This window comes from Limnobacter sp. UBA7229 (assembly GCF_002473065.1).
GTDB classification, from domain to species: domain Bacteria; phylum Pseudomonadota; class Gammaproteobacteria; order Burkholderiales; family Burkholderiaceae_B; genus Limnobacter; species Limnobacter profundi.
In genome coordinates this window covers 113708-344393 of sequence record NZ_DKTN01000022.1, presented here as the reverse complement: position 1 = coordinate 344393, position 230686 = coordinate 113708, and the positions used below count along the sequence as shown (strand labels likewise).

At 52.4% G+C, this 230686-nt stretch carries 222 protein-coding genes, 4 tRNA genes and 1 pseudogene (2 of these 227 cut by a window edge); 153 read left to right on the top strand and 74 right to left on the bottom strand.

Annotation, left to right across the window (positions count from 1 at the left end; all coding sequences use genetic code 11):
* On the bottom strand, positions 1-99 hold the beginning of the coding sequence (locus B4C79_RS13440) for an inositol phosphate phosphatase SopB (RefSeq protein WP_291741084.1). Its footprint begins 1788 nt before the window's first position; 99 of the gene's 1887 nt are visible here — the first part of the coding sequence; it begins with the start codon at positions 97-99; its stop codon lies off the left edge, out of view.
* Between the two features lie 411 nt (positions 100-510).
* Here B4C79_RS13440 and B4C79_RS13435 point away from each other — a divergent pair, with 411 nt between their 5' ends.
* The 25 genes from B4C79_RS13435 to B4C79_RS13315 all read left to right on the top strand — a co-directional run bounded on the left by B4C79_RS13435 (position 511) and on the right by B4C79_RS13315 (position 23961).
* Positions 511-1155: a phosphatidylserine decarboxylase gene (locus B4C79_RS13435; RefSeq protein ID WP_291741082.1), complete on the top strand. Its 645-nt coding sequence runs from the start codon at positions 511-513 to the stop codon at positions 1153-1155.
* A gap of 2 nt (positions 1156-1157) precedes the next feature.
* Entirely contained in the window at positions 1158-1976 is an 819-nt protein-coding gene (pssA, locus tag B4C79_RS13430; protein ID WP_291741080.1) for a CDP-diacylglycerol--serine O-phosphatidyltransferase, read from the top strand.
* Positions 1977-2045: 69 nt separating this feature from the next.
* Positions 2046-3587, top strand: a complete 1542-nt coding sequence (locus tag B4C79_RS13425) for a 2-isopropylmalate synthase (RefSeq protein ID WP_105028770.1) — start codon at positions 2046-2048, stop codon at positions 3585-3587.
* Positions 3588-3721: 134 nt separating this feature from the next.
* A complete protein-coding gene (rpsO, locus tag B4C79_RS13420; RefSeq protein ID WP_008251166.1) occupies positions 3722-3985 on the top strand; it encodes a 30S ribosomal protein S15 in 264 nt (87 codons plus the stop codon).
* 132 nt (positions 3986-4117) lie between these two features.
* On the top strand, positions 4118-6262 hold the full coding sequence (gene pnp, locus B4C79_RS13415) for a polyribonucleotide nucleotidyltransferase (protein WP_291741079.1): 2145 nt from the start codon (positions 4118-4120) through the stop codon (positions 6260-6262).
* Positions 6262-7305: an NAD(P)H-quinone oxidoreductase gene (locus B4C79_RS13410; RefSeq protein WP_291741077.1), complete on the top strand. Its 1044-nt coding sequence runs from the start codon at positions 6262-6264 to the stop codon at positions 7303-7305. The genes pnp and B4C79_RS13410 overlap by 1 nt, the downstream gene beginning before the upstream one ends.
* Positions 7302-8087, top strand: a complete 786-nt coding sequence (gene tpiA, locus B4C79_RS13405; RefSeq protein ID WP_105028773.1) for a triose-phosphate isomerase — start codon at positions 7302-7304, stop codon at positions 8085-8087. Before B4C79_RS13410 ends, tpiA begins: the two co-directional genes overlap by 4 nt.
* 7 nt (positions 8088-8094) lie before the next feature.
* The gene (gene secG / locus B4C79_RS13400) at positions 8095-8457 is read left to right on the top strand and encodes a preprotein translocase subunit SecG (protein WP_105028774.1); all 363 of its coding nucleotides are present in this window, start codon (positions 8095-8097) and stop codon (positions 8455-8457) included.
* Positions 8458-8491: 34 nt separating this feature from the next.
* Positions 8492-8577 (top strand) — tRNA-Leu (locus B4C79_RS13395).
* Between the two features lie 87 nt (positions 8578-8664).
* Positions 8665-9024, top strand: a complete 360-nt coding sequence (locus B4C79_RS13390) for an NADH-quinone oxidoreductase subunit A (RefSeq protein WP_171098558.1) — start codon at positions 8665-8667, stop codon at positions 9022-9024.
* A gap of 65 nt (positions 9025-9089) precedes the next feature.
* Positions 9090-9566: a NuoB/complex I 20 kDa subunit family protein gene (locus tag B4C79_RS13385; RefSeq protein WP_008251188.1), complete on the top strand. Its 477-nt coding sequence runs from the start codon at positions 9090-9092 to the stop codon at positions 9564-9566.
* 12 nt (positions 9567-9578) lie between these two features.
* Entirely contained in the window at positions 9579-10190 is a 612-nt protein-coding gene (locus B4C79_RS13380) for an NADH-quinone oxidoreductase subunit C (RefSeq protein ID WP_171098560.1), read from the top strand.
* Between the two features lie 2 nt (positions 10191-10192).
* Entirely contained in the window at positions 10193-11446 is a 1254-nt protein-coding gene (locus B4C79_RS13375; protein ID WP_171098562.1) for an NADH-quinone oxidoreductase subunit D, read from the top strand.
* A 15-nt stretch (positions 11447-11461) separates the two neighbouring features.
* On the top strand, positions 11462-11941 hold the full coding sequence (gene nuoE, locus B4C79_RS13370; RefSeq protein ID WP_105028778.1) for an NADH-quinone oxidoreductase subunit NuoE: 480 nt from the start codon (positions 11462-11464) through the stop codon (positions 11939-11941).
* Positions 11938-13233 carry an NADH-quinone oxidoreductase subunit NuoF gene (nuoF, locus tag B4C79_RS13365; protein ID WP_040513254.1) on the top strand — a complete coding sequence of 432 codons (1296 nt, stop codon included), beginning with the start codon at positions 11938-11940 and terminating at the stop codon, positions 13231-13233. The genes nuoE and nuoF overlap by 4 nt, the downstream gene beginning before the upstream one ends.
* Positions 13234-13253: 20 nt before the next feature.
* Complete coding sequence (gene nuoG / locus B4C79_RS13360; protein WP_291752281.1) at positions 13254-15530, top strand: NADH-quinone oxidoreductase subunit NuoG; 2277 nt, start codon at positions 13254-13256, stop codon at positions 15528-15530.
* Positions 15527-16594 (top strand): NADH-quinone oxidoreductase subunit NuoH, encoded by a 1068-nt coding sequence (gene nuoH, locus B4C79_RS13355; RefSeq protein WP_105028781.1) that lies wholly within the window; start codon positions 15527-15529, stop codon positions 16592-16594. The genes nuoG and nuoH overlap by 4 nt, the downstream gene beginning before the upstream one ends.
* Positions 16595-16607: 13 nt before the next feature.
* Entirely contained in the window at positions 16608-17099 is a 492-nt protein-coding gene (gene nuoI, locus B4C79_RS13350; protein ID WP_008251211.1) for an NADH-quinone oxidoreductase subunit NuoI, read from the top strand.
* A gap of 30 nt (positions 17100-17129) precedes the next feature.
* Positions 17130-17762: an NADH-quinone oxidoreductase subunit J gene (locus B4C79_RS13345; protein WP_105028782.1), complete on the top strand. Its 633-nt coding sequence runs from the start codon at positions 17130-17132 to the stop codon at positions 17760-17762.
* Positions 17763-17778: 16 nt separating this feature from the next.
* Positions 17779-18084, top strand: a complete 306-nt coding sequence (gene nuoK / locus B4C79_RS13340) for an NADH-quinone oxidoreductase subunit NuoK (protein ID WP_008251215.1) — start codon at positions 17779-17781, stop codon at positions 18082-18084.
* A 6-nt stretch (positions 18085-18090) separates the two neighbouring features.
* A complete protein-coding gene (gene nuoL, locus B4C79_RS13335) occupies positions 18091-20076 on the top strand; it encodes an NADH-quinone oxidoreductase subunit L (protein ID WP_291739579.1) in 1986 nt (661 codons plus the stop codon).
* Positions 20077-20115: 39 nt separating this feature from the next.
* The gene (locus tag B4C79_RS13330) at positions 20116-21597 is read left to right on the top strand and encodes an NADH-quinone oxidoreductase subunit M (protein WP_171098568.1); all 1482 of its coding nucleotides are present in this window, start codon (positions 20116-20118) and stop codon (positions 21595-21597) included.
* A gap of 22 nt (positions 21598-21619) precedes the next feature.
* Entirely contained in the window at positions 21620-23101 is a 1482-nt protein-coding gene (gene nuoN / locus B4C79_RS13325) for an NADH-quinone oxidoreductase subunit NuoN (RefSeq protein ID WP_291739578.1), read from the top strand.
* 42 nt (positions 23102-23143) lie between these two features.
* On the top strand, positions 23144-23446 hold the full coding sequence (locus B4C79_RS13320) for a DUF2818 family protein (RefSeq protein WP_291739577.1): 303 nt from the start codon (positions 23144-23146) through the stop codon (positions 23444-23446).
* An 86-nt stretch (positions 23447-23532) separates the two neighbouring features.
* The gene (locus B4C79_RS13315) at positions 23533-23961 is read left to right on the top strand and encodes a hypothetical protein (RefSeq protein WP_291739576.1); all 429 of its coding nucleotides are present in this window, start codon (positions 23533-23535) and stop codon (positions 23959-23961) included.
* Between the two features lie 75 nt (positions 23962-24036).
* On the opposite strand, the gene B4C79_RS13310 is transcribed toward B4C79_RS13315, so the two are convergent.
* Positions 24037-25689 carry an electron transfer flavoprotein-ubiquinone oxidoreductase gene (locus tag B4C79_RS13310; RefSeq protein WP_291739575.1) on the bottom strand — a complete coding sequence of 551 codons (1653 nt, stop codon included), beginning with the start codon at positions 25687-25689 and terminating at the stop codon, positions 24037-24039.
* 209 nt (positions 25690-25898) lie between these two features.
* Here B4C79_RS13310 and B4C79_RS13305 point away from each other — a divergent pair, with 209 nt between their 5' ends.
* The 6 genes from B4C79_RS13305 to ftsB all read left to right on the top strand — a co-directional run bounded on the left by B4C79_RS13305 (position 25899) and on the right by ftsB (position 31608).
* Entirely contained in the window at positions 25899-26603 is a 705-nt protein-coding gene (locus B4C79_RS13305) for a CoA transferase subunit A (protein ID WP_171098576.1), read from the top strand.
* A 12-nt stretch (positions 26604-26615) separates the two neighbouring features.
* Positions 26616-27260, top strand: coding sequence for a 3-oxoacid CoA-transferase subunit B (locus tag B4C79_RS13300; protein ID WP_105028788.1), 645 nt, complete (start codon positions 26616-26618; stop codon positions 27258-27260).
* Between the two features lie 111 nt (positions 27261-27371).
* Positions 27372-29018, top strand: coding sequence for a CTP synthase (locus tag B4C79_RS13295; protein WP_105028789.1), 1647 nt, complete (start codon positions 27372-27374; stop codon positions 29016-29018).
* 25 nt (positions 29019-29043) lie between these two features.
* Entirely contained in the window at positions 29044-29901 is an 858-nt protein-coding gene (gene kdsA, locus B4C79_RS13290) for a 3-deoxy-8-phosphooctulonate synthase (protein WP_171098577.1), read from the top strand.
* Positions 29902-29948: 47 nt separating this feature from the next.
* Positions 29949-31232 carry a phosphopyruvate hydratase gene (gene eno, locus B4C79_RS13285; RefSeq protein ID WP_105028791.1) on the top strand — a complete coding sequence of 428 codons (1284 nt, stop codon included), beginning with the start codon at positions 29949-29951 and terminating at the stop codon, positions 31230-31232.
* Between the two features lie 46 nt (positions 31233-31278).
* A complete protein-coding gene (gene ftsB, locus B4C79_RS13280) occupies positions 31279-31608 on the top strand; it encodes a cell division protein FtsB (protein WP_171098580.1) in 330 nt (109 codons plus the stop codon).
* On the opposite strand, the gene B4C79_RS13275 is transcribed toward ftsB, so the two are convergent.
* Positions 31605-32534, bottom strand: coding sequence for an Hsp33 family molecular chaperone HslO (locus B4C79_RS13275; RefSeq protein ID WP_105028793.1), 930 nt, complete (start codon positions 32532-32534; stop codon positions 31605-31607). The genes ftsB and B4C79_RS13275 overlap by 4 nt on opposite strands.
* Positions 32535-32556: 22 nt before the next feature.
* Positions 32557-33081 carry a gamma carbonic anhydrase family protein gene (locus B4C79_RS13270; RefSeq protein WP_171098585.1) on the bottom strand — a complete coding sequence of 175 codons (525 nt, stop codon included), beginning with the start codon at positions 33079-33081 and terminating at the stop codon, positions 32557-32559.
* A gap of 79 nt (positions 33082-33160) precedes the next feature.
* On the opposite strand from B4C79_RS13270, the gene B4C79_RS13265 reads away from it, so the two are divergent.
* From B4C79_RS13265 to B4C79_RS13225, 9 genes are read left to right on the top strand one after another with little or no spacing between them, the layout of a single operon-like run.
* Positions 33161-33970 (top strand): ferritin-like domain-containing protein, encoded by an 810-nt coding sequence (locus tag B4C79_RS13265; protein WP_291739895.1) that lies wholly within the window; start codon positions 33161-33163, stop codon positions 33968-33970.
* Positions 33971-33985: 15 nt separating this feature from the next.
* A complete protein-coding gene (locus B4C79_RS13260) occupies positions 33986-34885 on the top strand; it encodes a 3',5'-nucleoside bisphosphate phosphatase (RefSeq protein WP_171098589.1) in 900 nt (299 codons plus the stop codon).
* 11 nt (positions 34886-34896) lie between these two features.
* Positions 34897-35553 (top strand): L-threonylcarbamoyladenylate synthase, encoded by a 657-nt coding sequence (locus B4C79_RS13255; RefSeq protein ID WP_171098592.1) that lies wholly within the window; start codon positions 34897-34899, stop codon positions 35551-35553.
* Entirely contained in the window at positions 35553-36209 is a 657-nt protein-coding gene (locus B4C79_RS13250) for a site-2 protease family protein (protein ID WP_105028797.1), read from the top strand. The genes B4C79_RS13255 and B4C79_RS13250 overlap by 1 nt, the downstream gene beginning before the upstream one ends.
* 6 nt (positions 36210-36215) lie before the next feature.
* The gene (trpS, locus tag B4C79_RS13245) at positions 36216-37253 is read left to right on the top strand and encodes a tryptophan--tRNA ligase (RefSeq protein WP_105028798.1); all 1038 of its coding nucleotides are present in this window, start codon (positions 36216-36218) and stop codon (positions 37251-37253) included.
* A 1-nt stretch (position 37254) separates the two neighbouring features.
* Positions 37255-37842 carry a class I SAM-dependent methyltransferase gene (locus tag B4C79_RS13240; RefSeq protein ID WP_291739899.1) on the top strand — a complete coding sequence of 196 codons (588 nt, stop codon included), beginning with the start codon at positions 37255-37257 and terminating at the stop codon, positions 37840-37842.
* Positions 37843-38721 carry a 4-hydroxy-tetrahydrodipicolinate synthase gene (gene dapA, locus B4C79_RS13235; protein ID WP_291739901.1) on the top strand — a complete coding sequence of 293 codons (879 nt, stop codon included), beginning with the start codon at positions 37843-37845 and terminating at the stop codon, positions 38719-38721.
* 24 nt (positions 38722-38745) lie between these two features.
* A complete protein-coding gene (gene bamC, locus B4C79_RS13230; protein WP_171098596.1) occupies positions 38746-39903 on the top strand; it encodes an outer membrane protein assembly factor BamC in 1158 nt (385 codons plus the stop codon).
* Positions 39904-39908: 5 nt separating this feature from the next.
* Positions 39909-40727 (top strand): MBL fold metallo-hydrolase, encoded by an 819-nt coding sequence (locus tag B4C79_RS13225; RefSeq protein ID WP_168426945.1) that lies wholly within the window; start codon positions 39909-39911, stop codon positions 40725-40727.
* An 81-nt stretch (positions 40728-40808) separates the two neighbouring features.
* Here B4C79_RS13225 and B4C79_RS13220 read toward each other — a convergent pair whose 3' ends face one another.
* Both B4C79_RS13220 and B4C79_RS13215 read right to left on the bottom strand, forming a co-directional pair.
* Positions 40809-41030, bottom strand: a complete 222-nt coding sequence (locus B4C79_RS13220) for a hypothetical protein (protein WP_105028803.1) — start codon at positions 41028-41030, stop codon at positions 40809-40811.
* A gap of 238 nt (positions 41031-41268) precedes the next feature.
* On the bottom strand, positions 41269-42372 hold the full coding sequence (locus B4C79_RS13215) for a cupin domain-containing protein (RefSeq protein WP_291739905.1): 1104 nt from the start codon (positions 42370-42372) through the stop codon (positions 41269-41271).
* 149 nt (positions 42373-42521) lie between these two features.
* On the opposite strand from B4C79_RS13215, the gene B4C79_RS13210 reads away from it, so the two are divergent.
* On the top strand, positions 42522-43070 hold the full coding sequence (locus B4C79_RS13210; RefSeq protein WP_171098599.1) for an FKBP-type peptidyl-prolyl cis-trans isomerase: 549 nt from the start codon (positions 42522-42524) through the stop codon (positions 43068-43070).
* A 32-nt stretch (positions 43071-43102) separates the two neighbouring features.
* Here the strand turns inward: B4C79_RS13210 and B4C79_RS13205 are convergent, their stop codons facing one another.
* From B4C79_RS13205 to B4C79_RS13195, 3 genes are all read right to left on the bottom strand, one after another.
* Positions 43103-44110, bottom strand: coding sequence for a metallophosphoesterase (locus tag B4C79_RS13205; RefSeq protein WP_291739908.1), 1008 nt, complete (start codon positions 44108-44110; stop codon positions 43103-43105).
* On the bottom strand, positions 44107-46671 hold the full coding sequence (gene mutS, locus B4C79_RS13200) for a DNA mismatch repair protein MutS (protein WP_240965953.1): 2565 nt from the start codon (positions 46669-46671) through the stop codon (positions 44107-44109). Before mutS ends, B4C79_RS13205 begins: the two co-directional genes overlap by 4 nt.
* 79 nt (positions 46672-46750) lie before the next feature.
* Positions 46751-47518 (bottom strand): inositol monophosphatase family protein, encoded by a 768-nt coding sequence (locus tag B4C79_RS13195; RefSeq protein WP_168426947.1) that lies wholly within the window; start codon positions 47516-47518, stop codon positions 46751-46753.
* 43 nt (positions 47519-47561) lie between these two features.
* Here B4C79_RS13195 and B4C79_RS13190 point away from each other — a divergent pair, with 43 nt between their 5' ends.
* Together B4C79_RS13190 and cysE are read left to right on the top strand one after the other, a co-directional pair.
* The gene (locus B4C79_RS13190) at positions 47562-48371 is read left to right on the top strand and encodes an RNA methyltransferase (protein WP_291739912.1); all 810 of its coding nucleotides are present in this window, start codon (positions 47562-47564) and stop codon (positions 48369-48371) included.
* A gap of 70 nt (positions 48372-48441) precedes the next feature.
* Positions 48442-49209, top strand: a complete 768-nt coding sequence (gene cysE / locus B4C79_RS13185; protein ID WP_240605695.1) for a serine O-acetyltransferase — start codon at positions 48442-48444, stop codon at positions 49207-49209.
* A gap of 4 nt (positions 49210-49213) precedes the next feature.
* On the opposite strand, the gene B4C79_RS13180 is transcribed toward cysE, so the two are convergent.
* From B4C79_RS13180 to B4C79_RS13165, 4 genes are all read right to left on the bottom strand, one after another.
* Entirely contained in the window at positions 49214-50041 is an 828-nt protein-coding gene (locus B4C79_RS13180; RefSeq protein WP_291740586.1) for a UDP-2,3-diacylglucosamine diphosphatase, read from the bottom strand.
* A 66-nt stretch (positions 50042-50107) separates the two neighbouring features.
* Positions 50108-50599 (bottom strand): peptidylprolyl isomerase, encoded by a 492-nt coding sequence (locus B4C79_RS13175; protein ID WP_105028812.1) that lies wholly within the window; start codon positions 50597-50599, stop codon positions 50108-50110.
* Positions 50600-50721: 122 nt separating this feature from the next.
* A complete protein-coding gene (locus tag B4C79_RS13170; protein WP_291740584.1) occupies positions 50722-51990 on the bottom strand; it encodes a L,D-transpeptidase family protein in 1269 nt (422 codons plus the stop codon).
* 27 nt (positions 51991-52017) lie between these two features.
* Positions 52018-53115 carry a L,D-transpeptidase Cds6 family protein gene (locus tag B4C79_RS13165; protein WP_105029848.1) on the bottom strand — a complete coding sequence of 366 codons (1098 nt, stop codon included), beginning with the start codon at positions 53113-53115 and terminating at the stop codon, positions 52018-52020.
* 191 nt (positions 53116-53306) lie between these two features.
* Between B4C79_RS13165 and cysS the strand changes: the two genes are divergently transcribed.
* Genes cysS through B4C79_RS13135 form a run of 6 tightly spaced genes read left to right on the top strand, consistent with a single transcriptional unit; the run spans position 53307 to position 59939 of the window.
* Entirely contained in the window at positions 53307-54713 is a 1407-nt protein-coding gene (gene cysS, locus B4C79_RS13160) for a cysteine--tRNA ligase (RefSeq protein ID WP_291739983.1), read from the top strand.
* The gene (locus B4C79_RS13155; protein ID WP_105028815.1) at positions 54698-55351 is read left to right on the top strand and encodes a DNA-3-methyladenine glycosylase family protein; all 654 of its coding nucleotides are present in this window, start codon (positions 54698-54700) and stop codon (positions 55349-55351) included. Before cysS ends, B4C79_RS13155 begins: the two co-directional genes overlap by 16 nt.
* 9 nt (positions 55352-55360) lie before the next feature.
* Positions 55361-56323, top strand: a complete 963-nt coding sequence (locus B4C79_RS13150; RefSeq protein WP_105028816.1) for an acetyl-CoA carboxylase carboxyltransferase subunit alpha — start codon at positions 55361-55363, stop codon at positions 56321-56323.
* Positions 56324-57316 (top strand): tRNA lysidine(34) synthetase TilS, encoded by a 993-nt coding sequence (gene tilS, locus B4C79_RS13145; protein WP_291739987.1) that lies wholly within the window; start codon positions 56324-56326, stop codon positions 57314-57316. It begins immediately after the preceding gene.
* Positions 57303-58256 (top strand): 3'-5' exonuclease, encoded by a 954-nt coding sequence (locus B4C79_RS13140; protein ID WP_291739989.1) that lies wholly within the window; start codon positions 57303-57305, stop codon positions 58254-58256. Before tilS ends, B4C79_RS13140 begins: the two co-directional genes overlap by 14 nt.
* Before the next feature lie 3 nt (positions 58257-58259).
* Positions 58260-59939, top strand: a complete 1680-nt coding sequence (locus B4C79_RS13135; RefSeq protein WP_291739991.1) for an ATP-binding domain-containing protein — start codon at positions 58260-58262, stop codon at positions 59937-59939.
* Positions 59940-59941: 2 nt separating this feature from the next.
* On the opposite strand, the gene B4C79_RS13130 is transcribed toward B4C79_RS13135, so the two are convergent.
* Positions 59942-60436, bottom strand: a complete 495-nt coding sequence (locus B4C79_RS13130) for a hypothetical protein (protein WP_105028820.1) — start codon at positions 60434-60436, stop codon at positions 59942-59944.
* Positions 60437-60564: 128 nt separating this feature from the next.
* Between B4C79_RS13130 and B4C79_RS13125 the strand changes: the two genes are divergently transcribed.
* On the top strand, positions 60565-62334 hold the full coding sequence (locus B4C79_RS13125; protein ID WP_291739994.1) for a long-chain-acyl-CoA synthetase: 1770 nt from the start codon (positions 60565-60567) through the stop codon (positions 62332-62334).
* Here the strand turns inward: B4C79_RS13125 and B4C79_RS13120 are convergent.
* Entirely contained in the window at positions 62326-63198 is an 873-nt protein-coding gene (locus tag B4C79_RS13120) for an esterase/lipase family protein (protein WP_105028822.1), read from the bottom strand. The two genes, B4C79_RS13125 and B4C79_RS13120, sit on opposite strands and share 9 nt — an antisense overlap.
* 34 nt (positions 63199-63232) lie before the next feature.
* Positions 63233-63697: a hypothetical protein gene (locus B4C79_RS13115; protein WP_105028823.1), complete on the bottom strand. Its 465-nt coding sequence runs from the start codon at positions 63695-63697 to the stop codon at positions 63233-63235.
* Between the two features lie 122 nt (positions 63698-63819).
* On the opposite strand from B4C79_RS13115, the gene B4C79_RS13110 reads away from it, so the two are divergent.
* Positions 63820-63945 (top strand): hypothetical protein, encoded by a 126-nt coding sequence (locus tag B4C79_RS13110; RefSeq protein WP_255411427.1) that lies wholly within the window; start codon positions 63820-63822, stop codon positions 63943-63945.
* 97 nt (positions 63946-64042) lie between these two features.
* Here B4C79_RS13110 and B4C79_RS13105 read toward each other — a convergent pair whose 3' ends face one another.
* The 3 genes from B4C79_RS13105 to B4C79_RS13095 form a co-directional block, all read right to left on the bottom strand.
* Positions 64043-64618, bottom strand: a complete 576-nt coding sequence (locus tag B4C79_RS13105) for a hypothetical protein (protein WP_146106670.1) — start codon at positions 64616-64618, stop codon at positions 64043-64045.
* 138 nt (positions 64619-64756) lie between these two features.
* Positions 64757-66946 (bottom strand): TRAP transporter permease, encoded by a 2190-nt coding sequence (locus B4C79_RS13100; RefSeq protein ID WP_291752141.1) that lies wholly within the window; start codon positions 66944-66946, stop codon positions 64757-64759.
* Between the two features lie 99 nt (positions 66947-67045).
* On the bottom strand, positions 67046-68026 hold the full coding sequence (locus tag B4C79_RS13095) for a TAXI family TRAP transporter solute-binding subunit (RefSeq protein WP_105028824.1): 981 nt from the start codon (positions 68024-68026) through the stop codon (positions 67046-67048).
* 255 nt (positions 68027-68281) lie between these two features.
* Between B4C79_RS13095 and B4C79_RS13090 the strand changes: the two genes are divergently transcribed.
* Positions 68282-69883 carry a peptide chain release factor 3 gene (locus tag B4C79_RS13090; RefSeq protein ID WP_105029849.1) on the top strand — a complete coding sequence of 534 codons (1602 nt, stop codon included), beginning with the start codon at positions 68282-68284 and terminating at the stop codon, positions 69881-69883.
* A gap of 66 nt (positions 69884-69949) precedes the next feature.
* Positions 69950-70294: an ArsR/SmtB family transcription factor gene (locus B4C79_RS13085; RefSeq protein ID WP_171098628.1), complete on the top strand. Its 345-nt coding sequence runs from the start codon at positions 69950-69952 to the stop codon at positions 70292-70294.
* A 49-nt stretch (positions 70295-70343) separates the two neighbouring features.
* Here the strand turns inward: B4C79_RS13085 and B4C79_RS13080 are convergent, their stop codons facing one another.
* The 4 genes from B4C79_RS13080 to B4C79_RS13065 all read right to left on the bottom strand — a co-directional run bounded on the left by B4C79_RS13080 (position 70344) and on the right by B4C79_RS13065 (position 73210).
* The gene (locus tag B4C79_RS13080; RefSeq protein ID WP_008249852.1) at positions 70344-70598 is read right to left on the bottom strand and encodes an acyl-CoA-binding protein; all 255 of its coding nucleotides are present in this window, start codon (positions 70596-70598) and stop codon (positions 70344-70346) included.
* An 18-nt stretch (positions 70599-70616) separates the two neighbouring features.
* Positions 70617-71285 (bottom strand): TetR/AcrR family transcriptional regulator, encoded by a 669-nt coding sequence (locus tag B4C79_RS13075; RefSeq protein WP_040512784.1) that lies wholly within the window; start codon positions 71283-71285, stop codon positions 70617-70619.
* Positions 71286-71438: 153 nt separating this feature from the next.
* On the bottom strand, positions 71439-72692 hold the full coding sequence (locus B4C79_RS13070) for a patatin family protein (protein WP_171098631.1): 1254 nt from the start codon (positions 72690-72692) through the stop codon (positions 71439-71441).
* Between the two features lie 71 nt (positions 72693-72763).
* Positions 72764-73210 carry a phasin family protein gene (locus B4C79_RS13065; RefSeq protein WP_171098632.1) on the bottom strand — a complete coding sequence of 149 codons (447 nt, stop codon included), beginning with the start codon at positions 73208-73210 and terminating at the stop codon, positions 72764-72766.
* 245 nt (positions 73211-73455) lie between these two features.
* Between B4C79_RS13065 and B4C79_RS13060 the strand changes: the two genes are divergently transcribed.
* Entirely contained in the window at positions 73456-75441 is a 1986-nt protein-coding gene (locus B4C79_RS13060) for an SDR family oxidoreductase (protein WP_291742829.1), read from the top strand.
* A 9-nt stretch (positions 75442-75450) separates the two neighbouring features.
* On the opposite strand, the gene B4C79_RS13055 is transcribed toward B4C79_RS13060, so the two are convergent.
* Genes B4C79_RS13055 through B4C79_RS13040 form a run of 4 tightly spaced genes read right to left on the bottom strand, consistent with a single transcriptional unit; the run spans position 75451 to position 80119 of the window.
* Positions 75451-76461, bottom strand: a complete 1011-nt coding sequence (locus B4C79_RS13055; RefSeq protein ID WP_291752139.1) for an alpha/beta fold hydrolase — start codon at positions 76459-76461, stop codon at positions 75451-75453.
* A gap of 5 nt (positions 76462-76466) precedes the next feature.
* On the bottom strand, positions 76467-78098 hold the full coding sequence (locus B4C79_RS13050) for a GMC family oxidoreductase (RefSeq protein ID WP_240605698.1): 1632 nt from the start codon (positions 78096-78098) through the stop codon (positions 76467-76469).
* Positions 78099-78137: 39 nt separating this feature from the next.
* On the bottom strand, positions 78138-78653 hold the full coding sequence (locus B4C79_RS13045; RefSeq protein ID WP_146106672.1) for a hypothetical protein: 516 nt from the start codon (positions 78651-78653) through the stop codon (positions 78138-78140).
* A gap of 11 nt (positions 78654-78664) precedes the next feature.
* Complete coding sequence (locus B4C79_RS13040; RefSeq protein WP_291739127.1) at positions 78665-80119, bottom strand: coniferyl aldehyde dehydrogenase; 1455 nt, start codon at positions 80117-80119, stop codon at positions 78665-78667.
* Between the two features lie 128 nt (positions 80120-80247).
* On the opposite strand from B4C79_RS13040, the gene B4C79_RS13035 reads away from it, so the two are divergent.
* The 9 genes from B4C79_RS13035 to B4C79_RS12995 all read left to right on the top strand — a co-directional run bounded on the left by B4C79_RS13035 (position 80248) and on the right by B4C79_RS12995 (position 88044).
* Positions 80248-80955, top strand: a complete 708-nt coding sequence (locus tag B4C79_RS13035; RefSeq protein WP_105028833.1) for an FFLEELY motif protein — start codon at positions 80248-80250, stop codon at positions 80953-80955.
* 132 nt (positions 80956-81087) lie between these two features.
* Positions 81088-82779, top strand: a complete 1692-nt coding sequence (locus tag B4C79_RS13030) for an AMP-binding protein (protein ID WP_171098643.1) — start codon at positions 81088-81090, stop codon at positions 82777-82779.
* 139 nt (positions 82780-82918) lie between these two features.
* Positions 82919-83323 carry a 30S ribosomal protein S6 gene (gene rpsF, locus B4C79_RS13025; protein ID WP_105028835.1) on the top strand — a complete coding sequence of 135 codons (405 nt, stop codon included), beginning with the start codon at positions 82919-82921 and terminating at the stop codon, positions 83321-83323.
* A 25-nt stretch (positions 83324-83348) separates the two neighbouring features.
* Entirely contained in the window at positions 83349-83699 is a 351-nt protein-coding gene (priB, locus tag B4C79_RS13020; protein WP_105028836.1) for a primosomal replication protein N, read from the top strand.
* Between the two features lie 25 nt (positions 83700-83724).
* Complete coding sequence (gene rpsR / locus B4C79_RS13015; RefSeq protein ID WP_008249877.1) at positions 83725-83994, top strand: 30S ribosomal protein S18; 270 nt, start codon at positions 83725-83727, stop codon at positions 83992-83994.
* Positions 83995-84012: 18 nt separating this feature from the next.
* The gene (gene rplI / locus B4C79_RS13010; RefSeq protein WP_105028837.1) at positions 84013-84465 is read left to right on the top strand and encodes a 50S ribosomal protein L9; all 453 of its coding nucleotides are present in this window, start codon (positions 84013-84015) and stop codon (positions 84463-84465) included.
* Positions 84466-84598: 133 nt separating this feature from the next.
* Complete coding sequence (gene dnaB / locus B4C79_RS13005) at positions 84599-87037, top strand: replicative DNA helicase (RefSeq protein ID WP_105028838.1); 2439 nt, start codon at positions 84599-84601, stop codon at positions 87035-87037.
* 133 nt (positions 87038-87170) lie between these two features.
* Entirely contained in the window at positions 87171-87674 is a 504-nt protein-coding gene (locus B4C79_RS13000) for a tlde1 domain-containing protein (protein WP_291739126.1), read from the top strand.
* Positions 87664-88044, top strand: coding sequence for a hypothetical protein (locus B4C79_RS12995; protein WP_291739125.1), 381 nt, complete (start codon positions 87664-87666; stop codon positions 88042-88044). Before B4C79_RS13000 ends, B4C79_RS12995 begins: the two co-directional genes overlap by 11 nt.
* Positions 88045-88215: 171 nt before the next feature.
* On the opposite strand, the gene B4C79_RS12990 is transcribed toward B4C79_RS12995, so the two are convergent.
* The 4 genes from B4C79_RS12990 to B4C79_RS12970 form a co-directional block, all read right to left on the bottom strand.
* Positions 88216-89871, bottom strand: coding sequence for a PhoH family protein (locus B4C79_RS12990; RefSeq protein WP_171098651.1), 1656 nt, complete (start codon positions 89869-89871; stop codon positions 88216-88218).
* 67 nt (positions 89872-89938) lie between these two features.
* Entirely contained in the window at positions 89939-90409 is a 471-nt protein-coding gene (locus B4C79_RS12980) for a peroxiredoxin (protein WP_105028844.1), read from the bottom strand.
* 92 nt (positions 90410-90501) lie between these two features.
* Complete coding sequence (locus B4C79_RS12975; RefSeq protein ID WP_105028845.1) at positions 90502-90873, bottom strand: SMR family transporter; 372 nt, start codon at positions 90871-90873, stop codon at positions 90502-90504.
* The gene (locus B4C79_RS12970; protein ID WP_105028846.1) at positions 90870-91247 is read right to left on the bottom strand and encodes an Mth938-like domain-containing protein; all 378 of its coding nucleotides are present in this window, start codon (positions 91245-91247) and stop codon (positions 90870-90872) included. Before B4C79_RS12970 ends, B4C79_RS12975 begins: the two co-directional genes overlap by 4 nt.
* 129 nt (positions 91248-91376) lie before the next feature.
* Here B4C79_RS12970 and B4C79_RS12965 point away from each other — a divergent pair, with 129 nt between their 5' ends.
* From B4C79_RS12965 to B4C79_RS12920, 10 genes are all read left to right on the top strand, one after another.
* A complete protein-coding gene (locus B4C79_RS12965; RefSeq protein ID WP_171098655.1) occupies positions 91377-92603 on the top strand; it encodes a pyridoxal phosphate-dependent aminotransferase in 1227 nt (408 codons plus the stop codon).
* A gap of 7 nt (positions 92604-92610) precedes the next feature.
* The gene (locus B4C79_RS12960; RefSeq protein WP_291739513.1) at positions 92611-93924 is read left to right on the top strand and encodes a homoserine dehydrogenase; all 1314 of its coding nucleotides are present in this window, start codon (positions 92611-92613) and stop codon (positions 93922-93924) included.
* 1 nt (position 93925) lies between these two features.
* Positions 93926-95341: a threonine synthase gene (gene thrC / locus B4C79_RS12955; RefSeq protein WP_291752135.1), complete on the top strand. Its 1416-nt coding sequence runs from the start codon at positions 93926-93928 to the stop codon at positions 95339-95341.
* Between the two features lie 123 nt (positions 95342-95464).
* Complete coding sequence (locus tag B4C79_RS12950) at positions 95465-96877, top strand: sigma-54-dependent transcriptional regulator (protein WP_291742595.1); 1413 nt, start codon at positions 95465-95467, stop codon at positions 96875-96877.
* Positions 96862-99024 carry a sensor histidine kinase gene (locus B4C79_RS12945; RefSeq protein WP_291752132.1) on the top strand — a complete coding sequence of 721 codons (2163 nt, stop codon included), beginning with the start codon at positions 96862-96864 and terminating at the stop codon, positions 99022-99024. The genes B4C79_RS12950 and B4C79_RS12945 overlap by 16 nt, the downstream gene beginning before the upstream one ends.
* Before the next feature lies 1 nt (position 99025).
* Positions 99026-99526 (top strand): molybdopterin-guanine dinucleotide biosynthesis protein B, encoded by a 501-nt coding sequence (gene mobB, locus B4C79_RS12940; protein ID WP_291741030.1) that lies wholly within the window; start codon positions 99026-99028, stop codon positions 99524-99526.
* Complete coding sequence (glp, locus tag B4C79_RS12935; RefSeq protein WP_291741028.1) at positions 99519-100739, top strand: gephyrin-like molybdotransferase Glp; 1221 nt, start codon at positions 99519-99521, stop codon at positions 100737-100739. The genes mobB and glp overlap by 8 nt, the downstream gene beginning before the upstream one ends.
* Entirely contained in the window at positions 100736-100993 is a 258-nt protein-coding gene (gene moaD / locus B4C79_RS12930) for a molybdopterin converting factor subunit 1 (protein WP_171098666.1), read from the top strand. The genes glp and moaD overlap by 4 nt, the downstream gene beginning before the upstream one ends.
* 1 nt (position 100994) lies before the next feature.
* The gene (gene moaE / locus B4C79_RS12925; protein ID WP_291741026.1) at positions 100995-101462 is read left to right on the top strand and encodes a molybdopterin synthase catalytic subunit MoaE; all 468 of its coding nucleotides are present in this window, start codon (positions 100995-100997) and stop codon (positions 101460-101462) included.
* On the top strand, positions 101459-101842 hold the full coding sequence (locus B4C79_RS12920) for a fluoride efflux transporter FluC (protein ID WP_171098670.1): 384 nt from the start codon (positions 101459-101461) through the stop codon (positions 101840-101842). Before moaE ends, B4C79_RS12920 begins: the two co-directional genes overlap by 4 nt.
* A gap of 18 nt (positions 101843-101860) precedes the next feature.
* Here B4C79_RS12920 and B4C79_RS12915 read toward each other — a convergent pair whose 3' ends face one another.
* Positions 101861-102328: a rhodanese-like domain-containing protein gene (locus B4C79_RS12915; protein ID WP_171098671.1), complete on the bottom strand. Its 468-nt coding sequence runs from the start codon at positions 102326-102328 to the stop codon at positions 101861-101863.
* A gap of 335 nt (positions 102329-102663) precedes the next feature.
* Between B4C79_RS12915 and glnA the strand changes: the two genes are divergently transcribed.
* From glnA to ntrC, 4 genes are all read left to right on the top strand, one after another.
* Positions 102664-104076 carry a type I glutamate--ammonia ligase gene (glnA, locus tag B4C79_RS12910; protein ID WP_105028857.1) on the top strand — a complete coding sequence of 471 codons (1413 nt, stop codon included), beginning with the start codon at positions 102664-102666 and terminating at the stop codon, positions 104074-104076.
* A 189-nt stretch (positions 104077-104265) separates the two neighbouring features.
* Positions 104266-104793: a DUF4124 domain-containing protein gene (locus tag B4C79_RS12905; protein WP_171098674.1), complete on the top strand. Its 528-nt coding sequence runs from the start codon at positions 104266-104268 to the stop codon at positions 104791-104793.
* A gap of 36 nt (positions 104794-104829) precedes the next feature.
* On the top strand, positions 104830-105906 hold the full coding sequence (glnL, locus tag B4C79_RS12900) for a nitrogen regulation protein NR(II) (RefSeq protein ID WP_105028859.1): 1077 nt from the start codon (positions 104830-104832) through the stop codon (positions 105904-105906).
* A 23-nt stretch (positions 105907-105929) separates the two neighbouring features.
* Positions 105930-107510: a nitrogen regulation protein NR(I) gene (gene ntrC / locus B4C79_RS12895; protein ID WP_291739522.1), complete on the top strand. Its 1581-nt coding sequence runs from the start codon at positions 105930-105932 to the stop codon at positions 107508-107510.
* Positions 107511-107579: 69 nt separating this feature from the next.
* On the opposite strand, the gene B4C79_RS12890 is transcribed toward ntrC, so the two are convergent.
* From B4C79_RS12890 to B4C79_RS12865, 6 genes are all read right to left on the bottom strand, one after another.
* The gene (locus tag B4C79_RS12890) at positions 107580-109649 is read right to left on the bottom strand and encodes a methyl-accepting chemotaxis protein (protein ID WP_171098678.1); all 2070 of its coding nucleotides are present in this window, start codon (positions 109647-109649) and stop codon (positions 107580-107582) included.
* Between the two features lie 134 nt (positions 109650-109783).
* On the bottom strand, positions 109784-110587 hold the full coding sequence (gene xth / locus B4C79_RS12885; RefSeq protein ID WP_291739523.1) for an exodeoxyribonuclease III: 804 nt from the start codon (positions 110585-110587) through the stop codon (positions 109784-109786).
* Positions 110587-112650: a M3 family metallopeptidase gene (locus B4C79_RS12880; protein ID WP_171098680.1), complete on the bottom strand. Its 2064-nt coding sequence runs from the start codon at positions 112648-112650 to the stop codon at positions 110587-110589. Before B4C79_RS12880 ends, xth begins: the two co-directional genes overlap by 1 nt.
* Positions 112651-112689: 39 nt before the next feature.
* On the bottom strand, positions 112690-113538 hold the full coding sequence (gene folD / locus B4C79_RS12875) for a bifunctional methylenetetrahydrofolate dehydrogenase/methenyltetrahydrofolate cyclohydrolase FolD (RefSeq protein ID WP_291739524.1): 849 nt from the start codon (positions 113536-113538) through the stop codon (positions 112690-112692).
* A gap of 82 nt (positions 113539-113620) precedes the next feature.
* The gene (locus B4C79_RS12870) at positions 113621-114268 is read right to left on the bottom strand and encodes a response regulator transcription factor (RefSeq protein ID WP_168426952.1); all 648 of its coding nucleotides are present in this window, start codon (positions 114266-114268) and stop codon (positions 113621-113623) included.
* A 5-nt stretch (positions 114269-114273) separates the two neighbouring features.
* Entirely contained in the window at positions 114274-116607 is a 2334-nt protein-coding gene (locus B4C79_RS12865; RefSeq protein ID WP_105028863.1) for a PAS domain-containing sensor histidine kinase, read from the bottom strand.
* Between the two features lie 230 nt (positions 116608-116837).
* Between B4C79_RS12865 and aceE the strand changes: the two genes are divergently transcribed.
* The 5 genes from aceE (at position 116838) to phoU (ending at position 124339) form a co-directional block, all read left to right on the top strand.
* Positions 116838-119543 carry a pyruvate dehydrogenase (acetyl-transferring), homodimeric type gene (gene aceE / locus B4C79_RS12860; RefSeq protein ID WP_171098684.1) on the top strand — a complete coding sequence of 902 codons (2706 nt, stop codon included), beginning with the start codon at positions 116838-116840 and terminating at the stop codon, positions 119541-119543.
* A 14-nt stretch (positions 119544-119557) separates the two neighbouring features.
* A complete protein-coding gene (gene aceF / locus B4C79_RS12855) occupies positions 119558-120901 on the top strand; it encodes a dihydrolipoyllysine-residue acetyltransferase (protein ID WP_291743003.1) in 1344 nt (447 codons plus the stop codon).
* A gap of 12 nt (positions 120902-120913) precedes the next feature.
* Entirely contained in the window at positions 120914-122701 is a 1788-nt protein-coding gene (gene lpdA / locus B4C79_RS12850; RefSeq protein WP_291752127.1) for a dihydrolipoyl dehydrogenase, read from the top strand.
* A 137-nt stretch (positions 122702-122838) separates the two neighbouring features.
* Positions 122839-123492 (top strand): ribose-5-phosphate isomerase RpiA, encoded by a 654-nt coding sequence (gene rpiA, locus B4C79_RS12845; protein WP_105028867.1) that lies wholly within the window; start codon positions 122839-122841, stop codon positions 123490-123492.
* 145 nt (positions 123493-123637) lie between these two features.
* Positions 123638-124339, top strand: a complete 702-nt coding sequence (gene phoU / locus B4C79_RS12840) for a phosphate signaling complex protein PhoU (protein ID WP_105028868.1) — start codon at positions 123638-123640, stop codon at positions 124337-124339.
* Between the two features lie 94 nt (positions 124340-124433).
* On the opposite strand, the gene B4C79_RS12835 is transcribed toward phoU, so the two are convergent.
* The 12 genes from B4C79_RS12835 to B4C79_RS12780 form a co-directional block, all read right to left on the bottom strand.
* The gene (locus B4C79_RS12835; RefSeq protein WP_291739366.1) at positions 124434-124742 is read right to left on the bottom strand and encodes a hypothetical protein; all 309 of its coding nucleotides are present in this window, start codon (positions 124740-124742) and stop codon (positions 124434-124436) included.
* A gap of 113 nt (positions 124743-124855) precedes the next feature.
* A complete protein-coding gene (locus B4C79_RS12830) occupies positions 124856-125128 on the bottom strand; it encodes an oxidative damage protection protein (protein ID WP_008249931.1) in 273 nt (90 codons plus the stop codon).
* Positions 125129-125185: 57 nt separating this feature from the next.
* The gene (locus tag B4C79_RS12825) at positions 125186-125752 is read right to left on the bottom strand and encodes a dihydrofolate reductase (protein WP_171098692.1); all 567 of its coding nucleotides are present in this window, start codon (positions 125750-125752) and stop codon (positions 125186-125188) included.
* A gap of 3 nt (positions 125753-125755) precedes the next feature.
* The gene (thyA, locus tag B4C79_RS12820) at positions 125756-126550 is read right to left on the bottom strand and encodes a thymidylate synthase (protein WP_171098694.1); all 795 of its coding nucleotides are present in this window, start codon (positions 126548-126550) and stop codon (positions 125756-125758) included.
* An 85-nt stretch (positions 126551-126635) separates the two neighbouring features.
* The gene (locus tag B4C79_RS12815) at positions 126636-128411 is read right to left on the bottom strand and encodes an ABC transporter transmembrane domain-containing protein (RefSeq protein WP_291739365.1); all 1776 of its coding nucleotides are present in this window, start codon (positions 128409-128411) and stop codon (positions 126636-126638) included.
* A 19-nt stretch (positions 128412-128430) separates the two neighbouring features.
* Positions 128431-129540, bottom strand: a complete 1110-nt coding sequence (locus B4C79_RS12810; RefSeq protein ID WP_291752114.1) for a lipocalin-like domain-containing protein — start codon at positions 129538-129540, stop codon at positions 128431-128433.
* Positions 129537-132095, bottom strand: a complete 2559-nt coding sequence (locus tag B4C79_RS12805; protein WP_291739363.1) for an FtsX-like permease family protein — start codon at positions 132093-132095, stop codon at positions 129537-129539. Before B4C79_RS12805 ends, B4C79_RS12810 begins: the two co-directional genes overlap by 4 nt.
* Positions 132096-132098: 3 nt before the next feature.
* Complete coding sequence (locus B4C79_RS12800; RefSeq protein ID WP_171098702.1) at positions 132099-132833, bottom strand: ABC transporter ATP-binding protein; 735 nt, start codon at positions 132831-132833, stop codon at positions 132099-132101.
* 43 nt (positions 132834-132876) lie between these two features.
* The gene (gene fabI, locus B4C79_RS12795) at positions 132877-133662 is read right to left on the bottom strand and encodes an enoyl-ACP reductase FabI (protein WP_105028873.1); all 786 of its coding nucleotides are present in this window, start codon (positions 133660-133662) and stop codon (positions 132877-132879) included.
* Positions 133663-133751: 89 nt separating this feature from the next.
* Entirely contained in the window at positions 133752-134891 is a 1140-nt protein-coding gene (locus B4C79_RS12790; RefSeq protein ID WP_291742153.1) for a glycosyltransferase family 4 protein, read from the bottom strand.
* 6 nt (positions 134892-134897) lie between these two features.
* A complete protein-coding gene (locus tag B4C79_RS12785) occupies positions 134898-135815 on the bottom strand; it encodes a UDP-2,3-diacylglucosamine diphosphatase (protein WP_291742156.1) in 918 nt (305 codons plus the stop codon).
* Positions 135816-135936: 121 nt separating this feature from the next.
* Positions 135937-136206 carry a hypothetical protein gene (locus B4C79_RS12780; RefSeq protein WP_291742159.1) on the bottom strand — a complete coding sequence of 90 codons (270 nt, stop codon included), beginning with the start codon at positions 136204-136206 and terminating at the stop codon, positions 135937-135939.
* 124 nt (positions 136207-136330) lie between these two features.
* Here B4C79_RS12780 and B4C79_RS12775 point away from each other — a divergent pair.
* The 12 genes from B4C79_RS12775 to B4C79_RS12720 all read left to right on the top strand — a co-directional run bounded on the left by B4C79_RS12775 (position 136331) and on the right by B4C79_RS12720 (position 146194).
* Positions 136331-136407, top strand: a tRNA-Val gene (locus B4C79_RS12775).
* A gap of 102 nt (positions 136408-136509) precedes the next feature.
* The gene (locus B4C79_RS12770; protein WP_256367115.1) at positions 136510-136638 is read left to right on the top strand and encodes a hypothetical protein; all 129 of its coding nucleotides are present in this window, start codon (positions 136510-136512) and stop codon (positions 136636-136638) included.
* 119 nt (positions 136639-136757) lie between these two features.
* Positions 136758-138665, top strand: coding sequence for a threonine--tRNA ligase (gene thrS / locus B4C79_RS12765; protein ID WP_291742162.1), 1908 nt, complete (start codon positions 136758-136760; stop codon positions 138663-138665).
* Positions 138666-138695: 30 nt separating this feature from the next.
* Complete coding sequence (gene infC / locus B4C79_RS12760) at positions 138696-139214, top strand: translation initiation factor IF-3 (protein WP_105028882.1); 519 nt, start codon at positions 138696-138698, stop codon at positions 139212-139214.
* A 166-nt stretch (positions 139215-139380) separates the two neighbouring features.
* Positions 139381-139578 carry a 50S ribosomal protein L35 gene (gene rpmI, locus B4C79_RS12755; protein WP_105029855.1) on the top strand — a complete coding sequence of 66 codons (198 nt, stop codon included), beginning with the start codon at positions 139381-139383 and terminating at the stop codon, positions 139576-139578.
* Between the two features lie 16 nt (positions 139579-139594).
* Complete coding sequence (gene rplT / locus B4C79_RS12750) at positions 139595-139951, top strand: 50S ribosomal protein L20 (protein ID WP_008249959.1); 357 nt, start codon at positions 139595-139597, stop codon at positions 139949-139951.
* 219 nt (positions 139952-140170) lie between these two features.
* Positions 140171-141133 (top strand): phenylalanine--tRNA ligase subunit alpha, encoded by a 963-nt coding sequence (gene pheS / locus B4C79_RS12745; protein ID WP_371832434.1) that lies wholly within the window; start codon positions 140171-140173, stop codon positions 141131-141133.
* A gap of 41 nt (positions 141134-141174) precedes the next feature.
* Positions 141175-143607 (top strand): phenylalanine--tRNA ligase subunit beta, encoded by a 2433-nt coding sequence (gene pheT, locus B4C79_RS12740; RefSeq protein ID WP_291742172.1) that lies wholly within the window; start codon positions 141175-141177, stop codon positions 143605-143607.
* Positions 143608-143693: 86 nt separating this feature from the next.
* Complete coding sequence (locus tag B4C79_RS12735; RefSeq protein WP_335618416.1) at positions 143694-144002, top strand: integration host factor subunit alpha; 309 nt, start codon at positions 143694-143696, stop codon at positions 144000-144002.
* Positions 144003-144039: 37 nt separating this feature from the next.
* On the top strand, positions 144040-144423 hold the full coding sequence (locus tag B4C79_RS12730; protein WP_008249966.1) for a MerR family transcriptional regulator: 384 nt from the start codon (positions 144040-144042) through the stop codon (positions 144421-144423).
* 26 nt (positions 144424-144449) lie between these two features.
* A tRNA-Pro gene (locus B4C79_RS12725) sits at positions 144450-144526 on the top strand.
* A gap of 135 nt (positions 144527-144661) precedes the next feature.
* Positions 144662-146194: a hypothetical protein gene (locus tag B4C79_RS12720; protein WP_291752107.1), complete on the top strand. Its 1533-nt coding sequence runs from the start codon at positions 144662-144664 to the stop codon at positions 146192-146194.
* A gap of 150 nt (positions 146195-146344) precedes the next feature.
* On the opposite strand, the gene B4C79_RS12715 is transcribed toward B4C79_RS12720, so the two are convergent.
* From B4C79_RS12715 to B4C79_RS12700, 4 genes are all read right to left on the bottom strand, one after another.
* The gene (locus B4C79_RS12715; protein ID WP_291752105.1) at positions 146345-146860 is read right to left on the bottom strand and encodes a hypothetical protein; all 516 of its coding nucleotides are present in this window, start codon (positions 146858-146860) and stop codon (positions 146345-146347) included.
* Entirely contained in the window at positions 146851-147333 is a 483-nt protein-coding gene (locus tag B4C79_RS12710) for a M23 family metallopeptidase (protein ID WP_291752103.1), read from the bottom strand. The genes B4C79_RS12715 and B4C79_RS12710 overlap by 10 nt, the downstream gene beginning before the upstream one ends.
* 131 nt (positions 147334-147464) lie before the next feature.
* Positions 147465-148037: an exopolysaccharide biosynthesis protein gene (locus tag B4C79_RS12705; RefSeq protein ID WP_171098729.1), complete on the bottom strand. Its 573-nt coding sequence runs from the start codon at positions 148035-148037 to the stop codon at positions 147465-147467.
* 33 nt (positions 148038-148070) lie between these two features.
* The gene (locus B4C79_RS12700) at positions 148071-148844 is read right to left on the bottom strand and encodes an SDR family NAD(P)-dependent oxidoreductase (protein ID WP_291739471.1); all 774 of its coding nucleotides are present in this window, start codon (positions 148842-148844) and stop codon (positions 148071-148073) included.
* A gap of 290 nt (positions 148845-149134) precedes the next feature.
* Here B4C79_RS12700 and B4C79_RS12695 point away from each other — a divergent pair, with 290 nt between their 5' ends.
* The 3 genes from B4C79_RS12695 (at position 149135) to B4C79_RS12685 (ending at position 153259) form a co-directional block, all read left to right on the top strand.
* A complete protein-coding gene (locus B4C79_RS12695) occupies positions 149135-150586 on the top strand; it encodes an ATP-binding protein (protein ID WP_291739472.1) in 1452 nt (483 codons plus the stop codon).
* Positions 150583-151284 carry a response regulator gene (locus B4C79_RS12690; protein ID WP_291739473.1) on the top strand — a complete coding sequence of 234 codons (702 nt, stop codon included), beginning with the start codon at positions 150583-150585 and terminating at the stop codon, positions 151282-151284. Before B4C79_RS12695 ends, B4C79_RS12690 begins: the two co-directional genes overlap by 4 nt.
* Before the next feature lie 85 nt (positions 151285-151369).
* Positions 151370-153259 carry a potassium transporter Kup gene (locus B4C79_RS12685; RefSeq protein ID WP_105028892.1) on the top strand — a complete coding sequence of 630 codons (1890 nt, stop codon included), beginning with the start codon at positions 151370-151372 and terminating at the stop codon, positions 153257-153259.
* Between the two features lie 69 nt (positions 153260-153328).
* On the opposite strand, the gene B4C79_RS12680 is transcribed toward B4C79_RS12685, so the two are convergent.
* Complete coding sequence (locus tag B4C79_RS12680; protein WP_291762647.1) at positions 153329-154855, bottom strand: alkaline phosphatase PhoX; 1527 nt, start codon at positions 154853-154855, stop codon at positions 153329-153331.
* 192 nt (positions 154856-155047) lie between these two features.
* Between B4C79_RS12680 and B4C79_RS12675 the strand changes: the two genes are divergently transcribed.
* A complete protein-coding gene (locus B4C79_RS12675; protein WP_291752099.1) occupies positions 155048-156298 on the top strand; it encodes a TIGR03862 family flavoprotein in 1251 nt (416 codons plus the stop codon).
* Here the strand turns inward: B4C79_RS12675 and B4C79_RS12670 are convergent.
* Entirely contained in the window at positions 156288-157004 is a 717-nt protein-coding gene (locus B4C79_RS12670) for a class I SAM-dependent methyltransferase (RefSeq protein WP_291739778.1), read from the bottom strand. The two genes, B4C79_RS12675 and B4C79_RS12670, sit on opposite strands and share 11 nt — an antisense overlap.
* A gap of 116 nt (positions 157005-157120) precedes the next feature.
* Here B4C79_RS12670 and B4C79_RS12665 point away from each other — a divergent pair, with 116 nt between their 5' ends.
* The 3 genes from B4C79_RS12665 (at position 157121) to B4C79_RS12655 (ending at position 159931) form a co-directional block, all read left to right on the top strand.
* Positions 157121-158032, top strand: coding sequence for a bestrophin family protein (locus tag B4C79_RS12665; protein ID WP_291739780.1), 912 nt, complete (start codon positions 157121-157123; stop codon positions 158030-158032).
* A 61-nt stretch (positions 158033-158093) separates the two neighbouring features.
* Entirely contained in the window at positions 158094-158933 is an 840-nt protein-coding gene (locus tag B4C79_RS12660) for an SDR family NAD(P)-dependent oxidoreductase (RefSeq protein WP_291739782.1), read from the top strand.
* A gap of 23 nt (positions 158934-158956) precedes the next feature.
* Positions 158957-159931 (top strand): NADPH:quinone oxidoreductase family protein, encoded by a 975-nt coding sequence (locus tag B4C79_RS12655; protein ID WP_291739784.1) that lies wholly within the window; start codon positions 158957-158959, stop codon positions 159929-159931.
* On the opposite strand, the gene B4C79_RS12650 is transcribed toward B4C79_RS12655, so the two are convergent.
* On the bottom strand, positions 159921-160544 hold the full coding sequence (locus B4C79_RS12650) for an LON peptidase substrate-binding domain-containing protein (protein WP_291739786.1): 624 nt from the start codon (positions 160542-160544) through the stop codon (positions 159921-159923). The genes B4C79_RS12655 and B4C79_RS12650 overlap by 11 nt on opposite strands.
* 43 nt (positions 160545-160587) lie before the next feature.
* Positions 160588-161223 carry a LysE family translocator gene (locus B4C79_RS12645; protein WP_291739787.1) on the bottom strand — a complete coding sequence of 212 codons (636 nt, stop codon included), beginning with the start codon at positions 161221-161223 and terminating at the stop codon, positions 160588-160590.
* A 103-nt stretch (positions 161224-161326) separates the two neighbouring features.
* Here B4C79_RS12645 and B4C79_RS12640 point away from each other — a divergent pair, with 103 nt between their 5' ends.
* Together B4C79_RS12640 and B4C79_RS12635 are read left to right on the top strand one after the other, a co-directional pair.
* Positions 161327-162178, top strand: a complete 852-nt coding sequence (locus B4C79_RS12640; protein ID WP_291739789.1) for a LysR substrate-binding domain-containing protein — start codon at positions 161327-161329, stop codon at positions 162176-162178.
* Positions 162179-162259: 81 nt separating this feature from the next.
* Entirely contained in the window at positions 162260-163087 is an 828-nt protein-coding gene (locus B4C79_RS12635) for an MBL fold metallo-hydrolase (protein WP_291739791.1), read from the top strand.
* Between the two features lie 6 nt (positions 163088-163093).
* Here B4C79_RS12635 and B4C79_RS12630 read toward each other — a convergent pair whose 3' ends face one another.
* From B4C79_RS12630 to B4C79_RS12610, 5 genes are all read right to left on the bottom strand, one after another.
* The gene (locus tag B4C79_RS12630; protein WP_291762644.1) at positions 163094-163867 is read right to left on the bottom strand and encodes an enoyl-CoA hydratase/isomerase family protein; all 774 of its coding nucleotides are present in this window, start codon (positions 163865-163867) and stop codon (positions 163094-163096) included.
* 20 nt (positions 163868-163887) lie between these two features.
* Positions 163888-165357 (bottom strand): LVIVD repeat-containing protein, encoded by a 1470-nt coding sequence (locus B4C79_RS12625; protein ID WP_291752093.1) that lies wholly within the window; start codon positions 165355-165357, stop codon positions 163888-163890.
* A 19-nt stretch (positions 165358-165376) separates the two neighbouring features.
* Positions 165377-166030, bottom strand: coding sequence for a DUF305 domain-containing protein (locus B4C79_RS12620; RefSeq protein WP_291741932.1), 654 nt, complete (start codon positions 166028-166030; stop codon positions 165377-165379).
* Between the two features lie 86 nt (positions 166031-166116).
* Positions 166117-167142, bottom strand: a complete 1026-nt coding sequence (locus tag B4C79_RS12615) for an NAD(P)H-dependent flavin oxidoreductase (protein WP_291741930.1) — start codon at positions 167140-167142, stop codon at positions 166117-166119.
* Positions 167143-167155: 13 nt separating this feature from the next.
* Positions 167156-168475 (bottom strand): MFS transporter, encoded by a 1320-nt coding sequence (locus B4C79_RS12610; protein ID WP_171098770.1) that lies wholly within the window; start codon positions 168473-168475, stop codon positions 167156-167158.
* A 156-nt stretch (positions 168476-168631) separates the two neighbouring features.
* Here B4C79_RS12610 and cyoA point away from each other — a divergent pair, with 156 nt between their 5' ends.
* The 7 genes from cyoA to B4C79_RS12575 are packed head-to-tail and all read left to right on the top strand — an operon-like array spanning position 168632 to position 175403.
* Complete coding sequence (gene cyoA / locus B4C79_RS12605; RefSeq protein ID WP_291752090.1) at positions 168632-169672, top strand: ubiquinol oxidase subunit II; 1041 nt, start codon at positions 168632-168634, stop codon at positions 169670-169672.
* Complete coding sequence (gene cyoB, locus B4C79_RS12600; RefSeq protein ID WP_291752088.1) at positions 169653-171656, top strand: cytochrome o ubiquinol oxidase subunit I; 2004 nt, start codon at positions 169653-169655, stop codon at positions 171654-171656. Before cyoA ends, cyoB begins: the two co-directional genes overlap by 20 nt.
* Positions 171649-172296, top strand: coding sequence for a cytochrome o ubiquinol oxidase subunit III (gene cyoC / locus B4C79_RS12595; protein ID WP_105028906.1), 648 nt, complete (start codon positions 171649-171651; stop codon positions 172294-172296). The genes cyoB and cyoC overlap by 8 nt, the downstream gene beginning before the upstream one ends.
* Positions 172293-172694, top strand: coding sequence for a cytochrome o ubiquinol oxidase subunit IV (gene cyoD, locus B4C79_RS12590; protein ID WP_291739258.1), 402 nt, complete (start codon positions 172293-172295; stop codon positions 172692-172694). Before cyoC ends, cyoD begins: the two co-directional genes overlap by 4 nt.
* 16 nt (positions 172695-172710) lie before the next feature.
* Positions 172711-173481, top strand: a complete 771-nt coding sequence (locus B4C79_RS12585; RefSeq protein ID WP_291739257.1) for an SURF1 family protein — start codon at positions 172711-172713, stop codon at positions 173479-173481.
* A gap of 39 nt (positions 173482-173520) precedes the next feature.
* Positions 173521-174858 (top strand): ATP-binding protein, encoded by a 1338-nt coding sequence (locus B4C79_RS12580; protein ID WP_171098780.1) that lies wholly within the window; start codon positions 173521-173523, stop codon positions 174856-174858.
* Entirely contained in the window at positions 174855-175403 is a 549-nt protein-coding gene (locus B4C79_RS12575) for a response regulator transcription factor (protein WP_291739256.1), read from the top strand. The genes B4C79_RS12580 and B4C79_RS12575 overlap by 4 nt, the downstream gene beginning before the upstream one ends.
* Positions 175404-175425: 22 nt before the next feature.
* Here the strand turns inward: B4C79_RS12575 and B4C79_RS12570 are convergent, their stop codons facing one another.
* Positions 175426-175908 carry a DUF1178 family protein gene (locus B4C79_RS12570; RefSeq protein ID WP_240605701.1) on the bottom strand — a complete coding sequence of 161 codons (483 nt, stop codon included), beginning with the start codon at positions 175906-175908 and terminating at the stop codon, positions 175426-175428.
* 116 nt (positions 175909-176024) lie between these two features.
* Between B4C79_RS12570 and B4C79_RS12565 the strand changes: the two genes are divergently transcribed.
* From B4C79_RS12565 to B4C79_RS12525, 9 genes and pseudogenes are all read left to right on the top strand, one after another.
* Positions 176025-176402, top strand: coding sequence for a hypothetical protein (locus tag B4C79_RS12565; protein ID WP_105028912.1), 378 nt, complete (start codon positions 176025-176027; stop codon positions 176400-176402).
* A 119-nt stretch (positions 176403-176521) separates the two neighbouring features.
* Positions 176522-177898: a sulfite dehydrogenase gene (gene soxC, locus B4C79_RS12560; protein WP_291742131.1), complete on the top strand. Its 1377-nt coding sequence runs from the start codon at positions 176522-176524 to the stop codon at positions 177896-177898.
* Between the two features lie 11 nt (positions 177899-177909).
* Positions 177910-178671: pseudogene (locus B4C79_RS12555) on the top strand (c-type cytochrome); the annotation flags it as partial.
* 83 nt (positions 178672-178754) lie between these two features.
* Positions 178755-179228, top strand: a complete 474-nt coding sequence (soxY, locus tag B4C79_RS12550; protein WP_105028914.1) for a thiosulfate oxidation carrier protein SoxY — start codon at positions 178755-178757, stop codon at positions 179226-179228.
* Between the two features lie 22 nt (positions 179229-179250).
* Complete coding sequence (gene soxZ / locus B4C79_RS12545; protein WP_171098787.1) at positions 179251-179562, top strand: thiosulfate oxidation carrier complex protein SoxZ; 312 nt, start codon at positions 179251-179253, stop codon at positions 179560-179562.
* Positions 179563-179599: 37 nt separating this feature from the next.
* Complete coding sequence (soxA, locus tag B4C79_RS12540; RefSeq protein ID WP_171098789.1) at positions 179600-180436, top strand: sulfur oxidation c-type cytochrome SoxA; 837 nt, start codon at positions 179600-179602, stop codon at positions 180434-180436.
* 17 nt (positions 180437-180453) lie between these two features.
* Entirely contained in the window at positions 180454-181095 is a 642-nt protein-coding gene (gene soxX / locus B4C79_RS12535; protein WP_171098792.1) for a sulfur oxidation c-type cytochrome SoxX, read from the top strand.
* A 6-nt stretch (positions 181096-181101) separates the two neighbouring features.
* A complete protein-coding gene (gene soxB, locus B4C79_RS12530; protein WP_291752085.1) occupies positions 181102-182829 on the top strand; it encodes a thiosulfohydrolase SoxB in 1728 nt (575 codons plus the stop codon).
* A 5-nt stretch (positions 182830-182834) separates the two neighbouring features.
* A complete protein-coding gene (locus B4C79_RS12525) occupies positions 182835-183278 on the top strand; it encodes a hypothetical protein (protein ID WP_291739373.1) in 444 nt (147 codons plus the stop codon).
* A gap of 12 nt (positions 183279-183290) precedes the next feature.
* Here B4C79_RS12525 and B4C79_RS12520 read toward each other — a convergent pair whose 3' ends face one another.
* Positions 183291-184688 carry a response regulator gene (locus B4C79_RS12520; protein WP_171098798.1) on the bottom strand — a complete coding sequence of 466 codons (1398 nt, stop codon included), beginning with the start codon at positions 184686-184688 and terminating at the stop codon, positions 183291-183293.
* 259 nt (positions 184689-184947) lie between these two features.
* Here B4C79_RS12520 and B4C79_RS12515 point away from each other — a divergent pair, with 259 nt between their 5' ends.
* The 3 genes from B4C79_RS12515 to B4C79_RS12505 all read left to right on the top strand — a co-directional run bounded on the left by B4C79_RS12515 (position 184948) and on the right by B4C79_RS12505 (position 189927).
* Complete coding sequence (locus B4C79_RS12515; RefSeq protein WP_171098799.1) at positions 184948-185976, top strand: hypothetical protein; 1029 nt, start codon at positions 184948-184950, stop codon at positions 185974-185976.
* Between the two features lie 79 nt (positions 185977-186055).
* Positions 186056-187096, top strand: coding sequence for a putative solute-binding protein (locus B4C79_RS12510; RefSeq protein ID WP_291752082.1), 1041 nt, complete (start codon positions 186056-186058; stop codon positions 187094-187096).
* Between the two features lie 131 nt (positions 187097-187227).
* Complete coding sequence (locus tag B4C79_RS12505) at positions 187228-189927, top strand: TRAP transporter large permease subunit (protein ID WP_291739374.1); 2700 nt, start codon at positions 187228-187230, stop codon at positions 189925-189927.
* A gap of 56 nt (positions 189928-189983) precedes the next feature.
* On the opposite strand, the gene B4C79_RS12500 is transcribed toward B4C79_RS12505, so the two are convergent.
* Positions 189984-190058 (bottom strand) — tRNA-Arg (locus B4C79_RS12500).
* A 220-nt stretch (positions 190059-190278) separates the two neighbouring features.
* On the opposite strand from B4C79_RS12500, the gene B4C79_RS12495 reads away from it, so the two are divergent.
* The 3 genes from B4C79_RS12495 to B4C79_RS12485 all read left to right on the top strand — a co-directional run bounded on the left by B4C79_RS12495 (position 190279) and on the right by B4C79_RS12485 (position 192906).
* Positions 190279-190884, top strand: coding sequence for an RNA polymerase sigma factor (locus B4C79_RS12495; RefSeq protein WP_171098805.1), 606 nt, complete (start codon positions 190279-190281; stop codon positions 190882-190884).
* A 43-nt stretch (positions 190885-190927) separates the two neighbouring features.
* Positions 190928-192295 carry a sigma 54-interacting transcriptional regulator gene (locus tag B4C79_RS12490; RefSeq protein WP_291739375.1) on the top strand — a complete coding sequence of 456 codons (1368 nt, stop codon included), beginning with the start codon at positions 190928-190930 and terminating at the stop codon, positions 192293-192295.
* Between the two features lie 272 nt (positions 192296-192567).
* Positions 192568-192906, top strand: coding sequence for a hypothetical protein (locus tag B4C79_RS12485; RefSeq protein ID WP_291739376.1), 339 nt, complete (start codon positions 192568-192570; stop codon positions 192904-192906).
* Positions 192907-192911: 5 nt separating this feature from the next.
* Here the strand turns inward: B4C79_RS12485 and B4C79_RS12480 are convergent, their stop codons facing one another.
* On the bottom strand, positions 192912-193343 hold the full coding sequence (locus B4C79_RS12480) for a hypothetical protein (RefSeq protein WP_105028927.1): 432 nt from the start codon (positions 193341-193343) through the stop codon (positions 192912-192914).
* Positions 193343-193918 (bottom strand): RNA polymerase sigma factor, encoded by a 576-nt coding sequence (locus B4C79_RS12475; RefSeq protein WP_168426957.1) that lies wholly within the window; start codon positions 193916-193918, stop codon positions 193343-193345. Before B4C79_RS12475 ends, B4C79_RS12480 begins: the two co-directional genes overlap by 1 nt.
* Before the next feature lie 288 nt (positions 193919-194206).
* On the opposite strand from B4C79_RS12475, the gene B4C79_RS12470 reads away from it, so the two are divergent.
* A complete protein-coding gene (locus B4C79_RS12470) occupies positions 194207-196168 on the top strand; it encodes a DNA topoisomerase IV subunit B (protein WP_291752077.1) in 1962 nt (653 codons plus the stop codon).
* A 27-nt stretch (positions 196169-196195) separates the two neighbouring features.
* On the opposite strand, the gene B4C79_RS12465 is transcribed toward B4C79_RS12470, so the two are convergent.
* The 4 genes from B4C79_RS12465 to lexA are packed head-to-tail and all read right to left on the bottom strand — an operon-like array spanning position 196196 to position 202086.
* On the bottom strand, positions 196196-199336 hold the full coding sequence (locus B4C79_RS12465; protein ID WP_291739379.1) for an error-prone DNA polymerase: 3141 nt from the start codon (positions 199334-199336) through the stop codon (positions 196196-196198).
* Positions 199337-199348: 12 nt separating this feature from the next.
* Positions 199349-200710 carry a hypothetical protein gene (locus B4C79_RS12460; RefSeq protein ID WP_291752075.1) on the bottom strand — a complete coding sequence of 454 codons (1362 nt, stop codon included), beginning with the start codon at positions 200708-200710 and terminating at the stop codon, positions 199349-199351.
* A complete protein-coding gene (gene imuA, locus B4C79_RS12455; RefSeq protein ID WP_291739261.1) occupies positions 200646-201383 on the bottom strand; it encodes a translesion DNA synthesis-associated protein ImuA in 738 nt (245 codons plus the stop codon). The genes B4C79_RS12460 and imuA overlap by 65 nt, the downstream gene beginning before the upstream one ends.
* Before the next feature lie 40 nt (positions 201384-201423).
* A complete protein-coding gene (gene lexA / locus B4C79_RS12450; RefSeq protein WP_105029858.1) occupies positions 201424-202086 on the bottom strand; it encodes a transcriptional repressor LexA in 663 nt (220 codons plus the stop codon).
* Positions 202087-202387: 301 nt separating this feature from the next.
* Between lexA and yaaA the strand changes: the two genes are divergently transcribed.
* Genes yaaA through rlmD form a run of 5 tightly spaced genes read left to right on the top strand, consistent with a single transcriptional unit; the run spans position 202388 to position 206885 of the window.
* Positions 202388-203158, top strand: a complete 771-nt coding sequence (gene yaaA, locus B4C79_RS12445) for a peroxide stress protein YaaA (protein WP_105028934.1) — start codon at positions 202388-202390, stop codon at positions 203156-203158.
* Between the two features lie 2 nt (positions 203159-203160).
* Entirely contained in the window at positions 203161-203922 is a 762-nt protein-coding gene (gene surE, locus B4C79_RS12440; protein WP_105029859.1) for a 5'/3'-nucleotidase SurE, read from the top strand.
* 9 nt (positions 203923-203931) lie between these two features.
* Positions 203932-204672, top strand: coding sequence for a protein-L-isoaspartate(D-aspartate) O-methyltransferase (locus tag B4C79_RS12435; RefSeq protein ID WP_105028935.1), 741 nt, complete (start codon positions 203932-203934; stop codon positions 204670-204672).
* Positions 204669-205493 (top strand): peptidoglycan DD-metalloendopeptidase family protein, encoded by an 825-nt coding sequence (locus B4C79_RS12430; RefSeq protein ID WP_171098822.1) that lies wholly within the window; start codon positions 204669-204671, stop codon positions 205491-205493. The genes B4C79_RS12435 and B4C79_RS12430 overlap by 4 nt, the downstream gene beginning before the upstream one ends.
* Before the next feature lie 18 nt (positions 205494-205511).
* Positions 205512-206885: a 23S rRNA (uracil(1939)-C(5))-methyltransferase RlmD gene (rlmD, locus tag B4C79_RS12425; RefSeq protein WP_171098828.1), complete on the top strand. Its 1374-nt coding sequence runs from the start codon at positions 205512-205514 to the stop codon at positions 206883-206885.
* A 230-nt stretch (positions 206886-207115) separates the two neighbouring features.
* Here the strand turns inward: rlmD and B4C79_RS12420 are convergent, their stop codons facing one another.
* Positions 207116-207820, bottom strand: coding sequence for a Bax inhibitor-1/YccA family protein (locus B4C79_RS12420; RefSeq protein ID WP_130556555.1), 705 nt, complete (start codon positions 207818-207820; stop codon positions 207116-207118).
* Positions 207821-207992: 172 nt separating this feature from the next.
* On the opposite strand from B4C79_RS12420, the gene ndk reads away from it, so the two are divergent.
* From ndk to der, 8 genes are all read left to right on the top strand, one after another.
* Positions 207993-208418, top strand: a complete 426-nt coding sequence (gene ndk / locus B4C79_RS12415; RefSeq protein WP_105028939.1) for a nucleoside-diphosphate kinase — start codon at positions 207993-207995, stop codon at positions 208416-208418.
* Between the two features lie 66 nt (positions 208419-208484).
* Positions 208485-209624 carry a 23S rRNA (adenine(2503)-C(2))-methyltransferase RlmN gene (rlmN, locus tag B4C79_RS12410; protein WP_008248937.1) on the top strand — a complete coding sequence of 380 codons (1140 nt, stop codon included), beginning with the start codon at positions 208485-208487 and terminating at the stop codon, positions 209622-209624.
* A 265-nt stretch (positions 209625-209889) separates the two neighbouring features.
* A complete protein-coding gene (locus tag B4C79_RS12405) occupies positions 209890-210987 on the top strand; it encodes a helix-turn-helix domain-containing protein (protein WP_291740237.1) in 1098 nt (365 codons plus the stop codon).
* A gap of 67 nt (positions 210988-211054) precedes the next feature.
* A complete protein-coding gene (ispG, locus tag B4C79_RS12400; protein WP_105028941.1) occupies positions 211055-212302 on the top strand; it encodes a flavodoxin-dependent (E)-4-hydroxy-3-methylbut-2-enyl-diphosphate synthase in 1248 nt (415 codons plus the stop codon).
* Positions 212303-212352: 50 nt separating this feature from the next.
* The gene (gene hisS, locus B4C79_RS12395; protein ID WP_105028942.1) at positions 212353-213678 is read left to right on the top strand and encodes a histidine--tRNA ligase; all 1326 of its coding nucleotides are present in this window, start codon (positions 212353-212355) and stop codon (positions 213676-213678) included.
* The gene (locus tag B4C79_RS12390; protein WP_168426959.1) at positions 213675-214319 is read left to right on the top strand and encodes a YfgM family protein; all 645 of its coding nucleotides are present in this window, start codon (positions 213675-213677) and stop codon (positions 214317-214319) included. Before hisS ends, B4C79_RS12390 begins: the two co-directional genes overlap by 4 nt.
* Positions 214316-215494, top strand: a complete 1179-nt coding sequence (gene bamB / locus B4C79_RS12385; protein ID WP_291740240.1) for an outer membrane protein assembly factor BamB — start codon at positions 214316-214318, stop codon at positions 215492-215494. Before B4C79_RS12390 ends, bamB begins: the two co-directional genes overlap by 4 nt.
* A gap of 8 nt (positions 215495-215502) precedes the next feature.
* A complete protein-coding gene (der, locus tag B4C79_RS12380; protein WP_171098837.1) occupies positions 215503-216828 on the top strand; it encodes a ribosome biogenesis GTPase Der in 1326 nt (441 codons plus the stop codon).
* Between the two features lie 21 nt (positions 216829-216849).
* Here the strand turns inward: der and B4C79_RS12375 are convergent, their stop codons facing one another.
* A complete protein-coding gene (locus B4C79_RS12375) occupies positions 216850-217170 on the bottom strand; it encodes an Mpo1-like protein (protein WP_105028946.1) in 321 nt (106 codons plus the stop codon).
* A gap of 145 nt (positions 217171-217315) precedes the next feature.
* Between B4C79_RS12375 and B4C79_RS12370 the strand changes: the two genes are divergently transcribed.
* The 14 genes from B4C79_RS12370 to trpB all read left to right on the top strand — a co-directional run.
* Positions 217316-217789 (top strand): CBS domain-containing protein, encoded by a 474-nt coding sequence (locus B4C79_RS12370; protein WP_105028947.1) that lies wholly within the window; start codon positions 217316-217318, stop codon positions 217787-217789.
* A gap of 33 nt (positions 217790-217822) precedes the next feature.
* Positions 217823-218851: an NAD(P)/FAD-dependent oxidoreductase gene (locus tag B4C79_RS12365; protein WP_291740936.1), complete on the top strand. Its 1029-nt coding sequence runs from the start codon at positions 217823-217825 to the stop codon at positions 218849-218851.
* Positions 218852-218992: 141 nt separating this feature from the next.
* Entirely contained in the window at positions 218993-220099 is a 1107-nt protein-coding gene (gene aroC / locus B4C79_RS12360) for a chorismate synthase (RefSeq protein WP_291752067.1), read from the top strand.
* A gap of 27 nt (positions 220100-220126) precedes the next feature.
* Entirely contained in the window at positions 220127-221308 is a 1182-nt protein-coding gene (locus B4C79_RS12355) for an MFS transporter (RefSeq protein ID WP_105028950.1), read from the top strand.
* A 90-nt stretch (positions 221309-221398) separates the two neighbouring features.
* Positions 221399-222232 (top strand): M48 family metallopeptidase, encoded by an 834-nt coding sequence (locus B4C79_RS12350; protein ID WP_105028951.1) that lies wholly within the window; start codon positions 221399-221401, stop codon positions 222230-222232.
* A 160-nt stretch (positions 222233-222392) separates the two neighbouring features.
* Positions 222393-223793, top strand: a complete 1401-nt coding sequence (gene leuC, locus B4C79_RS12345) for a 3-isopropylmalate dehydratase large subunit (RefSeq protein ID WP_291752063.1) — start codon at positions 222393-222395, stop codon at positions 223791-223793.
* 18 nt (positions 223794-223811) lie between these two features.
* Entirely contained in the window at positions 223812-223949 is a 138-nt protein-coding gene (locus B4C79_RS12340) for an entericidin A/B family lipoprotein (RefSeq protein ID WP_105028953.1), read from the top strand.
* A gap of 91 nt (positions 223950-224040) precedes the next feature.
* Positions 224041-224682, top strand: a complete 642-nt coding sequence (leuD, locus tag B4C79_RS12335) for a 3-isopropylmalate dehydratase small subunit (RefSeq protein ID WP_171098848.1) — start codon at positions 224041-224043, stop codon at positions 224680-224682.
* 23 nt (positions 224683-224705) lie between these two features.
* The gene (gene leuB, locus B4C79_RS12330) at positions 224706-225800 is read left to right on the top strand and encodes a 3-isopropylmalate dehydrogenase (protein ID WP_105028955.1); all 1095 of its coding nucleotides are present in this window, start codon (positions 224706-224708) and stop codon (positions 225798-225800) included.
* Positions 225801-225847: 47 nt separating this feature from the next.
* A complete protein-coding gene (asd, locus tag B4C79_RS12325) occupies positions 225848-226969 on the top strand; it encodes an aspartate-semialdehyde dehydrogenase (RefSeq protein ID WP_291739866.1) in 1122 nt (373 codons plus the stop codon).
* Positions 226970-227033: 64 nt separating this feature from the next.
* Positions 227034-229259, top strand: coding sequence for a FimV/HubP family polar landmark protein (locus B4C79_RS12320; RefSeq protein WP_291739858.1), 2226 nt, complete (start codon positions 227034-227036; stop codon positions 229257-229259).
* Positions 229260-230024 (top strand): tRNA pseudouridine(38-40) synthase TruA, encoded by a 765-nt coding sequence (truA, locus tag B4C79_RS12315; RefSeq protein ID WP_291739859.1) that lies wholly within the window; start codon positions 229260-229262, stop codon positions 230022-230024.
* Positions 230021-230656, top strand: a complete 636-nt coding sequence (locus B4C79_RS12310; RefSeq protein ID WP_291739861.1) for a phosphoribosylanthranilate isomerase — start codon at positions 230021-230023, stop codon at positions 230654-230656. Before truA ends, B4C79_RS12310 begins: the two co-directional genes overlap by 4 nt.
* A 23-nt stretch (positions 230657-230679) precedes the next feature.
* On the top strand, positions 230680-230686 hold the start of the coding sequence (gene trpB / locus B4C79_RS12305) for a tryptophan synthase subunit beta (RefSeq protein WP_171098860.1). 1247 nt of this gene lie beyond the right edge of the window; 7 of the gene's 1254 nt are visible here — the first part of the coding sequence; its start codon is at positions 230680-230682; its stop codon lies beyond the right edge, outside the window.

Sequence of the window (230686 nt, the reverse complement as noted above, 5' to 3'; positions counted from 1 at the left end):
ATCAGCTTCGTTCTCGTTGTTCTCAGTGATTTCATCCTTCTTGTGTGTGTTGCGCGCTGCCGCAGACGCATTTCTCGATTGGGCTGTTAACAATTTCAAACTTTGTGCCATCGATCCGGGAAAGCCCGAAAGCAATAACTTCACCAATTGAACAAGCGGGCTGAAAATGCGAAGCAAAGCGCTTCCAAACACGCCATGCTTTACTTGGTTGACCGTGTGTTCGCTCGGCGAAATCGTGTGGCTTCGGGGCGGTGTGTGAATTGAATTGTGGGGGGGCATACTTGATGAGCAATTTGCGGTTTTGTGGGGGGCTGATGATAGGTGGTTGGGCGCGAACCAAAGTTCAATAGTCAAGATACCTGCCCTGTACCCGAATTTCGAAGGTGGTCTTGTTTGAAGGGGTTGTAGGGGGCTCATTCTGATTCTTATTGGTCAATTCGCACAAAACTTACCGCACTTGGTCGTTTTGGCTTATAAAATCGGGTTCATAACCATTCTCAACAAAGAGCCATGAACTATCCACATCCCATCATTGCCCGCGAGGGTTGGCCTTTCCTGGCAATCGTCGCGATCCTGGCGCTTGCACTCCAGTCGTTTGGCCTCACATTCCTGTCGGTCCTTGCCTGGATTCTGTTCATTTTTGTATTGCAGTTTTTCCGTGATCCCCCGCGTTACATTCCTGCCCAGAAAAACGCGGTAGTGTCACCTGCCGACGGGCGCATCGTGGCCGTAGAGCGTGTGGAAGACCCTTATGCCCAGCGTGAAGCCCTTAAAATTTCCGTATTCATGAATGTGTTCAATGTGCACTCCAATCGAATTCCGATCGGCGGTGAGATCAAATCTGTGGATTATTTCCCGGGTTTGTTTGTGAATGCAGATCTGGACAAGGCCAGTACCCAAAATGAGCGCAATGCCATTGTTATTCACACTGAAAGCGGGGCAACGGTCACTGCTGTGCAGGTGGCTGGTTTGATCGCCCGCCGAATTCTCTGTTACGTCAAGCCGAATGAGACTGTTGAAAAAGGCCAGCGTTATGGTTTCATCCGGTTCGGTTCACGCGTAGACGTGTATTTGCCCACCGATTCTGTACCCAAAGTTGCAATCGGTGACAAAGTGTCTGCGTCCTCAACCGTGTTGGCCGAGTTGGTGTCCTGATCATGCGATTCAAGCGCAATAAAAACCGGTTTGGTGCTCCAAGGGCCTTTTCGAGTGGTGCGGCCCGTCCGGCTGGAAAACCCCACAAAGGCGTCTACTTGTTGCCCAACCTGTTTACTACAGCGGCCTTGTTCAGTGGTTTTTACGGCATTGTGATGGCCATGGGGCAGCAGTTCACCACAGCTGCAGTGGCCATTTTTGCCGCTTTGGTGCTCGATAGCCTCGATGGTCGAGTTGCCCGAATGACCAATACCCAGAGCGCATTTGGTGCCGAGTACGACAGTTTGGCGGATATGGTGTCCTTTGGCGCGGCACCCGCGCTCATTATTTACGAATGGTCACTCAGCGGAATGGGCAAACTGGGCTGGGTTGCGGCTTTCGTTTACCTGGCCGGTGCAGCTTTGCGCCTGGCACGATTCAATACCAATGCAGCCGTGGTGGACAAAGCCTGGTTTCAGGGCCTGCCAAGTCCGGCGGCTGCGGCTTTGGTTACTGGTTTTGTGTGGGTGATGGACGACGCCAAAATGGCTGGAGCCGAGCTGGATTGGCTGGCTTGGGGGATTACCTTCTACGCCGGGATCACCATGGTGTCCAATGTTCCATTCTTCAGCGGCAAAGATTTCCATTTCCGCCGCAGTGTTCCCTTCCTTGTGCTCGCCTTGATCCCCTTGGTATTTGCTTTGGTTTCTCAAGATCCGCCTAAGGTGTTGTTTGGCGTTTTTGTACTGTATGGGCTTTCCGGTTATGTGGTGTACCTGGTGCGGAAAGTAAAAGGGCAGGGACTCAAAGGGCTGGACATCGAAAGGGACGAACATTTTTAAGTCGGGCTCCCTGCAATACCGCTGCCAGCGTGCATTGTTGTATCCTTAAGGCATAATCAGGAGAACAGCATGTCAGACCGCCTCATCATATTCGATACCACCCTGCGCGACGGCGAACAAAGCCCTGGCGCATCCATGACCCGCGAAGAAAAAATCCGCATCGCCAAGCAGCTGGAAAAACTGAAGGTTGATGTGATAGAGGCCGGTTTCGCCGCCTCCAGCAATGGCGATTTCGAAGCCATCAAATCCATTGCCTCGGTCATCAAAGACTCCACCGTGTGTTCTTTGGCCCGTGCAAACGACAAAGACATTACGCGGGCAGGTGACGCGCTGGCACCCGCCGAGCGCCGCCGCATTCACACCTTCATTGCCACGTCGCCCCTGCACATGGAGGTGAAGCTGCGAATGACGCCCGACCAGGTTCTGGAGCAGGCCGTGAAAGCAGTGAAGCTGGCCTTGCAATACACCGACGATGTCGAGTTTTCCGCTGAAGATGGCTACCGCTCGGAATTGCCTTTCCTTGCCAAGGTTTGTGAGGCGGTCATCAAGGCCGGCGCCAAAACAATCAATATTCCCGACACTGTGGGGTATGCCGTGCCCTCCTTGTATGGAGAGTTCATGCGCGACTTGCGCACCTTGACGCCCAACAGCGACAAGGCGGTGTGGTCCGTTCACTGTCACAACGATTTGGGTATGGCGGTGGCCAACTCCCTGGCGGGCGTGGCCATTGGTGGTGCGCGGCAGGTGGAGTGCACCATCAACGGACTGGGCGAACGCGCAGGCAACTGTTCGCTCGAGGAAATTGTGATGGCGGTTAAAACCCGTCGTGATTTCTTCGATCTGGATGTCGGTATTGATACCACTCAAATTGTGTCTGCCAGCCGCCTGGTCAGCAATATTACGGGCTTTGTGGTTCAGCCCAACAAAGCCATTGTAGGGGCCAACGCCTTTGCCCATGCATCTGGTATTCACCAAGATGGTGTGCTGAAAGCGCGCCAAACCTATGAAATCATGACAGCCGAGGATGTGGGGTGGTCTGCCAATAAAATCGTGTTGGGCAAGCTGTCGGGTCGCAATGCCTTCAAGCAGCGCCTGGAAGCCTTGGGTATTGAAATGGAAAGCGAGCAGGCGTTGAACGACACTTTCCAGCGCTTCAAGGACCTTGCCGACCGCAAAGCCGAAATTTTTGATGAAGATATTCATGCCCTGGTTTCCGGTGACGGCGCAGGTGGAGAGTCCGAGCACTACCGTTATGTGTCTCTGGTTCAGCATTCTGAGACGGGTGAGCGCCCCAAAGCGCGTGTTGTGTTCTCAATCGATGGCCGTGAAGTGGTCTCTGAAAGTCAGGGCAATGGGCCTGTGGACGCCACGGTAAAAGCCATTGAGGCCGAAGTGCAAAGCGGTGCTGAATTGTTGCTGTTCTCGGTCAACGGCATTACCTCGGGTACCACTGAATCGCAGGGCGAGGTTACGATGCGGCTGCAAAAGGGTGGGCGAATCGTCAATGGCGTGGGTGCAGACCCCGACATTGTGGTTGCCTCAGCCAAGGCTTATCTGTCTGCTTTGAATAAATTGCAGTCAAAACACGAAAAGTTGAATCCACAGGTTTGATTTTCAGCAGTTTTCCCCTACAATAATGGGTTCAGGTGACCGCCTTTTTAATTAATTTGAATTAGGGGTGGTCTTTTTACACGGAACTGCGGTTGCCATTGTGGCTGCAAGTTCACGCAAGTGGAGTAATAAAGATGTCAGAAATCAATAAAGCGGCAATTCTTGCCGAATATCAACGCGCCAAGGGCGACACAGGTTCTCCCGAGGTTCAAGTGGCATTGTTGACAGCCCGAATCAACTCGTTGACCGATCACTTCAAGGCCAACGCCAAAGACCATCACTCACGCCGCGGTTTGCTGCGCATGGTGTCTCGTCGTCGTAAGCTGCTTGATTACCTCAAGCGCAAAAACGCAGATGCCTACCGCAACCTGATCAGCAGCTTGGGTCTACGCAAGTAATTGGTCGCTGCTACAAGCCGTTGATTTGACTCAAATGCCTGCAACCCCGGTTGTGGGCATTTGTGTTTTAAAACTGACGGGCTCTCGCATCCGGGTATTGGCCCGGCGAGATTACTAAAAGGAAAAGACAAAGTGTTTGAAATTCATAAAGAAACGTTCCAGTACGGTCAACACACAGTGACCCTGGAAACCGGTGAAATTGCCCGTCAAGCGGGTGGCTCTGTAATCGTTACTGTAGACGACACCGTTGTATTGGCCACTGTAGTGGCCGCCAAGTCGGCGAAGCCTGGTCAAGATTTTTTCCCATTGACTGTTGATTACGTTGAAAAATTCTATGCTGCCGGCCGTATCCCCGGTGGTTTCTTCAAGCGTGAAGGCAAGGGTACTGAGCAAGAAACCCTGAATGCACGCTTGATCGATCGTCCATTGCGCCCTCTGTTCCCTGAAGGCTTCTTCAATGAAGTGCAGGTAACTCTGACTGTCATGTCGATTAACCCCGAAGTGAATCCAGACATTCCCGCCATGTTGGGTGCGTCTGCTGCGCTGTCCATCGCCGGCATTCCTTTCAATGGCCCTGTTGGCGGTGCTCGTGTGGGTTATATCAATGACCAGTACGTGCTGAACCCCACAGCCACACAGTTGAAAGACAGCAAAATGGACCTGATCGTTGCGGGTACCGAAGCTGCGGTGCTGATGGTTGAGTCTGAAGCTCACGAGTTGTCCGAAGAAATTATGCTGGGCGGCATCATGTTCGGTCACGAACAAATGCAAACCGCAATCAATGCCATTCACGCGCTGACTGCCAAAGCTGGCAAGCCTGAATGGGATTGGAAAGCTGCACCTGCCAACGAGCCTTTGGTTGCGGCCATTACCGAGTTGGCCGGCGAAAAGCTTGCTGCTGCCTACAAAATGACTGAAAAGCAGGCACGTAGCCAGCGCTTGAAGGAAATTTCAGCGGAAGTAGCCGCTGAATTGCCTTCCAAGTTGACTGAGGAGCAGCGTGCAGCAATCACCAATGCGGACATTGGCGATGTCATGTTTGGTCTCGAAGCCAAAATTGTTCGTGGCCAAATTTTGAATGGTGAACCACGTATCGATGGCCGCGACACACGCACCGTGCGCCCCATTACTGTTCGCACCGGGGTATTGCCACGTGCACACGGTTCCGCTTTGTTCACACGTGGCGAAACACAGGCTTTGGTAGTTACCACCTTGGGTACCGGCCGTGACGAACAAATGATTGATGCGGTTGCCGGTGAATATCGCGACCGCTTCATGTTCCATTACAACATGCCCCCGTACGCCACTGGCGAATGTGGTCGCATGGGTGCACCAAAGCGTCGTGAAATCGGTCATGGTCGCTTGGCACGCCGCGCGGTTGAAATGATGTTGCCCGCGCCTGAAGATTTCCAATACACCATGCGCGTGGTGTCAGAAATCACTGAATCCAATGGTTCAAGCTCTATGGCGTCTGTGTGCGGTGGTGCATTGTCTTTGATGGACGCAGGTGTTCCCTTGAAACAGCTGGTGGCCGGTATTGCCATGGGCCTGATCAAGGAAGACAACAAGTTTGCGGTACTCACAGACATTCTGGGTGATGAAGATCACCTGGGCGACATGGACTTCAAGGTTGCCGGTACTGAGAATGGTGTGACTGCACTGCAGATGGACATCAAGATTCAGGGCATCACCAAAGAGATCATGCAGGTTGCGCTGGCGCAGGCCCGTGAAGGCCGCATGCACATTCTGGGTATCATGAAAGAGGCCACAGGTGGCAGCGTAGGCGAATTGTCTGCCTACGCCCCTCGCATGATCACCATGAAGATCAACCCTGAAAAGATCCGTGACGTGATTGGCAAGGGTGGTGCAACCATTCGTGGCATTACCGAGCAAACCGGTGCAAGCATCGACATCAAGGAAGACGGTTCTATTACCATCGCCTCGGTTGATGGTGATGCTGGTGAGCGTGCCAAAAAGCTGATTGAAGACATCACGGCTGAGGTTGAAGTTGGCGCTGTGTATGAAGGCACCGTGTTGAAGTTGCTCGATTTCGGTGCAATTGTCAGCGTGTTGCCAGGCAAGGATGGTTTGTTGCACATCTCCCAAATTGCCAACGAGCGCGTGAACACGGTTGGTGATTTCTTGAAAGAAGGCCAGGTTGTGAAGGTTAAGGTGTTGGAGGCCGATGAAAAAGGTCGCTTGCGCTTGTCCATGAAAGCCTTGCTGACTCCTGAAGCGCCTGCTGAGCAAGCATCTGAAGGCTCAAGCGAAGGTTGATGAGTACAGCGCTTTTACAACAACTGCCCGTTAGCATGAGGGCAGTGGGTGTGAAAGCCCCCGGTGGCGTAGATCAGCTTGATTTGATCGAGCTACCGGTGCCGTCACCCAAGCCAGGTGAGGTGCTTATTCAGGTTAAGGCCGCCGGGGTAAATCGCCCCGATGTTCTTCAACGCCTGGGTTTGTACCCGCCGCCCCCTGATGCCAATCCTAACCTTGGGTTGGAAGTGTCTGGCGTGGTTGTGGCCGTGGGTGCAGGTGTCTCTGAAAGCATGTTGGGTAGCCCCGTCATGGCTTTGTGCAATGGTGGGGGTTACGCGGAATATGCATGCGCGCCTGCAGGGCAATGCATGCACATACCGGAAGGTTTAAGTTTCACCGAGGCGGCCAGCCTGCCCGAGGTGTACATGACCGTTTGGCAAAACCTGTTCATGAAGGGTGGTGCCAAGGCGGGTCAAACTGTATTGATTCATGGGGGCAGCAGTGGCATTGGCACGGCTGCCGTCCAGCTTTGCAAGAAACACGGGTTGCGAACCCTTGTTACTGTTGGTAGCCAGGAGAAAGCCGATTTTTGCCTGGGTTTGGGGGCTGAGAAAGCCTACCTGTACAAAACCCAAGACTGGGAACAGTTGGTATTGCAGGATACGCAACAGCAGGGTGTCGATTTGATTCTCGACATGGTTGCGGGCGAATACCTGAATAAAGATTTAGGCTGCGCAAAACCCCAAGGAATGGTGATAGTAATTGCCCTTTTGGGTGGGCGTTTTGCAAATATTGATGCGGCAAAGTTGATGACCAAGCAAGTGGTGTTGACTGGAACTACCTTGCGCCCGCGTTCTGCTGAGTTCAAGGCAGATTTGGCGCGACAGGTTGAAAGTGAATTGAGAGAAGGTTTTTCCTCTGGAGTGCTGAAATCGCTGGTTCAAGCCACTTTCGCACTTGATGACGTTGCCCAGGCGCACCTGTTGATGGAGTCGGGCAACTCCTTGGGAAAAATTGTGCTCTGCATTGAGAATCAAGGAAGGGAATCAGGACAAACATGAGCGAGACAAACAAACAAAATTCAAGAAAGAAGTTGGTGGCTGGTAACTGGAAGATGAATGGCAGCTTCGATTCGAACGAGGCGCTTGTTCTGGGCTTTCTGCCCGAAGTTGATGATCAGGTTGATGTATCCGTATTTTGTCCTTTTCCTTATCTGTCGCAGGTCGGCAAGCTGTTGGAGGATCAACGTGTGACTTTCGGTGCGCAAGACGTGTCGGCAAAGCCAGGTGGTGCTTACACTGGTGAGGTCTCAGTGGACATGCTCAAAGAGTTTGGCGTGAAGCAGGTGCTGGTGGGACACTCCGAGCGCCGCCAATACCACGCTGAAAGCAGTGTGGCAGTGGCCGAGAAGGCGGTTGCAGCCATTCAGGGCGGTATTACGCCAATTGTTTGTGTGGGTGAAACGCTTGCAGAACGAGAAGCGGGGAAGGTTGAGGCAGTGATTGCCTCTCAGCTGGACCCGGTTGTTGAGCGTTGTTCAAAGTTTGTTGAAAGCGGCACCTGGAACCTGGTGATTGCCTACGAACCCGTTTGGGCAATTGGCACTGGCGTCACCGCCAGTCCCGAACAGGCGCAAGAGGTGCATGCCATGATTCGAGCCCGATTAAATGCCATGTTGGGGCCGGAAGTGGCTCAGAACACCCGAATTTTGTACGGCGGAAGTGTGAAGCCGGGCAATGCAAGCGAGATTTTTGCAAAAGTTGACATTGATGGTGGCCTAATTGGTGGTGCCGCTTTGTCTTCTGATGATTTCTCTGGAATAATACGCGCCGCGAGAGGTTAAATAATTTATGAGCATTTTCAATACATTCTTGGTGGTCATGCAGATCATCTCTGCAATCGCCGTAATCGTTCTTGTTTTGCTGCAGCACGGCAAGGGCGCAGACATGGGCGCAGCCTTCGGCAGCGGCTCATCCGGCAGCCTGTTTGGTGCAACCGGATCGGCGAATTTCTTGAGCCGGGCCACAGGCTTTTGTGCTACAATCTTTCTGCTTTGCACACTGGGTTTGGCCTTTTATTCTAGGGCCGGCGTCGAAGCAGAATCCGGTGGTGTGATGGAGGCCATTCAGGCTTCTCCAGCAGAGGGAACGGCAACCCCTGCGGAGACCAAGCCGGCTGAGCCAAAAACGCCCGTGCAGGACATTCCAAAGTAATTCGTTGCGAAGCAATGTGTTGCAGCAACAATATGCCGACGTGGTGGAATTGGTAGACACGCTATCTTGAGGGGGTAGTGGCCACAGGCTGTACGAGTTCGAGTCTCGTCGTCGGCACCAAGGTTTAAATCAAAGCCGGTCTTGTACATAACGACCGGCTTTTTTTCGGGCTAATCGAAGGCCATTAGGGTTTACACGGGAGTCACAGTGAATTTAGAGTCTTATTTTCCAGTGTTGTTGTTCATCCTTGTGGGGATCGGTGTAGGCGGTGGTGCCATGCTGGTCGGTCGAGTTCTCGCCCCCCACCGCCCTGACGGGCAAAAACTTTCCCCATACGAGTGTGGTTTTGAAGCCTTCGAAGATGCACGCATGCAATTCGATGTGCGCTATTACCTCGTTGCCATTCTTTTTATTCTGTTCGATCTCGAAATCGCCTTTCTCTTCCCCTGGGCTGTGGCCTATCGGGAAATTGGTCCAGTCGGTTTCTGGGCCATGATGATTTTTCTGGGTGTTCTGGTGGTGGGCTTCATTTATGAATGGACCCGCGGTGCGCTGGACTGGGAATAAGTTGTCGAATAAGCGGGCTATTTACGGGCAATTGATCGCCCCACTTTCGTGAAGGTAGTAAGCAAATGGGTATTGACGGCGTTTTAAACGAAGGTTTTATCACCACCACGGCTGACAAGTTGATCAACTGGGGTCGCACAGGTTCGCTTTGGCCGATGACATTTGGTTTGGCGTGTTGTGCTGTTGAAATGATGCATGCGGGTGCCAGTCGCTACGACCTGGACCGTTTCGGCATTATTTTCCGCCCCAGTCCGCGCCAATCCGACCTCATGATTGTTGCAGGCACGCTGTGCAACAAAATGGCACCGGCTTTGCGCAAGGTATACGACCAAATGGCCGAGCCGCGCTGGGTCCTATCCATGGGCTCTTGTGCCAATGGTGGTGGTTACTATCACTATTCGTATTCGGTGGTTCGGGGTTGTGATCGCATCGTACCCGTTGATGTGTACGTGCCTGGCTGCCCACCCACAGCGGAAGCGCTCATGTACGGTCTGCTCCAGTTGCAGAACAAGATCAAAACAACTTCCACCATTGCGCGATAAGGGGTTCTATTCATGACACAGAACCAAACTTTGAGCCTGGAAAAGTTAAGCGCCGACCTTGCCGCCGCGCTCGGTGATCGTATTGTTGAATGCAAAGTGGCCTTCGGTGAAGTGAACCTGACGGTGAAGGCAGATTCCTATTTTGAATCGTGCACGATACTTCGCGACCATGAGAACCTGCAGTTTGAACAGCTGATCGACCTGTGTGGCCTTGACCGCAGTGAGTATGGCAATGAATTGAATGAATCCCAGCGTTTCTGGGTGGTGTGTCAGTTGTTGTCAGTGTCCAAAAACATGCGTGTGCGTCTGAAGGTGTGCTGTCCTGACGACGATCTGCCCACTGTTGCCTCGGTAATCGACGTTTGGTCTTCTGCCAACTGGTATGAGCGCGAGGCGTTCGATTTGTACGGCATTGTGTTCGAGGGGCACCCCGACTTGCGTCGCATTTTGACCGACTATGGTTTTGTGGGCCATCCGTTCCGCAAAGACTTCCCCTTGTCTGGTCATGTTGAAATGCGATACGACCCAGAGTTGGGTCGTGTGGTGTACCAACCCGTCACCATTGAGCCGCGTGAAATTACACCCCGCATCATTCGCGAACCTCAATATGGTGGAGCGAAATAATCATGGCTGAAATTAAAAATTACACCCTGAACTTTGGTCCCCAGCACCCCGCCGCACACGGTGTGTTGCGTTTGGTGCTTGAACTGGATGGTGAAGTGGTGCAACGTGCCGACCCACATATCGGTTTGTTGCACCGTGGCACTGAGAAACTGGCTGAGCACAAAACATTCATTCAATCGCTGCCGTACATGGACCGCCTTGATTACGTGTCCATGATGTGCAACGAGCATGCTTACTGCATGGCCATTGAAAAGCTCTTGAACATCGAAGTACCTGTTCGCGCGCAATACATTCGCGTGATGTTCGACGAAATCACCCGCATTCTGAACCACCTGCTGTGGCTGGGTGCTCACGGTCTTGATGTGGGTGCGATGGCGGTGTTTCTGTACGCCTTCCGTGAACGTGAGGATTTGATGGACTGCTACGAGGCAGTGTCAGGTGCACGTTTGCACGCCGCATATTTCCGCCCCGGTGGCGTGTATCGGGACCTTCCGGACCGCATGCCCCAGTACAAACCTTCCAAGGTTCGTTCAGCTAAAAAAGTGGATGCACTAAACAAGAATCGTCAAGGTTCGTTGCTTGATTTTCTGGATGACTTCACCCAGCGTTTCCCGAAGTACGTGGATGAGTACGAAACCCTGCTGACGGATAACCGAATCTGGAAGCAGCGTTTGGTCGGCGTGGGTGTAGTTACACCTGAACGCGCTTTGTCCATGGGCTTTACCGGTCCCATGTTGCGAGGCTCGGGCATTGCCTGGGACTTGCGCAAGAAGCAACCTTACGAAGTGTATGACCGTCTGGATTTCGACATACCTGTGGGCAAGAACGGCGATTGCTATGACCGCTATTTGGTGCGTGTTGAAGAAATGCGCCAGTCGAACAAAATTATCAAGCAGTGTATCGATTGGTTGCGTGTCAACCCTGGCCCCGTAATGAGCGACAACCACAAGGTGTCGCCACCCAAGCGCGTGGACATGAAGACCAACATGGAAGAACTGATCCACCACTTCAAGCTGTTCACCGAAGGTATGCACGTGCCCGAGGGTGAATCCTATGCAGCGGTTGAGCACCCCAAGGGTGAGTTTGGTATTTACTTGGTCGCAGATGGCGCAAACAAGCCCTATCGCTTGAAAATTCGCGCGCCGGGCTTTGCACACCTGCAAGGATTGGACGAAATGTCTCGTGGTCACATGCTGGCTGACGTGGTTACCATCATCGGTACCCAAGACATCGTGTTCGGTGAAATTGATCGCTAAGGATTGAATTGAATCATGAAGTTGAGCGAAAACGCCTATCGTTTGATAGACAAAGAACTGACCAAATACCCGGCTGACCAAAAAATTTCGGCGGTCATGGCGGGCTTGCGCATTGCCCAGGTGGAACTTGGCTGGTTGCCCACTGATGCAATCGAGGCAGTTGCCGAATACCTGGAAATTCCACCGATTGCGGCGTATGAAGTGGCCACGTTCTACAACATGTACGACACCAAAAAAGTGGGCAAGTCGAAGATTGTTGTGTGTACGAACTTGCCATGTGCATTGTCCGGCGGTACCGATGCAGCCGAATACTTGAAGAAAAAACTGGGTATTGATTACAACGAAACCACCAAAGACGGCCTGTTCACCCTGAAAGAAGGTGAGTGCATGGGCGCTTGCGGCGATTCCCCAGTGATGTTGGTGAACAACCACCGCATGTGCAGTTTTATGAGCAACGAGAAAATCGATGCGCTGGTAGAGGAGTTGAAGTCATGACTTGTTTGCACGGACGACACATTAACCCGGTAATTTTGGCTGGTCTCGATGGCAGCAACTGGGACCTGAAAGGTTACGAAGCACGTGGTGGTTACAAGGCGCTGCGCAAAATCCTGACAGAGGGAATTTCTCAAGAAGACGTCATTGCAGAAGTGAAGAAGTCTGCGTTGCGCGGTCGTGGAGGCGCGGGTTTTCCAACCGGCCTGAAATGGAGCTTCATGCCCCGCCAGTTTCCGGGTCAAAAGTATTTGGCCTGTAACTCGGATGAAGGCGAGCCAGGCACATTTAAAGACCGCGACATTTTGCGTTACAACCCGCACTCAGTCATCGAAGGCATGGCGATCGCCGCATACGCCATGGGCATTTCCGTGGGTTACAACTACATTCACGGCGAGATCTGGGAAACCTACGAACGCTTTGAAGAAGCACTGGAACAGGCTCGCGCTGCTGGGTACCTGGGCGATAACATCATGGGTTCGAAGTTCAGCTTCCAGCTGCATGCACACCAGGGTTATGGCGCTTACATTTGCGGTGAAGAAACCGCGCTGATTGAGTCTATCGAAGGCAAAAAGGGCCAACCTCGTTTCAAGCCACCGTTTCCGGCTTCCTACGGCATTTACGGCAAGCCCACCACCATTAACAACACAGAAACATTCGCTGCGGTGCCGTTCATTATTCAGAATGGCGGCGACTGGTTTCTCGAGCTGGGTAAGCCTAACAACGGCGGCACGAAGATTTTCTCGATTTCCGGCGATGTTGAAAAGCCCGGCAACTATGAAATTCCCCTGGGAACACCCTTTGCAACCTTGCTTGAAATGGCTGGTGGCATGAAGGGTGGCCGCAAGATCAAGGCTGTGATTCCGGGTGGTTCGTCCATGCCCGTGTTGCCCGGTGACGTGATGATGGCCACCGACATGGACTACGACTCCATCGCAAAAGCGGGCTCTATGTTGGGTTCAGGTGCGGTCATCGTGATGGACGAAACACGCTGCATGGTGAAAAGCCTGTTGCGCCTTTCTTATTTTTATTACGAAGAAAGCTGTGGCCAATGTACGCCTTGCCGTGAAGGCACAGGTTGGTTGTACCGAATCATCAACCGCATTGAACACGGAGAAGGTCGCCCTGAAGACCTGGACATGTTGAACTCGATTGCCGACAACATTCAGGGTCGCACCATTTGTGCGTTGGGCGATGCTGCTGCCATGCCAGTTCGTGCTTTCCTGAAACATTTCCATGAAGAATTTGAGCATCACATCACACACAAGTCGTGCATTGTGCCGGCTTACGTTTGATTCCCTGCGGGTAGATACAAATGGTTGAACTAGAGATTGATGGTGTAAAAGTTGAAGTGGCCGAGGGCAGCATGCTCATGGACGCCGCTGAGAAGGCAGGCAGCTATGTGCCTCACTTTTGCTATCACAAAAAATTGTCGATTGCGGCCAACTGCCGCATGTGTCTGGTCGATGTAGAAAAAGCGCCCAAGCCTTTGCCCGCTTGCGCTACACCTGTGTCGCCCGGCATGATTGTTCGCACCAAAAGCGAAAAAGCCGTGAACGCCCAAAAAAGCGTCATGGAATTTTTGCTGATTAATCACCCGCTTGATTGCCCGATTTGCGACCAAGGTGGCGAGTGTCAGTTGCAGGACATCGCAGTGGGTTACGGTGGCGTGTCTTCGCGCTATCAGGAAGAAAAGCGCGTTGTATTTTACAAAGACATCGGCCCGCTGGTTTCCGCGCAGGAAATGAGCCGTTGCATTCACTGTACACGTTGCGTGCGTTTTGGCCAGGAAGTGGCAGGCGTCATGGAACTGGGCATGGCCAATCGTGGTGAACATTCAGAAATTCTGAGCTTTGTGGGCAATTCTGTGGATTCAGAATTGTCGGGCAACATGATTGATCTGTGTCCCGTGGGCGCACTCACATCCAAGCCTTTCCGTTACAACGCCCGCACTTGGGAAATGGCGCGTCGCAAGTCAGTTGCCGCCCATGACAGTCTGGGTTCTAACGTGGTGGTTCAGGTCAAAGCCGACAAAGTCATGCGCATTGTTCCGCAAGAAAATGACAGTGTGAACGAGTGCTGGATTTCGGACCGTGACCGTTTTAGTTACGAAGGCTTGCTGGCAACTGATCGTCTGACTGAACCGATGATCAAGAAGAACGGTCAGTGGGTAACAACTGACTGGCAAACCGCGCTGAATGTGGCGTTTGAAGGTTTGAAGAAAGCCCGCCGGGAATCGACGGACCTGAACAGCATTGCGATGTTGGTTTCACCGAACAGCAGCTTCGAGGAAATGGCCTTGGCCAAAGCCTTGATGACAGGCCTTGGTTCAACAAGCATTGATGCAGGCTTGCGGCACAGTGCAAACTTGAGCCTGGTCGGTGCCAAGCCTTGGTTGGGTACCTCAATTCAACAGTTGGCAGATGCGGAATCCATCGTTGTAGTGGGTGCTGACCCCCGCAATGATCAGCCTTTGCTGACCCAGCGTATTCGCCAAGCTGCAAAGCAGGGCGCCCGTGTGGTGCTGGTGAATGCAGGTGGATTGGATCCATTGATGCCAAAAGCCGTGTGGCTGAAGGCTGCTCCTTCGAAGTGGGCTGATACTTTGAATCACGATGCTGTGGCCAACGCACTAAGCGCGCCTGAAGGTGGCAAGTTTGTGTTGATCGGCCAACAGGTGTTGATGAGCCCATTTGCAGGCCAAGTGTTGGCCAAGGCGGTCGAGTTGGCCAAATCAACAGGTGCCACATTGGGCTTCCTGGGTGATGGTGCCAATTGGGTCGGGTCTTTCGTGGCAGGCATTCAAGCCAGCGCCCACGGTGGCAAAAATGCTCAAACCATGCTGGATGGCAAGGCCAAAGCAGCTATTGTTTTTGGTGCTGAACCAGACTTGGACAGCGTGCAGGGACAGAAGATTGTGCGCGGTCTGATCGATGCGGAATTTGTGGTACAAGCCAGTGCGTTTGTGGGCAATGCCAAGCAGTATGCGGATGTGTTGTTGCCCATTGCGCCCAGCACTGAAACCTCGGGCACTTTCATCAACATCGCAGGCACTGCTCAAACATTCAAAGCGGCGGTTCGCCCTCTGGGTGAAACACGCCCAGGCTGGAAGGTGTTGCGAGTGTTGGGCAATTTGCTGGGCCTGGAGGGTTTTGAGTTCAACAGTTCTGAAGAAGTATTGAAAGCATTCTTGCCTGCCAATCTTGCTGCTTCGCTGAGCAATACGATTCCTGAACAAACGGTGGCCGGAGTGGCTCTAAGTGGAAACCTTGAATTGGCTGCTTTTGCGCCAATTTACGACACCGATGCACTGGTTCGTCGTGCCGACTCGCTGCGCAAAACCAAGGCTGCCAAACCGGCACTTGCACAAATCAGTACGCAAACAGCCGGGTTATTGGGTGTCAAGTCTGGTGACAAAATTCAATTGACAGACTCTGAGGGCGGCACGTTGCGGGCTGCGGTTCTAGTGAATAAAACAATTGCTGACAACACAGTGTTGGTGCCAATGGGGCGTGTGGATTCGCAAAGCCTGCGCACCGTGTTTGGGGGTGTTACGGTCGAGGCAGTGGTGGCCAGCGAGGTGCAGGCATGAGTTCACCCATCGACATGATCACGACCTTTGGTTCTGATTTACTCGGACCAGCCTGGGTGCCCGTTTGGACTCTGATCAAGATTTTGACAATCACCTTGCCGTTGCTGGGTTGCGTCGCTTATCTGACCTATTGGGAACGCAAAATGATTGGCCGCATGCACATTCGCATGGGTCCAAGTTATGTGGGCCCAATGGGTTTGCTTCAGCCGATCGCCGACGCGGTCAAGATGATGTTCAAGGAAATCATCGTGCCGATGAACGCCAACAAAGGCTTGTTCATCATCGCGCCGATCATGACCATCATGCCGGCCTTGGCGGCATGGGCAGTCATCCCGTTTGGGCCAGAAACCGTTTTGGCCAATGTGAATGCTGGTTTGCTTTACCTCATGGCCATTACATCGCTTGAGGTGTATGGCGTGATCATTGCAGGCTGGGCATCCAACTCCAAGTACGCCTTCCTGGCCGCCATGCGTGCTTCTGCGCAAATGGTGTCCTATGAATTGGCGATTGGTTTTGTGCTGGTCACCGTATTGCTGGTGGCGGGCAGCCTGAACATGACTGACATCGTGATGACTCAAACCACCGGTCAGTTCGCCGATATGGGCTTGAACTTCCTGTCCTGGAACTGGTTGCCTTTGTTGCCCTTGCTGGTGATCTACATGATCTCTGCGGTGGCTGAAACCAACCGCCACCCCTTTGACGTGGTTGAAGGGGAATCCGAAATTGTGGCGGGCCACATGGTGGAATATTCCGGCATGACCTTTGCCATTTTCTTCCTGGCCGAATACGCCAACATGATTTTGCTGTCCTGTTTGGCTGCGATCATGTTCTTCGGTGGTTGGGACGCGCCAGTCGCATTCCTGAGTTTCATTCCAGGCTGGATCTGGCTGGGTATTAAAACCTTCTTGCTGGTGTCGATGTTCATCTGGTTCCGTGCATCATTCCCGCGTTACCGCTACGACCAGATCATGCGTCTGGGCTGGAAGGTGTTCATTCCGTTGACACTGGTTTGGCTGGTGGTGGTTGCTGCCTGGATGCAGACTCCCTGGAACATCTGGAATTAATTGAGAGCGAACCATGTTTCAAGTTGTTAAAGAATTTTTGAACAGTCTGTTGCTGCGCGAGATGCTGAAAGGCATGGCGCTCACCATGGGTTATATGTTCACTCAACCCATCACGGTGCTTTACCCGATGGAGAAAACACCGATGTCGCCACGTTTTCGTGGATTGCACGCCTTGCGTCGCTATGAAAATGGCGAAGAGCGCTGTATTGCATGCAAATTGTGTGAGGCAGTATGCCCGGCCATGGCAATTACGATTGAATCGGAACAGCGCGAAGACGGCACACGCCGGACCAGCCGTTACGACATTGATTTGACCAAGTGTATTTTTTGCGGTTTCTGTGAAGAATCGTGCCCGGTGGATTCAATTGTAGAAACACATATTCACGAATATCACGGTGAGAAGCGCGGTGATTTGTATTTCACCAAAGAAATGCTGCTGGCTGTGGGCGATCGTTATGAGGCTGAAATTGCAGCCAACCGCGAAGCCGATGCGGCCTACCGTTAACTCGATACAAAACTTAGAAGACTAAATGCAATGGATGCAATAACCGGTTTCTTTTATGTGTTCGCCGCCATTTTGGTATTTGCAGCGGTGCGCGTAATCACCGCCAGCAATGCTGTACATGCAGCTTTGTACCTGGTCCTTTCGTTTTTCTCTGCATCTGCCCTGTGGATGTTGCTGGAGGCCGAGTTCCTGGCCATTTCACTGGTGCTGGTTTATGTGGGTGCGGTGATGGTGCTGTTCCTGTTCGTGGTCATGATGGTCGATGTGAACATGGACAAGGTACGTGCTGGCTTCTGGAAAAACCTGCCGGTGGCTGCCATCGTCGGCTCGCTGATCGCTTTCCAAATGTCAGTAGTATTGCTGCGTGGCTTTTGGGACCCCAATCTGGAAACGCCAGAACAGGCTGCCAACAACACTCAAGCCTTGGGTAAGTTGCTGTACACCGAGTATTTGTATCCGTTTGAAGTGGCTGCCTTGATTTTGTTGGTGGCGATGGTTGCGGCGATCGCGCTGACCTTGCGCAAGCGCAAGGACACGAAAGGCCAGGTGCCTTCAGACCAGGTTCGCGTGAAGTCAACTGACCGCGTGAAGCTTGTGAGCATGCCTGCTGATCTTGACCGCAAACAAACCAAAAGCGACACCACTGACGGTCGCCAAGCCTAACCGGGAATAGACAACAATGATTTCACTTTCTCATTACCTCGTGCTGGGCGCGATTTTGTTCTCGATCAGCGTGATTGGCATTTTCCTGAACCGCAAAAACCTGATCGTGATTCTGATGGCCATTGAACTGATGCTTCTGGCCGTGAACATGAACTTCGTTGCGTTTTCTCACTTCTTGGGCGATTTGTCCGGGCAGTTGTTCGTTTTCTTTATTCTCACAGTGGCCGCCGCCGAGTCTGCAATTGGTTTGGCAATTCTGGTGGTCCTTTTCCGCAACATGAATTCAATCAACGTCGAAGATCTCGACCAGCTAAAGGGGTAAGCGCGAATGAATCCCTTGTATTTGATCGTTCCGTTTGCTCCGCTGGTCGGCGCCATTCTTGCCGGTTTCTTCGGCAAGCAAATTGGCCGTGCTGGTGCGCACACAGCAACCATTGCTGGCGTTGCCATTTCCCTGATTGCTTCCATTCTGGTGTTCATGGACGTGATGGAGGGCAATACCTTCAACGGCACCCTCTATGAATGGGCTGTTGTGGGCACTTTGGTGTTTGAAGTCGGTTTCTTGATTGATACCTTGACAGCCACGATGATGTTGGTGGTGACCAGTGTGTCACTCATGGTGCATATCTATACGATTGGCTATATGGAGGAAGACGAAGGTTATCAGCGCTTCTTCTCTTATATTTCGCTGTTCACCTTCTCCATGTTGATGCTTGTGATGAGCAACAACTTCCTGCAGTTGTTCTTTGGCTGGGAAGCGGTGGGTCTTGTTTCATACCTGCTGATTGGTTTTTGGTATACCAAGCCAACAGCCATTTACGCCAACCTGAAAGCGTTTCTCGTAAACCGAGTGGGCGACTTCGGTTTTATTCTCGGGATTGGCTTGATTATGGCTTCCGCGGGTTCCATGAACTACGCCGAGGTGTTTGCGCAAGCAGATAACCTTGCTGGCCAAACCATGCCAGGCACTGACTGGCCTTTACTGGCCGTAGCCTGTATCTGCCTGTTTATCGGTGCCATGGGCAAGTCAGCCCAATTCCCGCTGCATGTGTGGCTGCCCGATTCAATGGAAGGCCCCACACCGATCTCCGCCTTGATTCACGCAGCCACCATGGTGACCGCAGGTATTTTCATGGTCAGCCGGATGTCACCGTTGTTTGAACTCAGCGACATCGCTTTGAACTTTGTGTTGGTGATAGGCTCAATCACGGCGCTGTTCATGGGTTTTCTGGGCATTATTCAAAACGACATCAAACGAGTGGTGGCGTATTCAACGCTATCGCAGTTGGGTTATATGACAGTGGCCTTGGGTGTGTCCGCTTACCCCGTCGCCATTTTCCATCTGATGACGCACGCTTTCTTCAAGGCCTTGTTGTTCCTGGGCGCGGGTTCCGTGATTATCGGCATGCACCACGATCAGGACATTCGCCACATGGGCGGGCTTTGGAAGTACATGCCAATTACATGGCTCACTTCCTTGTTGGGATCGCTTGCTTTGATTGGTACGCCGTTCTTCTCAGGTTTTTACTCAAAAGACAGCATCATCGAGGCAGTGCACTTCAGTACCCTGCCAGCGGCCGACTTTGCTTATTTCGCTGTGGTGGCTGGTGTATTCATCACTGCGTTCTACAGCTTCCGCATGTATTTCCTGGTGTTCCATGGCAAAGAGCGTTTCCATAACGTTCAGCACCATGACGACCATGGTGATGATGATCATCATGCCCATCACGGACCTGTACAGCCGCACGAATCACGCTGGGTGGTTACCTTGCCCTTGATCTTGCTGGCAATTCCCTCGGTAATCATTGGTTATATTGCGGTTGAGCCCATGTTGCATGGCACCTTTTTTGAGGGTGTGATCACGATTAATCCAGAACACGGTGCAATGGCAGGCCTCAGCAGTATTTTCCATGGTGCCGCGGCCATGGGTGTTCATTCTTTGCAAACGGCGCCATTCTGGCTCGCCTTGGGCGGTGTGGTTGCCGCAGCAGTTTGCTACCTGTGGGTACCAGCGATTCCGGCAGCGTTCATGAAGGCTTTGAAGCCAGTGCACACTTTGCTGGACAACAAGTACTACATGGACAAGTTCAACGAAGTAGTGTTTGCCGGTGGGGCTCGTGGCCTGGGCGAGGCGCTTTGGAAGTTTGGTGACCGTATGTTGATCGATGGTTTATTGGTCAATGGCAGTGCCAAACTGGTAGGTTTGATCTCGGGTGTGGTTCGATTCGCGCAAAGTGGTTTTATTTACCACTATGCGTTCGCGATGATTCTTGGCGTGTTAGCCATGATCATCACTTTCATCACACTCAAATAACAAAGGCGGAACCTCGGTTCTTACGATTGGAAAATATCAATGTCTAACAATATTCCTTATCTGAGTTTGGCGATCTGGCTGCCAATTGCCTTTGGTGTTTTGATCATGGCCTTGGGCAATGACAAAAACGCAGGTGCCGTGCGGGGTGCCTCCCTGATTGCAGCGCTAATCAGTTTTCTGGTTACCTTGCCTTTGTACTTCGGTTTTGACACCAGCACCGCCCAATTGCAGTTTGTCGAGAACTTGCCCTGGATTGAAGCCTTCGGCGCTTCGTATGGTCTGGGCGTTGATGGTTTGTCGGTGTGGTTTGTCATCTTGACAGCACTCATCACCATCTTTGTGGTGGTGGCAGCTTGGGAAGTAATCACCGAGAAAGTTGCGCAGTACATGGCCGCTTTCCTGATTTTGTCGGGCTTGATGGTGGGTGTTTTTGCTGCCACCGATGGTTTACTGTTTTATGTATTCTTTGAAGCAACGCTGATCCCGATGTACATCATCGTGGGCGTGTGGGGGGGGCCTAACCGAATTTATGCGGCCTTCAAGTTCTTCTTGTACACCCTGCTGGGTTCTTTGCTCACCTTGGTTGCGATCATTTATCTGCAATTCCAGTCAGGCACGTTCGAAATTGCGGCATGGCATAAATTGCCCTTGGGCATGACTGAGCAAATACTGATTTTCCTGGCTTTCCTCATGGCGTTTGCCGTGAAGGTGCCTATGTGGCCAGTTCACACTTGGTTGCCAGATGCGCACGTTGAAGCCCCCACGGGTGGTTCCGTGGTACTGGCTGCAATCATGTTGAAGCTGGGTGCTTACGGCTTCCTGCGTTTCAGTATGCCGATTGCTCCAGATGCAAGCCATGAACTGGCCGGCTTCATGATTACTTTGTCGCTGATCGCAGTGGTGTATATCGGTGTGGTTGCCTTGGTTCAGAAAGACATGAAAAAGCTGGTGGCTTATTCATCCATCGCACACATGGGCTTTGTCACCTTGGGTTTCTTCATGTTTCAGGACCTGGCAGTGCAGGGCGCCATCATCCAGATGATTTCTCACGGTTTTGTCTCGGGCGCTATGTTCCTGTGTATCGGTGTACTTTACGACCGCGTTCACAGCCGTGAAATTTCTGCATATGGTGGCGTTGTGAACACCATGCCCAAATTTGCAGCGTTTTTCCTGTTGTTTGCAATGGCCAACTCGGGTCTTCCCGCCACCAGTGGTTTTGTGGGCGAGTTCATGGTGATTCTGGGTGCAGTGAAGTACAACTTCTGGATTGGTTTACTGGCTGCGACCACCCTTATTTTTGGTGCGGCTTATTCGTTGTGGATGTACAAGCGCGTGGTGTTTGGTGAGGTAGCCAACGACAACGTGAAAGAATTGACCGATGTGAACACCCGTGAATTCTTGATGCTGGGTGCATTGGCAATTCTGGTCATGGCCATGGGCCTGTACCCCAAACCTTTTACTGACGTGTTGCAGGTGTCTGTCGATGCCTTGTTGCAACATGTGGCTCAGTCCAAGCTTTAATTGAGGAATGTTCGTGGATCAGATGAATCTCTCACTCGCTATTCCTGAAATTGCCCTGGCGCTTTTCGCCTGTGCATTTCTGATTGCCGACAGCGTGACCAAAGGCCGAATCCTGCCAATACTGCACAATATCGTGGTGTTGTTTTGCATCGGTTTGGGTGTGTATTGCCTGGCGCAGGTACCTACGGCAGGTACCGAGCTGGCTTTCTCCAATATGTACATTGCTGACAGCATGGCTTTGGTCTTGAAGGGCTTTTCTGCATTGGCCATTGCATTCACCCTGATAGTGGGTGCGAGCTATGCCAAAGACCGTGACATGTTCAAAGGAGAGCTGCACGCCTTGGTGTTGTTTGCCTTGCTTGGCCAGATGATCATGATTTCTGCCAACAACCTGTTGTTGGTGTACCTGGGTGTCGAACTGTTGTCGCTTAGTCTGTATGCCGCCGTGGCCATGCAGCGAGACAATGTACGCGCTACCGAAGCTGCGATGAAGTATTTTGTTCTTGGCGCCTTGGCTTCAGGTTTCCTGTTGTATGGCATGTCGATGATTTATGGTGCCACAGGGTCGCTGAATCACGCTGATATCGCATTTGCTGCAACCGCGGCTGTGTCGGGCCAAAAATCAATTGTTTTTGTATTTGGTATCGTATTTCTGGTGGCGGGCCTCGCCTTCAAGCTGGGTGTGGTTCCTTTCCACATGTGGGTGCCTGATGTGTATCAGGGTTCGCCTTCCATCTCGACCTTGCTGATCAGTGGCGCACCCAAACTGGCTGCATTTGCCATGTTGATGCGTCTGCTGGTGGATGGTCTTTTCGTGATGGCATTTGACTGGCAAAACATGTTGATGGTTTTGGCAATTGCCTCGCTGGCCATAGGCAACCTCACCGCGATTGCACAAACCAGCTTGAAACGCATGTTGGCGTATTCAACCATTGCGCAAATGGGCTTCATGTTGCTGGGTTTCCTCTCCGGCGTCAGTGGTCAAGGCGCCGGGCAAGACACTGGCAATGCTGCCCAGGCTTATTCCTCGGCCATGTTCTACAGCATTACCTATGTGCTGACCACCCTCGGTACTTTTGGCGTGATTATGGTGATGTCGCGCAAAGGTTTCGAGGTTGAAAATATCAGTGATCTGAAAGGGTTGAACAAGCGTGCACCATGGTTGGCCTTGATTATGTTGTTGCTGATGTTCTCACTGGCAGGTATTCCACCCATGGTGGGTTTTGCTGCCAAGTTGTCAGTTTTGAAAGCCTTGTTGGCTACTGGTCAGGTTTGGTTGACTGTCTATGCAGTGATGTTCAGCCTGGTGGGTGCGTTCTATTACATTCGTATTGTGAAAACGATGTATTTTGAAGCCCCTGCTGATGAAACTGAAATTGTGATGGGCAATGATGCACGCGCCGTGTTGGGTTTGAACGGCTTGGCTGTGATCGCGCTGGGCTTGCTGCCTGCGCCTCTAATGGCTTATTGCATGACTGCAATTCAGCAAACACTGGCTGGTTAATTAATAAATTCGGCTTTTTTGAATATTCATGGGAGGTAGGTTTTGACGCAGACGATTGGGCATTGGTTGTTGTTTGGCTTGGCCTTGCTGTTTGCGAACCTGCCTTTTGTAAGCAACCGCGTGATGGGTATTTTGCCTGTGGCCAAAAAGGGTGGTTGGACCCGGGTGATTGAGGTAATCGCGGGCTACTTCATTGTTGGCCTGATCGGCTTCGCAATTGAAGGAAGCTTGAGCCAGGTAACTCCCCAGCGCTGGGAATTTTATGCCTTAACAGCTTGCCTGTTTCTTGTGTTTGCTTTTCCAGGGTTTGTGTACCGTTTCCTGTGGCGATCGCCGAAAGGTTAGGTTCGCATTCCGCCGTCTTTTTTGTCTGTACTCCCACTGCACCTGTCTTGCGTTGAAAGTAAACGTCCTTCCAAGGAAACCCTGTTATGAAACGTTTGCTGATCGGCGTAATTGCACCCGCCTTATTCGTACTTGCAGCGTGCACAAATTCGCCGGAAGTTACCACTCGAAAATTGCAGTTTCTTGCCAAAACTGATTGTGAGTTGGTTTACAAGTCGGCGGGTGCTCAGGTGATCGAGAACTTCTGTGAAACAGAATGGAAACCGGTCACGGTTCACATTGCGGACCAGAAATATTCAGTGGACAGGATTGATGAAGAGACCAGTCGAAGGCTCTTTGAGCAAGGTTGTGGGCAAACAGCAGGGTGTTACTACGAGCTGACGCTAGAAGGTGTCACAGTCATTGGCAGATTTGCTTATGTGACTGATTTGCTCAAAGGGGAATACACTTTCGAGATTGATGCGAATGAGAACTCGACTTTGTTGGGCGAAACCACAACCGATTTGCCCTCATGATCTTTGTTTTTGAGGCCTGTGTGTTATCAACAAAAACGCCGACTTCAAGTCGGCGTTTTTGTTTGGTTTGCACAATTACATATTGGGGTAGTTGGGGCCACCACCACCTTCCGGTGTCACCCACACGATGTTCTGTGTCGGGTCTTTGATGTCGCAGGTTTTGCAGTGTACGCAGTTTTGCGCATTGATCTGCAATTGGTCCTTTCCATCTTCCTTCTTCACGTACTCATACACACCAGCCGGGCAGTAGCGCTGTTCTGGACCCCCATAGGTGGTCAGGTTTGTGGCCACGGGCACCTCGGCATTCTTCAATGTCAGGTGTGCAGGCTGGTTTTCCTCGTGGTTGGTGTTGGAGATGAACACGGAGCTCAAACGATCAAACGTGATTTTCCCGTCAGGTTTCGGGTAGTTGATCGGCTGAAACTCAGAGGCAGGACGCAGGCATTCATGGTCTGCGTGCTTGTGGTGCAATGTCCAAGGCACCTTGCCTTTGAACAGCTTTTGCTCAATACCCACCATCATGGTGCCGGTGTACAAACCTTTGCTCATCCACTGTTTGAAGTTGCGCGCGCGGTACAGTTCATCAAACAGCCAAGAGTCGTGGAAGGCCTTTGGATAGGCTTCCAGCTCGTCGCCAGCGCGGTCTTGTGCCAGGGCGTCTGCGATCGCATCGGCGCAAAGCATGCCACTCTTGATCGCGGCGTGAGAACCTTTGATTCGCGAGGCATTCAAAAAGCCAGCATCACAACCCACAAGCGCGCCGCCTGGAAATACCAGTTTTGGAAGGCTCATCAGGCCGCCTGCCGCAATGGCGCGTGCACCGTAGGAGATGCGCTTCCCACCTTCAAAGTACTTGCGAATTTCAGGGTGTGTTTTGTAGCGCTGAAATTCTTCAAATGGAGACAGGTAGGGATTTTCGTAGGCCAAGCCCACCACAAAACCCACTGCAACCTGGTTATTTTCCAGGTGGTAAAGGAATGAACCACCGTAGGTGCTTGAATCGAGAGGCCAGCCACCGGAGTGAATCACCAAACCAGGCTTGTGCTTGGCTGGATCGATTTCCCACAGTTCTTTTAAGCCGATACCATACACCTGTGGATCACGGCCTTCGTTCAGATTAAATTTTTCAATGACGCGTTTGCCCAAATGGCCGCGTACACCTTCAGCAAACACGGTGTATTTGGCATGCAGTTCCATGCCGGGTTGGTAAGCGTGGGTGTGTTCCCCGTCTTTGCCAATGCCCATGTCGCCGGTTTGCACGCCTTTTACGGCACCTTTGTCATCGTACAGAATTTCCGCACCTGCAAACCCAGGAAATACTTCTACGCCCAAAGCCTCCGCCTGTTCGCCAAGCCAGCGCACAACGTTGGCCAGGCTGATTACGTAATTACCATGGTTCTGGAAACATTCAGGCAACAGTGCGTTGGGTACTTTCTTGGCAGACGTTTCAGTGAGGAATAAAAACTGGTCTTCCGTCACTTCCGTGTTCAGTGGGGCGCCGCGCTCTTTCCAGTCAGGAAAAAGTTCGGTGATTGCGCGTGGGTCCATGACTGCGCCTGACAAAATATGGGCGCCAACCTCAGAGCCTTTCTCCAAAACGCACACATTGATTTCCTGGCCTTTTTCTGCGGCCACTTGTTTCAGGCGAATGGCTGTTGACAGGCCAGCAGGGCCTCCGCCAACTACCACTACGTCGTATTCCATCATGTCTCTTTCGACAGCCGACATTGGGTGCGTCTCCTTAAAATTTGTCGCGGGTGCTACAGCTAGATGCAGCTTTGATTTTAAGCCGAAAGCTTATTGCATATCGGGAAAAAATAGTTGACTTTGATCTCTAGTCTGAGAAACTTGATTTTGTGCGTTGCAGCAAGAAGTTTGTAAGCGCTTAAACGTTAAACTAACGGCACAAATTCAAAGCATGAGGAATAAAAATGGGGATGAATAAAGTATCAGCCAGTGCCACAGAGGCTTTGGCGGACAAGATCAAAGACGGGATGACGCTTGCTGTGGGTGGTTTTGGCCTCTGTGGCATTCCAGAGGCGCTGATTGACGCGGTTCGTGCATCTGGTGCAAAAAACCTCACGGTGATCTCAAACAACGCAGGTGTGGACGGTTTCGGTTTGGGGCGTCTGCTGGAAACCAGGCAGGTTCGCAAAATGATTTCGTCGTATGTTGGCGAGAACAAGGAATTTGAGCGCCAGTACCTCAGTGGTGAACTGGAACTGGAATTCACGCCGCAGGGCACTTTGGCCGAAAAGCTGCGCGCTGGTGGTGCTGGTATTCCCGCGTTCTTCACCAAAACTGGTTTTGGAACCGTGATTGCCGAGGGTAAGGAAACCCGAGTGATCAATGGGGAAAATTATGTGTTGGAACACAGTCTGAAGGCGGATATTTCATTGGTAAAAGCGTGGAAGGCAGACACTTCGGGCAACCTTATTTATCGCCTTACCGCGCGCAATTTCAACCCTGAATGTGCTGCAGCTTCAAAATTCACTGTGGTTGAGGTTGAGGAAATTGTGGAGGTGGGCGCGCTCGATCCCAACTTTATTCATACCCCCGGTATTTACGTGCAGCGTGTGGTGTTGAATGCCAATCCTGAAAAGCGGATTGAGAAACGTACCCTGGCGACCACAGCACAATAAGGAGAACAACAAATGGCATGGAATCACGATGAAATGGCAGCACGCGCAGCGCGTGAATTGCAAGACGGTTTTTATGTAAATTTGGGTATTGGATTGCCCACCCTGGTCAGTAACCACATTCCTGACGGCATGGATGTGATGCTGCAAAGTGAAAACGGATTGTTGGGTATTGGCCCATTCCCGACCGAGGCGCAGGTGGATGCGGATTTGATCAATGCGGGCAAGCAAACCGTGACTACACTGGATGGGTCGGCATTCTTTTCCAGCTCGGAGTCTTTCGCAATGATTCGCGGCGGGCACATTAACTTGGCCATTTTGGGTGCCATGCAGGTGAGCCAAAAGGGCGACTTGGCCAACTGGATGATTCCTGGCAAGTTGGTGAAAGGCATGGGTGGTGCCATGGATTTGGTGGCTGGTGTTTCCCGTGTTGTGGTGTTGATGGAGCATGTGGCCCGCAAGAAAGACGGCACCACCGACCTTAAAATTCTGCCGGAATGCACCTTGCCGTTGACAGGCAAAGGTGTGGTCAATCGCATTATCACTGACCTTGCCGTGATGGATGTGGGCTTGGAAGGCCTCCAGGTGCTTGAGATTGCACCGGGCGTGTCTAGAGAAGAACTCCAAGAAAAAACAGGGTGCGAACTGAAGTTTAGTTAAGATCACTGGCATGGACCAAGCGCGCTCAGGTTATAATTCTGCTTTCAAACAGCGCACAATTCGCTCAATTGTGCGCCCTACTGAGCGCCGAACAGAGCGCCGCCTGGCACTATGACCAAATATGTATTCGTTACCGGCGGGGTTGTCTCGTCCCTTGGCAAAGGTATTGCCGCAGCATCTTTGGCCGCGATTCTTGAAAGTCGCGGTCTGAAAGTCACCATGCTCAAACTGGACCCGTACATCAACGTGGACCCCGGCACCATGAGCCCATTCCAGCACGGCGAGGTGTTTGTCACCGAAGACGGCGCCGAAACTGATCTGGACCTGGGGCACTACGAGCGCTTCATTTCCACGAAAATGAAGAAGTCAAACAACTTCACCACCGGCCAGATTTATGAATCTGTGCTGCGCAAAGAGCGTCGCGGCGAATACCTTGGCAAAACCGTTCAGGTGATTCCCCACATTACCAATGAAATTCAAGCTTTTATTGAGAAAGGTGCGCGCGCAGCCTGGGGCGGTGAAACCGATGTGGCCATTGTTGAAATTGGCGGCACCGTAGGTGACATTGAGTCTTTGCCATTCCTTGAAGCTGTTCGCCAGATGAGCCTGCGCCTGGGCCGCAACAGTGCGTGTTTTGTGCACCTCACATTGGTTCCATTTATTGCTTCTGCCGGTGAACTGAAAACCAAGCCTACCCAACACAGTGTACAAAAACTCAGGGAAATCGGTATTTATCCCGATGCCTTGCTGTGTCGCGCCGATCGCCGTATTCCCGATGACGAGCGCGCCAAGATTTCCATGTTCTCGAATGTGCAACTGGAAGCTGTTATTTCCGTTTGGGACGCTGACACCATTTACAAAATTCCAGCCATGCTTGAAGCCCAAAAGCTTGATGACATTGTGCTGGAAAAGCTGAACATTGAAGCGCCTCGCGCAGATTTGTCGAAGTGGGCTGAAATTGTACATGCGCAGGAAAATCCCGAGCAAAACATCACCATTGGCATGGTGGGCAAGTACGTCGATTTGACCGAGTCGTATAAATCCCTGATCGAAGCCTTGAATCATGCTGGCTTGCACACACGAACCAAGGTGAACATCAATTACATTGACTCCGAGGAAATTGAAGCCCACGGTACTGAAAGTTTGAAGAAGCTGGATGCCATTTTGGTGCCCGGTGGTTTTGGCAAGCGCGGCACGGAAGGCAAAATCAAGGCGATTCAATATGCCCGAGAAAACAAGGTGCCTTACTTGGGCATTTGTTTGGGCATGCAGTTGGCCGTGATTGAATTTGCGCGACATTGCGCGGGGTTGCCCAAAGCCAACTCGACCGAATTTGACAGCCTGGCCGATACGCCAGTGGTGGCCCTGATCACCGAGTGGAAAGACAGCACAGGTAAAGTCGAGCTTCGATCCGACCAAAGCGATTTGGGCGGCACCATGCGCCTGGGCTCGCAGCGCTGCCCGATCAAGCCCGGCACTTTGGCTGAATCCATCTATGGCCCCGAGGTGAATGAGCGCCATCGTCACCGTTATGAGGTGAACAATAACTATGTGCCTCAACTTGAAGAGGCCGGCCTGCGTATTTCTGCCCGTACGCCGACTGAAAATTTGCCGGAAATCATGGAATTGCCAGATCACCCTTGGTTTTTCGGCGTGCAGTTTCACCCCGAATTCACCAGCACCCCACGAGACAGCCACCCCTTGTTTTTGGCCTACGTGAAGGCTGCTTTGGCCCACAAATTGGCCAAAGCGTTATAAGCTGGACCCAACAGGAGGACACCTGATGAAACTATGCAATTTTGAAGTGGGTTTGGACAAACCATTTTTCCTGATCGCTGGCCCATGCGTGATTGAAAGTGAACAAATGGCCATGGACACGGCAGGCCAGCTCAAGGAAATCTGCGAGTCGCTGGGTGTGCCTTTTATTTACAAAAGCTCGTACGACAAAGCCAACCGCAGTTCGGGCAAAAGTTTCCGCGGTCTGGGCATGGACAAAGGGCTTGATATTCTGGCCAATGTAAAGAAAACCCTGAACGTCAACATTCTGACCGATGTACACGCGATTGAAGAGATCACGACAGTGGCCAGCGTGGTGGATGTGTTGCAAACCCCTGCCTTTTTGTGTCGTCAAACTGACTTCATTGAGGCTGTGGCCACCTGTGGCAAGCCAGTGAACATCAAGAAAGGCCAGTTTCTGGCTCCTGGCGACATGGTCAACGTGGTGGACAAAGCCCGAACTGCCGCCATTGAAGCCGGCGGTGATGGCAAGAACATCATGGTGTGTGAGCGCGGTGTAAGCTTTGGTTACAACAACCTGGTTTCCGACATGCGTAGCTTGGCCATCATGCGCAACACAGGTTGTCCAGTGGTGTTTGATGCCACGCACAGTGTGCAGTTGCCGGGCGGGCAGGGTACGGCCAGTGGTGGTCAGCGTGAATTTGTGCCCGTGTTGGCGCGCGCCGCTGTTGCAGTGGGCGTGGCAGGTTTGTTTATGGAAAGTCACCCTGACCCCGCCAAAGCGATGTCAGATGGCCCCAACGCCTGGCCCTTACCTCGCATGAAAGCCTTGTTGGCCACCTTGCAGGAACTGGACCGTTTGGTGAAGTCTGGCCCATTGGCCGAAACAGACCTGATGAAATAAACAGGCCGAGTATTCAAAACAGAATTTAATCCATCCAAGAGGAAACTATGAGCGCAATTGTTGACGTGATTGGTCGTGAGGTTATTGATTCTCGCGGCAATCCCACCGTGGAATGTGACGTGTTGCTGGAAAGTGGTGCCATGGGTCGTGCGGCCGTGCCCTCTGGTGCGTCCACGGGTACTCGCGAAGCCGTTGAACTGCGTGACGGTGACAAGTCCCGTTATTTGGGCAAAGGCGTGTTGCGCGCGGTTGAAAACATCAACACCGAGATTTCCGAAGCAATTTTGGGCCTGGATGCGCAAGAGCAGGTGTTTCTGGATCAAAACCTGATTGACCTGGACGGTACAGAGAACAAGAGCCGCCTGGGTGCCAACGCCACTTTGGCGGTTTCCATGGCCGTGGCCCGTGCTGCAGCTGAAGAAACTGGTTTGCCCTTGTACCGTTACTTCGGTGGTATGGGAGGCATGAGCCTGCCAGTGCCCATGATGAACGTAATCAATGGTGGTGCACACGCCAACAACAACCTCGATTTGCAAGAGTTCATGATTTTGCCGGTGGGGGCGCCTTCTTTCCGCGAGGCTATTCGCTACGGTGCTGAAGTGTTCCACGCACTGAAGAAAATTATTCACGACAAAGGCATGTCAACAGCCGTGGGCGATGAAGGCGGTTTTGCGCCTTCTGTAGCCAACCATGAAGCTGCCATTCAAATGATTATTCAGGCGATTGAAACCGCTGGTTTTGAGCCTGGCACGCAGGTGGCTTTGGGCCTGGATTGTGCAGCCTCTGAGTTTTACAAAGGTGGCAAGTACAAGCTGGCCGGTGAGGGCATGGAGCTGAGTTCACAGGAATTCGCACACCTCCTGGAGAGCTGGTGCAACAAGTACCCCATTATTTCGATCGAAGACGGCATGGCCGAAGACGATTGGGACGGTTGGGCTTATTTGTCAAAAACCATGGGCCGCAAGGTGCAGTTGGTGGGGGATGACCTGTTCGTAACCAACACCAAGATTTTGGCCGAAGGCATCGAAAAGAAAATCGCCAACTCCATTCTGATCAAGATCAATCAAATCGGTACTTTGACTGAAACCTTTGCTGCCATTGAGATGGCCAAGCGTGCTCGCTACACAGCGGTTATTTCTCACCGTTCAGGCGAAACAGAAGACAGCACCATTGCCGATATTGCGGTGGGTACCAATGCCATGCAGATCAAGACAGGTTCTATGAGCCGTTCAGACCGCATTGCCAAGTACAACCAGCTGTTGCGCATTGAAGAGGATTTGGGTGACATTGCTTACTACCCCGGCCGTTCAGCCTTCTACAACCTGGATTAATCGGTATTAATCGAAGGTGGCCCCGCAGTGCGGGGCCTTCTTGTATATGAACCCCAGGCTGATTTCACTTGTCCTTTTTGCCTTGCTGATTTTGCTTCAATACCCACTGTGGTTTGGCAAAGGCGGGATGCTGCGCGTCAGTGACCTTGAAGATCAGCTTGAACAGCAAAAGCAGGTGAATGACGCGCTGCGTTTGCGCAATCAACAACTCGAGGGTGATGTGCGCAGTTTGAGCGAGGGCGTTGAGGCGATTGAGGAGCGCGCCAGAAATGACTTTGGCATGATCAAGAAAGACGAGGTGTTTATTCAGTTGATTGAGCCGCGCAGCCAGCCAGCCGCCACACCACCAGGTGCCGCGGCAGAATCCTCGAATTAGTGCAAGGTGGGAGGCTGGGGTTCTTGTGGACCTTCGTGGTGAGAACTTTCGGTAAATAGCGCGTTGCAATCGGCTCGAGTGAATGAGTAATTTGCATTGCAGAAGTCACACTGAATTTCTACAGTCGGGTTTTCGGACAAAGCATCATCCAGTTCGGCCTGTCCCAAAGAAAGCAACATTTTTCCAACTTTGTCACGTGAACAGGTGCATTCAAAATGTGCCTGGCGTTCTGCCAGTCCATCCGGGTCTTCTTCCCAAAAAAGACGCTTGGCCAATTCATCGGTTTCGGTGGCCAGGTGTTCCTCGGTTTGCAGCGTATTGATCAAGGCCTTCAATCGATCCCAGCCGTCAGCATCGAATTCTTTGCTTGAAACAACACCGCCATGTTGTGGCATTTGCTGAAGCATGACGCCCGCTGCTGTGGTGGCGTCGGAGTTCAGAACAAGGCGGGTTTCCAGTTGCTCGCTGCTGTGCATGTACGCTTCAAGCGAATCAGCCACAGAGGTACCCGCAAGCGGCACAATGCCTTGGTAGGGGGCCTGACCCGGCAGGCGATTGCGTGGGTCCAGAATAATTGCACATATGCCCTTGCCTGTGGCATTGACCAGGTCTTTGAAACTGGCATTCTCGGGAATTTGTGTACCTTCAACCAATTTCACGGTGGCGCGCAAACCCAAACGGCTATTGCACTCCGCCACCAGCAAACGAATGGGTCCGTCGCCCTGAATTTGAATAATCAGCGAGCCTTCAAACTTCAAGGAGGCTGACAACATGGTGCTTGCCGCAACCAGTTCACCCAGTACTTTTTGAACCGGCCTTGGGTAGTCATTGTTGTTGACCACTTGTTGCCAGGCTTTTGACAAATGTACCAAGTGCGCTCGGCAACTGGATTGATCAAAGATCAGGGTGCGTAGTGTGTCGGTCATGGGTACAAATTGAGGCAAAAAATTAGTTGTCTATTCGTTCAAGCGTTTCTTTGAACAGCTTGGCTTTTTGCACGTAGAAGGCAGCGCCAATCAGGCGTGCCACTTCGTCGTCGTTCAGGGTTCGGATCACTTTTCCGGGCGAACCGACCACCAGCGAGCGGTCGGGAATTTCTTTGCCTTCGGTGATCAGGGCACCGGCGCCGATGATACAGTTTTTTCCAATCTTTGCGCCGTTCAGCACCACTGAACGAATGCCAATCAAACTGCCTTCGCCTATGGTGCAGCCGTGCAGACAGGCCTGGTGCCCCACGGTGACATTTCTTCCGACCACCATGGGATAGCCAATGTCGGTGTGTAACACGGCGCCTTCCTGTACATTGCTGCCTTCCATAATGTGGATCAATTCGTTGTCGCCGCGAATGGCCGCGAAATCCCAAACCGACGTGTTTTCATCAAGTTGCACTTTGCCAATGATGCTGGCCATTTCGGCCACATAGGCGCTGGCGTGCACGGTGGGGGCTTCGCCATTGATTTTGTACTTGGCCATAATTGTCTCCTGTGTCGGGGTGTTGCCATGGTGTCTTTGCCTTAAAATAACATGCATCGAACCCTTGTGCAGTGTGGTTATGGACAGTGAACTGGAACAAACTTTGAGACAAGCCGCCTTGCAGGCTTTGGCGTGTAAAAACTCCGTGGAAAAAGTGCGTCTGGTCTTGGCGATTGATGAGAGCCTGCCAATCGGCGGTGAAGCGGTGTTTTCACCTGGTGTGGGCCGCCCCGACAAACCGGAGTTGGTACACCCGGCACGCGTGCCCACACGCAAAGTCAGCCAGCCTGTGGGGCGGGGCATGCTTTTGCACTCGCTGGCGCACATTGAGTTCAATGCAATCAACTTGGCGCTAGACCTGCTGGTTCGTTTTTCCTCCATGCCCGACCAGTTTTATCTGGATTGGTTGAAAGTGGCCAAAGAGGAGGCCTACCACCACACTTTGTTGTGCGACAGAATGATGTCGTACGCTTTGAATTATGGGGATTACCCCGCGCATGACGGTTTGTGGCAAATGGCTGAAAAAACCAAACACAGCTTGCTGGCCCGGCTTGCCTTGGTGCCGAGGCTTTTGGAGGCACGCGGACTGGACGTGTCACCAGCCATACGTGAGAAACTGGCCGCGGCCGGGGACATGGATAGTGCCGAGGTACTGGACATCATTTTGCGTGATGAAATTGGGCATGTGGCCATTGGCAACCGCTGGTTCAATGAAGTGTGCAACAATGAACAACGCGACCCAATTGAGGCTTTTGAGCATTGCCTGCGGGAGTACACCGCTCCGCAGCCACGTTCACCCTTCAATTTCAAGGCTCGCGCCCAGGCAGGTTTTTCTGAAGAGGAATTGGCCTGGTTAATGCAAGTTGAATTGGAGCAATCCGCCCAATAAGCGGATTGCAAAAGTATGAGTACAGCAGCATCCCCTTTCGCCAAAGAACCTGATTGGAATGATCCGCATTTGATTAATGCGGATTTGCATTGCCACTCCACCGTGTCGGACGGCACCCTGACGCCCGAAGAACTGGCTGCGCGCGCCGCCGCCAACGGAGTGCAAATTTGGTCTTTGACCGATCATGATGAAGTGGGTGGTTTGGCGCGAGCAGCAAAAGCAGCAGCTGAACACAACATGATTTTTGTACCTGGTGTGGAAATTTCGGTGACCTGGTCCGCGGTAACCTTGCACATTGTGGGTTTGAATGTGCAGTACGAGAATTCGCCGCTTGAGAAGGGTTTGGCCAGCGTGCGCAACGGGCGAACCGAACGAGCCATGGAAATGTCGCGGCAACTCGAAAAGGTGGGCATCGAAGATGTGTATGAAGGTGCCTTGAAGTATGTGGGCAACCCCAACCTGATTAGCCGAACCCACTTTGCCCGTTGTTTGGTTGAGCGCAAGGTGTGTACCGATATTCGCGAAGTGTTTGAGCGTTTTCTAACCCCGGGCAAACCAGGTTACGTGCCCCATGAATGGGCCAGCTTGAAGCAGGCGGTCGACTGGATTCTGGAGTCAAACGGCTTGCCTGTCATTGCGCACCCGGGGCGTTACGATTTGAATCCCATGCAGATGGATGAACTGGTTGAGCAGTTTGTCAAAATGGGTGGTGTTGGAATTGAGGTGGTCACGGGCAGCCACACCACCGACCAATACGCCACCTATGCGCGGAAATCTGTTCGATCTGGCTTGAAGGCATCGCGCGGATCAGATTTTCACGGCCCCACTGAATCCAGGGTTAATTTGGGTGAATTGCCCCGGTTGCCCGACGGCTGCGTGCCAATCTGGGATAATTGGGGCAAGTTGTTCAGCTAACAGGATACCCATTGGCGCAGTTATTCAACGTACATCCTCAAAACCCTCAATCGCGTTTGTGTAAGCAGGCTGCTGACTTGATCAATTCAGGTGGAATTGCGGCAATCCCGACAGACAGTTGTTATGCACTTGTTTGCCACCTGGATGATAAAAACGCGGTCGAGCGCCTGCGCAGGTTGAAAGGTATTTCAGAGAAGCAGCATTTGGCCTTGTTGTGCAAGGATTTAAGCGAGCTGGGCAGTTACGCCAAGGTAAACAATGTTCAATACCGTTTGCTGAAGTCAGTGTTTCCCGGTCCTTATACATTTATTCTTGAAGCGACCAAAGAAGTGCCCAAGCGTGTGTCGCATCCTTCGAAAAAATCAATCGGTTTGCGCGTTCCCGCACATGCGGTGGTGCAAGGCTTGCTGGAGCACATTGAGGGTGCGCTGATTGCCACAACGCTGCAGTTACCGGGCATGGAAGAGCCTGCGCGAAGTGGTTGGGAGGCCCAGGAAGCCGTGGGCAACGACGTAGATTTAATTGTGGACGACGGCGAGTACTGCGGCGCGTTTCCTACCACCGTGATTGACTGGACCAGCGAAGAACCTGTGGTTGTGCGAATCGGTGCGGGGCCTCTGACTGGTCCGCTTGAACCTGTGAATGTTGAAGAACAGGAAGAACTGTGATGGATTCAAGCATTATTCAAACGATTGCGGTGTATGCCTTGCCCGTGTTGTTTGCCATTACCCTGCACGAGGCAGCACACGGTTATGTTGCCCGAATGTATGGCGACAACACCGCCATGTACGCAGGCCGAATTACCTTGAACCCGATCAAGCACATTGACCCGGTTGGAACCATTCTGGTGCCGATTGCAATTCTGGTGTCCTCAAGCCTGATGGGTATTGGTGCCTTTCTGTTTGGCTGGGCCAAACCTGTTCCGGTGAATTTTGGCAACCTGCGCAATCCGAAAAAAGACATTCGTTTTGTAGCCTTTGCCGGGCCTGGCGCGAATTTTGTGATGGCCTTGCTGTGGGCACTTAGCCTGAAACTGCAGTTTGTCACCGGGCTGAACGAGCCCTTTTTTGCCGAAATGGCCAAAGCGGGCATTGTGGTGAACCTGGTTTTGGCTGCTTTGAACCTTCTGCCAATTTTGCCGCTGGATGGTGGCCGAATTCTGTTCAGCTTCCTGCCCAGTTCTGCAGCCTACAGTTTCAGCCGCACCGAGCCCTATGGCATGATCGTGCTCATTGCACTCCTGATGTTGGGTATCTTGCCCATGTTCATCCAGCCCATTGTTAGTGCCGGGTTGAGTGTGCTAACCCTTTTGTTTAATTTCTAAGTCACCATGTTTGCTGAACGCGTATTGTCGGGCATGCGCCCAACCGGTTTGTTGCACCTTGGCCATTACCACGGTGTGTTGAAAAACTGGGTGAAACTTCAAAACGAATTTCCCTGTCTGTTTTTTGTGGCCGATTGGCATGCGCTGACCACGCATTATGAAACCCCGGAAGTCATTAAGGAAAATGTGTGGGACATGGTGGTTGACTGGCTGGCTGCGGGTGTTGACCCCGAGAAAGCCACCTTGTTTGTTCAGTCCAAGGTGCCTGAGCATGCTGAGCTGCATTTGCTGCTGTCGATGAATACGCCTTTAAGCTGGCTTGAGCGCGTGCCTACCTACAAAGACCAACAGGAAAAACTCAGCGACAAAGACCTGGGCACCTATGGCTTTTTGGGCTACCCCTTGTTGCAGTCGGCTGACATTCTTATTTACCGTGCCACACAAGTACCGGTGGGTGAAGACCAGGTGCCCCACATCGAGCTGACCCGCGAAATTGCGCGGCGCTTCAATCATTTTTACAGCAAGGAAAAACTGCTGGATGCGAAGGGAGCTGAAATTGGCCGCAAGCCGATTTTGCTGGAACCCAAAGCCTTGCTGACCGAGGCCAGCAAGATGCCAGGGTTGGATGGCATGAAAATGTCCAAGAGCTACCAAAACACGCTGGCCTTGCGGGAAACACCCGAGAACATTTCCCAGAAAGTACGCAAAATGCCAACGGACCCGGCCCGCGTGCGCCGCACCGACCCGGGTGATCCTGCCAAATGCCCTGTTTGGCAATTGCACGAGGTGTATTCAGACGCCAGCACCAAGCAGTGGGTGCAGGAAGGTTGCAAATCGGCGGGCATTGGCTGTATTCAGTGCAAAGAGCCAATTATTCAGGCAGTAACCGACGAGTTGGCGCCTATGCGCGAACGTGCAGCCATGTACACCGAAAACCCGACATTGGTGCGAAAAATCATCAGCGAAGGCTGTGAGCGCGCACGTGCGATGGCCAACGACACGATGCAGGATGTGCGCAAGCACATGGGGCTGGATTATTCCTGACATGGCTACTGATCACGCCAATCCAGCCATGGCGCCTTCGCCATGGGTTCGTCAGTGTGTTGAAAGCCTGCAAGGTTCGCTTGCGGTCAAGCCGGGTTTAAGGGCGCTTGACCTTGCTTGCGGTGGCGGGCGACATGCACTTTATTTGGCCAGTCTTGGTTATGTTGTACATGCAGTAGACAAAAATACACCTGACACGGTCTGGCCGGCGAATGTGCAGTTTCAGGCCATGGACCTGGAACAGGCTGACTGGCCATTGGCGGGGCAGCAATACGACTTGATCGTGGTGACCAACTATTTGCATCGCCCCCATTTCGAGAACCTTTTGGGCAACCTGAAGTCTCAGAATGCAGTGCTGGTTTACGAAACCTTTATGGATGGCAATGCGCAGTTTGGTTCGCCACGGAGCCCGGATTTTCTGCTTCAACCCAACGAACTGCTGTCCCGTATGTCTTTATTGAACATACTGCGTTTTGAACAGGGGCTTCGAAGCATGCCAAGCCCTGCAATGATTCAACGGGCCATGGGCATTACAGGCACTTGGTCTGAGATACAATCTGGAACAATAACACTCACTCAAAGGGACTAAATGATCACTGGCAGCATTGTCGCGATTGTTTCGCCGATGTTTGAAGACGGGTCGCTGGACTATGACAGCTACCGTCAGCTCATTGATTGGCATATTGAACAAGGTACCGACTCGATTGTAGCGGTAGGAACCACTGGGGAATCACCCACAGTGGACGTGGAAGAGCACGGCGAACTGATTCGTGTGGCGGTTGAGCAGGCGGGGGGCCGCATACCCATTATTGCAGGCACTGGTGGCAATTCAACCACCGAGGCCATTGAACTGACCGAGTTTGCGCGCAAGGTGGGTGCTGCCGCTAGTCTGCAAGTGGTGCCGTACTACAATAAACCAACTCAGGAAGGCATTTACCTGCACATGCGCAAGGTTGCCGAGGCTGTTGATTTGCCGGTGATTTTATACAACGTACCTGGCCGCACGGTGGCTGATATGGCACATTCCACAGTGGTACGCTTGAGTCAGGTAGATGGCATTGTGGGTATCAAGGAAGCCACAGGCAACCTTGAGCGCGGGGCTTGGTTGATTCGGGACACATCAGCTGATTTCGCTGTGTACAGTGGTGATGACCCCACCGCAGTGAACTTGATGTTGATGGGCGGAAAAGGCAATATTTCCGTGACCGCCAACGTGGCCCCAAAGTTGATGCACGAACTTTGTGCTGCGGCCATCGCGGGCGATGCGAAAACCGCGCATGCCCTGAATTTGAGCTTGCTGGATTTGCACCAGGCCATGTTTGTACAGGCCAATCCAATTCCCGTGAAGTACGCATTGAGCAAAATGGGCAAAATGGCACCCGGTGTGCGCTTGCCTTTGACCCGACTGGAATCCAATTTTCACCAAACCGTGGACGCCGCCTTGCGTGCGCACCGGTTGATCGACTAAAGACGACTTAAGGCTGTGAAACACATGGAATTGAACAAGATGACCCCTTTCAAGCTGTTGCTGATCGCAGCGGCCGTATCCACTGCCGCAGGCTGCGCCTCTTACAAAGAGGCTGTGGAAGGACAGAAAACGGCTTACCGCACTGCCGAAAAGCGCGAGCAGGGCCTTGAGGTGCCACCAGATCTGACTGCGCAGTCTGCCGATGAGCAATTCCTGATTCCCGGCGAGTCCGGTTCCGGTTCAGTGTCTGCTTCGTCGTTTTACAGTGGTGGTGGTACTCGCCCAGCGGGTGCTCGCCCACAAGCGCAGGCTGAGCCGGTTTTGGTTTCGTCCGATGATGTAAAAATCAAACGCGTGGGCAACTTGCGCTCTCTGGAAGTGAAAATGCCACCCGAGCAACTGTGGCCAAAATTGCGCGAATTCTGGAAAGACACCGGGTTTGAACTGGCCGTAGATGATCCAAAAATTGGCTTGATGGAAACCAATTGGGCTGAAAACCGCGCCAATATTCCTTTGGATGGCATTCGCAAAGTGATTGGCACGGTGTTTGATGGTCTTTACTCCAGCAACACCCGCGACCGTTACCGTACCCGTGTGGAGCCGATTCAAGGTGGTGTTGAAATTTTCGTGACTCACCGTGGCATGGAAGAAAACTACACTGATCAGGCCCAGTCCAACTTGGTGTGGATGAATCGCCCTTCTGATCCCGAACTTGAAGCTGAAATGCTGAACCGCTTGATGGCGAAGCTGACTGGTGATGAGAAGGCTGCTGCCGCAGCGGGGCGCCCAGTGGGGCAAGAGCTCATTTCGGTTCAGAAAAAGCCCGAGGGTACAGCCATTGTTTTGGCTGAAGACTTTCCCTTGGCCTGGCGCCGTGTGGGCTTCGGGCTGGACCGCGCTGGTTTTATTGTCGAAGACCGTGACCGTTCCAACGGTGTGTATTACGTGAAGTACATTCCCGATTCCGCTTCTGCAGAAGGCGAAAAGAAGGGTTTCTTCGGGAAAATCTTTGGCGGTGCTTCGAATGACAAATCCTTGAAAGCGGATCAACGCTTCCAGGTTGTTGTTGCGCCTGAGGGAGACAAGTCCACGTCGGTCAAGTTTACTTCCGAGCGCGGTGCAGCTGTGGACGCCGCAATTTCCGAAGAAGCGGCAACCAAGCTGGCCGGAAAACTCCGGTAATTGGTGTGCGTTTTGCGAGTTTGGGCAGTGGCAGTGAAGGCAACAGTTGGCTGTTTGAATGCAGGCTAACTGACACACCGACGCGCTTGATGGTGGATTGCGGTTTTGCTGTGAAGGAAACCGTTGGCCGCCTGGAGCGAGTTGGGCTCACTCCGCAAGATGTCGATGCAATTGTGGTTACTCATGAGCATGGGGATCACATAGGCGGTGTATTCAAATTCAGCCGAAAGTTTGGTACACCCGTGTACTTGACGCATGGTACCTGGCGCGCTGCCTTGCGGTCCAAACTAAGCGATGAAGACTACCTGCAGTCAGGCAAGGTGGTGTTAATCGAGAGCCATGCAGCATTTAACGTCAAGAACCTGACGTTGCATCCCTTTCCCGTGCCCCATGACGCTGCTGAACCCATTCAAATGTTGATTGAGTCAAGGTCGGGCTTCGTCACTGGCATTCTGACCGATTGTGGCAGTGCTACGCCGCATTTGATCAGCATGTTGAACAAGGCTCATGCCTTGATTCTCGAATCCAACCACTGCCCCGAGATGCTGTCCAATTCGCCTTATCCACCCAGCCTGAAAAAAAGGGTAGGAGGCGATTATGGTCACCTCAGCAATCAGGTGGCTTGCGATATTCTTCGGAAACTCGATTCTGGAAATTTGCAGTTTGTGGTGGCAGCGCATTTAAGCCAAACCACGAATTGTCCCAAGGTGGTTCAACAAATGTGGGCGGAGGTATTGACCCCGCGCGGAATCGCGTTTGACATCGCCTGCCAAACCGAGGGTTTTGCCTGGATCAGCCTTGATTCGCAGCAAGTGGCCGCTTGATTTTTAGGTGATCCAATAAAAAAGCCCCAGATTTTCATCTGGGGCTTTTTAGCTTCAATCGCTTTTACAAGCGAATTGAATTTACTTCTTTTCTTCTTCAGCTGGAGCTGCTGCTGGCTCAGTAGCGGCTGGCTCAGTAGCTGCTGGCTCAGTGGCTGCTGGTTCTGCGGCCATTGGCTCAGCGGCAGGAGCTTGTTCAGTTACAGCAGGAGCTGCTGGTTCAACTGGAGCTGCTTCTTCTTTCTTGCCACAAGCGGCCAATGCTACTGCAAACAAAGATGCGATCAAAATTGAGTTTTTCATGTTTATTCCTTTTGGGGTCACGAACTAGACGCCGATTCAAGCGTCTTTTTTAGAGCAAATAGGCTCACAAGAGAACCCAGAATCACCCATTTTCCTGCTGGGTGTTCAAGCACTCAAGCGGAAAACTCTGCAAATTCTATCGAATAGCCTGTCAAATTCAAGTCATTGTTTCGACCTTATTTTCGAAGCAAAATTCTATTGACTTTGCCGAGTCGTTTCAAATTCTAAATGAAATTAATCACATTAGGGTTTCTACCCAACCGGCTTTTGCAAAACCAATTAAAAAATACTGAAATTCAGGATTTTTTAAAGCTTCTGCAGCGTCGATTGGCTCCATTTCACGCTGGTTTGCGAGCATTTGCAGCTGTTTAACGGTAAGGGCACTGGTCGGGTTGACAGCATCGCCATTGATGTAAAAATCGGTGTCTTTGAACAACATTTTAGTTTTCATGCTTAATGCAATGCCGCGTTCTCCAAGAACACTAATTATTTCGTGTATTTCCTGATCTTCGGTGTTGTTTACAAAATACACATGTGGCTTGGGTTCTGTGAGCAAAATCCCCATGCTGCGCTGGATTTGAGGCGATTTCGCTGAAAATTGCCGAATCAAATTAAATCCAAAATTCAGCAAATCGTCAGGAATTTCTGCAGGGTTTTTCTGTAACCCTCGGGCGGGGTCAGAAAACAGTGTTTGAGTTATGCCTGGATCTTGATCAATTTGATCGGCCATGTCGCGCAATATGCCACTGAGAACCTCGGCCTGCGTGGGCGCCCTGAAGCCAATGCTCAGGGTTGAGCAGGTTCCCTCTGCGATGCCGTCGTGCCCATAGTTCGGGGGCAGGTAAAGCATGTCACCAGGCTCGAGAACAAACTCCTCGGTGGGCTCAAAGTTTTTGAGAATTTTCAGGGGCATGCCTTCTTCAAGTTCTTTGTTCGGCAAGGGGCCAATTTTCCAGCGCCGTTTGCCGTGCATTTGAAGCAGAAAGACATCGTAGGAGTCGTAGTGTGGACCCACGCCCCCGCCATCGCTGGCCAGGCTTAGCATCACGTCGTCAAGGCGTGCATCGGGAATAAAGCGGAACAACTGCAGCAGGTCATAAGCTTCGGGCAAGTGGTGGTCAATGCCCTGGATCAGCACGGTCCATGCTTTTTTCTTCATCGAGGGCAGCGCATCAAACGGGCCGTGTTCAAGTGTCCAGCCTGCTTTGCTGTGTTGTATCAATCGGCTTTCGATGTCTTCATCGGATGCCATCTCGGCGATGGTGTCGAAATCGCACAGTGGTTCGAAATTCGGAAATACCTGACGAAACAAAAATGGCTTGATGTGCCAATGCTCGGTCATGAATTGTTCCACGGGGAGGTTTGCGATGTGGGTGAGGGGTTTGATCATCTGAAGGGGGCTTTATTTGGGTGATTTATCGATTACGGGTATCATAGGCCACCTTAAAAGACTGCCCACTGTTCGGGCGCTGATTTCTGGAGTTATGTACGATGATTGTTGAGCACGGCACGGTGGTTACCCTTGATTTTGAGCTGCGTGATGCGCAGGGTGAACTGATTCAGGAACACGGTGGCGAGCCGATCATTTACCTGCATGGCAGTGAGAATGAGGTGTTTCCGAAGCTGCAAGAGGCAGTTGAAGGCAAGGCCATTGGCGATGAGGTGTTCGTTCAACTCGAGCCTGAGGATGCCTTCGGAGATTTTGACCCCGAATTGATGCGGGTAGAAGATGCGGACAGTTTTGCTGAAGACCTTGAAATCGGTATGCAACTGGAGGAGGTTCCTGTTGAAGATGAAAACGAGCCTGACCTGCAAGCTGACGAGGAAAACACTGGTTTTGGTCGGGTTTGGACTGTGACTGACATTGCCGAAGGCAAAGTGGTGCTGGATGGCAACCATCCGTTCGCGGGCATGGCCTTGCGCTATCACCTGAAGGTGCTGGATATTCGTGCTGCCAATGAGGAAGAAAAGGCGCAGGGTGCTGCGGCGCAATCGCTGTTCAGCATTGCCCCCAACCCGGATGCACGCAAACTGAATTAACCGTTTGGCCTTGGTTGGGCTTTATTTCAGGTTTAATTGTCAGCAGTGGGGCTTGGCAGCGAAACGCTGCTGGCCTCAAATGGCGTTGCATTGCCTTGTTTCACCTTCACCTGCACCCAGGCATTCATGAAGGGGTGCCCCCAGCCCTCGACCCGGTAAAACAGTGCATCTGAGCTGGGTGTGCCACCGAATTGTTTAAGGCCGGGTTTGTCCCATTTAAACCGGTGTGTGTCGCCATGCGCCAGCAGCACTGGTCGCTGGGTGGTGTCGATGTATTTCACCAGCCTTGTCATGAAAACAGTGTAGCCATTCCGGGATGGGTTGGTGCTGGTACCACCTGAACCATCAATTGGATTGCCCTGAATGGCGATTACGGTCTCCGTAGGGCGTGTGCTGTCATGTTCAAACAATGCTTCAGCTTCGCTTAGCCATGCGTCGATCGCTTGATCTCGGGCTTTCAACAATTGCTTTGCTTTTTTTGTACTGGTTTTTCTGGATTTCGGGTTGAGCAGATCGTTGTTACTGCCCGGAATATTCAAACTCACAAAGAGGGTACTGCCTTGTGTCCACATCAGGTGTTCAGGGTAGGGTGGACTGGTTTGTTGCCTAACGGAAAAGTTTTTTTTGCCCAGTGAGCGGGGCTGTGAAAATGCCTGCTGGCGCAAGAAATTCAGGCGTTCCTGGCTGTCGAAATTACCGTTGGATGGCCTGTGGCAATCGGTCCATTCGTTGTCGCCGGGCACATATACCAGGGGCTTCCCGCTTCGCTGCAGTTGCGCAAGGCGACGGTTGATTAATTCATTGGCACAAGGCTCATTGCCACCTTTGATGTCGCCAATATGCAAAATCCAGTGAATATCAGGTTCATTCCCAATGTGTTGAATCAGGTTGTCGGTGGCGGGCTCGAAGAAATTGTTGTAAGGCTGATCGCCGATCAGTGCAAAGCTGAAGGTGCTGTGCTTTGGGCTGGCTTGGGCAGCCGCAACGAAAGTCACCAAGGCGGCCGCACAGGCTTTGGTGGCTGCGCGGCGCAAATTCATGTTTGCAGGCCTTTTAGCTGAAAGATTAACTGCAATGCTTCGCGCGGGCTGAGTTCGTCGGGATCAATCTCGTTGAGTTTTTCGAGAATCAGGTTCACGTGCTGCGCGCTGGCTGGCTGTTCAACCGCATCCTGACTTGGCAGGTCGAACAGATCCACCTGGGCGTTCATGGCGCGTTTTTCAGCCTCAAGTTGATCGAGTCGTTTTTGTGCATTTTTCACCACCAAAGCGGGCAAGCCCGCAAGCTTGGCCACTTGCAGGCCATAACTTTGGCTGGCAGGGCCAGCTTCTATGCGATGCAAAAACACCAGTTTGCCCTGGTGTTCGGTGGCAGACAAATGCACATTGAACACACTGTCCAATTCATGGCCCAGTGCTGTAATTTCAAAATAGTGTGTGGCAAACAGTGTTAAACATTTGTTGGTGTTGGCCAAGCGTTTTGCGATTTCCCAGGCGAGGGACAAGCCATCGAAAGTTGAGGTTCCCCGTCCAATTTCATCCATGATGACCAGGCTGTGGGGTGTCGCCTGGCGAACGATTGTGGCGGCTTCTGTCATTTCCACCATGAAGGTGGAACGGCCACCGGCCAGGTCATCGGATGCACCAATGCGCGTAAAAATTCGATCGAGTACGCCAATTTGTGCACTGGCTGCCGGCACGAAACTACCCATGTGCGCCAGCAATGCGATGAGCGCGGTTTGTCGCATGTAGGTGCTTTTGCCACCCATGTTGGGGCCGGTAATCAGTGCCATGTGTTTGCCGGGGTGCAAGGTGCAATCATTCGGGGTGAATTGCTCCACTTGTACTTCCAGCACTGGGTGGCGCCCTTGCTGAATGTTCAGCAGGGCATGCGGCACCATTTGCGGGCGCACCCAATTTGCCTCGAAAGCCACAATGGCCAATGCCGCCAAGGCATCAAGTTCAGACAATTCACGCGCGCAGCGCTGCAAAAATGGGGTGAACTGACCCAGCCACACCATCAGGTTTTCATAAATGACCTTTTCAAGGTTTAGGGCCTTGTCTTTCGCGGAGAGCGCTTTTTCCTCGAAGGCTTTCAGTTCTTCAGTGATATAGCGTTCGGCATTCTTCATGGTTTGCCGGCGAATATAGTGTGCGGGCACTTTGTCGGCCTGCGCACTGCTGACCTCGATGTAAAAACCATGCACCCGGTTGAATTCGACTTTCAGATTGGCGATGCCGGTGGCCTCACGTTCCTGTTTTTCCAGTTCAATTAAAAACTGCCCGCTGCCGGTTTGAATGTTTCGCAATTCGTCCAGTTCAGTGTGGTAACCATCGGCAATCACGCCGCCGTCACGTATCAGTACTGGTGGGTTTTCGGCCAAGGCTTGCATCAATTCAGCCAGCAGTTCGGGTGGTGCCTGAAAGGCCTGCTGTGCTGTTTCAAATGCGCTGTCGCCAAAGTGGGCAATGAGTTGTTCCACTTGGGGCAGCGCTTGAAGGCTTTCCCGCAGGGCTAGCAAATCCCGAGGCTTTGCCGTTTGCATGGCCACGCGACTGCTGATGCGCTCAATATCGGCCATTGCACGCAATGTTTTAACCAGATTAAAGCAGACAGGTTCTGGCGCCTGGCCCAAGGTGGCAAGCAGGTGCTGTATTTTGTTTTGTCGTGCTTCAATGGTGGCCAGGTTGCGCAAAGGTTCCAATAGCCATTGGCGCAAGCGCCTGGCACCCATGCCGCTACCGGTGCGGTTAATGCGCGAGAACAGGGTGGGTGCGGGCTCGCCGCGCAATGTTTCTGTCAATTCCAGGTTGCGGCGTGCGGCTTCATCCAGCACCAGAAAGTCTTGCTCGTGTTCAACTTGAATATCGGACACGTGCTTGAAGTTTTCAATGCTAAGGTGCGTTTCCTTGGCATATTGCAACGCGGCGCCCATGGCGGGCACGGCCAGTTTGGCGTTGTGCAATTCGAGGCTTGCCAGGTTGGCGGCTTGCAGCACGGATTGCAAATGCGTTTGGGCGAAGCCTGCATCGAAGTGCCAAGCGGGGCGCTCGATGCAGCCGGTTATTTGGCTGTGTTGTGCCCATGTGCGGTTGTTTACAAGCACTTCGGCTGCGTTGAACCGGCTTAGGTGTGCTGCCAGTGCGCCTGAATCGCATTCCAGCAAACGAATTGAACCCGCAGACAGTGCCAGACAAGCCACCCCCCAGTACTTGCCGTCCTCAGAGAACAGGCTGAGCAGAGTCTTGTTTTCTTGGTCAGGCAGCAAAGTGGATTCGGTCAGTGTGCCTGGTGTAACTACCCGCGCCACTTTGCGTTCCATGGGGCCCTTGGTCAGGCCAGGCGTTCCCACCTGCTCGCAAATGGCCACTGAATGGCCCAGCGCCACCAGTTTGGCCAGGTATTGATCTGCCGCATGAAAAGGCACCCCCGCCATCGGAATGGGTTGACCAGCTGATTGGCCTCGGTGGGTCAGGGTAATTCTGAGAAGCTGTGCGGCCAGTTGGGCATCGTCGAAAAACAGCTCGTAAAAATCGCCCATGCGATAAAAGAGCAGCTTGTCGGGGTACTCGGATTTCAGCGTAAGGTACTGCTGCATCATCGGCGTGTGGCTTTCAAACGCCTGTGATGCAGCCTGGTTATTTGTACTCGCTTGTTTGCTCAACTGGGTCCCTGTTGTTTTATTTGAAGCTAAGCAGGTATTGAAGGGCTTTTGGGTTGCCGGCAACCGCGTCACCTGTGCTCATGAAGGTGTCATTGCCTTGGGGGTCCGTGATCAAGCCGCCTGCCTCGGAAACAAGCAAAACGCCTGTTGCCAAATCCCAGGGCTTCAAGCCAAAACACATGTAACCATCCAGGCGACCACAGGCCACATAAGCCAAATCGAGAACGGCTGAACCGGATTTTCGAATGCCTGCCGTGCTTTCAGTCAGTGCCAGCATTTTGCGTTTTACGCCCAGCGAGCCCTCATTCTGACCGCTTGGGAATGCAAAACCAACCAGAAATTCATTGGGTTTGCTGCGTTTTGAAACCCGGATTCGACGGTTGTTTAAAAACGCACCTTCGCCTTTGGACGCGGTGAACAGGTCGTTGGTGGCCGGGTTGTACACAACTGCCTGTTGAACATGGCCATTGACACGCAGCGCGATTGAAATGGCGTAGTGTGGGTAGCCGTGAATGAAGTTGGCAGTGCCATCGATCGGGTCGATGACCCACTCGTAGTCGGATTTGCCAGAGGCGCCGCTTTCCTCGGCTAGAATGGCGTGATCGGGAAAGGCTTGCTTGAGCACGTCAATAATGGCGCTTTCAGCAGCTTGATCGGTTTCAGTGACGAAATCGTTGGGCCCTTTGACACCGATTTTTACCTGATCGAGGTCAAGCTCCGCTCGGTTGATGATTTTTCCAGCAGCGCGAGCGGCTTTCACCGCCACGTTCAACATCGGATGCATGGCCTTTCCTTTCAATTTGAATACGTTTAACCCGACATTATAAATGACCGCAGCCAATTCCCTCGAATCCATTTCAATAGTTCTCGTAAAAACAAGCCATCCGGGCAATGTTGGTTCGGTGGCCCGTGCCATGAAAACCATGGGTTTAAGTGATTTGCGCCTGGTTGAGCCGAAAACCAAAGAAATTTGCAGTGCCGAAGAGGCGATTTCACTGGCCAGCGGTGCGATCGATGTGCTTGAACAGGCCCGTGTTTACGACTCCTTGCCCGATGCCTTGGCTGATCGAAGCGTGGCATTTGCTTTGTCTGCACGTCTGCGCGATTTGGGTCCAAGTTTGCAAAGCCCGCAGGACGCAGCAAAAGAGGCTTTGTGTTTGACGGGAAGCGGCATCGGTGCAGCTTTTGTGTTTGGTGCTGAGCGCACGGGTTTAAGCAACGATGAACTGCTGGTGTGCAATCGGCAGGTGACGATTGCCGCCAACCCGGTTTACAGCTCGCTGAACTTGTCACAAGCCGTGCAAATTGTGGCCTATGCCTTGCGCACGGAATGGGCGACTGGTGAATTGGCCGTGGCTGCCGAAGGCTCCCTTGCTGACAGTGTGAGGCAGGGTGGCAAGCTGGCCACTGTGAAGGCGGTGGCGGATTTACAGGCCCATTGGCTGCAAGCCATGGAGGCGGTTGATTTTATCAATCCCGACAAGCCGAAAAAGGTGGTGCAGCGTTTGGCCAGAATGTTGGCCAAAACGCCTTTGGAGCAAGAAGAAGTGGACATGCTTCGAGGCTTTTTTTCTGATGTGATACGGGTGGTGGACAATCGCCTTTATCCGCATGAATTTGAGCGCAAGAAGCCTTGATACAGCCGTGATACACTGCGGCGACCAGCGTTTGACGCATCAATAACAATTGATTCAGGGTTTTCCGCGCATGTGGATTCGACTACAAGAAGACATTGACACGATTTTGAGAAAAGACCCGGCAGCCCGAGGGCGTCTGGAGGTTTTTCTGTGCTATCCCGGTTTGCATGCGTTGATTTGGCATCGCCTGGCTCACAGGGCATGGGCAGCGGGTTTAATCACGCCGGCGCGTTTTTTGTCGCATTTGGGGCGTTTTTTCACAGGCATTGAAATTCATCCAGGTGCAATCATTGGCAGGCGTGTCTTCATTGACCATGGTATGGGCGTGGTGATCGGCGAAACGGCCGAGATTCATGACGATGTGACCATTTACCAAGGCGTTACCTTGGGTGGTACTTCATTGGCCAAGGGCAAGCGACACCCCACGCTTGAAAAGGGCGTGGTAGTTGGGGCTGGTGCACAGGTTTTGGGGCCATTCACAGTGGGTGAGGGTGCCAAGATAGGATCAAATGCTGTGGTAACCAAGCCAGTGCCCGCGGGTGCCACGGCGGTAGGCAACCCTGCACGCATGATTTTGAAAGCTGAAGAACGCGCACCGGGTGAGGAATTGACAGGCGCGGCAAAAACCAAAGAAGAGTTTTTGGCCTATGGTGTGTCCAAGAATGGCGATGATCCGCTGATTAAGGCCATGCATGGTTTGATTGATCAGGCCATTGCCCAGCAGCAACGCATTGAACAGCTTGAAAAACAGCTGAGCAAGGGGAAAGCGCAGCCCGATTGCGGAGACTCTGTGGACTGTGAAGAATTGAAAGCCCTGAACAAACTGGTGGACAACTAGCCACCTAGTTGAACAGGGTCAGACTGAATTCCCCGCTGCTTTGTAGCTTCAAGAAACCGCCCTTTGGGCGGTTTTTTTCTGGTTCATCAAAATCCCAGTCCGGCAACACAATGCGCTGGCCTTTTTGCAGCTGCCCTTGGGTTGATTCGGGGGTGGTGGGGGCTGGGCTGTTCAAAGTGTGGTGTATGGCACAGCGGTGTGTGTGCCCATGAAAAATCACATCGCTTTTGCCGATGTAATAGCCATCGGGCCATTTGCCTTTGAATGATTCAGCCACAGCTTGCAGGTTGGCGTCCATGATGCTCATGGCGCTGTTGGCTTTGTGTATTTTGCTTTCGCTGCGAATGGCTTTGGCCATTTCAATGCGTTGCTGCAGGGGCAGTGCCAGAAAGTTTTTTTGCCATTTCTCATCCCGGCTTTGAAGCCTGAATTTTTGGTAGGCCTTGTCGTCAGTGCAAAGTTGATCGCCGTGCGTAATCAGCACCACCTCGTGGTTGACCAGCAAAAATTCTGGATCTGGCAGAATTTCAAACCCAGCAGCTTCGGCAAATTGGTCACCGAGCAGGAAGTCGCGGTTGCCATGCATGAAATACAGCGTGGCGCCGACAGATTTTGCACTTTGAACCGCTTGGGCAACTCGCTTGCTGGTGCTGTCGCTGTGGTCGTCTCCGTACCAGACTTCGAACAGGTCACCGAGCAGAAAGATGAGGGTATTGTCCTGGGCTACACTGGCCAACCAGTTTTCGAAGGCTTCCAGTGTTTTGGGCGTGTCTTCAGAAAGATGCAGGTCGGAGGCAAAGAATGCAGCACCTTGTTGCGGAATTTCAATCAACTTGTTACCTGATTAAAAGTCATCAAAAAAGCCCTTGAGAGAAGGGCTTTTTTGACTGGGGCCGACTTAGAGTATTTCAACACCCTGAATCACCACGTCTTCCAGTGGCACGTCTTGGTGAAAGCCTTTCGAGCCGGTTTTTACGCCTACAATTTTGTCTACAACTTCTTTGCCTTCAGTGACTTTGCCGAATACGCAGTAACCCCAGCCTTGTGGTGTTGGGCTTTTGAAGTTCAGGAATTCATTGTTTTCTACGTTGATGAAAAACTGGGCAGTGGCCGAATGTGGATCGTTGGTACGAGCCATGGCAAGGGTGTATTTCTCATTTTTCAAGCCGTTGTCAGCCTCGTTTTTTACGGGGTCTTTGGTGGGCTTTTGTTTCATGCCTGGCTCGAAACCACCGCCTTGAACCATGAAGCCGCTGATGACACGGTGAAAAATTGTGTTGGTGTAAAAGCCGCTTTTCGCGTATTCCAGAAAGTTCGCCACAGTGGCGGGTGCTTTTTCAGCGTCCAGGGCGATCGTAATGTCGCCAAAATTTGTTTTTAGTTTAACCATGGTTCGTTTTTTCGCTTTTGCAAACGCAGAGGAGATTGAAGAATTACCGATGCTAACAGCTATCGCCGAGAACATCGACCACTTGAGAAAAACACGTTTGCCTTGAGTCACAGACTTGTTCCTTACAGTTTGAAAGTGTCTTCTTGAACAATTTGCCAACGGGTACCCACTTTCATCCAGTATTGCTGTTTGCGGATTTCGCCCGACAATTTGTCCTCTTGCCTAAAGGACACCAGCATCATGTCTTTGTCGCTGGGGTATCGCATGACAGTGAGGTCATCGATGGAAATTTTCCCGAATGACTTGTTGCTGATTTGCTGGTTTTTTTGCCACTCGATGAGACCTTGCCCGTCAATTTTGACGTCGCTTGCGTAATGATAAATTCCTTTCGAGAAGCCTTTTTCAAGATCTTTCTTCCAGGTGTCCACCATTCGCAGGGCTGCTTTGCGGTGGCTCTGCCACACATCAATTGGCACGAAGTCTAGCCTTTCGCTGATTACGACCTGCGTGCTGCCGATGTCAACAAATTTTTTCAAGGCAAGCAAATCCTGGTTGGCCAGTACCACACAGCCATCGCTGGCCTTGGGGGGGCGGCTTACGTAATGCTTTGGCATGCCATGCAACCAAATGCCATAGCCTGTTTTTCCAAGGCGCTTGTCCCAAGCGTTCGGGTAGTCGATAGGCAGGGCGATGGGGCCGTAGAAGTCAGTCAGTTTTTCTTTGGGCAGCAGTTCAGTGATGGTGTACACGCCAATGGGTGTGCGCTTGTCACCCTCACGTACTTTCACTGCGCCCATTTTGCCTTGGGATACGTAAAAGTCAGTAACGAGGCGGGGTTGCGGAAATGCATTTTCATACAGGAACAGTCGTGAACGCGTGGTGTCTACCAAAATCACATAACGCTGATCGTCGTTCAATTCAACCAGCTCAGCAGGTAGCAGGTCCCGTTGCGGGCGGTCTTTCACCGCCTTGAAGCGCGCGATTGCTTCTTCGCGCAATTCTGTCAGTTCTTCCTGTTTGCCTTTGGGCACATCGGGCATGTCCCCAATTTTGGTCAGGGGGCGCCCCGCTTTCAGCGACAGAATATCGCCCTTGAGCATGTGACCCAGGTAAAAATTGGGGAATTCACTCAACAAGCGATCGGTCAATTCAAGCGCTTTGTTCAGTTCATGATTGCTCAGCGCCAGATAAATTTCTTCGACTGCTGTATCGATTACCGGTTGGTAGCTGGCTGACTCAAACAACTTGCTGGCCAGTGAACCCTTTTTGGGTTCCGGGCTGCTGTAGGCCGCAAGGTCGAATGATTCCTCGGAGCCAGATTTCACAAAAGTGGGGGCCGCCGTGAATGCCCAAAACACCAGGGGGGCGACCAAGCGCAACCCTTTGGACATTCCACGAAGCCTGCTTCTAGACCACATTTAGCCGCCCACCCTCTCGCTGGTGATTTTCCAGGTGCCGCCTTCCTGTTTCATAGTCAGTGTTTTGGTGGACACATTGTTCAGGCGGTTGGAAAAATAGCTTTGCTTGAATTTCACCACGGCTTCATTGCCAGTGATGGTGATCAACGGGTTTTCAACCACCACGCGAATGGTTTCTTTGCCAACAATGCGTTGTTCGCGCATTTTTTCCCAGTTGGTACGGTTCATTTTGCCTGGTGTTTCAAAGTCTTGGCTGTAGGCACCTAGGTAACCGGCCATGTCTTGATCAGTCCATGCTTTGGCCCAAGCTTCAACGGCCGCCAGTACCTGGCTGTCCATACCGATGGTATTGGGTTTTGGTTCAGCAGGTTTGCTGGCTGTAATGGCAGGCTCTGCCGGGGCTGGTTTGCTGGGTGCCACCTCAACTGCGGGAGGCGTAGCAGCAACCACCGGCGGGGTGGGCACTGCCGCGGGTGCGGTTTTGGCGGGTGCTGGCTTGCTAGCTGGTGCGGCTGCTGGTGCTGCCGCCACAGCCACCGTTTCGGGCTTGCCGGCAATCAGGTTGCGTACCAGCGACAATTTGGTTTGCGCGGTTGAATTGCGCCCGTCCAGTTGAAGTGCTTTGTCGTAGGACTGGCTGGCCAGCTTGGCGTACACATCGCCCAGGTTTTCATGGGCGGTGGCATAGCTGGGGTGAGTGCGAATGGCCATTTCAAGTGACTCGCGGGCTTTTTCATATTCTCCGCGCCCCGCGTACAACACAGCCAGGTTGTTGTAGGGTTCAGGCAGCTCGGGAAAATCCTCGGTCAGCTTGGTGAACACAGTAATGGCTTCTGCGGTTTTGTTGCGTTCAGTCAGAATCAGGCCCTTCAGGAAGCGCATTTGAGCGTCGTTCGGGCGGTTGGCCAGGTATGCGTCTGCACGTGCCTGTGCCTGTTCAAATTGACCGCTTTGAATAAGTTTTGAAACTTCATCTGATTCGTCGGCATGGCCGGGTGCTCCGGCAAACGCCAAGCCCATGAGGGCAATCAGCAAAGCATATTTGCTTTTCTTGTATTTGCCACTGATTGACGACGTGATTGTTTTTTTAGCCTGCATTCGGTTGCGCCTTTGCGGGGTTACCCGTTTCATCTGATTGGTAGGGAAAAACTCGATCATGCGTAATGATATACTCGACCGCTATTGTAGCAAGCCCCAGAGCGGGTTGGCTTCTGAGCTGGGTTTCCTGAGGGTTCCAGTGTCAGATTGTACCGTTTTGGCAAGCTGGGTCCGCTTTTTTTCTGAGTCCAATGAAATCGTCTCTTCAAATTTACAATTCAATTCTAAGGAAAAAGCAGGCTTTTTCACCGCTTGATCCACAGAACGTTCGAATGTACGTGTGTGGCATGACAGTCTATGACTTCTGCCACTTGGGCCATGCCCGTGTCATGGTGGTTTTCGATCTGTTGAAGCGCTGGCTGCGTGCCTCCGGCTACCCGGTCACCTATGTACGCAATATCACCGACATTGATGACAAAATTATTCGCCGCGCTGTTGAGAACGGTGAAAGCATTCGTTCGTTGACGGATCGCTTCATTGCGGCCATGCATGAGGACGCGGATGCCTTGGGTATTGAACGCCCCGACCACGAGCCCCGTGCCACGGAGTACGTTGCAGAAATGCAGGACATGATCCACACCCTGATGAATAAAAGACTCGCGTACCGGGATGATTCCGGTGATGTGAACTTTTCGGTGCGTGCTTTTCCTGAATACGGCCGGCTATCGGGTAAAAGTCTGGATGAATTGCGGGCTGGTGAACGTGTGGGGGTTTCAGGCAGCAAGAACGACCCGCTGGACTTTGTTCTGTGGAAAAGCGCAAAGGCCGATGAGCCCGCAGATGCCAAATGGGATTCTGATTTCGGTGTTGGTCGCCCGGGTTGGCACATTGAGTGCTCAGCCATGAGTTGCAAGTTGTTGGGTAATACCTTTGATGTTCATGGCGGCGGTGCTGACTTGCAGTTTCCGCATCATGAAAACGAAATTGCCCAAAGCGTGGGAGCCACTGGCGAGGGTTTTGCCCAGTATTGGATGCACAACGGTTTTGTGCGCGTTGAAACCAACGGCCAATCCGAGAAAATGTCGAAATCGCTGAACAATTTCTTCACGATTCGGGACATTTTGAAGGTATACGATGCTGAAGTAGTGCGCTTCTTTATTTTGCGCGCGCAGTATCGCAGTCAGTTAACCTATTCAGAAGGGCATGTGCAAGACGCGAAAGCTGCCCTGGGTCGCCTGTACACCGCACTAGGCGACGTTCAGGTAGCGGATTCGATTGATTGGACGCTGGAATTTGAAGCCCGTTTCGCTGAGGCGATGAATGATGACATGAACACACCGATTGCCGTGTCTGTGTTGTTTGAAATGGCCAATGAGGTGAACCGCACTGCCGACCTGGCTTTGGCTGCACGTCTGAAAGCTTTGGCACAGGTACTGGGTTTGTTGGGACGTACAGCCGAGGCTTTCCAGAAAGCCGAGGTGGGCGACCAGGCGGGTGCCTTGGACGAGGCTGAAATACAAGCTTTGATTGATGCCCGAACCCAGGCCAAGGCCGACCGGGATTTCTCAAAAGCGGATGCCATACGCCAGCAGTTGCTCGACATGGGCGTGGTATTGGAAGACAAACGGGGCGGGGCAACCGAATGGCGGCGAGCCTGAGGTTGAATCTAGATCCCCACGCGCCTGATTATTGGCAGGCGGCGTGTGAGGCCTTGGCTTTGCAAAGCCCGGTGTGGGCTGAATTGGTGGCTCGACATTCGGACCGGGCCTTGCGTTCGCGTGGCGCGCCTTATGAAACCATGCTGCGCTCGCTGGTGGGCCAACAAATTTCGGTCAAAGCAGCAGATGCGGTGTGGGCTCGAGTGGTCGAGGCGCTGAATGGGCAAATCAATAGCAGCGTATTGCTCGCTCTAAGTGATGACACTTTGAAGGCCACAGGCCTTTCACGCCAGAAAATAGCCTACGCACGTGCCTTGAGCGAATTTGAGCAGCAGGGACGTCTTGAGCTGACACTGCTGGATGGCATGGACGATGAGGCCTGCACGCGCCACCTGTGTGAAATCAAGGGAGTAGGGCGCTGGACGGCCCAAATGTTTTTGATGTTTTGTTTGCGCAGGCCCGATGTTTGGCCTGTGGATGACATTGGTGTGCAGCGCGGTATCTCGCGCCAATTCTTCGAAGGTGAACCCATCGGACCGAAAGAAGCACTACAATTCGGGGAAAAATTAAAACCTTGGCGGACAGTGGCAGCGTGGTATTTGTGGCGCAGCCTCGATCCAGCCGTGGTGGACTATTAAGAGAACCTCATGAAGCAAACATTTCTGGATTTTGAAGCACCCATTGCCGAGTTAAAAGGCAAAATCGAGGAGCTGCGCCTGGTTCAAGACGGCTCAGCTGTTGATTTGTCAGAAGAAATTCGCCGCCTGGAAGGCAAAAGCGATGTGCTGACCAAAGAGTTGTACAGCAAGCTGACCCCCTGGCAGGTTTCGCAGGTGGCGCGTCACCCCCAGCGCCCCTACACCTTGGATTACATTGCCCACGCATTCACAGACTTTCACGAGTTGCATGGCGACAGGCATTTTGCAGACGACCCTTCGATTGTCGGTGGCTTGGCCCGCCTTGATGGTGAAAGCGTCATGGTGATTGGTCACCAAAAAGGCCGTGATGTGAAAGAGCGTACTTTGCGTAACTTCGGCATGCCGCGCCCGGAGGGCTATCGCAAAGCGCTTCGCTTGATGAAAACCGCTGAGAAATTCGGTATTCCCATCGTAACCCTGGTGGATACCCCGGGGGCATACCCTGGTATTGATGCCGAGGAGCGTGGGCAGTCTGAGGCCATTGGCCGCAATTTGATTGAAATGGCACAAATTCAGGTGCCCATTGTGAGTGCAATTATTGGTGAGGGCGGTTCAGGTGGCGCTTTGGCTTTGGCTGTGGCTGATCACGTCATCATGATGGAAAATGCCACTTACTCTGTAATTTCCCCTGAAGGATGCGCGTCCATTTTGTGGCGCAGCGCTGAAAGGGCATCGGATGCTGCCGAGGCCTTGGGTATTACCGCCAAACGCCTGCGCGATCTTGGGCTGATTCAGGAAATCGTGAAGGAAAGCTTTGGTGGAGCGCACCGCGACCATGCGCAAACGGCCAGCAACTTGAAAACCGCAATCAAGGCTGCTTTGAATATGCTGGTCACTTACAAGCCCAAAACCTTGTTGGATGCTCGCCATGATCGGCTGATGAGTTACGGCCACTTCAAGGTGAGCAAATAATTGAAACAGTCGCTTGAAGCCTTTCTAAGCGACTTCAAGCGCCAAGCCCCGCTGCCAGCCAGTTTTGTAGTGGCTTATTCAGGCGGGGTCGATTCTACCGTGTTGCTTCATGCATTGCATGCAATGGGTTTGCCACTGCACGCGGTTCACGTGAATCATCAAATCCAGCCACAGGCCAATGCCTGGGAAGAGCACTGCAAAAATCAGTGCGAACACTGGGGTGTGCCTTTTACTGCGTTGCGGGTTGATGTGGAACCCGGCGATTTGGGCCTTGAAGGCCAGGCCCGCGTGGTGCGATACCGTGCCATTTTTAGCTGGATGAAGGCCAATCAACACACTGTGTTGCTGTGCGCCCACCACCGGGACGATCAACTGGAAACTGTACTGCTGCAATTGCTGCGCGGTTCGGGCCTGAGAGGAGTGGGTGGGATGCGCGCTGTGGCCCCTGTGGGTGTGGATCGCCATCTGCATCCTGACTTGCTGTTGGGCCGTCCTTTGCTCGATTGCAGCAAAGCCAGCCTGCTGGAGTACGCACATGTAAATCGCCTGCCGCACATCGAAGACCCCAGCAACAATGACACTACACTGCGCCGCAACTGGGTACGCCACGAACTCTTGCCCAACCTGGAAGAACACTTTCCCCAAAGCCCGAAGGCTTTGTTGCAACTGGCTGAATTTTTTCGGGCACACTATTCGGAAGAAGATTCAAACACGCAAGCCAATGCGCCCCAGGTGGTTTGCGCAGCCGGCCGCTTGCAACTGATTCAGTGGCGAGCACTGGACGACACAGCCCAGCTCAATACACTTAGACACTGGTTGCTGGGCCATGGCGTGCGTTGTGGCAAACTGAAATTGATTGAGCTGGCTCGCCAATTGCGCGTTAATAAAGGTGGAATTCGCGAGGTAAAAAAAGGCTGGCAGGTGAAAGTAAGCCGACAACAGGCCCATTTGCTGCACACTGAACCAGAGGACAAAGCGATTGAACCACGATGAATTGAGCAACAATGAATTGAACAAAAGCATTGGCAACATTGACCCGGAGACGGTGGCCCGCTGGCTCGAAAGCAGCGGCAACTACAAGGTGCTGCGCCGCATTCAAATGCGTGACACTTTTGCTGGGCAAATCAACAGCCCAGTTAAGGTGCTGGTGGTCGACACTGAAACCACCGGTCTTGATTTTGCAACATGCGAAGTGATTGAAGTGGGTGCGGTGCTGATTGAGGTGGACCAGGACACCGGGGCAATAGGTGCGGTGTTGGGTACTTATGGTGGGCTTGAAGAACCCAAGGTGCCCATTACACCCGAGAATTCAGCCATTCACGGTATTACCAACGAGATGGTCAAAGGTCAGCGGTTCGATGAAGCTGCTTTGAAGACCCTGTGCGATGAGGCCGCTTTGTTCGTGGCGCACAACGCTGCCTTTGACAAGCCTTTTATGCTTCGCCGTTTTCCGTGGCTTGAAAAATCGATCTGGGCCTGCACGTTTCGGGAACTGCCATGGACCCAGGAAAATTATTCAGGACGCAAACTGGAATATTTGTTGTCGGATTGCGGTTACTTCCACGGCGCCCACCGTGCAGTGGAGGATTGTAATGCACTGGTGCATGTGTTGGCTCAACCCTTGAAAACATCCCAGCGCATGCCGTTTCAGGTGTTGTTTGACAGTGCCAATGAATCGATTTATCAAATTGCTGCGTTGAAAGCACCATTTGAGAAAAAAGATTTTTTAAAGTCCAAGGGTTTTCGCTGGAATGCGGATGACCGCGTTTGGGAATTCGAGGCAGTGGGTTTTTCAGAAGGCAAAGAAGTTATCGAATGGCTGCGGGAGCAGGTGTACTGCACCACCGGAAAAATCATGCTGGGCTTTCGCATTCAGGCTGGGGTTGATCGTTACTCCGGCACTGCGCTGAAGCAACAGTTCAAAGAGGTATAAGGCGTGCCCGCCAAGGTTTATCCTTCCGACACCAGTGAGCTTGCGCTAGATGGCGCACAAGCCCGTGAACGGGACGTGTTGTTGCAGTTGCAAGCGCAGTTGCCAGACAACTACACCATTTATCACGGTATTCACTGGTCAAGAATTGAGCATGGGCTGACCGTCACAGGGCGAATCCAATTTCTGGTGCTGGGCCCCAGTGGTATTGTTTATAGCATCTTGATGAAAACCGGTTTGATGAAAGTGGACCAAGGCCGGGTGGTGAAGCAATTGGGTGAACAGCGTCAGGATGTATTCAACGCACTGGCTGAACAAAGTGCTTTGCTGAACCAGAAGTTCAGGTTGCAACACCAAGGTAACCTGCGGGTAGAGCCCATTTTTTATTGCCCCGATTTCACCATACCCGACCCCGGTGGACTTACCGTGAATGCCGAGCGGGTGGTGGATGCCCGTCACAAAGATGAATTGGCTGCCCTGATTCAAACCATCGACATTACTGCTGACCTGTTCAGCAGCCACAGCAATCCCAAAGCCATTCACTCATTTTTGTGCAATGAACTTAACCTGGTTCCGGAGGTGGGGGCCTTGTCACAAGCCGCGGAAACTTTGGTAACGCGTCTGTCTCACGGCCTGGAGCAATGGGTTTCAAGGCTAAACTTCGAGCCTTTTCGCTTGCGTGTTACGGGTACTGCTGGCAGTGGAAAGTCGCAACTGGCTTTCAGCGAACTGCAGCGCAACCATGGTTTAAAAGCCCGAACCTTGTATGTGTGTTACAACCGGCCGCTTTCCTCACACATGGCGCAGCAGGTTCGTGAAGCAGGTTTGATGGGCGCGGTGGTTTTTAATTTTCATGCATTGTGCGACCGCATGCTCCGCGATGCAGGTCTTGACGTGGACTACGCTTCGCCCGGGGTTTTTGGTCGCCTGGCCGAGCAAGTTCTGGCCACACCTCTGGACAAACGGTGGGTGTTCGACTCAATTGTGGTGGATGAAGGCCAGGACTTTGATCAAAGTTGGCTGCCGGTGCTTCAGCGTTGCGCACATTCGGGCACCCGGTGGCTGTGGCTGGAAGATCCGATTCAAAACCTGTACGCCAAGCCAGCAGTCAGCCTGCCCGGTTGGGTCAGCTTGCACACGCCCATGAATTATCGAAATCCGAAACGCGTAGTGCAGGCATTGCAGTTGGTTCAACGTGAATTCAACTTTGAATCGCCTTTGCCGCTGGACATTGAAGCGGCTTGCCCCCTGGAAGGTTTGCCCTTGGAGTTTTTCGAGTATGACAATGAAGAGTCGTTGTTGAGTCAAACCGCCAAGGCAATTACTGCCTGTCTGCGGCACGGTTTCACGCGCGATAAAATTGCGGTGCTTAGCATGCGGGGGCACGAGAAATCAAAGATATTGGCGCAAGCCAGCCTTGGGCCGCACAGCCTGAGGCACTTTACTGGCCGATATGATGACAACGGCAGCCAGGTATTCACCGAGGGTAATGTGCATGCAGAGTCGGTTTATCGCTTTAAAGGGCAGGCAGCACAAGCTGTTGTGGTAACCGAGTTGGCTTTTTCGGAGTTCAACGAAGCTGATTTTCGAAAGCTGTTTGTGGCCATGACACGGGCCAAATTGCTGTTGGTGCTGGTGGGGCATTCGGATACCCTTCAGCGTTTGCGAAGGGCAGTATTTGCTTGAGATTACTGCTGAATTTGCCAGGCACCTTTGCTGGGCGAGCACACCTCACCCCGGAACTTTGTTTTTTCGCCGTTCACAATGGTGACGCCCAGGTAAGTGCGGCAAGTGTCCGATTTGGCCCCCGGCGACAAATACACACCGACGCCATTCACCGGGTTTAGCCAGCGCACGGCTTGCCCAGAGGGCACCAGCTCCATGGTGTGCCCGAAACAATGGGAATCCACTGCGAACGCATCAACCAGCTGGGTTTCCGTGAAAATTGTTTTGAACGCATCGGTGGATTCAACATAAGCCATTTGTTCGGTCAAGGTGCCTTTCAGTGCCTCGCTTTGAACCAGTTTGGCATCGCATTGCCCACGAAGCACACCGAAGTCGCTGTTCCAGCCTTTGCCCGTGTAGCCAATGAAATTTTTGGCATGGGCCACATGAAACGGAAGCGTTATCACAAGCGCAAGCAGGCAAAGAACAGTTTTAGAGCGTACTTTGGCTATGGGCATGGAAGAATACTTAACAGGGCAGCCTGATGACATTGATAAAAACGGTGTGTACGCGAATTTCGTTGACCCAAAGAGTGTATCTTTTTCTTTATAAAAAAACACGAGACAGCACCCGGAGGCCGCACAAAATGACAGTTCAGGGCAAAACAGTATCTGCAATTGACATTGCCAAAGGCGCCTTGGGTTTTCTGCCAGACATGCCGCACATTCTCCCTTCGCTGGCCAGTTTGGCATTTCTCAGGCCGCATTCACGCCGTTCGCTCGGTTTGCTGTTTCAGGAAACAGCGCGCAAACATGCAAAATCGACATTCCTGAAAAGCGATCAACAGTGTTGGACCTACGGGCAAGCCAATTCCGTTTGCAATCAAATGGCACGCGGTTTGCTCTCCATGGGCGTTAAGGCCGGTGACACGGTAGGCTTGTTGTCAGCCAATCGGCCTGAAACCTTGCTTGCGGTGATTGCCTGTGCCAAGTTGGGTGTTGTTGCTGCGCTGCTGAATATCAATCAGCAAGGTGAGGTGCAGGCGCATAGTTTGAAGTTGGTGAAACCACGAGTGATTCTGGCGTGTGACCGTGGTCTGGATATTCTCAAGCAGTTGGAATCAGAGAACAGCGTTTTACTCAAAGGCATTGAATTGTTGTCTTTGCAAACCGGCAGCACCCATTTAAGAGTGAGCGATTTTCGCAGTGCCTGGTGCACGCAGCCTGACCACAACCTGGCGCAAACAGCGCAGATTTTGGCCAGCTCGCCCTGTTTCTATATTTTTACCTCAGGCACAACCGGTTTGCCCAAGGCCTCTGTAATGAGCCATTACCGTTGGTTGCAAGCGGCCTCGGGCATGAGCACCGCAGTGCGTTTGACGGCTTCTGACGTGTTTTACTGCTGCTTGCCGCTGTATCACAACAACGCACTCACGGTGTCACTGGGGGTGGTGTTGGCTTGTGGCGCTTGTTTCGCACTGGATGAAAAATTCAGTGCCAGTCAATTCTGGAAGCGTATTTCACATTACAAGGCGACGGCGTTTTGCTATATCGGAGAATTGCTGCGATACCTGTTGAATCAAGCACCCCATATGGACGATCAGAACCATGAGATCCGCTTGATTCTAGGCAATGGCCTGCGCCCTGAAATATGGGATGACTTTGAAAACCGGTTTGGTATTCATCAAATTTTCGAGTTTTATGGGGCAAGCGAGTCTAACCTGGGATTCATGAATGCCTTTGGCCTGAAAGAGACTGTTGGCTTTTGCCCCATGCCCTTTGAGGTTATTGCCTGTGATGCCGATTCCGAACAGGTGGTGCGAAACTCACGTGGGTTTTGTGAAACCGTAAGCCGCGGTGAAGTGGGTTTGTTGATCAGCGAAGTGACCGAGTTACGGCCCTTCGATGGCTATACTGACCCGAGAGCCAATGAAGGCAAGTTGCTGCGCAATGTATTCAAGCGTGGTGACTGCTGGTTCAACTCGGGCGATTTGGTGCGCAGGCAGGGGTGGCAACACATTCAGTTTGTGGACCGTTTGGGCGACACATTTCGCTGGAAGGGCGAGAATGTTGCAACCTCGGAAGTGGAGGGCGTGTTGGCCAAACTGCCATTTCTTGAACATGCAGTGGTTTATGGCGTGAAGCTGGATGGGTTCGACGGCCGTGCCGGCATGGCCGCTGTTGCTGTAAAACCCGGTGCCAAGCTGGACTTGAAAGCGCTGGCTGCGCATGTAAGCAGCCAATTACCTGCTTACGCAGTGCCGCAGTATGTGCGTGTGCTTCAAACTGTAGAAACCACCGGCACGTTCAAATACCAAAAAGTACAGCTAAAGAAAGAGGGCATTGATCAAAACCTGGTGAATGATCCTTTGTACAGTTTCAATGCAGCAACCCGGAGTTACACCGCTTTAGTTTGAGGCAGTTTGTAGCGATTGGCCTTGAACCAGCTTGACGATCAAATCGAGTGTTTCGGTGTCATAGAGCATGCCGCTGTGCGACACCCGTTTGCCTGGAAGCAGATCTTGAATGTAGATGTTTTGCACGCCAGGTTCTTTCACAAACTGGTTTTCAACTGGCACCACCACCTTGTCGTTTTTTGTGACCAAAACACTGTATTGCACATTGGGCATGGCGATTGGGCCTGTTTTTAGCTCGCGCAACAAGGCGGAGCGCGGGTGCTGGTCTGCACAAGCCAGGCAATATTCGACGTTGTCGCGGTTGGGGGTTTTTGCAATGGAGGTTCCGTTGACACTGGGGGCCAAAGCCACAAAGCGGTCGACGTGGGCAGCGCCTTGCAACATTTTCAGGTAGTAAAAGCCTATGAGACCGCCCTGAGAGTGGCCCACCAGGGTCACCTTGTCTCCACCTGTGGTTGTTTTCACAAACTTTACAAAATCGGCAATTCGTTGTGCCGATTCATCCACCGGGCCTACCCCTTTGAACCAGTCGCTGGGCTCGGCTGCGCCATAATCGATTGAGTATACGCACAGGTTTTGATTGGCCAGTGCCGGGCCCAAGGCACCAAATGAATACATACTGGAAGAAAAGGTGCCGTGAATCAACACAACCGGGTTTTGATTGTTGGCGGGGCGGCATGCCCAGTTGTTCACCCCGTCTGGCATGGTTTGGCCACCAAGCACTTGGCTTAAAAATGAGCTGGTCCAGTTTGATTTCGCCTGGAACTGGCCTGTTGAACCCGCTGTATTCGTGGTGCTGCAAGCAGCAAGAGAAATTATGGCGAATGCGGCAAGCAGCAGGCGACTTGTGAACAGTGTGGTCATGGTGCGGTGTCCTGGGGTTAGCTCGACTTGGTATTTATGACCAGAATCGCAGCAAAGGGTTCTGTAGGGCACCAACAAACAAATAGAGCGTGCCTCCAATTTCTGCAAACACCAGCGCCACCATGAATACGGCCAAACCTGCGCGGGGCATGGCGTGTTTTCCCAGTTTGTGAGGTTGCCGTAACTGATTGTCGGGTCCGTTCAGCGCTGCCTGTATCAAATAACCCGCTACAGCCAAGGCAAAAAATACAATCACGATTGCCGCCGCAAACAAGTTGTAGTTTGGGTTGAACATGCTGAAATGTGCCAACACGGCCAGGGTGATACAGGCAAAACCGTAGAGCAGGCTGGCTCTGTGGGCGATGTCTACATATGGATGCGCTAAACCTTGTTCACTGCGCCACATCTGCAAAAACTTCCACAATCCGCTGAAAAGACCAACGAGCAAAAATACTCCTGCGGAAACAATTGCAAAGGCGCTGGCAGAACTGACGGTCATTGTGGTTACCTCTTGGGGGTAGTCGAATAAGGTGGCCCCCTTTGTGGGAAAGACTCACCTGTGTTTTTGCACTTAAATAGAGGCATCAACACACATGTGCATTATGCACCGGGAGTATTGCCATGGACGATTTCGCAAACAAGAGCTTTGACGTGACCATGCTGGGCGAGTTGGAGGCCAAAAGAGAGTGGTTTGTTGGCGTTCTGGGCGCCAGTGTGTGCTACGGCCTGATTTTGTGGTTGCTGTAAAGTTTCATTGATATTTCATCGCGCCCATAAAAAAACCCTCGAATTCTCGAGGGTTTTTTATTTACTCAAAGCTCAGCTCAAGCTGGGCCATGTCCTTTCAGACTGAAGCCTTCGGGGCCGCTGCAGCACGCTTGGCGCGTGGGGCAGCAGCTTTCTTGGCGGCAGGCTTCTTGGCAGCTTTTTTCGCGCCAGCTTCACCTTTTACGCCAATTTTTTCGAACAACTGGGCAGCAATTTGCTCAGCTTGTTCAATGGCGGGCTTCAGTGTTTCGTTTTTTTTGGCTTGTTCCAAAGCGCTTACACCCATGGTGATCGCGTTTTCGGTCAAAGACTCGGCTTGTGACAAAGCCAAGGCTGCATAAGAGAAGCCTTTGTCGATCACAACTGGCAGTTGCTGTTCGAACAGCTCAACACCCTTCTGTGTGTAAACCTGGCTCACGCCAACTACTTTTTCCAAGCCTTGCTTGATCTCTGTACGTGCGTTAACAACCACAGGCTTGTCGGCCAAAGGCAGCTTTTCAGCAGCGGTGAATGCGTTGCCCAAACCTTGTGACAGCAGGCCGAATTGTGCTTGTACCAGGCTGTTCAGGGCCTTGGCAGCGGCTTGGTGCTGGTTCTTCAGTTCGGTGTTGGTTTTGGTCAGCAATTCAGCTGTTTTTTCGAAAGCGTACATCGTGAGATCTCCTTGGGGTAGCGGGTAGTCAAATTTCGTGACACTTCGCACTATAGGGAAATCGATTACGCAATGAAAGGGTTTGAACCTGAGGCTCTACACTAAAAAAGGATGTAGAAGCCTCAAGGCACTGCGTTTTTAATCCATTCCCTTGGCCTGAACCATGGGTTCCGGTGCCGGTTTTCCTTTAAAGAACTTATTAAGAACAATTGCTACAACAGCCAGTACTGCGCCACCAATGTCGGTGTACAAACCGCCCTCAATCATGCAGAGCGCGGCGATCAGCAAAATACCGCGTACTACCCAATTTGAATGTGCTCCCCAGAACCAGCCCTGAATTGCGGCGGCCAGGAAAAACACACCAATACAGGCTGTAACAAAGGCACGCAAAATGACGAACCACTCGCCTTCCATCAGCAAGGCTGCGTTGTAAAAAAACATAAACGGCACAATAAATGCGGTCAGACCAATTTTGAAGGAAGTAAACGAAGTCGCCATTGGGTTCGCGCCGGAAATACCTGCAGCAGCATACGAGGCCAGGGCGACTGGCGGCGTAATGGCCGAGATGACAGCAAAGTAGAACACAAAGAAGTGAGCCACCAAGGGCTGAATACCCAGCTCGATCAGGCCGGGTGCAACAACCGATGCAGCCACTGCATAGGCGGCTGTGGTTGGCATGCCCATACCCAGCAGAATTGCAATGCACATTGCAAAGAACAAGGCGATCAATTGCGAATTTTCGGCAATGTCCAATAGGATGGAGGAGAATCGCGCGCCGACGCCAGTCAAGGCAATCACCCCCACGATGATGCCAGCACAGGCACACACCGTGATGATTTGAATGGACATAACCCCTGCCAAGTCGAAGGCCTTGAATATGCTTTTAGGCCCCATTTTGAATGGCGACAGCCAGCTAACCACAGCCGCCGCTGCGGTGGCCAAGGTGCCTGCACGAATCACCGAGTAACCCATGAACAGAGCGACAATCAGAATAATGATAGGAATGAACAGGTAGACCTGCTTCACCATTTTCGAGAATTGCGGCAGTTCATCGGAGCGCATACCACGCATGCCGAGTTTTGCTGCCTCGAAGTCGACCATCAAGTAGGTAGACAGGAAATACAGCACGGCAGGAATGACTGCAGCGATTGCAATTTCCGAGTAAGGGATTCCTGTAATTTCCGCCATGATGAACGCGCCTGCTCCCATGATGGGAGGCATGATTTGCCCGCCCGTGGATGCAGCGGCTTCAATGGCGCCGGCTGTTTTTCCGTTGTAACCCACTTTTTTCATCAAGGGTATGGTCAAGGATCCTGTGGCAACCACATTGCCTGCGCTGGTGCCATTGATCATGCCCATCAAGCCTGAGGCGAAAACAGCCACTTTCGCAGGGCCGCCGCGCGCACGGCCTGCGGCCGCGAATGCGAAGTTCACAAAGTAATCGCCTACTTTGGAGGCCTGAAGAAAAGCGGCGAAAACGATGAACAAAATAATGTAGGTAGAGGACACCGCAGTGGTGGCACCCAGCACGCCCGCATCGGTGTAGATGTACGAGAAAAAGCGGCTGAAATCGAAGCCGTCGTGCGTCAAAAAGCCGGGCAGGTAAGGGCCAACAAATGAATACACCACGAATATTACCGAGATGATGACCAAGGCGCTGCCGGCCACGCGGCGTGTAAGCTCGAGAATAAGTGCCAAACCTACCATGGCTGCCCACGCGTTGCCGGGTGAGGCGAAAGGTGTTCCGGCTCGCATGCGCAATGCCGTTCCATCGAGGTGAACCATGAGGTAGGCGGTGCTGGCGATCACGGTCAGTACCAGAGTGCCATCAAGCCAATTGAACTTTGAGCCTTCCGGGCGCAAAAACCAGCTGGCAACAATCGCGCTCAAGGTAGCCACGGCCAATGGAATACCAAACTGGTTGACTTCCATTTCCGGGATAATCATCTCACCTGCGGCGATGATCTGCTGCATGTCGTATACCGTGTAAAGGGCATAGATCGCTGGCAAGGCCAGTATTGCTGCAAGTGCCTTGATCAGGCTTTGATTACCGCGCTGGGGTTGGTCAACATTGGCAGATGAGTAGGCGATGAAGCCGATGATCAGTGCGCCAGCCACGTGAAGAATGCGAAAGGCCCAGGTTTCCACCGGGGCTACATTCAACGAGAAAACATGCCAAAAGGCGTAGCCTGCGGACAGGATTGAAACGAGCAAAGCCGCTCGCTGGGTGAATGTTCGCTGGTTGTTCGCGGGGGGTTCGTCGTCGACGCCTTGGGCGATGAGACGATCTTCTGCGTCAGTGCTGGATGCGCTAGAGGGAGTGGACATGATGGGACCGATTCAAGAATAGTAAGACTGGTTGCGCGAGCGCGCCGGGTGTTCAATGCAATACCCGGCGCTCACTGGATCAAATGGATTGATCGATGTTTACTTCAGTTTCAGGTTCGCTGGAATTGTGAAACCTTTTTCCTCGTAGTACTTGGCGGCACCGGGGTGGAAAGGGATGAAGGTATTTTTATCCCAGTTTTCCGCCAGGGTTGTGCGTGCGCCTTTGTGAATGGTCAACATTTTTTCATTGTTGTCCAGCACGGCTTTGGTGGCCTCGTACACAAAGCTTTCAGGCAAGTCGCAGTTGGCAATCGCGTAGTTCCACATGGACACAGCACGTGCGTCCTGGGTCAACGTCTTGTAGGTGTTGGCCTTGATGGGGAACGCAGACACTGGGTAGGTGTCCATGATCTTCTTTTGCTCAGCTTCCGTAAATTCAAGAATGTTGATCTTGGTTTGTACTTCAAGCTGGGTTACTGCTGGAATGGGCACACCAGCGGCGAAGGCGACTACGTCGATCAAGCCATCCTGCAGCTGACCGCCCAAATCGCTCCAGCCACCATTTCGGCGTTCAAATTTAACGCCCAGTGTTTCAAGCATTTTGGGAAAGTAGGTGTCGGAAGTGGAGCCTGCCGGGCCGAAACCGATTTTTGAGCCAGGCGGAATGTCTTTGATCGATTTGATGCCACTGGAGGACAGCACGGTGACTGAGAATGGAGTTTGATACATAGGGAACATGGCGCACACCTTGTTCATTTTCAGGCCGGGAGCCAAGGGGCTTTTTCCGTCCAAAGCCTCGCGAGCGGGGCCCATGGTGGTCATGCCAAATGCCAGCTTGCCGGTGTGAACCAAAGCAAGGTTCTGCGTAGGACCGCCCGTCACTTCAGCCCCACCTGTGATGCCCACGGTGTCTGCGACCAGATTTGCCCAGCCGGCGCCGTAAGCATAATAAGTTCCGCCTTGTGAGGCCGTGCCTACTGTAAAGCTTTTGGGCCACTTGGATTTGTCGGCGTGAGCTGCACCCATGGCCATTGCGGCCAGGCTGATTGCAACGGCGGATTTTGCCAGAATTGCTTTCATTGGTATCCCCTATGATTTGATGTAACTGTGCCCATTGGGTTTGGGCTTTGTGGTTGTTATCGTTCCTTATTTGAACGAGTCGAGTGTGCAAAAACACCGTTGTAATGTCTTATTTATAATGAAAATGAGCAATAAGGGATGTCCGCAACAGGGTTTGTATTCAATTATTAATTTATAAATTAATATGAAAATGAAAGAAGATGAATTTAACCCCTTGGGCGTGTAAAATCACGGCTTTTGCGCCAAAGGGCTGCTGTGTCCATTGAATCTGAAGTCAAGCGTCGTCGAACGTTTGCAATTATTTCCCACCCCGATGCGGGCAAAACTACACTGACTGAAAAGTTATTGCTGTTTGCGGGTGCCATTCAAATTGCGGGTAGCGTGAAGGCGCGCAAGGCGAGTCGCCACGCCACGTCGGACTGGATGGAAATTGAAAAGCAGCGTGGTATTTCCGTGGCCAGCTCGGTGATGCAGATGGAGTATCGCGATCAGGTGATCAACCTGCTCGACACCCCAGGTCACCAGGATTTTTCCGAAGACACCTACCGAGTGCTTACTGCGGTGGATGCAGCCTTGATGGTGATTGACGCCGCCAATGGTGTTGAGCCACAAACTTTGCGTTTGATTGAAGTGTGCCGTGCGCGAAACACGCCAATCATTACCTTCGTCAACAAGATGGACCGCGAGGTGCGTGATCCACTTGAATTGATGGACGAGATTGAAAGTACGCTTGGCATTCCCTGTGTGCCGTTTGCCTGGCCTGTGGGGCAGGGCAAGCTGTTTCACGGTATTTTCGACATTCGCAAGAACCACATGCGTGTGTTTACCCCGGGTGCAGATCGCCGTCGCGAGGATGATGAGGTGATTGACGGCGACAATCGCGAATTGCTGCGGAGCAGGTTTGGTGCCGAGTTCCAGCAAGCTGAGCAGGAAATTGATCTGGTTACCACAGCTGCGCCCAGCTTTGATGCCGCTGAGTTTCTGGCAGGCAAGCAAACTCCCATGTTTTTCGGTTCAGCGGTGAACAACTTTGGTGTGCAGGAAGTGCTGGATGCATTGGTGGATGTAGCGCCTCATCCAGGGCCGCGCAAAGCGATCGAGCGTGAGGTGGCACCCACTGAAAGCAAGTTCAGTGGTGTGGTGTTCAAGATTCAGGCAAACATGGACCCCTCCCACCGCGACCGCATTGCCTTTGTGCGGGTGCTCTCTGGTCGCTTTGAGCATGGTATGAAGTTCAAGGTGCTGCGCACCGGCAAAGATTTTCGCCCCACCAGTGTGGTGACTTTTCTTTCTCAGCGTCGAGATCGGGTTGACGAAGCCTACGCCGGCGACATTATTGGATTAACTACTCACGGCGGTTTGCAGCTGGGTGACTCGCTCAGTGAAGGGGAAGGCTTGCAATTTACGGGTTTGCCGTTTTTTGCACCAGAATTGTTTGCCTCCGTTGAATTGAAAGACCCCATGCGCAGCAAGCAACTGCAAAAAGGGCTGATGGAATTAGGCCAGGAGGGCGCCATCCAGGTGTTCAAGCCATTGCTGGGTTCAGAAATGTTGTTGGGTGCCATTGGGCAGCTTCAATTTGAAGTGGTGCAGGCGCGTTTGAAGGGCGAATACGGAGTCGAGGTGCGTTTGGCACCAAGCCGTTACAGTTGCGCCCGTTGGGTGACCAGTAAAAACACCAACGACTTGCGCCGGTTTATGGATGCCAATGTGGGTCGCATGGTGACTGATGCTGCTGATACCCATGCTTTTTTGGCAACATCGAGGTTCGATCTGGATGTAATGCAGAAGCGATGGGAAACCATCGAGTTTCACCCTATGCGTGAACATGCCGGGCTTTTGCTGGCCAATCACTGAGCACCCACCCCCGTGTAAAAACGGGGGTACAATCGTGTCAATATAAAAACACATATCGGTCATGCTATGAGTGAACTGGATTCCCTGCTGGAACAAGTGTCTGGCTATTTTGCGGTGCTTTCTGAGCCCACCCGGCTTAAGATAATTCATGCATTGTGCAATGGCGAGAAGTCTGTGAACGACATCGTGGAAGAGGTGGATTCGACCCAATCGAATATTTCACGTCACCTGAATTTGATGTACCGTGCTGGTGTTTTACAGCGCCGCAAAGAGGGTACTTTGGTATTGTATCAAGTGAAAGAACCCACGGTAGTGGAGCTTTGCCGCACAGTGTGCGTGCACGTGGCGGCCAAGCTGGATTCTGTGCCAGTTGATTCAAGGCAGCTGCCTGATTTTTTCAAGCAACCATAAAAAAACCGGCCTCTACGGCCGGTTTTTTTATTTCCAGACAGTTTTTGGTTTACTTCAACGACTCGATGAGGTCGATGTAATTTTGCATGGCCTGGTCATTGCTCGTGCCCTCAAGGCCTTTCCATGCATCGTATTTTGCACGACCAACAATGTCTGTGAATCCTGGGCGTTTGCCGGTGTTGTCGCCTTCCGTGGATTGTTTGAACAGGGCGTAAATTTTCAACAGGGTTTGGTTGTCAGGGCGGGCGGGCAGTGATTTTGATTCCGCCACAGCCTTTTCAAAACGGGCTTTCAAGTCGCTCATAAGTTCTCCTAAGTCTTGTTATGTGTTTTCTTCAGTGATAAAAGATTGGGCCAGGCTTTCAAACAGTTCTTTGGCATTGCCTTGCAAATAGGGCGCCAGCAAACACATTACCTGATACACGCCATTGGCCAGTGCAGCACTCATCGTTGCTTCATCGTTGAAGTGGCGTGGGTCGCGCACATATTCAAATGACAGCCAGTAAGTGGCAACTACCACCATGTTGGTGGCCAGTGCATTGATTTGCGCTTGCGAGGCCATCATGTCGCCAGATTCGACCAGGCCCTGGCACAGGCGGCGTGCAACATCCACTTTGTGTTTCAGGATGCGTTTGAAATGAATTTCCAGGGTACGGTTGCGCGACAGCAAATCGTTCAAATCGCGGTACAAAAAGCGATAGCGCCAAATCAGTTCGAACGACACCTGAAGATACAGCCAGGCATCTTCGATGTTGGCTTGGCGGTTACCGGGCACGTCAAGCAGACCATCAATTTCTTTTTCGAAACTGGCAAAAATGCTGTTGACGATGTCATCTTTGTTGCGGAAGTGATAGTACAGGTTACCGGGGCTGATGTTCATTTCATCCGCGATCACGGTGGTCGTAATATTCGGCTCCCCGAATTCATTGAAAAGTCTTAACGACAAATCAAGAATTCGTTCTCTTGTTCTTCTTGGAGGCTTGCGTTCCATGTCCTGGTCGTCTCCTGTCTGGCCAAAGTCCTGATCAAGCTTAAGACTTCATGCAGCAAGTCTGTTATTGGTATTTTGAATATGATTAGTCTACGTTGTTTTGTCGAGTATTTGGGGCTTCACTGCCCTTGTTACCAGTGAGTAATGGCGTCATTAAGCAGCATTTCTGGTTTTTGCGATCCGTAGGTAACGATCAAGCTCGTTCAGCGAGTCTTCAAGCTGGTCAAATTTGGACACCATTGATCCTGCACGGGCTGCTTTCTTGCTGATCTTGTTGCTCAAATGCAGTGTGGGGTCTTTTAAAACTTCCAGGTTCAGCTCCAGCCCATGCCGCGAAAACCGTTCAGCCAAATCGTAACGGCGTGCCCACAGTTCTTCGCGGGTGCGTTGGTAAGCGTGTTCACACAAGCGGCGTCGGCTGGCATAGCTGAAGGGGTTGGTGAAGAAAAATTCGCCGTCGCCATGTTGGGGTTCAAACAACACAATATCGGCATTGGGATACAGGTGCCCATAACGTTCCATGCCAATGTCCATACGAGAATGGATGATTGATCTGAATGTTTGTGACAACACAAGGGGCAAGCCGCCCTCGTATAACCGTGAGCCCGGCTGGAAAGCTTTGCCTTTGGCGCGACGGCGGTGGTTTTTGGGGTTCAGCCTGTCGTCGTAGGGTACCAGCGGGTTCAGGCAAATCAACAGTTCCACGCCTTCTTTCAATGCCGTGGAGGCATGCAGGGTTTTTTTCAACGCGCCGTCCACGTAATGCCGGTTGGCAATGCGCGTGGGAGGAAACAAGCCGGGCAGCGAGGCGGAGGCCTGCACCGCTTTGGAGATTGGCACGTCATCAAACCCGGGCATGCCGAAGGGAATGGAATCACCGGAATCCAGATCAGTGGCCACCAGAATCAGGCGATTGCGAAGGCTGCGAAAATCGTTGGTGCCACCACCTTTGGCAATCAGGTCGGCCATCCATTCATGCAATTCATCGCCGTTGAACAAGCCCGTGGGTATTGCTGCGCCTAAACGTTCAATGCAACTGACCCAGGTGGCGTCATCGCGCAAAAAGTAATCGGATACAGCGGTGCCCAGCAAACTGGGCACCTTTCGCAGGCGCATCCAGTACTCTTTCCAGGCCGGGCGCAACAAAATGGAAGGGTCAAAAGCAAACTCTTCGGGTTCGCCTTCAATGAACAGCTTGTAAATTTGATGGGGTGTTAAATCGTGCGCCAAACCCGTGGCAACTATGCCCCCTGCGGAAACACCGACATACACACTCATGTCGTTCAGGTCGAGTCCGTCAATGGCCTCGGAAAGTGCAACCAGTGCACCAATTTCATAAATGGCGCCCAAGGGGCCACCACCAGCCAAGGCCAACCCGATTTTCGGGCCAGGGTTGTGATTGTTCATGCGGGTTGTGAGCTCCGGCCCCAAAGAGTGTTCGACAAGACCGCCGTTGGCCTTGTCGACAAAGGATTCAATTACTCAGCAGACTTTTTGGTGCGCGTGGTGGTGCGCTTGGCGGCGGGCGCTTTGGTGTCCACCTTCTTGCCGGTCAATTCAGCGATGGCGGCAGACAATTGATCGATTCTTTCTGACAGTTGTTGAACGTCCTTGTTGGTGGGAACGCCCAAACGACCCAATGCGCGAGCCACACGCTCTTCAAAAACCTGCTCCAGCTTGTCCCAGTGCTGGGTTGCCTTGCTGGACACCGAGCCAGCCAGCTTGCTGACTTTGCCTGTCACTTCAACCACTTTTTGATCTGCAAATTTCACGGTTCGCTCCTGAATTTCATGGCCTTCCTTGACCAGGTTTTCCAAAACACGGTTGCTTTCTTCCTGCGCTTTGGTAATGGCACCCACGCCAGCGGTCCACAATTGTTGTGCGCTGTCGACTGCACCTTTGATGGGCTTTTTCTTACCGGCCATGTTGTCTCTCCTTGTGATGGCGAAATGGCCCATTGGGGCCGCTGCCTTTTTTGTTTATTGTAGTAGTTTATCGACGCCACACTAGAGAAGGCACACTAAACCCCACCTCGTGTTTTCCCGTAAGCACGGTGCTGACAAAACACCGTCAGAGCCCGCATGGAGTTTGAGAATTTCGGGCGGGCAGTTATAGTAAGCCTTCCAAAGACGTATCTTCCATAAAAAAACCCCGCGCGGAGAAGACATACATGAATTATTTTGTGACCGGAGCCACTGGCTTCATCGGTAAACGATTGGTGAAGCGCTTGGTTGAGCAAAAGCGCAAAGGCACCATTTACTTCCTGATTCGTGAATCAAGCCTGGACAAAGTACCCGAACTGCAAAAGTATTGGGGCGCAAAAAAAGGGCAATGTGTTCCGGTGGTTGGCGACTTGACCAAACCCAAGTTGGGATTGAAAGCCACCGAGATTAAAGAGCTGAGCAAAAACATAGCCCATTTTTTTCACCTGGCTGCCATTTATGATTTGGCCGCTGATGCGGAAAGCCAGCAAGAGACCAATATCAAAGGCACCGAGAACGCAGTCGACCTGGCCAATGCAATTGGCGCTGGCTGCTTTCAGTTAACTTCTTCAATTGCGGCTGCTGGCTTGTATGAGGGCGTGTTCCGCGAAGACATGTTCGAAGAAGCAGAGAATCTGGATCACCCGTATTTCCGTACCAAACACGATTCCGAAGAAATTGTGCGCAAGAAAGTAAAAGGCGCTTGGCGGGTGTATCGCCCCGGTTTTGTGGTGGGTGATTCCAAAACCGGCGAGATGGACAAGATTGACGGGCCTTATTACCTGTTCAAGTTGATCCAGAAAATGCGCAAATTGCTGCCCTCTTGGGTGCCCACCATTGGCATCGAAGGTGGTCGCATCAACATTGTGCCTGTGGATTTTGTGGTGAATGCCATGGACCACATCGCGCATCAGCCGGATCTGGATGGCAAGGCTTTTCACCTGGTTGATCCCAACCCCAATCGGATTGGCGATGTGTTGAATATTTTTGCACGCGCAGCCCACGCACCGAAAATGGAAATGCGGATTAACGCAGCCATGTTTGGTTTCGTGCCTGGTGCCGTGAAAAAGGGTTTGATGAGCTTGACCCCTGTTCGCCGCATTCGCAACGCTTTGTTAAAAGACCTGGCCCTGCCTGAGGAGGTTTTTGGTTACATCAACTGGCCAACCCGTTACGATTGCCGCCAAACTTTGGCAGCACTGGATGGCAGTGGCATTGAATGCCCGAGACTAGAGGACTACGCATGGGCCATTTGGGATTACTGGGAGCGTCACCTGGATCCCGATTTGTTCATCGACCGCAGCTTGACTGGTCAGGTCAAGGACAAGGTGGTGCTCATCACCGGTGGTTCATCCGGCATTGGTTTGGCTGCCGCGCAAAAATTTGCAGCTGCCGGTGCGATTACCGTGATTTGCGGCCGCGATGAAGAAAAGCTGGCAGAGGCCAAGGCCTTGATCAATTCCGAAGGCAACACCTTGCACACCTACTCCGTCGACATCGCCGATATGCAGGATTGCGACCGATTTGTTGCGCAATTGCTGGCCGATTTCGGTCACGTCGATATTTTGGTAAACAACGCAGGCCGTTCAATTCGCCGTGGTATTGAAAACAGCTTTGACCGCTTCCACGATCTGGAGCGCACCATGCAGTTGAACTATTTCGGTGCTTTGCGTGTTACTTATGGTTTGTTGCCAAAAATGATGGAGCGGCGCAAAGGCCATGTGGTGAATATTTCTTCAATTGGCGTGTTGACCAACGCGCCGCGCTTTTCAGCCTATGTGGCCTCCAAAGGCGCATTGGATGCATGGACGCGTTGCGCAGCCTCCGAGTTTGCGGACTTGAACATCACCTTCACCACCATCAATATGCCGCTGGTGCGCACACCCATGATTGCGCCCACCAAGTTGTACAACAACGTACCCACGCTAAGCCCCGAGCAGGCTGCCGATTTGATTGCGCAAGCAGTGATTCACAAGCCGGTTCGTATCGCGACGCGCTTGGGTGTGTTGGGGCAGGTGATGCATGCACTGATCCCCAAGCCGGCTCAAATTTTGATGAATACGTCTTTCCGCATGTTCCCGGATTCGGAATCGGCGGCCAAAGGCAAGAAGGGCGGCGGTCCATCTGCAGAACAGGTTGCGTTCTCAACCCTGATGCAAGGTATCCACTTCTAAGTATTCGGGTCAGGCCCGGTTTTCCGCCAACGGGTAGGCCTGTGCATCTTCTGCAAGCCAGTTGAGAATCAGGTCTTCCGTGGTGGAGTCATTCACCAAAGCCACGTGCCCGCAACCGGGCACAGCGGTGTTTTTCCCAAACTCCAGCTTGCTTGACGCCGGTGGGCACACAATGTTGTCCTGCGGACTCCAGAGGGACCAAATTTTGGTTTGAAATTCCCTGTCGGTTGGGTGCTCGCGAAGGGTTTTCAAGAAGAAGCTTCCCCAAGCCATTTGTTTCACATTTTTGCCAATACCCAAGGTAGACAAAGCCGTACCGTAGTGTGGGCTGCCAATGGTGATCATGCCGGCAATTCTGTGATGCCCGTATTCCGTGGCATGGTAGCGTACTGCCACACCGCCCATGCTGTGCGCAATAATTTTCACTTGAGGCGCACCTGTAGCCACAAGCAATTCGTCGATTGCTTCATGAATCGCATCGGAATAACTGCGAATTGAACCAATGGCCGGTTCAAGAGTAATGGCATGGGTGCTTACATCGGCGCGATCAAGCAGGGCGCGTGTACCTGCCCACACAGCGGAATTGCACAAATACCCGTGCACCAACAACACGGGCAGTGGCTTTTTCTTGCGCCAGGTTTTGCCAGCCAATTGAATGCCGTCCGGCTTGGGTGCCCAGGGTTGAAGCAGCGTGATTAACTTGAGCGACGCAAAACTTTCTGCCAGCACTGCTTTAACCCAACGTGCCAGGCTGAGACGGTGAAATCCTTCTCCCTCGGTGCTGTGGAAGTGCAGCCCTTTGTCACGCACTTGCGGAATTTGGCGAACACTGTAGGAAAGGGCGAAACCCGAAATGTTAAAGCCGATGTGTGCTGCAAACAGCAGGCCTGCCACCAGGCTGACTGCCACAACGGCCGCATCGTCGGCTCGAACACCAAACCAATGATGAAGTGCCCAATACAGGCCGAACATGACTGAAATGTATCCAATCCAGTACAGCCTGTTCAGGTGGCGAATCATGGTGCTTAAGCCAGCGCTGTGGCGGCTTGGCCAGTCAGCTCAGCCACCAATTGCTGGCTCAGTTTGTTGGTCAAACCGTAAATGGACAGTTGAGGGTTTGCACCAATGCTGGTGGGGAACAACGAACCATCGTGAATCGACAAATTCTCGATTTGCCAATGGCGTCCGTCAGGGCGTACAACACCCAGCTTTTCTTCGCCTGCCATGGCACAACCACCCATCACGTGGGCGGAAACTACTTTCATACTCAGTGGTTTCATGTCGAGTTCATTGATCTGCTTCAAGGCTTCATCAATGTTGTTGGCCGGTTTGGAGTACTCGTGCACAGGCAGAGTGCTCAGCGCGCCGGCAGCGTGTTGAAGCTCAGCCATGGCTACCAAGGCTCTGCGTGCAGCATCCCAAATTGCCGGGGTTAGCTTGTAGTCCAGCACCGGGCTGCCGTCGCTGTTCAAGCGCACTTGCCCGCCCACACTGCCGGAATTGAAACCATCGCGCAGCAAAGCCAGTTGCATGTGCGTTTTCGAGAAGTTGCGCATCACGTCTGAATGCTTTTTCGCAAAACCAGGCAGGGTTGATGCAAAAATGACTGGGTGCAGGGGTGGTGCCTCCAGCTTGAAGCCTACCGGGCCATCAATCGGGTCCGTGTGCAAATAATGGTCGCTGTAAATGGTTTGGGGAGCGCCTGCATCGGCGCGCACTTCCTGTTCCATTCTTGCGGCTGAAATGACAACGGGATGCAAAAAGGTGCGTTCGCCCAAACGGTCGTGCGGATCAGTCGCGTTCGAGCGCAACAACACTGCGGGGCTGTTGATCGATCCACCAGCCAGCACAAAATGTTTGGCTGTGACTTCCACCTCCTTGCCAGAAGGCAGCACGCCATCGGGATTCATGACCTGGCAGCGTAGGGTTCTAATGCGGCCCTGGGAAATTTTGAAGGAATGCGCGCGCAGGGAAGCGACCAGTTCCGCACCATGATCAAGCGCAGTTGGAATGGTTGAAACCAGCATGGATTGCTTGGCATTGGTGGGGCAACCCATGCCGCAGTAGCCCAAGTTCCAGCAGTCTTTCACATTGCGCCGAATGGCGCCCCAGGAAATTCCTTTGGCTTCAGCGCCACGGCGCAGAATATCGTTGTTTTCATTGGGTGGTACTTGCCAGTCCGCGATGTTCAAGCGCCGCTCGGCCTGTTCAAACCAGGTGGCCATGTTCTCCACGGTCATGTCTTTCAGGGCAAACTGGTTTTGCCAGAATGCCAATGTGTCTGCCGGTGTTCTGAAGCTGGAGGTCCAGTTCACCGTGGTCGACCCACCCACTGTGCGTCCCTGCAAAATGTTGATGGCCTTGTCTGCCGTTTTGCGGCCAGCGCTTTCCTGGTATAGCGTGGGGTAGGCCACCGACTCCAGCATTTTGAAGTCTTTCGAAGTCTTTAGCGGACCCTCTTCAATCAACAACACCTTCAAGCCAGCTTTGGCGCAAATTTCTGCGGTAATGCCACCACCCGCACCGGTGCCAATAATCACCACATCCGCGCTCATCTGCTTGGGCATTTCGCGCTTGTGTGCCTCATAGGCTTTCCAGCCATTCGCGATGCCGGCTGCGAACAGGTCGGGCACTAATCCACTGGATAAGGTACCCATAGGTTTCATTTCTTGTTCAGTCATTGGTGAATGTGAAGGTCAGAGAACTTGGAAAGGTGGGCCCGGGTAGCCCATGTCGGTCCACTGGCTGGGCAGTCCATACCAGCCTGCCATCATCAGGTCGTGAAGGGCATGGTAGCCGGGTTGGAGTGCCGGAATGGGGTGGTCCCGGAACGAAACCAGGAAGGCTTGCACCTGCGCCGGTGATGCTTGCTCCCAACTGCTGCCCAAATCGGCAATCAGCCTTCTTCCCACCGGGTTTTCAAGAATGTTCAGCAGTTGGCCCAGTTCGGCTTGCGCACTGGGTGCCAAGGTTCTACTGGCATCCACGAACGCATTGACAGCAGATTCAATGGACTGCGTTCTGCCCGTGGTGGGCAGTGCAGGATCCAGCAAACCTTCAGCAATGGCCTTAAGCATGGGTATGTGCTGTTGCTGGACCACAGGCTGACCGGCGACAACTTCCACTTTGGCAAAGTGCTTGCCCAGCCAACTCAGGCCGCCGGCCAACAGTAAACCGGCAGCACCGAACTTAAAAAATTGACGTCTGTTCATGAAGCTTCTGTTTATACCTTGCGGGTCAGCAGTTTGGTCATGAAGGCAAACATTTTGTTGTCATAGGGTGGCGACAACATTTCCATGACGTGGAAACGGCTTTGTTTGAAAATCGGCTTCAGTTTGGTCATGGTTTCAAAACCGAATTTGCCGTGGTAGTGGCCCATACCCGAGTCGCCCACGCCGCCAAATGGCAGGTTTTCCTGTGCAATGTGGAACAAGGTTTCATTCAGGCAAACACCACCAGCAATGGTTTGTTTCATGACCATGTCCTGGGTTTTTGATTCATCGTCAAACAAATACAAAGCCAGCGGGCGAGGGCGGTCGTTGATGTAATCCAGGGCTTCATCCAGGCGTTTGTATGTGATTACCGGCAGCACCGGACCAAAAATCTCTTCCCGCATCAGCATGGAGTCTGGCTTGGCGTTGAACACCAGGGTCATTGGAATTTTACGGCCCGGGCTGTCGGCTGTTTTCATAAGTGTCACCACGCGCGCACCTTGTTCCGCGGCTTCGTCAATTAAGCGTTGTAAGCGGGTGGCATGGCGGTCAGAAACAATGCCGGTGAAGTCTTTGGACAAAATTCCGTCCGGGAAGCGGCGATCAATAATTGCCTTGGCGTGTGAAATCAATTGCTCTTCACAGCCTTCCGGAACCATCAGATAGTCGGGGGCAATACAGGTTTGGCCCGCATTGATCGACTTTCCGGACAATGTACGCGCAATTGCATTTTCAAACCGACCGGGGTTGGCCACGGTGGGCGCGGTGATGATTACAGGGCTTTTGCCGCCCAGTTCAAGTGTTACCGGCACCAGGTTTTCACTGGCGGCCTTCATCACCATTTTGCCGACTGGGGTAGACCCAGTGAACAGCAGGTGGTCGAACGGCAGGCGAGAAAACTCGGCAGCAACCTCAGGGCCACCGTTGATCACCTGTACCACCTCGCGGCCCAGTGCTTTGGCTAGCAATTCATCGAGCAGGGCACTGAAGCGGGGGGTGTATTCGCTCATCTTGATGAACACACGGTTGCCCGCCGCAAGCGCAGCAATCATGGGGCCGATGGATAAAAACAAGGGATAATTCCAGGGCACGATCACACCCACCACGCCCAAAGGTTGTGGCATGAGGCAGGTGCTGGCAGGTTTGAACCAAATGCTGGCGCCTTCATTGCGAGGCTTCATCCAGCTTTTACCGTGTTTGATGGCGTGGCGAATGCCTTCCAGTGAGGGAAATACTTCTGCTAACAAGGTGTCATTTTTTGAGCGATAACCGAAATCTTCCGAAATGGCCTCTGCGATTCTCAACTTGTTGTCGTAAATCATGTCGCTCAACGCCATCAGCCAGGCTTTGCGCTGGCTCCACTCCGGGTAGGGGTTGATGCGGTAAGCTTGCTTCAAGGACTCCAAAGTTGCTTTTAGTTCTGCTGCTGTCAATTCTTGGCCGTGTGCTTTGGATGGGGCATTCATTGTTGTCTCACTCTCCGGTTTAACATTAACGGATGTAAACATAAATTTTGACTATTTTCCATGTCTGATTTGTGCTGCTGTGCAGCAAACGATGTGGGGCTTCACCATTCAACTGCAATTGAATCGCCATGATTGACATTCACAGTTCACCCCTTGAATTACAAAAAGCCATCACAGCCCTTCGCGTGGGTGAGGGGCGTTCAGTCGAGTTTATGCGTTTAAAGAAAGAGATAAAAATATTTCAAAACAGTAGGTTGGAATGTACTTATAAGGATCTGCTTGAAGACCAGGGCATGCGCGCAGCTTGTCGCTTTTTCCTGGATCAACTGTACTGCACGCACGATGTCAGCACCCGTGACCACCAAGTTGAAAGGGTGTTGCCCAAGCTGGAAAAGTTGCTGCCTGGCGGTGCCGTGGATACGGTGAGAAAAGTGATTTACATGGATTATTTGGCTGAGCTGATGGATGATGAAATAACCTTGTTTATCAATGAAAAAGAGTTTTATTCTGATAATTTACTTAAAGAAAAATCTTACATTGAAGCTTTTAGAAAACAAGGGCAATTCGATTTGCGAGAGCGTCAAATTTTGTTGGTTCGCGAGGTGGGTGAATCCTTGCGCAAGTTGATGCGCCTGCCTTTTTTACGGCCATTGATGAAGATGACACGTGGTGCAGCGCAAAAGGCGAATTTAGAGGATTTCCACGATTTTTTAAGTCAAGGGCTAGATGCTTTCGCTTCGCTAGAAAAGCCAACCCTGTTTTTTCAGTTGATTCAAGAACGTGAAATGTCCATCCTAGAAGGGATTCGACAAGGTACCTTGTCGAAATTTCCTTGACCGCGCCCACGGTGCAGGTACACATCGCAATCGTAGTGCATTAGAATCCATGCTCTTTGATATTCCGGTATTGTTTTCCATCAATACAAAACAGTTGCGAAGCACGGCAGTGCCCACAAGAAGGAGACATTTGTGACAGATAAAGCCTGGATTCAGAGCTACCCGCCGGGCGTACCCACGTCGGTTGATTTGGATCAGTACCCCTCTATTCGGGATATTTTTGAGGACGCAAGTCGCAAGTTCGCCGACAAAACCGCATTCAGCAACATGGGTACGGCGCTGACCTACGAGCGCCTGGATTCTCTAACCCGCGATTTCGGTGCCTACCTTCAAAGCCTGCCTGGCATGAAAAAAGGCGACCGTGTCGCCTTCATGATGCCCAATCTGCTGCAATACCCTGTTGCCATGTTGGGTGCGATCCGCGCTGGTTTCGTCGCCGTGAACGTGAACCCGTTGTACACCCCCACAGAGCTTGAACATCAACTGCGGGACTCAGGCGCCAAGGTGATTGTGGTGTTTGAGAACGTAGCTCACACGCTGGAAAAGGTAATCAAAAATACGCCTGTCGAGCACATTGTGCTGGCTTCCATGGGTGAAATGCACGGTTTCTTCAAGCGTGTTTTGCTGAATTTTGTGGTGCGCTATGTGAAGAAGCTGGTGCCAGCGTTCAACATTGCCGGGTCCATTACCTTCAAGAAAGCACTCGCCCTTGGACGTAACAACGAGCTACGCAAGGTCAATATTACCCACGACGATTTGGCTTTTCTTCAATACACCGGCGGAACCACTGGTGTAGCCAAGGGCGCCATGCTGACCCATGGCAATATTGTGGCCAACCTGCAGCAAGCATCGGCCTGGTTGAACCAGGACATTGAAGAGGGCAAGGAAATTGCGATCACTGCGCTGCCGATGTATCACATCTTCTGCTTGACTGCGAATATTCTGGTTTTCATCAAGGTAGGTGGGCACTGCCTGTTGATTACTGACCCCAGAAACATGAAGGCTTTCGTGAAAACGCTGGCCGCCGTGCCATTCACGGCGCTTACAGGTGTTAACACCTTGTTCAATGGCTTATTGAATACCCCTGGTTTTGAGCAAGTCGACTTTTCCCATGTGAAGCTGGTGTTGGGCGGTGGTGCCGCCATTGAGCCTGCGGTGGCTGATCGCTGGAAGAAAGTGACAGGTACGCGTTTATCGGAGGCTTATGGTTTAACCGAGGCCTCGCCCGCAGTGTGTATTAATCCCCTGCACGAGGAGTACAACGGATCGATTGGTTTACCCGTACCGTCCACTGACGTGACAATTCGTGATGATGACTTTAATGAATTGCCGGTGGGCCAGGAAGGCGAATTGTGCTTGAAAGGCCCGCAGGTGATGCGCGGTTACTGGAACAAGCCACGTGAAACCGCTGAAATTCTGACCCAAGACGGTTGGCTGAAAACCGGCGATATCGCCTACATGGACGAAAACGGCTACTTCTATATCACCGATCGCAAGAAAGACATGATTCTCGTGTCCGGTTTTAACGTGTACCCCAAAGAAATTGAAGCTGTGGCCACGCTATTGACTGGTATTTTTGAAGCGGCTGCCGTGGGCGTGCCTGACAGCAAAACCGGCGAGGCGGTAAAGCTGTTTGTGGTTAAAAAAGACCCCGATTTAACAGCCGAGCAGGTAATTGAACATTGCCGCAAACACATGACTGCCTACAAAATTCCACGCCATGTGGAATTTATGAAGGAATTGCCCAAGAGCCCGGTGGGCAAAGTGCTTCGCCGGGAGCTTCGCGACATGGAAAAGAAGCGTTTGCAAGAGCAAACCGCCTGATTTTCCGTGTTTTAGGCAGGTGGCAGCGCTAGGCCGTTGCCTGTTTCTTGAAAACCCACTATAATTTCGGGTTACCTGCTGCTGCACCACTGGGGTGCGGCGGCTTTTCCAATTGTGGAAAATCCATAGGAGTTTATCAATGCGTCACTATGAAATTGCTTTCATCGTGCATCCCGACCAAAGCGAGCAAGTGCCTGCCATGGTCGAGAAGTATCGTGGAACCATCGAAGCCAACGGCGGCAAAGTACACCGCCACGAAGATTGGGGCCGTCGCCAATTGGCTTACCCAATCCAGAAACTGGCCAAAGCACACTATGTGTTGTTGAACATTGAATGCAGCCAGGAAGTTCTTGAAGAACTGGAAACTGCGTTTAAATTCAACGACGCCGTACTGCGTCACTTGACTGTGAAGATGAAAAAAGCTGAAACCGCGCCTTCTCCAATGATGAAGGAAGTTCAGCGTGAGCAAGAGCGTAAGGCCGCTTCTGCCACTGCGTCTTCAAACGACGACAGTTCCGATTCAGACGAGGGTGACGACGAGTAAATCGTCTTAGCACAACACTGAATCAATGAATCAGGAGGAAGCAGCGGAAAATTCAGACAAGTTTGGGGAAGAAGGAAAGGCTGGCATTAACCAGTTCACCTTGACCGCCACATTGGTTGCAAAATCAATATTGCGATACACCCCGGCAGGTTTGCCCATTTGCGAATTCGAGCTTGAGCACGACAGTGAGCAGCTTGAAGCCAGCAAGCCAAGAATGGTGAAGTGCACAGTTTCAGCGGTAGCGCTGGGTGTGGCAGCCAACCAAGTCAGTGGTCTTGAAGTGGGAAGCCTGAAAAACTGGACCGGATTCATAGCGCTTCGTTCGCACAAATCAAAAAGTCTTCGATTCCATGTTTGCGCAGTGCGCGAATGTTGAAGACTTGAAATAGTTGGAGAATATTATGGCTTTTGGTCGTAAAAATGATCGCAAGGGACGTCGTCCACAACAGAACCCCTTGTTCAAGCGCAAGAAGTTTTGCCGCTTCACAGTGGGCAAGGTAGAGCAAATCGATTACAAAGACATCGACACGCTCAAGGATTTCATCAGCGAAAACGGCAAGATCATGCCCGCTCGTATCACTGGTACCAAGGCGAATTATCAGCGCCAATTGGACACAGCGATCAAGCGCGCACGTTTCCTGGCTTTGCTGCCTTACACCGACAACCACTAAGCAGTACGGGAGAACACCATGCAAGTAATTCTTCTTGAAAAAATGCCCAACTTGGGTCAACTGGGTGACGTGGTTCGCGTAAAAGACGGCTACGCACGTAACTTCCTGATCCCTTATGGCAAAGCCAAGCGCGCCACAGAATCAGCAATCGCCGAATTCCAGGCTCGCCGCGCCGAACTGGAAAAAGCTGCAGCTGAAAAACTGGCCGCCGCCCAGGCCCTGGGTGCCAAGTTGAGCGAAACCACTGTCCAGCTGAGCGAAAAAGCTGCTGTGGACGGTCGTTTGTTTGGTTCAGTAACCAACCATGATATCGCTGCTGCTTTGAATGCATCTGGCCTGAAAGTTGAAAAAGCACAAGTACGCATGCCCAACGGCGCGCTGAAAATTGCTGGCGAGCACACTGTGACTGTTGCTCTGCACCCCGATGTGGTTGTAGACGTGAAAGTTGTGGTGGCTGGCGAAGCAGCTTAATCAAAGCGCTTCAGCCATACCCGGTTTTAAGGCGAATTAGACCCTAGGGTTTAACCACATTCGGTTATACTTTTCGGTCTGCCTGAACCCACAAAAAGGTCACCTCAGGGTGGCCTTTTTCTATTGCGAAACTATGTCCGAAAATCGACTTACAGAACAAGAAATGACGGGCCTGCGCGTTCCGCCTCACTCGCTCGAATCGGAGCAATCGGTGGTGGGCGGCTTGCTGCTGGACAACCAAGCCTGGGACAAAATTGGCGATGTGATTCGAGCCGAAGATTTTTACCGCTACGATCACCGGGTTATTTTTGAGCACATTGCCAAGCTGATTGACGGCTCCAAGCCAGCTGATGTCATTACTGTGTATGAATCGCTGCAGTCTTCGGGCAAGGCTGAAGATGTGGGTGGTTTGGCTTACTTGAACACCCTGGCCACCAACACGCCCTCGGCCGCCAACATTCGCCGCTACGCAGAAATTGTGCGCGACCGCGCCGTGCTGCGCAGGCTGATTACGATCAGCGATGACATTGCGACCACCGCGCTGAACCCGCAAGGCAAAGACACCAAAACCATTCTCGACGAAGCGGAAAGCAAGATTTTCAAGATTGCTGAAGACGGCGCGCGCGGCGCGGGTGGTTTTCAAGAATTGCAGCCGGTGCTGAGCAAAGTGGTTGAGCGAATCGATGAGCTTTATCACCGCGACAGCACCAGCGACATCACTGGTATTTCGACTGGTTTTGTAGACCTGGATGGCAAAACATCGGGCCTGCAGCCCGGTGACTTGATTATTGTTGCCGGAAGACCCTCAATGGGTAAAGCGCAGCCACTTGATGCCTTGGTTAAAACGCCAAGCGGCTGGGTAACTATGGGCGAATTGCGCGTGGGCGATGCTTTGGCATCTATGGATGGAAAGTCATCCCTGGTCACGGGGGTATTTCCCCAAGGCGAAAAGCAGATTTATAAAGTGGTATTTTCAGACGGTCGCAGTGCCGAGTGCTGTGATGAACATTTGTGGCGTGTGATGTACCGCGACTGGGCCGAGCCCCGCGTGATTAGCACCAAGCGCCTGACGGAAATGCTGGGCTGTGTTCGTTACAAAAACCGCTTGTGGATCGACACTGTGACTGGTGATTTCGGTCACAACGATGTGTTGCCAATTGACCCCTGGGTACTGGGTGCCCTGCTGGGCGATGGCACTTTGGCCTTCAGCCACAGCAGTGTGATGTTTTCCACCAAGTCGGAAGAGTTGGTGCACAGAATGAATGCATTACTTGGACATGACATGGAATTGGTTCATGCACAGGCCTACGACTATCGGGTGGTGTGGAAAGGCAGAATGCTTGCCAATGGTGCTCGCACCAGTCAGCCTAGTTACTTCCGCCAAGCTCTGAACGATCTGGGTGTGCTGGGTTGTGTCAGCCACAATAAATTTATTCCTGAACATTATCTGAAAGCCAATAAGGCGGCGCGGTTGGCCTTGTTACAGGGCCTGTTGGATACCGATGGCTGGATAGAATCCTGGGGTTCGATTCGATTTGCCACGGTAAGCGAGCAACTGGCCAATGATGTGGCCTACCTTGCACGTTCACTGGGTGGGTTTTGTTCAATTGCAACCAAAAATACGCATTACACCAGCAAGGGCGAACACAAAGAAGGGCGTTTGGCTTATGTGTTGAACATGAGCTTTGCCGATGGGCAGCAGGTGTTTACGCTTGAAGAAAAGAAGGCGCGACTGCGCACCGACTGGCAGCGCACACGCCGAATCACTTTTCAAAGCATTGAGCCTGTGCGCATGGCGCAAGCGCAGTGTATTTCTGTAAGTCACCCCACGCGTACATACATCACCAACGATTTTGTGGTGACGCACAATACTGCATTCAGCTTGAACATTGGCGAACACGTGGCTGTGGAAGAGGGTCATGCAGTGGCTGTGTTCTCCATGGAAATGGGCGCAACCCAATTGGCGATGCGTTTGCTGGGCTCCGTGGGGCGTTTGGATCAACACCGCCTAAGAACCGGGCGATTGACGGATGAGGACTGGCCACGACTGACGTACGCAGTCGAGAAGATGCAGAATGCGCAATTGTTTATTGATGAAACGCCCGCCTTGTCTTCGATGGAAGTGCGCGCGCGTTGCCGGCGCTTGGCACGCCAGTGTGGCCAGCTTGGTTTGGTGATCATCGACTATTTGCAGTTGATGGGCTCTTCGTCTCCGGGTGAAAACCGTGCCACTGAAATTTCAGAAATTTCACGTTCATTGAAAGGTTTGGCAAAAGAATTGAACTGTCCGGTGATCGCGCTCTCGCAGCTGAACCGCTCGCTGGAACAGCGGCCAAACAAACGCCCGGTGATGAGTGACCTGCGAGAATCGGGCGCCATTGAGCAGGATGCCGACGTGATTTTGTTCATTTACCGCGATGAGGTTTACAACCCCGATTCACCCGACAAAGGAACTGCTGAAATTATCATCGGCAAGCAGCGTAATGGCCCAATTGGCACGGTGCGGGTAACTTTCCTGGGCATGTACACCAAGTTTGAGAATTACGCTGGAATGCAGCCGGAAGGGGAGTGAGTCGGGTTCCGCGCTGAGTCGGGTTTGTTGTGGTTACAAACGGTATTGCTCAAGTCACACAGGCTCGAAGGTGTGTTTGTAACTCCCGGCTGAACATGTTTAGACTGCTCTTTTTTCGATTTGGGACTTTTTGATGAAATACGCCCATGAAATAAGACGACCAGAAGTACCAGCTTGCGCGAAATCTGTGATCAGCCTTCACTTTGATGGAAAAATTTTCAAAATACAAACTGCTACTGGGGTGCTGAAAACTTACCCCGCGGTGTCTGGCAAGCCCGTTGACAGCAAGTTTGATTACTCTTTAGAGAGGCAAAAGGTTTCCAATCAGGGACCCATTCCTGAAGGGAGTTACTGGATTAGCCCTGCTGACATTTGGGAGAATAACGCAATTAAAAATTTGCTTGTATCCTCGCGATCCGCATGGGGTGATTACCGAATCACGATTCGCGTTAGCCCCGGGACCCAAACCCATGCGCGAGGCGGTTTTTTTATTCACGGTGGCGATATTCCGGGTAGCGCAGGCTGTATTGATTTGACCTCTTCAATGAATCAATTCATCAAAGATTTGAAAAGCTTGTTGGGTAAGTCTGTAAATTGTCATGTCCCATTAACAGTGGAATACTCCGATGCGGAATAAAAATTTCTTCGCAATCGTCTGCTGTTTTTTGCCGCTTTGTGCGCATGCAGAGGTACTTGATAAATTGCCCCAAATTCAAGATATGTGGCTGTATGCCGCCTTGGGTTTTTTGTTTGCTGGTGTGGCTTTGCGTATTCACTGGGCACTATTCGTGCTGGCCTTGGTTTACCCCGCATTGTGGTTTGTTAGCTTGTTGATGGAGGTGCATTCATTTGATCTTGGCCCTGCAATTGTTGTCGAAGCGGGGCAGTCGTACTCAATGAATGCATATGCTGCAGCAATTATTTGGTTGCTTGGGGTGATAGGTTTATTTGTTTGGAAAAAGATCGGCAAGTTCGCGAAAGGAACAACTTCCAGTTATAAAAGTTGAACTCGGGTCGATTGCCAGAATATCTCCGGTCTGTTTTGCCGCATTCACAACGCTCGAATTGCTCTCATTCCGCCTTCAAGAAAGGAGACAAAGGCTTTCAGGCTGAGGAGGGCATGCGACTTCGCGAATGCATCAACGGGGCATGTAATTTCTCACATGCCCATCAACACATCAAAGGTTATCTGACGCAAAGTCAGCCAACCTTGAACGCTCACCACGCTGCAGCGTAATGTGCCCTGCATGTGGCCAGCCCTTGAATCGATCCACCACATACGTCAGGCCTGAAGAGCCTTCAGTCAAGTAAGGCGTATCAATTTGCGCCAAGTTACCCAAACAGATTACCTTGGTACCGGGACCGGCCCGTGTGATCAGGGTTTTCATTTGCTTGGGCGACAGGTTTTGCGCTTCATCAATAATCAAAAACTTGTTGATGAAGGTGCGGCCCCGCATGAAGTTCATTGATTTGATGCGGATCTTGGTGCGTATCAAGTCGGTTGTTGCTGAGCGGCCCCAATCGCCACTGCTGGGGTCGGGTTTGTTCAGCACTTCCAGGTTGTCTTCAAAAGCGCCCATCCAGGGGGCCATTTTTTCCTCTTCAGTACCTGGCAAAAAGCCGATGTCTTCACCCACTGGCACGGTGGCGCGGGTCACGATAATTTCAGAGTATTGCTTGCTTTCAAGTACTTGCGACAAACCTGCAGCCAAGGCCAGCAGGGTTTTGCCTGTACCGGCCTGGCCCAACAGCGTCACGAAGTCGCATTCGGGGTTCATCAACAAATTCAGGGCGAAGTTTTGTTCGCGGTTGCGTGCAGTGATGCCCCACACGCTGTTTTTGTTGTGGCTGAAATCCCGCAGGGTTTTCAGCACGGCGGTGCGGCCGCTCACTTCCAGTACTTGAGCGATCAATGGAATACCAGTTTCGCAGTATACAAACTGGTTCACCATCATGTCTTTTACAGCAGGGCCGCTGATGCGGTAGAAGGTGCTTCCGCCTTGTTGCCAGCTTTCAATGCCTTTGCTGTTCTTTTCCCAGAAATCGGCGGGCAATTCCATGATGCCTGAATACAGCAGATCACGGTCTTCCAGCACTTGGTCGTTGAAGTAATCCTCGGCCAGCAAGCCCAAGGCGCGGGCCTTGATGCGCATGTTGATGTCTTTCGAGACCAATGCAACTTCGCGATCAGGGTGTTGTTTACTCAGTGCAAACACCACACCCAGAATCTGGTTGTCGGCTTTGCCCACGGGCAAGGTTTTCGGCAGTTCAGCAGCCAACTCGGTGGTTTGTACCAACAAACGTCCAAGGGCATCCACATTGCCCAGCCGGTCCAGTGCCACACCTTTTTCGATGTCCTCGATATTCTCCATCAAGGCATCTAGCGAACGGCTTACTTGCCGTGCGTGGCGGGCCACTTCAGACATGCCTTTTTTGTGGTTGTCCAGTTCTTCCAGCGTAATCAGCGGCAAAAATACATCGTGCTCTTCAAAGCGAAACAGCGAAGTGGGGTCGTGCATCAACACGTTGGTGTCCAGCACAAAAATTTTCTTGCCAGTGTGGGTAACCTGTCGCCTGGTTTTGGCAATGGGCGTGGCCACTGGTTTGCGTGCTTTGCCTGAAGCTGCGGCTGGAACATTTCGGGTGCGGTTTGTCGCGGGCGCCTTGGCTGTGACAGTGTTGTCGGCGGCCAAGGTCAACGGTGCTTTCCCGGTTGTAGTGGTGGTGTCAGATACATCAATTTTTTTGGCCGGCTTTTTGGGTCTGGGTGCCGTGATTGGTGGGATTTCGTTCAGTGTAGTTGCTGGTTTGCTGGGTTCTTTTGGCAGAGGCATTGTCAACGATCTGAAGTAGGAAGCTCATAAATCGCGCGGGGTCGTCACGCCCGCGCCCGTGAGGATATTAGTCCCCGATTGTGCGTACAAAGTCAAGCACCGCTTGCGCATGGCCCGGCACCTTCAAGCCGCGCCACTCCTGCACAAGAATGCCTTTCTTGTTGATTACAAAGGTACTTCTTTCCACGCCACGTACTTGTTTTCCGTACATGTTTTTCATTTTCATCACGTCGAAAATTGTGCACACCTTCTCGTCGGGATCTGAAATCAATTCAAACGGCATTTCCAGTTTGGCTTTGAAATTTTCATGCGACTTCAGGGAATCGCGTGAAACGCCAAAAACAAGGCAGTTGGCTTTCAGAAACTCGGGGTGTAGATCGCGAAAGTTTTCGCCCTCGGTGGTGCAGCCTGGCGTACTGTCTTTGGGGTAAAAATAAATGATCAGGTTTTTGCCAGTGTGGGCTGACAGGGTAAAATTGCCGCCGCCAGTACAAGCTGCTGAAAAATCAGGCACTTTGCTGTTGACTTCAAGTGACACGGTACTGCTCCCTGAGGTGTGGTGGTTTTGCTGCCGGTGTGCGTGTTTGATTCAGTATAACCACAGCTTTTGACAGCAAAATGCAGGAAGTGTCAGGAACGCGCCAAAAGCGCCACACCCAGTACGATCACCCCGATTGCCACCCAGCGCTGCAGGCTCACAGGTTCATTGAGGAAGTATTGCGCCGCAAAGGCATTGATCACATAACCTATTGCCAGCATGGGGTAGGCCAGTGTTACATCGACCCGTGAAAGCGCCATTAGCCAAATGAGCAGTGAAAATCCGTAGCAAAACAGCCCCAGAATCATTGGCCACTGCAAAAACAAGGCGGACATGGCACCCAGGCTAAGCGCACTGGATGCCTCGATGACGCCCACTTTGTTGGTGGCCATTTTTAACAGCAGCTGGGCCAGCGCATTCAAAATTACGCCCGAGAGCACTAAAATGGCAGCATAGGTGGTCATAGTAAAATCGCGGCAATTACATGCCGGCCTTCACCGATCAAAATGTTGTAAGTGCGGCAGGCAGCCTGGCTGTCCATGTACTCCACCGGGCAGCGTTTGTTGGCGAAAAACTTGCGAATGTCCATGCCGGGAAATACCTGTTTGGCCCCTGTGCCAATCAGCAGCACTTCCATGCTATCGGGGCACTGGCCATATAGCCACTCGCAGTGGGCCAATTGCAGTGGGCCCGAACCCGCGTTTTCCCAGATTCTGGGGGTGAAATCAGTGCCAAACACCACGCTTTCAGTTTGAAGCCTGCCGCTGATCACGACACCTTCTTCGTCATACCGCTGAACGACGAATTGATTGTCGAGCGATTCAGGTTGAAATTTCATTCGAAAGATGCTCCAGGATGGGGCCAAACCCTAGCAGGCATTGGCCTAAACGGTTAAATTATAAGACTTTGCGCAAGCAAAAGAATAAGCACATTAATAACCAACACAACAATCCACACACAGGTCGACATGAAACCCATTCTCAAATCTGCCAAGCTGGCCAATGTTTGCTACGACATCCGCGGACCGGTGATGCAGCGAGCGCGCCAGCTGGAAGAGGAAGGGCACCGCATCCTGAAGCTGAACATCGGCAATTTGGCACCTTTTGGTTTTGAAGCACCCGATGAGGTTCGGCAAGATGTGATCATGAATCTTGGCGATGCCTCGGGCTACAGCGACAGCAAGGGCTTATTTGCAGCGCGCAAAGCCATCATGCATTACACCCAGCAAAAGAAAATCAAGGGTGTAACGCTCGACGACATCATTGTGGGCAATGGTGTATCCGAGCTGATCGTGATGAGCATGCAGGGCTTACTGAACAACGGCGATGAAGTACTGGTGCCCGCGCCCGATTACCCTTTGTGGACAGCTGCCGTGAGTATTTCCGGCGGTACGCCACGCCATTACCTGTGCGATGAGCAAAGCGATTGGTACCCCGACACCAAGCACCTGCGCAGCCTGATCAATGAGAAAACCAAGGCCATGGTGATCATCAACCCCAACAACCCCACGGGCGCTTTGTATCCCGAGGAGGTGTTGCAGGAATTGGTACAAATTGCCCGTGAACACCAACTCATTATTTTCGCAGACGAGATTTACGACAAAATGTTGTATGACGGCGCGGAGCACACCTCGATTGCTTCGCTGGCCGACGACGTGCTCTTCATCACCATGAACGGCTTGTCCAAAAACTACCGCGCATGTGGTTACAGGGCAGGTTGGATGGTCATTTCTGGCGACAAACGCCATGCCACCGATTACATCGACGGTTTGGGCATCATGGCCTCCATGCGCCTGTGTGCCAACGTACCAGGCCAGTACGCCATTCAAACTTCGCTGGGTGGCTATCAAAGCATCGACGATTTGGTGGGGCCCGGCGGGCGCCTTACCCGTCAGCGTGACCTCGCTTACGATCTGATGACTTCCATTCCAGGCGTCACTTGTGTGAAGCCCAAAGCGGCGCTTTATCTGTTTCCGCGCCTGGACCCCAAAATTTATCCCATCAAGAATGACCAGCGCTTTGTGCTGGAGTTACTGGAGGCTGAAAAGGTACTTGTGGTGCAGGGCACAGGCTTTAATTGGATCAATCCGGATCATTTCCGGGTGGTTTTCCTACCCAACACCGATGATTTGACGGACGCAGTTGGTAGAATTGCACGCTTCCTGGAAAGTTATCGAAAACAACACCTTGGCTGATTTAAAAATGAACAAACCTCTACGAGTGGCCCTGCTGGGTTTGGGTACTGTCGGTTCTGGCACATTCAATGTGTTGAACACCAATGCGAGTGAAATTGAGCGTCGTGTGGGTTTTCCCATTCAGATCAAAGTCATCGCCGACCTGAACACGGAAAAAGCGCGCGAACTGGCTGGTCCCGGCGTTGAGGTGTTGGGTGATGCATTCGAGGCAGTCAAGCGCGACGACATCGACGTGGTGGTTGAATTGATCGGTGGTTACACCATTGCCAAGCAACTGGTGCTGGCTGCGATCAATGCGGGCAAGCATGTGGTCACGGCCAACAAGGCTTTGCTGGCTGTGCATGGTGATGAAATTTTTGCTGCGGCTGAAGCCAAGAATGTGATGGTGGCTTTTGAAGCGGCAGTGGCTGGTGGCATTCCTGTGATCAAGTCGATCAAGGAAGGGCTGGCCGCCAACAAGATTGAATATGTAGCGGGCATCATCAACGGCACCTGCAATTTCATTTTGTCAGAAATGCGTGACAAAGGCCTGCCCTTTGCCGATGTCTTGGCCCAAGCCCAGGCATTCGGCTACGCCGAAGCCGACCCCACATTTGACATTGAGGGTGTAGATGCAGCCCACAAAATCAGCCTGCTGAGCTCGCTGGCTTTTGGCGTCCCTGTTCAGTTCGAGAAAGCCTACATTGAAGGCATTACCAAGCTGACCAAGGAAGATATCCAGTTTGCAGAGCAATTGGGCTACCGCGTTAAACTTTTGGGAATCGCCAAGCGCACCGATCAAGGCATTGAGTTGCGCGTTCACCCCACGCTTATTTCTGGCAAGCGCTTGATCGCCAATGTGGAAGGTGTCATGAATGCAGTGTTGGTGAAAGCCAATGCTGTAGGCCCAACCCTGTACTACGGCGCTGGCGCTGGCAGTTTGCCCACAGCCTCGGCTGTGGTGGCCGACCTTATCGAAATTGCGCGCGCAAGCCAGGCTCCTTTGGCCAGCCGCGTGCCCGTGTTGGCTTTCCAGAAAGAAGGCATTCAAAACCTGGATGTGTTGCCTATGGAGAAGGTGGTGACTGCCTTCTACTTGCGCTTGGCGGTAGACGACAAACCTGGTGTGTTGGCAGAGGTCACTCGCTTGCTGGCCGACAATCAAATTTCAATTGAAGCCATGATTCAGCGCCAGGCCACCAGCGAAAAAGAAACCGCTGAAATTGTGTTGCTGACCCACCGCTGTGTGGAAGGTGATGTGAACAAGGCCATCGCAAAAATTGAGGCTTTGGATAGCGTTCATGGCCCCTTGACCCGAATTCGCGTAGAGGACTTGAGCTGAAATGAAATACTTCAGCAGCCGTGGGGGCATGGATCCCCAAGATTTCTCTGAAATTTTGCTGGAAGGTTTGGCACCCGATGGTGGTTTGGCCGTGCCTGAGTTTTATCCGCAAGTGGCTTTGCACGTGCTGGAGAGCTGGAAACACCTCAGCTACGGTGAACTGGCGTTTGAGGTATTAAAGCCTTATGCCACCGACATTCCAGAAGCCGACCTGAAAGCGCTGACCACCAAAACCTACACCAAGGCCGTGTATGGCACCGAAGAAATTACGCCGGTGCGCGAACTGTTCGATGGCATGAAGGTGTTGGAGCTTTCAAACGGCCCCACGCTGGCTTTCAAAGACATGGCCATGCAGTTGCTGGGAAACCTGTTTGAATACCAGTTGGCTCGCACCAACCGCGAATTGAACATTCTCGGTGCCACCAGCGGCGACACGGGTTCGGCGGCCGAATACGCAATGCGCGGCAAGAAAGGCGTGCGGGTGTTCATGTTGAGCCCGGCTGGCAAAATGAGCGCATTTCAGCGCGCCCAAATGTACAGCCTGCAAGACCCGAATATTTTCAACATTGCCATTGAAGGTTTGTTCGATGATTGCCAGGACATTGTGAAGGCGGTGAGCGAAGACCTTGAATACAAGGCACGCCAGAAAATTGGCACGGTGAATTCCATCAATTGGGGTCGCATTTCTGCTCAGGTGGTGTATTACTTCAATGCTTACCTGCGCACCGCCGAGAAGATAGGCGACCCGGTCAGCTTCGCAGTGCCGTCCGGTAACTTTGGCAACGTGCTGGCCGGTCACATTGCCCGGCAAATGGGCCTGCCCATTCGCAAGTTGATTGTAGCCACCAATGAAAACAATGTGCTGGACGAGTTTTTCAAAACTGGTGTGTACCGCCCCCGCAAATCGGCGGAAACCTACATCACCTCCAGCCCGTCCATGGACATTTCCAAAGCCTCGAATTTCGAGCGCTTTGTGTATGACCTGTTGGGTCGTGATCCCAAGGCCTTGAAAGCTTTGTGGCAAGACTTGGCTGCGAATGGTCAATTCGATCTTTCCGAAGATCCACGTTTCAAGCGGGTTGAAGAAGACTTTGGTTTTCAGTCCGGTTCATCGAATCACCAAAACCGCCTGGATACCATCAAGGAAGTTTTCGCCCGCACGGGTACCTTGATTGACACCCACACGGCCGATGCCGTGAAAGTGGCCCGCGATCTTGTGGAGCCTGGCGTACCTATGGTCATTCTTGAAACCGCCCTGGCGGTGAAGTTTGCGGAAACCATTGAAGAAGCCACTGGCCAAACACCGCCAGTGCCCGCGCAGTTCCTGGGCATTGAAAAGTTGCCTCAGCGGGTTGTTGAAATGCCCATATCCGTTGAACAGGTCAAAACGTTCATTGCCGAGAATACCGGGCTGTAAGCCCACCAAAAGCACATTTCAAACAATCGTTTGCCTGCAAGTAATAGGGTTTACCTAACTTGCAGGTCCAAACGGAATCATGAACAATGGCAAGGTTAAGTAACACCCCGTGAAGCCACTGTTTTGACCTCTCACTCCAACACTGTCGACCTCCCCAAAGTTGCCGCAGGCCAAGGCATAGATGCCCAGCCCAGAAAGGGTTTGTCTGCGCTTGCGGTGGATGATGAGCCCGGCATGCGCCATTTTCTGGAAAAGGCGCTCGAAACCCGTTTTGCCCGTGTAGACACCGCAGGTTCTGTTGAAATGGCCCAAGCCCTGTTCGACGGCCATGACTACAGCACCGTGGTGCTGGATGTGAGCCTGCCTGGTAAAAGTGGCCTGCAATGGTTGAACGAATTGCGCCAGGGGGGCTACGAGGGCGATGTGATTTTAATCACCGGCTATGCCGACATGGACACCGCCATTGGCGCGCTGCGCGCGGGTGCGCAAGATTTCCTGCAAAAACCGTTTCGAATCGACCAGCTTTGGTACGCGCTTGATCGCGCCGCGGATCAAAACCGTTTGAAACGTGAAAACTTCGTGCTGAAAAGGGCTGTTTCCAATCTTCAGCAAAACGAGCAGGTGATGGTGGGTGAAAGCCCGATTGTGCGCCAACTTCGAAAGCTGGTGGCCAAAGTGGCTCCCACCGATTCCACTGTGTTGCTCACGGGTGAGTCTGGCTCGGGCAAAGAAGTATTGGCCCGAACGCTGCATGGCATGAGCCTGCGCAGTGAGCGGCCGTTTGTGCCAATCAACTGTGGCGCCATCTCTCCAGAATTGATTGAAAGCGAGTTGTTTGGTCATGCCAAGGGCGCTTTTACGGGTGCCAATGAATCCCATCAGGGCTTGTTCTACTACGCGCAGGGCGGCACCCTGTTTCTTGATGAAATTGGCGAATTGCCGCTCAGCATGCAAACCAAATTGCTTCGCGTGCTCGAAGACCGGCGAATTCGCCCGGTGGGCAGCACCAAGGAAGTGGACGTGGATGTTCGTATTGTGGCTGCGACCAACGTAAACCTGGATGTGGAAGTGAAGCGAGGGCGGTTTCGGCAAGACTTGTACTACCGCTTGCAGGTGATGCCGATTGAAATGCCACCGTTGCGCAGCCGCCCCGAGGACATTGAGCTTCTGGCCAATTACTTCATCAAGGTGTTTGCCAAAAAGCTGCGTATTGATCCCCTGAAAATAAGCCCGGACATGCTGGCCCGCCTTCAAGCCTACGAATGGCCAGGCAATGTGCGGGAGCTACGCAACTTCATCGAACGTTCATTGATTCTGGGTTATTTCCCCAAAGAAGATTTGCCTTTGAATCTGGATCTGGATGAACGCGAGCACACTGCTGAAGACCCCCAGAATGAGTCGCTTGAGCAGGTCGAAAAGGCGCATATTCTTCGCGTATTGAATGCCTGCAGTGGCAATAAATCCGAGGCAGCGCGCCGCTTGGGCGTGTCCCGAAAAACACTTGAACGAAAGTGCATGGCGTGGAGCGAAGAATAGGTCAGCGGCCATTTCCGCCACGCGGGCATTTTTGGCCCAGCCACTGGACTGTTAAAACCAAACTGGTTGTTACAGCCTGCATCCCTTTGCTGGTGCTCGTTCCAATTGTGGCCATGCTGGTGTGGTCAGCGGGGCAGGCCGCTTACACAAAAATCCTGATTTCGAAAGTTCGCAGTGATCTGGTACTCGCCCAGCAAGAATTCACCGATGTGCAGGAAAGCAAATCACTGGCTTTGAAATCCTGGTCTGAGAGCGCCTATCTTCGGAATTTGCTGAACCAGCGGGGCGGCAAGCTGAACAACAAAGACCTTCAGGCGCAGGCTGAGCGACTCGGTTTTGCTTACCTGCGTTTGATCAGTCCAACCGGCATGGTGGTGAATTCGTTCCCCCCACGCTTGCCATACATGCTTGACCCCGAGGTGCAAAAGTCGGTGAAGTTTCGTGAGTCAGGCAGTTACACCGTGTTGCTCTCGAACAAAGAGCTGATGGATATTTCTCCCGATCTCGCCTCGCGTGCGGTGCAGGCGATTATCCCCACCTCCAATGCAAGCCCCTCACACAAAAGCACCGAGGACCGTGGTTTGGTCGTTCAGGTGCTGCAACCTGTTTTCAACAATGGAAACATGTTGGGTTACCTGGAAGGCGGGCTGCTGTTAAACGGTAACCTGGGTTTGGTGGATGAAATCAACAACCTGATTTATTCGCCAAACACCTTGCTGGAAGGCTCAATTGGCACCACCACCATTTTCCTTGAAGATGTGCGAGTGGCGACCACGGTTCGTCGCGACGGCGAACTGCGCGCGCTGGGCACACGTGTGTCCGATGTGGTTCGGCAAAGTGTTTTGGGCCGGGGTGAGGTGTGGCTGGAACGCGCATTCGTCGTGAACGACTGGTATGTGGCAGCTTATGCACCACTGCTTAGCCCCGAGGGTGCACGAATCGGCATGTTTTATGTGGGCTTTCTGGAAGCCCCTTATGCCAATATAAAAACACAACTGCTGATTTTGTTTTTGTTGGCGGTGGGGGCGGCCATGGTGTTGGGTGCCATGATGGTGGTGCGTTTGACATCCGGAATTTTTTACCCACTTCGCCGCATGAATTACATTATGAGCTTGCAGGAACGTGGCGATACTGCGGCGCGTGTGGGAGACCTTCGCCGTGAAGACGAATTTGCTGACCTGGCCAATCATTTTGATGCGCTGCTGGATCAACTGGATGCACGGCGCAGCGAACTGCTCGGCTTGAATGAGCAACTGGATGAGCGTGTGCGACAGCGAACTGCCGACCTGCAGGCTGCAAATCAAAAACTTCATCAGGCAGTGGAGCAGTTGCTGGCCTCAGAGAAGCTAGCGGCCTTGGGGCAGTTAACTGCGGGTATCGCACATGAGTTCAATAATCCGTTGGCGATCATGATGGGGCATCTGGATTTGATTCGCATTACCCTGAACGATCCAGAAAGCCTTAAAACCGTGCGTTTGCTGGATGAGCAGGTACACCGCATGCGCAACATTGTGCAAAAGCTGCTGCAGTTTTGCAGGCCCGATGAATACGCTTCCTACACCGAAGAAATCAATGTCAACGAAATCATTCAGGACAGTATTCTGTTTGTTCGAAATGAAATTGACATGGCTCGTGCGCAACTGAAGTTTGATTTTTCTGCGCAACAAACGGTTCAATTCAGTAAAACCGAGTTGCAGCAGGTCATGGTCAATTTGTTGATTAATGCAACCCACGCTCTGGAAGGACAGTTCGACGCCCAATTTGCAGCATTGAACGAGGGCCCCACCATTTCAATAAAAACTGCCGATGTTCGCTTAAGTGACGGACAGCCAGCTGTGCAAATTCTGGTGCAAAACAACGGCGAAGCGATTCCCTCCGATCGTTTGCAGCTTATTTTCAAAATGTTCTACACCAGCAAGCAGGCAGGTCGTGGAACCGGGCTGGGTTTGCCCGTGTCTCGCATGTTGGTGCAACGTTATGGTGGCGATTTGTGGGCCACCAGCCCGGTACTGCCTGAAGTTGAGCCACAATTCGGTGCATGTTTTGAAATTGTATTGCGTTGCAAGGCACGCCCATCCGCAGATATTTTGAAAGAAACAGGTCAGCAACTGTTGTTGATCGAAAAGCAATTGTCAGAAGGAAACTGAAGTGCCCAAGGTGTTTGGCTTTGCCGGATTTTCCGGCGTGGGTAAAACCACATTGATTGAACAGCTCTTGCCCATTCTGATTGGTGAGGGAGTTCGGGTGTCTGTCATCAAACATGCGCACCATGATTTTGACATTGACCGGCCGGGTAAAGACTCCTACAGACATCGCGAGACAGGTGCCTACGAAGTACTGATTACCGCCAACAAACGTTGGGTGTTGATGCACGAGCTGCGCGACGAAGCGGAGCCCACACTCGAGGATCAACTTGAAAAATTGTCGCCCTGTGACTTGGTCATTGTTGAGGGATTCAAGCGGGCGGATATTCCCAAAATTGAAATTTGGCGCGAGGCCAATGGAAAGCCCATGTTGTATCCTCAAGATCCGAATATTATTGCTGTGGCCTGCGACACCGAAATTGAGTGCCGCGGTTTGCCCATTCTTCCCTTGAATGACCCAGCTTCGATTGCGCAATTCATCTTGAAACGGTTCGTGAATGATTGATTTGAATGACTTGCTTGAGCAGGTGTGGCCCATGGCCACCCAGCAGGCAGTACCGACTGAATCTGTCAGTTTGAACAACGCCCTTGGCCGGGTGTTGGCACAGGATGTTTTTTCCAGTTTGAATGTGCCGCAACATGACAATAGCGGCATGGATGGTTACGCGGTTTGTTGCACTGATATTCAACCATCCCGGCGTTTTCAGATTTCCCAACGTGTGCCCGCAGGTGCTTCTCCCCAACCCTTGCAGCCTGGCACTGTGGCTCGAATCTTTACCGGCGCACCAATTCCTCCCGGCGCGGATTCCGTGGTAATGCAGGAAGACGTGGTGGTGAATGACGATGGCAGCGTCACATTCAGCGCTTTGCCAAAATCAGGGCAATGGATACGGCGCGCAGGTGAAGACATTGCAAGTGGGCAGGTAGTGCTGTCCCAAGGCACACGACTCGATGCCATTCATGTGGGCTTGCTTGCGTCCATTGGTGTACCCACCGTGTCGGTCAACAGGCGCTTGAAAGTAGGTGTAATGGTTACTGGCAGTGAGCTTCAAAGCCCAGGTCAGCTTTTACAGCCGGGTCAAATCTACAATTCCAATGAGTATGTGTGGTGCGGTCTTCTTGAAGCCATGCACGCCGATGTGCGCTCGGTAGGTATTGTTCCCGACAACTTTGAGGCCACATGTGCTGCGCTTGAATCCCTGGCCGATTGTGATGCCGTAATCAGCTCGGGCGGTGTGTCGGTGGGTGAGGAGGACCATGTGAAACCTGCGATCGAAAAAGTGGGTCAACTGCGGTCATGGAAAGTGGCCATGAAGCCGGGCAAGCCGATTGCATTTGGCCACATCAATCGACAAGATGGCGGGCAAAGCTGGTTTTTTGGCTTGCCAGGCAACCCTGTTTCCAGTGCAGTGGCTTTTCAACTGATCGTGAAGCCTTTTTTGAGTTTGCTGGAAGGACAAGGTCTCGCGGAGGTGGATTGGCGCTTGCGCACGAGAAAAGTTCAGGCTGCGTTTACCTGGCCCACACCTGATTCTCGCCGCGAGGAGTTTTTGCGGGCGGATGTACAATCGGACAAGGCGAGTTTGTTTGCAAACCAAAGTTCTGGGGTATTAACCTCGCTGGCCAGATCCAGCGGCCTGGTCAGGCTGGCCAAAGGGCAGCAGGTAAACCCGGGTGATTGGGTCGATTACGTGTCGTATCAGGATTTGATGAAATGAAAGTAAAAGTGCGGTTTTTCGCCAGTTTGAAAGAACAGTTTGGGCAGGATAGCCTTGAGGTAAACTCGGCATTTTCGCCTGCAACTGTGGGTGGTTTGCGCACCCATTTGTGTGCGCAGTACCCGGATTTTGCCAAGGCTGTTTCAGAAGTCGGGCGTTTGCGTGCGGCGGTGAACCAAGACATGGCCGACGACGAAACCCCGGTGGGCGAGCAGGCTGAGGTTGCCTTTTTCCCGCCTGTGACAGGGGGTTGAAATGAAACGCTCCAAGGTAATGGTTCAAGAAAATGACTTTGACGTGGCTGAGGAAATTCGGTGGCTTCGCCAGGGTTTGCCCGAAATTGGTGCAGTGGCCACTTTTATTGGCACTGTGCGTGACATCAACGACAACAGTACCGTAAGAGCCATGACGCTGGAACATTATCCGGGCATGACAGAAAAAGCACTCGAGAATATTCTGAAGGTGGTTGACGGGCGGTTCGAAATCACCTCTGCCACGATTATCCACCGCGTAGGCCTCCTGTATCCCGAAGATCAAATCGTGTTTGCCGCAGCCACCAGCGAGCACCGTCAGCAGGCGTTTCTTGCTTGTGAATTCATCATGGATTATTTGAAAACCGAGGCTCCTTTCTGGAAAAAAGAAGACACACCCGAAGGCGCGCGCTGGGTGTCTGCCCGTGACAGTGACGACACTGCCAAAGAGCGCTGGGAGCAAACGCAGTGAATGCGCTTAGTGCACTGGCTGTGTTTGTTGGGGCCGGCCTGGGTGGGGTGGGGCGGTATGGGCTTGGTATTTTGTTGGCCCAACCCGCCTGGTTGCCCTTTGCTGTAGGTACGCTTGCAGTGAATTTGATAGGTGGCTTTTTGGCTGGAGCACTGTTTGCAACCGTGGGGTCAGCGTGGCTGAAGTCCAACCCCTTGGGATTGTTTCTCATGACAGGCGTGTTGGGTGGCCTTACCACCTTCTCGGCTTTCACCGCCGAAGGCGCTAATCTGCTATTGGACAAGCCCTTGCTAGCCCTGGGTCACGCCCTCGTTCATGTGCTGGGGTGTTTGGCTGCATTCTTTATGGCAGGAAAGTTATTTGGTCTTTTCGGGCAATAAATCCGCTTCTTACGCGGCTTAATGTTGTTCCCAAGGCAGCCCGTGAAAACGCCAGCCATTGATGCTTGAGCGCTGGTGAAAGTCATTCTTGTCACCTTCAAATCCTTCCAGCACATTGATTGCATACTCAAAACCGTGCTTGGCCGCCAAAGTGGCCGCGTGGTGCGATCTGGCCCCGCTTCGGCAGATGAAAAGCACTGGTTGGTGTTTTTCAACCCGTGCCTCAATTTGGGCAATGAAATCGGCATTGCGTATTCCGTCGGGATAATTGTTCCACTCGACGTGGAACGACCGGTCTTCCGAAAAACTCACTTGTCCAACCCAGTCCAGCTCGGCATCGGTTCGCACATCGATCAACACAGCGTTTTCATCGGTATTCAGCAACTCCCAAGCCTCTTTTGGGGTTAGCGCGCCCAAATAGCCCAGCCCTTTTTCGGAGGCGTATTGTTTGGCCAGTTCGATTAACTGTTCTGAAGTGGATGTCATGAACGTGGAGATGCAAATGATTGGTTGATGAGTGTATTGTAATACAAGCATTCGATCGATTAGGCTAAATACTAATTTGCACCGCTGTGGTGCATGTTGCACAAATATGGTGCAAAAGTTGGAAAGGTGATTCAAAGGAAGTCGCCTGAAACCTTGATTTGGGGTTACTCACTTCTTGGTATGGTCTTTGCTTTATCCCTCCACGTTGAAGATTGAATTCGCGCTGAGCGTCATATATAGCGGCATCGAACGTGCTATTGTTTCGCTTAAATCAAAGAGTTCAACTCCGAATTTTTTTAGACCACTATTCCACCTCACGTACCAGGAGATTTTCAATGGCGACCGCCCAAGATGTAATGAAGATGGTTGCGGAAAATGAAGTGAAGTTTATTGACTTCCGCTTCACCGACACCAAAGGCAAAGAACAGCACGTGTCTGTGCCAGTTAAGATGTTTGACGACGACAAGTTCGAGTCTGGCCACGCATTTGATGGCTCTTCCATCGCCGGCTGGAAAGGCATTGAAGCCTCTGACATGTTGTTGATGCCCGATCCTGATACAGCTCGCATGGATCCTTTCCGTGAAGAGCCCACCCTGATTTTGACTTGCGACGTAATCGAGCCAACTGACGGCAAGGGTTACGACCGCGACCCACGTTCCATCGCACGTCGCGCTGAAGCCTACTTGAAGTCCTCTGGCCTGGGCGACACTGCCTACTTCGGTCCAGAACCCGAATTTTTCATTTTCGACAGCATCACCTGGGGTGATGAAATGTCGGGCTGTTTCTTCAAGATCAAGTCTGAAGAAGCTTCATGGTCTACCGGTATTGACTACGAACACGGCAACCTGGGCCACCGTCCCACTGTGAAAGGTGGCTACTTCCCCGTGTCCCCAACCGACTCTTTCCAGGACATTCGTTCTGAAATGTGTCTGTTGCTGGAACAGCAGGGCGTACCCGTTGAAGTGCACCACCACGAAGTGGCTGGCGCTGGTCAAAACGAAATCGGTACCATGTTCTCTACGCTGACCAAGCGTGCGGACTGGACACAAATTCTGAAGTACACCGTGTGGAACGTGGCTGCCAGCTATGGCAAAACAGCCACTTTCATGCCCAAGCCAATGTGGGGCGACAACGGTTCAGGCATGCACGTTCACCAATCAGTCTGGAAAGACGGCGTGAACCTGTTTGCTGGCAACGGCTACGCAGGCCTGTCTGATTTCGCCCTGTACTACATCGGCGGTATCATCAAGCACGCTCGTGCCTTGAACGCGATCACCAACCCATCTACCAACTCCTACAAGCGTTTGGTGCCTGGTTACGAAGCACCGGTGAAGTTGGCTTATTCCGCCAAGAACCGCTCCGCGTCCATCCGCATTCCACACGTGGCCAATCCAAAAGGCCGCCGCATTGAAGCGCGCTTCCCCGATCCCATGGCCAACCCTTACCTGGCATTCTCTGCCTTGTTGATGGCTGGTCTGGACGGTGTTCAGAACAAGATCCACCCAGGTGAAGCAGCAACCAAGAACCTGTATGACTTGCCTCCAGAAGAGGACGCATTGGTGCCAACCGTGTGCCACAGCCTGGAACAGGCTTTGGAAGCTCTGCAAGCTGACAACGAGTTCTTGACTCGTGGTGGCGTGTTCAGCAAGGAAATGATTGATGCTTACATCGAACTGAAGATGGAAGAAGTTCAGCGCATGCGCATGACTCCACACCCCATCGAATACGACATGTACTACGGCCTGTAATCCAGACTGTACGCATTAATCGAATGTGAAAGTGGCCCTGTACTGATCAAGTGCAGGGCCATTTTTTATTTTCGGTTGTTTGTAAAGAACCTACCCCGTCTGGTATCAGCACTCGCCTTCAATGGGGAGGGGCTACTGCAGGGGATCAAGTATCATGAAAGTCGTCCGGAATTTTGTAGAGATGCAATCATGGTGAAGTCAAGCGTAATTCAATATTCACTGATCGTCCTGGTGTTGGGGCTTGCTGCCGCACCCAAGGTACAAGCCTTGGGAACCGAGATGTTTGTGTGCACAGGTACAGACGGTGTTCGAACCTATCAAAATTCCGACGGTGGCGACGGCTGCGTGCCTTTGAATCTGAATCCTATTACCGTGGTGCCAGCCCCGCGTTCAGCCTCGAAAAGTGGTGGAATTTCCGAGCCTGCCTCGGGGGGGAGTTCAGGTCGACGTGCCACGGCGGCTTATGACAATCGCTCAGCTGCTGACTTCAATGCGAAGGACGATCGCATGAAAATTCTGCAGGAAGAATTGCGCATTGAAGAAAGCAAGTTGAAGTCTTTGCAAGACGAATACAAAAATGGGCAGCCTGATCGTTTGGGCAATGAAAAAAATTATCAAAAATATCTGGACCGGGTTTCGCGCCTAGAGCAGGAAATCATGGTGACCAATGACAATATTGAAATACTTAAAACTGAATTGATTCGGTTGTCAAAATAGTGTTTTTGAAACCGGCCGCATCGCCATGAGGATGAAGTGAAAAAAGAACGGTTTCAAGGTCTGGAGTTGTTGGCCACTGCGGTGGTGGTAAGTAATCCAGAGGGTGTAGTGCTATACGCCAACTTGTCTGCAGAAACATTGCTGGAAGTATCCAGGCGCAGCCTGGATGGGCAGGCACTGGCAGCCTTGTTCGTCGAGGCCAGTGCATTTCGGGAGTTTCTCAACAAATCCCACGCCGATCCCTTCGGCGTGAAGCGGCAGGTATTCGAGTTGATTAGACCCAGCGGCACTTCCGAGCATGTTCACGTTACGCTGTCTTGTCCCGATGGTGCCAACGGAGTAACCATCATTGAACTGCGTGAAATTGAGCAGCAGTTGAAAGTTGACCGTGAGGCCCGGATGATGGACCAGTCTCTGGCCAACAAAGAACTGATCCGCAATTTGGCGCATGAAATCAAAAATCCTCTGGGAGGTATTCGTGGCGCAGCCCAATTGCTTGAAATTGAACTGCCTTCGCCTGAACTGAAAGAATACACACAGGTGGTGATCAAGGAGTCGGATCGTCTGCAAACCTTGGTTGATCGCCTGCTTGCTCCGCACCGTAAACCCCACATTGTGTCCATGATGAATATTCATGAAGTGTGCGAGCGTGTGCGTTCGGTGATTTTGGCTGAGCACCCCAAGGGCTTGAAATTCATTCGAGACTACGACATTTCGATCCCCGAGTTCTTGGGCGATCTGGAGCAGCTCATTCAGGCAATCCTGAATATAGTGCGCAATGCTGCACAAGCTTTGGCACCTCAAATCGCCGAAGGCACTGCGCAAATAACGCTATGCACCAGAGTGGTGCGTAGGGTAACCTTAAACCGCAAGCAACACAGGCTGGCATTAGACTTGCAAGTGATCGACAACGGACCCGGCATACCTGCTGAGATCATGGAAAGAATTTTTTTCCCGCTGGTTTCTGGGCGTGAGGGCGGCAGTGGTTTGGGCTTAACGCTGGCCCAAACTTTCGTGCAACAACACGAAGGCATTATTGAATGCAGCTCCACACCGGGAAGAACACTTTTCAAAGTCACATTGCCGCTGCAGTTTGATCACGCTACCAGCTGAGCGGTTTTAAGGAACCACAATTAATGCGTCCAATTTGGGTTGTTGATGATGACCACTCCATTCGTTGGGTCTTGCAAAAAGCAATTTCCCGCGAAGGTATTCCTTGCGAAATTTTTTCTTCAGCCGCCGAAGTATTAGAACGACTTGAAACCGAAGTACCCCAAGTACTGGTTTCGGACATACGCATGCCGGGGCAAAGCGGACTCACGTTGTTGTCCAAGGTGCGAGAGCTTCAGCCCGATTTGCCCGTCATTATCATGACGGCTTACTCCGACCTTGACAGCGCGGTGTCTGCCTTCCAGGGGGGCGCGTTCGAGTACCTGCCCAAACCCTTCGACATTGAGAAAGCGGTTGAGTTGATTTTGCGCGCAGTGCGTGAATCTCAAACCGAAGAATTTGTTGAAGAAGCCGATTCCAGTGCGCCAGAAATTCTGGGCCAAGCGCCTGCCATGCAAGAAGTTTTTCGCGCGATTGGCCGTTTGTCCCAGTCCAATGTCACGGTACTGATCACCGGCGAGAGCGGGGCCGGCAAAGAGCTAGTCGCCCGTGCCCTGCACCGCCATAGCCCGCGCGCTTCAAAACCTTTTATCGCACTGAATACGGCAGCCATTCCCAAAGACCTGCTTGAATCCGAGTTGTTTGGCCACGAGCGCGGTTCTTTCACAGGTGCGCAAGCTCAACGACAAGGCCGGTTTGAGCAGGCCGAGGGTGGAACCCTGTTTCTCGATGAAATTGGTGACATGCCTGCCGAATTGCAAACCCGCCTGTTGAGGGTTTTGTCGGACGGGCATTTTTACCGTGTTGGCGGGCAACAGCCCATCAAGGCCAATGTGCGGGTAATCGCAGCCACGCACCAAAATCTGGATGAACGCGTCAAGCTTGGCATGTTCAGGGAAGACCTGTACCACCGTTTGAACGTGATTCGTCTTCGCTTGCCACCACTGCGGGAACGTCAGGAAGACATTCCCATTCTTGCCAAGCATTTTTTGAATGTGTCTGCCCGGGAATTGGGTACCGAAACCAAGCGTCTGTCCGATTCAGCCATTCGAATCATCAGTGAATTTCCATTCCCAGGTAATGTGCGCCAGCTGGAAAACGTGTGCCGCTGGATCACCGTAATGGCACCTGCCCAACTGGTTGAGGCACGTGACTTACCCCCAGAGCTGAAGGCATTCCAGAATGGTGGTGCCAATGCACTGGAGAAAATGGCGGGGAATTCCCCAAGCCCCAATCTTTGGCTTGCCGAAAGTGGCTCGGTATTGCCTGCAACAGGTACACCGGCTTTGCAGACCAGTTCGGGCATGTCCGCTGGCAAGTATCCAGTAGATACGGCTTCAACCGATGCTTTCTCCAATCCGCCCGTACCGGCAGGCAGCGCCAGCTGGCTGGAGCTGCTTTTTATTGAGGCCGAGAAAGCCCTGGAAAGCGGACAGCCTGATGTAATGGACGCATTGACTGCACAGTTTGAAACCACCATGATTCAAGCGGCTTTGAAAGCCACCCATGGCAAGCGGATTGAGGCAGCCCAGCGTTTGGGAATAGGGCGCAACACCATTACCCGGAAAATTCAGGACCTGAATATTGATGTCAAAGACATTGATTGAAAGTGTTTGAAGCGCCCAAAAAAAAGCCTCTGCATGCAGAGGCTTTTTTGTTGTACCCGACGGGGTGAATTACATGTTCTTGACCTGAAACTTCTTCAGAATATTGGACAGGTCAGTGGCCACTCCCTTCAGGCCAGACACTGCATTGGACGCACGGCGAGCCATGTCCAAATTGCCTTCCGAAAGCTGGGCAACCACTTCAACCTGGTGACCAATACTTTCCGAGGCCTGGTTTTGCTCAAGCAGCGCCGCGTGAATGTTTTCAACCGAGTGGGCCACAGCCGAAGAATCGGCTGTGATCTGGTTCATGGCCTGGCCTGCGCGGTCTACAAGCTCAACACCTTTTTTCACGCTTTCTACAGCCATGTCCATGTTGTTAACGGCCACGCCAGAGCTGTTTTGAATGGCCTCAATCATGCCGTGAATATCGTCGGTCGACTTGCGAGTGCGCTCTGCCAGCTTGCGCACTTCATCGGCCACCACCGAGAAACCACGACCCTGTTCACCCGCACGAGCAGCTTCAATGGCTGCATTCAAGGCCAGAAGGTTGGTTTGTTCAGCTATGCCTTTGATAATCAGAGCGATTTCAGAAATTTCCCGGGATTGTTCGCCGAGTTGTTGAATCACATCGGCTGTGCCTTGCACATTCTGTGAAATTTTATGCATTTGTTGAGTGGCGGAATTAATCGCACCCAAACCATCGTCTGCCAACTGGCGTGCCTTGTTGCTTACATCTTTGGCTTCAGTGGCCGATTCGCCCACGCTGGAAATTGAGGAAGACATTTCCTCAACCGCAGCCGCCATGCCTGAAGCCGCATCGCTACCAGAAGCGGCGCCTTTGCTGAGCTCTTCACTGGTTTGAACCAGGTCCTCAGATGCCTCTTGAACCTGGTCGGTGCTGCGTTTTACGGCACCCAAGGCTTGTTCCATGCTTTCGGCCATGCGGTTCATGCTGCGGGCCAACAGGCTGATTTCGTTTTTGGTGGCCACGCTGCCGTTGGTAACTTCATCGCTGGCACGTGCAGTCATGTCACCGTTGCCCAGTTTCAAAGCCAAAGCGGTCAGTACCTTGGTTGAGCTGGTCAAACGGCTTGTGACCCAGTAGAGGGCAAGCGCGATGATGGCAGAGGCAATCAGACCCATGATTACCATCATGCCCGACATGGCGTAAATCGTACTGAACATCTCGGAGGTAAGTGCGGGTGCGACAATCGCTGCACCGCCCCACTGGGGTACTTTGGTGAATGCCACAAACTCGCTGCGGTTTTCACCTGATTTTGGATCGTTCCAGCTAATTTGGGTAATGCCGCTGTCTTCTTTTGTAATCTTGTCGAGCAGGCCTTGCAAATCAGATTCTTTGGCAGCCAGTTCTTTGAACTCATCACCTTTGAATTGTGAGTGAATCATCACTTTGCCTGCATTCGCACCCGTGGTGTACAGCACATAGGGGATGCCGGTTTCACCAATGCGCGTGCTCAACACCGCGTTTTGTACATCGGCAAACAGGTTGGTCATGTCAAAGCCAATGTACAGCACCAAATCATGTTGACCATTTGTGCTTTTAATCGGCAAGTACTTCGACATGTAGCGCTTACCGAATAACAGCGCCTCACCCACGTAGGTTTCGCCTTTAATTATCTTGGCGTAGCTGGGGTGGCTTCGATCCAGCTTGGTGCCTACTGCACGGTCACCATTTTCCTTTTTCAGGCTGGTTGAAATTCTCAGGTAGTCGTCACCCGTGCGAACAAACACGGTTGCTATGCCGCCTGTCATTTTTGTGAAATTGTCCACCACACCGTAGTTGCCGGTAATGAAGGTGGAGTCCAGGGTTACCATGGGCCCGTCAATTTCAGGTGTAATCGAAATCTGCTGTTCAGGGTCAACCAGCAACTCGCCGTTGAACTCAATCTCAAACAACTCTGCCAATTGCGTTACAGAACTTTCTGACAGCTTGTAGGCAATGTCCATGGTTTGTCGCAAACCCTCGGCCTGGGTAGATACGGCGCGTTCGGTTCGGGCTGTGGCTGCATTGAAGGTGTACGCGGCCGTAATGCCGACCAGGCTCAATACAATCAGGGCCACCAAAGCGGCGCTGGTAAAGCTGATCTGTTTGGAAAGGGGCAGAGTCTTTAGGTTCATGGTGCGAAGCGATTGGGAAGGTTATGAACAGCTTCGATCATCGCATTGCCTACCCCGTACTAATTGCCTAATTAGAGGGGTAAATCGCCTGTTTTACCGAGGTGTTCCCCCTTTTGAAGGGGGGTGAGTAGTGGCTATCTTGAGAGGGTTGCCACGGCAGGGGCATGGTCCGAGGGTTTTTCCCATTTGCGCGGTGCGCGGTCAATCACACTGGCAGTGCAATGTTCGGCCAAAGGTTTTGACAGCAAAACATGGTCGATTCGCAAGCCCTTGTTCTTTTGAAAACCCAACATGCGGTAATCCCACCAGGAAAAGGTTTTCTCGGCCTGCTCAAACAGCCGGAAGCTATCAACCAAACCCAAGCCCAGCAGTGTATTGAAGCGAGTGCGCTCATCATCCGAGCACAGCACTTGGCCCGCCCAAGCCTTGGGGTCATGCACATCACGGTCGTCGGGGGCGATGTTGTAATCACCTACCAAGGCCAGTTTTGGGTATTTGGCCAACCAGGTCTCACAGTCTTTCAGCAAGGCATCAAGCCAGGCTTTCTTGTATTCGAACTTGTCAGACCCAACTTCAGCGCCGTTCACCACATAGGCGCTGATGAATCGTAAATCACCAAAGGTGGCTGCAATGACGCGCTTTTGCTCATCGGGAAAGCTTGGCAGGTTCACCTGCACATCTACCGGTTCAGGCATGGTGGCTTTCTTGTACAGAATGGCCACACCGTTGTAGGTTTTCTGGCCAGCAAATACCGCACCGTACCCGGCAGCTTCTAGTTCAGCCACGGGAAAATTGTCGTCGGTCAGTTTCAACTCTTGCAGGCCCAGCAAATCGACAGGGTTGGTCTCAAGCCATTGCAACAGATGTGGAAGGCGCACCTTGAGCGAGTTCACGTTCCAGGTGGCCAGTTGAATGCTTGTTGCTGCTTGGTCTGTCATTACGCTGCCTGCCTGTTGTCGACCATGCCCGTGTGGCGAAGCAGGGCGTCAATACTGGGCTCGCGGCCACGGAAGGCTTTGAACGATTCAGCCGCAGGGCGGCTGCCGCCCACCGATAAAATCTCTTCGAGAAACTTTTTGCCGGTTTCCGGGCTGACTACACCGTTTTCTTCGAACATGGCAAAAGCATCGGCCGACAAGACTTCAGCCCATTTGTAGCTGTAGTAACCCGCTGCATAACCACCCGCGAAAATATGGCTGAACGAATTGGGGAAGCGGTTGTAGGCTGGCGGGACCAGCACTGCCACTTCTTTGCGTACTTGGGCCAGCAGTTCGAGAATATTTGCTTCGCTGTGCGGGTCAAATTCGGTGTGCACAAGCATGTCAAACAGCGAGAACTCGATTTGACGCAGTGTTTGCAGACCGCTCTGGAAATTCTTTGCGGCTACCATTTTGTCAAACAGGGCCTTGGGCATGGGTTCGCCTGTGGTTTCATGTGCGGTGAGCGATTCAACCACACTCCATTCCCAGGCAAAGTTTTCCATGAATTGAGAGGGCAATTCTACCGCATCCCATTCCACGCCGTTGATGCCGGCTACATCCAGTTCATCCACGCGGGTCAACATGTGGTGAATGCCGTGCCCGAATTCATGGAACAGGGTTTGCACGTCGTCATGTGCCAATTGGGCCGCCTTGCCTGCTGCCGGTTTGGTGTAGTTACAGGTTAGGTAGGCCACGGGTGTTTGCACACCTTGCTCGGTGCGCTTGCGGCCGCGGGCGTCGTCCATCCAGGCGCCTGAGCGTTTGCTGGCGCGCGCATAGGGGTCCAGGTAGAAATGCGCAATGGCTTTGCCTTCTTTTTGTACTTCAAAGAAGCGCACATCCGGGTGCCAGGTGTCGGCTTGGGCTTTCACTATCTGCACACTGAACAATTTTTCTGTCAGCTTGAACAGACCCTCCAGCACGCGGTCCTCCTGAAAGTACTGGCGTACTTCCAGATCACTGAAGGCGTATTTTTTTTCTTTCAGCTTTTCGGAGGCATAGCTCATGTCCCAGCTTTGAAGATCGTCCATACCCAACTCGGTTTTGGCAAATGCTTTGATTTCTTCGAGATCACGCAGCGCGAATGGCTTGGCTTTCACCGCCAGTTCCCGCAGAAAATTGACCACTTCGTCGGGTGTGTTGGCCATTTTCGGGACCAAGCTCAGTTCACCAAAATTCTTGTAACCCAGCATTTGGGCTTCCTCAAGGCGAAGTTGCAGCAGTTCGCGAATCAGGGCTGTATTGTCCAGTTCGGCCGGGCCAAATTCGGAGGCTCGTTTGGCATAGGCTTCATAAAGTGTTTCACGCAATTCACGCTTCTCGGCGTACTGCAACACTGGAAAATAAGAGGGAAACTGCAAAGTAAATTTGTAGCCTTCCTTGCCTTCCGATTTTGCAAGTTCCTCGGCCGCTTGCACCGCATATTCAGGAATGCCTGCCAAATCAGCTTTGTCGGTCACGATCAATTCAAAGGCATTGGTGGCGTCCAGCACATTCTCGGAAAACTTGGCCGTTATGGCGGCCTGACGGTCTTGAATTTCCGCGTAACGTGGCTTTTGGTCAGCTGGCAATTCAGCGCCACCCAACTTGAAACCACGGATTGAATTGGCCAATACCTTCAGGCGTGCCGGCGTGAATTGTTTGGCTGCATCGCTTTGCTCAACGGCCTTGTAAATTGCATAAAGGCGCTCGTCTTGCCCAACCATGGTCCAGAACTCGGTGGTTTTGGGCAGGCAAGCGTTGTAGGCTGCGCGCAGCGCTTCGGTGTCCGCCACAGAATGCAAATGCCCAACCACGCCCCAGGCTCGGCTCAGTTGTTCACAGGCGATGTCGAGCGGTAACAGGGTTTCTTCCCAAGTGGCGTGTTCAGGTGCAGTGCTGGCTGTCACTTCCAGCTGTTTTTTTGCCGCAGCAAGCAGCGTGTCAATGGCGGGTTCCACGTGCTCGGTTTTGATGTCCGAAAAACGGGGCAGTCCGGAAAAGTCGAGTAGGGGATTGTTCGTGTCCATTTTCATGCTCATGGTCTTGGGGTCCTGCTAAAAAATTCTGAAAGGCTGCGCTTATAAGCTACGTTCTACCGCTTCAATCGTGTTTTGCAACAGCATGGTGATGGTCATGGGGCCAACACCACCGGGCACTGGCGTAATCCAGCCAGCCACTTCTTTGGCCGAATCAAAATCAACATCGCCGCACAGCTTGCCATCCGGCAAGCGGTTGATACCTACATCGATCACGACAGCACCCGGTTTGATCATGTCGCCTGTAATCATATTGGGGCGACCCACCGCAACTACAAGTACATCTGCGCGTTGGCAATGGGATTTCAGATCTTTGGTTTTGCTGTTGCACAAGGTTACTGTGGCGCCTTGCTGCAGCAACAACATCGCCTGTGGCTTACCCACAATGTTGCTGGCACCAATTACAACTGCCTCTGCGCCTCGCAATTCGATGCCTGTCAACTCAAGCATTTTCATGACACCATAAGGCGTGCAGGGGCGAAACAGCGGTTTGCCGGTCATCAACAAACCAGCATTGCTGATATGAAAGCCATCGACGTCTTTCTCTGCACTGATGGATTCAATGACCAGGTGGGAGTCCAAGTGTTTTGGCAAGGGCAATTGCACCAAAATGCCGTGAATGGTGGGGTCATCATTCAGTTGTTCAACCAAACCGACCAGTGCGTCCTGGCTGGTGTTCTCGGGCATGCGGTGCATCACCGATTTAAAGCCGGCTTTTTCACAGGCTGAAACCTTGTTGCGCACGTAAACCTGCGACGCTGGGTCTTCCCCCACCAGCACTACCGCCAAACCTGGCTGATGGCCAAGGGCTGTCAATTCAGCAGCACGTTTGGCAATTGTTTCTCGAATGGAGGCGGCCAGTTCGGTTCCGCTGATGATTTGTGCAGACATGATTAAATGAGTTCGAAAATTTGAAATGGTTCAATTGAACAAGGCCCAGCAGCAGATTTCTGGCGGGCCTTGTTGGTGGTGTTCAGGGTTGTGCCAGTTCCGGTGATTTGCGCAAGGCGATTTTCAGCAAATCAGCCACGGTGGTCACTTGCAGCTTGTCCATGATGTTGGCGCGGTGCGCTTCCACGGTTTTAATGCTGATGTTCAGGTCGTCTGCAATTTGCTTGTTCAGGCGACCCGATACGATTCTCTCCAGTACTTGCAATTCACGTGTGGTCAGTTTCGAGTAAAGTTTGTTGATTTGTTCATCAAGCTTGGCGGTTTGGGCAAGCTCGTGGGCCAAGCGCATGTGCTGGTGAATCAGGTCTTTGATCTTGCCTTCATCAAACGGTTTTTCCAGAAAATCAACCGCACCGTTTTTCATGGTTTCCACTGCCAGTGTTACATCGCCATGGCCGGTGATGAAAACGATGGGGATGGGAATGCCGCGTTCATTCAGTGTTTTTTGCACTTCAAGGCCTGAAAGCTTGGGCATGCGAATGTCCAGCAGCAACACACAGGGTTGTGGCCACACCAATTGCTCAAGAAACAACTCGGGGTCTGCATAGGTTTTCACCTGATAGCCCTCGGTTTCGATAAGCCATTGGAGCGAGTCGCGTACCGCCTCGTCGTCGTCCACGATGAACACGGTTTCTTGCATTTCGGTGGGGCGTGGCTGAGTGTGGAGCATTGGCTTTATTCCATAACAGGTGGATTGATGTGCGCAAGCACCGAGTCTTCGGCCAGTGGCAGCGTGAACTTGAAAACACTGCCCTGACCTTGCGCGGGTTCTACCCACAATTGGCCTTGATGATACTCAATAATAGTACGACAGATGTTCAAGCCCATGCCCATTCCATCGGATTTGGTGGTGAAAAACGATTCAAACAGCCGTTGGCGAATTTCTTCGGGCACCCCCACGCCGTGATCTCGAACCTCAACCAAGGCAAACTGGGCCGACTGACCCACCTGAATCTCGATTAACTTTTGCTCCGGTGGCAGATGGCCCATGGCCTCCAGGCCGTTCTTGATCAGGTTCATCAATACTTGCTCGATCAGCACCGGGTCAGCCACTACCGACATCAGTGCATCGGGCAGGTTCATCTCAATCCGGGCCGATTGGTGTTTGGCCTCCAGGCGGGAAAAGCTGATGGCATCCTCAATAATTTTACCGATGGGGCAGGGTCCGCGTTTGGGTTCCTGTTGTTTCACGAATTCCCGAATTCGGCGAATCACATCACCAGCACGCTGGGCCTGTACATTTACCTTTTCAAGCACCGGCAGCAGGTCCTCGGGGCTGACCTTGCCCGCTTTCAGCCGGGTCACGCTGCCCATGTTGTAATTTGAAATGGCGGCCAGCGGCTGGTTGATTTCATGGGCCAGCGAAGAGGCCAGTTCGCCAAGGGTGATCAAACGAGACGTAAATTGCAGTTTTTCCTGTTGCTGACGCGACATGTCTTCCGCTTCCTTGCGTGAGGAAATATCGGTGGCCACCTGCATTACCACGGTTGCACCATCTACCCATGAAATGGATCGTCGCCGAACTTCGTACCAGCGCTGCGACACTGGATTAAGCCACTCGAATGGCTCATACAGATTGACCCGGTTGCGGCGGTTTTTTGACATGCGCGGCGGCGTGGCCTTGCCAAACCACTCCCTGTGTAGCCTGTTCACGAAAATATATTCATCGGGTCCGGCTTCCGGGCCCTGAACGCACACAGCTGCATCAAGTTCTTCAAGAATACGAACAAAGCGCCGGTGGGCAGCAGCTAGTTCGTCACGAATTCGGCGTGGCTCGGTGATGTCGGTCATCGAGGTCATCCAGCCGCTTTGCTGCCCATCGCTGTCAACCAGTGGCGACACATACATGCGTGCGTCAAACACGCTGCCGTCGCGTCTGCGCACTTGCACCTCGATGCCTTTTTGTGGCGCATTGCCTGACAGAATCAAATCCAGGTTGGTCTGCTGTTCTTCGTAGGACCTGTCAGGCCAATATGGAAATGGAGGAGCCATGCCCACCAGCTCCGATTCCTTGTAGCCGGTCATCCTGCAAAAGGCCGGGTTCACATAGGTGATACGGCCTTGCATGTCGATGGCCCGCATGCCGGTAACCACCGAGTTTTCCATGGCCCGTCGAAACTTGGTTTCCGCCAGCAATCGTTTCTCAGCCTGGCTGCGAAGTTTCGCATGCCGAAACAGCAGGATAAAACTCCATACAATTACCAGTGAAAGCCCAAACACCGCCCAGGCCAACATGTTGGAAAACAACTCGGTGTTGGTTTTGTATAGCACAGCTCGCAGTTTCAGCCCATGGCCAGGCGGATCTAGCGGAACCTCATGGCTCAACTTTGCATTGTCGATTGACCTGCTCACATTCGAGGCAACTGGATTGCCGCCACCGTCTACGATGCTGACCAAATAAAGCTGCACGAATGAGTTAGGTACCGCATCGTTCAGCAACGCACCCAAAGGAATGGTCGCCGCCACCGTGCCAATGAAATCTCCCCGGCTGAAAATGGGGCTGTGAACTTCAATGAACACCTTGCCGGAAGGATCCAGAAATGGCCTTGAGAACACAGGCAATCTGGTTTCCCTGGCGGTGTTGAATGCCCAATAACTTTCGGCATCTTCAATGGTTTGGTAAAGGGGGTGGAGTACTTCGGATGAGCGCAAACTGGGCAATGCCAAGTTGGTCACCCGTCTTTCCTCGTCAATGATCAGCACGCTGCTGACCTCTTGAAACTCATTTAACAGCGCCTGGGCGGAGAAACGAAAACCTTCAACATCACTGCTGTTTTGCTCAAACCCTCGAGCGATCTGGTTCAGTCGTTCCTGTGAGGCCAATAAACGGGTACGAATGGTTTGACGGGCCAGTTCCACATCACGAATGACGCGCAGTTGCGTTTGATTCTGATCCTCGGAATGCAGAGTGTAGAAAAAGGCGCCCATGGCAAGCAAAAACAGGATGATGCCCACCAGCGGGGTGGCCCAAACCAAAGGGCTTGTACGGGGTTGATCGCTGAGGCGCACGGTCGAATAGGTCTCGAATCCTGATAATGACTGAAGTGTACAAAACAAGCGGGCAAGTGGGTGGACTGGATTCAGGTGGATTCGGGAAAATCCTTAGATATTCCACAATATGAAAACTCAAATCATAATTTGAAACTTTATGAATTAGGTGTGATACTCTAATATCAACAGGAAATACAGCCACAAGCTCGTACTTCTGCAAAAGAACCCAGAGACCCAAGGAGGAAGCAATGTCAGCGCAACTCAATTTCCCCGGATCGGACGATCCCGATTTCCAAGAAACCCAAGAATGGCTAGATGCCCTGGAGGCCGTGCTTGAACGTGAAGGCCCCGAGCGTGCGCATTACTTGCTTGAACAACTGATTGCCAAAGCGCGCCTGAGTGGCGCGTTTATTCCGTTTTCGGCCAACACCGAATATGTGAACACCATCCCTGTGCACCTTGAAACCCGCTGCCCGGGCAATATGGAATACGAAGAACGTCTTCGCTCCTGGATGCGCTGGAATGCCATGGCCATGGTGGTGCGCGCCAACAAGAAAAGCCCGCCCGATGGCGGTGACCTGGGTGGTCACATTGCGTCATTCGCGTCTCTTGCCACCATGCTGGGTGTGGGTTTCAACCACTTCTGGCATGCTGAAGATGAAAACCACGGTGGCGACCTGTTGTACCTTCAGGGTCATGTATCACCCGGTATTTACGCACGCGCTTTCCTTGAGGGGCGTTTGACTGAAGACCAATTGAATAACTTCCGTCAGGAAGTGGATGGCAAAGGCCTTTCCAGTTACCCGCACCCCAAGTTGATGCCCGATTTCTGGCAGTTCCCGACAGTGTCCATGGGCCTTGGCCCCTTGATGGGTATTTATCAGGCCCGTTTCCTGAAGTACCTGCATGCCCGCGGCATTTGCGACACGTCCAAGCGCAAAGTCTGGGTGTTCTGTGGCGACGGTGAAATGGACGAGCCCGAATCGCTGGGTGCGATCGGCATGGCCGCGCGTGAAAAGCTGGACAACCTGGTGTTCGTGGTGAACTGTAACCTTCAGCGCCTGGATGGCCCGGTACGCGGCAACGGCAAGATCATTCAGGAATTGGAGGGTGAATTCCGCGGCTCAGGCTGGAACGTGTTGAAGGTGATCTGGGGCGGCTACTGGGACGAATTGTTGGCCCGCGACAAAGACGGCCTGATGCGCAAAGTGATGCTGGAAATGGTCGATGGTGAATACCAGAACTGCAAGGCCAACGATGGTGCTTACGTGCGCAAGAACTTCTTTGGCAAGCACCCCAAGTTGCTGGAAATGGTTGCCCGCATGACTGACGAAGACATCTGGCGCTTGAACCGTGGTGGCCACGACCCGCACAAAGTACATGCCGCATACGATGCCGCCATGAAACACGAGGGGCAGCCGACCGTAATCTTGGCGAAAACCGTAAAAGGTTTTGGTATGGGCAAAGTGGGTCAGGGCAAGAACACCACCCACCAGCAGAAGAAACTGGATATTCAGTCGATCAAGGAATTCCGCGATCGTTTCAATATTCCTGTGTCCGACGACATTATTGAAGATGTGCCTTTCTACAAGCCCGCCGACGACGCGCCAGAAATCAAATACCTGCATGAACGTCGTCAAGCCTTGGGCGGTTACCTGCCCAAGCGCCGCCGGGAGGCTGATGAAAAGCTGAAAGTACCTGGCCTGGATGCATTCGAAGCTGTGCTGGAACCCACCAAGGAAGGCCGTGAAATTTCAACCACACAAGCATTTGTGCGTGTGTTGACCGCATTGGTGCGCGACAAGGAAATCGGCCAGCGCATTGTGCCGATTGTTCCTGATGAAGCCCGCACATTTGGTATGGAAGGCATGTTCCGCCAGTTGGGTATTTATTCTTCACAGGGCCAGTTGTACGAGCCTGTCGACAAAGACCAGGTGATGTACTACCGCGAAGACAAGGCTGGCCAAATTCTGGAAGAGGGCATTAACGAAGCAGGCGCATTCAGTTCCTGGATTGCAGCGGCCACATCGTATTCCACGAACAACCGCGTGATGATTCCTTTCTACATTTACTACTCCATGTTTGGCTTCCAGCGTGTGGGCGATTTGGCCTGGGCTGCGGGCGATATGCAGGCGCGTGGTTTCTTGCTGGGTGGCACTGCCGGCCGCACGACACTGAATGGCGAGGGTTTGCAGCACGAAGATGGTCACAGCCACATTTTGTCTTCGACCATTCCAAACTGTGTCAGCTATGACCCCACCTTTGCCCATGAGCTGGCTGTGATCATTCAGCACGGCTTGAAGCGCATGGTTGAAGACCAGGAAAACGTGTTCTATTACCTCACCGTGATGAACGAGAACTACGCACAGCCTGGCCTGAAAAAGGGCACCGAAGAGGGCATTCTGAAAGGCATGTATGTTTGCCGCGAGTCCGCCCTGAAGAAGGCTGGCAAGAAGCGTGTTCAACTGTTGGGCTCGGGCACCATTTTGCGTGAATCGCTGGAAGCGGCAGAATTGCTTGAAAAAGACTGGGGTGTTGCTGCTGATGTTTGGTCAGTCACCAGCTTCACTGAGCTGCGCCGTGAAGGTCTGGATGTAGAACGTGAAAACATGCTGCATCCCGAGCAGAAGTCCAAGCAAAGTTATGTTGAAAAAATGTTGGCCAAAACTGAAGGACCGATTGTGGCTTCAACCGACTACATGAAGTTGTTTGCTGACCAAATTCGCCCATTCATGCCCAAGGGCCGTGAGTACAAAGTTCTGGGCACTGATGGCTTTGGTCGTTCCGATTTCCGCTCCAAGTTGCGTGAGCATTTTGAGGTAAACCGTCATTTCGTAACCGTTGCTGCACTGAAGGCCTTGGCCGATCAGGGCGACATTCCACTGAGCACCGTGGGTGAAGCAATCAAGAAATACGGCATCAACCCCAACAAGCCCAACCCAGCCTACGCATAAAAAGGACGATCGAAATGACAATCGAAATCAAAGTACCCGACATCGGCGATTTTGACGGGGTGGAAATTATTGAAGTGCTGGTCAAGGCAGGCGACACCGTGGCGGCGGAGCAATCCATCATCACTGTTGAATCTGACAAAGCCAGTATGGAAATTCCATGCCCCCAAGCCGGCGTGGTGAAAGAAATGAAAGTAAAAATTGGTGACAAGGTGAAAGAGGGTACCTTGATGCTGATTCTTGAACCTGCTGGAGAGGGTGCGGCTGCGGCGGCGCCCAAGGCAGAGGAAGCACCCAAAGTCGAAGCTCCGAAAGCCGAATCAGCACCCGCAGCAGCCCCTGCTGTGGAGACAAAGGTTGCAACCACGACTGCACCTGCTGCGGCCTCTGCGCCTGTGCCCGCTGAACCACACAACCCAACTGCTGCGTCGGTGAACGCGCCGCACGCAAGCCCGTCGGTTCGCAAATTCGCGCGTGAATTGGGTGTGAATTTAACCACTGTGCAGGGCACAGGCCCGAAAGGCCGTATTACGCCTGATGACGTTCGCAACTTCGTGAAAGCGGCCGTTGCCCGTGTGGGTTCTGCTTCCGCTGGCGCATCCAAAGGCGGCAGTGGTGTTGGCCTCGATTTGTTGCCATGGCCCAAAGTCGATTTCACAAAATTTGGTGAAGTTGAAGAACAGGAGCTTTCACGCATCAAGAAATTGTCTGGTCCGAACCTGCACCGCAACTGGGTCATGATTCCGCATGTGACCCAGTTCGACGAAGCCGACATTACTGATCTTGAACAATTCCGCAAAGACACCAATACCGCGCTGGCCAAGCAAGGCGTGAAGCTGACCATGTTGGCTTTCGTGATGAAGGCTTGTGTGGCAGTGCTGAAAAAGTACCCCGCCTTCAACGCCTCGCTGAATGAAGCGGACGACAAATTGATTGTGAAGAAGTACTGGAACATTGGTTTTGCTGCCGATACGCCAAATGGTTTGGTGGTGCCAGTTATCAAGGGTGTAGACCAGAAAGGCTTCGCACAAATTGCCAATGAACTTGGCGAATTGTCAGCGCAGGCTCGTGACGGCAAGTTGAAAGGCGCTGATATGCAAGGCGCCACGTTTACAGTGTCGTCGCTGGGCGGTGTGGGCGGAACCATGTTCACGCCAATTATCAATGCACCTGAGGTGGCTATTTTGGGCTTGTCCAAATCGGCCATGAAGCCGGTCTGGAACGGCAAGGAATTTGAGCCCCGCCTGATGTTGCCACTTAGCCTTAGCTACGACCATCGAGTGATCGACGGTGCCATGGCGGCCCGATTTACCACCGAGCTTGCCGGCGTGTTGGCCGACATGCGCAAAGTGCTGTTGTAAGGGGATGAACACATGAAACTGATCGTTCCTGATATCGGTGATTTTGATTCCGTAGAAATTATTGAAGTGTTGGTCAAAGTTGGCGACAAGGTGAGCAAAGAGCAATCCTTGATCACTGTGGAGTCTGACAAGGCCAGCATGGAAATTCCGGCCTCTGACGATGGTGTGGTCACCAAGCTGCTCGTGAAGGTGGGCGACAAGGTGTCCAAAGGCAGTGAGATTTGTGAAATCAGCGGTGGTGCTGCATCTTCAGCCGCACCCGCCGCACCAGTTGCAGCGGACTCCAAACCAGCCGCTGCTGCTGAAAGCAAGTCGGCCACATCAACACCCGTGGCAGCTCCACCCGTCGCCTTGGCAGGCCCTGCCAGCAGTTACAGCGGCCAAGTTGATCACACTTGCGACGTGCTGGTGTTGGGCGCGGGCCCCGGCGGTTATTCAGCTGCATTTCGCAGCGCTGACCTTGGCATGAACACCATTCTGGTTGAACGCTACAGCACCCTGGGTGGTGTGTGTCTGAATGTGGGCTGTATCCCTTCCAAAGCACTGTTGCACACGGCACAGGTGTTGGAAGAAGCGCAGCACATGGGCGAACACGGCATTGCCTTTGCCAAGCCGAAAATTGATCTTGATCAATTGCGCGCACACAAAGCGGGTGTAGTCGGCAAGCTGACTGGTGGTTTGGCTGGCATGGCCAAGGGCCGCAAAGTAAAAACCGTGCAGGGCGTGGGCAGCTTTCTCAGTGCCAATCACCTTGAGGTGTCATTGGCCGATGGCAGCAAGCAGGTTATTCAGTTCAACAAGGCAATTATTGCCGCAGGTTCACAGCCGGTGCATTTGCCTTTCATCCCGCAAGATCCGCGCATTGTAGATTCGACCGGCGCACTGGAGTTGCCATTCATTCCCAAGCGTATGCTAATTATTGGCGGTGGCATTATTGGCCTTGAAATGGCCACTGTGTATTCTGCGCTGGGTGCTCGCCTCGATGTGGTTGAAATGCTGGATGGCCTGATGCAGGGTGCAGATCGCGACCTGGTGAAAGTTTGGCAAAAGCGCAATGCACCGCGGTTCGACAACATCATGCTAAAAACCAAAACCGTGGGCGTTGAAGCCACGAAGAAGGGCATTCTGGTGACATTCGAAGGCGAACAGGCCCCGAAAGAGCCCCAGCTTTATGACATGGTGCTGGTGTCTGTCGGGCGCACACCCAATGGCAAGAAAATTGGCGCCGAGAAAGCGGGTGTTGCAGTCACCGACCGCGGCTTCATTCCAGTGGACAAGCAAATGCGGACCAACGTGTCCAATATTTTCGCGATCGGCGATGTGGTGGGGCAACCCATGTTGGCGCACAAGGCTGTGCATGAAGCCCATGTTGCTGCCGAGGCCGCTGCGGATGAAAAAGCGTTTTTCGATGCACGGGTTATTCCAAGTGTGGCCTACACGCACCCCGAGGTGGCTTGGGTTGGTCTTACTGAGGACCAAGCCAAAGACCAGGGCATTAAAGTGGGCAAGGCAGTATTCCCATGGGCGGCCTCTGGCCGTGCAATCGCCAACAACGCCGACGATGGCTTCACCAAACTGTTGTTTGATGAAGAAACCAAGCGTGTAGTGGGCGGCGGCATTGTGGGCATGAATGCCGGTGATTTGATCGGTGAAGTGTGCCTTGCCGTTGAAATGGGTGCCGACGCTGTTGACATTGGTAAAACCATTCACCCACACCCCACCTTGTGTGAAAGCGTGGGCATGGCTGCTGAAGTTTACAAAGGCGTGTGTACCGATTTGCCCGCCCAGAAAAAGAAGTAATTATTACGACTTTGCCGTAAAGCCCGGAAAAACCAACTGCTTGCAGTTGGTTTTTTCCATTTGTGAGTCACTTCTACCTTTAAAATACAGGTTAGATCTAGCCTCAATCAATACCTCTCAGGAATATCAAACCCCTCATGGATGCTTTAACCCTAAAGAAAATGGTGGCCAAGGCCGCGCTTGAATATGTCCAGCCGGGCACCGTGCTCGGCGTGGGTACAGGTTCAACGGTGGATTGTTTTATTGATGCTTTGGCTGAGTCAGGTATTCAACTCAAAGGCGCAGTGTCTTCTTCGGTACGGTCTGAGAAAAAGCTGCGTGAAATTGGTGTGCCAATTGTTGACATGAACGATGTGGAAAGCTTGTCAGTCTACGTGGATGGCGCCGATGAGGTAGACCCAGCCAATTGTTTGATCAAAGGTGGTGGTGGCGCCAACACCCGCGAAAAAATTGTGGCTGATATTTCAGACAAGTTTGTGTGTATTGCTGACCAATCAAAACTGGTGCAAGTGTTGGGGGCTTTTCCTCTGCCGGTTGAAGTGTTGCCCATGGCACGCAATGCAATCGCACGAAAGCTAACCGCACTGGGTGGGCAGGTGAAGCTGCGCGAGGGTTTTGTCACGGACAACGGCAATGTGATTCTGGACGTGGCTGGTTTGAAAATTACCGACCCGGTTGCCATGGAAAAAGAGATTAACCATTGGCCAGGCGTTGTTACAAATGGGCTTTTTGCGATTCGAAATGCTGATGTAGTGTTAATCGCAACAGCAGATGGTATAAAAACCCTTTAATCCTCCTTACAGGCAGGACTAAGACCTGAATAATTGTGCAGAACATGGCAGAATAAAGTGAACATGTGGCATGGTTTGACAAATTCTTGTCATGTGCATGTGCCACATTACATTGTTACAACAATTATCCGGGTAAGGAAGACAAATGACTGAACACACCTCCAAACAGTACGACGCCGAACTGGAGTCGCTGCGCACTCGCGTTCTACAGATGGGCGGCCTGGTGGAGAATCAGATCGTGTCAGCCATCGAAGGTTTGGGCGCGGCCGATACCCAAATTTTCAAGGACGTCATTCGTCGTGAGAAAGAAGTCAACGACATCGAGCTTGAAATCGATGAACTGTGCAATCACATCCTGGCCCGTCGCCAGCCTGCTGCGGTTGATCTGCGCTCGGTAATTGTGGCGATCAAAATGATTCGCGACCTGGAGCGAATCGGTGACGAAGCTGAAAAAGTGGCTCGTATGGGCATGATGATCGCAGATGCGGGCAAGCATTTTGTGCCCAAAGTCGATTTGCATCGCATTGCCAGCAACGCCATCGCCATGCTGCGCAAGGTTTTGGATTCTTATGCACGCGTTAACGCGGTTTCTGCGGCAGAAGTGGTCAAGGCCGATATCGAGGTGGATGATGAATTCAAGGCGATTTTGCGCCAGCTGATCACCTTCATGATGGAAGACCCACGCACCATTTCCCGCTCCATCGAAATTTTGTTCATCGCCAAAGCAATTGAGCGCATTGGTGATCACTCCAAGAACATGTCTGAACACGTGGTTTATATGGTAAAAGGCCGTGACGTTCGCCATCAGGGACCAGAAGTTGTGGCTCAGGAAGCTTCAGACAATTAATTGAGAGTTAATTGGCAAACGGCTTGAACTTGAGAAAGCAAGTGGCCCGCTTCACCAAATGTGTAGCGGGCTTTTTGTTGGGCAGCCGTTTTGCTTAAGGCTGATGTTTTCCCAAGAAAATCCACGCTACTGTAATTTTTGCAATGGTGCAGGTGCACAAGGCTGCGATCGTGTAGAAAAAAACACACGCCATGGTATTGAATTGCTCCAGCATGATCCCGGCGAAGTACATCAGCAGGGTTAATGCGATCCAGCGGCGTAAATAAGCCAGCAAGTGGTGTCGGTTGGCTTTGTTGTGAGCGATTGCCGCAGATCGTTGATACAACTCTTTCACGCTGGCATCGCGAAACAGCCAGTGAAAGAAAAAGTAGCGAAACAGCACGCTGTCTTGGAAGCTGGTCATGCTGAAAACTCCGGTTGACGGTTTCAGTATGCAACGGCTGGCGCAAGAAAAAAAGCCCCTGTGTTCAGGGGCTTTTTGATGTGCTGTGAGTGGGGTGTTTGACTGGTTGCCGCTTAGTTGCTGGGCGGCACATAACCGGCAGCTTGTTCGGCACCATCACCAAAGAAGTGCTTTTCCATTTGTTCCATCAGGTACTTGCGGGCGCGAGCATCCGCCAGGCTCAGGCGGTTTTCGTTCACCAACATGGTCTGGTGTTTCAACCAGTCTTGCCAGGCTTGTTTGGACACATTCTCAAAAATTTTCTTGCCCAACTCACCGGGTGCGGGAGGAAAATCCAAGCCTTCTGCCTCTTTACCCAATTTAATGCAGTTCACTGTGCGTGCCATTGTTTACTCCTTTTAACCCCTTGTCGGGATCAATTCTCGGGTTTAATTCTTCGCGGATTAATTGTCTACTTTTGCGTATTTTACAAAATCAAAGCCCCACGCGCGTTCCGGGGTGGCTGTATTGGTAATCCGTTCAACTTCCCTGAACAGCTGGCGATCCCATTGGGGAAAGCTGGCATCGCCTTCAAAGCTTTGATGTATCTCGGTCAGTATCAGTTCATCAACCAGGTTTTGGTTCAGGGCCTGCTGATACAAATTACTCCCACCAATCAAAAATACCTGTTCAAAATTTGAAAGCCAATTCAGTGCATTGGGCAAGTTCGTGGCTGTTGCAATTTGAGTGGCACCGCCCTCGGGTAGCGCTGCGGGGTATGCAATCACGCTGCGTGGCGTGCCGTCTTTGGCAGGTGCGGGTGCCCAGTGTACATTGCCCGACAACACCACATTCAGGCGCCCAGGCAGTGGGCGGTTGATGGATTCATAGGTTTTTCGGCCCATCAGCACCGGGCAGCCCAAAGTGGTCTGCTTAAAGAAAGCAAGGTCTTCTGGCAAGTGCCAAGGCAGGCTGTTGTTGATGCCAATAATGCCGTTTTTGGCCACTGCGGCCACGATGGATACTTTCATGCCTTATACCGCCACTGGCGCTTTGATGTGCGGGTGGCAAGTGTAATTCAGAATTTCGAAATCTTCGAACTTGTAATCGAAAATGCTTTCAGGTTTGCGTTTGATTTGCAGTGTAGGCAGCGGGTGCGGCTTGCGGCTTAGTTGCTCGGCCACCTGTTCCATGTGGTTGCTGTACAAATGGCAATCGCCACCTGTCCACACAAAGTCACCAACCTCAAGGTCGCATTGTTGCGCAACCATGTGGGTGAGCAGGGCATAGCTGGCAATGTTGAAAGGTACACCGAGGAAAATATCGGCACTGCGCTGGTACAGTTGGCAACTCAGTTTGCCGTCTGCCACATAAAACTGAAACAGCGCATGGCAGGGTGGCAGCTTCATGTTGTTGATTTCAGCCACGTTCCAGGCGCTCACAATGTGGCGGCGAGAATCGGGGTTATTCTTGATTTGCTGCATCAACTGGGAAATTTGGTCAATGTGGCGGCCGTCGGCCGTGGGCCAGCTTCGCCACTGCACGCCATACACCGGGCCCAGGTTGCCATTCTCATCGGCCCACTCGTCCCAAATGCTGACGCCGTTTTCCTTCAGGTAACGAATGTTGCTGTCGCCCATCAAAAACCACAACAACTCGTGAATGATGGAACGGGTGTGCAGCTTCTTCGTGGTCACCATGGGGAAACCGTCTTGCAGATTAAAGCGCATTTGGTAACCAAACACGGAACGAGTGCCCGTGCCGGTGCGGTCCATTTTGTCGGTGCCGTGGTCCAGCACGTGCTGCATCAAGTCAAGGTACTGTTGCATGTTGATTTCGCTGCAAATTCCGGGGGGTCGTTAGTCTGCTAAGTTTACCTTGTTGGAAAGCCCAAACGTTGCGAACCCGGAAAATTCAAGCCATCACTTTCTGTGCATGCTCATTGATGAACTGAAGCGATGCCAACTTGGCATACAAACCTTGCCGCGCCATCAAATCCTTGTGGGTACCCATCTCCACAATTTTGCCTTCATTCATCACCACAATTCGGTCAGCAGCCATGACGGTAGCCAGGCGGTGGGCAATAATCAGGGTAGTTCGACCGTGTCGGCTTTTCTCGATTGCTTGCTGCACCAGTTGCTCGCTTTCTGCATCCAGGCTGGCGGTGGCTTCATCCAGCAAAAGCAAGCCAGCGTCTCGCAGCACGGCGCGCGCAATAGACACCCGTTGGCGTTCCCCGCCACTCAGGCGCACCCCTTTTTCGCCCACATTGGTATTCAAACCCTCGGGCATTCGGTGCACAAAATTGGTGGCCGCTGCGTCGGCCAGTGCCTTGTCAACTTCCTCGGCGGTGGCGTTGGGTCTGCTGTACCTCACGTTGTCTTGCAGGCTGCCTGAGAAAATAACCGCTTCTTGAGCCACATAGGCGCAATTGGCTCGCCATTGCTCCAGGTGCAGGCTTTCCAGTGCCTTGCCTTCAATTAAAATCTGCCCCTGGTTTACGTCGTACCAGCGCAGCAGCAGGCTGAAAAGCGTCGATTTTCCTGCACCCGAGGGGCCAACCACGGCAAGCGTTTCGCCGCGCTGAATACTCAAGTTGAAATCTTGAAGAATGAATTTTTCCGGCGCTGAAGGATAGGCAAAATCAACATGACTGAATTCGATCAAAAAGCCACCCTGTTTCGCGGGTGGGGGAAGGCCATGTTTGTGAATGGTCGTGTCGAGATTGAGCAACTCAACCAGGCGCTCGGCCGCACCTGCTGCACGCTGAAATTCACCGAGTACCTCCGATAACGCAGCGAAACCGGCGCCCACAAAGGCCGCGTACATCACAAACTGGGCCAGTTCACCCGCGCTCATTTCGCCGCTGGCCACTGCCTTTGCGCCCATCCACAACACCACCACCAAGCCTGCGAACGCAAGGCCGATCGCAACAAACAACAAAGCGGAACGGTTCACGGTGCGCCTGCGCGCGGTTTGGTAAGTTTGCTCACTGGAGGTGGTGAATTTTGAAGCCTCGGTGTGCTCCTGATTGAAGGCTTGTACGGTGGTAATCTGGTTCAAAACCTCTTGTGCAATCGCGCTGCTGTCGGCCAGTTTGTCTTGGCTGGCCCGCGACAATTTGCGAACCCTGCGTGCCAATATCACCACCGGCACCATCACCACAACAACCAACAACAGCACAGCACCTGAAAGCAAGGGGCTTGTGAGCAGCAGCATCACCAAGCCGCCCAGTGTGGTCAGGCTGTTGCGCAAAAAGAATGACAGGCTGCTGCCAATCAGGGTTTGAATCAGCGTGGTGTCAGCGGTCAAGCGAGACAAAACTTCACCAACCTTTAAGGTTTCAAAAAACTCGGGGCGTTGCACCAGCAAGTGGCTGTAGACACGGTTGCGAAGATCGGCGGAAATTCGTTCGCCCAGTGTGGTTACCAAGTAAAACCGCACCGCACTGGCCATGGCCAGCACAAACACCAGCACCAGCAGGTATCCAAATGCACTGTTCAAACCCTCGGGGTTTTCACCCGCCAGAAAACCACTGTCGATCAGCCAGCGAAACATGACTGGCATGGTCAACGACATGGCCGAGCCCAGCAGAAGGGCACCCAGGGCAGCAAACGCCCAGGCCTTGTGGGGGCTGACCAAGGAGGCCAGGGTTGACCCCAGCGTTTGAAGTTTGTTGGTGTTGCTCATGCGGTGAGTGGTAAGTGGCTCAAAGTTGCATGGGGCGATCATACCCTGTCATTTCAAGGTAGCCGCGCCCCCAGGGTGAAGCATTGGCGCTTTTCACGTGTATGGCGCCTTCCCAATACAGGGTGCCAGTGCTGGCGCGCGCGTCCAGTTCCTGATCATCAAACAAGGGGTGAAGTTCAAAGCGTTGATCGTCCAGCTTAAGCGTCTGGGACACCGGGTATTCAATGCCGGTTCGGCTTGACTTCCAGCGTTTCAACACCTCGAATTGAACCTGTTTGAAATTGCGCACAGTGCCGTCCGCCAGTCGAAGGGCTGCATGGGTCCACACAGGCGGTTTGGTGGTGTCGCGATCGCGAATTTGGAATGCCATCAAGGCTTCGCCTTGGCTGCCATGCAAACCCACCCAGTCCCAACCTTGAGCGTTCGGGGCCAGCACGGTGCTTGACCATTCATGGTCCATCCAGAAGGTGCCTTGCACTGGCAATGTTTTGTTCTCCACGCGAACTGTGCCGCTGCTGCGCATGTGGGGCAGGGTGATGTAATAACTCGATTGCTCCGCTTTGGGTCCTTTTTGCGAGTAGCCACCCTGGCCTTGCATCCACGGTGTTTGTGTTGGTTCCATGCGCAAGTCGATTGTCAATTGCGGGGTGTTAATTTTGCATTGCCAATGCTCGCCTTGCGCAGTTTGTAATTGCCAGCCTGGCATTTGGATGTTCAAGACCTGTTGCTTTGTGCTTTGAATCAAGGCGCCGCCGCTGCCCGCACGGCGAATAATTTGATCGTGCTTCAACTTGCCTGCCGAAGGCATGGCCACAGCAGCGTGGGCGAACAACAATTGTTTGGGTGAAAAGGCGCTGGGGTTCAGCACATGCACATTGGGCGCAGACCGAAAAAATGTAATTTGCACACCCAAAGGTTCGCCCAATTCCGGGCTTTCAAACCAGCCTGTGAAGTACCACCATTCGGTTCGGAACGCTGGATGTGCGCCATGGTCACGGGGCAGGGTGGGCGGTATGCTTGCATTGGGTTGGGCATACACCCGCTGCAAGCCTCGTTCGGCCAGCGCAAAGCCCATATGTGCGAATAGTGGCATGCCCAGCCCGGCTTTCAACAAATCCCGCCGCTTCATGCCCAGTCCTCTTTCAATTGCTCGACCAATCGAGTACCCAGTTTGTTGCGAAGGGCCAGCGTCACGGTGGCGCTGCTCATGGCAATCAGCACCAACACCATGGCGCCCAGGTCGTGCCACGGTGTGAACCATTCCATGGTCCAGTGAAAAGATTGCGGGTTCACCACAAAAATTAAAATGGCAGCAAATGCCAAACCAATCATCAAACCCACCAAAGCAGCCAGGGCCGATGCAATCAGGGCTTCACGTGCAATCAGTTTCAAGATCCAGTTTGGGCTGGCCCCCATGGCGCCCAGCAAGGCGAATTCGCGCTTGCGTTGCAGGGCCATGGCCGAAAACGTAGTGCCCACGCCAAACAGGCCGATCACTACGGCCGCAATTTCCAGCAGGTAGGTGACGGCAAAGCTGCGATCGAAAATATCCAGGCTTAATTGTCGAATTTCACCCGGCTCTGCAAAGTCAATTTTTTGCGCAACCGCTGTGCTGCTGGCAGCCTGTTCAATGCGTGCCACCATCTCTTTTACAGTTACATTCTCTTGTGGCCAAACAGCACCTTGTGTGTCTTTGAATTGCACATTAAATTGCTTGAGCAGTTCTGCCTTGGGCAGCACAATTGCGCCGTGTTGGCGGGTGTAGTCCCGCCACACGCCCATCACTGTGGTGGGTACAAGCACGCCTTGGTCCAGTTGCAGTTCAAGTGTGCTACCGGCTTGCAGGCCATACAAATCGGTCATGGGTTCACTGACCCACACGGGCAATGTGCCTGCTTTGGGCTCGTCGATTGTATTGCCGGTCATGGGTAGGCGCTGTGCAGCAGCCTGAACTGAAATGGGCCGGGCAATCAGTTCAACGGCGGGTCTTTTGGGATTGAGCACAATCGATTGTTGTCCCCAAAATTCAACCAGTTCCACGCCCGGCAGTTCAGCCACTTTTTGCTGAAAGGCATCGGGAAACACCGGGATGCTCGAGCTGCTCAGTTTTATATACAAGGGGGCGGGCAATACTTGCGTAAGCCAGTTGTCCAGCGAATGGCGAAAGCTGTAGATCATCACATGCATGGCCACCACCAAAGCAAAACTCGCAACCACGCCCGACAATCCCACAGCCAGTAAATTCGGAGTGCTGGCCAAGCGCGATTTTGCGAGATCTGCCATTTGGGCCAGCTGCGCCGGCGGGCGTATAAAGCCGCGCACCACCAAGCCAATCATTGCGATGCCTCCGAACAAACCAAAAGCCACTGCCAGGTAACCACCCACCGGAATATTTCCGTAAGGGGGAATAAACAAGCAGGCAGCGGCTACCCCGCAAAGCAGCAAGCCAACCCAGTGCGCTTTGTTGGCAAACTGCAGGCCCGCCTCTTCGGTGCCTGCACGCAGGCGTTGGTGCAAAGCCATTTGACCAGTTTGCAAGGCAGGCGACAAACCGCCCAGCAAGGTGGCCACTACACCAAAACCGGCAAAAAGCAAGGTATCCAAAGGGGGCAAAGCCACTGTGCTTTGCGTGGTTTGAAAGTAACCAGCACCCAAGTCAACACCCAAATAACGAACCACGGCCAGGGACAAACCCCAGCCCAAGGCCACGCCCAGCACGCCACCCACAAGGCCACAACACATCGATTCAAACAACACCTGCATGCGCAGTGCGCTGGCCCGAGCGCCCAGGGCAGCCAGCAGTGCCCACTGGCGTGAGCGTTGTGCCACTGCCAGCATTTGCGTAGAGAAGGTTAAAAAGCCACCCGTGAGCAATGCAACCATGGCCAGAATCGACAGGTTGGCGCGATAGGCTTGCGAGACACTGGCTCCTCGTGTGCCTTGTTCACTGGGCGTCTCAAGGCGGCCCAACTCTGAAAACTCATCGCCATATTGCCGTTGAAAACTGGCCGGGGTCACGCCCTCCTGAAGTTTTAAATCGATCCGGGAAATCTGCCCCAGCGTGCCCAAGCGCCATTGCACCGCTGCGATATCTGCCACGGCAAGCAGCTGCCCGCTACCGGCTGCGGGTACCGTGCCCGCAGCCTGCCATTCCAGGCTTGAGTTGTTGTGAAGTGTGGTCAGTGTGTTTTGTTCACCGGGTAGTTGTTCTTTCAGAGCCGGGCTTACAAAAACATAAGTGGAGCTCAGCAAAGGGATCTCGCCTTGTTGTGCGGTGTCGTTTGTTTCATCACTGCTTTGCCCAATCAAGTTGGGCGTGACCGCCGCAGCTGTGAACACATCCAACCCTAGCCAGCGCACCGGTTTGTCAAAACCCTGCATGGGTACGACGATATCGATGACTGGCGATGCCACTGCCACCTCGGGCAAGGCGGCAAGTTGTTCAAGAATTGTTTCAGGCAGCAGAGAACTGTGCGGCAACAACTGCAAATCAGCTTGTCCCGAGAATTGCCGCACGCCGTTGTTGAACTGATCAAGCGCCTGCTTGTGAATAAGATGCACGGCAAACCCCAGCCCCACACCCACTGCAATTGAAATGGTAGCGATCAGCCACTTCACCGGTTGATCACGCAAGGCGCCAGCAAACAGTTGCAGCTTTAAAGCCAAGCTTGGTGGCAATGCCATGGTTCAGGCCTTGTTGGCTGCATGGGCAGCCAAATTTTCAACCGGGTTTAATTCAGCCGTAGGGTGCTCGGCCAAATGGTGGTCGGCCAAATTCAGGCGATGATTCAAATGACTGGCGGCTTTTACAGAATGGGTCACCATGACCAAGGCGCAACCCTGCGCTGAACATGCGTCAAGCAACACTTGCAGCACCCGCTCGGCATTGTCTTCGTCCAGGTTACCAGTCGGCTCATCTGCAAGAATCAATGGCGGGTTTAAGGCCAAGGCGCGTGCAATTGCCACGCGCTGTTGTTCTCCACCCGACAATTCGCGCGGGTAGCTTCTGGATTTGTGACTAATACCCACTTGATCCAGCAGTTGAATGCACCTTGAGTGGTTGGGTTTTTCGCCTGCCAGTAGAAACGGCAATTCAACGTTTTGTTGCGCGTTTAAGTGTGGCATCAGATAGTAGGCTTGAAACACCAAGCCAACATGCCGAAGCCGCCTGGCTGCAATTTGATTGGTGTTCAAGGTGTGAATTGCAGTGCCAGCCCAATACACCTCGCCAGTGTCGGGCTTGTCCAGCCCGGCCATTAAATGAAGCAGGGTGGATTTACCTGACCCCGATTCACCGATCACGGCAAGAGACTGCCCCTGTTGCAATTGAAGACTGACGTCGGTGAACAGCTTAACGCCACCGAGGGTTTTTGAAACCCCCGCCACTGCGAGGGTTGTTGAACTTGTTTGCTGTTGGTTCACCCGAATTACCGCCTTGTGGTGAAACGTTTAAGGAATCGATTCCTTATTCTGCCATGCCGCCTACCACTGTGCTGTAGCCTGCATCCACATAGGTAATTTCGGCAGTAATGCCACGCGCCAAATCGGAAAGCATGAATGCGGCCGTATTGCCAACATCGTCAATGGTCACGTTTCGGCGCAGGGGTGCAGCTTCCTCAACGGCGTGCAAAATTTTGCTGAAACCTTTAATGCCTGCCGCAGCCAGGGTCTTGATTGGACCAGCTGAAATACCGTTCACGCGGATACCCTTTGGACCCAGTGATTCAGCCAGGTAGCGAACCGATGCTTCCAGCGATGCCTTGGCCAAGCCCATGGTGTTGTAGTTGGGCACCATGCGAACAGAGCCCAGATAGCTGAGTGTGAGCAAAGCGCCTTCGCGGCCTTGCATCATGGGATAGGCCGCTTTGGCCAGTGCCGGGAAACTGTAGGCTGAAATGTCGTGCGCAATGCGGAATGCTTCGCGCGAAATACCTTCCAGAAAGTCACCTGCAATGGCCTCGCGCGGGGCAAAGCCAATGGCGTGCACCAAACCGTCCAAACCATCCCAGTGCTTGGCCAGTTCAGTGAACAGGTTCTCAATTTGGGTGTCCTCGGCCACATCCAGCGGAAACACCAGCTTGGAGTTGAACTCGGCGGCCATGTCTGTAACACGGTCAATGAAACGCTCGGTTTGGTAAGTGAAGGCCAGTTCAGCGCCCTGCGCGTGGCAGGCCTTGGCGATACCGTAAGCGATTGAACGGTTTGACAAAAGGCCTGTGATAAGAATTTTTTTACCGGCTAGGAATCCCAATTTGTATTGCTCCTGAGAATGAGTTGTGAGTTTTCACTTAGTGCCTATCATTTAGGGCCTATTATAGGCAATTCACAGGGCAATCGACTTCAGGGGCGGTTAGACAAAGGCTTGGGGTTGGCCGACAGCTTCTTGGGCGCAGTGCTCGTCAACCCGATCGGGGCCAGGTAGCCCTGAAACTGTTCGGCACAATTTTCCCAGGTAAAAGTGCTGGCGTGCTTCAACGGTACATCGCGTTCAATTTTCAATGCGGCCATGGCAGCGGTTTTCAAGTTCCAGTCCAGCACGCCTGCACCGGAATTGCCAACCACGTCCAGCGGCCCGTTCACAGGGAACGCTGCCACGGGGCAGCCGCTGGCCATGGCTTCAAGCAGCACCAGCCCGAAGGTGTCAGTCATGCTGGGAAACACAAACACATCGGCACGTTTGTATAACTCTGAAAGCGCCGCGTGATTCAGCATGCCGAACCATTTGGCCTCTGGGTATTGTTTCTCGAGCGCCTTGCGTGCCGGGCCGTCGCCAGCAATCCATTTTTCGCCCGGCAGTTCAAGGCTCAAAAATGCGTCCAGATTCTTTTCCACAGCCACACGGCCTGCGTACAGAAACACCGGTTTCTCAATGCTACAGGCATTCAAGCGGTGCAGCAGCTCAACCTGTTGGGCATCGTCGGTAGGCAGGTCGCGGGGGCTGTAACTCATGTGCTTGCTGGCTGCCGATTGTTCCGGATTGAAGCGTTTCAAGTCAACACCCCGTTGCCACAATACGCAATTGTTCAAGCCACGGCCTTGCAATGTTTTGATGACCGACAAAGTGGGCACCATGACAGCGCGGGAAGGTTTGTGAAACCAGCGCAGCAGCGCGGCAGTAAAGCGAATCGGAATGCCCGACCTTGCTTTGACATACTCGGGAAACTGGGTGTGGTAGGCCGTTGTAAATGGCAATTTGCGACCATGCGCCAGCAGCCGCATGGCCAAGCCAATTGGCCCTTCGGTCACAATATGCACAGCCTGGGGTTTGAATCGGTCCAGCTCGTTGCGCAGCCGCGTGAAAGGCCACAAGGCCAGTCGAATTTCAGGGTAGGTTGGGCAGGGAATGGTTTTAAACAAGCCCGGATGAATCACCCGTACCTCGTGGCCCTGCGCGGTCAGTTGTGCCACCACCTGGCTAAGCGTTTGCACTACACCGTTGACTTGCGGTGCCCAGGCGTCGGTTGCAATCAGAATTCGCATGGTGGTTTACTCCGCTACCGTGTGCGCAAGCGCTTTTTGTTTGCGAACCGGCAGGTCACGGTGTGGCCAGTGAACAATGTCCAGTTTTCCGCAGGGATGCTCAACCAGCGCGGTCAGGCTTTCAACCCAATCGCCGTCGTTGCAGTAAAGCAAGCCGTCCACTTCTTTAATCTCGGCTTTGTGAATGTGGCCACACACCACACCGTCGTAGCCACGGTGTTTGGCCTCGTGAATTAGCGCGTGTTCAAACTCAAGAATGAAGTTCACGGCGTTTTTGACTTGCTGTTTCAAAAACTGCGACAGTGACCAATACGGGTAGCCCAGCTTGATTCGAATATTGTTCAACACCCGGTTCAAAGTCAGCGCAAAGTTGTACAGCGTGTCGCCCAGGTAGGCCAGCCATTTGGCATAGCGCACCACCTGGTCAAACTCATCACCGTGCACCACCCACAGGCGTTTGCCGTCTGCGGTCACGTGCACTGCGTTTTCCATAATCGGAATGTCGCCGAAGGTCATGCCAGCAAACTGGCGCGCGGCCTCGTCGTGGTTGCCGGGAATAAACACCACCTGTGTGCCCTTGCGCGCCTTGCGCAACACCTTTTGAATGACATCGTTGTGGCTTTGCGGCCAAAACCAGCTTTTGCGCAGCTGCCAGCCATCGATAATGTCGCCCACCAGGTAAAGCGTGTCGCTTTCATTGTGTTTCAGGAAGTGGAGCAGGGCGTCTGCCTGGCAACCGGGCGTACCCAGGTGAATGTCTGAAATCCAGATGGTGCGGTATTTGTTAGACCCCTGCTCATCAGCGGCAGGATCAACTTCAGAAACATGCTGCTGAGCAGTTGGCTCAACGAGTGGTTCGGTGGTCGCTTTCGCAAACAGTTGTTCGGCAAGTTGCTGCTTGAAATTCAACTGGTTCGAGCGCATTTTTAATGTCCATGTTCTTGTCATGGCACCCATTAAACGCGCTCGATTTGACTACCTTGTGACAGTTATATGACTCTTTTTTGACAGAAAAATCGATGCCCCGGAAGTTTTATGACTTGTTTTATTTCGATTCCAGGCTTTTTGGCAGCCACCAAGTGAAGCCATACAGCAAGGTTTTTGACACCACCTCCATGGTTGGCAGGTTTTTGCCGCGCAATCGCAAGAAGGCAATCGGCAGTTCCAGCGTGTGTGCTACCAGCAACAACGCGGCCAGAACCAACAGGAAAGGCATCACAAGGCTGATCAACAAATAGGCTGGAACCACAATCCAGAAGCCGTTCATGACTTTGCGCATGGATTCAAACGATTGGGGGTTTACTTTAATGGCCATTTGTTTTCCTTGTGGGTGAGAGCATGCAAAATTGAATATGACAATAGTTCTTGTCAGAAGTCTTGTCAAGCGTGTTTGGACTTGCCCCCGCAGGCGCACTGGTGTATATTTCGCACTCTTCTTTAGGACCGTAGCTCAGCTGGTTAGAGCGCTGCCTTGACATGGCAGAGGTCGCTGGTTCGATTCCAGTCGGTCCTACCAACACTCCCCTTTCAAAACTAATTCACCAAGATTTTTTTTCCGTTGCACAATGGTCGTATCAGGGTTCGCGTTCGCGACCTGAAACCTTCAGGAGTGTCGACCATGGGTCATGAACAGAAAAGCAACAAAATGGACAAAAAGAAGGCTTTGAGCACGCCGAAGGAAAAGAAGGCAGCCAAGAAAGTGAAGAAAGACATCAAGGAAGGCATTCACAAACCCAAAATTGTTTGATTGAACAAGCTTTTGTCAGCAATCAACAGCTTTTTAGTGAACAGGCATCATTCAAAAGGCTAAAATAGAGGGTTGCAAAGAATTTTATTTAAGCCCATTCAATCGTAAGGGAAGTACCTATGCCAGTAATCCGCCTGCCTGACGGATCCGAACGTGTTTTCGATCACCCTGTGACAGTCGCCCAAGTGGCGGCCAGCATTGGCCCTGGTTTGGCGAAAGCCGCCTTGGCCGGCACAGTGAACGGCACGCTGGTTGACACCTCTTACACCATTGAAAACGACGCCACCCTGTCTATCGTCACTGAAAAAGACGACGAAGGGCTGGACATGATCCGCCATTCCACAGCCCACTTACTTGCCTATGCCGTGAAGGAATTGTTCCCCTCTGCGCAGGTCACCATTGGCCCTGTGATCGAAGACGGGTTTTACTACGACTTTTCCTACGAGCGCCCCTTCACCCCTGAAGATCTGGAAGCGATCGAGAAAAAAATGACCGAGTTGGCCAGGCTCGATGAAGTAGTTACTCGCGAAGAATGGGTGCGCGATGATGCCGTGCAGTTTTTCAAAGACCAGGGCGAACACTACAAGGCCGAAATTATTGCCAGCATTCCAAGCAATGAAAATATTTCGCTGTACCGCGAAGGCAAGTTCATTGACCTGTGCCGTGGTCCACACGTGCCCAATACCGGCAAACTGAAACACTTCAAGTTGATGAAAGTGGCTGGTGCCTATTGGCGCGGCAACTCCAACAATGAAATGTTGCAGCGTATTTATGGCACAGCCTGGACCAAAAAAGAGGACCTGGCCGCCTACCTGCACCGCCTTGAAGAAGCTGAAAAGCGCGACCATCGCAAACTGGGCAAACAGCTGGACTTGTTCCACATGCAAGATGAAGCCCCCGGCCTGGTGTTTTGGCACCCCAAGGGTTGGGCTTTGTGGCAGCAGGTTGAGCAGTACATGCGCAAGGTGTACGTAGATGGTGGTTACCAGGAAATTCGTTGCCCTCAAATTTTGGACCGCAAGTTGTGGGAGAAGTCTGGCCACTGGGAGAACTACAAAGAAAACATGTTCACCACTGAATCGGAAAAGCGCGACTACGCCCTAAAGCCGATGAACTGTCCGGGTCACATCGAGGTATTCAAGAGCGATTTGCGTTCATACCGCGACTTGCCCATGCGCTATGGCGAGTTTGGTGCGTGCCACCGAAATGAAAGCTCGGGTGCCTTGCACGGCATCATGCGTGTGCGTGGATTCACCCAAGACGACGGCCATATTTTCTGTACCGAAGACCAGGTGCAGGAAGAGGTCACCAAGTTCAACCAAGTGGCCATGCAGGTATACGCAGACTTTGGTTTCAATGAAATCAATGTGAAGCTGGCCTTGCGCCCTGAAGCCCGTTTGGGTACCGATGAAACCTGGGACAAAGCAGAAGACTCCTTGCGCGCGGCTTTGAAGGCTTGCGGTGTGCAGTGGACCGAGTTGCCGGGCGAGGGCGCATTTTATGGCCCCAAAATTGAATACCACATGAAAGACTCGATTGGTCGTTCATGGCAGTGCGGCACCATTCAGGTGGACTTCCAGTTGCCTGGTCGCTTGGGCGCTGAATATGTGGCCGAAGACAACAGCCGCCGCGTACCTGTAATGCTTCACCGCGCCATTGTGGGCTCTATGGAACGATTCATCGGCATTTTGATTGAAAACCATGCAGGTGCCATGCCCTTGTGGCTGTCGCCCGTGCAAGTGGTGGTGGCCACCATCACCGAGGCGCACAATGAATACGCCCACAATGTGGTGCAAATGTTGAAAAAACAAGGCATTAGGGTTGAGGCGGATTTGCGTAATGAAAAGATCAATCGTAAAATCCGTGAGCATACAATGCAGAAAACCCCGTATATCGCCGTAATCGGCGATGCGGAACGTGATGCAAACCAAGTTGCCGTGCGCTTGCGCGGCAACGAAAACCTGGGCTCCTTGCCTGTTGATGACTTTATTCAGCGCCTGCTGGGTGAAATCAACAGCAGGGCCTGATTTTATTTAACCAGAAGAAAGAGGCTAGACATCGTAGCAGAAAAGAAAAATCGCATTAACGAGGAAATCCGTATCCCCGAAGTGCGCCTCATTGGAATTGAGGGTGAGCAGTTAGGCATCGTTAAAACACCAGACGCCCTGCGTATGGCTGAAGAAGGCGGTGTGGATTTGGTGGAAATTGCGCCTCAGGCAGTGCCCCCGGTGGCCAAGCTGATGGATTACGGCAAGTTCCGCTACCAAGAGCAAAAGAAAGCCGCGGAAGCCAAGTCCAAGCAAAAACAAGTTCAAATCAAGGAAATCAAGTTCCGCCCGGGAACAGACGACGGCGATTACAACGTGAAGTTGCGTAATTTGACCCGTTTTCTGGAAGACGGCGACAAGTGCAAGGTTACCTTGCGCTTTCGCGGACGCGAAATGGCTCACCAGGACATTGGGGCCCGCCTTTTGGAGCGTGTTCGCACCGATCTCGATGAGATCGGCGTTGTCGAGCAAATGCCCAAGATGGAAGGTCGCCAAATGGTCATGATGATTGCTCCTCGCAAGAAGTAAGCACTGAGAGCCTGAAGTTTTCCAAAAGTATTGCCCAGAACAGCAAACCCGCGTTATAATCGCGGGCTTGCTGCATTGTGCGTAAAACCACAAAGCAACAAATTGCCCACCAGGTCAGAAAAGTGCTTCGTCGAAGCCACCTGCAAGCATGTACAGGAGCACCAAGATGCCCAAGATGAAGACCAAAAAGAGCGCCGCAAAGCGTTTCTTGGTCCGTTCAAGCGGATCGATCAAGCGTGGCCACGCCTTTAAGCGCCACATCCTCACCAAGAAAACGACCAAAAGCAAGCGTCAACTGCGCGGCATGGAAACGATTCACAAATCAGACATCGGTCGCGTGCGCGACATGATGCCTTACGCATAACCGGGAGGAGTGACAAATGCCTAGAGTAAAACGTGGTGTAACGGCTCGCGCCCGTCACAAAAAAGTAATCGCCCAAGCCAAAGGCTTCCGCGGTCGTCGTAACAATGTATTCCGCGTTGCCAAGCAAGCGGTAATGCGTGCTGGTCAGTACGCATACCGTGACCGTCGCAACAAGAAGCGCGTATTCCGCGCCCTGTGGATCACCCGAATCAACGCCGCAGTGCGTGAACACGGCATGACCTACAGCGTGTTTATCAATGGCTTGAAGAAAGCTGCCATTGGCCTTGACCGCAAGGTATTGGCTGACCTGGCAGTGACCGACAAAGCAGCGTTTGCTGCCATCGTGGGTCAAGTGCGCGCAGCGCAGGCTTAATTCACCAGCCAAGTCAAATATTTGTCACAAGTGTAGCCCCTGAGGTTTTTCACTTAAGTTGGCGAAAAGACTAAACAAAACGGAGCTCTCGGGCTCCGTTTTTGTTTTCAGGCGGTACAATTCAGGGCTCTACTCAAAGCCGTTCCAATCTCAAAAAGAATCGACCCAATACCCATGGATGCTTCGCTTTTAGCCATTCTTACCGAGGCCGAACAGGCCATGTCCTCGGCAACAGACCCAGCCAGTCTTGAAAACATCAAGGCCCAGTTTTTGGGCAAGCAAGGCAAAGTTACCGAGCTGCTCAAAGGCATGGCTGCGCTGTCGCCCGAAGAAAAGAAAACCCGTGGCGCGGAAATCAATCAATTGAAACAGCAGGTTGAAGCTGTGTTGAATGCCAAGCGCCAGGCGCTGGCCGATTCCGCCATGCAAGCCAAGTTGCATGCGCAGGCAATCGATGTCACCAAGCCAGGCCGCATGCGTGGAACTGGCGGTTTGCATCCAGCCATGCACACACTTGAACGCATTGAAGAAATTTTTACCACCATTGGTTTTGATTTGGCCGATGGTCCTGAAATTGAAACCGACTTTCACAACTTCACTGCATTGAACACGCCCGAGAATCACCCCGCGCGTTCCATGCACGACACCTTCTATGTAGAAGGCACTGGCGGTAACCTGCTGCGCACGCACACTTCGCCCATGCAGGTGCGTTACATGCAAACCAACAAACCGCCCATTCGCATTATTGCGCCGGGCCGTGTGTATCGCGTGGACAGCGATGCCACCCACTCGCCCATGTTTCACCAGGTTGAAGGTTTGTGGATTGACCAGGGTGTCAGCTTTGCCGATTTGAAAGCGGTGTTCATGGATTTCCTGAAAACCTTTTTCGAAACCGACGACATCACCATTCGGTTTCGCCCTTCGTTCTTCCCGTTCACGGAACCCTCTGCGGAAATTGACATGGCGTTTACCAGCGGCCCCAACAAGGGCAAGTGGCTGGAAATTGCCGGTTGCGGGCAAGTGCACCCCAATGTATTGCGCCACGTGGGCATCGACCCTGAAACCTACACGGGATTCGCATTTGGTGTGGGCCCCGATCGCTTGACCATGCTGCGTTACGGCATTAACGACTTGCGCCTGTTCTACGAAAACGACATTCGTTTTCTGCAGCAATTCAATTAAGTTTAATTCGGTTTAAACAAGCCAGTTTTGGATATTAAAAGATGCAATTCACAGAATCCTGGTTGAAGTCACTCGTCAACACACCATTGAACACTCAAGAGTTGGGCGACAAGCTCACCATGGCGGGTTTGGAAGTGGAAGAACTGGAACCGCTCGCCCCGGAATTTTCGGGTGTGGTGGTGGGTTTGGTTCTTAAAAAAGACAAGCACCCCGATGCGGATCGCTTAAGTGTGTGCCAAGTACAAGTGGCTGAAGGCGATGTGCGTCAAATTGTGTGCGGAGCCCCCAATGTGGCCGAAGGGCTGAAGGTGCCATGCGCTTTGCCCGGCGCGGAATTGCCAGGTGGTTTTAAAATTAAACCCACCAAAATGCGCGGCGTTGAAAGCGGTGGCATGTTGTGCTCTGGCAAAGAGCTGGGTGTACCGAGTGATGTAGATGGCCTGCATATTTTGAGCGAAGAATTCCCCGTGGGCGGCAATGTGCGTGAACTGCTCGGCCTGAACGAGATGAAGTTCACCCTGAAAATGACGCCCAACCGTGCGGATTGCTTGAGTGTTTGGGGCGTAGCCCGTGAAGTGGCGGCACTGACCGGTGCAACTTTGAATGCACCTTCATTTGTGCCCGTGTCCGCCACCATCAACGATACGTTGAAAGTTACTGTGGAAAACACCGAACTTTGCGGCCGCTTTGCCGGGCGTGTTATTCGCGGTGTGAACAACCATGCAAAAACCCCTCAGTGGATGGTTGATCGCCTGGAAGGCGCAGGCCAGCGCAGCTTGAACGCACTGGTAGATATTTCCAACTACGTGATGCTTGAACTGGGCCGCCCCAGCCATGTGTTCGACCTGGACAAAGTGCAGGGCGACCTCACCGTGCGTTGGGCACGCGAAGGCGAAAAGCTGAAGCTGCTGAACGAGATGGAAGTGGCCTTGAAGCCGCACATGGGCGTGATTTGCGATGCCAATGGCCCGGAAGCGCTGGCTGGCATTATGGGTGGTGACCACACTGCGGTGAATGAAGGCACTACCAGTATCTTTGTTGAAGCTGCGTTTTGGCACCCCGACGCCATTGTGGGCCGTGCACGTGAATTCAATTTCTCGTCGGATGCCTCACACCGCTTCGAACGTGGCGTGGACTTCCAAACCATTCCAGAACACATTGAACGTATCACTGCCTTGATTCTGGAAATTTGCGGTGGCCAGGCTGGCCCTGTGGTGGACCAGGTGTTGAACCTGCCCGCGCGCAAGCCTGTAACCTTGCGCCATGCCCGCGCTGAAATGGTCATTGGCATGCCATTTACCGTTGAACAAGTAAAAGACGTGTTCACCAAGCTAGGCTTTGAATTCACCGCCGAGGGGCAGGGCGCTGAAACGCGTTATGTGGTCAACCCGCCGAGCTACCGTTTCGACATCAACATCGAAGAAGACCTGATCGAGGAAGTGATTCGTGTGGTGGGCTACGACAGCCTGCCTTTGCGCGCACCCATGGGCAAACTGAAAATGTTGCCTGCCGCTGAAGGCAAAATTGGCCGCCATGTCATTCGCCGTCAAGTGGCTGCGCTGGGTTACCAGGAAGTAGTTAGCTACAGCTTCACGCCCGAACAGTGGGAAGCCGATTTCAACGCCAACACCAACCCGGTTCGTTTGTTGAACCCGATTGCCAGCCACCTTAGCGTAATGCGCTCTACCTTGATTGCCAGCCTGACTGGTGTGTTGAAACACAATCTGGGTCACCGTGTAGACCGCCTGCGTGTGTTTGAAGTGGCCCGCGTTTTCGAGAAAGACGACAAGGTGCAAGACGGTGCACAAACTGTAGCTGGCTTCAAACAAACCTGGAAAGTGGGTGGTTTGGCGTATGGCTTGGCTGACCAATTGCAATGGGCTGCCAGCAACAATCGCGCACTCGACTTTTTTGATGTGAAAGGCGATGTAGAACAACTGCTGCACGGTCGCAAGGTAGATTTCGAGGTGTTTGAAGTTGCAAACCCGCACCCAGCTTTGCACCCAGGCCGTAGCGCCCGTGTACTGGTGAACAAACAGCCCATTGGTTTTGTTGGTGAACTGCACCCCAGGTTGGCTCAGGAATACGATTTGCCACAGGCACCGATTGTGTTCGAATTGTTGCTGGATGGCTTGAATACGCGCAAATTGCCAGCTTTCAAAGAAGTTTCGAAGCAGCCAGTTGTGGTTCGAGACCTGGCATTTGTAGTAGAGCAAAATATTGCTGCTGCGCAACTTAAAAAAGCATTCACGGAAGTGAAAGATGACAACCTTGCTTGGCTGAAATCGGTTATCCTTTTCGATGAATTCGTACCGAAAGAAGAAGGTAAGGGCCTGAATCTAAATGAGAAAAGTTTGGCGTTCAGGCTGACTCTTCAGGCCAGCGACCGCAGCCTGACTGACGCAGACATCGAGCCTTTGTTGAAAAAAATGATTGACCAGGCAGGCCAGCGTTGTGCGGCCCGCTTGCGATAAATATTGATAAATAGGTAGAACTCACTGTGGATCAATTTGTGTTGAACGACGACCGAAGCAACGAAACTACTGCCCGCACGGACCGCATGGACCTGATTGAAGATGGTCTGGCCTCGGGCTCCCTGACCAAGGCTGAATTGGCTGAAATGTTGTTTGATAGCCTGGGCCTGAACAAACGCGAAGCCAAAGACTTCGTGGATGCGTTTTTCGATGAAATTCGCACCACGCTTGAAGGCGGCGACTCTGTGAAATTGTCGGGTTTTGGCAATTTCCAGCTGCGTGACAAACCCCAACGCCCCGGTAGAAACCCAAAAACTGGCGAAGAGATTCCCATTGCGGCGCGTAGAGTGGTAACCTTTCATCCCAGCCAGAAACTTAAAGCTTTGGTTGAATAATTTTCACTAAATTATTTAAGTACAAGCCAATTACTCAATGCAAAAAACCGTAAACGCAGACGGAGCGCCACCCACAGCCAGCTTGCCGCCCATTCCGGCCAAGCGCTACTTCACCATTGGTGAGGTCAGCGAGCTGTGCGGCGTAAAAACCCACGTGCTTCGTTATTGGGAGCAAGAATTCACGCAATTGAAGTCGATTACCCGACGTGGCAATCGTCGTTACTACCAGCACCACGAAGTGCTGTTCATTCGCAGAATTCGTGAACTGCTGTACGAACACGGCTTCACCATCAACGGTGCACGCAACCGTTTGGATCAGGAAAAAAATGGCCCGGCAGGCGACGCGCCGCTGCCCATTTTGATCGATCGGGAAGTTTTGAAAGAACAATTGCTAAATTTGCGCGAAGCCCTGAAAGCCTGAGCGTTTCATGTATAATCCAGCCTTCTCGGAATGTAGCGCAGCCTGGTAGCGCACTTGCATGGGGTGCAAGGGGTCGGAGGTTCGAATCCTCTCATTCCGACCAAAATTAAAGAAAGCCTGGGTTTAACAGCCCGGGCTTTTTTGTTTTTGAGTCGCCTTAATTCACTTGCTTGAATTGTTCGGCTCGTTCAATATTGCCCAGCAGCAGGTCCATCAACACCTTCTCGGGCAAATCCACATGCAAAAAGAAGCCTCACAAATTCAACAAGAGGTTCAGCACCTGTTTTCCCCCAATCCTTTGCCCAAGCCTTTGGCCGATCCCCTCAATTTGCTTCGCCCTGTTGTTGCATTTTTAATTGCAATTCAACTGCTCCTAGGGATTGGTTTGCTTGTTTTCGGCTTGGCGCAAGGCACAGTAGAGTTGTTGATTCAAGCGGGTGTACTTTTTGTAGCGCCCGCCTTTTTGGTCGTTGTGTACGCTTTGGCCTTGCCGAAGCAAACCACAAATATTTTCTATCTGCGAAGTTTCAAGAAAGATGCAAGCAGCTACAGAATTCGAGAACTACTCGAGGTGGTTTTGGGGCGCGGTTACAGGCTTTCTGGAATTCGTGACCCGAGAAAGCGCGTACCGCATTTTCTAAAACCACTTTTTCTTGTACCCATGATGTTGGCCTATGCGGGTTCAAAATATCTGAACCTGGAGGCCAAAGAGGACTGGAAGGCAAGGCTGTGGCGATCTCTTGCAGATGCCAAGGGAGTGGTACTCGACCTTCGTGACCTTACCGAGTTTGTGATCGAGGAAATTGAATTGGTGTTGGTGAGCATGCAGCCAGATCGAATTTTATTCATCGTTCAAAACGAACATGAGTTTGCACAGCTTAAAAACCGCCTGGCCAACAAGGGAGTGGCTGTTGCACCGCTCAGTCATGTGGTGGTTTGGGATGAAGCAATACCGGGCAATGAGGAACAATTTGCCTCTCGGTGTCAAACATACTGCCAACAACTACCTGGCCATGTTGCAGGTTTGGCGGTATCGGCTGCCCCGCTGATTCAAGCTTTTGTAAAAAGTACCCATGCCTTGAGGCTTGAGACAGCAAGTGCCTGGGCACAATACGCTGTGGGCATTGCCATGTTGTTTGCACTGTCGTCTGTGTCTGGTGAAACAGATCGGCTTGGTGAATGGCCTTGGTTGGGTTTTGTACTTGGAACACTGGTGGTGTTGCAGTTGGCCCTTTTGCTAAATCACTTTGTTGGTGTGGTTAAAAAAATGCGCATGGCCCGCCGTTTCAACCCAGCGTACAAGCTTCACCTTCGGGCTGATTTGATGAAAGGCTTGGGGCTTGGGCTTCTGCTGATTGTGATGGCAGCAGGTTTGGTGTTTGCGGGGATTCGCCATATTTACACTGGCTATTTGGACAGGGCAGAGCAAGTTCGGTTTGAAACAAGCTATCGAACACTTGAATTGATAACAATGGATGCATTTTTGAGTGGTGGCCCAGCCATTGTTGATGCACAAACCCTTCTGGAGGCACTGGGGCCTTCCTCGGCCAGTCCATTCAAACTGAATGGTACAAATTTGGACATGGTGAATTCACCCGGCAGCATTTGGGTGGCCGTACCTCAAACTGAAACTGAAAAAGCGACACTGGGTTTTAGTTGGGCCGGGATGGAAATTGCACCGCGCTGCACACCTGAAACCTTGAGCAAACTGGAACAGGAATTTGAAGCAGATTCATGGGTTTATGAAAACTGCTTGATGAATGGCCATTAGGATTTAGGAATTGTGGACTTTTTTACACCTCATTTTCTGTTGTTCAGGGAACTGCTTTAATTTTGCTAAAAATTCAACGTGTTCTTTTGAGACGAGTGCCTAAATTGGCTGACTGGTCTTTCGGTTTCACGGGGCTTGTCTGGTGTTGGGTTAATCAGGATTCTCTTCCCAACTATAGCTCCCCTGTTGATAAGTCAACACGCCTTCGGCGGCTTCGGTAGTCAACTGTACGCCATAGTCGCCATTTGGCAGTTCAATGTTTTGCCAAAGGCCTTGGCCTTCGCGCTGTTGCTGAAAAATTAAAATACCAGAATCATCAGTAGGCCCCTTGTTGCTAAGTAAATGGCCTGTACCCAGTTTTTGATTCGTTGAGCACTCAGCAACTAGCAATGCGCGTTGGCTATCGTTAAGGACTTGTATAGGCCAATAGAATGCCTGTATATCGCAATTGTGTTGTTGACAGGCTTGCAAGGCATTTCTAACCAGCACTGCGTACACACAGCGTTCTGCGGAGTCGCCGACCTTTCTGCCGATGAACAATTGTGTGGGCTGCACATTGCTCAATATTGAAATTGATGTGTCGGTTTTGTTTGACGGCTTCTGGCAAGCGGCCAATGTAAATACAGCGCAAGCAAGGCCAATTAAAAACATTGGATTTACTTGCATGACGTGTCGCGTAAACAAAGAAGTGAATCGAGCAGTTTCGTGCAATCTTGAAGATCGCTGCGCCGTGAGTAGGGAGGGTTTCTTGGGTTGGTCATTGCCCCTGTTGCTGCTCCAGAAAAATGTTCAATGTGGAGCATAGGGTGGAGGCCTTTGCCCAGGTTGCCAATTTTTCCAATTTGCTGCCCTGCCTCTACTACGGAACCAGTCTTCGGAATTCCATCGTGTGATATTTCACCATAGCGCACCACTCCAAGTGCCCCATGGTCAATTGTGACTTGAAAAGTACCTAAATAGAAATCACGCGACTCCACTACCCGGCCTGCTGTTATTGCCAGCACGGGAGAACCTAATGGTGCGTATAAATCGCAACCAGCGTGTGTGCGTCCGCTTGCCCGTTTTGCGCCAAAGCTTCGTGGCGTTTGCTTGTAAGAGTAGGTTGAGATCCACTCTGGAACAGGCCAGAATTTATTCATCGTTTAGTTTTAGTAAAAAAATTGAGCGTAGAGGCGTTATCGAGAGATGTCAAAAATGAGTATGGCTGTGAGGAGGGGAGCGCATGCTGGGTAGTCCATCGGTGCAGCTTGCAAAACTTAACACTATTTCGTTAAACCACCTTTACGATCACCCACATTAAAAATCCCACCACGCCAACTCCCACCAGCCCGGTAACAATCCCTGCAATAATTGCCAGGCCGTCTCGCGCCATTAGGCCAAGGCCAATCAAAATGAGTGCAATAGCGGGTGTGCCGTTGCCGCCGGGTATTGGCAGGAAAATGATGAATCCCATCAGGGCGATGAAGGGCACCAGCCAGCCGCGGTGGGTGGGGCTGCTCAGCGATGCTAGTCGTGGGGCGCAAATGCGGTCGGCTTTGGTATATATCCAGCCCAGAATTTTGATGAGCCGCGTTGCGGATGCTTTGGACAATTTTACGCGGCATACTCTTTCAGGCAGGCCGTGGCCACTGTCGTTGATCCACATCATGTGGGCAACAGACCATATTCCAAACGAGAACAAAAAGCCGGAAAAGGGAATTGGCAGCAGGGTGAGTACGGCCAGAAAAAGCAGCAGTGCGCCGTGGGCAGACTCGCCATGCATGTCGGCAAGAAAGCGCACAGAAACCTGGTCTTCGTGGGGGTGTTCAACGGCCAGTTTAAGGCGCAGCAGTAAATCATTCATGCTGTTGAGTATACCGCTGCGGCATTACACCGCTTACCGATAGCCTCCATCGGCCATGACAACTTGCCCCATTAAGTAGGGCATTGTGAGCAAGTGCAGTGCACATTGCGCCATTTCATCGGGTTCGGCCCAGCGCTTCATCCAGATTTTTGACGATTCTTTTTCGCGCACATCGGGGGGCAGGGTGGCGTTCAAGTCGGTGTTGATCCAGCCGGGGGCCAGGCCGTTGATACAAATTTGGTCTTCGGATAATTTTTCCGCGGCCACGCGCACAAACAAATTGTTGGCGGCCTTGGAGGCATCGTAATGGGCAGAAACAGGGTCCCAACTGTTAATACCGTTGGTGGATGTAACCAATACAATACGCCCCCGAAAGTCGCCATGCAGCGGGTTGTGTTTCATTTGCAGTGCTGCGTATTTGGTGACCAAAAAGCTACCAGTGGCATTGGTGTTTTGAACCTGGTCCCATTCGGTCTGGGTTTGGTCAAAAAATTCGGTGTTGGGTGATATGCCCGCGCTGTGGATCAAATGATCAAGGGCAATGCCCTCGCGTGCAATGGCTTCAAAAAATGCAGCAACCGATGTTTCTTGCCCTACTTCACAAGGAAATGCTTTGGCCTGAATCTTGGGGTTGACTTGCTGAATTTGCAGCAAGGCAGCTTGCGTTTTTTCAGGTTTTCGGCTGGCCGACACCACCACATTGCCGCCAGCTTTGGCAACACCCAAGGCGCAGGTTAGGCCAATGCCGCTGGCGCCGCCAGTGATTACTGTCCATGTGTTGGAAAAATCAAAATGCGCTGCAGCCATGGTCTACCCCTTTTTGTTGTTGGGCTTTTAGTTTGGCACAGCAGCAAAGTTTTGTTGAAGCCTAATTGGGGTGTGGTTTGGGCTTTGTTCTACGCATAACCCTTCACGCCCAGCTCGTGGCCTATTTACGGTGCCTGCGCCGATTGATTCACTGCCATACTTTTTCAAATGCGGAACAAACCCTTTCTGAGAAGAATTCGCTTATTCAATTGCAGCAGCGATTAGAATCGGGTGATGATCGTTACATGGCGTCACATTGAAGCTCTGCTGCTATTGGACCAATTGAATTCATGAAATCAACCGCTTTGTTGGCCGGTACTTTGGGCCTTGCCTTGTGGGCCGCCCTGATGTTGGTGCTGGTCTACCCCCACGACTGGGTCACGCTTGCCAACGCGCCTGTGGTGCTTATTCTGGTCTCATCGATTTATTCCCTGTTGTTGCCCTTGTCACTTTCACTTGCGCTTAGCGCGCTTGCTGTGCTTATGTTCAACTACCAAATGGTGCCACCCGTGCACACTTTTCATGTTGACCTTCACGAGCATGGCATTTTGCTGATCACGATGATGGGTGTGTCGTGGTTGATTACCTATTTATTGCGTCGGCAAAAGCAAATTGCAGCGCTTGAACGGCAGCAGGCGCAGCGCACTTTGCAGTTAATGCAGTGGAGCGAAAAACTGCGCGAGTTTGATAATCCGCAACAGCTGCTTTCCGATTTGCACCAATTGTTGCTTGGTCTGGCTGAGGGTTCTACCCAAGTGTTGGTGGGGTTTACTTCTTCTGAGCTTGAATCGCTGAACGCCACGCAAATTAAAGCCTTTGATGCTTGCTTGCAAGAGAACAAAGCATTGGGAAAAAGCACTGGGCGATATGACAATTTGGAAGACTTGTACCTGCCCATGCGTGGAAAATCGAAAGCGTACGGAGTGTGCGTGTGTGTGGGCGGTGATATTGATTTTAACGAGGCTTTGTGGGTTCGTGATGCGCAGGCATTGCTGGATCAGATGGGCCTGGCCTGCGATCGGCGAGACAATGCGCTGCGTGCCCAAAGTGCACGAGAATCGGCACAAACACAGAAAACCCGCAGCCTGTTTTTAACATCGATTGCGCACGATCAGCGAACGCCGCTGGCCAGCATCATGACTTCCGCTTCGGCGATTCTTGAGCAGACAGATCGCTTGAGCAAAGACGAGATTCGGCATTACGCCGAGTTGATACAAGAGGAAACCCAGCAGGTTGCGCGCCTGACCGACAACACACTGACCTTGGCACGGTTAAGTGGTGAACAGGTGCAGGTGCCCATGCAACTGGAATCGGTGGAAGACATGGTGGCGGCTGTGCTGCAACGCCTTAGAAAACGAAAAACCATGTATTTACCCACTGTGAAAGTTGCTTCGGGCTTGCCGCTGCTGAATTGCAACATGGTGCTGGTGGAGCAGGTGTTGGATAACTTGATCGACAATGCAATCAAACATTCGGGGGCACCTGGTTCAGTTGAACTGAATGTTTTGCAACAGCAAGGTGGGGTGGTGTTTCAGGTGTCTGATCGTGGTGTAGGCATGCAAGGCCAGCACAAATTGCAGGGTGATGAATCCCGGGGCATGGGCATTGGCCTACAGCTATGCCATGCCGTGGCGCAAGTTCACGCAGGGTGTTTGAGTTTTTCTACACCTGCAATTGCAAGACAAGGTGTGTTGGCCATATTCACATTGCCCTTGGCTGAGGCACAGGAACAAGGCGCATGAGCATTCGTATTTTGTTGATTGAAGATGACCGGGAGCTGGGCAAGGCCCTGCGCAACAGCTTGAGCACAGAAGGGCATTCAGTGGTCACCGCAGCCAGTTTGTCAGAAGCCAAGGCCTTGTTGGCGAATCAGCCTGCAGGGCAGGCGTTTGATTTGTATTTACTCGATTTGGGTTTGCCTGATGGCGATGGGAAAAGTTTTCTGGAGCTGGCCCGCAGGGCAGGCAGTGCACCTGTGATTGTGATTTCGGCGCGCCCGCACGAGGGGAGCAAAATTGAGTTGCTTGACGCAGGGGCCGATGATTATCTGGTGAAGCCATTCAGCGTGGGGGAGTTGTTGGCTCGCATTCGTGTCGCCTTGCGCCACCGAGGTAATTTGGCGCAGCCAGCCACTTTGTTGTATCAGCGTGATGGTTTGAAAATTGATTTGCTGAAGCGTGAAATTACCTTGCATGGTGCTGAAATTAAGTTAACGCCCACTGAGTATGAACTGCTGGCGCGCCTGGTGCGAAGTGCTGGGCAGGCGGTAAGCCACCGGCAATTGCTGGCTGATGTGTGGGGCCCCGAGTACCTGGAGTACACACAATACACCCGCCTGTATGTAGGCCAGCTGCGTGCGAAAATCGAGAAAAACCCGGCAGACCCACACTTTATTTTGACGGAAACTGGTGTGGGTTACCGAATGTTGGCAGGCACCTAGGTTCCCTCCCGGGTTTCCTTATAACTTCCTTATATGTTGCAGCGCATGATGCAGGCTGTTTACACAGTGCAAGTGCGTTACAATCATGAACAAACCAGAATCAACAGATAAAACCAAGGCCGGCCTGGCTGCACTCACCTTGGGTGCGATTGGCGTGGTGTACGGCGACATCGGCACCAGCCCCCTCTACACAGTCAAAGAAGTATTTGGTGAAAACAGCGGGGTACCCCTGAATCCCGAGAACCTGACGGGTGCCATTTCCGTGATTTTCTGGGCATTGATGTTGGTGGTCACCTTGAAGTATGTGATCCTGATTTTGAAGGCCGACAACAATGGCGAGGGTGGTGGCCTGGCGCTGACCGCATTGGCCTCGGAAGCGGTTCGAAAAAACCCGAAACTGAAAACTGTGTTGCTGTTGATTGGTGTGTTTGGTGCCACTTTGTTTTACGGTGACAGTGTCATTACCCCTGCCATTTCAGTGTTGGGTGCCATGGAAGGGCTTACGTTGATCACACCCACCTTAACGCCCTACATTATTCCGCTCAGTGTGTTGATCCTGATTGGCCTTTTTGCTGTGCAGCGTTACGGAACCTCCGTGGTGGGGCGCTTCTTCGGACCGATTATTGTGCTGTGGTTTGCCACTTTGGGCGCAGTAGGTGTGGTCAATATTGCGAGTGCACCTGAAATTCTGCATGCCTTGAATCCTGTACACGGCATTCAATTCATTCTGGATCGGGGTTGGGGTTTGTTTGCCGCATTTGGCGCAATTGTGTTGGCTTTGACTGGTGCAGAGGCGCTGTACGCTGACATGGGCCACTTTGGCAAAAAACCGATTCGCCTGGCCTGGACGTTTTTGGTGTTTCCTTGTTTGGCCTTGAATTATTTGGGGCAGGGCGCGTTGCTGATTGCCGACCCTGGCGCCATTGAAAATCCGTTCTACCGTTCTTTCCCCGATGCCTGGGTAATCCCCGTGCTTTGCCTGGCCACCATGGCCGCCATTATTGCATCACAGGCTGTTATCTCAGGTGCTTATTCCATGAGCAAGCAGGCCATTCAACTGGGCTTTTTGCCGCGCATGAAAATTCAATACACATCGGCGAAAGAGTCAGGCCAAATTTACATGCCTGCTGTGAACTGGCTGTTGTTGGCAGGTGTGTTATTGGCGGTGTTGATGTTCAAAACTTCGTCTAACCTGGCGGGTGCGTATGGCATTGCAGTCACCTTGACCATGTTGATCACCACCACGCTGACCTATTTTGTGATTCGCCACAGCTGGGGTTTGCCAGCCTGGTTGTCAGTGGGTGCAACCATTTTCTTTGTTTTGATCGACATACTGCTGGTGGTCAGCTGCGCTTTCAAGTTATTCGATGGTGGCTGGTTCCCCATTGTGTTGGGCTTGGCTTTGTTTGTGGTGATGTCTACCTGGTGGCGAGGCCGTAAATTGCTGATGAAAAGTATTCAGAAAGACGGCATTGATTTGGACGATTTTTTGCCCACGCTAAATGTGGATCAAATTAACCGCGCTTACCGCACCGCGGTATACCCGGTGGCTGACCCTGACAAAGTACCCATGGCTCTTCTTCACAACTTGAAACACAACCAGGTGCTGCATGCATCGAACGTGATATTGACGGTGGTGTTTGAAAGTGTGCCCTGGGTTGGCAATTTGAACCGGGTTGAAGTGAAATCGCTAAGCCGTGGTTTCTGGCAAGTGACTGTGCGCTATGGCTTCATGAATACGCCCGATATTCCCAAGGCGCTTGAGTTGACTGATGAAGTAGGCCTCAAAATTTCGTTGTTTGAAACCACTTACTTTCTAAGCCGCGAGACTGTTGTCCCCACGCGAGGTTCGGGAATGGCCAAGTGGCGCGAGCAATTGTTTGCAACCATGAGCCGCAATGCGGGTGGCGTGGTGGATTTCTTCAGGCTGCCTTCAAACGCGGTGGTAGAGCTAGGGACAAGGGTTCAAATTTGATGCAACGGTACTGCTGCTCCCAATCGACAGTTTTTCAGCAATGTCGATTGGGTCAGTGGACGGCTATGTCTATGCAGCTGGCATTGCGCGCGCAACAGGTGGGTTCACACGCACCGTAAACGGCATGGTGATCTCATACACTACACCACCTTGGCCAAATGAAACTGTTTCACCGTTTCGAAGCGCGCGTTGATTGGACACATAAAGCCGGCGTCCATCTGGTGAGAACGCCGGGCCTGTTACCTCGGTTCCACCTGCATCCCCTGGCAAGCGAAGCAGTGGAATGGTGCTGCGGTCAGGCAGAAGTACCATGGCGCGCATGTCGCCTCCGTCCTCCACCACAATCATTTCGCCGTCGAGTGTCATCGACAGATTATCTACACCCATCATCTTGGGTTCAGCCGGGTCTGCGGGCGAGCCGATTGGTCCGTCAGTGGGATCGTAAATGCTTTCAATGGTGCCGTTGGCCACGTCGATGGCCCACACATTGCTATCCACTTTGGTTGAGAAGTATATAAATCCATTGACGAACCACACACCTTCATTGCCTGCGAAAATTGTGGATTCCGGCAGGTAAACATCTGCCTGCGGTCGTCCGTCGTCAATCGCATCCAGCCAAACAATCGGTGTCGGTCCTTGGCGTGCGGCGTCGATGCCTGCAGGCACAGACAGTACCTGTAGTTTGCCGCGTGTCAGGTCAGGGCGGCCGTTGCTTGGCCATTCGTTTTCAGTGTAAACATTTCGATAAAAGCGGTCCTCGCCAGTGATGTCTTCGGTGTGATAAATCGCTCGGCGCTCTACATCAAAAGCGACTTGCTCATGCGCTTTGCGGCCGAATCTGTCCAGGCGGATGGGTTCACCGCCGTCACGAAGTGGGCTGCATTCGAACATATAGCCATCGAGAATTTCCTCACCATTAATCCAGGTACCCCAGGGGGTAGCAGCGCCAGAGCAGTTGGTGGAGGTGTTGCGTTGCACTGGGTAGGCGTCAATTAAATTGCCACTTTGATCAAACCGCAGTGCACTGGCACCCCCGGCAAACGGCAGCAGCAAAGGTATGCCGCCTGGCAGCAATGTATTCACCAAACCGCTTATGGCGTTGGTGATCGGGCTGAGTGCCATCAGCGAATCGCGGCTGGCCAGTCGGCGAATTGCCGATAGCTCTGCAGGTATTTGACCAAATGCTGTTGTGGCGTCTCGGGCTTCGGAATTTGATACATAAATCCAGCCACCATCTTCAGTTGCAAACACGGCACCACCATCGGGGTCTGAATGCCAACGGAAATCGGGCTGGGAGGGTAAAGGGGGCTCGTTAAAAACGGCAACTACCCGAGATGTGAAACCGGCGGGTAATTGAATGCCGTTGGCATCGGGTGGCAGCAGGGGGCCCATGGATGCAAACGGGCTGGTTCGGGGGGCACCCGATCCACTCGGAGCTACGCCTGAGGAGCTCGTACCTGAAGATCCGCCGCCGCAAGCTGTTAGCCATTGTGCGGCAGAAATACTGCCTGCTGTCAGCAGCATGTTTCTAAGAAACACCCGCCGCGATAAGCCCTGCCGCTCGATTGCCCTGAGTTCATTGTGAATACCAGCCATTACCAACTCCGTTTACTTCTGATGCTACAAGTTAGTAATACTCGCTCGAGCAGTGAAAGGATTCAGTGGGCACACCCTAAGTAACAAGTCATGAACCTGTCACAATGGGGTCTGTGGGGTGGATGCTTTATAATTGAGAGCACACATACTGAATATTTACTCAAGCAGCTCACCAACTGAAAGCCGCAGGCTATGTTTCAAAACTCGAATACAACGGTGGCCATAGTGGGTGGCGGCCCTGCAGGCCTGATGGCCGCAGAAGTGCTTAGCAATGCGGGCGTGCAAGTGGATGTGTTTGATGCAATGCCATCGTTTGGCCGCAAGTTTTTGCTTGCCGGTATTGGTGGTTTGAACATTACCCACAGCGAAGACTATGCAAAGTTTTGCACCCGCTATGCGGACAGGCTTCCCCATTTACAAACCACACTTGATTTACTGCCGCCCGAGCGATTGTGCGAATGGGTGCATGAACTGGGCATTGAAACATTTGTGGGTACTTCTGGCAGGGTGTTTCCGAAAGAAATGAAAGCAGCGCCTTTGTTGCGTGCCTGGCTGCACCGCTTGAGAGGCAAGGGCGTGCGCATGCATGTTCGCCACAGGTGGCAAGGCTGGAATGAGAAGGGGCAATTGCAGTTTTCAACACCAAATGGTTTTGTTGAACATTTACCCAGGGCCACAGTGCTTGCCTTGGGTGGAGCCAGTTGGTCCAAGTTGGGTTCTGATGGGGCCTGGGTGCCTTGGCTGCGCAATTCAGGGGTTGAAGTTGCTGAGCTTGAAAGTGCAAATTGCGGCTTTGAGGTGAGCTGGAGTGATTACCTGCGCGAAAAATTTGCAGGCGCACCGTTGAAGTCGGTCGCCTTGAAATTTACCAGCCTGCAGGGCCAGGTAATTGAGCGACAGGGTGAAATGGTGATTGGTGAGCATGGTGTAGAAGGCAGCCTTGTTTACGCCTTCAGTCGGGAAATTCGCCAACGCTTGAATGCGCAGGGCGATGCAACTTTTGCGCTCGATTTATTGCCTGGGCGCAGCCTTGACCGAGTTCGAGCAGAATTGGCGGGGTGGGCACGCAGCAGTCAGTCAATGTCCAGCTATTTCAAAAATAAACTGGGTATTGCCGGTGTGAAGTTGGCTTTGCTGCATGAAGTACTTGGCAAAGACGAGTTCAAGAATTTGGAAAAACTGGTTTCAACCATCAAGGCACTGCCGATCACCGTTCACGCAGTGCGGCCAATTGATGAAGCCATTAGCACGGCAGGCGGTGTGCGCTTCGAAAGCATGAACAACAATTACATGCTGACCAACAAGCCCGGTACTTTTGCCGCAGGTGAAATGCTGGACTGGGAGGCACCCACAGGTGGTTATTTGCTCACCGCCTGTTTTGCAACAGGAATGGCTGCCGGGCAAGGCGTGTTGCGCTGGTTAAATGAATCAACTACGGATTGATGAAAGTTATCATGTTCTGCCAGCTGAGGCTTTCGGCTTTCTCGTATTTCAGCCCAAGGTCTTCCGCTTCTTTTTGAACCTGCGCCACGCTCATGGTGTGCAATGGTTTGATAGGCACATCCGGGTCAAAGGCGCGGTATTCCACAAACACGATTTTTCCGCCTTTTTTAACAGCTTTCATCAGTGATTGAAGCGTTTCACGTGGGTACTCAAGCTCGTGATACACATCCACCATAATCGCCACATCCAGAATTCGGTCGGGCAGGTTCAGGTTTTTCTCGCTGGACTGCCGAATTTGCATTCGGCCTTTGGGCAAACCCTCTGCCTTCTTTTGCAGCATTTTGATCATTTGCGGTTGAATATCCACAACCCACGCTACACCGTTGGGGCCAATTTTCTCAGCCATCATTTGCGCAATGTGCCCGGTACCAGCGCCAATGTCGCCTACCACCATGCCGGGTTTTAAATTCAATTTTTGGATCAGTAAATCAGTGCGCTCTTCTTGAAGGCGCTGCGGCCGCTCAAGCCAAGGCGCGCCTTGCCAACCCATCACCTTCGAAATTTGGCGTTCGCAATAGGATTTGCCGATGCCATCGGGGTGGGGATTGGGTATGGTGGCGTAGGCGCAGGCAGCCCAGCTTGGCGGGCCAAGCAGCAAGCCTGTGAGGAGAATAAATACCCGGAGACTGGAGTTGGTGTGTTTCATTCCCAAATTGCAACATGATTTTCCGTTCTTGAAAAGAGTTCGTCGTGTCGGTGCCATATAACGGCCAGACTTGGGCAATAATCGAAAGGTCTATTACTGCTACAGCAAAGCGCGCCATGATTGTTCGACCCCGCCCCCGTGCGTATCAACTTCTATTCATTCTTCGTGGCTCCGTGGTTCGTCACATTGCCTGGAAAGTGGTGGCCATTGCATTGTTGTCATGCCTTGTGGTGTGGTGGTCCCATGGAGAACCCATAGAGTTTTTGAACGCTGGCCTGGGTACCTTTTCCATTTTGGGTTTGGCTTTATCCGTGTTTTTAGGTTTCAGAAACAATGCCTGCTACGATCGTTGGTGGGAGGCACGCAAGCATTGGGGCGATTTGATCGTGCATTCCCGAAATTTGGCCCGGGAGCTTGCAGCACTGTTTCCAAATGTGGCCCAGCGCGAAGTTTTGGTCAGTTTGTTGATTGGATTTTCCCATGCTTTGGCCGCCCGTCTTCGTGATCAAGATGAAGCACAGGCGGCTTCGAAATGGCTGAATGAATCTGACAAAACGTCGATCCAGATGTCCCGCAATGTGCCCAATGCGGTTCTGCAGTTATTTGATGCACGCTTGGCGGGCTTGTACCGTCAAGGTTTGATTTCTGACATCGTGTATCAAATACTGAGCCAGAAGGTGAGTGCGCTGGCCGCTGTGCAGGGGGCGTGCGAACGCATAAAAACTACGCCAACACCCTTTGCATATTCCCTGTTGTTAAGGCGTACCGCCTGGTTGTTCTGTTTGCTGCTTCCTTTTTCACTGGCACCCAGCCTAAATTTTTTGACCCCCTTGATTGTGGCCACCATTGCATACACTTTTTTTGGTCTTGATTACCTGGGCGATGAATTGGAGGAACCGTTTGGACTGCTCGACAACGACTTGCCTTTGAATGCGCTGGTTCGTGTCATTGAAGTGGACTTGCTGGAAAGCCTGAACAAAAAGGATTTGCCTCCCAATTTAACTCCGGTGAATTATCTGCTGCAGTAACTGTGTGGATCGCTTGGCAGGTCTATGATTAAAACGAAAAGCAATTTGGAGACAACAAACAATGAACAACTTCAACGGCAAAACCGCCGTGATCACCGGGGCGGCCAGCGGTATTGGTTTTGCCTTGGCCAAACACGCCGCTGCACAAGGCATGAGCCTGGTGTTGGCCGATATTGATGAGGCAGCACTTCAAGCCGCAGCAGAACAACTGAGTCTTCCCGCTGATCGTGTACTGGCCTTGCGTACCGACGTGCGTCATGCAGCAGAAATCAAGGCATTGGCTGATGCGGCTTATGTCAAGTTCAACCAGGTTCATTTGTTGTTCAACAATGCAGGTGTTGCTTTGGCTCGCACCACGTGGGAACACACCGTGGCCGATTGGGAATGGATTTTGCAGGTGAATTTGTGGAGTGTTGTTCACGGTATTTCGGAGTTCCTGCCGCGCATGCAAGCTCAAGGTGGCCCGGCGCACATAGTGAATACAGCATCGGTTGCAGGCCTTGTGTCCAACCCGGGCATGGCGGCCTACAATGTAAGCAAGCATGGCGTGGTCACATTGAGCGAAACCTTAAGTCTTGAGCTGCAAATGACCCAATCGCTCATCGGCGTTTCTTTGTTGTGCCCGGCTTGGGTGCCCACTGGTATTGGAAATTCTGAGCGCAACCGGCCCGGTGATGTGGCACAAACCAAGCCGATTGAGGGTTTGACAGCGCAGTTGAACAAACGAATTGGCAAGGCCATTGCCAGCGGGCAATTGACTGCCGATGACATGGCAGTAGAAACGTTCAATGCGATTGCTGAAAAGCGCTTCTATGTGATTCCGCACAGCTATATGTTCCCGGTGATTGAAACCCGGATGAAAGAAATTTTGAATCAGCAGAACCCAACGCTGCCCAAATAAAAAAGTAAAAAGGAGACAAAACAATGAAAGCATTGATGTGCAACAGCTTGGGCCTACCCAACACCTTGGTGTTCCAGGAAACAGCCGACCCGCAGCCGGGGCCTGGCCAAGTGGTGGTGGACATGAAAGCCGCCGGTGTCAATTTTCCGGATGCGCTGATTATTCAGGGCAAGTACCAGTTCAAACCTGCGTTGCCGTTTGCGCCAGGCGCTGAATTGGCAGGTGTAGTGGCTGCGCTTGGTGAGGGCGTAAAGAATGTGAAAGTGGGTGATCGTGTGATTGCCATGTGCACCCATGGTGCCTTCGCCGAGAAGGTGCTGGTGCAGGCCAAGCAGATCATTCCCATGCCACCCGCAATCGGTTTCGAAACCGCTGCATCTTTCACTCTGGCCTACGGTACTTCCTACCATGCACTGAAGGGCCGCGCCCAATTGAAAGAGGGCGAAACCCTGTTGGTGTTGGGTGCTGCGGGTGGTGTAGGCCTGGCGGCGATTCAAATTGCCAAAGCCTTGGGTGCCAAAGTGATTGCGGCGGCATCCGGTGCTGAAAAACTGGCCATTTGCAAAGAAAATGGTGCCGATGACTTAATCAATTACAGCACTGAGGATTTGCGCGAACGTGTGAAAGAACTCACTGCCGGGAAAGGTCCAAATGTAATTTTTGATCCTGTGGGTGGCAAGTTTGCCGAGCCTGCATTTCGAAGCATTGGCTGGAATGGGCGTTACCTGGTGATTGGTTTTGCAGACGGTGAAATCCCAAGCATTCCACTGAATTTGCCCTTGCTGAAAGGGGCTTCAATTGTGGGTGTGTTTTGGGGCGAGTTTGTGAATCGACAATTGTTTGATTTCATTAAAGACCTTGGCGACATGTTTGCCCTGATAGAACAAGGCAAACTGAAACCGCTGGTGTCCAAAGTGTATTCACTTGAACAGGGCGCTCAGGCCCTGCAGGATTTACTTGATCGGAAAGTGATGGGCAAGGTTGTAATCACGACTTGAGCAAACCCTGGGCGGCCAAAGTATCGTCAATCAACTCCAGCCGCAGCAGCGGGTTGTCCAAAGCCAGCAATTGCAGCTTGGTGGGTTTGTCCAATGGCAACAGTTCGCACCAGCGGTTGGCCACCCAGCCGCAATCCATCAGCTTGTATGGTTTGCGAAATGGCAGCTGTTCCTCAGCAATTTCATTTTCATCGATCGAGTTGATCAGCCGTGCCAGGGCATTTGCACTGCCTTGGAGGTAGTCTGGAATTTCCACCACTGGGTCGGCTGGCAAGGTTTGAATTTCGCCCATCCACAAACCGTTCTTCTCTTGCGTGGCATTCAATAACTTGAATCGCTGGCTGCCCACTGTTGAAATTTCTATCAGCGTGGGAGTCACAAACTCGTGTTTTTCAATGTTGACCAGTGTACCTATCTTGGCCAGTTGAATTTTCTCGTCGGGGCGGCGCACCTCATTGCCGTCCAGCAGGCTGACCACACCAAATGGTGTGTTGTCGCGCAGGCATTTTTTCATCAAGTCGAGATAACGAACCTCGAAAATTTGAAGATTTAAAACACCTTGTGGGAACAACACCGTGGTGAGCGGAAACAGTGGCATGGCCGCTTGTAACATGATCAAATTCCTTGGCTGATACTTCTACAACAAACCAAGCATATCAACCCATGGCTTGTATTGCCATCTCGGCACTCAATGCAAGCAAAGTAATTCCCATCAGCAGGCGCTGTACCAAGAGCCACGCGGGTTTTCGGGCCAGGAAATTGGCCATACTGCCGGAAAATATCGCCATACCTGCATTCACACCTGCAAACATTGCAATGAGCAAACCGCCGTAAAACAGCGATTGTTCTAATACCCGGCCTTGTGTTTCGTCGATGAACTGAGGCAGTAAAGTAAGGAAAATCAACGCCAGTTTGGGGTTAAGCAGGCTGGTTGTGGCCCCCATGGCAAACAATTTACCAGCATGTTCGCGCGGTAACTGTTCACGAATTTCAAGCGGGGAGCGCCCCCCGGGGCGAATCGCATTCCAGCCCAGCCAGCCCATGTATACCGCGCCACATGCACTTAGAATTTGTGCAGCATGGGGCTGTGTTTTAAAAAAGGCGGTAATGCCAAACGCAGCACCAAACATGTAAAAAAGGTAGCCAACGACAACGCCGCCCAGCGATGTCAGCCCGGCGCGTCGCCCTTGCGTAATAGAGCGCGAGATCACATAGATCATGTTGGGGCCGGGCGTGATGGACAACAACCCCCCCACCACCAGAAAGGCATACAGAGAACTCAGGTCTTGCACTTCAATTGTCCTTGTTGGGTGAATCGCGAAGTGGATTATTCAACACTGGATAAATTTCGTAAAACGAATTAAATTGAACTGATTAATCAGAAAAGCTGACGAAATGAAAAAACTGGATTTGGATGCATTGAGCATGCTGGTGGCGGTGGCGGATTCCGGCAGTTTTGCGGCGGGCGCAGCATTGGTGCATCGTTCGCCGTCGGCGGTCAGCATGCAAATCAAGGGGCTTGAAGGCCTGCTGGGCAAGGCCTTGTTTTTGCGCGACACGCGTAACCTGGAGTTGACCGCAGAGGGGCACACCTTGCTCGGCTATGCCCGACAAATGCTCGCTTTGCGGGATGAAGCCTTTGCAGAATTAACCCGGCCAGCTGTGACTGGGCGTGTCAGTATCGGTGTACCTGATGATTACGCGTCGTCTTTGCTCCCCCCTGTGCTGCGCAAGTTTTCTGCCACCTATCCCCGTGTGGAAATACAAGTGGTTGGGCGACCCAGTCCGCACATTGCACAAATGGTCAAAGACAATGAAGTGGATCTGGCTGTAATTACACGCACCAGGGGTTGCCCAGGTGTTTTGTTGCGCATGGAGCCCCTGGTGTGGGCGGGTTCCCCAAGCAACAAAACCATTTGGAAAGAGCGCCCTTTGCCGCTTGCTGTGTTTGGTGAAGGCAGTACGGCGCGTGCCCATGCACTGAAGGCTTTGCAGCAGGCAAAAATTCCTTATCGCATGTCGTATGAAAGCCCAGCCGTGCAAGGCCTGGTCAGCATGGTCGATGCGGGCCTCGCGATTGCCCCACTGGCCCAATGCGGCATGCCTGCCCACTTGGTTCGATTGGGTGCACTCGAGGGTTTGCCACCTTTACAGCCTGTGGAAGTGGTGCTGTCCAGAAGCCTGAAATCAAAACGCCCGCCTTGTGACTATTTTGCAGAATTGCTGGTTCAAGAGCTCAGCAACTGAGTGGGCAAATCAGAACTTGCGTGCATTATTCAGGTGTTGCAACTTAAACTAAACCTACTCTAACTACACGGAACCTTGCTCATGAAAATTCACCACATGAATTGCGGCACCATGTGCCCGATTTGCAAACGTTTGATCAATGGCAGTGGTGGTTTTTTTGAAAGGGCGAATATGGTTTGCCATTGTTTGCTGGTGGAGAGTGAGCAGGGGCTGATTTTGGTGGACACGGGCGTAGGCACAGGTGATGTGCTGGAGCCCAACCGACGCTTGGGTGCTGGCTTTGTAGCCATGTTGGCGCCGCAACTGAAAATGGAAGAAACGGCAATCGAACAGGTGAAGGGTTTGGGGTTCAATGCCAGCGATGTCAAACACATTGTGCCCACGCATCTCGACCTGGACCATGCCGGTGGTTTAAGCGATTTTCCAGAGGCCAAAGTACATGTGTTTGAGCCCGAGCATCGCCATGCGATCAAGCCGAGCCTTCGTGATTCCCTGCGTTTCAGAAAAGCGCAGTTCGAGCATGGGCCCAAGTGGGTTATTCATTCAAAGCCTGCGGAAACCTGGTTTGGCTTTCAAGCCATTCGCCCCATTGCCGGGATAGAGCTGTTGATGGTGCCCTTGATTGGCCACACGCGCGGCCACGTTGGCGTGGCCGTGAAGCAGGGCAAGGACAGGGGCAACAAGTGGTTATTGCATTGTGGCGATGCTTATTTTCATCGCAGTGAAGTGGCCTTGAAGCATGAAGACCCCATGCCCGCAGGCGTCGCATTCTTTGAAAAACTGGTGCAAACGTTACCGGCAGAGCGGGTGGCTACACAGGCACGTTTGCGTGATCTGGTCAAAAGCAGTGGCGATGAAGTTGAGCTGTTTTGCGCGCATGACCCCGTGGAGTATGCGCGCTACAGTTGAACGGGATTAACTTTTTGCTTTTCGTGCTGCAGCCAATTGCGCTTGCAGCGCATCGATGCGCTGGTGGTTGTCCTCGGAACCAATGTAACTTCTGAACAACCATTCCTGCGTGCGCATGGACATGTCCAAATCCTGGTTCAACACCACATTGGACAGTCGTTTCGTTTCAGCCAGACAGGCGCGGTCGTATTGCGCCATTTCACGCGCAATTTGCGCAACGGAGCTGAGCAATTCGCCTTCTGGAAACACCTTGCTGACATAGCCCATGCGCTCGGCTTCTGCCGCATCGTAAATACGACCAGTCAGCGCCACTTCCTTGGCACGTCCCATGCCAATGATGCGCCACAGCGGATCCATGATGGGGGTCAGTGACAGCAGAATTTCGCGTTGTCCAAACTTGGCACGAGTGGAGGCATAGCGAATGTCGCACATCATGGTCAAATCAAAGCCGCCCGCAATTGCTGCACCACCCACGGCGCATATTACGGGCTGCTCACAAAACAGGATGGCGCGGTAGGCGCGGTGAAACAAAGCGGTGTAAGCCTCGTTGCTAACCTTCTCCAGCTTGCGAATTTCATTCAAATCAAAGCCTGCTGAAAAGTAGCGCTCACCCCCGGTGAACACAATCACATTCACATCCTGGCGCACACCCAGCGCATTAAACATGTGGGTCACTTCCTCCAGTACATCGGGGGCCAGTGCATTGCCTTTGTCTGGGCGGTTGATGGTGACTGTGGCCACGCGTTCGGCCACCTCTAGATTGAGATACTGAAAGTTCATTGACATCATTTCCGTTTGAATTATTTCCATGCGTTGTTGGTCACCTTGACCACATAAAAGCCCTGATAGCCATCGGTGTACCAAATTTCCTTGCGCTCGGGTACAAAAGCCGGGCTGGACATGGCCCAGTTGCTGGCAGGTGCCGGCAACGTTAACACACGCGGTTTCACTGGCGCATTGAAGTAAGCCACTTCAACAGGGTTGGCTGGGTCGCGAATATCAAAAATCCTCAAGCCTGACAAAATCATGCTGCACGCCACAATGGTTGGGTTGACGCGCGTAGGAATGTTGCAGTAGTGCCCAGCGTACCCGCCAGTGGGGTTCTGCGCACCGGGGTCACTTGCAATTTCTTCGCGGTTGGCGATGTTGTGCACATCGAGCCGCAAGTTCGAAATCACTTTGGGTTTTGTTTCATCCGAAATGTCGATAATGCGTGCAGCGCCCACGTTGGGACCATGAATACCGACAGGAATAGGGCCGCCATTGCCGCCTGAATACTCATCCACCTCCATCACATATTGCTTGCCGTTTCGAGTAAACGGGATGGCGTTTTGTGGAATGGTTACAGTGTCCCAAGTCAGTCGTGAAACTTCACGTACTTGCGGGTTGGCTTTGCGGGCTTGAATTTCTGAAATATCAAGAATCAGCATGCCAGCCGGGTCACCGATGCTGGCTACATAAGCGCGGTTGCCATCAGGGCTGATCGACAAGCCATGTGATGAATATTGCCCGGCCCACAATGGGCGCGGCAGGCTGGGATTGGAAATGTCGAGCGCCACCAGTGTGGAGGTGGAGGGTGAACCCGAGAAGAATGTTTTTCCATCGGGTGAAATACCGCTTTCATGGCCAAACAAACCCAAAGGCGTGGACGATTTCAACACGGGGTTGCGACAGTCTTCTGACACATCGTAAATATCCACAATGCCTGGGCCAAATGCGGGGTTACCCAACACGGCTGCCAACACACCACCTTCCTGGCTGACCACCAGCGATTCATGCGGCGACAGCATGGCAGGCGTAACAAGGCGGGCAGTACGCACAGGCCTGGTGGGATCGCTCATGTCGAACACATTCACGCCCAGTTCCATGTCCAGAATATTGGTGGGGAACAGCAAGGTGCTGTCGGCAAATGCACAGTCGCGGCCTGCTTTGTCACGGTAGCGTTCCACCTTGAAGCCGCCCACAGTACCTATCACTCGTTCGGGTGCGAACGAGCCTACCATTTGTGTGTTGCATGAAAAACCGGCAGCAGCCAGACCGGCATCGTGATCAGCTTGTGAAACGCGACCCTGCATGCCTGTTTCAGGCTTTGTGCCCGGACCACATTGACCTTGCGGGGTGGCAGTTACATTCAAACCATCTACCACTTGGTTTGGGTTTGTTCGCCCGCCGCTTGTTGAACTGCTGCTGTCTGAACCACCCAGACAACCTGCTACCAGTGTAGGTAACAACAAGGCAGCCAGTACCACTTGTGTCGGTTTTTTCAACATGATGGGGAATGTCTCCAGTTCAGGATTTTTTGAGTTGTTGTAATTTCAATTGGATCCAGCCAATTTCCATGCCTTGGTCGCGAATCATGGCGCTGGCCAGGGCTTTGACCAGGCTTGTTTCACCGTTGCGGTTTGCAAACCAGGCCATGGGAATTGCGGCGCGGTGGTGGGCCAGCATCAGCTCCAAAAACAAAACTTCTTTCTCAATGCCATTGGCGTTTTTGAGTTGTTCAAGTTGTTCGGGTGTGGCCACACCGGCCATGGCACCGCCATCGGCCTTGCATTGGGCCTGATAAAGCTGATCGTCCAGGTGGCGCACGTTGGTGGCATTTTCAACCCAGGCCATGGGTGGGCCATCCACCATCACGGGTTCGTTCCAGGCTGTTAGCCAGCCTTCCATTACACCCATTTCACGGGTTTGTTTCATGATGATGGATTGCGCCAAAGCCTGAATTTCAGGTGAAGCGGCACCGCGCATCATCATCGACATTTGAATGGCCTGCGCGTGGTGCAGCAGCATGCTTCTTGCGAATCCCGAGTCGATCGGGTTGATTGTGTTGGCCGATTTTTCCGAGAGTTTGTAAGCGTAAAAACCAAAGGCCGCCAGTACAATGGCGGCGCACAATACAAACAGGGCGTGTTTGCGCCTTGAGGCCTGAAAGGGGTGGTGCATGTCTCGCGGATATTATTGGATGTATATGCTATTTATACTTCCAAAAATCCCTTTTGGATGCAGGACTTAGCTGGTTTATTCCTGGTCTAAAATCCCTGCGCGAGCTCGTGGGTAATCATCGCAGCGCTCGCATTTTTGCATTCACTGGCATTTTGCCCGGCCCACAGGGGCGAAAAGTCGCCTGAATCCATGCTTTCTGCCTTGGCCCGCAGTGGCGCAATACCGGGTGTGGCCAATGGAAATTCGGGTGGGAATTCAGACAGGGCACCCAGTTCACGCATCACCCGGTTCACAATGCCGCGTGCAGGCCTGCCACTGAACAGGTTGGTCAATGCCGTGTGGCGTGCAGCCTCACTTTGCAATGCTTTTCTGTGAATGGCGCTGGTGCTGCATTCCGGTGCCAGCAGGTAGGCGGTACCCACTTGCACTGCACCTGCACCCAAAGCCATGGCTGCGGTTACGCCCTTTGAACTGGCAATTCCTCCAGCGGCTATCACGGGTACATTTACAGCTTTGACGATTTGCGGCAACAGCGCAAATGTGCCCATTTGCAGGTTTAAATCATGGTTCAGAAAGTGCCCGCGGTGTCCGCCAGCTTCCAAACCTTGGGCGATGATGAAGTCGCAACCTTGGGCTTGAAGCCAAAGTGCCTCGTCCACCGTGGTCGCAGATGAAATAATTTGTGCACCCATGGCTTTCACGCGCTTCAGCAATTCAGGTTTGGGCAAACCAAAATGAAAGCTGACGTAGGGCGGCTTGAATTCCTCGAGCAGTTCAGCTGATTCCGCATTGAACGGTGTTCGGCCCTGGCCACTTGGAAACTCTTCAATGTTCAAGCCCATTTCACTGTAATAAGGTGCCAGTGCGTTTTTCCATTTCAGGTTGCGCGCCGCGTCTATTTCCGGTGGAGTATGGGCAAAAAAATTAACGTTGTAAGGCCTCTTGGTGCCTTCCTGGATGGCCAGTAATTCGGTGCGAAGTTGGCTGGCAGTGAGCATGGCGCAGGGCAGGGAGCCCAAGCCGCCGGCATTGCTGACCGCAATGCACAGCGCACTGGTTTGCACACCCGCCATGGGCGCCTGCACAAGCGGGTATTGCGTGTTGAAAATCATATTACTTTCAGCTTTAGTCTTTCAGTTCAAGTGCACGGTTCAGGCTAAGCGCAGCCAGTGAGCCCACAGCGCCTGAAAGCAGGTAAAGGCTGACGTATTCCAAACCGAAATGCGCGGCCAAACCCAAGGCCACCAGTGGCGCAAAACCCGCGCCCACCAGCCAGGCCAAATCGGAGGTAAGCGCAGCACCCATGTAGCGGTACTTGGCCTTGAAGTTGGCAGTTACTGCACCAGCAGCCTGGCCATAAGACAAACCCAGCAGAACGAAACCGATCAGGATAAATGCGGTTTGCCCGTTGTCGCCACCGCCCATCATGTGGGGCACGAAGAAGCTGAACAAAGCAATCAAAATTGCCAGGAAGCCCAGGGTGTTTCTGCGACCCAGTTTGTCGGCGATCACGCCACTGAGTACCACAGCACCGGCAGCCAACACCGCGCCTGCAATTTGAATGACCAGAAATTCGGAAATAGAGCGCTCGGAGTGCAGGGCAATCCAGGACAGCGGGAACACGGTAACCACATGGAACAGCGCGTAACTGGCCAATGCAGCCAAAGCACCCACCAAAATATTGTGGCCTTGCGAGCCCACAATTTCAGTGACTTTCACGGGTTGTAGTTCGCGCTCTTCGAGCAAGCGTGCGTATTCACTGGTGGCCACCAAGCGCAGGCGTGCAAACAGGGCTACCACGTTGATGGCAAATGCCACGTAAAAGGGGTAGCGCCAGCCCCAGTCCAGGAAGTCGGCTGTCGATAACGCAGACAACAGATAGGCAAACAAACCAGCCGCGATGATGAAGCCGATTGGGGCTCCCAGTTGGCCCAACATGGCGTACCAGCCCCGTTTGTTTTCAGGGGCATTCAAGGCCAAAAGTGAAGGCAAACCATCCCAGGAGCCGCCAAACGCGAGACCTTGACCAATTCGAAGCACAGCCAGTAACACAATGGCAGCAGCGCCCAGCGAAGCATAGCTGGGCAAGAAAGCAATACCCGCCGTGGAAATACCCAGCATGAACAAAGCCACAGTCAATTTGGTTTCTCGCCCGAATTTTTGTTGCACCATCATCAAGGCCACAGTGCCCAAGGGGCGGGCGACGAAGGCGAACGAGAAAATCAGGAAAGAGTAAAGCGTGCCGGTGAGCGGATCTTCAAACGGGAAAAACACCGCAGGAAACACCAACACCGAGGCAATTGCATACACAAAAAAGTCGAAATATTCAGAAGCCCGCCCGATAACCACCCCAATGGCAATTTCGCCAGGTGTGACGTTGCTGTTGCTGCCATGGTGGCCCGGTGTGACGCCTTGTTCCGCGTGAATTGTACTTGTGCCGGACATTTGAAGTTCTCCTCGAATCTTTGCTTGCGACAATATTATTTTTATTTTCAATGGGTTGAAAGTGGAATTTGCCGACTGGGACAATATGTCCAATGCCCAGCGCCACCCCATGTCAGTAAATTAGCATGAAATCATTTCCTAACTGTGCTGGGTATTATGTTCAAGCCACTGAAACGTAGTCTTTTGTTGCTGGTGCCGCTTTTCCTGCTTGCAGGTTGTAACACCATTGTGATGAACCCCAAGGGGGATATCGCATCGCAACAGGCCGATTTGATCGTGCTTTCCACAGTGTTGATGTTGATCATCATTGTGCCGGTTATTTTCCTCACTTGCTTTTTTGCGTGGAAGTATCGCAAGGCCAACTCGCAAGCTGAGTACGATCCTGAATGGGACCACTCCACCAAGCTGGAGCTGGTTATTTGGGGCGCGCCTTTGCTGATCATCATTATTCTGGGCTTGGTCACTTGGGTAAGTACCCACAAACTCGACCCCTATCGCCCATTGGATCGGATTGACGCGAGCACACCGCTGCCAGCCGACCACAAGCCACTGGTTGTGCAGGTTACATCGCTGGACTGGAAATGGTTGTTCATTTACCCCGAGCAAGGAATTGCGACCGTGAATGAGCTGGTAACCCCAGTGAATGTGCCCGTGCGCTTCAAGATTACTTCCAGCACCGTAATGAATTCGTTCTACATTCCTGCGCTGGCCGGTCAAATTTACTCCATGCCTGGCATGGAAACTACTTTGAATGCGGTGATCAACGAGCAAGGCGAGTGGGAAGGTTTTTCGGCCAATTACAGTGGTGCCGGTTTTTCACACATGCGCTTCAAATACCGCGGCGTTAGTCAGGATGAGTTTGACAATTGGGTAGCGCGCAACAAATCGTACGGCAAAGAGCTGGACCGTGCATCCTACCTTGAACTCGAGAAGCCCACCACCAAGCACCCCGTGGAGTACTACGGCAAGGTGGAGCAAAACCTGTTTCACGCCATTGTGAACCGTTGCGTAGTCGAAGGTACGGTGTGTATGGACACACAAATGATGGCGGATTCCATGCGCAATCGCACCAATTTGTCAGCCGACGAACTGGCAATCCTGATCAATGAAGCCATGTGCACCATTGCACCCAACGCGGACGCGCTTCCACTCATTACTTCATCCAAGAAGAACGGCTATGACTCAGTATCCAATTGAAACAAGCCCGATATTCGGGCGGCTAACACTCAACGCGATCCCGTACTACGACCCCATTATTATGGGTACGCTGGCAGTGACCATTCTGATCGGGATCACACTGCTGGCCTTGATTCACAAGAATCGTTTGTGGGGTACGTTGTGGAACGACTGGTTCACCAGCATTGACCACAAAAAAATCGGCATCATGTACATGATTTTGGGTTTGGTCATGATGTTGCGTGGCTTTGCAGACGCCATCATGATGCGTGCCCAACAGGCCATTGCCTTCAACGGCAATGAAGGCTTTTTGCCACCGCATCACTACGATCAAATTTTCACGGCCCACGGCGTGATCATGATTTTCTTTGTGGCCATGCCTTTGATCACGGGCCTGATGAACTACCTGATCCCCTTGCAAATTGGTGCACGCGATGTTGCGTTCCCGTTCCTGAACAACTTCAGTTTCTGGATGACGGCCATGGGTGCTGCGCTGATCATGGCATCGCTGTTCGTGGGCGAGTTCGCAATGACCGGCTGGTTGGCCTACCCACCATTGTCTGGAATTTTCCAGAGTCCGTATGTGGGGGTTGACTATTACATCTGGGCCCTACAAATAGCGGGGGTCGGTACCTTGCTGTCGGGTGTTAACCTGATCGTGACTATTGTGAAAATGCGTGCCCCTGGCATGAGCCTGATGAAAATGCCGATTTTCACCTGGACATCGCTGTGTGCCAACGTGTTGATTGTTGCCGCCTTCCCGGTATTGACTGCCGTATTGGGCATGTTGACCATGGACCGTTATTTGGGCACCAACTTCTTCACGAACGATCTGGGTGGCAACTCCATGATGTACGTGAACCTGATCTGGATTTGGGGCCACCCCGAGGTTTACATTCTGATTCTGCCGCTGTTTGGCGTGTTCTCTGAAGTGGTGTCCACTTTCAGCCGCAAGCGCCTGTTTGGTTATAGCTCCATGGTGTACGCCACGGTCGTAATTACCATTCTTTCCTACCTGGTGTGGTTGCACCACTTCTTCACCATGGGCAGCGGCGCCAGTGTTAACGCCTTCTTCGGCATTACCACCATGATTATTTCCATCCCCACGGGTGCGAAAATATTCAACTGGCTGTTCACCATGTACAAAGGCAAAATCAGTTTCGAGTTGCCCATGATGTGGACCATTGCCTTCATGATTACTTTCGTAATCGGTGGCATGACAGGTGTGTTGCTGGCTGTACCGCCCGCTGATTTTGTGCTGCACAACAGCCTGTTCCTGATTGCTCACTTCCACAATGTGATTATTGGTGGCGTGTTGTTTGGCCTGTTCGCAGCCATCAACTTCTGGGCACCCAAAGCGCTGGGCGTAAAGCTCAATGAATTCTGGGGCAAGGTGTCCTTCTGGTTCTGGGTCATTGGTTTCTACTTCGCCTTCATGCCACTGTATGTGTTGGGCCTCATGGGTGTTACACGTCGCATGAGCCAGTTTGAAGATCCGTCCCTGCAAATCTGGTTCCAGATTGCAGCCCTGGGTGCAGCCATGATTGCAGTGGGTATTGCCGCCATGATCATGCAGTTCTACGCAACATACCGTGATCGCGCCAAGTTGCGCGACACCACCGGTGACCCCTGGGGTGGTCGTACGCTGGAGTGGGCAACTTCAAGCCCGCCCGCAGAGTACAACTTTGCGTTTACTCCCGTGGTGTACGACACCGATGCGTGGGCTGACATGAAAAAGAATGGCTACAAGCGCCCAACAAATGGTTTTGTTGATATTCACATGCCCAAGAACACCGCTGCAGGCTTCATTATTTCTGCAATCAGCGCGGTCATTGGTTTTGCCCTGATCTGGCACATTTGGTGGCTGGCCGCAGGTGGTTCAGTGGCCTTGTTGGTGGCTGTGATTGCACACACATTCAATTACAAACGCGACTTCTATATCAAGGCAGACGAAGTGGCCCGCACGGAAGACGCGCGCACGAAACTGGAGCAAGCCCATGTCTGATTTAGTGATGAATTCAGCGATGAATGCAGCCGGGACTGCATCGGCTGATCCAAGTTCACGTTATTACGTGAAAGATCACCACCCGAAAAACGGTTCCTCGCTGGGTTTCTGGATTTACCTGATGAGCGACTGTTTGATATTCGCTTGTCTGTTTGCGACCTATGCAGTGATTGGTCGCAACTATGCCGGTGGCCCCACTGGTGCAGAAATTTTCGACCTGAATTTGGTGGCCCTGAACACAGCATTCCTGTTGCTCAGTTCAATCACCTATGGCGTGGCTATGGTGGGCATGCAAAACCGCAACCTGAAGAAAACCATTCAGTGGCTTGCCATCACCGGCGTGCTTGGTCTGGCGTTTCTGGCTGTTGAAATCTACGAATTTTGGCATTTCATCAGCATTGGTGCCACACCGCAAACCAGTGGTTTCCTGACCGCCTTCTTTGCACTGGTGGGTACCCATGGTTTGCACGTGTTCTTCGGCATCATCTGGCTGGTGGTGTTGTTGTTCCAATTGAACAAGCACGGTCTTATTGTTGAAAACCGCCGCCGCGTGATGTGCCTTTCCATGTTCTGGCACTTCCTCGATGTGATCTGGATCGGTGTGTTTACCTTCGTTTATTTGATGGGAGTATTGCCATGAGCGCACATCCACACAACGCCAACGACCATCACGACCACCACGATGATGAAGATGAAGTACAGGTCAGCATGCGCGATTACACCATCGGCTTTGTGCTTGCAGTTATCCTGACGGTAATCCCGTTCGCCTTGGTCATGGGCGGGGTATTTGAAAGTTCAACCACCACGGCTTTGGTGATTCTGGCGCTGGGTGCTGTTCAAATGGTGGTGCACATGGTTTACTTCCTGCACATGAACAGCAAATCGGAAGGTGGCTGGACCATGCTGGCCTTGATGTTCACCCTGATTATTGTGGTGATCACGCTGGTGGGTTCAATTTGGGTGATGTACCACTTGAACACCAATATGATGCCGGGCATGAATCACGAGGCCATTGAGTCGATTCAACAGTTGAAGTGAAGGAGTGTGGTGCAGGATGAATGATGTGTCAAAGCCCCATTCAGTGCATGCATCCAGTTCAATCAAAAGGCTGCTGGGCTTTGCCCTGGCGGCCTTTTTTTTCACCGTATTCCTTTCGCTCGGCACCTGGCAGGTTTTCAGGCTTGACTACAAACTCGACCTGATTGAGCGGGTTGAAAACCGGGTGCATGCTCCGCCTGTTGATGCACCGAGAGCAGCTGAATGGCCGGCCGTAAACCGCGATACCCATGAATATTTGAACGTGAAACTGCAAGGCGCCTTGCTGCCCCAGTACACCACTCGTGTGCAGGCCACCACCGCATTGGGGGCTGGGCACTGGTTACTCACGCCCCTGCGCCAGGCCAACGGCGAGATTGTGTGGATTAATCGGGGGTACATTCCGGTGAATGAAGCCGACCCCATGACAGTTGATAATACCCAGGGTCAGTTCGAAGTGCGCGGCTTGCTCCGAATCAGTGAAGCCGATGGTGCCTTTCTTCGCAAAAATGATCCTGCCAACTCACGCTGGTATTCTCGCGACACTAATGCACTCTCGAAGCACTACAGTTTGCAAACAGTTGCGCCTTATTTCATCGATGCAGGTACTCCCCGAAATCTGGGAGAGGAAATCACGGGGTTTACCCCGAAAACTTACCCGGTCGATGGATTAACGGTGATCAAGTTTCACAACAGCCATTTGGTGTACGCCTTCACTTGGTATGCTTTGGCCTTGATGGTGGCGGGTATCACCGTGTGGCTGAATCGCAAGCAAGCTACTCAGGCCTAAGCCCGCTTTTTCAGGTTCCCCAGCAGGATTCGTATTTCAATGGCCATTAATTCCGACATTGTTTCCATTCGCCAAGGCGCCAGCGCGTTTGATGAAACAAACGTATTGAATGAAACCGGCCACAAAAACATGTTGCATTTGATTCACCTGCGCTGGTTGGCTGTGGGTGGTCAAATCGCCACTATCTTGGTCGCCACTTGGGGCTTTGGCATACAGTTGCCCCTGTTTAACATGTTGGCCGTGATGGTGTGCCTGATCGCGTTCAATATTGGCAGCCATCTTCGCTGGCACGAAGAACGCGTGGTCAGCAATCGCGAATTGTTTTTGGCCATGCTGGTGGATATCGCCAGCCTGACAGCACAGCTTTATTTCACCGGCGGTATTAACAATCCCTTTGTATTTCTGTTTTTGTTGCAGGTTATTTTAAGTGCGGTGTTGTTGCGTGCAGAATCGACCTGGCTGGTGGTGGCCATTACCACGCTGTGTCTGGCTTTTTTGTCGATCGTCAACAAGCCACTGGTGTGGCCGCTGAACAGCACTTACAAACTTGCCGATTTGTATGCCACAGGCCTGGTCATTTGCTTCGTACTGAACGCGGCTTTGTTGGTTATTTTCATTACACGAATTGGGCGCAACTTGCGCGCTGGTGACGCCGCTTTGGCCAGCCTGCGGCAGCGCGCCGCGGAGGAAGAGCACATTGTGCGAATGGGCCTGTTGGCCAGTGGTGCGGCACATGAACTGGGTACGCCCTTGGCCACCATGTCTGTTGTGTTGGGCGACTGGAAACGCATGCCCCAATTTTCAAAAGACCCAGCCATGCTGGAAGAAATCGAGGAAATTGAAGGGCAACTGCTTCGTTGTAAAAGCATTGTCAGTGGCATTTTATTGTCGGCAGGCGAAACGCGTGGGGAGTCTTCTTCAAAAACCAGCCTGAACGAGTTTTTCGAAAGCCTGGTGGAAGAGTGGGAAAGCAGCCGCCCAGCCCAGTACTTTGAATACACCAACAGCATTGACGAAGAATTCACCGTTGCGTTTGATTCAACTGTGAAGCAAATGGTGTTCAATGTGCTGGACAACGCACTGGAAGTGTCACCGAACTGGTTGCGATTTGAAGTGTCCAAAAATCAGGAACAATTGTTTTTAACCGTCGCCGATCAAGGCCCGGGTTTCAGGGCCGACATTCTTGAACAGGTGGGCACGCCCTACAATTCGAGCAAGGGTCGCCCGGGTGGTGGTCTTGGTTTGTTTCTGGTCATGAATGTGGCGCGCACATTGGGCGGCACACTCACGGTGAACAATCGCAAAGAGGGCGGTGCGGAAGTGGTGATTGCCTTGCCGTTAAATGCCATGATTTTGCAGGAGAACAAATCGCCATGAGCCAAGGTAGCAGTATGGAAAGGCTTTTGTTGCTGGTTGAAGACGACGAGGCATTTGCCCGCGTGTTAAAGCGTTCATTTGAGCGGCGTGATTACAAAGTGCTTCACGCCAGCAGCCAGGAAGAAATGCAAGCGGTACTTTTGAAGCAAACGCCAACCCATGCAGTGGTCGATTTAAAGCTAAGCGGCAATTCTTCAGGCCTGAATTGCGTTCAGGCCCTGCATGCACACAACCCAGCCATGTTGATTGTGGTGTTAACTGGCTTTGCGAGTATTAACACCGCAGTTGAGGCTATTAAACTGGGGGCCTGCCAGTACTTGGCCAAACCCTCGAACACCGACGACATCGAAGCAGCTTTCGGCCATGTGGCGGGTAGCGAACCCGTTGAACTCACCAACCGGACCACTTCGATCAAAAACCTGGAATGGGAACGAATCCACGAGGTCCTGGTGGAAACCGAGTTCAATATTTCGGAAACGGCGCGCCGGCTGGGCATGCACCGACGCACGCTGGCCCGCAAACTCGAAAAGCGCCGCGTGAAATAAGCGGCACTGATGGCCGCTGGGGTCAGTTCAATTCTTCTTCACTGGGCAGCACAGGCAGGGCGATTACTTCAATGCCCTCATCACGCAACTCTTCAAATTCCTCGGGGCTGGCTTGTCCGCGAATGGCGCGAATGGGGGCTTCTTCATAATGAATTTTGCGAGCCTCTTCCGCAAAGCGGTCACCCACGTCTTCCGAGTGATTAATCAAGGCCTGAATGGCCTGGCGGGCCATGACAAAGGCAGTGGCCACATCTACTGAGTTGGGCTTTTGCGCTGCGGGTGCGGCTGGCACATCGGCGCTTTTCGCCTCACCACCTTTGGACCCAACAGGTGCCTTTCCGCCAATGTTGATCCTGGAGGGCACTTTGCGAATGGCAGATGTGCCACACTCGGGGCAGGTCAGCAGTTTTTGTTCGCGTTGGTCATCAAAATCCTCGTTGGATCGAAACCAGCCTTCGAAGCGGTGGGAGTATTCACACTCCAGGTCGTAAATAATAATTGCCACAATGTTTGAATCTGTCTCTGAATTTGGTTATTTTACAGTGGAATGGTTTGCCTACCGCTGAATTCGAATCTCTTCTAGAATTCGATCAACAACAATCAAGGCCCAAAGAGGTTTGTATGTCCCGAAAAAAGTCACTTGAACCGCATTTGCGAGGCATCGTTGACTTGGTATCTGCCACGCTTGACGAAGGCACGCGTCAGGTTGAGGGTGTGCATCGCCGAATTGCAGACATTCCGTTTTCAGTGTTGAAGAAGATTCGTCCAATTGCGCCAATTTCATCGGCTGTGCACATGGTGGAGAAGAAAATTACCCACTCAGCCTACGACACGGTGCGCCTTGTGGCCAAAGTGGGTGCACAGGCTGTACACAATGTGTTGCCCACAGACCCCAGCAGCCAGGGCATCTCCAAACCCGACTACAAAATCGACCATGACAGCCTGAGAAAGCGGAAAACTGAGCAAAAGGCCGGGCAAAAGACTAAGAAGAAACCCTAGCGTCAAACTGCTTGCACAAGTGAAGTTTAGAGCGTAAATTCTAGATATGAGCATATGCGCATATAAATATTAAGTGCGATGCGCAATGTGGCAACAATGATCATATCCAGGAGACATTTGTGTCGTTTGACATTCCTTCAGGCACTCCGTTGGGCCAAATTCGACGAGCCCCGGAAAATTTTGTCAGTCGCGGTGACATTGCTTTCGTCAACCGTGCCAGCGACACAGACCGCCGTGGTTTTTTCAAGAAAGCATTTGCCGCAGCGGTGGCCAGCAGTGCAGCAGGTGCTATGGTGGTCTCGCCCCGGTTTGCCATGGCAGCGCAGGGCGACCCGGCCATTCTGAATTTGCCTGAACACAGCAAAGGGTTGGGGCAACCCGTGGCCACCATGCCTTATGGCATGCCTTCGCAGTATGAGAAGAACCTGCAACGCCGTGAGTCTCCGGGCCTGACCCGTGTGGGTGGCTCCTCTGTTTCATTTTGCCCCTTGCAGGGCTTGTTCGGAATCATTACGCCATCAGGGCTTCATTTTGAGCGTCACCACCAAGGTTGGTGGGACATCGACCCCACCCAGCACCGCTTGATGATCAACGGCTTGGTGAAAAGGCAAATGGTGTTCACGGTGGATGAACTCATGCGCATGGAATCGGTTTCCCGGGTTCATTTCATTGAGTGCGGCGCCAATTCGGGTATGGAATGGGCCAATGTTGCAGTGCCCACCGTTCAGTACACGCACGGCATGTTGAGTTGCTCCGAATTCACAGGTGTGCCGCTGATCAAGGTGCTGGAATACTGTGGTGTGGATCTGAAGAAGGGACGCTTCATTTTGGCCGAAGGTGCCGATGGTTCCTCCATGACCCGCACCATTCCCATGGAGTTGGTTGAAAGTGGTGAAGTGTTGCTGGCCTATGGCCAAAATGGAGAAATGCTGCGCCCCGAAAACGGCTACCCCCTGCGTTTGGTCGTACCGGGCGTGCAAGGCGTAAGCTGGGTGAAGTACTTGCGCCGCATTGAAGTGGGTGACAAACCTTATGGCACCAAAGACGAGGCCATTCACTATGTTGATTTGATGCCAGATGGCACGCATCGCCAGTACACCTCGATTCAGGAATGCAAATCGGTAATCACCACGCCTTCCGGTGGTCAACAGTTACTCGGCCCTGGCTTCTACAACATCACGGGGCTGGCCTGGAGCGGCCGGGGAAAAATTACAGCGGTTGATGTTTCAACTGACGGCGGGAAAAGCTGGAAAACAGCCAAATTGCAAGGCCCGGTTCATGACAAATCGCTGACCCGTTTCAACCTGCCTTGGGTGTGGGACGGCAAAGGTGAGGTCTTGTTGCAAAGCAGGGCAGTGGACAGCACCGGTTATGTTCAGCCCAGCTACCGAACTCTTCGCGAAAAACGCGATGACAAAAGCATTTACCACAACAACGCAATTCAAAGTTGGCGCGTGGATGCCGCTGGTGAAGTGCACAACGTGCATGTGGGGTGAAAATGAACAAAATGGAGAACAGGACCAAATTAGTCGGCCTGCTCAGCCATGCTGCGGTGGCTGTGTTGCTGTGTTCGCTGCTTTGGAAAACAGGAGCTGCCCAGGCGTTTGACGGTTTGGGGCGTGTGGCCACTCCCGATGAAGTCAAAGCCTGGGACATTGATGTTCGCCCTGATTTTGTCGGTTTGCCCAAAGGCAGCGGCAGTGTGGCCAAGGGCATGGAAGTGTGGGATGCGCAATGCGCCTCTTGCCACGGCGTGTTTGGCGAAAGCAATGAAATCTTTACACCAATTGTGGGTGGTACCACAGCGGAAGATATTAAAAAGGGTCGTGTGCAATCATTGAAAGATGGTTCGGCCCCACAGCGAACCACCTTGATGAAAGTCCCAACCTTGTCCACCTTGTGGGATTACATCAATCGCGCAATGCCATGGACTGCGCCGAAAAGCCTGAGCACTGAGGAAGTGTATGCGGTGACAGCCTATATTTTGAATATGGGTGGTGTGGTGGGCGACGACTTTGTGCTGAGCGACCAAAACATGACGCAAACCCAAGCCAAATTGCCGAATCGAAATGGCATGCAAACCAACCATGGCATGTGGTTGCCCTCGGGTAAACCCGATGTGAAAGAGCCGCGTTGCATGTCAAACTGCAAACCTGACGCGAAAGTCATTTCTTTTTTGCCCGATTACGCACGTGATGCACATGGCAATCTACAGGACCAGAACCGTTTGGTGGGACCTGTTCGGGGTGTGTCGACTTTGTCACAGGCCCACAACAAATCCGCAGTGAACAATGAAGTGACGGGGCGGGTCCAAGAGAAGTGATTCACGAAATTTTTAGGAGGAATTAGTCAATGAACCAAAACAGACGCACCGTGCTGAAGGCCTCTTCAGGCCTGACAGTGCTGGGCTTGGCAGTTGCTGCCGGATTGATCAAACCAAACGAGGTATTTGCAGCGGCCGGTTATCCCGAGAAAGCATTCGGTGCAAAGTCGTTGGACGAGCTGATGAAAGCACTGGGTGCAGGTATGCCCACTGAGAGTAAAGACATCACAGTGATTGCACCTGATATCGCCGAAAACGGTGCGGTGGTGCCAGTGGGTGCCGACAGCAAGCTGAAAAACACCACAGAAGTGGCTTTGCTGGTGGCAAACAATCCCTCCATGTTGTCTGCTCAATTCATGATTCCTGCTGGCACAGATGCCAAGGTGAATACACGCGTAAAAATGGGTAAGTCAAGCGATGTGTATGCGCTCGTGAAGGCCGATGGCAAGTATTACTTTGCCAAGAAAGAGGTCAAGGTGACCCTCGGTGGTTGTGGCGGTTAATTAAAAAATTCAGGAGAAAAACATGGGTGATCCAATGAAAATTCGCGCCAAAGCCAGTGGCGACGAAGTGGAAGTGAAAGTGTTGATGGCGCATGAAATGGAAACCGGCCAGCGCAAAGCCTCCGATGGCAGCCTTGTGCCCGCATGGTTTATTCAAAACGTCACGGCCAAGTGCAATGACAAAGTGGTTTTGATGGCCAATTGGGGCCCAGCGGTGTCCAAGAATCCCTTCCTGTCCTTTTCTTTCAAAGGCGGCAAAGTGGGTGACACAGTCGAAATCACATGGACTGACAACAAGGGTGATTCCCGAACTGACAAAACCAAAGTGGCGTAATCTCCAATTAATTCATAACCATAAAAAGGGGTGTGAGATGAGGCAAACAGCAAAAACAGCGGCCAAGCTAGCCGTTGTGGCCTTTGTGGGCGCCGGAGCAATGGCTTCCTTCACCATGAGTGCGTACGCTCAAAAAACCACCGAGCAAGGTATTCAGGAATACCGCGACATGCTGGCCGATGGTAATCCGGCAGAGTTGGTTGAACTGCGCGGCGAAGACCTTTGGAGTAAGCCGCAAGGCCCTAAAAATGCATCACTTGAGCAATGTGATATGGGTGCAGGGCCTGGCAAGTTAGAGGGTGTTGCCGCCACAATGCCACGTTTTTTCGGTGATGCGGGCAAAGTGATGGATGTTGAAACTCGCCTGGTGCATTGCATGGTGACTTTGCAAGGTCGCGATGTTGCAGAGGTTACCAAGAAGCCATACTCGGGCGCAGGTGAAAAGCCCACTGAGCTCGAGTCGCTGGTGGCGTATATCTACGCGCAATCGCGTGGTGCTGCCATCAAGGTTCCTCAAGGCCATCCCGAGGAGAAGGCATCGCGCGCCCGTGGCGAGAAAATTTTCTTCTACCGTGCCGGCCCCTACGATTTTTCATGTGCAAGTTGCCACGCAAGCGATGACCAGCGCATTCGCCTGCAAGGCTTACCGAACCTGACCAAACCCGAACCTGCACAAGCCGCATTCGCCGCCTGGCCGGCCTACCGGGTGTCGCAGGGCGCGGTTCGTTCCATGCAATGGCGCATGTACGATTGTTTCCGTCAGCAACGTTTCCCCGAGTTGAAGTATGGCTCGCAAGCGTCGATCGACCTGATTACCTTCCTGGGTGTGAAAGCCGAGGGCGGTACCATGCAGGCCACTTCGCTTAAGCGCTAACAACAAGGAGAACAAACATGCTTCGTACAATCAAATATTCAACTGGGCTGTTACTGGTCGCTATGTTGGCAGCGTGCGCAAATACAGACAGCCAATCTGTCGTGGCCGAGCCAAGCAATGAAGAGATCCACCAGCTCATGTTGTCATCGTTCAAGGAGAAGGGCATCGCCAAACTTGAACGCGTGAACCAAACCGAGCTTCAAAAAGCGTGCTCTTTGGCGGAGACAGCACCTGGCGGTTTGCCTGATGCGAAACGCACCGAGCTGCAAAATGCCGCCTTGTCTGCGGTGAAGTATCCAGCCGATGGCAAATTTCTGGGTGACTGGAAAGCAGGCGAAAAAATTGCTCAAACCGGCGTGGGTTTCCAGTTTTCGGACAAGGAAGGCACTGCTGCGGGCGGCAACTGTTACGCCTGTCATCAACTGGCACCGCAAGAATTGTCGTATGGCAACATTGGTCCTTCCTTGTACCAGTACGGCAAGCTGCGCGGCAATTCTGAAGAAATCATGAAGTACACCTGGGCCAAAATCTGGAACTCGCATGCCTACAACGCATGTTCCAACATGCCACGTTTTGGGGCCGAGGGCATTTTGACTGAAACCCAGTTGAAAGATGTGATGGCCCTGTTGATGGCACCAGAATCACCGGTCAACAAGTAAATACCTATGCAGATGAATCGACGCGAATTCATGGGCATGTTGGCGGCCGCCTCGGCTGCTGGTATGGCGATCAACTCACCCCATGTGCTGGCTGGTGGTCACGGTGAAAAACTGTACGACCTGAAACCTTTTGGCAATGCCAGCTTGCTGCACATGACCGATTGCCATGCCCAACTGGTGCCGATTTATTTTCGAGAGCCCAATGTGAATTTGGGCGTGGCTGCCGCATTTGGAAAAGCACCCCATTTGGTGGGCGAATCGCTGCTGAAAGCCTTCAACATCAAACCCGGTTCAGCACAGGCACATGCATTCACCTATCTGAATTTTGAAGAGGCTGCGAAGCACTACGGCAAGGTGGGCGGATTCGCGCATTTGTCAACTTTGGTCAAAATGATGAGGTCCAACCGGCCCGGTGCGCTGTTGCTTGATGGCGGCGACACCTGGCAAGGCTCGGCCACCAGCTTGTGGACCAATGCGCAAGACATGGTCGATGCTGCAAAAATGTTGGGCGTGGATGTGATGACTTTGCACTGGGAATGCACTTACGGTTCAGATCGAATTCTTGAAGTGGCTGAAAAGGATTTCAAAGGCAAAATCGACATCATTGCGCAGAACATCAAAACCGCCGATTTTGGCGACCCCGTGTTTCCCAGCCATGTGATGAAAACAATCAATGGTTGCAAGGTTGCAATCATTGGCCAGGCGTTTCCTTACAGCCCAATTGCCAATCCGCGTTACTTTGTGAAGGATTGGTCTTATGGCATCCAGGAAGAAAGCATGCAGGAAGTGGTGAATGAAGTGCGTGCCAAAGGCGCGCAAGCAGTGGTTCTGCTTTCACACAACGGCATGGATGTTGACCTGAAAATGGCAAGCCGCGTCACCGGCATCGATTTTATTCTGGGTGGCCACACACACGATGGTGTACCCAATGCCATTCCTGTGAAAAATTCGTCGGGTACCACCTACGTGACCAACGCGGGCAGCAACAGCAAGTTTTTGGGTGTGCTCGACATGGATATTCAAGGTGGCAAGTTGCGGGATTTCAAATACCGTTTGTTGCCCGTGTTTTCGAACATGCTGCCAGCCGATCCCAACATGGATGCCTTTGTGCGCAATGTGCGCAAACCCTATATCGAAAAGCTGAGCGAACCCCTGGCCGTGAGCGAAGGCTTGCTGTACCGCCGTGGCAATTTCAATGGCAGTTGGGATCAATTGATTATTGATGCCTTGATTGAAGTGAAAGACGCTGAAATTGCGTTTTCTCCTGGTTTCCGTTGGGGTACTTCCTTGCTGCCCGGCCAAACCATCACGCGCGAACACCTGATGGATCAAACCGCAATTACTTATCCCAACACCACGCTCACGCAGATGAAAGGCGAGTTCATCAAAACAGTGCTTGAGGATGTGTGTGACAACCTGTTCAACCCCGACCCGTATTATCAGCAGGGTGGTGACATGGTGCGTGTGGGTGGTTTGACCTACACCTGCAACCCCAACGGCGAAGCTGGTCAGCGTATTTCAGACATGCGCTTGAACGGCAAACCCATTGAGGCCTCGAAAACTTACAAGGTGGCGGGTTGGGCCCCTGTGGCTGAGGAAGCCCGCAACAACGGCGAACCGCCAATTTGGGACGTGGTAGAAACGTACCTGAAAGACCAGAAAACAGTGGCCACCAAAGTGCCTTACACACCCAAATTGATCGGAATGAACGACAACCCAGGATTTGTGGTCTAAATTGCATGAAAGCAATTTGGCTGTTTGTGTTGTTTGCCTGGTTTTCACCCGCGTTTGGCGCGGGTGGCGGTACTCTTTCTTTTCCATCGAATCTTCAGCACGGGCAGGTACCCGCCGTGGTGATTTTGTTTTCTTTGCCCGATTGTGCTTACTGCGAAAAAGTCAGACAACAATCGCTTCTTCACATTCACGCCGATCCTGGTTACAAGGGTAGGGTGGCAGTTTACGAAATTGATTTTTCCGACAACAAACGCAGTTTTACCTGGTTTGACGGCAACAGGTATACCGGCAAATCTCTGGCTGGTCCGTTAAATGTGAAGTTTTCACCCACAGTCATGGTGTTCAATGCCAAAGGTATTGCGGCTGGAAAGCCCTTGTTGGGCGCCAGTTTGCCCGAGTTTTATGGCGCTTATCTGGATGAATTGATCAAGTCTGCCTGGGCCTTGTAGTTGGCCGTGTTTTCAGTCGCTGGCGGTGCCTTGGTTGCTTTTGAAATCCGAAATCGCTGCACGAATTCTGTCCAGCATGGCCTTGGAGGGCTTGTGCTTGGTAATTTGGCTGGCCAACTCATATCCCCTGGTGTCCATGTTTACAGCAAAACAAAGCTCCAGCAGGCTGGTCAATGTTTCGGGTTCAAGCGTGGGCAGTACATCTGAATTACTCTCGAAAAACGCGGTCAGTTTGTCACTGGCTTTCACCCCTCGTCCATCGGCGATGTCTTTTTGTATCGCCATCATGGCGCGTGCCAGGTCGAGCTCGGCAGAGTTCACGGTGCTGCGCATTTTTGCAGTCAATTTTTCAGCTTCTTCATGTCGACCTTCTTTCACATAAATTTTCGACAGCTGAAGGTAGTCGTGAATTTGCGAAAGTGAGGTGTTTCGAGATCGGTCAATTACTTTCGTCAGGTAGTTCTTTGATCGTGTATTGTCGCCAATCCGAACAGCCAGGTCGGCCAGCTTGCGCAAGCGGGTTGTCGATGACAGTGATTTCGCACCCATTTTCTCGAGAATGTCCAATGCATCGGCAGGGCGGTTTTGTTCCCAAAGCACGTCGGCAAACAGGTCGCTTGCTGCCAGGTATTCCGGGTTTGTTTTCACCACTTCACTGAGCAGTTCATTGGCCTCTTCAAACTGTTTTTTCTCAAGATTCACCCTGGCCAGCAACAACTGCATCCAAGGCTTGGGGGCTTTCTCAAGTTTGGCGAGCAATTCCTGCTCGGTTTTCTCATACTGTGCAGACCTGTAGAACGACTCAACACGCATGCGTTCAAGTTCATTCAGGTACTGGGGAAACCGGGATTCCAGATCTTCGCAAATGCCCGGTACTTCCTGAAAGCGTTCCTCGAACATTGAACGGTAGGCTTCAGCCAGGCGAATCTTCCGGTTGAATATTCGAACCACACGGTCTGACAGCGTCGATGCCGTGAAAGGTTTGATCAGGTAATCGTCAGGCTCAAACTCGGCCACTGCGACAACATTGCCATAACTTCGCTCACCGGTCACCATCATGAATGCGGTGGACCAGGCCAGTTTTTTGTTCACCCGCAAGTCTTCCAGCAATTGTTGGCCGTTGCGGTCGCCTTCAAGCTGATATTCGCAAACAATCAGCGCGAATTCTCGAGAACTCAAATGTTGTTCAACTTCAGAAACCGAGCTGGCGAAAATAACTGACTTGGCACCCAATTGCGAAAGTTGATCCTGAAGCGCGCGGCGAGTAGCCAACGCAGAATCGACCACCAGTGCAGTTTTGCCCTTCAGCGGCGTCATGTCCTTCACGGCCTGCTTCATCTGCTCAGGCTTGCCTGTGTTGTCCTTTGCAGCGGTGTCGGGATTGTCTGCCGGTAGGTCAATCTGCATCATGAATTTCGAGAGGGCAACATGGAGATACTTTATTCTCCGCGCTTTTTAACAATTTATTGCCTTCAATTGCGGGGTGTTTTGGCATCTTTCTTTGGGTTTGCCGGGTTAAATAGAATGACGCTTCTATTAACAACTGTTTACTTTCCCTTGGATGGGTGAATATTTCATGGTTTAATAACGTGCGCAAACCTTGTTACTCAAAGGTCAAATCCAAATATTGACCAGACAAGGTATAAAAGAAAAATCAACGGAGACATCAATGATCAAAGCTGGCGTATGGCGTTTATTGGCCATTTCGGGAGTGGTTGCATTTGCGGCAGGTTGCGCAAGCGTTGAGCGGGGTGCCACAAACCTCGCGATTAACCTGATTGAACGCCGAATTATTCCTCCTCAGCTTGAAATCGACGATGTCGACATGGCCTGTCGTTTTGCCACAGGCAATTTTCCTCTAATCTCAGGTGGTACCCGCGCGTTTGGTGGCGACCCCCAACTGCTTGAATCCCTGTTGCTGGTTTCCTCTGCCGCCTGTTCCGAACAGCGCGCCGTGGAAGAAGAGCTGCGCTACCTGCGTGCCTCCAAGCAAAACAACATTGAAGAAGCCCAAGACGCCCGTATCGGTCAAAAGCGCTTGCTGGAAATTACGGCCCGCCGTCAGCTGCGCGCGTTTGAAGCCATGCGCAACAAGCTTGAAGACAAATACAACTTCGAGTACGGCGAGGGTTGCCCCGAGTTTGAACGAGATTTCGACGAACTGACCTACCTGCTAGGCACCGTGGCTGGCCTGCAAGCCGTGGTAAACGACATTGCTTCCCAGCAAATGGTAGGTGTACCCACCGACATCGCACCGAAATCCGAACGCGCGCTCACCTGCATATCGAATGCCAAATGGTGGGGTGCTCCCAATGCAGCGCGTGCTGTGGTGTGGAGTATTTTGCCGGGTGCCTCTGAAGGCAAAGACGTGTGGGGTACATTCCGCCTGTCCATGCTGATTGGCGAGCGTCAGGGTGTTCGCCTTTCTCACGTGATGTACGGTTTGTCCTCGCTGGCAGTGGGCGACACCACCCGTTTCCGCGACTCGACCAAGCGGTTTGCCAATGTCAAAGATTTCAAACCAAGCGAACAATACGCATTGGTTGAAGGTATTTCCGTTGCTGTGATGACCAACCTTTCCGACCGTTACTGGACAGAAAATGTAGGTACTCGCACCCCAGTGGGCAGCATGGGAAAGTATTGGGATGAAGAAGCCGCGATGCCTGCTGGCATGAACGTGGACGACTTGTTGAACTAAGTTTTTGCTCACAGCAAGCCTTGACAGCACTCTAGCAGCTGGTACAAGGCGCAGAAACACAATTTTGGGAGACCAGACAATGACATTTAAAATGAAAGCAATCACAGCAGGCTTCGGCTTGGCTCTGATGGCGTCCGCATCACCGGCTTTGGCCAAACAGAAAGTATGCGTGTTCGACATTCTGGGCGCGGGCGGTGATGTGTTCAACCTGAGCAAAGACTACGTTCTCGCCGCCAAGGGCTTTGGTGCCGACCTGGAGCTTGAAGCGTTCACTGATGAAAAAATCGCCTCGGAAAACTTCAAGACCGGCCAGTGCGACATGCTTGTGGCCACCTCTTTCCGCACACGTGCCTACAATTCAGTTGCCGGTTCAATCGACGCCTTGGGTGCTGCTTCCGTGGTGAAAGACGGCAAAGTGGACATGCCTTTGAGTTATGAAGTTGTCAAGCGCACCATTCAACTGTTCGCTACTGAGAAAGCAGACGCGCTAATGACGCAAGGCAACTATCAGGTGGCGGGTATTTTCCCGTTTGGCGCTGCTTACTTGTATGTGAAAAGCCGCGACATCAACTCAGTTGAAAAACTGGCTGGCAAGAAGATTGCCTCGTTTGATTACGACTCAGCCCAAAAGGAAATGATTTCCAAAGTGGGCGCCTCACCCGTGTCGGCTGACATTTCCAACTTTGGTGCCAAGTTCAATAACGGCTCTGTTGACATTATTGCTGCGCCTGCTGCTGCCTACAAACCTTTGGAACTCTACAAGGGCTTGGGTAACGCAGGGGCTATTGTTCGCTTCCCGGTTGCTGTTCTTACTTACCAATTGATCGTGAACAAGAGCAAGTTCCCTGAAGGCTTCGCACAAAAATCACGTGACTACTGGTCCAAGAAATTCCCGGCCGGCATGCAAATCATTACCAATGCTGAAAAGGGCATCCCCAATGGTGCATGGATGGATATTCCTGCCGCCGACTCTGTGAAATACACCATCTTGTTGCGCGAATCCCGTATCAGTCTCGCCAAGAGCGGATCTTACGACCCCAAGGCTTTGAACATCATGAAACAGATTCGTTGTGGTGTGAACCGTGCCGACTCTGAGTGTTCTACAAAAACTGAGCTGTAACAGAATTTGGCGGGGCTTATTCCCGCCAGTTTGCCTTTGCAGTAAAGGGGCTTGCCGTTGCCCCTTTTTTATTATCTTAAATAGCTAATTAGATCAGTCAATCAGTCGATTGACGCTGATAAGGATCCGTTATGCAGAGTTCCGCCGGCAAAAAATGGTTTGGTCGCACGCCATCCGAATGGCTGTCCAGCCTCCCGATTTTCTCACTGCTGTTACTTACCCTGATTATTGGTACCGGCGAAATGGTGCATGGCCAGCTCTTGCGGCTAGGCGAGCGCATGTTTGGCGATCCCGAAAACCAGGTTCAATACTTCCTGTTGCGTGCCGATCCTTCAGCACCCACCTGTGAAGCCAACCCCGACATTGATGCACTGGTAGCCAAACAGCTTGCCGATGCTGAAAGCGCGCCCAAGTCCGATCTCGATTTGTTGTTTGGTGATGTTGCAATTGATCCGAACGAAATCCGTGCCTCGCTGGAGGCTGCGCGCGACCAGTGTCGCGAGCGCTTCGCCGTGTACGAACGGGTCAGCAAAGCGATTACTCCCGAAGTGGAGGCATTCCGCGAGGTCGAAACCGGTTTCTTTGGTATTTTCAAGTTTGGTACAGAGAATCGCCCATTGATTTTGTTGATCATGGTCGCGATTGCCGCCATTTCAACCACCAAGCATTTTCATCACATCAGCCTGCGTCCACCCCGCACCAAGAAAGACTTTCAGGTCTATTCATTGGCGATGTTGGGTGCCAACTTGCTGATGACGATTTCGGCCAGCTACTACCTGAAACTTCAATACGATTCGGGCGTGGCGGTTGAAAATCCGCTGATCAGCATTATTGCGATTGCCCTGTTTGCAGCACTGTCCTTCATCAGTTTGAAAGACGTGCTGAAAATTCCCGCACAAGCCGAGGAGGGCGGAAGTTACGGCATGGGTCTGTTGAGCATCCCGTTGTATGCGTTCATGGCCTTGAATGCGGGTATCAACTTCTTCATGGACGATTACGTCGCAGGTTTGGCAATTTACTTTGGCCAAATCACCGAATTGTCGAGCATTTTCCTGAACCTGGCCTTGTACCTGTGGGCAGGTATGTTGCTCAAGCAAACCCGCGTGGTTTCCCTGTTCATGGACATTCTGCGTCCATGGAAATTACCGCCTGAGGTGTTTACCTACATTGTGTTGCTGGCTGCTGCTGTGCCCACAGCCTACACAGGTGCCTCTGGTGTGTTCGTGATCGCGGCTGGTGCCATTGTGTACCGTGAGGTACTGGCCGTTGGCGCACGGCGCCACTTTGCATTGGCCGCTACCGCCATGTCGGGTTCACTGGGTGTGGTGCTTCGCCCTTGTCTGCTCATCGTGGTTATTGCGGCCTTGAACAAAGAAGTTACTACCAGCGAATTGTATGGCTGGGGTTTATTCGTATTCATCCTGACCTCTACGATTTTCATGATTATCGCGCTGCTGAAAGCAGAAGGGCGTGTGACAGAGCGTGCAAAGGCCAAAGAGGCCCTGCCGCAGTCGCTTCGCGCCTTGGTGCCAGTTTCGCCTTACATCTTGATCATGTTGTTGGTGGTTTACGGCTATGAGTACCTGCTGGATACCAAGCTGGACGAATTTACTGCACCAGTGATGTTGCCCGTGATCATGTTGTTCGTGATTATTTTCGACAAGTTGCGTGGTGGCCCCACCAAAGTAGGTGGCGATACACAGGCAGACAAGAAAAAGAACGAAGGCCTGGAAATGGCGGTACGTAGTGCCACCACAGAAACAATTGGCCACATCGGTGCGCTGATCATGTTGATGGCCTTGTCCATTAGCGTGGGTGGCATGATCGAACGCTCTGGTCTGATGAGCATTGTGCCAGCTGAAATGGGCAGTATCTGGATGGCGCTGACTATCTTCATGTTCATGATGGTATTCATCGGCATGGTCATGGACCCGTTTGGTGCGGTTATTCTCGTGTCGGCCACCGTGGCGCCAATTGCCTACAGCAACGGTATTCACCCAGTCCACTTCTGGATGATTGTGATCACCGCGTTTGAGTTGGGTTATCTCTCGCCGCCAGTGGCGCTGAACCAGTTGCTTGCAAGGCAGGTAGTGGGTGAAGCTGAAATGGACAAGGCAGCTGAAGACACCAAGCACAAGCCCTTCTACTATCGCTACGAGCGCTGGTTGCTGCCTGTGTATACGCTGTTCATTGGTTTGTTGATTGTGACTTACGGTGGTCAGGCATTGATCAACAATGCCGACAACTTGAAGCCAGTCAGCCATTTCCTCGGTCTGGACCAGTTGCGCCCGGCAGTGCTGGATCAATCGCCTACACCGGCTGTGGAACCAGCACCGGCTGCTGAACCTGTTGCAGATCCAGCAGCAGCCATGGACCCAGCAGCAGATACCATGCTTGATCCGGCTGCGCCCGCCGCAGACGACTTGCTGGGGGGGGAAACAGCTGCTGCACCCGCAGCACCTGTTGCAGCACCTGCAGGCCCAAGCCCTGCCCAGCTTCAGGTTGAGGTAACCGAGGTGGTCAGCAATTGGGCCGCAGCCTGGAGTGCACGCGATGTGGAGGGCTACCTCAGCTTCTACTCGGCCAACTTCGAGTTGCCTGGCGCGCAAAGCCGGGCACAATGGGAAAGCCAGCGCCGTGCCCGAATCGCAAGCAAGGCAAGTATTGAGGTCGATATCAGCAACCTGAATGTTCAAATCAATGGCGAAGAAGCCACTGCCGAGTTTGACCAGGCCTACAAAGCCGACAAGTACTCGGACAATGTTCGCAAAACATTGCGTTTGAAGAAAGAAGACGGCCGCTGGAAAATTGTGACCGAGCAAGCCAGCTGAACAAGCCAGCGTGTGAATGAAAAAGCCCCTGACAAGTCAGGGGCTTTTTTTATGCCTGGTCTCGCGGACAGGAATCGAACCTGTATCTAAGCCTTAGGAGGGCCTCGTACTATCCATTGTACTACCGCGAGCTGAGCGCATTTTACACCGCAACTGGAGTCAGCCTGTACTCAAGCCTGTGCTGATTTAGAGATTTTGCTTCGCCCAGCCTTCCAAATTTAGAAAAAATCCAACACGAGTTGGGAGTTAATCAATAAATGCGCCATGAAATCAACCGTTTGAAATTTGCATGGTCCTGGCATGCACACTGCACAACGCTTGTTACCACACACAAGCAAACAGAGGCAGGTCATGGAACACACCGCAAACGTTCAGCAGTTCGAAATCACCGTTTCAGGTATTGACGAAAACACAGCAACACCGCTGACCGCGGCACAACTTTGCACGCTTGAGGCCTTGTTGAAGTCGCAGCAATCGCGTTTAACCCACTTCGTGCGCAAACACCTGCGCCGTGAGGATTATGTGGATGACCTTATTCAGCAAACCCACCTGGCTGCATTTCGCAACTGGGCGAGTTTTCGTGGAGAGTCCAAACCAGAAACCTGGTTGTTTGGCATTGCACTGAATCTGGTGAAAAACTTTCGTTACCGCGACACCAGTTTTCGTTTTCAAGGCGATGATTTTGATGAGCAAATCAGCCTGATTCCTGCCGATTCCATGTGCGAGCCTGAAGAATCCCTGATGCGTCAGGAGCGCATGGAAACCCTCAAGTCTGCAATTGATCACCTTCCGGGCAAAATGCAAACAGTGGTTCAGTTGGTGTTGCTTGAGGGGTTTACCTATCAGGATGCTGCACTTGAACTGGACTTGCCCATTGGTACAGTTCGCTCCCGTTTGTCACGCGCACGGGACATGCTGCGGGTGGAGGTGATGGGGCAGTCAGAATCACAACATTGACTAATCCCAAGGGGTGATCCAATGCTGGCACGCAGCCCTCACAATGAACTTTATTCATTTCATTGTGCCGTGGCTGCAAATGACCGAGTTAACCCTTTGCATTGAATCCCCCGAACTCAAAAGCAGATTGCGTGCCGCAGCGTTGTTGATGCAGGCCAGTGTTCACGAACTGTCACTGATCGACCTGTTGGGCAAACGCAGTTTGCCCGCGCATTGGCTGCTGGTTGATCAGGGCCTGGAGCAGCTTGGGGATTTAATTGAGCACTTCAAAGCCCAGGGTAGAAAGCCTGAAACACAGATCATTCGTTTTATCGAGAAACCCTGGCAAGAGTACGTTTACCATGACATTCCCATTTTTGCGTCCATTGTGCACCCGGCCAATCCTTTGGCTGCAGTTCATGTACTTGAAAAGCTGATACGAACCAAACCTTTTCGTTCTGGTAAAAAGCCACTGCCCAACAGCAACCTGGGGCCCTACAGTGACGAATTTGTTCGTTCGCAACCCATGCGCCATGCGGTATCCCAATTACAGCGCTTAAAACAGCTGCCCATCGACACCGTGTTGCTTGGGCCTACGGGTGCTGGCAAAGACACCGCTGCGCGTTGGCTGCACGCGCACTCTGACGTGAAAGGCGAGTTTGTGCACGTCAATTGCGCTGCCTTGCCAGAGCAGCTTTTTGAAGCCGAGGTGTTTGGCGTGATGGCAGGTGCTTTCACCGGGGCGCAAAAAGACAGGCCAGGAAAATTAGAGCTTGCGCACAATGGCACCCTGTACCTGGATGAAATAGACAGCCTGCCTTTGTCATGTCAAGCCAAGTTACTGAATGCCCTGCAATATCGCGGCGCAATTCGGCTGGGTGGGCATGTGTTCTACAACTCGGTTTTTCGGGTCATCGCTTCGACAAAAACCAAACTTGAAACCTTGGTGGAACAGAACAGATTTCGGGAAGACCTTCACTTCAGGCTCAGTGTGTCGCAGGTTCGAATTCCTGCCTTGGCAGAGCGACTCGAAGACATCATTCCCCTGTACTGTCATTTCCTGAACGATGTGGCCGCGCAGTTCAAGCTGGAAGTTCCCAAGCTGGACCTTGAAGATACGGACGAGTTGTTGAGCCGACCATGGCCTGGCAATGTGCGCGAGTTACACGCATTTGCACAACGGCATGTGATGGGGCTGGGCGAACCTTGCACGGTGCCTGGCAGCGAAGCACCTGCCGGTTTGAAGCAGCGTTTGCTGGCTTTCGAAAAAGCCGTTCTGATTCAAACATTGCATGCACACCGCGGGTGCGCACGCCTGGCCAGTGAAAGCCTTGGTATTCCCTTGCATTCCCTTTACTACCGCATGAAACGTTTCGATTTGCTCGAAAAAACCGGGAACCATTCCGATGACAAAGCCACTCAATGTTCATGAAACGACGTTTATCGGCCTCGTGCCTGTAATTATCACCAATGATCAAACCAAACACTTCGCCAATACAGTCTGCGTCTTCACAAGCAAGCAGTGCAGCCAACCCAACTGGTTCTGCTGCGCGCACCACCTTCAAAGCCATTCTCTCTGAACTCAAAGCTCGCCCGATGAAACCTCTTTCTCTGCAGCGCTTCCCGGGCCTTTCTACACCCCGTACGCTCGCACAACAAGTTCACAGCGACACCGCTGGTGTTGTCTAGGCATTCACAAATCCCATGTTGCAAAGCCCTCCCGGAAACTGGTTTTTGATTAACGAGCAACTTGTTGAAGGTTTGGGGCAGGCTGAATTGTTGCAGTCGTGGTCGTGTCCCTCCGAGTTTCAGGCCACCCTGGTGTTAAACAGCTATGAAAGTAACTGCTTGCGAGATTGGCTGTCGCAGCGTTGGCTTGCTAAGTCTCTGGAGCAAACCTGTATTTTTGAGCTTGAATATTCCAAGCTGCATGTTTCCAGGTTGATGTTAGCCAACAATGTGCTGGATGCAAAAGAGAAATTCGAGTTGTGGCTTCAGGCTGTTTTAGCCGACCGGACCAAGGCTGCACAAAGCCGAGGCTGATCGCCCTAGGTTGAGCCTTTGTGCTGAAAGTAGGTTTGTTTGTAGGCAAACGCCACATGAACAAAGCCTTGAAATTGCGACATGATTATGTCTTTGCTTTCACTCACAATTTCAACACACAGGCGCAAGCAGTTGTCGTGGTTTGAAATTGCGGTTGACACACCTTCGGGCATGTCGTTTTTCAATTCACCAAACAGGGCCAAGGCCAGTTTAATTTGGTTTTCCTGAACCTGTAACGATTTCCCCAAGCTGAAAATTCTTGCGCTTACCCTGCAATCTGCGCCGCCAAGGTGTTGCAGCTCAATCGTGAAGTTCTTTTCAAAATCAATTCGATAGCCATCTTCACCGGCACATTGCTCGGTGTCGCTGAGAGTCATTCCCAGTGATTCCAGAATTTTGTTGAGTGCCCCATATCGGGTTGCCAAATTTGCGTTCATCAGTCCATATACAGGTCGTAGATTGATTTCAATTGGGCGCGCGACCTTGAAATTCGCGAACGCACCGTGCCAATTGGAATACCCAGAATGTCAGCCGCTTCCTGGTAAGAATTGCCATGCTGAACCACCAAAACCAGTGTTTCACGCAGATCGTTGGGCAAATTACCAATCGCCGATTCCAGTTTGATGCTGAATTCGTTTTTCATGCAATGCTGCATGGGGTCAGACCCCTCCGCTTGTTCCAGTTCAAGGTCTTCATCCGAAGTGAAATGAAATTTGTACTGTGGAGAGCGGCGCGCGGTGTTCCGAATAATGTTCAGTGCAATGCCAAACAGCCAGGTCGCTCTTTTTGCATCACCTCGAAAGCTGTCCCAGCAGCAGTAAGCCTCAATCAAGGTTTGCTGGAATACATCCTCGACCGCGTTTTCATCACGAAAATGTTTGATGATGAAGTTGCGCAACCGCTTTTCCTGCTTGGCAACCAACAATTCAAACTCCGAGCGAGTTGTTTCCAGATTCGCCCTTGAGCACCTTTGAATCGCGGTGATCTTTAACTTGGGGGCAATCGGTTTCATGTCGAGCCTCTCTACTTGAAACGGAAGTTGAATCATGGTCGGCCTTGGCGAGTTGTTTAAATAACGCCACAGCGTATCAAGGCTGCAAAAAGTCCGAACGAGGTGTCACCATGGATAGGGGGTGGGGTGACATGCTGCTTTATTAGCCTTGAAAATTGTGCTAACCACGCGGAACAAATTTCCTATCTTGGTCATGAGTGCTGGCACAGCCGCAGATGGTTCCAGTCCTGCCCGAAATGAATCCAAATTATTGGTATCATCAAGCGGTCATTGAACTATCAGGTTGTCATGAGCCAGTACCAAGAATCGTCCATCCGTGTCCTTAAAGGGCTAGAGCCAGTCAAGCAGCGCCCCGGCATGTACACCCGCACCGATTGCCCCTTGCATATTATTCAAGAGGTGATCGACAACGCAGCCGACGAGGCCTTGGGGGGGTTCGGTACGCGCATCACGGTGACCATTCACACCGATGGCAGTGTCTCGGTGCAGGACGAAGGGCGGGGCATTCCGATTGGTCTTCACCCCGAAGAAAAGGTGCCGGTTATTGAGCTGGTGTTTACCCGCCTGCATGCCGGCGGCAAATTCAACAAGGCCGATGGTGGCGCTTATCGCTTCTCTGGCGGCCTGCACGGTGTGGGTGTGTCAGTAACCAACGCCCTTTCAACCCGGCTTGAGGTGAGTGCGGTACGCGACAAGCAGGTGGGCACACTGGTGTTCAGCGGTGGCGATGTAATCGAACCCCTGAAAGTACGCCCGCAAACTAGCAGCGATCCGAAAAAGGGCACCACCGTGCGTGTGTGGCCCGACCCCCAGTACTTTGATTCCGCTGTATTGCCCTTGAACGAAATGGACCGCCTGTTGCGCAGCAAGGCTGTGTTGTTGAAAGGTGTCGAGGTGGTGTTGGTTTCTGAGAAAACCGGTGAAGCCAAGCGCTGGAAATTCGATGACGGACTACGTGGTTTTTTAAAGGAAGAGTTGCTCGACCGTGAACTGGTGGCTCCCATGTTTAGCGGCGACCTGAGCGTTGATGTACTTCGCGATGAAGGTTTTGCGGAAGGCGAGGGTGCAGCCTGGGCCCTGGCTTTTGTGGCGGAGGGTGCACCCGTGCGTGAAAGCTATGTGAACCTGATTCCGACTTCTGCTGGTGGTACACATGAATCGGGTTTGCGCGAAGCAGTGTTTCAGGCCATCAAGGCATTTTGTGAAATGCACTCGCTGATGCCCAAAGGCATCAAGTTGATGCCTGATGACATCTTTTCCAAGGCGAATTTCGTGTTGTCGGCCAAAGTGCTCGACCCGCAGTTTCAGGGACAAATCAAGGAACGTCTGAACAGCCGCGATGCAGTGCGTTTGGTGTCTTCGTTGGTGAAGCCTGCATTTGAATTGTGGTTGAACCAGCACGTTGAAGACGGCAAAAAAATTGCTGAACTGGCCATTAAACAGGCGCAAGCCCGTTCACGTGCAGCGCAGAAAGTCGAGAAACGAAAAAGCTCTTCAGTGGCCATTTTGCCAGGCAAGCTGACCGATTGTGAAAGCACCGACATTACGCTGAATGAGGTGTTTCTGGTTGAGGGTGATTCTGCCGGTGGGTCGGCCAAAATGGGCCGTGACAAAGAATTTCAGGCCGTGTTGCCTTTGCGTGGAAAGGTGCTCAATGCCTGGGAAACCGACAAAGACCGCCTCTTTGCCAATCAGGAAATTCATGACATTGCGGTGGCCATTGGCGTGGATCCACACAGCGTGAATGACAATCCCGATTTAAGCGGTTTGCGTTACGGCAAAATTTGTATTCTTTCCGATGCTGATGTGGATGGTTCACATATTCAGGTGTTGTTGCTCACCTTGTTCTACAAGCATTTTCCTGCGCTGATTCGAAGCCAGAACTTGTATGTGGCTCGTCCACCGCTGTTTCGCGTGGATGTGCCCGCACAGGGAAAAAAGCCCGCGCGCAAACTGTACTGCCTCGACGAAGCCGAGCTTTATGCGGTGCAAGACAAACTGGGCAAAGAGGGTGTGAAAGAGGCGAACATCAAGATTTCCCGTTTTAAAGGCTTGGGTGAAATGAATGCCGAGCAGTTGTGGGAAACAACCTTGAACCCTGACACACGTCGCTTGTTGCCGGTTACCTTGGGCAGCATGGATGTGACCGAAACCAATGCCATGATGCACATGTTGATGGGCCGCACGGAAAGTGGCGCGCGCCGCACCTGGCTGGAGGACAAAGGCAATTTGGTGGAAGTGGATATTTAATCATTGAAGTAAAAAAGCTTTGCCTGATTACTTGAAGTCTCGCGACGGCGTTTGCAGTTGCGCAAGCAGGTGGGTGTAATCCACCAGCCTGCGTGCCACCAAATTGCATACTTCACCTTCGCGCTGCCAAATACCAAACACCCCCATAATTTGCGCATTGCGCAGCACATGTCGCTGTTCTTCGGCCAAGCTGTTCCACACAATTACATTCACATTGCCTGTTTCATCTTCAAGATTTAAAAACACGGTGCCGTGCGCAGTGGCTGGGCGTTGCCGGTGTGTCACAATGCCGCAGGCCCGTGCCAGCCTGCCGTTGGGGTAAGTGCGCAATTCTTCAACCTGCCTTATTTTGTACGGTGCCAGTTGCTTGCGCAAAAATGAAATAGGGTGGTGTTCCAGGCTTGAACCTGTGGCGCGGTAATCGGCCAGCATGTCTTCCAGTTCACCGGCTTTGGGCAATTCAAGCGGTGTTTCATTGCTGCGGGTGTTGGTCAGCAGGTCTGTGTTGTTTGCGCCGTGCCGAACGCCCCTTGTTTCAGTTGCTGCGGTTTGCCACACGGCCTGGCGGCGGTGCCCTGCCAGTTGCTCAAGCGCATTTGCATCGGCCAGTGCAAGCAGGTCGCCGCGGTCAAGCCGAGCGCGCTTGGTCAAGTCTTCTACACTTTCAAACAGCCCTTGCTCGCGGGTTTGAACAATACGCACAGCAGCGTCATGTTTCAAGCCATTGACCCGGTTTAAACCCAGACGAACGGTCCACAGCTGACCTGTGCAGCTTTCCAGTCGGGTTTCAAGGGCACTGCACTGCACATCCACGGGCCGTACTGTCACGCCATGTCGTTGCGCATCTTGAATCAGCTGTGACGGCGCATAGAAACCCATGGGCTGCGCGTTGAGCAAACCACATAAAAATGCATCCGGGTGGTGGCATTTCAGCCAGGACGATGCATACACCAACAAGGCGAAACTGGCGGCATGGCTTTCCGGAAAACCATATTCGCCAAAGCCTTCCATTTGTTTGAAAATACTTTCTGCAAACTCTCGGGTGTAGCCGCGCTCCAACATGCCGTTCACCACGCGCTCGTAAAAATGGTGCAGGCCGCCTTTGCGTTTCCAGGCGGCCATTCCGCGACGCAATGCATCGGCCTCGCCCGGTGTAAAGCCAGCAGCCAGAATTGCAACCTGCATCACCTGTTCCTGAAAAATAGGAACACCTTGGGTACGGCCCAGTGCCTCTTTCAAGGCCTCCGAAGGATAGTTCACTGCTTCCAGGCCCTGCCTGCGTTTTAAAAACGGGTGCACCATGCCGCCTTGAATGGGGCCGGGCCGCACAATGGCTACCTGAATCACCAGGTCGTAGTACTCACGGGGTTTTAGGCGGGGAAGCATGCCCATTTGCGCACGGCTTTCAATTTGAAACACACCCACGGTGTCGGCCTTGCACATCATGTCGTATGCCGTGCTGTCTTCGGGTGGTATGGCTTGCAGGGTTCTGGGGGCACCGGGTTTTTTGTGCAATTCGTCCAGCGTCATTCGAATAGCGCTCAACATGCCAAGCGCCAGTACGTCTACCTTCATCAGGCCCATGGCGTCCAGGTCGTCTTTGTCCCACTGAATGACGCTGCGCTCTGGCATCGAAGCATTTTCCACTGGCACCAGTTCAGTCAGGCTGTCGCGCGCAATCACAAAGCCGCCTGTGTGTTGCGACAAGTGCCGTGGAAACCCCAGCAGTTCATCGGCCAAATGCACGCAATGCTGCACAGTGCTTTGGCGAACATCAATGCCTGCCTGCACCATGTGGTCCACGCTCATGCTACGGCTGTAACCGCCATCTTGCGACTTGGCCAAATCTTCAATCAAATCTGTACCCAACCCCAAGGCTTTTCCCACATCCCGCAATGCTGAGCGGGGCCTGTAAACCACCACGCTGGCGGCCAGTGCGGCCCGGTCGCGACCATACTTCTTGTAAATGTATTGAATCACTTCTTCGCGGCGCGTGTGTTCAAAGTCCACGTCAATGTCGGGTGGCTCGTTGCGTTCCCGGCTGATAAAACGCTCGAACAGCACGGCCATTTTGTCGGGGTTGACTTCGGTAATGTGCAGGCAATAACACACCACCGAATTGGCAGCAGACCCACGGCCCTGGCACAAAATATTGCGGGAACGCGCAAAACGGACAATGTCGTAAACCGTTAAAAAGTAGGCCTCAAATTTCAGTTCCTCAATCAGCTGTAATTCATGTTCAATTTGTTTCCTGACTTTGGCGGGCACTTTGCCGCTGTAGCGTTGGGCTGCGCCTTCTTCTACAAGTTGGCGCAAGTATTGTGTGGGTTCCAGGCCTTCAGGGCTAATTTCACGCGGGTATTGGTAGCGCAATTCATCCAGCGAAAAAACACACTGTGCCGCCAGTGTTGCAGTTTGCTTAAGTAAGTTGTGCGGGTAAGTTTTGGCAAGCACTTGCAAGGGCTGCAAGCAACGTTGCGCATTTGTTTCCAGAAATGGTTTTGCGTCGTTCAGCTTGCAGTTCAGTCGAATGGCAGTCAGCACATCATGCAAGTTCTTGCGTTCGCCGGAATGCATCACGGGCAAGTTGCTGGCCATGAGTTCAACCCGGTGCAGGTGGGCCAGGGCTTGCAAGTGCAGCAGCCATGCCTTGTCGAACCCACGGTGCTGCAAATTACACACCAAGTGCATGCGGCCAGCAAAACGCTTGGCACACCAGCTTAAGAGGGCCGGAAAATTGTCTTTGTTGCGTTCGTCGGGCACCAGCAGCAATTGAAGTCCGGGTGGAATATCAGCAAGGTCGTCACGGGTGAAGAGGTAGTCGCCTTTGGCTGCACGGCCACGGGCCTGGGTAATCAGCCTGCACAAGTGGGTGTAGCCGGTTTTGTTTTTCACTATCAAGGCAATGCGCTGGCCGGTAAATGCACTGTTGTTTGCGAACACAAACTGGGCGCCTACCAACAGTTGAATACCACATTCCTTGGCGGCCTGATGTGCACGAACAATGCCCGCCAGCGAACATTCATCCGTGATGCCAATGGCGCTGTAACCCAGCAATTTGGCCTGCTGCACCAGCTCTTCCGGGTGTGACGCACCTTTTAAAAAACTGAAGTTACTCAACGCCAGTGCTTCAGCAAAAGGTGGTGCGGTGTGCAATGGCGCATTCATGTTCAGAGTGCCTTATGCAAAGTAACCATGTAAAAACCAGCGTGCATCTTTTTCAAGCAGGTCTTGATACAGCCACACCAAACTGGAATTGCTGTCGCGTGCGCAGTAGTAATCGCGCTTGCAAGGTTTGGCATCCCACCAGCCAAACTCAACACGTTCGGGGCCGCTAAGCAATTGCCATGGGCCACCCACTTGCCACTGTGGGGCTTTTCCTTGAAGTGGCTTGGGCGTTGGCAACAGCCACAATGGGCGCGGGCTGCTGGCCGCCAATGTCGCATTGTTCAATTCAGGGGCATGTTGGTTTTCAATTTTCTTAAAGGCAGTGTTCGCAGGTTTTTGCAGCGGGGTGTGTTGCAACACAATGCTGCATTCGGGCCTTGGGTCACTTTCTGTGGCTGCAAATAATACGGTTTGTTCGCCCAAGCGCGCGCGAAGAACATCGCAGGTGTTGTTCCAGTTACGAGTGCCTTCTGCCGGATCGGGTAAAAAACTGCGATTCACGTTGGGCAGCAATTCACTGTGCATGCATTGCACTCGAAGGTTGCGTATGTCGTCGTCAAATTGCATCCGCCCCAGTTGGTGGTGCAGCAGGCGCTTCCATGTGTCGATGCAATCGGTGGCTTGCGCACTTCTCAGGCGTAAAACCTCTTCACCGTGCGCGTGAACAAAGGCCCAGTGCAATTCACGCGTGCCATGTTTTTGCTGCTTTAGCCAGTTGCACACTGCTTCAAGCAGTGCTTGTGCATGGTGCTCAATCAGATCAAGCCTGTCGCTGTGAAAAGGCAATTCCTTTTCTTGCTCGAATGTATCCGCAGGTTCGTGGGGTGCCGTTGCTATGGCGAGTTTGTTTTGAAGCCCAAAACCCGAATCAAGTTCAGCCAAGGCTTGTGCGCCAAACCGTTTTAAAAATCCATCGCGTGGCAAACGCCACAAATCACCAATGCGGCCAAAACCGCATTGTCGCCAGGTGGTTTGCAGCTTCACATCGCAATCAAGCACTGAAATTGGCAGGGCCAGCAAACTGTTTTCATTGAAATTCAGCATGGCCAGAAAATCGTCTAGATTGCGTGCGGGGGCGCACTTGCCAAGCCACCATGCGCCGGTTGCAGTGTGGTGGTTGGCCAGTTGCAATTCGCCAGAAAATTCCTCGGTACTTTCCCAGAGTTGCGAAAGCAAAGCCTGTGCGCCACCAAACAACCTGAAGCTGCTCTGCACTTCAACCAGCCAACCCACATATTCATGATGCTGGTCTTGTCGCCAGCACACCACCGGGCTGTAATGTGCTGCCAATTCAAACAAGGAATTGGCATCAAATTGTGATTTGACTTCGCGTGGGTTGCGGGATTGTTTGTAACTCAGGGCGATCCAGCGCACGAACAAGCTCCTGTGAGTGCGGGGTGTCGGGTAAAGCACCTTGCGGTTTTGGTAAATTGATCAGTATTGCCTGCTCAAGCACAGGCCCCCTGCGTTTGATCAAATGCACTCGCAGGCTATTGCTGCTTTGGGCCGTCAGGCACAAGCGCAGTGAAGCCGGGGAGGGTTGCATTTGTGCCCGAATGGGGCGAAATACAAAACTTAAACCCTGTGAACGAGTGGCCTGGTACTGCAAGCGACGCAACACAGTTGGGTTGCAGAGTGTTTTTTCTTCAGGCAGCCACATGAAAAGTGCACCGAAGGAATCGCTTTGCAGCACCTGTTCGATCGCCCAAAGTCGATCTTGGGGTTTGTCGGTTTGAACCAAGTGCACTTGATCCAAGGCCACACCGAACTGCTCAAACGCCGGCGTGAGTGGTAGCAGCGGTGCGCCAATCAGCACCAGTTTTTTTTTCTCCAGCGATAGTTTGCGCAACACCGGCATTAGAAAGCGAAGCTCGCCAATGCCATGGTGTTTTAACAGCAGTTCAATCAGGTTGCGGGTAGGCCAGCCACCCCCGGGCAATTGTTGATCCAGGGCAACAAAGCCGCTGGGTATACGCGCACTGGTGTCGTTGGCAAGCTGGTGGGCACGCCACACGCCGGGGTGAATGCTGGCAAGATCAGACGACACAACAACCCCCGACATTGCTTTTTAGTGCAATAACTGCTTTTTAATGCAACTGGCCTTGGCGAATCAAACCAACAGCCAAACCTTCAATTGCGAATGTTTCGGTTCGCAAGTCGACTTCAATGGGAGCGAAATCGCTGTTCTCGGCTTGCAGTTCAACCACATGGCCTTTCTGGAAAAAACGTTTCACGGTGACATCGTCGTTCACGCGTGCAACCACCACCTGGCCCGCTCTGGCGGTACTGGCTTTTTTTACGGCCAGCAAATCGCCATCCATAATGCCGATGTCTTTCATCGACATGCCGCGTACTTTCAGCAAGTAATCGGGCTTGTCTGGAAACAGTGAGGGATCAACAGGAATTTGTTTTTCCACATGTTCTTGGGCAAGAATCGGGCTGCCTGCGGCAACACGACCAATAAGTGGCAATTGCATGAATTGCTCCATTGCACGTTCGGCGGCCTTGCTGGCAGTTTCTTCCAAACCTTCGGCGTATTCACCCAGCAAGCGAATGCCCCGTGACGTACTGGCATCCAGTGCAATGACATTTTTTTTGGCCAGAGCCTGTAAGTGATCTTCTGCTGCATTGGCTGAGCGAAATCCCAGTTGCCGTGCAATTTCGGCGCGAGTGGGTGGCCTGCCAAATTGGGTAATTTGGTCTCGGATTAAATCAAGAATTTCTTGTTGACGAGCAGTTAAACCTTTCATGGCACCAATCTCGAATGGACATGCTGTGATTATATACAGTAAACCAAAACTTGCAAACACATTTGCCTGAATCCAATTGCTGCATGTGACAGGTAATACATTCATCTTCGGGAGAGACAGTCTGGGAGACACGGCCAGAAGCGGAGCGACAAAGTCGCATCCGCGGCCAACCTCAAAAACACCAGTCACTCGCATACCTTGTATTGGGTATTTTTTCCCGACTTCACACCACCCTGTCCCTGAATCACCTGCCAGATCCTGCGATAATAAACCCGTAGTAACAACCAGGTGATTCATGTCCATGCTTGTAGTTCTTTCTCCCGCAAAATCGCTCGATTACGAAACACCCTTGTCCGTTTCAGCCAGTACACAGCCGCAGTTTGTTGAGCAGGCCGCAGCGCTGGTGAATATTCTTCGCCCCATGAGCCCGGCCGATATTTCCGAACTCATGTCGGTCTCTGACAAGTTGGGTGTGCTTAACGCAACGCGTTACAGCGAATGGTCAACCAAGTTCACCAAAAAGAATTCGCGCCCTGCGTTGCTGGCATTCAATGGCGATGTGTACGATGGTTTTGATGCAAAAACCCTGGACGAAGACGGTTTGGCTTTTGCACAAAAGCATGTGCGTATTCTGTCGGGCCTGTATGGCATTTTGCGTCCACTCGATTTGATGCAACCCTATCGCCTTGAAATGGGCACCAAGCTGCCCAACCCTGCCGGCAAAGATCTATACGCCTATTGGAAGCAGACCGTGGCGCCGGCCCTGAACAAGGAACTCGGAAAAAAAGACCCTGTGTTGGTCAATCTGGCTTCAGATGAGTATTTCAAGTCGGTTGATACCAAGGCCTTGAACGCACGCGTGGTTCAACCCGTGTTTCAGGATTACAAAAACGGCCAGTACAAAATTATCAGTTTCTTCGCCAAAAAAGCACGCGGTTTAATGGCCCGTTATATTGTTGACCAACGCATCACAGATGTAGAGCAACTGAAAAAGTTCAAGGTGGCAGGCTACGCATTTGCGCCCAAAGAATCCACCGAGAACACTTGGGTGTTTCGCCGCAAGGAAGCTTGATCTTGACCATTCCGCACATTCTGATCAGCAACGACGATGGTTACAGTGCCCCCGGCATTTTGGCCTTGCATGGCGCTTTGCTTGAACGATTCGGCAACACGGTTCACCTGGAGGTGATGGCACCCGAGCAAGACCGCTCGGGCGTGTCCAATGCCCTCACACTTGACCGGCCGCTTACAGTACGCAAAGCCGCCAACGGATTTCGTTATGTGAATGGCACCCCCACCGATTGCGTGCATGTGGCGGTAACTGGTTTGCTGGAACGTCGTCCGGATCTCGTGGTGTCTGGCATCAACAACGGCGCCAACATGGGCGACGACACCATTTATTCAGGCACTGTGGCAGCCGCCATGGAAGGCTTTCAGTGTGGTTTGCCCGCGATCGCTTTTTCGCTGGCTGGCAAAGGTTATGCGCACCTGGACAGCGCAGCCCGCGTGGCAGCTGAAATTGTTGAGCGCTTCCTGAACAACAAACTTGGTTTGGAACATTGCCTGCTGAATGTGAACATTCCCCCGATTCCTTACGATGACATGCAAGGTTACGAATGCACCCGTTTGGGCAAGCGCCACCATGCCGAACCCGTGATTCCCACCCAGAATCCCAAAGATGAAACCGTTTACTGGATTGGCCCACCCGGCGGTGCCAAAGATGCTGGCCCAGGCACCGATTTTTATGCGGTCAAGCAGGGTAAAATTTCGATCAGTCCTTTGAAAGCTGATTTAACGCACACCGAACAAATGAAGACCCTGGCCGATTGGCTGTAAAACAACAACATGGATCAAAAGCCCCGCTTCAAGCCAGCACCTGCGCTGATTACCCAGTCTGCGCGCAAACTGGACCGCATTCCGGAACGCATCGGTGGTTCAAGCCTGACCTCCGAGCGTGCGCGTGGGCATTTGGTTCAAAAACTGAAAACTCTGGGCATTGTGAATCAGCGTGTGCTCAATGTAATTGGTGCTGTGCCGAGGCATTTGTTTGTGGACGAAGCATTTGCATCGCGAGCCTACGAAGACGCAGCCTTGCCAATTGGCCATCAGCAAACCATTTCACGGCCTTTCACCGTGGCCCGTTTTGCTGAATACGCGCTGGATGGCCGTGCAGAGCTGGACAATGTGCTGGAAGTCGGTGCGGGTTGTGGTTACCAGGCTGCGGTGTTTGCCAACATCGCAAAGCGGGTGGTCAGCATAGAACGCATTGAGGCGTTATACGACAAGGCCCTGCGCAACTTAAAACTTGCCGGCTTTCAGAAAGTCAAAGTAATTCATGGCGATGGTTTGGTGGGGTTGCCCGCACAAGCACCGTTTGATGTCATCATTGTGGCCGCTGCGGGTTTGGAAATACCGCAAGCCTTGCTCAAGCAGTTAAAAATTGGCGGGCGCCTTATAGTGCCCGTGGCTGACCAGAATCAGCAAAATCTGGTCATTGTTGATCGTTTGGCGGTCGACAAATGGCACCGAGAGAAAAAAGACTTGGTAAAATTCGTACCCCTGTTACAAGGAACTCGCATCGTATGAAACGTGGCGCATTAACCAGAACCCCATTGCTGGGTTACACACGTGCATTGGCAGTTGGGTTTGCAACACTGACCTTCCTGGCCGCCTGTACAACAACGGGTAACCAGGCCCCGGTGGTCGATCGTTTGCCCTCCCGTTCTACTGACACCGCAGTGGCCACCGACGGTGTTTACACCGTCAAAGCTGGCGATACCCTGTACAGCATTGCGCTTGATTTTGGTCTGGATTGGCGTGAGCTGGCGCGGTCCAACAATTTGAGTGATCCCAGCAAGCTAAGCATTGGTCAAAAGCTGCGTGTGACGGGTGCGCCTGGTGCTGTCGCGGCTGGTGCATCTGGGGCAAGCACTGTTGAAGACACTGGCGTTGAAGTAACCCCGATTACTCCTGCTGGCGGTGCAAAACCGGTCGAGGCCACACCAGCACCGGAAATCAAGCCGCCGGCTCCCGTTGCTGTTACTTTGGGTTTTATTTGGCCGCATCCAGGTGAAATTATTCAAGGGTACAAAGCGGGTGTGAACAAGGGTATTGACCTTGCTGCCAAAGTGGGTGACCCCGTAATTGCCTCTCAGGCGGGGCGTGTCGTGTATTCAGGCAACGCGCTGCGCGGTTATGGCAACTTGATTATCCTGAAACACGACAACAACTTGTTGACCGCCTATGCCCACAACAAAACCTTGTTGGTGAAAGAAGGTGAGCCTGTCACCAAGGGCCAGAAAATTGCGGAAGCAGGGCAGTCCGATTCTGATCGCCCCAAACTGCACTTCGAAGTGCGCAAGCAAGGCAAACCTGTTGACCCGATGGATTACCTCCCGGCCCGTTAATTTTTATTGAATGTAGCCATGGGCCGCAAAAAGAAAAAAGATCGAACACCCGTGGTGTTTCCACGGGTGCAAGTTGCCATTGAATCAATCGACCTGGATGCCAATGGCATTGGCCATGTGGATGGCAAAGTGCACTTCATCGATGGTGCAATCACCGGCGAAACCGTTGTTGCCGAAATTACGCGAGTAAAGCCAAGCTATTCAAAAGGCAGAACACTGCAGGTGCTGAATACGGTTTCCACTCGCACCACGCCCAAGTGCCCGCATTATGGGGTGTGTGGCGGATGCGCCATGCAGCACATTGAGCCCAATGCCCAGGTGGCCATTAAAAACCGCGCGCTTGAAGACCTGTTGCAGCGAATTGGTCGCCAAACTCCCGAGCAGATGATGCCCCCCATTTATGGTTCATTTTGGGGTTATCGACACCGTGCGCGTTTAAGTACCCGCTTTGTGATCAAGAAAGAGCGGTTCTTTGTCGGGTTTCACGAGAAAGCATCTTCTTACGTGGCGGACATGCAGGAATGCCATGTGTTGCCCAAGCATGTGTCCAACATGATTGTGCCCCTGGGCAATATGCTGGTCACGCTGAGCATTTTCATGCGTATTCCCCAAATTGAACTGGCCGTGGGCGATGGTGTTACCGCAATGGTGTTACGCCACCTGGAACCCTTGAGTGAGTCAGACCTCGATACGATTCGATCCTTTGGCCGAAAGTGGGGCGTTGACTGGTGGCTGCAACCAGGTGGCCCAGCCACTGCACATCGTCTTGAAGCTGACAAGCCAGTGGACCTCACTTATCGCATTCCCAGTTTTGGTATTCGAATGCGATTCAGGCCGACTGATTTCACGCAGGTGAACCACATGATCAACGACGCCATGATTAGCCGTGCGGTGTCATTGCTCGATTTAAAGCCCGAAGACCGCGTGCTTGATCTGTTCTGCGGCTTGGGTAATTTCTCCTTGCCTTTGGCCACGAAAAGCAGTTACGTGAAGGGTTTTGAAGGTTCGCAAGACCTGGTTGACCGAGCCGGCGAGAATGCTAAATTCAACGGCCTGGCCGATAAAACCGAATTTCATGTGCGCAATCTGTTCGAAGTGGAAACACCTGAATGGGAAAGTTGGGGGCAATACGACAAAGTCTTGGTCGATCCTCCGCGCGACGGGGCCTTGGAAATTTGTAAGGCAATTGTAGGTGCGCGTGCAGAGTTTCAGCCCAAGCGCATTGTTTATGTCAGCTGCAACCCGGGCACCTTGGCTCGGGATACGGCGGTACTTTGCAATGTCGGCTCGTACAAGTTGATGAAAGCAGGGGTGGTGAACATGTTCCCCCATACATCGCATGTGGAGTCGATTGCAGTGTTTGAGCGAGTGGAGTACAGCGACTATTCCTGACCCTGGCGAACAGAATTCAGCTGCGCAAATAACAAACGGGGCCGTTGCGGCCCCGTTTTCGTTGGTGCGTTTGCCTCACCAACTCGGCGGTCAGTATAGATACCGACCCACTGAAACTTCATATTGCGCTTCTGCAATTCACTTTGCAACAACTTTCGATGTTGCAAAGTGTCAAAAAAGTGCTTTGAAATCAGTTACTTTCAGGTAACTTAATCCCAGCAGGCGCTTGTTTACTCGCGGCTGCCACCTGTAAATACCATGAGCAGTTGCAGCAAGTTCACGAACAGATTGTACAAACTCAGGTAAATGCTCAAGGCTGCGGAAATGTAGTTTGTTTCACCGCCGCGCATGACACGTTGCAGGTCGTACAAAATGAACAGCGAGAACAAGCCCACGCAAATGGTGGAAATGGTCAGTGACAGGGCTGGCATTTGCAGGAAGATGTTGGCCACTGAGGCCACAATCACCATAACCAAACCGATCAGCAGTCCCTTACCCATGTTGGTGAAATCACGCTTGGTCACCGCGGCATAGCTGGCCAAACCAAAGAAAATACCGGCTGTGCCCAGCGCAGCCATCATGATGATGGAGCCGCCATTGGACAGACTGAGTGCGACCGACAAAATGCCGGAGAGCATCAAGCCCATGAAGAAGGTAAAGCCCAGCATGAGCACAACACCGAAGGAATTATTTCGGTTGCGTTGAATGCCCCAGATGAAGCCGAACATGGCGGCAAGCATGACCACGAAGGAAAGAATGGGGCTACCGGCGAACAAGCGGAAGAAGCCGAATTGAATGCCCGCAAACGCACCCAGGGCCGTCGGAACCATCGACAGGGCCAACAAGAAGTATGTGTTTCGCAGAACCCGGTTGGTTTCTACGGTAGATACACCACCGGCTGTGCGGCCAAATTGTGCAGTTCTGAATTCAGACATGTTTACTCGCTCCTTTGTAAAACGCGAATTTGTATGCATTTAGAGTAATGGTAATGGCGAAAAGTTTCAATTCAAGACGTGGGTCAGCCCCGTGATTGGGTTTTTTATATAAACCAGCTATAATCGCGGGTTAATTTTCATGCTTTTCTAATCTTTTCGGAGTGGTTACACCATGGCAATCGAGCGCACCCTGTCCATCATCAAGCCTGATGCTGTTGCAAAAAACGTAATTGGTCAAATTTACAGCCGCTTTGAAGCCGCTGGCCTGAAGGTAGTGGCCGCACGCATGGCTCACCTGTCACGCGCTGAAGCTGAAGGCTTTTACGCAGTGCACAAGGCACGTCCTTTCTTCAACGACCTGGTTGAGTTCATGATTTCTGGCCCAGTGATGATTCAAGCCCTGGAAGGCGAGAACGCAATTGCCAAGAACCGCGAATTGATGGGTGCCACAAACCCCAAGGAAGCCGCTGCCGGTACCATTCGCGCCGACTTCGCTGAAAGCATTGACGCCAACGCGGTTCACGGCTCGGATGCCCCTGAAACAGCTGCGAACGAAATTGCTTATTTCTTCCCAGCGTCACAAGTATTTTCACGCTAATCTAGTTCGATTGCGTTGAATTCCGGGGGCGCACATGCGTCCCCGTTTGTTTTGAAAGGACACACCATGAGTGCACAACTCGACAACTTGCTGGACTACTCGGTGCCCGAGCTGATTCAGTGGTGTGGCAATTTGGGTGAAAAACCATTCAGGGCCAAACAACTGGCCAAATGGATACACCAGTCGGGCATGGACAATTTTGATTCCATGACCGACCTTGCGAAATCATTTCGCCAGAATTTGAACAGCCGTGCCTGCATCAAGGCCCCCAGTATCATTTCCGACAACGTATCCAAAGACGGCACACGCAAGTGGCTCTTTGATGTTGGCAATGGCGATGCAGTTGAAACGGTATTCATCCCCGAAGAGCGCCGCGGAACCCTGTGCGTCAGCTCGCAGGCTGGCTGCGCGGTCAATTGCCGTTTTTGCTCTACTGGCAAACAAGGTTTTTCCCGCAACTTAAGTACCGCTGAAATTGTGGCCCAGTTGTGGAAGGCCAATGTGTTGCTGCGCGAAGCTGGCGACCGTGTTTACGCCCAAGAGCGCCCGGTTACGAATGTGGTCATGATGGGCATGGGCGAGCCCCTGCTGAACTACGATGCCTTGGTCCCGGCTTTGCAATTGATGCTGGATGACACGGCTTACGGTCTTTCCCGCCGCAGGGTCACTGTGTCGACATCGGGCGTTGTGCCCTTCATGGACAGGCTTTCGCAAGATTGCCCCGTGGCCTTGGCTGTTTCATTGCATGCCCCCAATGACGCATTGCGCGATCACCTCGTGCCGCTGAACAAAAAGTACCCATTGCGTGAGTTGCTCGATGCCTGCCTGCGTTACCTGAAATTTGCGCCGCGTGATTTCATTACTTTTGAGTATGTCATGCTTGATGGGGTAAATGACAAGCCAGAACATGCCCAGCAATTGCTTGAAATCGCCAAAATCGTGCCTTGTAAATTCAACCTGATCCCGTTTAATCCATTCCCGGAGTCGGGTTTGCTCAAGTCAACCAGCCCTGCAATCAAAACGTTTGTGGATATCCTTGGCGGCGCGGGTGTGGTAACTACAGTTCGCAAAACCCGGGGTGATGACATCGATGCAGCATGCGGTCAACTGGCTGGCGAAGTTCGAGACCGAACCAAGGTCAAGGAAAGGCTTGTAAGTACGGTGTCCCTGGAAGAACTGAGGGGTTCCTCCAAACGCAGGGACTAGGCAAACAGCGTGCATGCTTTGTCATACAATGAAAGCAAGATTGAGTGTGTTGTGGCAGTGATTGCGTATTAATTCAATTATAAAAACGATATTTTTGCCGCCAAACTTGTGGCGCATTCTCAAAAAACTCCTCAACACATTGAATTTTCATAGAAATCGCTTGAACCTACCTGCTTGCTTCGATTATGCTGCAAAGGTGGTGGCGGTAAAGAACTACAATGATTAATCGGGGCCCTTTGCGCCTGCCGACGCTTGGAAAGACCAAATGAATGAAAATCGTGCGATGAGCAAAACTGAATCATCAGATGCCAGTGCAGGTCAAGATGCAAAACCGGAGCCAAGCAATGGCTCCTTCGCTGAAAAGCACCCCAATTTGACTCTGCTTGAATCGGGCCAGAACCCGGGCGAAATTTTACGTGCTGCCCGTGAAAAGGCTGGCTATTCCTTGAGCGACATCAGTGCTCAAACCAAAATCAACGAACGTCAGCTTGAAGCCATTGAAAGTGGTGATGTTGGGCGCCTACCGCCCGAGACCTTTGCCAAGGCTTTCATTAAAAGTTATTGCAAGGCCCTGAAGATGGACCCTGCACCGGTCATCATGTCCTTCGGGTTTTCCGAGGCCAGTGCCCAGGTTAAAGCCGCTCGTTCTGGCCAGGCCGAAAGTGGGCGCTCCGAGCCGCTTGAGCCCAAGATGCCCAACAGCTCCAAGCGCTTGTCCACTTTGAATTTTGATCGTAAAACAGGCAAGAAATCGCTGAGCTACGGCATTGTGCTGGCAGCAGTGGTGGTCATGGCCGTGTTTTACATTCCCGTGTTCATGTCGAGTCAAACCACCGAAGTGGGTGATGCAGAGGTGATCGAACCCAACGAGGCGCCTGTGGCCACGGCACCAGGTTCCGAGAGTGCTGTGTCAGCGGATGGTTCTTTGCCTTTGGGCCTGGAAGCCCCAGCTGCGGCCGGTGATACGGCTGTGTTCCCGGCACTTCAGCAACCTGCTGCGCCTGTGGGTGAATCTGCACCCCCCGCAACCGCAGCACCAAACGCCACCGGTGCGGCCAGCACAACAGCCGCTGCACCTGTTGCTGATGCTGCAGCGCCAGCGGCAGCCCCCTTGGCCCCCAATGTTGAAAGCGTGTTGCGGTTTAACTTTCAAGAGCAGTCCTGGGTGACCGTTCGCGATGCAAATGACAAAGTGTTAATTTCCCAACTCAACGACGGTGGCAGCAATCTGGAAGTGAAGGGTCAAGCGCCCTTTAAGTTGATTGTTGGCAACGCCAAGGCAGTGAGTGTATCCAGCAATGGAAAATCTGTTGACCTGACTTCATCCATTCGCGGGGAAGTGGCCCGAATCACTGTTCAGTAAAATCTGTCAGGGGGCTTTATATAGCCCTCGCTTTTAAGCAACCCGTCTATCTCGCCAGAAGTTCATCGTGATTCCAAATACCCCCTTGAAGCGACACAAGACCCATCAAGTGGATGTCCGCTGGAAAGAGCATGTTGTGTCCATCGGCGGCGGTGCTCCTGTTTTGGTGCAGTCGATGACCAACACTGACACGGCCGATGCCCTGAACACAGCATTACAAATCAAGGCTCTCTATCTTGCCGGCAGCGAGATGGTTCGAATCACGGTGAACAACGACGCTTCTGCAGAAGCGGTGCCTTACATTCGTGAGCAGCTGGACAAAATGCGAATTCCCGTGCCATTGGTGGGTGATTTTCATTACAACGGACATTTGTTGCTTCAAAAATACCCGGATTGCGCAAAGGCCTTGTCGAAGTACCGCATCAACCCCGGCAATGTCGGTTCATCCCGTTCGCGCGATGACAACTTTGCGGCCATGATTTCAATTGCTGCTGAACACGACAAGCCAGTTCGCATTGGCGTGAACTGGGGCAGCCTGGACCAAAACCTGCTGGCCCGAATGATGGATGAGAACGGCAAGAAAGCCGATCCGCTGCCAGCACAGCAACTGATGTACCAGGCGCTGATTGAATCTGCGGTCAGTAGTGCACACAAAGCGGTCGAGCTCGGTTTGCCTGCCAATAAAATTGTGTTGTCCTGCAAGGTGAGTCAGGTTCAAGACCTGATTGCGGTGTACCGGGAATTGTCGGGTCGAAGCGAGTTTCCCCTTCATCTTGGCTTGACTGAGGCGGGAATGGGCACGAAAGGTATCGTGGCATCTACTGCTGCATTGTCTGTGCTCTTGCAAGAAGGCATTGGTGACACCATTCGCGTGTCGCTCACGCCCGAGCCCAATGGTGACCGTTGCAAGGAAGTGCTTGTTGGGCAGGAAATTTTGCAATCGCTGGGCTTGCGTGCCTTCACGCCCCAGGTAATCGCCTGCCCTGGGTGCGGCCGAACCACCAGTACTGTGTTTCAGGAACTGGCCGATCAAATTCAAACCTACCTGCGTGATCAAATGCCGATCTGGAAAAACCAGTATGTGGGCGTTGAAGAAATGAAAGTGGCTGTGATGGGCTGCGTGGTGAACGGTCCGGGTGAAAGCAAGCACGCCGACATCGGTATTTCGCTGCCGGGCACCGGTGAGGCTCCTTCTGCCCCTGTGTTTTTAGACGGCAAACGCACGGTGACCTTGAAAGGCGAGAACATCGCTCAGGAATTTCAGGCGATTGTGCAGCGTTATGTCGAGCAAAGGTACGCTGGCGGCAACAAGTAGCCCAAGAATAGGCGACAATACCGGGTTGAGAAATTAAGTTGAATGCGTCAATGAGTCATCCTGAGTCGCCGGAACAATCCAAAGCCAAAAAGCAACCCCGACTTCAATCCGTCAAGGGAATGAACGATGTTTTGCCCGTAGAAGGCATTCATTGGGAGAATCTCGAGGTCATGCTTCGTGAGTGGTTGACCTCTTATGGTTACCGCTTGATCAAAACCCCTGTGCTTGAGCCCACGTCGCTGTTTCGCCGGGGCATTGGTGAAGTCACCGACATCGTTGAAAAAGAGATGTTTAGTTTTGTGGATCGCTTGAATGGCGACGAACTTACTTTGCGGCCAGAATTCACCGCGGGCATTGCACGCGCCACCATTCAACACAATCTGACTTACGCAGCGCCTCAACGGGTGTATTCCATGGGGCCTGTGTTTCGCCATGAGCGCCCTCAACGCGGGCGTTACAGGCAGTTTCATCAGCTCGATGTCGAAGCGCTGGGTTTTGCCGGCCCTGATATTGATGCGGAGTTGATTGTGATGCTCTCGCGCCTGTGGCGTGAGATGGGGCTTGAAGATGTGCGCCTTGAAATCAACTGCCTGGGTGAAGCACCAGAACGTCTGGCGCACAGGCAGGCGCTGATTACGTATTTTGAAGCGCATGCCGACTTGCTGGATGAAGATGCCAAGCGCCGCTTGCACAGCAACCCTTTGCGGATTCTGGATACGAAAAACCCCACCATGCAAGACATGGTCAACGGCGCACCGCGTTTGTCGGAATTTTTGGGAACGGAATCCCTGGCACATTATCAGGGCGTAAAACGCCTGCTTGACGATGCGGGCGTGCGTTACATTGAAAACCCGCGTCTGGTTCGTGGTCTGGATTACTACAACCTCACTGTGTTCGAGTGGATTACTGATGCCTTGGGCACGCAGGGCACTATTTGTGGCGGTGGTCGCTACGATGGCTTGATTGAAATTCTGGGTGGCAAGCCCACGCCAGCCATCGGATTTGCAATTGGCCTGGAACGTTTGCTCGAGTTGTACCTCGAAGTAAATCAGCCCGATGACACGGCTGACCTGGATGTGTATGTGGTACATCAAGGTGAAGGAACGGCTCGCCGCGCTTTTACTTTGGCTGAAGAGTTGCGCGATGCGGGGTTTGCCGTGGTACTGCACGCCGGTGGTGGTGGCTTCAAAAGCCAAATGAAGCGCGCAGATGTCAGCGGTGCTGCCGTGGCGGTTATTCTGGGCGAAAACGAATTAAATGCGGGCACTGCGGCAGTCAAACTGCTGCGTGGTGAAAGCAAGCAGCAGGAATTCAAACAAGAGGGATTGGCCGAAGCCATTTTCGGTCTGCTTTACGGAGAAGGAGAGGAGTCTTGAGTCGATACAGCCTTGAAGAACAAGAACAACTGGCCAGTTTGAAGGCATTCTGGTCCAAATACGGCAGTTTTATCTTGACCGTGTTGATTCTTGTGTTCGGTGCCTTTGCCTTGAACAACGGTTGGAAATGGTGGCAGGCACGCCAGTCTACTGATTCAGTTGTGGTTTATGAACGTTTGGAGGCAGCCACGCGTGAGGGCAATATCGAACTGGTGGGAGAAATCCAGAAGACCCTGTTCGAGGAGCATGCCAGCTCCCCTTACGCACAGCGTGGGGCGTTGATTGCGGCCAAAGCCTTTTTCGATGAAGGCAAGCTGGAAGAAGCGAAAGCATCGTTGAAGTGGGCTTCTGAAAAAGCCAAGCTGGACGAGTATGTGGCAACTGCCCGTTTGATGTTGGCCGGTATTCTGATTGAGCAATCCGAGTTCGATGCAGCCAAATCGGCCTTGAGCGAGAACTACCCAGGCTTTGAAGGCCTTTTTCACGATCGTTTGGGTGACCTGGCCCTGGCGCAGAAAGATGTGGCAACAGCGCGCAAAGAATATGAATTGGCGCTTGGCACCATTCAAGCCGACAGTCCGTGGAAGCAGGTGATTGAGCGAAAAATCAGTGCCTTGCCCAAAGTGGAGGCCAAACAATGAGCGAACCAATGAAGCACGTCATTAAAATTTCATCTCTTGTCGCTGTTTTGGCCTTGTTGGGCGGTTGTGCTGCCATCAGTTCGACCATGAGCAGCCTGAACCCCTTCGGCAGCAGCGCTGTGAAACCTGCTGAATTGCAGCCCTTTACGTCGCAATTGAAAGTTGCCAACGCCTGGTCCGTGGATGTAGGCGACTCCGAGCAAGGCAGCTTCACGCCTGTTTTACTCGACTCCACCGTGTATGCCGCTTCGCAAGAGGGTCAGTTGGTGGCCATCGACAGGGCTACAGGCAAAACAAAATGGAAAGTGAAAGTCGGTGCCAAGCTGAAAGCGGGTGTGGCTGCCACGCTTGACACCATTGCAGTGATCGACGTGAACAACAACCTTGTCGCGTTTGATGCCAATGGCAAACAAAAATGGCAAACCGGCGTGGGCGCAGATGTCAGCAGCGTGCCCGTGGGTGCTGCTGGCACCATTCTGGTTCGCGGCATCGACTTCTCGGTGATCGCTTATTCAGCGTCAAATGGTGCACAACGCTGGAAGTATACCCGCCAGCTTCCGCCGCTGACTTTGAGAGTCAATACCCCAGTCGATGTCAACAACGCGCGCGTATATGCTGGTTTTCCGGGTGGTCGGCTGGTGGCGCTTGATCTGAGCGCGGGCACTGTTGTTTGGGAAGGTACTTTGGCAACACCCAGTGGAACCACCGAAATTGAGCGCATCACCGACGTAACCGGGACGCCAATTTATAACTTCCGTGAAGTGTGTGCAGCGGCGTTTCAAGGCAAGGTGGGTTGCCTGGACTCGGTTAGTGCCCGCCCAATCTGGACCACCGATTTTTCTGCACCCAGTGGTGCCTCTGTAGACGACCGTTACATGATTGCCCCCAATGAACTGGGCGATTTGTTTGCGTTTTCCCGCAGTGGCGGCAAGCAGGTTTGGAAAATTGAAAACTTCCAGCGTCGCCAGCCCACCACGCCGACTGTAATTGGTCGCGCTGTGGCTGTGGGCGACTACGAAGGCTATGTTCATTTCATTGATCGAGACACCGGCAAAACCATTGCGCGAACAAAAGTGGGTTCTACCTCTTTTGCCAGCCAGCCTGTGCCTGCTGACACCGATGCGCTGATCGTGCAATCGCGTGGCGGCAGTGTGGCCCTGATATCTGTCCAGTAAAGTAAAACATGAAACCTGTCATTGCCCTGGTTGGGCGCCCAAACGTGGGCAAGTCCACATTGTTCAATCGCTTGACCCGAACAAGAGACGCCTTGGTGGCCAACCAGCCTGGTCTAACTCGCGATCGCCATTATGGTGTAGGCCGTATTGGCCCCAGAGAATATTTGGTAGTGGACACTGGCGGGCTTGAGCCTGTGGCCAAAGACGGTATTTACGCCGAAATGGCCAAACAAAGCCGACAGGCAATTGTTGAGTCTGACCTGGTTTTGTTTCTTGTGGATGGTCGCCAAGGCGTCACCCCCCACGACCACGTGATTGCCGCAGAGCTGCGCAAGGCCAAGCGAGAAGTAATTCTGGTGGTCAACAAAACCGAGGGCTACACCCACTCGATGGCCGCCGCCGACTTCTTCGAGTTGGGTTTGGGCGAACCGGAGACCATATCTGCCAGCCATGGCGACGGCGTGCGCCAGTTGATGGACATTGCTTGTGAAAAGCTGCCTGTGTTGCCCGAAGATGAAGAGGGCGGAAGGCGCATCAAGGTGGCCATTGCCGGACGTCCCAATGTGGGCAAGTCCACCATGGTAAATACCTTGTTGGGTGAAGAACGCGTGATTGCGTTCGATTTGCCGGGTACCACTCGCGACAGTATTTATATTGATTTCGAGCGCAATGACAAGCCTTATACCTTGATTGACACAGCCGGTTTGCGCAAGCGCGGTAAGGTGTTTGAGTCGGTTGAAAAGTTTTCAGTGATTAAAACCCTGCAAGCCATTGAAGACGCCAATGTGGTGATCTTGATGCTGGATGCCCAGCAGGATATTTCCGATCAAGACGCCTCTATTGCTGGCTTCATTGTTGAAGCGGGGCGTTCACTGGTGTTGGCTGTGAACAAATGGGACAGCCTGGATGATTACCGCAAGGAACGAATCAAGGCTGAAGTAGGGCGCAAGCTGACTTTCCTGAATTACGCCAAGTTTCATTACGTGTCTGCCACAAAGCCTTTTGGAATTGCAGCCATGATGAAATCAGTCGATGAAGCGCACGCCGCGGCTTTCGCCAAGTTGTCAACGCCCAAACTGACGCGCCTGATTCAGGAGTGTGTTGAGCACCAACAACCCCCACGCAAGGGCATATTCAGGCCCAAATTGCGCTACGCGCACCAGGGCGGGCAGAACCCGCCCATTGTGATTGTTCACGGCACCGCGCTGGATGCCATTCCTGACAACTACAAGCGTTACCTGGAAACCCGAATTCGCGAGCGTTTCAAGCTGGATGGAACGCCGCTTCGGGTTGAATTCCGAAGCAACGTGAACCCGTTTGACAAGAAAGATTAACGCGAAAAATTAACGCGAAAATCAGAACGGGATTTTGCGGGTCAGGATGTCCTTGTACATCACCCAGTCACCCATGAAGCTGTAAAGCGGGTACTTGAATGTGGCTGGGCGGTTCTTCTCGAAAAAGAAGTGGCCCACCCACGCAAATGCGTACCCAGTCAGCAAACCATACAGCAGCCAAACAGGCTGGCCGGTGGTAATCAATTTGAACAAACACACCAGTGCCAGTGTTGAGCCTACAAAATGCAGTCTGCGACAAGTCAGGTTGTTGTGTTCAGCCAGGTAAAAAGGATAAAAATCGGCAAAAGTCTGAAATCTGTTTCCGGTTTTTGGCATGCCCATGTCTCCATTTGTTTATTTTTAGTCGTTGTAGTTTACATCCCTTGCCGCTTCAGGCCTGTATCTGCCCAGAAATTTGGACTTGAAAGCTGTGGCATTTCGGGTAGGATGAATAAAACGACCATAAGAATATTTTAGGAGGTTTGTGATGCAAGTTAAAGAAGTCCTGCGTGTAAAGGGCAACACGCTTTTTACTGTCACCCCTGATACTCATTTGTCCGACTGCGTGGTTACCATGGCTGATCATGACGTGGGTTCATTGGTGGTGATGGACAAAGGGGCGCTGGCCGGCATCGTAACCTTCCGCGAAGTGATACGTGTTCTGGCCAAACGGCAAAAAGAGCACCGCACCGGCCCCACGCCGCCTGTGGCTGAAATTGTGGTTCGCGAGGTCATGAACACAGAGCCCACCGTGGCCACCCTGGATATGGAGGTGGATAGCCTTCGCAAACTGATGCTTGAGAATCACCAGCGCTATTTGCCCGTGATGGATGGAAACACCCTGTGCGGCGTGATTTCATTTCACGACGTGGCCAAAGCGGTTCTTGAGGAACAAGGGTTTGAGAACAAAATGCTGAAGGGCTACATTCGCGATTGGCCCATGGAAGAAAGCAGCAATTGAGTTGAAAACAAAAGCAGTACAGGTGGTATCAAAGTGAAAAAAAGAGTTGCGATTGTTGGTGCGGGCATGTCGGGTTTGGCCTGCGCACGCGAATTGGTTCAGCTGGGTCACGAGGTTACTTTGTATGAAAAAAGTCGTGGCCCGGGGGGGCGCATGCCTACGCGCTGGTTAAATCGCGACATTGATCCCCCTTTGGGCTTTGATCACGGTACCCAGTATTTTCAGGCTTCGTCCCCGGCATTTGTTGAGTTGATTGACCAGGCCCAAAAGGTGGGTGCGGTGGCGCCTTGGGCTGGATCTGTTGTTAATTTGGGCTACGGGCTTTCCTCCCCCCATGCAAGCACGACCACGCGGTGGGTGGGTACGCCTGGAATGGCCAGTTTGGCGCGCTTCATGGCCCATGGGCTTGATGTTCGTTTGCAATGCCGGGTGGCTGGTGTTGTTCGCACTGAGGGTGTTTACCAATTAACCCTGCACCTGGCTGATGGCACCGTCAGGGTAGAGTCTGGCTTTGATGCGGTGATTAGTGCTGTGCCGGCCGAGCAGGTGGTGCCGTTGTTCGATGAAGTTCACAAATCCTTGGCGCAATTGGCCGTTGCTGTTGAATCCAGCGTTACTTGGTCTGTCATGCTCACGCCTCGCGAGGCTGTGAAAGTAGATTTCGATGGGGCCTTCGTGGTGGACAGCCCATTGGGCTGGATTTGTCGCGATTCCTCAAAGCCTGGCAGGGCTGTGGGTGACCGTTGGATCTTGCAGGCCACTGCCGATTGGTCTCGACTTCATCAGGACTACGCTGCCGAGGAAGTGGGCAAGATGCTGCTCGATGTGTTTTGCAATGTGACTGGCCAGTTGATCGAAGAGCCTTTGACGGTTACCGCGCATCGCTGGTTGTATTCGTTGCCCAGCAACCCGGTGGGTATGCCTTGTTATTTCAGCGAGGAACACATGCTGGGTGCATGTGGAGACTGGCTTAATGGTGCGCGGGTGGAAGACGCATTTTTGAGTGGTCACACACTGGGGCATCAGCTGTCGAACGCATTCAGCAGTACTTTGATTCAGTAGCAACTCAGTAGCAACTTAGTAGCAACTGAGCAGCAAATAAGTTGCAATTGAGAAGTTGCAATTGAGTAAGCTCAACACCCGCGCCGTTCAGGTGCGGGATATTCCGATAAAATAATGTTTTGCCTATTCGAGTGAACACGCATGTCCGGAAGCAGCCTGGGTCGCCTTTTTGTGGTCAGTAATTTTGGGGAAAGCCATGGGCCTGCCATTGGTTGCGTGGTGGATGGTTGCCCACCGGGTTTACCACTCACCGAAGCCGACTTGCAAGCAGACCTGGACCGACGCAAACCGGGTACCTCCCGCCATGTGACTCAGAGACAGGAAGCCGATCAGGTTGAAATTCTTTCCGGTGTGTTTGAAGGCGTGACAACGGGAGCCCCCATTGGCTTGTTGATTCGGAATCAAGACCAGCGCAGCAAAGATTACGGCAACATCATGGACACGTTTCGCCCGGGCCATGCCGATTACACCTACTGGCACAAATATGGCATTCGTGATTATCGCGGGGGCGGGCGTTCCTCGGCCCGCATGACTGCACCCATGGTAGCGGCAGGCGCAATCGCGAAGAAATGGCTGGTCAGCAAGCTGGGTATTGAGATCCGTGGTTGCATGACCCAAATAGGCGAGGTGGATATTCCGTTCTTCACTTGGGACGATGTACATACCAATCCTTTTTTCGCGCCAAACAACGAAAAGGTTGCCGAGCTAGAGGCCTATATGGATGCCTTGAGAAAGTCGGGCGACTCATGTGGTGCTGGCTTGCGTGTGCAGGCCACTGGCGTGCCTGTCGGTTTGGGTTCGCCTTTGTACGACAAGCTGGATGCCGACATTGCCCACGCCATGATGAGCATTAACGCTGTAAAAGGCGTTGAAATTGGCGCTGGTTTCGCTTGTATTGCCCAAAAGGGCTCTGAGCACGGTGATGAAATGACCCCGGAGGGATTTGGTTCCAACCACGCAGGCGGTATTCTGGGCGGTATTTCAACTGGCCAGGATATTGAAGTTCGCATGGCGATCAAGCCAACGTCCAGCATTCGTTTGCCCAGAAAGTCGATAGATAAAGCGGGCAATCCGATCGACGTTGAAACCTATGGCCGACACGACCCTTGTGTTGGAATACGCGCAACGCCTATTGCTGAGGCCATGCTTGCTTTGGTCATTATGGATCACATGCTGGTGCATCGCGCACAGTGTGCGGATGTTCAGGTGGGCACACCACAAATTCCCCCCGGCATTTCAAATTATTAAGTTGTTAATCTCTACACGGGCAGGCATTTGCAACTGGGCTGGTTAGCGCTTTTTTACGCGGCGTATTTCGCATTTGTAGGCTTGTATTCGCCGTTTTTGGGGCCTTACCTGAAATCGATTGGTCACAGTCTGGATGTGATCGCTCTGGCTTTGGGCATGATGCAGTTGATGCGAATTGTTGGTCCATTTGCCTGGGGCTGGCTGGCTGACCACACCGGCAACCGGGTTCGCTGGATTCGATTGGGAACCTTTGCGGGTTTTTGTTTTGCAGCCCTTGCGTTCTGGTATCAGCAAACGCCTTCTCACCTCATTGTTCTTGTGTTGTTGTTGAACCTGAGTATTTCAGGTTTGGTGCCCATGTCCGATTCATATGCCATGGAGCGTTGTGCCGGTTGTACTGGCCAATATGGCCAGGTGCGTTTGTATGGCTCACTGGGCTTTGTGTTGGCAGTGCTGGTTTTCGGGGCTGTGGCTGATCGCTTTGGTTTTGCCTCTTATCCGTTTTGGGCTTGCGCCATGTTGCTGCTCGGGTTTGTAGCAGCCTTGAAATTCACGCCCGATTCTCCCCGGGTGACCAGTACGGAAAATTCAATCCTGTTCACCGGCAGTGGCTTCAAGCGCCTGTTGTTGCCAGGTCCCATGCCACTTTTCTGGTTGGCTGCATTTTTCATGATTTTCGCGCATGGGGTTTTCTATGCCTTTTTCTCGCTTTACCTGCTCGAGTTCAATTATTCCGAAATGAGTATTGGTGGCTTGTGGGCATTTGGTGTGATGTGTGAAGTGGTGTTTTTTGCCCTTCAAGCCCGCTTTTTCAAACGCTTTTCCCTGAACACCTGGCTTTGCGTCAGCTTCGCAGCGTGCGCATTCCGGTTTGCCCTGACAGCGGCATTCCCTGAATACGGCTGGCTGATGCTTTTTGCACAGGGTTTGCATGCTTTAACTTTTGCGGCACACCACACCGCCACAATTTCCTGGTTGCGAGAAAACTTGCCAGTCAAGCTGGTGGTTCGTGGCCAAGCCATGTATGCCACCATTGCATATGGGCTTGGTGGATCTGCCGGTACATTTTTAGGCCGCTTCGCATGGGAGTGGGGCGGGCCTGCCAGTGCATTTGCCATGGCCTCGGTCAGTGGTTTGATTGCCCTGCTTCTAGGTTGGCGCTTTACGATTGCCAGCAAGCAGCCAACTTCGGCACTTTTGTCGGGATAAACTGTCGAATGCAGGTAATTGATGTCAACTTTGCAGCATTGAGCGCCGTTTCTACAGAACGGTTTTACTGACAATTACAGGTGAAAAACAATGGTATTTTCTGGATTGAAGCGACGCACCACATTAACGCTGAGCCTTGCGTTTTCAACTGGTGTGCTGGCCGCGTGTTTAACCACTCAAACCACCTCTGGTGGGGCGGTTGGGGTTGATCGTTCCCAGTTTGTGCTTGTTTCCTCAGCAGAAGTGGATGCCGCAGCAGCCAAAGGTTATGCCGATGTGATCGCCAAGGCGCAAAAGGAAGGCAAACTGAACAGGGATGCCAAGCAGGTGGCCAGGGTGCGTGCCATTGCCAATCGCCTGATTCCCCAAACTGTGGCATTCCGGCCGGATGCGCCACAGTGGAAATGGGAAGTCAATGTGATTGAATCTGACCAACTCAATGCCTGGTGCATGGCGGGCGGAAAAATCGCGTTTTACTCGGCTTTGATTGAAAAACTGGCGCTGACTGATGATGAAATCGCGGCCATCATGGGGCACGAAATTGCCCATGCTTTGCGGGAACACAGTAGGGAACGAATTTCGCAGCAACTTGCCACGAATGTTGGACTGGATCTGGCTTCGGCAGTTTTTGGTTTGTCGCGTGGTGCATCCGATCTTGCGGGTATGGCCGCCAATGTGGCAATTTCACTGCCGTATGGCCGTTCTCATGAAGTGGAATCAGACCGAATTGGCGTGGAGTTGGCCGCGCGTGCAGGCTACAACCCCCGTGCTGCAATCAGTGTTTGGCAGAAGATGAGCCGGGCTGGTGGTGGTTCACCACCCGAGTTGTTGTCTACGCACCCATCGCCCGAAAACCGGATCCAGGATCTCGAGGTTTATTCAGCCAGGGTGCAACCTTTGTATGAGCAAGCCAAGAAGCGTTAAGCACCGGCGAGCAAGTTGATTTTGAGGCGCAGCCATGCCGGCTGTGCTGCAAGGCCGGGGCTGGCTGTGGCATAATCAGGGGTTATTCTCTAAGCAATTTGCTGCTCCGTTCAGCGGAACAAACCCGTTGAATGAGTCAGCCCGAAGCAGGTCCTTGAAAATGGCAAAAACTCTTTACGACAAACTCTGGGAAAGTCATGTGGTGCGCACCGAAGAAGATGGCACCTCACTGATTTACATCGACCGCCATTTGCTGCATGAAGTGACCAGCCCCCAAGCCTTTGAAGGTTTGGAGCTAGCTGGCCGCGACCTGTGGCGCAACAGTGCCAACCTGGCTGTGGTGGACCACAACGTGCCTACCACTGACCGTTCCAAAGGCATCGCCGACCCAACTTCGCGATTGCAGGTTGAAACACTGGACAAAAATGCAAAAGCCCATGGCCTGACCTACTTCGATATCAAAGACCTGCGCCAAGGCATTGTGCATGTGATCGGGCCCGAGCAGGGCGCAACCTTGCCTGGCATGACCGTGGTTTGCGGCGATTCGCACACCAGCACCCATGGCGCCATCGGTGCGCTGGCATTTGGTATCGGTACCTCGGAAGTTGAGCACGTTATGGCCACCCAGTGTTTGCTGATGAAAAAAGCCAAAAACATGCTGGTTCGCGTGGAAGGTACTTTGGGCAAGGGTGTTTCTGCCAAAGACGTGATTTTGGCCATTATTGGCAAAATTGGTACGGCTGGCGGTACCGGGTATGCCATTGAATTTGCGGGCTCCGCCATTCGCGGATTGTCTGTTGAAGGTCGCATGACCATGTGCAACATGGCCATCGAGGGCGGTGCACGCTCTGGCATGGTGGCCGTCGACGAAAAAACAATCGAATACGTGAAAGGTCGCCCATTCAGCCCGAAAGGCGAGATGTGGGATACGGCAGTTGCTTATTGGAAAACCTTGCATTCAGATGAAGGTGCACATTTCGACCATGTGGTTGAGCTGCGTGCGGAAGACATTGAACCGCAGGTGAGCTGGGGTACTTCACCAGAAATGGTGACTGATGTGCACGGTGTGGTGCCAGACCCCGCTTCGGTGGCCGACCCGGTGAAGCGCCAGGGCTACGAGCGTGCCTTGCAGTACATGGGCTTGAAGCCTTTGCAGAAAATTGAAGACATCAACGTAGATACCGTGTTCATTGGTTCTTGTACCAATTCGCGCATTGAAGATTTGCGCGACGCTGCGGCGGTGGTGAAGGGCAAGAAAAAAGCGGAAACGGTCAAATTGGCCATGGTGGTCCCTGGGTCGGGCTTGGTCAAAGCGCAGGCTGAAAAGGAAGGTTTGGACAAAATTTTCCTTGAAGCCGGGTTTGAGTGGCGAGAGCCCGGTTGCTCCATGTGCCTGGCCATGAATGCGGATCGTTTGGGCAGTGGTGAGCGTTGCGCCTCCACCAGCAACCGGAATTTTGAAGGACGTCAAGGTGCGGGCGGCCGTACACACCTTGTCAGCCCGGCCATGGCGGCTGCGGCAGCGATTGCAGGCCATTTCACTGATTCCAGAACCTTTTAAAACAAAGGAGTGTTTGATATGAAGATCGTTTCCGTATTTCTGCTTGCTTTGTCAGCCCTGTCATTGTCCGCTTGCAACACCATTGAGGGCATGGGCAAGGACATCAAGGCGGGCGGCGCTGCCATTGAACGCACTGCAGACGAAAACAAGAAGTAATGTTTACTGGTATTTCTAAGCTGTGCGGGCAAGCGTTTGCTTGCCTGTATGGTTTGAACTCCGGATCAACCGGAATATTCACGGATTAATTATGGACAAATTTGTAACCCACACTGGCATTGCCGTTGCATTGAACCGCGCCAATGTGGACACCGATGCCATCATCCCCAAACAGTTTCTGAAAAGCATCAAGCGCACCGGTTTCGGCGAGCACTTGTTCGATGGTTGGCGTTACCTGGACGAAGGTGAGCCTGGCATGGATTGCACCAAGCGCCCCCTGAATCCTGATTTCGAGCTGAACAAGCCAGAATTCAAAGGCGGCACCGTGTTGGTCGCAGGTCCCAACTTCGGGTGTGGGTCCTCCCGTGAGCATGCGCCCTGGGCGCTGCAACAGTACGGTTTCAAAGCGGTTATTTCCAGCAGTTTTGCGGATATTTTCTTCAATAATTGCTTTAAAAACGGTTTCTTACCCATTGTTTTAAAAGAAGAAGAGCTGAAAGAAGTTTTCGCCGCAATTGATGCAAAACCTGGCATTGAGATCACAGTAAGTCTTGAGCACCAAACCGTGAGCATTGCTGGAAAAAGCTACAGCTTCAATGTAGATGCATTCCGCAAGCATTGCCTGATGAATGGCTTTGACGACATTGGCCTGACTTTGCAGCATCGCGATGACATTGTGGCTTTCGAGAAAAACCGCCTGGCCAACCAGCCCTGGCTTGCCAACACAATCTAAATATAAAAAAGCAGAGAACACGAATGACTTTAAAAATTGCCGTAATGCCCGGTGACGGCATTGGCCCGGAGATTACCGCGCAGGCTGTGAAGGTGCTTGAAGCCCTGAAAACCGATGGCTTGAACATCGAGTTTGAACATGCCTTGATTGGTGGCGTGGCCTACCGCGAAAAAGGCGTGCCTTTGCCGGAAGAGACCGTGGCCCTGGCCAAGGCGTCGGATGCGGTGTTGTTTGGTGCGGTGGGTGACTTTTCTCTCGATACACTCCCGCGCCATTTGCGGCCAGAGCAAGCTATTTTGGGCATTCGCAAAGCCCTGAATCTGTTTGCCAATTTCCGCCCTGCGATGGTCTATGAGGAGTTGGCTGATGCGTCTACCCTACGCCCTGAAGTAGTGGCAGGACTGGACATTCTGATTGTTCGTGAACTGACTGGCGATATTTACTTTGGAACGCCGCGTGGCAACCGCATCGCCGAGGATGGTCCATTTAAAGGCGAGCGTGAGGCATTTGACACTATGCGCTACGCTGAAACTGAAATTCGCCGCATTGCCCATGTGGCCTTTCAAGCGGCACAAAAGCGTGGTGGCAAGCTGTGTTCGGTTGACAAAGCCAACGTGTTGGAAACTACCCAGTTTTGGCGTGACATTGTGACTGAAGTAGGCAAGGAATACAGCGATGTCGAATTAAGCCACATGTACGTTGACAACTGTGCCATGCAGTTGTTGAAAAACCCAAAGCAGTTTGACGTCATCGTGACGGGTAACCTGTTCGGTGATATTTTGTCAGATGAAGCGTCCATGTTGACTGGCTCTATCGGCATGTTGCCATCGGCCTCGCTGAATGAATCCAATTTCGGTTTGTACGAGCCAATTCATGGTTCCGCGCCCGACATTGCTGGCAAAGACCTGGCTAACCCCATGGCCACCGTGCTTTCTGCAGCGATGATGCTGCGTTACACCTTTGGCCTTGAAGATTATGCAAACCGCATCGAGAGCGCAGTGAAAACGGTGTTGGCCACTGGCCCGCGTACGGGTGACATTTGGCGCGATGGCAAGGCGCGCACCGGCACAGCGGGTATGGGTGATGCAATTGTTGCGGCACTGGCCAAGCAACAATAAGGCGAAATCGCAATTCAAGAATTTAAAAGTACTGGAGTTTTTTTATGTTGAAAGTTGGTTTGGTTGGATGGCGAGGCATGGTGGGTTCAGTGCTGATGCAACGCATGCAGGAAGAGAATGATTTCGCGCATTTCGAGCCGATTTTCTTCTCCACTTCCAATGCGGGTGGCAAGGCGCCAGCTTTCGCTGGCAACGCGGGTCCCTTGCAGGATGCAAACAACATCGACGCTCTGAAGCAAATGGACGTGGTGTTGACTTGCCAGGGCGGTGACTACACCAATGAAGTATTCCCCAAGCTGCGCGAGGCTGGCTGGAATGGTTACTGGATTGATGCGGCCTCAAGCCTGCGCATGAAAGACGACGCCATTATTATTCTTGATCCGGTGAACATGAACGTGATTAAGGATGGTCTGACCAAAGGCATCAAGAATTATGTAGGTGGTAACTGCACCGTGTCGCTGATGCTGATGGCTTTGGGTGGTTTGTTCCAGAACAATCAGGTGGAGTGGATTACTTCCATGACTTACCAGGCCGCTTCTGGCGCTGGTGCGCAAAACATGCGCGAACTGATTTCGCAAATGGGCAGCATTCATGGTTCGGTCAAAGACCTGTTGGCCGATCCCGCATCTGCCATTCTGGAAATTGACCGCAAGGTGGCTCAGCATATTAATTCCGACGCATACCCGACCGATAACTTTGGCGTGCCACTGGGCGGAAGCCTCATTCCCTGGATCGACAAAGACCTGGGCAATGGCCAGTCCAAAGAAGAATGGAAGGGTGGCGCAGAAACCAACAAGATTCTGGGCAAGCCAGCCATGGGTACACCCGGTTGTGTGCCTGTGGATGGATTGTGCGTACGTGTGGGTGCCATGCGTTGTCACTCACAGGCGTTGACCATCAAGCTGAAGCAAGACATTCCATTGAATGAGATCAATGACATGCTTGCCAAGGCCAATGATTGGGTTAAAGTGATCCCCAATGAGCGTGATGCATCCATGCGCGATTTGACCCCTGCAGCTGTTACAGGTCGCATGCATGTGCCAGTTGGCCGTTTGCGGAAAATGGCCATGGGTGGCGATTATCTGAGCGCTTTCACCGTGGGCGATCAGCTGTTGTGGGGGGCGGCCGAGCCACTGCGCCGCATGCTGCGTATTTTGATTGAACGCTAAGCTGCATCAATATTTATCCCAAAAAAGCTGCCGAAGGCGGCTTGAACATTCATGGAGTAAACGGGTGAGGCATACCAAAAAGAAGATTCTGCCCTTTGTTTTTGCATCAGGTTTGTTGGCAAGTTCCTTCGCGCAGGCAGCACAGCTCGGTAAGCTTGAAGTGCTGTCGGGTGCAGGCGAGCCTTTTCTGGCGCAAATTCAGGTTGATCTGGTGTTGCCAGAGGAACGCGCTTCCTTGCAGGCCAAGCTGGCTTCCGCAGAGGCTTTCAAAGCTGCCCGCCTGAGCATGGATCCGAACCTGAAGAGTCTTCAGTTTGCAGTACAAGATGGCCCTCAGCCTGGCACGGCGCTTGTCAAAATTACCTCTGCGCAGCCTTTGCCTGCTGGTTTCATCGACACTTTGGTTGAATTGACCTGGGCGGGTGGCCGTGTTGCGCGGGAATATACCCTGACTGTGCCTGTTGGTGTCACCCAGGCGGCTGAACCCGCAACGAGTCTTCCTGAAATTCGCCCGCCGATGACACCGCCTGCTGTGGCACCCAAGGCAACTGCGCCAAAAGCGCCAGCGGTTTCTGAACCACCTGCAGCCTCCAAAGCTCCAGTGGCTTCAGCGCCCACTGCGCCTGAAGGTACTTTGAATGTTGAGCGTGGGGACACTCTGTCGGAGTTGGCTTTGCAACTGGTCGGCGACGGCGTCACCCTGAACCAGGCCATGGCTGCAATTTACGAGGCCAACAAAGCCTCATTTATTAATGGCAGCGTACACCTGATTCGTGAGGGCGCCCAAATTCAGGTTCCCAATCGTGCGGCGCTGCGAGCCCGCAATGCCAATGAGGCTTTGCTGATTCTTGCTCAAAACGACGATCGCAATGTGTATTCCGCTTACGCTCGCCAAATTGGTTTGCTGACTGTTGACAATCAGCTTGCAGCGGCAGACGCCACCAGTGCCCAGGGCAGCATTACTCCGCAAGATCAAGCGCCCAAGGCCAATGCGGGTGCACCCGCTGACCGATTACAAATTGCACCCGGCTCAGCCCAAGGTGCAAGCAATGCCGATACCAACGCAGAGGAGCTGGTGGCCAAAAACAAGGCACTGGCCGAGGCGAATGAGCGAATTGCTTTGCTCGAGAAGAACGTAAGTGACTTGCAGCGTTTGCTCGACATGCAAAAAGACCTGGGCAGCGAGCCTGCCGCACCTACGGCTGATGGCCCGGCAGTTGGGACTGATGCCACTACTGAGCCAGCAGCTGTTGAAGTACCCTCGGAAACACTGGCAGAGAATGGTGCCGACGAGCCTGCTGCTGAATCGCCGGTGGCCGACGAGCCCGCTGGCAGTGATGGCGTACAATCACCAGTAGAGCAAGCAGCAGCAGAAGAGCAGCCTTTTGACTGGTTGCCCTGGATTTTGGCAGGTGCAGGTGGTTTGCTTGTGTTGATGGTGTTGTTGCTGATTGCCCGTGCACGCAAGAACAAAGCCAAAAACGAGGAAGATGAGCTCGAGTCCGAGGACGATTCTTCTTTCAGCGAAGTGAATGAATTTGATGAGGCCATTGCGGCAGCCAGTGCAGGAATTGCAGCTGAGCGGGCCAGCGGTTTGAATCAGGCTGAAAATTCTGACTTTGATCTGGATGAAGTACTGAATGATCGCTTGAAGCAAGCCGAACCCGAAGAGGCGACGCAACTTTCCACAGCCCCCGTGGAAGAGGAAGATAAACCAGCCGTGGCTGATGACATTCCCGAATTGAATGACGCTTCTGATGAAGCACTGCAACACAAAGAATCATTGGACAGCGAGGTCACGCTGGATTTCCCTGAGGAAGAGCCTAACGAATCCAAATCAGGTTCGATTCTTGATGACCTGGATGAAATCGAAAAAGGCACCTTGGCGGCTCAGGAAGAACTGGATGAATTGCGAAAGCAACCTTTGCCTCAGCACGATGTGAATGCGCGAGAAATTGATGCAGCATTTGATGACTTGATTGGCGAAGAAACTGTGGGTGAAAAACCGGTTGAGTTGAAAGACGACACTGACAAAACCAATGTTGATGGGCCGGGTGCCGTTCCTGAAGAGGCCATTGACAAGACGCTTGTTGATCTCGACGTTGACGTGCCCAACCCAAAAGTGGACGATGCCACCTGGCAGGAAGTTGCCACCAAGCTGGACCTGGCGGGCGCTTACGTTGAAATCGGCGATGCAGATGGTGCCAAAGAGTTGTTGAACGAAATCGTGAAAAAAGGCGATGTGGACCAGGTTCGCAAGGCCAAGGCGCTTTTGGCCACGTTGAACTAAATGAACAGAGTGGCCTTGGGCCTTTGTTACGACGGCCATGAGTTTGAAGGTTGGCAAACACAACCACATGGTCGAACTGTCCAGGACCACTTGACCAAGGCCATAGAAGCAATTGCCCAAGAGCCCGTTGCTTTAACTTGTGCGGGCCGAACAGACACCGGTGTACATGCCCGCCAGCAGGTTGTGCATTTTGATACAGCAGCAGACAGGCCGCTGACGGCCTGGATCAAAGGGGTTAACAACAGTTTGCCACCCACCATTTCGGTGCTTGGCGCCAAACAGCTTGATGCAAGTTTTCATGCACGTTTTAGTGCGTTATCAAGAACTTATCGTTACTATTTTTATAGCGCACCCGTTCGCGACCCATTCAAACGTTTCATGACCTGGGTTCACTACCCGCTTGATTTGGCCGCCATGCGCCGTGCAGCGGAATGTTTGTTGGGCACACATGATTTCAGCGCGTTTCGCGCCTCGCAATGCCAGGCGGCAAGCCCAGTGCGCACCTTGTACGCTTTAAACCTGATTGAAACCGTTGATCATTGCTACTTTGAAATTCATGGCAATGCATTTTTGCACCACATGGTAAGAAACTTGATGGGCAGCCTGATGGAAGTGGGCCAGCACAGGCAAGCCGAAAGCTGGTTAAGGGATGTGCTTGAATCCAGAAACAGAAGCCTGGCGGCAAAAACTTACCCCGCGCAGGGCTTAAGCTTGTGGAATATTGAGTACCCCGAGCAATACGGAATACAGGAACTTTTTGCATGAGAACCCGAATCAAGTTGTGCGGCTTTCAAACCGAAGACACGGTGCGTGCGGCCACTCGGGCTGGGGCTGATGCAGTGGGTTTCGTGTTTTATCCGCCTTCACCGCGCCACATTGAGGTGGCGCAGGCGGGGCAGCTGGCGCGTTGTTTGGGTGCCTGGCAAACCCCGGTTGCCTTGTTTGTGAATCCTCAGGCCGATTTCGTCAATTCCGTCATTTCGGAAATTCCCAATGTGCTGTTGCAGTTTCACGGCGATGAAAGTCCACAGTTTTGCGACAGTTTCAGGCGTCCCTACATCAAAGCCATTCGAATGAAGGCCGATGTGAACTTGCTGAAAGAAAGTGAAAAATTCCATGCGGCGCAGGCGCTTCTTGTCGATTCATGGAGCGAGGCGTATGGTGGAACAGGGCATACTTTTGATTGGTCTTTGCTGCCCAAAGCGGGTGAACTGAAGCAGGCTTTGGTATTATCCGGGGGGTTGGATGCAAGCAATGTGGAACAGGCTATTCATGGCTTGCGACCCTATGGTGTCGATGTGTCCAGCGGGATTGAGTCGGCGCGCGGCATAAAGAGTATCGAAAAAATTGAAATGTTCTGCAAAGCGGTCCAGAAGGCCGATGCAGGGCTGTTGTAAGTGAACCCAGATTGAGCAGCATCATGAACA

Coding starts and splice junctions, on each gene's coding strand:
- B4C79_RS13435 (WP_291741082.1), top strand. CDS start 511: ATGAACTATCCACATCCCATCATTGCCCGCGAGGGTTGGCCTTTCCTG.
- pssA (WP_291741080.1), top strand. CDS start 1,158: ATGCGATTCAAGCGCAATAAAAACCGGTTTGGTGCTCCAAGGGCCTTT.
- B4C79_RS13425 (WP_105028770.1), top strand. CDS start 2,046: ATGTCAGACCGCCTCATCATATTCGATACCACCCTGCGCGACGGCGAA.
- rpsO (WP_008251166.1), top strand. CDS start 3,722: ATGTCAGAAATCAATAAAGCGGCAATTCTTGCCGAATATCAACGCGCC.
- B4C79_RS13410 (WP_291741077.1), top strand. CDS start 6,262: ATGAGTACAGCGCTTTTACAACAACTGCCCGTTAGCATGAGGGCAGTG.
- tpiA (WP_105028773.1), top strand. CDS start 7,302: ATGAGCGAGACAAACAAACAAAATTCAAGAAAGAAGTTGGTGGCTGGT.
- secG (WP_105028774.1), top strand. CDS start 8,095: ATGAGCATTTTCAATACATTCTTGGTGGTCATGCAGATCATCTCTGCA.
- B4C79_RS13385 (WP_008251188.1), top strand. CDS start 9,090: ATGGGTATTGACGGCGTTTTAAACGAAGGTTTTATCACCACCACGGCT.
- B4C79_RS13380 (WP_171098560.1), top strand. CDS start 9,579: ATGACACAGAACCAAACTTTGAGCCTGGAAAAGTTAAGCGCCGACCTT.
- B4C79_RS13375 (WP_171098562.1), top strand. CDS start 10,193: ATGGCTGAAATTAAAAATTACACCCTGAACTTTGGTCCCCAGCACCCC.
- nuoE (WP_105028778.1), top strand. CDS start 11,462: ATGAAGTTGAGCGAAAACGCCTATCGTTTGATAGACAAAGAACTGACC.
- nuoF (WP_040513254.1), top strand. CDS start 11,938: ATGACTTGTTTGCACGGACGACACATTAACCCGGTAATTTTGGCTGGT.
- nuoG (WP_291752281.1), top strand. CDS start 13,254: ATGGTTGAACTAGAGATTGATGGTGTAAAAGTTGAAGTGGCCGAGGGC.
- nuoH (WP_105028781.1), top strand. CDS start 15,527: ATGAGTTCACCCATCGACATGATCACGACCTTTGGTTCTGATTTACTC.
- nuoI (WP_008251211.1), top strand. CDS start 16,608: ATGTTTCAAGTTGTTAAAGAATTTTTGAACAGTCTGTTGCTGCGCGAG.
- B4C79_RS13345 (WP_105028782.1), top strand. CDS start 17,130: ATGGATGCAATAACCGGTTTCTTTTATGTGTTCGCCGCCATTTTGGTA.
- nuoK (WP_008251215.1), top strand. CDS start 17,779: ATGATTTCACTTTCTCATTACCTCGTGCTGGGCGCGATTTTGTTCTCG.
- nuoL (WP_291739579.1), top strand. CDS start 18,091: ATGAATCCCTTGTATTTGATCGTTCCGTTTGCTCCGCTGGTCGGCGCC.
- B4C79_RS13330 (WP_171098568.1), top strand. CDS start 20,116: ATGTCTAACAATATTCCTTATCTGAGTTTGGCGATCTGGCTGCCAATT.
- nuoN (WP_291739578.1), top strand. CDS start 21,620: ATGAATCTCTCACTCGCTATTCCTGAAATTGCCCTGGCGCTTTTCGCC.
- B4C79_RS13315 (WP_291739576.1), top strand. CDS start 23,533: ATGAAACGTTTGCTGATCGGCGTAATTGCACCCGCCTTATTCGTACTT.
- B4C79_RS13310 (WP_291739575.1), bottom strand. CDS start 25,689: ATGTCGGCTGTCGAAAGAGACATGATGGAATACGACGTAGTGGTAGTT.
- B4C79_RS13305 (WP_171098576.1), top strand. CDS start 25,899: ATGAATAAAGTATCAGCCAGTGCCACAGAGGCTTTGGCGGACAAGATC.
- B4C79_RS13300 (WP_105028788.1), top strand. CDS start 26,616: ATGGCATGGAATCACGATGAAATGGCAGCACGCGCAGCGCGTGAATTG.
- B4C79_RS13295 (WP_105028789.1), top strand. CDS start 27,372: ATGACCAAATATGTATTCGTTACCGGCGGGGTTGTCTCGTCCCTTGGC.
- kdsA (WP_171098577.1), top strand. CDS start 29,044: ATGAAACTATGCAATTTTGAAGTGGGTTTGGACAAACCATTTTTCCTG.
- eno (WP_105028791.1), top strand. CDS start 29,949: ATGAGCGCAATTGTTGACGTGATTGGTCGTGAGGTTATTGATTCTCGC.
- ftsB (WP_171098580.1), top strand. CDS start 31,279: ATGAACCCCAGGCTGATTTCACTTGTCCTTTTTGCCTTGCTGATTTTG.
- B4C79_RS13275 (WP_105028793.1), bottom strand. CDS start 32,534: ATGACCGACACACTACGCACCCTGATCTTTGATCAATCCAGTTGCCGA.
- B4C79_RS13270 (WP_171098585.1), bottom strand. CDS start 33,081: ATGGCCAAGTACAAAATCAATGGCGAAGCCCCCACCGTGCACGCCAGC.
- B4C79_RS13265 (WP_291739895.1), top strand. CDS start 33,161: ATGGACAGTGAACTGGAACAAACTTTGAGACAAGCCGCCTTGCAGGCT.
- B4C79_RS13260 (WP_171098589.1), top strand. CDS start 33,986: ATGAGTACAGCAGCATCCCCTTTCGCCAAAGAACCTGATTGGAATGAT.
- B4C79_RS13250 (WP_105028797.1), top strand. CDS start 35,553: ATGGATTCAAGCATTATTCAAACGATTGCGGTGTATGCCTTGCCCGTG.
- trpS (WP_105028798.1), top strand. CDS start 36,216: ATGTTTGCTGAACGCGTATTGTCGGGCATGCGCCCAACCGGTTTGTTG.
- B4C79_RS13240 (WP_291739899.1), top strand. CDS start 37,255: ATGGCTACTGATCACGCCAATCCAGCCATGGCGCCTTCGCCATGGGTT.
- dapA (WP_291739901.1), top strand. CDS start 37,843: ATGATCACTGGCAGCATTGTCGCGATTGTTTCGCCGATGTTTGAAGAC.
- bamC (WP_171098596.1), top strand. CDS start 38,746: ATGGAATTGAACAAGATGACCCCTTTCAAGCTGTTGCTGATCGCAGCG.
- B4C79_RS13220 (WP_105028803.1), bottom strand. CDS start 41,030: ATGAAAAACTCAATTTTGATCGCATCTTTGTTTGCAGTAGCATTGGCC.
- B4C79_RS13215 (WP_291739905.1), bottom strand. CDS start 42,372: ATGACCGAGCATTGGCACATCAAGCCATTTTTGTTTCGTCAGGTATTT.
- B4C79_RS13210 (WP_171098599.1), top strand. CDS start 42,522: ATGATTGTTGAGCACGGCACGGTGGTTACCCTTGATTTTGAGCTGCGT.
- B4C79_RS13205 (WP_291739908.1), bottom strand. CDS start 44,110: ATGAATTTGCGCCGCGCAGCCACCAAAGCCTGTGCGGCCGCCTTGGTG.
- mutS (WP_240965953.1), bottom strand. CDS start 46,671: ATGATGCAGCAGTACCTTACGCTGAAATCCGAGTACCCCGACAAGCTG.
- B4C79_RS13195 (WP_168426947.1), bottom strand. CDS start 47,518: ATGCATCCGATGTTGAACGTGGCGGTGAAAGCCGCTCGCGCTGCTGGA.
- B4C79_RS13190 (WP_291739912.1), top strand. CDS start 47,562: ATGACCGCAGCCAATTCCCTCGAATCCATTTCAATAGTTCTCGTAAAA.
- cysE (WP_240605695.1), top strand. CDS start 48,442: ATGTGGATTCGACTACAAGAAGACATTGACACGATTTTGAGAAAAGAC.
- B4C79_RS13175 (WP_105028812.1), bottom strand. CDS start 50,599: ATGGTTAAACTAAAAACAAATTTTGGCGACATTACGATCGCCCTGGAC.
- B4C79_RS13170 (WP_291740584.1), bottom strand. CDS start 51,990: ATGTCCAAAGGGTTGCGCTTGGTCGCCCCCCTGGTGTTTTGGGCATTC.
- B4C79_RS13165 (WP_105029848.1), bottom strand. CDS start 53,115: ATGCAGGCTAAAAAAACAATCACGTCGTCAATCAGTGGCAAATACAAG.
- cysS (WP_291739983.1), top strand. CDS start 53,307: ATGAAATCGTCTCTTCAAATTTACAATTCAATTCTAAGGAAAAAGCAG.
- B4C79_RS13155 (WP_105028815.1), top strand. CDS start 54,698: ATGGCGGCGAGCCTGAGGTTGAATCTAGATCCCCACGCGCCTGATTAT.
- B4C79_RS13150 (WP_105028816.1), top strand. CDS start 55,361: ATGAAGCAAACATTTCTGGATTTTGAAGCACCCATTGCCGAGTTAAAA.
- B4C79_RS13130 (WP_105028820.1), bottom strand. CDS start 60,436: ATGCCCATAGCCAAAGTACGCTCTAAAACTGTTCTTTGCCTGCTTGCG.
- B4C79_RS13125 (WP_291739994.1), top strand. CDS start 60,565: ATGACAGTTCAGGGCAAAACAGTATCTGCAATTGACATTGCCAAAGGC.
- B4C79_RS13120 (WP_105028822.1), bottom strand. CDS start 63,198: ATGACCACACTGTTCACAAGTCGCCTGCTGCTTGCCGCATTCGCCATA.
- B4C79_RS13115 (WP_105028823.1), bottom strand. CDS start 63,697: ATGACCGTCAGTTCTGCCAGCGCCTTTGCAATTGTTTCCGCAGGAGTA.
- B4C79_RS13110 (WP_255411427.1), top strand. CDS start 63,820: ATGGACGATTTCGCAAACAAGAGCTTTGACGTGACCATGCTGGGCGAG.
- B4C79_RS13105 (WP_146106670.1), bottom strand. CDS start 64,618: ATGTACGCTTTCGAAAAAACAGCTGAATTGCTGACCAAAACCAACACC.
- B4C79_RS13100 (WP_291752141.1), bottom strand. CDS start 66,946: ATGTCCACTCCCTCTAGCGCATCCAGCACTGACGCAGAAGATCGTCTC.
- B4C79_RS13095 (WP_105028824.1), bottom strand. CDS start 68,026: ATGAAAGCAATTCTGGCAAAATCCGCCGTTGCAATCAGCCTGGCCGCA.
- B4C79_RS13085 (WP_171098628.1), top strand. CDS start 69,950: ATGAGTGAACTGGATTCCCTGCTGGAACAAGTGTCTGGCTATTTTGCG.
- B4C79_RS13080 (WP_008249852.1), bottom strand. CDS start 70,598: ATGAGCGACTTGAAAGCCCGTTTTGAAAAGGCTGTGGCGGAATCAAAA.
- B4C79_RS13075 (WP_040512784.1), bottom strand. CDS start 71,285: ATGGAACGCAAGCCTCCAAGAAGAACAAGAGAACGAATTCTTGATTTG.
- B4C79_RS13070 (WP_171098631.1), bottom strand. CDS start 72,692: ATGAACAATCACAACCCTGGCCCGAAAATCGGGTTGGCCTTGGCTGGT.
- B4C79_RS13065 (WP_171098632.1), bottom strand. CDS start 73,210: ATGGCCGGTAAGAAAAAGCCCATCAAAGGTGCAGTCGACAGCGCACAA.
- B4C79_RS13060 (WP_291742829.1), top strand. CDS start 73,456: ATGAATTATTTTGTGACCGGAGCCACTGGCTTCATCGGTAAACGATTG.
- B4C79_RS13055 (WP_291752139.1), bottom strand. CDS start 76,461: ATGATTCGCCACCTGAACAGGCTGTACTGGATTGGATACATTTCAGTC.
- B4C79_RS13050 (WP_240605698.1), bottom strand. CDS start 78,098: ATGGGTACCTTATCCAGTGGATTAGTGCCCGACCTGTTCGCAGCCGGC.
- B4C79_RS13045 (WP_146106672.1), bottom strand. CDS start 78,653: ATGAACAGACGTCAATTTTTTAAGTTCGGTGCTGCCGGTTTACTGTTG.
- B4C79_RS13040 (WP_291739127.1), bottom strand. CDS start 80,119: ATGAATGCCCCATCCAAAGCACACGGCCAAGAATTGACAGCAGCAGAA.
- B4C79_RS13035 (WP_105028833.1), top strand. CDS start 80,248: ATGATTGACATTCACAGTTCACCCCTTGAATTACAAAAAGCCATCACA.
- rpsF (WP_105028835.1), top strand. CDS start 82,919: ATGCGTCACTATGAAATTGCTTTCATCGTGCATCCCGACCAAAGCGAG.
- priB (WP_105028836.1), top strand. CDS start 83,349: ATGAATCAGGAGGAAGCAGCGGAAAATTCAGACAAGTTTGGGGAAGAA.
- rpsR (WP_008249877.1), top strand. CDS start 83,725: ATGGCTTTTGGTCGTAAAAATGATCGCAAGGGACGTCGTCCACAACAG.
- rplI (WP_105028837.1), top strand. CDS start 84,013: ATGCAAGTAATTCTTCTTGAAAAAATGCCCAACTTGGGTCAACTGGGT.
- dnaB (WP_105028838.1), top strand. CDS start 84,599: ATGTCCGAAAATCGACTTACAGAACAAGAAATGACGGGCCTGCGCGTT.
- B4C79_RS13000 (WP_291739126.1), top strand. CDS start 87,171: ATGAAATACGCCCATGAAATAAGACGACCAGAAGTACCAGCTTGCGCG.
- B4C79_RS12995 (WP_291739125.1), top strand. CDS start 87,664: ATGCGGAATAAAAATTTCTTCGCAATCGTCTGCTGTTTTTTGCCGCTT.
- B4C79_RS12990 (WP_171098651.1), bottom strand. CDS start 89,871: ATGCCTCTGCCAAAAGAACCCAGCAAACCAGCAACTACACTGAACGAA.
- B4C79_RS12975 (WP_105028845.1), bottom strand. CDS start 90,873: ATGACCACCTATGCTGCCATTTTAGTGCTCTCGGGCGTAATTTTGAAT.
- B4C79_RS12970 (WP_105028846.1), bottom strand. CDS start 91,247: ATGAAATTTCAACCTGAATCGCTCGACAATCAATTCGTCGTTCAGCGG.
- B4C79_RS12965 (WP_171098655.1), top strand. CDS start 91,377: ATGAAACCCATTCTCAAATCTGCCAAGCTGGCCAATGTTTGCTACGAC.
- B4C79_RS12960 (WP_291739513.1), top strand. CDS start 92,611: ATGAACAAACCTCTACGAGTGGCCCTGCTGGGTTTGGGTACTGTCGGT.
- thrC (WP_291752135.1), top strand. CDS start 93,926: ATGAAATACTTCAGCAGCCGTGGGGGCATGGATCCCCAAGATTTCTCT.
- glp (WP_291741028.1), top strand. CDS start 99,519: ATGATTGATTTGAATGACTTGCTTGAGCAGGTGTGGCCCATGGCCACC.
- moaD (WP_171098666.1), top strand. CDS start 100,736: ATGAAAGTAAAAGTGCGGTTTTTCGCCAGTTTGAAAGAACAGTTTGGG.
- moaE (WP_291741026.1), top strand. CDS start 100,995: ATGAAACGCTCCAAGGTAATGGTTCAAGAAAATGACTTTGACGTGGCT.
- B4C79_RS12915 (WP_171098671.1), bottom strand. CDS start 102,328: ATGACATCCACTTCAGAACAGTTAATCGAACTGGCCAAACAATACGCC.
- glnA (WP_105028857.1), top strand. CDS start 102,664: ATGGCGACCGCCCAAGATGTAATGAAGATGGTTGCGGAAAATGAAGTG.
- B4C79_RS12905 (WP_171098674.1), top strand. CDS start 104,266: ATGGTGAAGTCAAGCGTAATTCAATATTCACTGATCGTCCTGGTGTTG.
- ntrC (WP_291739522.1), top strand. CDS start 105,930: ATGCGTCCAATTTGGGTTGTTGATGATGACCACTCCATTCGTTGGGTC.
- B4C79_RS12890 (WP_171098678.1), bottom strand. CDS start 109,649: ATGAACCTAAAGACTCTGCCCCTTTCCAAACAGATCAGCTTTACCAGC.
- xth (WP_291739523.1), bottom strand. CDS start 110,587: ATGACAGACCAAGCAGCAACAAGCATTCAACTGGCCACCTGGAACGTG.
- B4C79_RS12880 (WP_171098680.1), bottom strand. CDS start 112,650: ATGAGCATGAAAATGGACACGAACAATCCCCTACTCGACTTTTCCGGA.
- folD (WP_291739524.1), bottom strand. CDS start 113,538: ATGTCTGCACAAATCATCAGCGGAACCGAACTGGCCGCCTCCATTCGA.
- B4C79_RS12870 (WP_168426952.1), bottom strand. CDS start 114,268: ATGCTCCACACTCAGCCACGCCCCACCGAAATGCAAGAAACCGTGTTC.
- aceE (WP_171098684.1), top strand. CDS start 116,838: ATGTCAGCGCAACTCAATTTCCCCGGATCGGACGATCCCGATTTCCAA.
- aceF (WP_291743003.1), top strand. CDS start 119,558: ATGACAATCGAAATCAAAGTACCCGACATCGGCGATTTTGACGGGGTG.
- lpdA (WP_291752127.1), top strand. CDS start 120,914: ATGAAACTGATCGTTCCTGATATCGGTGATTTTGATTCCGTAGAAATT.
- rpiA (WP_105028867.1), top strand. CDS start 122,839: ATGGATGCTTTAACCCTAAAGAAAATGGTGGCCAAGGCCGCGCTTGAA.
- phoU (WP_105028868.1), top strand. CDS start 123,638: ATGACTGAACACACCTCCAAACAGTACGACGCCGAACTGGAGTCGCTG.
- B4C79_RS12835 (WP_291739366.1), bottom strand. CDS start 124,742: ATGACCAGCTTCCAAGACAGCGTGCTGTTTCGCTACTTTTTCTTTCAC.
- B4C79_RS12830 (WP_008249931.1), bottom strand. CDS start 125,128: ATGGCACGCACAGTGAACTGCATTAAATTGGGTAAAGAGGCAGAAGGC.
- B4C79_RS12825 (WP_171098692.1), bottom strand. CDS start 125,752: ATGAAAGTATCCATCGTGGCCGCAGTGGCCAAAAACGGCATTATTGGC.
- thyA (WP_171098694.1), bottom strand. CDS start 126,550: ATGCAACAGTACCTTGACTTGATGCAGCACGTGCTGGACCACGGCACC.
- B4C79_RS12815 (WP_291739365.1), bottom strand. CDS start 128,411: ATGAGCAACACCAACAAACTTCAAACGCTGGGGTCAACCCTGGCCTCC.
- B4C79_RS12810 (WP_291752114.1), bottom strand. CDS start 129,540: ATGAAGCGGCGGGATTTGTTGAAAGCCGGGCTGGGCATGCCACTATTC.
- B4C79_RS12805 (WP_291739363.1), bottom strand. CDS start 132,095: ATGGCATTGCCACCAAGCTTGGCTTTAAAGCTGCAACTGTTTGCTGGC.
- B4C79_RS12790 (WP_291742153.1), bottom strand. CDS start 134,891: ATGCGAATTCTGATTGCAACCGACGCCTGGGCACCGCAAGTCAACGGT.
- B4C79_RS12785 (WP_291742156.1), bottom strand. CDS start 135,815: ATGCGCTCGAACCAGTTGAATTTCAAGCAGCAACTTGCCGAACAACTG.
- B4C79_RS12780 (WP_291742159.1), bottom strand. CDS start 136,206: ATGGCCATTAAAGTAAACCCCCAATCGTTTGAATCCATGCGCAAAGTC.
- B4C79_RS12770 (WP_256367115.1), top strand. CDS start 136,510: ATGGGTCATGAACAGAAAAGCAACAAAATGGACAAAAAGAAGGCTTTG.
- thrS (WP_291742162.1), top strand. CDS start 136,758: ATGCCAGTAATCCGCCTGCCTGACGGATCCGAACGTGTTTTCGATCAC.
- rpmI (WP_105029855.1), top strand. CDS start 139,381: ATGCCCAAGATGAAGACCAAAAAGAGCGCCGCAAAGCGTTTCTTGGTC.
- rplT (WP_008249959.1), top strand. CDS start 139,595: ATGCCTAGAGTAAAACGTGGTGTAACGGCTCGCGCCCGTCACAAAAAA.
- pheS (WP_371832434.1), top strand. CDS start 140,171: ATGTCCTCGGCAACAGACCCAGCCAGTCTTGAAAACATCAAGGCCCAG.
- pheT (WP_291742172.1), top strand. CDS start 141,175: ATGCAATTCACAGAATCCTGGTTGAAGTCACTCGTCAACACACCATTG.
- B4C79_RS12735 (WP_335618416.1), top strand. CDS start 143,694: ATGGACCTGATTGAAGATGGTCTGGCCTCGGGCTCCCTGACCAAGGCT.
- B4C79_RS12730 (WP_008249966.1), top strand. CDS start 144,040: ATGCAAAAAACCGTAAACGCAGACGGAGCGCCACCCACAGCCAGCTTG.
- B4C79_RS12720 (WP_291752107.1), top strand. CDS start 144,662: ATGCAAAAAGAAGCCTCACAAATTCAACAAGAGGTTCAGCACCTGTTT.
- B4C79_RS12715 (WP_291752105.1), bottom strand. CDS start 146,860: ATGCAAGTAAATCCAATGTTTTTAATTGGCCTTGCTTGCGCTGTATTT.
- B4C79_RS12710 (WP_291752103.1), bottom strand. CDS start 147,333: ATGAATAAATTCTGGCCTGTTCCAGAGTGGATCTCAACCTACTCTTAC.
- B4C79_RS12705 (WP_171098729.1), bottom strand. CDS start 148,037: ATGAATGATTTACTGCTGCGCCTTAAACTGGCCGTTGAACACCCCCAC.
- B4C79_RS12700 (WP_291739471.1), bottom strand. CDS start 148,844: ATGGCTGCAGCGCATTTTGATTTTTCCAACACATGGACAGTAATCACT.
- B4C79_RS12695 (WP_291739472.1), top strand. CDS start 149,135: ATGAAATCAACCGCTTTGTTGGCCGGTACTTTGGGCCTTGCCTTGTGG.
- B4C79_RS12690 (WP_291739473.1), top strand. CDS start 150,583: ATGAGCATTCGTATTTTGTTGATTGAAGATGACCGGGAGCTGGGCAAG.
- B4C79_RS12685 (WP_105028892.1), top strand. CDS start 151,370: ATGAACAAACCAGAATCAACAGATAAAACCAAGGCCGGCCTGGCTGCA.
- B4C79_RS12680 (WP_291762647.1), bottom strand. CDS start 154,855: ATGGCTGGTATTCACAATGAACTCAGGGCAATCGAGCGGCAGGGCTTA.
- B4C79_RS12675 (WP_291752099.1), top strand. CDS start 155,048: ATGTTTCAAAACTCGAATACAACGGTGGCCATAGTGGGTGGCGGCCCT.
- B4C79_RS12670 (WP_291739778.1), bottom strand. CDS start 157,004: ATGAAACACACCAACTCCAGTCTCCGGGTATTTATTCTCCTCACAGGC.
- B4C79_RS12665 (WP_291739780.1), top strand. CDS start 157,121: ATGATTGTTCGACCCCGCCCCCGTGCGTATCAACTTCTATTCATTCTT.
- B4C79_RS12660 (WP_291739782.1), top strand. CDS start 158,094: ATGAACAACTTCAACGGCAAAACCGCCGTGATCACCGGGGCGGCCAGC.
- B4C79_RS12655 (WP_291739784.1), top strand. CDS start 158,957: ATGAAAGCATTGATGTGCAACAGCTTGGGCCTACCCAACACCTTGGTG.
- B4C79_RS12650 (WP_291739786.1), bottom strand. CDS start 160,544: ATGTTACAAGCGGCCATGCCACTGTTTCCGCTCACCACGGTGTTGTTC.
- B4C79_RS12640 (WP_291739789.1), top strand. CDS start 161,327: ATGAAAAAACTGGATTTGGATGCATTGAGCATGCTGGTGGCGGTGGCG.
- B4C79_RS12635 (WP_291739791.1), top strand. CDS start 162,260: ATGAAAATTCACCACATGAATTGCGGCACCATGTGCCCGATTTGCAAA.
- B4C79_RS12630 (WP_291762644.1), bottom strand. CDS start 163,867: ATGAACTTTCAGTATCTCAATCTAGAGGTGGCCGAACGCGTGGCCACA.
- B4C79_RS12625 (WP_291752093.1), bottom strand. CDS start 165,357: ATGTTGAAAAAACCGACACAAGTGGTACTGGCTGCCTTGTTGTTACCT.
- B4C79_RS12620 (WP_291741932.1), bottom strand. CDS start 166,030: ATGCACCACCCCTTTCAGGCCTCAAGGCGCAAACACGCCCTGTTTGTA.
- B4C79_RS12615 (WP_291741930.1), bottom strand. CDS start 167,142: ATGATTTTCAACACGCAATACCCGCTTGTGCAGGCGCCCATGGCGGGT.
- B4C79_RS12610 (WP_171098770.1), bottom strand. CDS start 168,475: ATGTCCGGCACAAGTACAATTCACGCGGAACAAGGCGTCACACCGGGC.
- cyoA (WP_291752090.1), top strand. CDS start 168,632: ATGTTCAAGCCACTGAAACGTAGTCTTTTGTTGCTGGTGCCGCTTTTC.
- cyoB (WP_291752088.1), top strand. CDS start 169,653: ATGACTCAGTATCCAATTGAAACAAGCCCGATATTCGGGCGGCTAACA.
- cyoC (WP_105028906.1), top strand. CDS start 171,649: ATGTCTGATTTAGTGATGAATTCAGCGATGAATGCAGCCGGGACTGCA.
- cyoD (WP_291739258.1), top strand. CDS start 172,293: ATGAGCGCACATCCACACAACGCCAACGACCATCACGACCACCACGAT.
- B4C79_RS12585 (WP_291739257.1), top strand. CDS start 172,711: ATGAATGATGTGTCAAAGCCCCATTCAGTGCATGCATCCAGTTCAATC.
- B4C79_RS12580 (WP_171098780.1), top strand. CDS start 173,521: ATGGCCATTAATTCCGACATTGTTTCCATTCGCCAAGGCGCCAGCGCG.
- B4C79_RS12575 (WP_291739256.1), top strand. CDS start 174,855: ATGAGCCAAGGTAGCAGTATGGAAAGGCTTTTGTTGCTGGTTGAAGAC.
- B4C79_RS12565 (WP_105028912.1), top strand. CDS start 176,025: ATGTCCCGAAAAAAGTCACTTGAACCGCATTTGCGAGGCATCGTTGAC.
- soxY (WP_105028914.1), top strand. CDS start 178,755: ATGAACCAAAACAGACGCACCGTGCTGAAGGCCTCTTCAGGCCTGACA.
- soxZ (WP_171098787.1), top strand. CDS start 179,251: ATGGGTGATCCAATGAAAATTCGCGCCAAAGCCAGTGGCGACGAAGTG.
- soxA (WP_171098789.1), top strand. CDS start 179,600: ATGAGGCAAACAGCAAAAACAGCGGCCAAGCTAGCCGTTGTGGCCTTT.
- soxX (WP_171098792.1), top strand. CDS start 180,454: ATGCTTCGTACAATCAAATATTCAACTGGGCTGTTACTGGTCGCTATG.
- soxB (WP_291752085.1), top strand. CDS start 181,102: ATGCAGATGAATCGACGCGAATTCATGGGCATGTTGGCGGCCGCCTCG.
- B4C79_RS12525 (WP_291739373.1), top strand. CDS start 182,835: ATGAAAGCAATTTGGCTGTTTGTGTTGTTTGCCTGGTTTTCACCCGCG.
- B4C79_RS12520 (WP_171098798.1), bottom strand. CDS start 184,688: ATGATGCAGATTGACCTACCGGCAGACAATCCCGACACCGCTGCAAAG.
- B4C79_RS12515 (WP_171098799.1), top strand. CDS start 184,948: ATGATCAAAGCTGGCGTATGGCGTTTATTGGCCATTTCGGGAGTGGTT.
- B4C79_RS12510 (WP_291752082.1), top strand. CDS start 186,056: ATGACATTTAAAATGAAAGCAATCACAGCAGGCTTCGGCTTGGCTCTG.
- B4C79_RS12505 (WP_291739374.1), top strand. CDS start 187,228: ATGCAGAGTTCCGCCGGCAAAAAATGGTTTGGTCGCACGCCATCCGAA.
- B4C79_RS12495 (WP_171098805.1), top strand. CDS start 190,279: ATGGAACACACCGCAAACGTTCAGCAGTTCGAAATCACCGTTTCAGGT.
- B4C79_RS12490 (WP_291739375.1), top strand. CDS start 190,928: ATGAACTTTATTCATTTCATTGTGCCGTGGCTGCAAATGACCGAGTTA.
- B4C79_RS12485 (WP_291739376.1), top strand. CDS start 192,568: ATGTTGCAAAGCCCTCCCGGAAACTGGTTTTTGATTAACGAGCAACTT.
- B4C79_RS12480 (WP_105028927.1), bottom strand. CDS start 193,343: ATGAACGCAAATTTGGCAACCCGATATGGGGCACTCAACAAAATTCTG.
- B4C79_RS12475 (WP_168426957.1), bottom strand. CDS start 193,918: ATGAAACCGATTGCCCCCAAGTTAAAGATCACCGCGATTCAAAGGTGC.
- B4C79_RS12470 (WP_291752077.1), top strand. CDS start 194,207: ATGAGCCAGTACCAAGAATCGTCCATCCGTGTCCTTAAAGGGCTAGAG.
- B4C79_RS12465 (WP_291739379.1), bottom strand. CDS start 199,336: ATGAATGCGCCATTGCACACCGCACCACCTTTTGCTGAAGCACTGGCG.
- lexA (WP_105029858.1), bottom strand. CDS start 202,086: ATGAAAGGTTTAACTGCTCGTCAACAAGAAATTCTTGATTTAATCCGA.
- yaaA (WP_105028934.1), top strand. CDS start 202,388: ATGCTTGTAGTTCTTTCTCCCGCAAAATCGCTCGATTACGAAACACCC.
- B4C79_RS12435 (WP_105028935.1), top strand. CDS start 203,932: ATGGATCAAAAGCCCCGCTTCAAGCCAGCACCTGCGCTGATTACCCAG.
- B4C79_RS12430 (WP_171098822.1), top strand. CDS start 204,669: ATGAAACGTGGCGCATTAACCAGAACCCCATTGCTGGGTTACACACGT.
- rlmD (WP_171098828.1), top strand. CDS start 205,512: ATGGGCCGCAAAAAGAAAAAAGATCGAACACCCGTGGTGTTTCCACGG.
- B4C79_RS12420 (WP_130556555.1), bottom strand. CDS start 207,820: ATGTCTGAATTCAGAACTGCACAATTTGGCCGCACAGCCGGTGGTGTA.
- ndk (WP_105028939.1), top strand. CDS start 207,993: ATGGCAATCGAGCGCACCCTGTCCATCATCAAGCCTGATGCTGTTGCA.
- rlmN (WP_008248937.1), top strand. CDS start 208,485: ATGAGTGCACAACTCGACAACTTGCTGGACTACTCGGTGCCCGAGCTG.
- B4C79_RS12405 (WP_291740237.1), top strand. CDS start 209,890: ATGAATGAAAATCGTGCGATGAGCAAAACTGAATCATCAGATGCCAGT.
- hisS (WP_105028942.1), top strand. CDS start 212,353: ATGAGTCATCCTGAGTCGCCGGAACAATCCAAAGCCAAAAAGCAACCC.
- bamB (WP_291740240.1), top strand. CDS start 214,316: ATGAGCGAACCAATGAAGCACGTCATTAAAATTTCATCTCTTGTCGCT.
- der (WP_171098837.1), top strand. CDS start 215,503: ATGAAACCTGTCATTGCCCTGGTTGGGCGCCCAAACGTGGGCAAGTCC.
- B4C79_RS12375 (WP_105028946.1), bottom strand. CDS start 217,170: ATGGGCATGCCAAAAACCGGAAACAGATTTCAGACTTTTGCCGATTTT.
- B4C79_RS12370 (WP_105028947.1), top strand. CDS start 217,316: ATGCAAGTTAAAGAAGTCCTGCGTGTAAAGGGCAACACGCTTTTTACT.
- aroC (WP_291752067.1), top strand. CDS start 218,993: ATGTCCGGAAGCAGCCTGGGTCGCCTTTTTGTGGTCAGTAATTTTGGG.
- B4C79_RS12350 (WP_105028951.1), top strand. CDS start 221,399: ATGGTATTTTCTGGATTGAAGCGACGCACCACATTAACGCTGAGCCTT.
- leuC (WP_291752063.1), top strand. CDS start 222,393: ATGGCAAAAACTCTTTACGACAAACTCTGGGAAAGTCATGTGGTGCGC.
- B4C79_RS12340 (WP_105028953.1), top strand. CDS start 223,812: ATGAAGATCGTTTCCGTATTTCTGCTTGCTTTGTCAGCCCTGTCATTG.
- leuD (WP_171098848.1), top strand. CDS start 224,041: ATGGACAAATTTGTAACCCACACTGGCATTGCCGTTGCATTGAACCGC.
- leuB (WP_105028955.1), top strand. CDS start 224,706: ATGACTTTAAAAATTGCCGTAATGCCCGGTGACGGCATTGGCCCGGAG.
- truA (WP_291739859.1), top strand. CDS start 229,260: ATGAACAGAGTGGCCTTGGGCCTTTGTTACGACGGCCATGAGTTTGAA.
- B4C79_RS12310 (WP_291739861.1), top strand. CDS start 230,021: ATGAGAACCCGAATCAAGTTGTGCGGCTTTCAAACCGAAGACACGGTG.